Source organism: Pseudomonas sp. PF05 (assembly GCF_056521845.1).
This window is the reverse complement of the sequence record NZ_JBWLPW010000001.1, coordinates 403,700-633,583: the sequence shown is the minus strand read 5'-3', so window position 1 is coordinate 633,583 and position 229,884 is coordinate 403,700. Positions and strand designations below refer to the sequence as shown.

Here is a 229,884-nt window from a genome sequence, read left to right as displayed (position 1 = left end):
CCTGCACGGCGGCATCGAACAGGCGGATCAGGTTGGCAAAGGCATCACGGAAGAAGCCGGACACGCGCAGCGTGACATCGACCCGAGGCCGGTCCAGCAGGCTCAGCGGCAGGATCTCAAAGTCATCGACCCTTTGGCTGCCCGTGGCCCACACCGGACGCACGCCCATCAACGCCATGGCCTGGGCAATGTCATCGCCACCGGTGCGCATGGTGGCGGTGCCCCACACCGACAGGCCGAGCTGGCGCAGATGGTCGCCGTGATCCTGCAAATGCCGCTCAAGGATCAGGTTCGCCGATTGGAAACCGATGCGCCACGCCGTGGTGGTGGGCAGGTTGCGCACGTCCACCGAGAAGAAGTTGCGCCCGGTAGGCAATACGTCCAGGCGCCCGCGGCTCGGCGCACCGCTGGGGCCGGCCGGCACGAAGCGCCCGCTCAAGGCATCGAGCAGGCCGCGCATTTCCGCCGGGCCGCAGGCGTCCAGGCGTGGGGCCACGACGGATCGCAGGTTTTCAATGATGCTGCCCACCACCTCCCAACCTGGCGCGTCGAGCTGCTCCACCGCACCGTCCAGCGCCTGCTCGATCAACTGTACAGCGAACAGCTCCAGGCGCTCGCGCGTATCGCCGGTGGTGCGCCAGGGCTCGGCGCTGACCTGGCGCAAGGCCTCGGGACAGTCGCCAGTCCAGGGTTCGCCCAAGGCACAGTCCAGCGGGTCGAAACCCAGCCCGAACGCCTTGGCCAGCGCCCGCAACAGACTCGACTGCGCACCTTTGCCGTCGCCACGAGGAATGCGCAGTAACGCCAGCAACGTGTCGATGCGCAGCCGTCCGCTGGGCGACTCACCAAAAATATGCAGGCCGTCGCGGATCTGCGACTCCTTCAAGTCGCACAGGTAGGTGTCCAGGCGTGGCAGCCAGATCGCCGCATCGGCATCGCTATCGAGCGCGGCATCGAGTTGCAACTCGCGGTCGATGTGCGTCTCGCGCACCAGGTTGAGGATGTCCCGTTGCAGTTCCCGGGCACGGCGCGGATCCAGCAATTGCGCCTCGTAGTACTCGTCGGCCAACAGCTCGAGGTTACGCAGCGGCCCATAGGTTTCGGCCCGGGTCAGCGGCGGCATCAAGTGGTCGATGATCACCGCCTGGGTGCGACGCTTGGCCTGGGCCCCCTCGCCCGGGTCATTGACGATGAACGGATAGATGTTCGGCAGCGGCCCCAACAGCACGTCCGGCCAGCAGTTTTCCGACAGCCCGACGCCCTTGCCCGGCAACCATTCAAGGTTGCCGTGCTTGCCGACGTGGATCACCCCGTGGACGCCGTAGGTGTGGCGCAACCAGAAATAAAACGCCAGGTAACCGTGGGGTGGCACCAGGTCCGGGTCGTGGTACACCGCGCTCGGGTCGACCTGGTAACCCCGCGCCGGCTGGATGCCGACGAAGGTCAGGCCCAGGCGCAGGCCGGCGACCATCAAGCGTCCCTCGCGGAACATCGGGTCCTGCGCGGGCGAGCCCCAGCGCGCCAGCACCGCTTGGCGATTGGTTTCGGGCAGTGCGTCGAACAAGGCCTGGTACTCGGCAAGGGCCAGGCTCTGGTGACAGGGACGCAAGTCGAGGCTGTCCAGGTCATTACTGACCCCGCCGAGCAATTGCTGGATCAACGCGGTGCCGCTTGCTGGCAGTTCAGCCGGCAGTGGATAGCCCTCGGCCTGCAGGGCCCGCAGGATATTCAGCGCCGCCGCCGGGGTGTCCAGGCCGACGCCATTGCCGATGCGCCCGTCGCGGGTCGGGTAGTTGGCGAGGATCAGCGCCACACGCTTTTGGGCATTGGGAAAACGCGCCAGGGTGGTCCAGCGTCGGGCCAGCCCAGCGACAAAATCCATACGCTCGGGCGCGGCCCGGTAGCAGACCACGTCGCTCTGGCTGCGCTCGCTGCGCCAGGCCAGGTCCTTGAAACTGATGGGGCGGCTGATGATCCGTCCGTCCAGTTCCGGCAAGGCTATGTGCATCGCCAGGTCCCGTGGTCCCAAGCCCTGCTCGCTGGCACGCCAGCCGGGTTCGTTGTCCTGGGCGCAGATCGCCTGGATCACCGGGATGTTGCGACGAAACGGTCGCAGATGCGCAGCTTCGGGGCTGGATTGAGCAAAGCCGGTGGTATTGAGGATCACGCCCGCCGCCACTTCGTCCAACCAATCCTCTACAAGTGCAAGGCAAGCAGGCTCCTTGAGGCTGGCCACGGCAATCGGCAGCGGATTGAGCCCCGCCGCTTGCAGGCGCTGGCAGAACACGTCGATGAACGCGGTGTTCGCCGCTTGCAGGTGGGAGCGATAAAACAGCACCGCCGCCACTGGCTGCCCGGCGCTCCAGTCGGCTTGCCAATCGTCGAGGTTGGCGCTGGTTTTGCGCGGGTGATAGATGGCCGTGCGCGGCAAGGCCTGCGGCTCGGTCCACGGATAATCGCGGCCAAACCATTGGCTGCCCAGGTTGTGAAACAGGTCCAGGGCATTGCCCAGCCCGCCCTGGCGCAAGAACTGCCAGAGCCGGTCGCGGTCTTCGCAGGGGACGTTGCTCAGGTCGCTGAGCTCCGGGTCCGGACGATCATCCCCCGGCACCAGGATCAGCTTCACCCCGCGCCCGGCCAGTTCCATCAGGCGCTCGATACCGTAGCGCCAATAGCCGATGCCGCCATGCAGCGACAGCAGGATGACCTTGGCGTGGCGCAGCACGTCTTCGACATACAGATCCACCGAAGCGTGGTTTTGCACCTGCATCGGGTTGGCGAGGCGAAACTGCGGATAATCATCCGGCAACTGCTTCGCCGCTTCGGCCAGCAGCGCCAGGCTGGAGTCGCCGCTGCACAGGATCACCAGTTCGGCGGGGGTTTGCCCCAGGTCGGCAATGTTGTCATCCGACACAAAACCGCCGGGCTGGGTCCTGAGCAGGTGCATGGCTTAGGCGCCGAGGGCGGCGCGCAACTGCGCTTCGAGCAGCGCGGCGTCAAGCGCCTGGCCGATCAGCACCAGACGGGTGACCCGCGCTTCCTCGGCGCCCCACTGGCGGTCGAAATGCTTGTCGAAACGCGTGCCGACGCCCTGGATCAACAGGCGCATCGGCTTGTTTGGAATCGCCGCGAAACCCTTGACTCGCAGTACGCCGTGCTGGACCACCAGTTGCGTCAGCGCGTCGAGCAACAGGCTTTCGTCAGCCTGGGGCAGTTCGATGGAAATGGAATCGAAGGCGTCATGATCGTGGTCATCATCGTCGCCATCGTGGTGATGGTCGTGATGGCTGTGGCGGCCGTCGATGTGTTCTTCGGAACCGGCGCCCAGGCCGATCAGCACGTCCAGCGGCAGGCGACCGCTGCTGGCTTCGATGACCTTGACCGCCGGTGGCAGCTCTTCGGCGACTTCCTGGCGAACCTTGGCCAGGTCTTCAGGGCTGATCAGGTCAGCCTTGTTGAGGATCACCAGGTCGGCGCTCGCCAGTTGGTCGGCGAACAGTTCGTGCAGCGGCGATTCGTGGTCCAGGTTCGGGTCGAGTTTGCGCTGGGCATCGACCTGGTCGGGGAAGGCGGCAAAGGTGCCGGCGGCCACGGCCGGGCTGTCGACCACGGTGATCACCGCATCGACGGTGCAGGCACTGCGAATTTCCGGCCATTGGAAAGCCTGGACCAGCGGCTTGGGCAGGGCCAGGCCGGAGGTTTCGATCAGGATGTGGTCGAGGTCGCCACGCCGAGCCACCAGTTCGCGCATCACCGGGAAGAACTCTTCCTGCACCGTGCAGCACAGGCAGCCGTTGGCCAGTTCATAGACGCGGCCGTTGGCCTCTTCTTCGGTGCAGCCGATGGAACACTGCTTGAGGATCTCGCCGTCGATGCCCAGCTCGCCGAATTCGTTGACGATCACGGCAATACGCCGGCCCTGGGCGTTGTCGAGCATGTGCCGCAGCAAGGTGGTTTTACCCGAGCCGAGGAAACCGGTGACGATGGTGACGGGGAGTTTGGCCAGTGTTTTCATCGGATGCCCTTTGGCAAGGTGGCGGGCAAACGGGACGACGACCGCTGGCACAGGCGTGCGCGGAAGATTTCGCCACCGGATCACCCCGCCCGGTTGTAGTGAGAATCTGTCTCGAGGCAGGTCTCCTGGCTGACGGCGGGCCAATCTTTCGACTGGCAATTGCTGCGCCTTCCCGTGTGCCCGTTTAAAGAGGGCATGCACAGTGGCCTTGCAGAAACAGCACCGTTCACAGTTGCGGGGGCAGCCGCGGCTTGGACCGCGTTCCCTTCTTAGCTTCGGCGCATGCCGAAGAACCTCGAAGGCGCAAGGCTACGCAGGGTGTGGTGGCGGGTCAATCGCCGCAAGTAATCTGCATGACGCCGTTGTGGCGAGGGAGCTTGCTCCCGCTCGGTTGCGCAGCGACCGTAAAGAACCGGGGGCCGCTGCGCAGCCCAGCGGGAGCAAGCTCCCTCGCCACAACAGCATGCTCGCCGCGCCCCTTGTACATTGACGCCCCGCCCCCGCCCATGCTCTCCTGTGCATGGTTTGCGTAGCGGGTTCTGCTAGCTCAAATTCTGGCGTCCGAAGTTGGGCTAGCAGAACCCGCTACGCAAACCACTTGTCATGGGTGCCCTTCACAGGGTGAAACGGGAAACCGGTGAATCGTGTGCTTTACTCCAAAGCCACGTCAGTCCGGTGCTGCCCCCGCAACGGTAAGCGAGCGAAGCGTCTGAACCACTGTGTCCGCGGACATGGGAAGGTGACGCTTGCAGGCCAGGCGCAAGCCCGGCCCCTCGCAAGCCCGGAGACCGGCCCATGACTCATGCATCAACAAACCCGCGGTGGGCGGGCGCTGTTCGAACCTTGGTGGGCTTTCGCCCGGGGTCTCATCGCGCTCATATCCCCCACTGAACAAGAACAGAGGGAAGCGCCATGTCGACCATCAGCAGCACCGCCCGCACCGCCAGCAGCACCACCACCCTGAGCCAACGCCTGAGCGCCGCGATCCTGGCTTCGATCCTGGGCGCGGGGCTGGTCTATTTCGCCGGTTTCTCCCACATCGAAGCGGTGCACAATGCCGCCCACGATACCCGCCACAGCGCCGCTTTCCCGTGCCATTGAGAACTGACGCCATGATCAAGCGTATCGCGCAGACCGCTGGTTTCAGCGGCTTGCTGGCCGCCCTGCTGCTGACCCTGTTGCAAAGTTTCTGGGTATCGCCGCTGATTCTCCAGGCGGAAACCTTCGAGAAGGCCCCGGCGACCGAGGTCCATGAACACGCCGACGGAGCGGCTCATACCCATGATGCCGAGGCCTGGGAGCCGGAAGACGGCTGGCAGCGCGTGCTGTCCACCACCGGCGGCAACCTGGTGGTCGCCGTGGGTTTTGCCCTGATGCTGGCGGGCCTGTACACCTTGCGCGCACCGACTCGCACCTCCCAGGGCCTGCTCTGGGGCCTGGCCGGCTATGCCACGTTCGTCCTGGCGCCGACCCTCGGCCTGCCCGCGGAATTGCCGGGTACCGCAGCGGCCGACCTGGCCCAACGGCAGATGTGGTGGATCGGCACCGCAGCGTCCACGGCGGTGGGCATTGCCTTGATCGTCTTTGGCCGGCATTGGCTGCTCAAGGTGCTGGGCGTGGCGACGTTGCTGGTGCCCCATGTCATCGGTGCGCCGCAACCCGAAGTCCACTCGATGCTGGCGCCCCAAGCGCTGGAAAGCCAATTCAAGATCGCCTCGCAGGTCACCAACGTCGCGTTCTGGCTGGCCCTCGGCCTGATCAGCACCTGGCTGTTTCGCCGTGACGGCCAAGCCCACCACGACGCATGAGCACCAGGCCGATCCTGGTGGTCGGCCTCGGCTGCCAGCGCGGCTGCCCGGCCAGCACGCTACGAGCATTGCTCGACCAGGCGTTGCTGGCCCATGGCATTGCGCTTGATCAGGTGCGAGCCCTGGCCAGTATCGACCTCAAGCATGACGAACCGGGCCTGCTGAAACTGGCCGAACAACTGGCGCTGCCGCTGATTTGCTTCAGCGCCGAGCAGTTGGCCGAGTATCAGGAACGGCTCAGTCACCGCTCCGAGATCGCCTTCGAACGCACCGGTTGCTACGGCATCGCCGAAAGCGCCGCCCTGGCCTTGGCCGACCAGTTGGGCACAGCGCCCGCGACGCTGCTGATGACTCGCCAAAAAGGCCCCAAGAGCACGTTGGCATTGGCGGTCGTGGCGTAAATCCCGATAATCGGCGCCCAGGATCATGAGCGATCTTCATCTGGGCGATGCTCACCTACCTTTCACAGGAGCCGGTCATGACCGTTTACTTCATCGGCGCCGGACCCGGCGACCCGGATCTCATTACCGTCAAAGGCCAGCGACTGATCCGCCACTGCGCGGTCATCATCTACGCCGGCTCGCTTGTGCCGACCGCTGTCCTTGAAGGCCATTGCGCCGAACAGGTGATCAACAGCGCCGAGCTGCATCTGGAACAGATCATCGAATTGATCAAGAGCGCCCATCTCAAGGGCCAGGACGTGGCCCGGGTGCATTCCGGCGACCCGAGCCTGTACGGCGCCATTGGCGAGCAGATTCGTTGCCTGCAGGAATTGGGCATCCCTTTCGAAATCGTCCCGGGTGTGACCGCGACCTCAGCCTGCGCCGCCCTGCTGGGCGCCGAACTGACCTTGCCGGACATCTCCCAAAGCCTGATCCTCACCCGCTACGCTGACAAAAGCCCGATGCCCGCCGGGGAAGAATTGGGCAGCCTGGCGCAGCACGGGGCGACCATGGCGATTCACTTGGGGGTCAATCATCTGGAAAAAATCGTCGACGAACTGCGACCCCACTATGGCGCCGATTGCCCGATTGCGGTGATCCACCGGGCGACGTGGCCGGATCAGGATTGGGTGATGGGGACGCTGGACGATATCGCAGCAAAGGTACGCGCCAAGGGCTTTCGCCGCACGGCGCTGATTTTGGTGGGACGTGTGCTGGGAAATGATGTGTTCAGCGAGTCTTCGCTTTACCGCGCCGGGCATGCGCATCTCTACAGGCCCTGAAGCTCAGCAAGACCCAACCTGCCCCTGCTGTAGGAGCTGCCGAGCGAAGCGAGGCTGCGATCTTTGCTCTGACACTTGGGTCTCAAGCGAAAGATCAAAAGATCAAAAGATCGCAGCCTTCGGCAGTTCCTACAGGGCGGGTGACGTTTTGCCAAGTCCCCTCGCCACAATCAGTAGTAGGCGTTTTCTTTCTGCGTGTGGTCGGTCACGTCGCGTACGCCCTTGAGCTCCGGAATGCGCTCGAGCAAGGTGCGCTCGATGCCTTCCTTCAAGGTCACGTCAGCCTGGCCGCAGCCCTGGCAGCCGCCGCCGAACTGGAGCACGGCGATGCCGTCTTCCACCACGTCGATCAGCGAAACCTGGCCGCCGTGGCTGGCCAGCCCCGGGTTGATTTCGGTTTGCAGGTAGTAATTGATGCGCTCGTTGACCGGGCTGTCGGCATTGACCATCGGCACCTTGGCGTTGGGCGCCTTGATGGTCAATTGGCCGCCCATGCGGTCAGTGGCGTAGTCGACCACCGCATCGTCCAGGAAGGCTTCGCTGAACGAGTCGATGTACGCGGTGAAGCTCTTGAGCCCCAGCGCGGTGTCTTCGGATTTTTCTTCCCCCGGCTTGCAGTAGGCAATGCACGTCTCAGCGTACTGGGTGCCGGGCTGGGTGATGAAGATGCGGATCCCGATACCCGGCGTGTTCTGCTTGGACAGCAGGTCGGCCAGGTAATCGTGGGCGGCATCGGTAATGGTAATGGCGGTCATGGAAACTCCTCGCAGGCTTGCCGGCAGTTTACGCCAATCATCGCGCCGGACAAAGTCCTAGTATTTTTGTCGGGAAAGCGCCCGGCGGCACGGAGTTTGCCACCGGGGCTGTCGATCAGAGGTTCTGGTAGCGATTCATGTCCAGCACACCGCTTTCCACAGGCTCAGTCTCCTGGATGTACTGGCTCAGGTCATGGAAGTAGTACCAGAACTGCGGGTGACTGCGACGAATGCCCCAGCGCTCGACAATCCGCTCGAACGCCGGTGCATCCTGGGCGCCTTGCATGGCCTCGACGAACGCCGGCACTTGCCCGGCCGGAATGTTGAACATGAAGTTCGGATAGCTGCTGAGCACACCCGGGTAGACCGTCAGTGTGTCCAGCCCCGGCTGGTAGCGCGCTTCTTCGCCCAGCAGGAACGCCACGTTACTGTGGGCTCGGTTGCGCAGCAGGCTGTAGACCTCCCGATGACCGCTGGCGGTTTCGATGCGCAACAGGGTCGCTTCCGGCAGTTGGTCAATCACCTTGAGCCCCGCCGCCGGGCGTGACACCAGGCGACTGAGGGCCTGTTCGGCGTTTTGCAGCGCCGGGTCGATGTTCGGGCGCGAGCAGTAGGCACCGTCGCAGCGATTGATGGGGTCGGGGAACGCATTGAGCTCGCCATAACGGGCCAGCAACTGCATGGTGAAATCGCCCTTGGGGTCGCGCTCGTCAAGCTTGAGGGCGGTGGGCTTGTCATCGTCGATGGCTTCGTAATCGAGCCACATCTTGAATTTGCCGCCGGCCTGGTACCAGTCGTCAAGGTAGCCTTCCCGGGAGTCGGCCGGCATCAGGCGCAGGAAGTTCTGCTCCGCACCGTTGCGGATCAGGTCGAAATACAGCCGGGTCTGGGCCTGGTGGGACACGTTGCCGAATACATCGAAGTTTACCGCCAGTTGGTAATAAGTGCGTTCCAGCAACGGGAAGTCGAATAGCCACATCGTCTGCGGCACTTCGCCGATCAGGCCCTTGTTGACCGAGGCACTGTCGAAATGCCGGAAAATGCTCAGCAATGCATTGTCATTTCCGGCCCACAGCGTCGACCAGCTCGGCGCCGGCACATCGGCATAGGCGTCGCGGCGCAAGGCCTCATACTCGTTGCGCTTGTCCCGGTAATCGAGCCACAGGCTGACGACGCTGCCCACATCGTCGTTCTGGCCCGGCATCGCCAGCAGCGGCGTGGCCTGGCCGCGGTAGTTCGGGTCAGTGATGTACAAGTCATGTTCGGGGGCCTGGAACAGCGCCCAGAAGTTGTCACGGATCACGTCCGTGGCAATCTGGCCCCGGCACACCGGCCCGCGAATGAAGGTGCGCACGAAATACTCGGCGTTATCGAGCATGAACTGGTAGCGAGCCTGGGCCGGGATCGCTTCGAAGGTGGAAAATGGGTTGGCCCGGCGCTCCGGACCGTAGCCCGGCAACGCCGAAACCTGCCATTTGCCGCTGTAGAACAGGCTCCTGATGCGCGCCATCTTCGCCGCGCTCAAGCCGTAGGTGATGTGGGTCTTGTGCACGATCACCCCTTGCACCGGCCAGAGCCGGTAATAGATGCGGGTGCCGGGGTCATCGTTCGGACGGCGGGTATTGATCAGGTCGATCGGCTGGCCGGTAGGCGTGCGCGAACGGACCCACTGAAAAAAATGCCCGGGCTCGCCGTCCTTGAAATAGAGGTGCGCCAGGAACCAATGCTCGAACAACCAGCGGCCCACCAGGCTTTCCCGGGCGCCAGGGGCATTGAGCAGGTTTTCCCATTGCACCACCTGCAAGGCTTCGGCGGCGCTCGGGGCCAGGGCCTGCTGATCGATGGGGGCGCCTGCGGCCAGCCAGCGTTGCAGGGTCTGGTATTGCTGGTCGGTCAGCCCGGTAACGGCCAGGGGCATGCCTTCCTTGGGATGGACACCTGCGTACTCGTTGAACTGATCCGGCATCGCGCAGCTGTTTTCACGATTGAGGCCCAGCACGATCTCTTCCGGCAACTTGGCGTTGGGCTGCAGCGGCGTGCGGTGACCCAACTCGAGCATGCGCGCCATCAGGGCAGCCTGGCTGCCTTGGGCGTCAAGCACCGAATAGAAGCCCTTGCGCTGCCAGGCGCGCTGGCCGGAGGCGTCATAGAACAAGCGGGTCGGATCGGCCGCCTGGCGTCGCTCGCCGTCGTACACCGACAACTTGCTCGCTCCCCGTGCCGCGCCTTCGCCGCTGCCCAGGTTCAACTGGCAGGCGGAGTCGTAGCAGGCATGACAGGCCACGCATTTTTCCGTGAAGATCGGCTGGATATCGCGAGTGTAGGAGATCGCGGGAGCGGGACTCCCGGCGGCTGCGGTGAAACACAACAGCAGCAACAGACTGCCGAATAAGACGCGGTACGGCATGTCTCGGTCCCTAAGAGATAATCCGCCGATTCTACCGGGCCAGCATCGCCTTGCAAACATGAGCGATATTCATGCAAAAGCCCATCATGATCAAATCCTGTACAGGTTTGCTATCATCCCGGCCTTCGTAATGGTCTTTTTTCCAGGTAGTCCTATGTCCGATCGCAGCGCTCGCCTTTATCTTCTCCAGCAAGCCCTCAAGGAACGCATACTGATCCTCGACGGCGGCATGGGCACGATGATCCAGAGCTACAAGCTGGAAGAACAGGACTACCGTGGCAAGCGCTTCGCCGACTGGCCGAGCGACGTCAAGGGCAACAACGACTTGCTGGTGCTCAGCCGCCCCGACGTGATCGGTGCCATTGAAAAAGCCTACCTGGATGCCGGCGCCGACATCCTGGAGACCAACACCTTCAACGCCACCCAGGTGTCCCAGGCCGACTACGGCATGCAAGGCCTGGCCTACGAGCTGAACCTGGAAGGCGCGCGCCTGGCCCGCAAGGTGGCCGACGCCAAGACCCTGGAAACCCCGGACAAGCCGCGCTTCGTCGCCGGTGTGCTCGGCCCGACCAGCCGCACCTGCTCGCTGTCGCCGGACGTGAACAACCCCGGCTACCGCAACGTGACCTTCGACGAACTGGTGGAGAACTACACCGAGGCCACCAAGGGCCTGATCGAAGGCGGCGCCGACCTGATCCTGATCGAAACCATTTTCGACACACTGAACGCCAAGGCGGCGATCTTTGCCGTGCAAGGCGTCTACGAAGAACTGGGCGTCGAACTGCCGATCATGATCTCCGGCACCATCACCGACGCCTCCGGCCGCACCCTCTCGGGCCAGACCACCGAAGCCTTCTGGAACTCCGTGGCCCACGCCAAGCCGATCTCCGTGGGCTTGAACTGCGCCCTGGGCGCCAGCGAATTGCGCCCATACCTGGAGGAGCTGTCGAACAAGGCCAGCACCCACGTCTCGGCTCACCCCAACGCCGGCTTGCCCAACGAATTCGGTGAGTACGACGAACTGCCAGCCGAAACGGCCAAGGTCATCGAAGAGTTCGCCCAGAGCGGCTTCCTGAACATTGTCGGCGGCTGCTGCGGCACCACCCCGGCGCACATCGAAGCCATCGCCAAGGCCGTGGCCGGCTATGCGCCGCGGCAGATTCCAGAGATCCCACGGGCCTGCCGCCTGTCGGGCCTGGAACCGTTCACCATCGATCGCAGCTCCTTGTTCGTCAACGTCGGCGAGCGGACCAACATCACCGGCTCCGCCAAGTTCGCCCGGCTGATCCGCGAGGACAACTACACCGAAGCCCTGGAAGTGGCCCTGCAGCAGGTCGAGGCCGGCGCCCAGGTGATCGACATCAACATGGACGAGGGCATGCTCGATTCGAAGAAGGCCATGGTGACCTTCCTCAATCTGATTGCCGGCGAACCGGACATCTCCCGCGTGCCGATCATGATCGACTCCTCCAAGTGGGAAGTGATCGAAGCCGGCCTCAAGTGCATCCAGGGCAAGGGCATCGTCAACTCCATCAGCATGAAGGAAGGCGTCGAGCAGTTCATCCATCACGCCAAGCTGTGCAAGCGCTACGGCGCCGCCGTGGTGGTGATGGCCTTCGACGAAGCCGGCCAGGCCGACACCGAGGCGCGCAAGAAGGAAATCTGCAAGCGCTCCTACGACATCCTGGTCAATGAAGTCGGCTTCCCGCCGGAAGACATCATCTTCGACCCGAACATCTTCGCCGTCGCCACCGGTATCGAAGAGCACAACAACTATGCCGTGGACTTCATCCACGCCTGTGCCTACATCCGTGACGAACTGCCCTACGCGCTGACCTCGGGCGGGGTGTCCAACGTGTCCTTCTCGTTCCGCGGCAACAACCCGGTGCGCGAGGCGATCCACTCGGTGTTCCTGCTCTATGCGATCCGCGCGGGCCTGACCATGGGCATCGTCAACGCCGGCCAACTGGAGATCTACGACCAGATCCCGGTGGAACTGCGCGACGCGGTGGAAGACGTGATCCTCAACCGCACCCCCGAAGGCACCGACGCCCTGCTCGCCATCGCCGACAAGTACAAGGGCGACGGCAGCGTCAAGGAAGCGGAAACCGAGGAATGGCGCGGCTGGGAAGTGAACAAGCGCCTGGAACATGCGCTGGTCAAGGGCATCACCACGCACATTGTGGAAGACACTGAAGAATCGCGACAGTCGTTCGCCCGGCCGATCGAGGTCATCGAAGGCCCGCTGATGGCCGGCATGAACATCGTCGGCGACCTGTTTGGCGCCGGCAAGATGTTCCTGCCCCAGGTGGTCAAGTCCGCCCGCGTGATGAAGCAGGCCGTGGCCCACCTGATCCCGTTCATCGAGGCGGAAAAAGGCGACAAGCCGGAGGCCAAGGGCAAGATCCTGATGGCCACGGTCAAGGGCGACGTGCATGACATCGGCAAGAACATCGTCGGTGTGGTGCTCGGTTGCAACGGCTATGACATCGTCGACCTGGGCGTGATGGTGCCGGCGGAGAAGATCCTGCAGGTGGCCAAGGAGCAGAAGTGCGACATCATCGGCCTGTCCGGCCTGATCACCCCGTCCCTGGATGAGATGGTGCATGTGGCGCGGGAGATGCAGCGCCAGGACTTCCACCTGCCGCTGATGATTGGGGGTGCCACCACCTCCAAGGCCCACACGGCAGTGAAGATCGAACCCAAGTACAGCAACGACGCGGTGATCTACGTCACCGACGCCTCCCGCGCCGTGGGCGTGGCGACCCAGTTGCTGTCCAAGGAGCTCAAGCCGGCTTTCGTCGAGAAAACCCGCCTGGACTACATCGACGTACGCGAGCGTACTTCCAACCGCAGCGCCCGCACCGAACGCCTGAGCTACCCCGCCGCCGTGGCCAAGAAGCCACAGTTCGACTGGAGCAGCTACCAGCCGGTCAAGCCGACCTTCACGGGCGCCAAGGTGCTGGACAACATCGACCTGAACGTCCTGGCCGAATACATCGACTGGACACCGTTCTTCATTTCCTGGGACCTGGCCGGCAAATACCCGCGCATCCTCACCGACGAAGTGGTCGGCGAAGCGGCCACTGCGCTGTACGCCGATGCCCGGGCGATGCTGCGCAAGCTGATCGACGAGAAACTCATCAGCGCCCGCGCCGTGTTCGGCTTCTGGCCGGCCAACCAGGTGCATGACGATGACCTGGAAGTTTACGGCGACGATGGCAAGCCACTGGCGCGCCTGCATCACCTGCGCCAGCAGATCATCAAGACCGATGGTAAGCCGAACTTCTCCCTGGCCGACTTCGTCGCGCCCAAAGACAGCGGCGTGACCGACTATGTCGGCGGTTTCATTACCACCGCCGGCATCGGCGCCGAAGAAGTCGCCAAGGCCTACCAAGAGGCTGGCGACGACTACAACTCGATCATGGTCAAGGCCCTGGCCGACCGCTTGGCCGAAGCCTGTGCCGAGTGGCTGCACCAGCAGGTGCGCAAGGAATATTGGGGCTACGCCAAGGACGAAAGCCTGGACAACGACGCCCTGATCAAGGAGCAATACACCGGCATCCGCCCTGCCCCCGGCTATCCGGCCTGCCCGGACCACACCGAGAAAGCCACCCTGTTCCGCCTGCTCGATCCCGAGGCCAGCGAACTGAAGGCCGGGCGCAGCGGTGTGTTCCTCACCGAACACTACGCCATGTTCCCGGCAGCGGCGGTCAGCGGCTGGTATTTCGCCCATCCCCAGGCGCAATACTTCGCCGTAGGCAAGATCGACAAGGACCAGGTCCAGAGCTACACCGCTCGCAAGGGCCAGGACTTGAGCGTGACGGAGCGCTGGCTGTCGCCAAACCTGGGTTACGACAACTAAGTTCGCAGCAATTGACTATGCTCTCCACATACGACCTTGTGTATGGAGAGCATCATGGATGAACCCAACGAAAATAAGGCGCCCACCCTCTGGCAAATGCTGCACAGCGTGGGAGCGGCGGCGTTTGGCGTGCAAAGCGGAAAAAACCGCGCCCGTGACTTCACCCATGGCAAGCCGAGCCACTTCATCATCCTCGGCATCCTGTTTACGGTGATTTTCGGGTTGGCGTTGTATGGGATCGTCAATCTGGTGTTGTACTTTGCGGGCGTATAGAACGGATCTGCAAAATATGGCCCCAGGTCCTTGCGAACCGAAACAGTCATATTGCCCGTCTCGCCAGCCTCGATCCGAGCTGCTCTAGCGCCGCCCCAGTGCATCGAGCGAAAAAACATAGCGCTCGCCATCCGGGTGGGACACCAGGCTGAAGCGCTTGAAGTCCAGGCGATAGTCCTTGGCGGGATTCATGTTCAACCACGCGCGGGCGCGGGCCGGATCGAGCGACTGCATCAGGTCGACCTGCTGGTTGTAGCCGCCATGACGCGCGAGGTCGACGCCCCGGGCGTGATCATGCAGCAGCACCATGGCCCACCCTCCCAAGCTGAAGTGCCCGGTGAACAGCACGCTCAAGCGCCCGTCGATACGGGCCTGCAGCGCCGGCCTGGAGCTGTTCATGGCGCTGAACAACACATCCTTGCCCGGCTGGCGACCCGCCTGCTCGAACGCCTGCATGGCGCCCAGGGCCATTTCATCGTTGGCCGACCAGACCAGCGCGGTCTGCGGATAGCGCTTGACCAACTGGCTCGCCTGCTCATAAGCCCTTTCGCGACTCCACTCGCCATAGACCAACTGGCGCAGATGCACTTGCGGGTGCTCGGCCAACGCCCGGAGCAGGCCTTTCTCACGCAGTTGCGCCGAAGGGGTGAGTTTCTTCCCGGAAAAGGCCAGCAGATCGAGCGTCTGCCCAGGCGCCAGCGGTCCGTATTGGCGCAACAGTTCCTTGAGCATCAGGTAACCGCTGCGCTCATCATCGGGTATCAGGCTGCCGAGCAATTCGGGAGGTGGAGTACCGTCCTGTGTCAGCAGGCGAGTCTGATCGCCGGTCAATGTGTTGTTCACCAGGAACAGCTTGACCCCACTGCCCTGCGCCAACTGCAGGATCCGCGGGGCGACATACTGCTCGTTGACCAACACCAGATAGTCCGGACGGTCTTTGGCCATGATGGCCTCGCGCGCCTGGCGAATCATCAGTTGGGGATCGCGCTCGGCATACTCCACGCGCAGCCGCAAACCCAGTCCGCTTGCCGCCGCTTGCATGAACTCGGTATAGGTGACCCAGAAGGTCTCGGTGGAGTACCCCGGGTTCAGGAACACCACGCTAGGCGCAGCCGAACTGGCAGCCAGAGCATCGGACGAAGATGAAACCACATGGGCGGCCTGGGCTTGCACCCAGAATAACAGGCATAAAAGCCCCAGTAGCCTGCAGATAAACTTCGACATCCCGCCCCGCCCCAAATAATACGCCACCCAGTATAACGACCCGGGTGGCGAACGGGCACATCGGCACGAGACCTTCATGTAGCCTGCAACGGCTCGAACTTATTGATGGCTGACCCAGAACACTGCGGTGCCCACCACCAGGATGATCAGGAACAAAATGGCCCAGGCATCAACAGAACTGTCGCTTTTCCTTGCTTTGGTCGGATTGCTCATTGCATCGCCTCTTGTCGGTTTTTTAGGTGATTGCATAGGGACTCGACCACAGTTAAGACGATGATTGCCCGCACGACAAATGTGGGTTAGCCAATAATCAATCTCATTAGTCGATTTGGTTCTTTACATATACTCAAACATCACTTTTGCGCATAACTCAAAACAGGTATCTTGCACCGGCTCCTCTAGGAGCGCGCGGCCGTGCGCGCAGAATTGCCGAGGCAGAACCCGATTCCAGCGAGCCAACATGCAGCTGTTTCTGATCGGCCCAAGCCTGAGACCGAGACTTATATGTACGTATACGACGAGTACGATCAGCGGATCATCGAGGACCGCGTCAAGCAGTTCCGTGATCAGACCCGACGCTATCTGGCAGGCGAGCTGAGCGAAGAAGAATTCCGCCCTCTGCGCTTGCAGAATGGCCTGTATATCCAGCGCTTCGCCCCGATGCTGCGCGTGGCTGTGCCTTATGGCCAACTGACCTCGCGCCAGGTGCGCAAGCTTGCGCAAATTGCCCGCGACTACGACAAGGGCTACGCCCACATCAGTACCCGGCAGAACGTCCAGTACAACTGGCCGGCCCTGGAAGATGTACCCCAGATCCTGGCCGAGCTGGCCACCGTACAGATGCACGCGATCCAGACCAGCGGCAACTGCCTGCGCAACGTCACCACCGACCAGTTCGCCGGTGTCGCGGCCGACGAGTTGATCGACCCGCGCCCGTGGTGCGAGATTGTCCGCCAGTGGACGACCTTTCACCCGGAATTCGCCTACCTGCCGCGCAAATTCAAGATCGCCATCAACGGCTCGACCTCGGACCGAGCGGCCATCGAAGTCCACGATATCGGCCTGGAGACGGTCTACAACGCGGCCGGCGAGCTGGGCTTCCGTGTGCTGGTGGGCGGTGGCCTGGGACGTACGCCGGTGGTCGGCGCGTTCATCAACGAGTTCCTGCCATGGCAGGACCTGCTGAGCTATCTCGACGCAATCTTGCGGGTGTACAACCGCTATGGCCGTCGCGACAACAAATACAAGGCGCGGATCAAGATCCTGGTCAAGGCCCTGACGCCTGAAGTGTTCGCCGAGAAGGTCGAAGCCGAGATGGCTCACCTGCGTGGCGGCCAGACCACCCTGACCGAAGCCGAAGTGCATCGCGTCGCCAAGCACTTCGTCGACCCGGCTTATAAGGCCCTGGACAACCAGGACGCCGAACTGGCCGCCCTCGACAAAGAACACCCAGGCTTCGCCCGCTGGCGCACCCGCAATACCCTGGCCCACAAGAAGCCGGGTTATGTCGCGGTGACCCTGTCCTTGAAGCCGACCGGCGTCGCGCCAGGCGACATCACCGACAAGCAACTGGACGCCGTGGCCGACCTGGCCGAGCGCTACAGCTTCGGCCAGCTGCGTACCTCCCACGAGCAGAACATCATCCTGGCAGACGTTGAACAGAGCCAGTTGTTCACCCTGTGGGGCGAGCTGCGCGAGCAAGGTTTCGCCACTCCGAACATCGGCCTGCTGACCGACATGATCTGCTGCCCAGGCGGCGATTTCTGCTCGCTGGCCAACGCCAAGTCGATCCCTATCGCCGAATCGATCCAGCGTCGTTTCGACGACCTGGACTACCTGTTCGACATCGGCGAGCTGGACCTGAACATTTCCGGCTGCATGAACGCCTGTGGTCACCACCACGTCGGCCACATCGGCATCCTGGGCGTGGACAAGAAAGGCGAAGAGTTCTACCAGGTCTCCCTGGGCGGCAGCGGTAGCCGCGACGCCAGCCTGGGCAAGATCCTCGGCCCATCGTTTGCCCAGGACGACATGCCTGACGTGATCGAGAAGCTGATCGACGTGTACATCGAACAACGTACCGAAGACGAGCGCTTCATCGACACTTACCAACGTATTGGCATCGACCTCTTCAAGGAACGCGTCTATGCAGCGAATCATTAAGAACAACGAGGTCATCGACGAAACCTGGCACCTGCTGCCCAAGGACGCGACCCTCGATGGCATCTCCAACTGTGACGACCTGATCGTGCCCCTGGCCCTGTGGCGCGATCATGCCCACGCCCTCAAGGCTCGTGACGGCGGCCTGGGCGTATGGCTGGACGCCGACGAGGAAGCCGAGGAAATCGGCGAGGACGCCAACCAGTTGCAGGTCATCGCCTTGAACTTCCCGGCCTTCACCGACGGGCGCAGCTACTCCAACGCCCGCCTGCTGCGTGACCGTTATGGTTTCAAGGGTGAACTGCGGGCGATTGGCGACGTACTGCGCGACCAGTTGTTCTACATGCGCCGCTGCGGCTTCGACGCCTTTGCCTTGCGTGCCGACAAAGACCCCTACGAAGCCCTCGAAAGCCTCAAGGACTTCTCGGTGACCTACCAGGCTGCCACTGACGAGCCGCTGCCGCTGTTCCGTCGTCGCTGAAACCGCCCCATGAAAAAGCCCTGAGCCGGGTGTACCGGTTCAGGGCTTTTTTGTGGCTGAGTGATCGATGCCCAGTCCACCTCGGAACCACTGTGGGAGCGGGCTTGCTCGCGAAGGCGGTGTGTCTGAACAGAGGATGCTGGATGTGCCGCCGCTATCGCGAGCAGGCTCGCTCTCACAGGGTTTAGTGGCGAATACCCATCCCCGAATTACCAGAACCGCTGCTGGGTCAGCCGACTCCACCAATTGAGCAGCACGCGATCCACCGAACCGCTGGCCGCCATGCCGATACGTTCCTGCAGGCTTTTACGTTCGGCGTAGTGCAGGTGGTACAACTCGGCACCCTTGGCCCGTTCGGCCAGGTACTCATCGCTGGTTTTCAACTCGTCCACCAAGCCCTTGCCCTGCGCCGCGACACCCAACCAGACTTCACCGGTTGCCACTTCATCAATGGCCAGTTGCGGGCGGTAGTTGGACACGAAGTTCTTGAACAGCTCATGGGTGATGTCCAGGTCTTCCTGGAATTTCTCCCGGCCCTTCTCGGTATTTTCGCCGAACACCGTCAACGTGCGTTTGTATTCGCCGGCCGTCAGCACTTCGAAATCGATGTCGTGCTTCTTCAGCAGCCGGTTGACGTTGGGCAACTGCGCGACGACGCCGATGGAACCCAGGATCGCGAAGGGAGCGCTGATGATCTTCTCACCGATGCACGCCATCATGTAGCCGCCGCTGGCCGCGACCTTGTCGATGCAGACCGTCAACGGCACGCCGGCCTGACGGATCCGCGCCAACTGCGACGAAGCCAGGCCGTAGCTGTGGACCATGCCGCCGCCACTTTCCAGGCGCAGCACCACTTCATCCTTCGGCGTCGCCAGGGTCAGCAGCGCAGTGATTTCATGACGCAGGCTCTCGGTGGCCGAGGCCTTGATGTCGCCGTCGAAATCCAGCACGAACACCCGGGGCTTGGCCGCCGGCTTGTCCTTGTTTTTCTTTCCGGCCTTTTCAGCCTTGCCCTCGGCCTTGCGCAGGGCCTTGAGCTGATCCTTGTCCAGCAGCGTCTGTTCCAGGCGCTCACGCAGCCCTTTGTAGAAATCGTTGAGTTTGCTCACCTGCAACTGGCCGGTCGACTTGCGTCGCCCCTTGCTGCGCAGCGCCGCAAAACTGGCCAGCACCACCAGGATGGCGATCACCAACGTCACGGTCTTGGCCAGGAAACCGGCGTACTCGATGAAAAACTCCACAGCAACTCCTTAAATGCAATGCGCCACTGAACGCAGGCGCGTAACGGCCCCAGCATACCCATGCGCCTGCGTCGCGACCAGCCATGAAACCGCTGGTTACCTAAACGCGAGCGAGACAGGGCAAGGCTGCAACGGGCATTTCAAACAAGCGTATGTTTTTTCATTGACAGCTCACCGCCATCCCCATAACCTCGCCAAACCTTCAACGTACCGGGATGACGCGGACGTGGGCAGTATCTATCTGATTCGACATGGCCAGGCCTCCTTTGGTGCGGACGACTACGATGTCCTTTCGCCCAATGGCGTGCGCCAGGCGCAAGTGCTCGGCGGCCACCTGGCGCAGCTCGGTGTCGTATTCGATCGCTGCCTCTCGGGTGACCTGCGTCGCCAACAGGATACCGCCATCGGCGCGCTGGGCCAGATGACCGCCGCCGGGTTACCGGTTCCCGGGCTGGAAATCGACGCCGCGTTCAACGAGTTCGATGCCGACGCGGTCATTCGCGCCCTGCTGCCGGACATGCTCCCCCAGGAACCCGAGGCGCTGCATATCCTGCGCAACGCTGCGCAGAACCGCGCCGAATTCCAGCGCATCTTCGCACTGATCATCGAGCGCTGGCTCAGCGGTCGATATGACCCGCCGGGCCTGGAAAGCTGGCAGGGTTTCGTCGAACGGGTCCAGGCGGGCCTGCAGCGCATCCTGGAGCAAGCCGACAACACCCATAAGATCGCCGTGTTCACCTCCGGCGGCACCATCACCGCCCTGCTTCACCTGATCACCCAGATACCGGCCCCACAGGCCTTCGAACTGAACTGGCAAATCGTCAACACCTCGCTCAACCACCTGAAATTCAGGGGCCGCGAGGTGGCCCTGGCTTCCTTCAACAGCCATGCCCACCTGCAACTGCTGAAGGCCCCGGACCTCATCACCTTTCGCTGAGTCCGGATTACTGTAGACCCTTGCTGTACCACCCAAATAAGGATCGAAACCATGACCTCCGTAGCCGACGTCGTACAAGCCATGAAAGCCAAGTTCAACCCAGCCGCCGCTGCCGGCCTGGACCTGGTATTCGGTTTCCGCATCGACGATACCAAGAACTTCTCGCTGGTCGTCAAGGACAGCACCTGCGAACTGCAGGAAGGTGAAAACCCGGACGCCCAGGTGACCCTGGTGATGGACGGCGAAACCCTGCAAGGCATCGTCGACGGCAGCACCGACGGCATGCAAGCGTTCATGGGCGGCAAGCTGCGCGCCGAAGGCGACATGATGCTGGCCATGAAACTGTCCGAGCTGTTCCCAGCCTGAGATTGAGTTCGCCTTCTTCGCGAACCTTTTGATTGCAAACGAATCCCGCCCCCGTGGCGGGATTCGTGTTTTTACCCCCCCCTGATTCTGCGTTGCACTCACAACCTTGACCCCTGTCAGTTCCCGCTCATCCTCCAACCGCTAACGTAGCGCTTCCATCAAGCCAGGGACGGCTCATCGGGAGCCGGCGCCTGCTCATCTCACGGAAGAGACTCATGCCCACACTGAAAATCATTTTGCTGTCGAGCGCCTTCAACGGCCTGACCCAACGCGTCTGGCTGGACCTGCGCGAGGCCGGCTATCGCCCCAGCGTCGTGCTGTTCACCGATCCGGACTCGGTCTGCCGGCAAATCGAAGAAAGCGGCGCCCACCTGGTGATCTGCCCGTTTCTCAAGGACCGCGTACCTGAGCAGTTATGGCGCAACCCGCGGCGCCCGGTGGTGATCATTCATCCCGCAATTGTCGGCGACCGCGGTGCCAGCGCCCTGGACTGGGCGATCACTCGGCAGTCCGAACGCTGGGGCGTCACGGCATTGCAGGCGGTAGAGGAAATGGACGCCGGGCCAGTCTGGGCCACTTGCGAATTCGACCTGCCCCAAGGCCTGCGCAAATCCGAGCTGTATAACGGCCCGGTCAGCGATGCGGCCATTCGTTGCATCCGCGAGGTCGTGGAAAAATACCTCGACGGTTTCATCCCGGTGCCACTGGACTATGGCCGTCATGACGTGGTCGGACGCCTGCAACCGAACATGACCCAGGCCCATCGCACCTTCAGCTGGCACGACAGCACCGGCTTCATCAAACGCTGCATCGATGCCGCCGACGGTCAACCCGGAGTGCTGGCAAGCCTGGCCGGCGAGCAGTTTTACCTGTACGACGCCCATCCGGACGTTCGTCACGGCCTGCCCGGCGAACTGCTGGCGGTGCGTGACGATGCGGTGCTGGTGGCGACAGGGGATGCAAGCCTGTGGATCGGCGCCCTGCGCCGCAAGCCGCAGCCCGGCGAACAGACCTTCAAGCGTCCGGCGCGCCATGTACTGTCGAACCGCCTCGAAGGCGTCCCGGTGCTCGACGGTTCCCTGGCCCGCCAGCCGTTCAGCGATGAGCCTTACCAGCCCATTCGCTACCGCGAGTGCGGCCATGTGGGGGAGTTGACGTTCGAGTTCTATAACGGGGCGATGAGCACTGAGCAATGCCAACGCCTGGTGGCGGCATTGCGCTGGGCCAAGTCCCGGGACACCCAGGTGCTGTTGATCCGCGGCGGGCGCGGCAGTTTTTCCAACGGCGTGCACCTGAATGTTATCCAGGCCGCCACCGAACCCGGGCTGGAGGCCTGGGCCAACATACAGGCCATCGATGACGTTTGCCTTGAGTTGTTCAACGCACGGCAACTGGTGGTCAGCGGCCTGACGGGTAACGCCGGGGCCGGCGGTGTGATGTTGGCCCTGGCAGCCGATATCGTCCTGGCGCGCCGTGACATCGTGCTCAACCCGCACTACGCGACCATGGGCCTGTACGGTTCTGAATACTGGACCTACAGCCTGCCCCGCGCGGTTGGCCCGGACATGGCCTGGAAACTCACCCAGGACTGCCTGCCGATCAGCGCCCTCCAGGCGTTGCGCTATGGCATGGTCCAGGAGATCGGACCGCGCTGCCCCGACGAGTTCGGCCTGTGGCTGCTGCAACGGGCCAACGGTGCGCTGCTCGATCCGACCTATGAAAGCATCCGGGCTCGCAAGGCCGAACGGAGCCTCTCAGCGATTCAGGCGTGCCGCGATGGTGAGCTCGCACAGATGCGACATGACATGGTGGACAATCGCCATGGCTTCGCCGACAAGTGCCGTGGTTTCGTCTTCAAGCACAAGGCCTGCCGCACGCCAGAACGCCTGGTCGCCCCTTGGGCGCGAACAGCACAGGCCCAAGCCGTCCAATAATGCGCGGTATCGGGGAGGCGCGGCAGCTCTTACAATGCCCGCTTCCCCCGCATCGGCCTGAACATGGACATCGACCTCGCCCGCACCTTCCTGGAAATCGTCCGCCACGGCAGCCTCGCTGCGGCCGCCGAAAAGCTGCACGTGACCCAGACGGCGATCACCGCCCGGGTCCAGAAGCTCGAAAGCCAGCTCGGCTGCGCGCTGTTCGTACGCAACCGTGCCGGCGCGCGCTTGACCAGCGACGGCGAGGCGTTCGTGGTCTACGCCAACCAGCTCGTGCAGACCTGGGAAGCGGCCCGCCGGGACCTGCCACTGCCCGAGGGCTATCGCAACGTCTTGCACCTGGGGGGCGAGGTCAGCCTGTGCAATCCCTTGATGCTCGCCTGGGCCGGCGAGCTGCGCCAGAAAATTCCCGGTCATGCCCTGCGCATGGACATCCGCGACGGCGAGAAACTGCTGCAACAGCTGGAGCTGGGTCTGCTGGACGCGGCGGTGGTGTATCAACCCGAATACTGGCCGCGCCTGCAGGTAGAACAACTGCTGGAAGAAAAACTCATCCTGGTGCGCCTGACCACTCGTCCCGAGCCCTACGTGTACATCGACTGGAGTGCTGATTTCCGTCGCCAACACGACACCGCGCTACCGGACAAGGCCAAGGCCGCCGTGGCCTTCAACCTCGGCCCGCTGGCCCTGCAGTACATCCTGGAAAATGGCGGCAGCGGCTACTTCCGCACCCGGGTCGTGCAGAGCTACCTGGACAGCGGCATCCTGGAACGGGTGCCCAAGGCACCGGAGTTCAACTACCCCACCTATCTGGTCTACTCCCGCGATCGGGATTCAGCGGCGTTGCAGCAAGCGTTCGAGGTATTGCGAGAAATCGTCAAGACCGGCAGCGACTGGTCGCAGCGCTGGGACCCACTGACCTGACAATCGGTGAGGCAAGACTTGCCTGGAATGAGGACCTGTCGTGGCGAGGGAGCTTGCTCCCGCTAGGTTGTGGTAGGAGCTGCCGAAGGCTGCGATCTTTTGATCTTTCGCTTGAGGTTCAAGTGTTCGGGCAAAGATCGCAGCCTCGTTGCACTCGACAGCTCCTACATAGCTCTTACAGGCGAAGCCCAGCGGGAGCAAGCTCTCATGGAACAAATTGCAACGCCATGTTTTTAAAGTGCTTTTCAAAAAGCTGCAATGCGACTCAGTTGGACCGCTATTCCCGTGTGGCGAGGGGATTTATCCCCGCTGGGCTGCGCAGCAGCCCCAAAAGCAACGACCTCGATCTTACTGGCACACCGAGTTGTCTGGTTGGGGGCTGCTGCGCAGCCCAGCGGGGATAAATCCCCTCGCCACAAGACCTGTTCCCTGCGCGACAGCGCAGCGTCGGTGACGCGGCGGGGACTCCCTCGCCACAAAAGCCCTTCGCACTACCTCTGCATCTGCGCCACGATCTCGTCCTTGACCAGCAATCGCTTCTTCTTGAGCGTCTCCAAAGCATCGTCGGACAGCGCGCCGGTGGATGGTTTTTCGGCTTCGACCACCTCGGCATCAAGTTGGGAGTATTTTTGAAGTAACGAGTCGAGCCTTGGATTCTCGCTGCGTTTTTGCTGGATGTGGTCTTTTGTGCATTTGAGATCCTGGCACAAATCGTGGGACACCGGCATGGAACACCTCCTTCGATGGGTCGGTGGCAGACGCCCTTGCGGCGCCCGTCGATTATCAGGATGGCCTCCTCGACAGGGTTCTGTCGACCGCCAATCCGACCAGCGGTGACCGTTCGTCGTACCGGATCGATTGGCGATCAAACCTTTGCCGGTGCGTCGCCCTCCATTGAACAGAGGCGACAAGAATCGCTCGTTCAACCTGTGTGGAGACTTACCTATGGACAGATTTACCCTGCGTCAACTCGGCCTGGCAGTTGCCTTGAGTAGCAGCATGGGCATGGCATGGGCCGCGACTTCCAACGACTTTGTCGACAACGCGGCGGCCGGTGGCATTGCAGAAATCGAGACCAGCAAACTGGCCTTGGAAAAAAGCCAATCGGCGGACATCAAGGAATTCGCCAACAAGATGATCGCCGACCACACCAAGGCCAACGAAGAGCTGAAAGCCCTGGCGCAAAAACATGACATCGAAGTACCCGACGACACCACGCTGGTGAAGCAGGCCAAGGAGAAAATTCTCGACATGCGCGACGAATCCTTCGATGCAGCCTACGCCGACAACCAGGTCAAGGCCCACGAAGAAACCATCGCCCTGTTCAAGAAAGAAGCCGAGACTGTCACCGACGACAAGAAGGCTGGCAATACCGAACTCAAGGCGTTCGCCCAGAAGATGCTGCCAGACCTGCAACAGCACCTGGAAGCCGCCAAGAAACTTCAGGCTGCGCATCCAAGCAAGTAGCGAAATATAAAAAGCCCCGTTCTAAAAAGAAAACGGGGCTTTTTATAGGCTAGCCACCATCGGTGTCGATATCAGCGTCAGTATCCTCGCCAGATTTCGGCCGATCCGGATCAGGCTTGAACCCGGGGCTGAAGGTGTTGTCATTGTCCCGATGACGATTCTTCTGATCGACCTCCGTGGCGGCGCTCTGAGCCTGGTCCGTCCCGGCAGGGCGGACTGGCTGGGTGTTTGCTGGATCGTCGTTCATAAGCACCTCGTTCATGGCAGGGCCGGATGGATGACCGGTCTTGAACATTCGAAGGTGACACGACGGCTTCGGTTCCATTTGTTTGCTGCGCGGCGATCAGCCACCGAGCACGTTCCTCACCATCCGGGTCAGCGCGTCCGGGCCGTAGGGTTTGCTCAACAAATGGGTATCGGGGCTCAGTTGATGGTTGCGGGAGATGATGTCCCGGGTATGTCCCGAGGTGAACAGCACCGGGACCGGCGGGTTCTGCACCTTGGCCCAGGCGGCCAGGTCGGAGCTCTTGATCAGGCCGGGCATGACCACGTCGGTGAAGATCAGGTCGACCGAGATGCCTTCCATTAGCAACTTCATCGCCTCATCGCCGTTGGCGGCCGTGAGGGTCCGATAACCGGACTGCTCCAGCAGTTCCACCGACGCGCTGCGCACCTCTTCGTTGTCCTCCACCACCAAAATCGTCTCTTGCCTGCCGGACTGAAGCACGTCGTGTTGCTTGGTTTCCCCCGCTTCGGGCGCAAGGCTTCGAGGGAAATACATCCGTACTCGCGTGCCCTCGCCCAAGTCACTGGAGATCTCGATATGGCCGCCACTCTGCTTGACGAACCCGAACACCATGCTCAGTCCAAGCCCGGTGCCCTGGCCATCGGTCTTGGTGGTGAAAAACGGTTCGAACACCTGCTTCAGGATGTCGGGCGGCATGCCGGCACCGCGGTCGATCACCGACAGCCGGACATAGTCGCCGGCCGAGATCCCCTTGCCGGCACAGAACGCTTCATCGAGCGCGATGTTCTCCCCGATCAGGCGGATGATGCCCTCGCCGCCCATGGCATCGCGAGCATTGATCGCCAGGTTCAACAGGGCGTTTTCCAATTGATTGCGATCGACGTGGATGCACCAGGGCTCCTGGGGCAGGCTCATTTCAATCTGGATGGTTTCGCCCAAGGCCCGTTGCAGCAGTTCACCCATGCCATCGTAGATGCGTCGCGGGTTGTAGACCGCCGGTGACAATGGCTGGCGCCGGGCAAAAGCCAGCAATTGCGATGACAACTTGGCGCCCCGCTCCACGGCTTCGATGGAGGCACTGACCCGCCGCTGCACGTTGGCGTTATCCGGCTCGTGGCGAGCCAGCAAGTGCAGGTTGCCGGCAATCACTTGCAGCAAGTTGTTGAAGTCATGGGCCACGCCGCCAGTGAGACCGCCAATGGCCTCGAGCTTTTGCGACTGACGCAACTGCTCTTCCGCTGCCAGCCGCGCCTGCACCTCGTCGGCGACTCGCTGTTCCAGGTCGCGGGTGAATTTGAGCAGCGACGCTTCGGCTGTCTTGCGTTCATTGATGTCAATCAGCACACCTGGAAAACGCAGGGGCTTGCCCGTGGCATCGAATTCGCAGCGACCGCTGGCCAGCACCCACAGGTAATCACCGCCCACGCCGCGTACCCGATATTCAGCGCTGTAGGGGATGCCCGTGCGCAAGGTCAGTTCGACCCGCTGGTTGACCTCTTCGAGGTCATCGGCGTGGATGCGCTGGCGGGCAATTTCCATGGGCAGTGCGTCCAGCGAACAGTCTGGCGGGTAGTTGAAGGTACGGGCGAAACGCTCATCGCCCGACAGCGTGTCGGCCTGGATGTCCCAGACGAACGACCCCAGCAACGGTCCGGCCGAGAGGGCCAACTGGATGCGTTCATTGACGGCTCGGTAACTGCGTTCGGCCTCTTGCCGGGCGCGCTCGGTCAACACGTGCTCGGTGGTTTCCACCACAATCGCCAACACGCCCGCCGGGGACTGGTCGTCATCGGGCACCGGGCTGTAATAGAGGTCCATCCACACATCTTCAGGCTTGCCATCGCGCAGCAGGACCAGCTCTTTGCTGCGGTAGGACAAGGTGCCACCGGCCAGGCAGACGTCCAGCACATGTCGATTGAACTCGGCGACCTCCGGCCAGCCCAACTCCACCGCGCACCCCAGCAGGTAAGGATGGCGGCCACCAGCGAACTCGGCATAGGCATCGTTGTAGATCATGAAGCCCTGACGGCCCCACAACATCACCATCGGCAGGGGCGAAGCCAGCAACAATTGGACGGCGCTGCGCAGGCTGGCGGACCAGTGCTCGATGGCGCCCAACTCGGTCCTGCTCCAATCGAACGCCCGGATACGCCCGGCCATTTCACCGCCCCATCCAGGGCACCCGTGATTCTGGGATAGAAACTGCATGGTCAATTCTGAACCTCAAAACGCCTGCAGGGAGTCGGCAGACACAAATCCCTTGCGATCAGAGCTTCGAGCGCTGGGTTGGCGTTTGGTTTCATGCGCACGATCCCTGTGGCCAGAGATTACTCCTGCTTGGCCCTGTAGGAGCTGGCGAAGCCTGCGATCTTTTGATCTTGATCTTTCGCTTGCGACTCAATTGCCTGGGACAAGATCGCAGCCTCGTTGCACTCGACAGCTCCTACACATCTCCTCGCCACGGGGGTCGTGTTGTCTAGCGGAAATCACGGCTATGCACCTGGATACCCGCCAACAACTCGGTCAGGTCGCTCAGGCGCCCGGCGATCAAGTGGCGGACCTCGCCGACGCTTTCCCAGCGCCCGTCGACCCTGAGCAATTGCGAGCCTACCAAGGTCTTGCGCTGGCGCTCGGCCAAGTCGCGCCAGACCACCACGTTGAGGTTGCCGAATTCATCTTCCAGGGTGACGAAGGTCACACCGCTGGCCGTGCCCGGGCGTTGGCGGCCGGTGACAAGGCCGGCGACGCTGACGTTGCGGCCATGCTCCACCGCCTGCAGCTCCCGTGAGCTGCGGCAGCGCCGGGCGCGCAGTTCGGGGCGCAACAGGGCCAGCGGATGAGGGCCCAGTGTCGTGCCGAGCGTAGCGTAATCGGCAAACAGGTTTTCCCCCAGCGTGGGTTTTGGCAGGGCCACGGGGGGTTCCTCCTGGCTGGGCAAACCGGCGAACAAACCCAGTTGCTTCTGCACCCCGGCCACTTCCCAGCGGGCACGATGACGATCACCGGCCAAGCCCTGCAAGGCGCCCGCGTCGGCCAGTTGCGCCTGGGCCCGGGCATCGAGCTGCGCGCGCTCGCCCAAGTCGGCCACGTCGCTGAAGGGCCGATGCTGGCGGGCCGCTTCGATACGACGGGCATCCTCTTCGCGAAAACCCTTGACCATGCGCAGCCCCATGCGGATCGCCGGTTGTCGGCCCTCCATGGGTTCGAGACTGCAATCCCAATCGCTGGCGCGCACGTCCACCGGGCGGATCGACAGTTGATGCCGGCGGGCATCCTGGAGGATCTGGTCCGGACTGTAGAACCCCATGGGCCAACTGTTGATCAAGGCACAGGCGAACGCCGCCGGTTCGTGGCATTTGAGCCAACTGCTGGCGTAGGTCAGCAAGGCGAAACTGGCGGCGTGGGATTCGGGAAAACCGTAATTGCCGAAGCCTTTGATCTGTTCGAAGATTTGCGCGGCGAATTCAGCGGTGTAGCCGTTTTTCTTCATCCCCTGCGCCAGGCGTTCCCGATGGGGCTCCAACCCACCGTGACGTTTCCAGGCAGCCATGGAGCGACGCAACTGGTCGGCTTCACCTGGGGTGTAATCGGCCGCGACAATGGCGATCTGCATGACCTGCTCCTGGAACAAGGGGACACCCAGGGTGCGGTTGAGCACTTCTTCCAGCGCTTCAGAGGGATAAGTCACCGCCTCTTCTTTGTTTCTGCGCCGCAAGTACGGATGCACCATCCCCCCCTGGATCGGCCCGGGCCGCACGATCGCCACTTCGATGACCAAATCGTAGAACGTCTGGGGTCTCAGCCGAGGCAACATCGACATCTGCGCCCGGGACTCGATCTGGAACACACCGATGGTGTCGGCGCGACTGATCATCTCGTAGGTCGCCGGATCCTCCTGGGGCAACGACGCCAAGGCATAGCGCTGCCCCCGGTAGTGCTCGATCAGGTCGAAACAGCGACGAATCGCACTGAGCATGCCCAGGGCCAGGATGTCCACCTTGAGCAACCCGACCGCGTCCAGGTCGTCCTTGTCCCACTGGATGATGGTGCGTTCGGCCATGGCGGCGTTTTCCACCGGCACCAGGGTGTCCAGGGGCTGCTCGCAAATCACGAAGCCGCCAGGGTGCTGGGACAAATGCCGGGGAAAACCGATCAGTTGCTGGGTCAGGCCCAGCACTCGGCGCAACACCGGGCTGTCCGGGTCGAAGCCGCCTTCACGCAAGCGCTCCACTGGCGGCGCCTCGTCGCTCCAGCGGCCACAGCAATCGGCCAGGGCGTTGACCTGATCCGTCGGCAAGCCCAGGGCCTTGGCCACATCGCGCACCGCCCCAGCGCCGTGGTAACTGCTGACCACCGCCGTCAACGCCGCTCGATGACGACCGTAGCGCTGGAACACGTACTGCAGCACTTCCTCGCGACGCTCATGTTCGAAATCGACGTCGATGTCCGGCGGCTCGTTGCGCTCCCGGGACAGGAAGCGTTCGAACAACAGGTTGGTAAGGCTGGGATCGATCTCGGTGATACCCAGGGCGTAGCACACCGCCGAGTTGGCCGCCGAACCACGCCCCTGGCAAAGGATATGGCGGCTGCGGGCGAAGCTGACGATGTCCTGTACGGTGAGGAAATAGCTGTCATAACCCAGCTCGGCGATCAGGCTCAGCTCCTTGTCGATCTGTGCCCGCACTTTGTCTGTCACGCCATCCTTCCACCGCTCGCGCATGCCGCGCTCGGTCAGTTCCCGCAGCCAGGACGCCGGATCATGCCCCTCGGGCACCAACTCGCGGGGGTACTGATAGCGCAGTTGACCCAAGTCGAAGGTGCAACGCCGGGCGATGTTCAGGGTTTCGTCGAGCAAGGCCCGCGGGTAGAGATCGGCCAGAGCCTTGCGGCTGCGCAAGTGACGCTCGCCGTTGGGGTGCAGGCGCTGGCCGGCCTCGGCCACCGGGACGTGGTGACGGATGGCGGTCATGGTGTCCTGCAAGGCACGACGGCCGCGCACGTGCATGTGCACATCACCACTGGCCACGGCTGGAAGACCCAAGCGCTCGGCCAGCGCCAACGAGTCTGCCAACCGGCGGCGGTCGTCCTGTGCGCAATGCAACTGGACCGTCAGCCATAGGCACCCGGCAAAGATCGACCGGAGCCAACGGCCGTGCTCCTCGGCGTCTTTGCCCTCGGCTATCCACAACGCCAGCAGCCCCGGCAAGGGCTGGTCGAAATCCTCTCGCACGATGCGATAGTGACCCTTCTCGCTGCGACGCCGGGCGCGGGTGATCAGCCGGCACAAGGCTTGATAGCCCTCCAGGTTTTCCACCAGCAACACCAGCTTCGGGCCGTTTTCGACCTGGATTTCGCTGCCGATGATCAGTTGCAGCTCCAGCTCCCTGGCCGCCTGCCAGGCCCGGACGATTCCGGCCAAAGTGCATTCATCGGTGATCGCCAGGGCCTGGTAGCCCTGCTGCTTGGCGCGACGGCACAGCTCCAGGGCACTGGAGGCTCCGCGCTGGAAGCTGAAGTTCGACAGACAATGCAGCTCGGCATACTCAACGCTCATGCGAACCAGCCCTGCAGCCACAGCAGCCCGCCCTCGCCCACCGGTCGATAGGCCCAGCCTCGTTGTCCGTTGCGGGTTTCGACCAGGTAGTAGTCGCGGCGTACATCGGCACCGTCCCACCAGCCAGTCTCGATGCGTTCCGGGCCCATGAGGATTCGCGCCTGGCTGTCCGGCAGCACCTGGGCCTCATTCAGCAGCCAGCCGGGACGTTGCACGCCAGCGCGCACCGGACAGGCCTGGGGCCGGGGTTGGGCCGTCATTTGCCAGGCGCATTCAGGTCGATGGTCATCGCGAAACCCCAGGCCCTGCACCGCGTCATCCCCCAACCGCGCCCGCAGCCGTTCGCGCAGTTGCTCCCAGGGCAAAGACTGTTGTGGGCGCTCGTCGAACAGCTCCAGGCGCTGGGGCACGAAACTCGGCAGGTCCTCGGCACACAAGCGAAAACCCCGTACCGGGGCCGCGACCTGCACCTGCTCCAAGCGACCGCGGGCCAGTTCGAAAAGCATCGCAGGATCCCGTTCGGCGCTGAGCAGGCCGACCTTGATCAGCGTGTCCGGCAAACCGGCGTGCTCCAGGTGCAGGTCGAAGCGCTGCACGCCGCTGTCGCGTCCGCACAGGAAGGCCGACAGGTCACCGGTCAAGCGGCGCAATGGGAACAGCAGCGCCTGATGGGATTGCACGTCATAGTTGAGTTCGATGCGCACATCGAAACGGTCTGGCGGCAGGTAGAACGACAGCGCCAGGGTGCGACTGCCCGTCAACGCGTCGAGGTGCTTGAGCACCTGGGCCTCGAAACGCCGTGCCAGGGTCTGCCGGGGCAAGGCCTGGACCTGGCTCAGGCGGCGCAGGCCCATGCGCGACAGCGCCGTGGCGACCTCGGGTTCCAGGCCGATCCGCTCCACGGGCATGTCTCCCAGGCATTGTTGCAAGGTCTCGGCGTCGGGCACCACCAGGGCGTCATAGGCATTGGCCAACACCCGCGCCGCCACCGGATTGGGGGCTGCGACGATGCGATGACGAAAGCCCAGCTCGGTCAGCTCGGCCCGCAAGCGCGCCTCGAACACCGGCCAGGGGCCGAACAGGCCCAGGCTCGACTCGATCTCGAACAGCAGTGTACGCGGGTAATGCACGCTGACCTGGGAGCTGAAACGGTAGGCCCAGGCTGCCAGGAACTGTTGCCAGTGTTCGATTTGCGCCACGTCGTATTCGGCGGTGGCAAAGCCTTTGCTCAAGGCCTGGGCGGCGGTCATGGTCTGGCCGGGACGCAAGCCCAGGGCCCGTGCCGGCGCATTCACCGCTTGCAGCACCCGACGCTGGGCCGGACCGGTCAGCAATGCCAGGGGCTGGTCGGGATCGGGGCGCTGACGCAGCGCGGCGTCCAGCGCCAATTGCGGGAAGAGAATACAGACCCAGCGCATCGCAACCTCAATGCCCGGTTTGTGGGGCGAGCGTGGCAAAGGCAATCGGCGCCGAACGGGCCAGCCCGCCCCGACACTTGAGCACGCGCAATTGCGCCGGCCGGGTATCGATGGCGATGCGCAGAGCCGCCGGCGACGGGTTGATGGCTTCCTGGATCGAGCGCCAGGCGAACGCCAGGGTCTGGCCGGTTTCCGCTGCCACTTGCAAGCGGCGCAAGGCCCGGTCATCCGCCTGGCGGGGCCAGCACAGAACCGCGCCACAACTGCCCGAACGCAGGCATTGCTCGGTGGCCCACAGGGCATCGCGCTCATCGGCGCGGATCACCGACAACTGTTGCAGGTCGATGCCCGCGTTCTGCCAGGCCTGGGGATAGGGCACGAACGGTGGTGCCACCAGCACGATCCGCTCCCCTGCCGCCGACAGTCGCGCCAGGGTCGGCCACACCAGTTGCAACTCACCCACGCCCGGCGCGGCGATGAGCAGTTCCGTCAACGCCGCTTCCGGCCAGCCACCACTGGGCAACGCCGCGTCCAGTGCTCCATGGCCGGTGGGTTGCGGGCTGGCGGCTGGCGGCGCAGGCCGGCCCTTCCAGACCTGGCCGCCGTTGAACAGCGTGTCCAGCGCAACGACAGCGCCCATCAGCCTTGCCTCACCAAGCCACAGAACACCCCTTCTATCGCCAGGTCCTGGTCGGCCTCGACGATGATCGGCTGGTAGGCCGGATTGCGCGGCAGCAAGCGCACCCGCTCGCCGATGCGCTCGAAGCGCTTGATGGTGACTTCGCCGTCCAGGCGCGCCACGACAATCTGGCCGTTGGCGGCCTGCGGCGTGCGCTGCACACCCACCAGGTCACCGTCGAGAATGCCGTCCTCGATCATCGAATCGCCCTGGACCCGCAGCAGGTAATCCGGCGCCTTGGTAAAAATCGCCGGGTCCAGCATCAGTCGGCTGTGGACCTCGGCGTCGGCGCCGATCGGCAGCCCGGCGGCCACTCGCCCCAGCACCGGCACGTCCAGCAGCTCGGGCCGTGGTGGTTGGTTCAGCAAGCGAATGCCCCGGGCCTGGTGCGGATTGACCTCGATGAAACCGGCTTCGGTCAGCGCCAGCACATGCTTGCGCGCCACACTGCGGGAGGCAAAACCGAACGCCTCGCTGATTTCAGCGAGGCTGGGAGGCTGGCCCTGATCGGCGATGCGTTCGCGGATGAAAGTCAGGATGGCGGTACGGCGGGGGGTGAGAGTCGTCATGGAGTACATTTGTACTCTTTCGGGATTTTTCTGACAAGCGCCGCCAGTCAGTTCACAGGTGAAACGACCGCCGCATCGCGAGCAGGCTCACTCCCACCGGGTTTAGTGGGATATGGCGAGCCTGAACTGTGTAGGAGCTGTGTAGGAGCTGACGAGTGCAACGAGGCTGCGATCTTGCCCCGGACAATTGAGTCGCCAGAGAAAGATCAAAAACAAAAGATCGCAGGCTTCGCCAGCGCCTATAGAGCCCAGCGGGAACAATCCCTGGCCACAGGTTTTCTCAGCCCAAACAGATGTGTTTGCTCAGGGCAACAGCAGTCCCTGCTCCCGCTCGCACAACTGCACCACGTAATCCCACAGCACCCGCAGTCGTACGGACTTGTGCAGTTCGCGGCGGGTGCTGATCCAGTAGCTGCGGCGGATGGTTTCGTCCGGCAGCAGCGGCACCAACGTCGGGTCGCCACTGGCCATGTAGCACGGCAGCACGGCGATCCCAAGGCCCGAGCGCGCGGCCTGTTGCTGGGCGATGACGCTGGTGCTGTGGAACACCACGCGGGGGTTGCGGCAAAAGCTGTTGAGGAACATCAGTTCCTGGCTGAACAGCAGGTCGTCGACATAGCCGATCCAGGCATGACGGGCCAGGTCCTCGCGGCTGCGCAGCGCTGGCGAGCGGTCCAGGTAGGCCTGGCTGGCGTACAGCGCCAGGCTGTAGTCGGTGAGTTTGCGGGTGACCAGCAGGTCGGCCGCCGGGCGTTCGAGGTGGATGCTGATTTCCGCCTCACGGTTGAGGATGCTGACAAATCGCGGCACTGCCACCAGTTCCACTTCCAGCCCCGGATAGCGCTGGAACAACCCGTCCATGCGACTGGCGAGGAACATGATGCCCAGCCCCTCGGTCACCCCCAGGCGGATCTTGCCCAGGGGCGCACTGGACTGGGTGATGTCCTCCTGGGCCAGCAACGCTACGTTCTCCATGGCTTCGGCGTGCTTGAGCAGCGTCTCGCCCGCCGGGGTCAACTCATAGCCCTGGGCATGCTGGACAAACAGCGCGGTGCCCAGGCTTTTCTCGATGGCCTCGATGTGCCGGGCCACGGTGGCGTGGGTAGTGTTCAGGCGCCGTGCAGCCGTCAGCAAACGGCCGCTGCGTTGCAGTTCCAGGAAATAGCGCAGGTCATTCCAGTCGAACATGAGGCGATCCTTGAACACGCCTGAAGGCATGACTGTTTATAAACGCACAGCCGCTGCGCAAAAACTAACATTCTTTTGACGAAAACTAACAACTAGGATGGATCCCACAAAAACAAAAATGAGGTCGCGAATGCAACCTGTCGTCGATGAATACGATTATGTGATCGTGGGCGCCGGCCCTGCCGGATGCTTGCTGGCCAATCGGCTTTCGGCCAACCCGCAACACCGGGTGCTGCTGCTCGAAGCCGGCGGGCGCGACAACTATCCGTGGATTCACATCCCGGTCGGCTACCTGTTCTGCATCGGCAACCCACGCACCGACTGGTGCTTCAAGACCGAAGCGCAACCGGGCCTGCAAGGCCGCGCCTTGAGCTACCCTCGCGGCAAGGTCCTGGGTGGCTGCTCCTCCATCAACGGCATGATCTACATGCGCGGCCAGGCGGCGGACTACGACGGCTGGGCTGCCGAGGGCAATGCTGGCTGGGCCTGGAAAGACGTGCTGCCGCTGTTCCGGCAAAGCGAAAACCACTTTGCCGGCGCGTCCGAATTTCACGGCGCCGGTGGGGAATGGCGGGTCGAACGCCAGCGCCTGTCATGGCCGATTCTCGATGCCTTCCGCAGCGCCGCCGAACAGAGCGGCATCCCCAACGTCGATGATTTCAACAGCGGCGACAATGAAGGCTGCGGCTACTTCCAGGTCAACCAGAAAGCCGGGGTGCGCTGGAACGCGGCCAAGGCGTTTCTCAAGCCGGTTCGCCAACGCGCCAACCTCACGGTGCTGACCGACGTCGAGGTCGACCGCGTATTGCTGCGTGACGACCGCGCCCACGCCGTCAGCGCGCGCTGGCAAGGCAAGGGCATGACCTTCAAGGCCCGCAAGGAAATTGTCCTGTGCGCCGGGGCCGTGGGTTCGCCGGGGATCCTGCAACGTTCCGGGATCGGCCCGCGCAGCCTGCTGCAACGCCTGGGCATCGGCGTGACCCATGAGCTGCCCGGTGTCGGCGGCAACTTGCAGGACCACCTGCAACTGCGGTTGATCTACCAATTGGAAAACGCCCGCACCCTGAACCAGATCGCGGGCACCCTGTGGGGCAAAATGGGCATGGGCCTGCGCTACCTGTACGACCGCAGCGGTCCGCTGTCCATGGCCCCCAGCCAACTCGGCGCGTTCGCCCGCTCGGGCCCGGAACAGCCCTCGGCCAACCTCGAATACCACGTGCAACCGTTGTCCCTGGAACGCTTCGGCGAACCGCTGCACAGCTTCCCGGCGTTCACCGCATCGGTCTGCGACCTGCGCCCGCAAAGCCGTGGCCGGGTGGACATTCGTTCGGCCGACCCGCGCGAAGCGCCGCTGATCCAGCCCAATTACCTGAGCCATCCCGAAGACCTGCGGGTCGCCGCCGACGCCATCCGCCTGACCCGACGCATCGTCGCGGCCCCGGCCCTGAGCGCGTTCAAACCGGTGGAATACCTGCCGGGGCCCAGCCTGCAAACCGAAGAGGAGTTGCACCAGGCCGCCGCCCGCATCGGCACGACGATTTTCCACCCGGTGGGCACGTGCCGCATGGGCCAGGACCACGACGCGGTGGTGGATGCGCAACTGCGCGTGCACGGCATCAAGGGCCTGCGCATTGCCGACGCCTCGATCATGCCGCGCATCACCTCGGGTAACACCTGCTCGCCGACGTTGATGATTGCCGAGAAAGCGGCGCAGATGATGCTTGAGGCCGACACAAGAATCATTACGCCCCAAAAGGAGCCGGCCACGGTCTGAAAAACAAGTAAGCCTGCTCCCACAGGGGAATGTGTGTAAGCAAAAGGAACGTATCAAATCAGGAGACGCCTCACCCGGCGTCGCAGTGGAACAACAAAAACAATCACTGTGAGGGATACCGCTATGTCCGAGCATGTTCAGCCCCTGGAAGCCACGCGCAGCGTCGGCACCAGCCAGGAAACCCAGAAAGTCATCTTCGCCTCGTCCCTGGGGACGGTGTTCGAGTGGTACGACTTTTTCCTCTATGGCGCCCTCGCGGCGGTGATCAGCAAGCAGTTCTTTGCCGGGGTCAACGACACCACCGCGTTCATCTTCGCCCTGATGGCGTTCGCCGCCGGTTTCATCGTGCGGCCATTCGGGGCTCTGGTGTTCGGCCGGCTGGGAGACATGATCGGGCGCAAGTACACGTTCCTGGCGACCATCGTGCTCATGGGCCTGGCGACGTTCTGCGTCGGCCTGCTGCCCAACTACGCCAGCATCGGCATCGCTGCACCGATCATCCTGGTGGCATTGCGCATGCTCCAAGGCCTGGCCCTGGGCGGTGAGTACGGCGGCGCGGCGACCTACGTCGCCGAACACGCGCCAATGGGCAAGCGCGGCTTCCATACCAGCTGGATTCAGTCCACCGCCACCCTGGGGCTGTTGTTGTCGCTGCTGGTGGTGTTGGGCTGCCGCTACTTCACCGGCGATCAGTTCGAAGTCTGGGGCTGGCGCATTCCGTTCCTGCTGTCGATCCTGCTGCTGGGCATCTCCACCTGGATTCGCCTGAGCCTGCATGAGTCGCCGGCCTTCCTGAAAATGAAAGAAGAAGGCAAATGCTGCAAGGCGCCGATCCGCGAATCCTTCGGCAAATGGGAGAACCTCAAGGTGGTGCTGATCGCCCTGTTCAGCATCAACGCCGGGCAAGCGGTGACTTTCTACGCTGCGCAGTTCTATGTGCTGTTTTTCCTCACCCAGTTCCTGAAGATGGACCCGGCCCTGGCCAACAGCCTGCTGATTGTCAGCGTGGTGATCGGCGCACCGTTCTTCATCTTTTTCGGCTGGCTGTCGGACAAGGTCGGGCGCAAACCGGTGCTGATGATCGGCCTGCTGCTGGCCACCGCCCTGTACTTCCCGATCTTCAAGACCCTGGCCCACTACGCCAACCCGGCCATCGACCTGGCGAGCCGCCAGGCACCGATCAGCGTGGTCGCCGACCCGGCCACCTGCACCTTCCAGTTCGACCCGGTGGGCAAGGCGCGTTTCGACAGCCCTTGCGACAAGGTCAAGACCTTCCTGGTCAAGCAGGGCCTGCCCTACAGCAGCGTTGCGGCTCCGGTCGGCAGTTCCGTGCAGGTCAACATCGGTGACGTGAAGATCGACGGCTACGACGAAGCGGCCCTGCGCGGCGCCGTGACCCTGGCAGGCTATCCACAGCAGGCCGATACCCAGCAGATCAACCGACCGATGATTGTTGCGCTGATCGTGGCCCTGATCATCATCTCGGCGATGTGCTACGGACCGCTGGCAGCGTTGATGGTCGAACTGTTCCCGACCCGCATTCGCTATACCTCCATGTCCCTGCCCTATCACATCGGCAACGGCTGGTTCGGCGGTTTCCTGCCCACCGTGTCGTTTGCCCTGGTGGTCTACACCGGGGATATCTTCTATGGGCTGTGGTACCCGGTGGTAATCACCGGGGTGAGCCTGGTGGTGGGCATGATCTGCCTGCGGGAAACCCGGAACGTGGACCTGGATAAAAACTGAGGTTGGCGCTTGCTCCCACCGGACCAAGCCCGTAAGCGACGTAGAAGCTGCGTAGAAGCTGTGTAGGAGCTGTCGAGTGCAACGAGGCTGCGATCTTTCCAAAGACACTTGAGTCTCAAGCGAAAGATCAAAAGATCAAAAGATCAAAAGATCGCAGGCTTCGCCAGCTCCTACACAGCTCCAGAGCCCAGAGCCCCACAGGAGCCATAACGTTGCTCAGATCAAACCCTCAGTGGGCCTGGTGACCTTTCACCGTGCTTTCCACCAGGTCCAGCATCTGTCCCAGCGCCCAGGGCTTGGCGATGAACGAAGCGTGATGCTTGATTCCAGCGCTTTCCGGCGTTTCGAAGCCGGACATGATCAGCAACGGTATCTGCGGCCAGCGGTCTCCGGTCAAGTTGGCCAGGTCCGCGCCATCGATCTTGCCGGGCATGGTGATATCCGTGAGCAACAGGTCGACGTAATGGGCGCTCTCTTCGAGAAACGTCAGCGCCGCATCGGCGCTCTCCCGAGGCTCCACGACGAACCCTTCTTCCTCAAGGATCTCGCAGAGAAACTCCAGGATGGTTGGATCATCTTCCACAACGAGAATCAAACGTGTAGTCGCCTGGCCGTTGCCATTTGGCATCGAATTCATGAAAGTGACTCTCCTTGACCTCATAAACCTTCTTTGCGGTAGCAACCGCCTTGAAGTTATGAGCGATACCCCTGCGAGAAATTCATTCTGCGTGCCAACAGGCCGCTGAACGTCACGCCAGAGGCCCTTGGTAACGCAGCGCAACGCTTTTTATCTGTATATCCATACAGATAAAACTTGCCCTGGCGCGCATCCATGACCATGCTACAGCCCCATGAAATCTGCTTCAGGAAAAGGGCGCTATGCAGCTGTACCTGTGTGAAAAACCGTCCCAGGCCAAGGACATCGCCGCTGTGCTCGGTGCTACGCGCCGTGGCGACGGTTGCTGGCTGGGCCCTGGCATCACGGTCACCTGGTGCATCGGCCACCTGCTGGAAACCGCCCCGCCCGACGCCTACGACGCGCGCTACAAGCGCTGGGTACTGGCCGACCTGCCCATCGTGCCGGCGCAATGGAAAATGACCGTCAAGCCGAAAACCGCCAGCCAGTACAAGGCGGTCAAGCGCCTGCTGGGGCAAGCGAAGGAATTGGTGATCGCCACCGACGCCGACCGTGAAGGTGAAATGATCGCCCGGGAGCTGGTGGAACATTGCCGTTATCGCGGGCCGATCCGGCGGCTATGGCTCTCGGCCCTGGACGAAGCATCGATCCGCAAGGCCCTGGCCGCCCTCAAGCCGGGGGCCGAAACCTTCAACTTGTATCACTCGGCCCTGGGCCGTTCCCGAGCCGACTGGCTGATCGGCATGAACATGAGTCGCCTGTTCACCCTGCTGGGGCGCCAGTCCGGTTACCAGGGCGTGTTGCCGGTAGGCCGCGTGCAAACACCAACACTGCGCCTGGTGGTGGACCGCGACCGCAGCATCGCCGACTTCGTGCCGGTCGCCTATTGGGCCATCGACGTGCAGCTAAGCCACGAAGGCACGGCGTTCACCGCCCAGTGGCGCGCCGATCCGGACGCCTGCGACGACCAGGAGCGTTGCCTGAACCAGGCCCTGGCCCGGGATGCCGCCCAAGCCATGAGCAATGCCGCCACCGCCCGGACGCTGAAGGTGCGTACCGAGCGCCTGCGCGAAGCGGCGCCGCTGCCTTTCGACCTGGGCACATTGCAGGAAGTCTGCTCGAAGAAACTCGGCCTTGGCGCCCAGGAAACCCTGGACATTGCCCAGTCGCTGTACGAAACCTACAAGCTCATCACCTACCCACGCAGCGATTGCGGTTTCCTGCCCTTGAGCCAGCACAGCGAAGCCCCGGCCATCCTGGCCGCCCTCGCCCAGGCCGACCCGAGCCTTGCACCGCTGCGCGAGCACCTGCAGCCGCAACGCAAGTCCCGGGCCTGGAACGACGCCAAGGTCAGCGCTCACCACGGCATCATTCCCACCGCCGCCGCCCGGAACCTCGACAAACTCGCCGGCAAGCAGCGCGCCGTCTATACGCTGATTCGCGCGCGCTACCTGGCGCAGTTCCTGCCCAACCACGAATACGACCGGACCCAGGCCGACTTCGACTGCGCCGGCCAGGCGCTGCGTGCCGTGGGCAAGCAGATCGTCGAACCCGGCTGGAAACGCGCCCTGCCCGAAGCCCTGGCGCCGGCAAGGGGCCGTGAAGCACCGGTGCCGCAGACCCTGCCGGCACTGAGCGAAGGTCGCGATTGCGCCGTAGACGAGGTGAAACCCAAGGACCTGTGGACCCAACCGCCCAAGCCGTTCACTGAAGGCGACCTGATCAAGGCGATGAAGAACGTCGCCAAACTGGTGGAGGATCCGCTGCTCAAACAAAAGCTCAAGGACACCACCGGCATCGGCACCGAAGCGACCCGGGCCTCAATCATCCAGGGGCTGCTTGACCGCGGCTACCTGGTGAAAAACGGCAAGGCGCTGTCCGCCACCCCGGCGGCCTTCAGCCTGATCGACGCCGTGCCCCGGGCCATCGCCGACCCGGGCACCACAGCCATCTGGGAACAGGCGCTGGACATGGTGCAAAGCGGCGAAATGAGCCTGGAAGAATTCGTGACCCGGCAAGCCGCCTGGATGAGCAAGCACGTCGCCCGCTGCCAGGGCATGAGCCTGACCATCAGCGGCCCGGCCAGCCCCGCCGGGCGCGGCGCTACACCGTGGAAAAACAAACGCAAGCCGGCCAAGCGCAAGGCAGGCGGCGCACCGCGCAAGGCGAGCAAGGCCAAGGCGACCTGAACATGGGTTCACCCATGACGTGGTGAGAATCCCCCTGTGGCGAAGGGATCTGTGGGAGCAAGGCCTTGCTCCCACAGATAAGTCCGCGCCTTCGCCAAATTTTCATACCCAAACCGTTTTGTCTGACAATATGTAGTGACCAAAAATAATCACTACAAAACCGTTGACGCCTCCGATTTGCCCTTGCATGATGCAGACGTCTCCCCGATCGGGAGTACAGGCAACTGTTTGAGCAAGCTCGTCTGACCGCCGAGCTGTTTTTTGGATAAGGGACTGCCCACAAGGCAGATTGAAGGTGCTGACCTGGCCTGACCGTCCGGTAACAAGGGCGAGAAACGTCGGCGAAGATCCTCATGACGCGCGTGGTCGACCCTCGAAAGTTGACACTGCCTGAAGATTCTTCGCTGTTTCTCTTCGTTGTAGCGCATTTGCGTAGCAGCCCTTCGATAACACTACACAACCGATGCACGACCCCGTCGAAGTCAGGCGGACGAACGCTGACGGCCTGGTTTCGGTGCTGGCCATGCAGGCACTGGGCAGGTACTTACCCAATAGCGAAGTTTTTGCGAACCACCAGACAGATCAACCAAATGGTCAAGGGGCTTACACATGAATCTGAATAATCAACCATCTATTGATGAACTGGCTCGCATATTCGCAGCACACAAGGACACGCTCGACAGCCATATCCTGTGGATCAGCAAGACTGGCCAGGTGCATATGGACTGCCTGTCGCCCTACACCCGCGAAGACGAGTTCGAAAAGAACACGCAAGAGCTGGGTGCCCGGCTGAAGATGTACCGCCGCGGCCAGGGCTACGTTGGCAAGAAGGCCGCGGCCGACAAAGACTTCATCGGTCGCGTGCTGCAAACGCTGACCCAGGCCTGGCAGTCGATGCAGAACACTTCTGAGGTCCGGGTCATCGACCGCCTCTGCTGATACGTCCTAAACAAAAGGGCCCGCTCCTGGATCAGGAGCGGGCCCTTTTCTTTGTGAGACAAGCCCCTAGAACACCGACCAGCCGATGCGCTGGCTCAGCAACTCCAGCGCTGCCATGCCGGCCAGCGAGTTGCCGGCGACATTGAGCTCAGGCGACCAGACGCACACCGTGAACCGCCCCGGCACCACGGCGACAATCCCGCCACCGACCCCGCTCTTGCCCGGCAGGCCGACGCGATAGGCGAAATTGCCGGCTTCATCGTACAAGCCGCTGGTGGCCATGATGGAGTTGACCTGCTGGGTCTGCCGGGCGGTGAGGATCTGTTCGCCACTGTGTTTGCAGAACCCGTCGTTGGCCAGGAAGCAGAACGCCCGCGCCAGGTCGATGCAGCTCATCCGCAGGGCGCAGTGGCTGAAATAACTGCGCAACACCGCTTCCACGTCATTATGGAAGTTGCCGAACGATTGCATCAGGTACGCCATCGCCGCGTTGCGGGCGCGGTGCTGGTATTCCGATTCGGCGACCTTGCCATCCACCATTACCTGTGGGTTGCCCGACAGACGGCGCACGAAATCGCGCATCGACAGCGCCGGGGCGGCGAAGCGCGACTGGTTGATATCGCAGATCACCAACGCGCCAGCGTTGATGAACGGGTTGCGCGGTCGACCCCGTTCGAATTCCAGTTGCACCAGGGAGTTGAACGGTTGGCCGGACGGCTCATGGCCCAGGCGCTCCCAGATTGCTTCGCCGGAATGCCCGATGGCCTGCACCAGGCTGAACACCTTGGAAATACTCTGCACCGAAAACGCTGTTTCGGCGTCGCCGGCGCAATACAACTCGCCGTCGTTGCCATACACGGCAATGCCCAACTGGTTGGGCGCCACAGTGCCCAGGGCCGGAATGTAGTCGGCCACCTTGCCCTGACCAATCAGGGGGCGAACCGCATCGAGGATCTCGTTCAACAGTGCTTGCATATGCGCGGGGTCCAGTCATTCCCCGTTCGAGTGCGGGGATACAGACGCTAGACGCTGGTGGGCGGGGTCAGAGCACACTGAGTTGCCAGGAAAAAACGTGGCGAGGGAGCGTGCTCCCGCTGGGCTGTGGTAGGAGCTGCCGAAGGCTGCGATCTTTTGATCTTGATCATTCGCTCTCGACTCAATTGCCTGGGACAAGATCGCAGCCTCGTTACACTCGACAGCTCCTACAACGCAGCCCAGCGGGAGCAAGCTCCCTCGCCACAAAAGCCGGGTACGACGCAATGGATGCAGGCGTTTTCATGGGCGCTTGTCATCAAATCGAGCGGTCTATAGTTCAAAGGATCAATCGGCAGGAGTAGACGATGCGTCAGATCATGCAAAAAGAACCCTGGTGGGCCTCGCCGCCCAAGCCCGGACAGGATGAAAGCGAGCTGGAATGGGGCTGGCTGGTGATCTACAGCGAAGGCGAGCCGCGCTTCGAGTTCATCAAGGAACGCCCGTCGGACGAACAGATCCGCCATCGCAAGGGTTGTCGTGTGACCCTCGGGTCAGAATGAGCCAGCCGTCACGGCTTGATCTCCGGCAGTGCCACCGCTCGATTGGCCAGGTCCGCCTCCACCAGGTTGCCTACTATTTCCTCGTCCAGGTAGTACACCGGCGCCATCACCCCGCTGAGGGGATCCTTGAGCGACTTGGACCACGCCTCATCGAACGCGGTGCTCAGGCTTTTGCGGATCTGCGCCTCCATTTCCGGCCGCTCGCCCTCGTGGATGATCGCGCGAATACCCGCCACACCCACCGAAATCAACGCGCCGGCCGCCTTTCCAGCCACCGCCGCCGCCGCGCTGGTCGCCCCACGCGTGGCAAATTGCGCCTCGATTTTTTCACTGGTGCGTTGCGCCACTGTTGCGATCACCGCCTCCGATGGCCCGGCACCTGTGGTAGCCGCCTTGTTGACGTGATCGATCAGGGCCGCATAAGCCGGCAGTGTGTTCAGCGGCTCGGTATGAATCATCTCGTACAATGACGCGTTACGCGCCGCCGGCGGCCCCAGGTTGATGGCAGGAATGCCGTGCAGGCGCCTGTTCATCAGTTCGTTCGGGATTCGATGCCGCTGGGCAACGACTTGGACCTGTTGATTGAGCTGGCGTATGTAGTAATTCGTCGCGGTGGCCCTGATCGCCTCGGGATCAATTTCCACAGCCACCGGCTCCAGCACCTGTTCGCGATATTGCTCTTGCAGGTAGACCGCCAGGCGCCTGGCCGAGGAGTCCGCCTCGCCCTCGGCGCTGGCGGCGTACCAACTGACTTTCACCGCCAGCCACTCCTGGGTCCAATAGCTGCTGAACCAGGGGATGAACTCAGCCTCGGTGCGCTCATAGATCAACAGGCGCCAATGTTCCATTGACCCGCGGGCGTAGAGCCCGGTCTGTTCGATAGCGCTTTTCGAGGCGGCGATGATCTGCTGGTCCACCTGTCGCCAAGTGGCCTGGTCAATCGTCACCGTGGCCGCCTGTTGGCCGCGCTGTGACGTGGCGCACCCCGCCAGAACGAGCATAACGGCCAACATCAGCAAACGCAGCACAGTCGCGCCACCCCGGATTCATGTCATCCACGGAGTTGAGTATAGGTCGAGGGTTACGGGGGCCTTGCTAAACACCAAACCAATGTGGGAGCGAGCTTGCTCGCGATTGCGGCGGGTCAGCAATATTGATATCAACTGATCCATCGTTATCGCGAGCAAGCTCGCTCCCACAGGAACACCCACTGGATCTAATCCAACAGATATTTGGCAGGCCTTCAGCCCAACGCCGTGTCGAGAAACATCATCACCGCAAACCCCATCATCAATCCCAGGGTCGCCGGGGTTTCATGACCATTGCGATGGGTCTCGGGGATCACCTCGTGGGACACCACGAAGATCATCGCCCCCGCCGCCAGCCCCAGGCTGATGGGGTACGCGACGGCGACGCCCGAGGACATGCCCAGGCCGATCACCGCGCCCAGAGGCTCCATCAACCCCGAACCGACCGCGATGAGCGCGGCACGCAAGGTGCTGATACCGGTGACCCGCAGCGCCATGGCAATGGCCAGGCCTTCGGGGATGTCCTGGATGGCGATGGCGGTAGTCAGGGGCAGGCCGACCTTGAAGTCGCCGCCGGCAAAACTGACGCCGATGGCCATGCCCTCCGGCAAGTTGTGCAAGGTGATGGCAAGCACGAACAGCCAGACACGATTGATGCGCTCGGCCTGGGGGCCCCGCCGGCCGCTAAGTTCGTGTTCGTGTGGTACGAAACGGTCCAGGCCGATCATCAGGGCCACGCCCAGGCCCAGGCCAACGACGACGACAAACGCCGCCAGCAACTGGTTGCCACAGATGATTTGTGCCGCTTCGATGCCCGGCAGGATCAATGAGAACGAGCTGGCGGCGAGCATCATGCCGGCGGCGAACCCCAGCATGATGTCTTGGGTACGCGAAGAGATATCCCGCAGCACCACCGCCATCAACGCACCCAGGGCGGTGGCGGCAAAGCCCGAGGTACCGCCCAGCACCGCGTAGCCCAGGTTCTGTCGGTCAGCGCCGACCAGGGCGTTGTAGCCACTGTAGAGCAGCAATGTGGCCACCAACGCCAGCCCGAGCCAGAACGTCAGCCCCAACAAAAGGTTGTCTTGCACGGGGTTGAGCCAGGTGCGCCAAGGGGAGCGAATCCGGGAGGTGGGCTGGTCCATCGAATGTCCTTACTGGTCTTGACCTTGGCATGGCTGATCGTTGCGGCAATGGCCGCAACGATCAATCGGAATATCAGGCGAGGGAGTCGCCTCCCTCGCCATTTGTCTACAGTTTGTCACCTTGCATCCCCGAACCCAAGTCGGCGCCTGTGGTGGGGTTACTTTCAGGGTCGGACATCGTCCGTGCCTTCATGTCCATCAACAGTGCCTCGTCCTTTTCACTCAACTGCACGCTGGCCAGGCCATCGCCACCGTCGACCGCCGGCGTCGGGTTCTCGACGAACTCCCAATCATCGCCCTGGTTCCATGGGCCGCGCACGCCAGGTTCACCTTGGGACATGTTGAAGTACACGTTGGTGAACTCCGGCATGCCTGGCAGTTTGCCTTGCGGGAAGTTGGGCTGGATGGCATGCAGGGCTTTTTCGAACGACATCTGATGCGCGATTTCACGTGTCATCAGAAAGCCCAGGGCCTCCTTTACGCCAGGATCGTCGGTGACATTCATCAGCCGTTCGTAGACGATTTTCGCACGCGCCTCGGCCGCAATGTTGGAACGCATGTCCGCTGTCGGCTCGCCGATAGTGTCCACGTAAGCGGCAGTCCATGGCACCCCGGCGGAGTTGGTCAATGGCGAACCGGCCCCGTACAGCAGGCTGGTGATGTGAGAGTCATTACCGGCACCATTGATGTCCCGGTACAGTTGGCCCTCCTTTTCCACGCTTTCGGCCATCTTGCCCTTGGCGCCCTTGTTCAGCATCACGATGATCGAGCCGATCACTTCCAGATGGCTGAGCTCTTCGGTAGCGATGTCCATCAGCAAATCCTTGCGACCCGGGTCGTCCTCGGACAAGGCCTGGGTGAAATAACGCGACGCCGCGGCCAGTTCGCCCTGGGCCCCACCGAACTGTTCGAGCAACAGATTGGCAAGTCCGGGATTTGGCTCAGCGACGCGCACGGTGTACTGCAATCGTTTGTTATGTAGAAACATGATTAAACTCCTCGCTCAGGACATACCTCATGAGAACACTGCCGACGGCAGGCTCATAAAACTCTGAAGAAGTTGAACGAATAAAATTTAGTTTTTCTTCAAGACAAAAAGACAAGTGGTTAACAGCGAGCTCAGACGCACTTATCCATCATCTTAAACAGCAAATATCGTAGCGAAGTCGGGCATGAAACGCCCGACTTCCAATATATAGGCCGGGACAGGCCCCATGCCATCGGCACAGGACCTGCAAGACCACGGGACATTAGGAATTACGCCCGCCACCGTGACTGTTTTCGCCACCTTTCCTACCAGCCTCGGAGGCTTTTTCCCGGTCGTTGGCAAAGTTGCCGCCCGAAGCCTGGCCACCTTTGCGTCCAGCCTCGGAGGCTCGCTCAGGGTCATTGGCAAAGTTACCACCCGAGGCTTGCCCGCCTTTGCGGCCGGCCTCTGCGGCACGTTCCGGGTCGTTGGCGAAATTGCCGCCCGATGCCTGGCCACCCTTGCGTCCAGCCTCGGAGGCGCGCTCGGGATTATTGGCGAAGTTGCCCCCCGATGCTTGGCCGCCTTTTTTCCCGGCTTCCGATGCCTTCTCACGATCGTTAGCGAAATTGCCAGGGTTGTTATTACCTGTGTTAGCCATTTCATTCACCTCGTTAGTTGATATCAACGAGCCTTGCTGACTCGTCTTATTCGGAAAACATGACGCCGCCAAGGTTTTAAGGAAACGCTGTAACCGGCGACGAATGGTCAATGCTCAATTTATATGGCCGCGCCCATGTTCTTTATTGCATCAAGCTATTAAAAGGCAGTGACTATTAGCCGCCCTGAACACCGAACTTCATCCCGTGAAAATCCTCTGGGGCCTATGGGAAAAACAGTGCGTGTCTTTCCACGCTGTCCGCCAAAGACCAAGTGACGCCAGCGCCCCTTTGCACCGGTCTCGCCACCCTGGCCTCGCGCCGTTCCAGGAAGCCAAAACTCGCGGGCTGCCGGTGTTGTCCTGCACCACCGCACTGACCGGCTTGCGGCGTCCGGATACCCTGTCGCCGATACCCGGATTCAAGAATGCTCAGGGTGAAATCGGATCGCTGGCCGCAAACGTTTCCTCCAGCGCGTCGTCCAGTTGGCTATCGGTGATATTGCGATCACCTATCTTGCCACTGCGTTCGCAATGGCAGTCGGAGGCCGGACAGGGTTCACCGTTGGGATGTTGTTCAGCGCAAGCCTGGCTGCAATAAGCTTCGCCGTCGTGGTTGAACATCCGGTGCGGATCCACCTCGCATTGGCAATCGGGGCAACCGCACTTTAATTTGCTCATGTTCTTTCTCCCGAGGTTATGGATCGAAGGCGCCGTCAGGAAGAGCCCACCAGCAATTGGACCTCAAGGTTCGCCGCCGCCACACCGTGGTTTGCCACATACACATCGGCGGTCCAGCCCTTGGTCAGGTTGTGATAGGACTGAGTGCCCAAGGCCGTGCCGCTGTCCCACTCCAGGATGTCACCAATATCGATGTCATTGGCTGAGCTCAGCTCAAGCACCGTATGGCGATCCTCTCGCGCCACGTACACACCCACCATTGCGCTCTGTCGATTGATGGCCCGTACTTCACCTGTGGTCTGTTTCATACGTTTCCTCTTCTCGGCAGATTCAAGAGCGAGCGCAACACCGCGCTGGCCGCTCTTTGCTGCTCAGCGCTTGGCTTCGGTATGCGGGGCTGCCGAACGCTCCAGGAATGCTGCGGTAATCTGCGGCAGGTGGTCGCGCAACCAATCGGCCATGGCGATTTCCTGTGGCAGGATCTGTTCGCAAGCCCGTTGTGTCTCCACATCGCCCGCCACTTTCGCGGCCTCGATCAACACGGTGTAGGAGGCGATCTCGAGGTTCTCGAACACATAGCCGCTCATGGCACCCTTGACCACTTCGTCGCTCATCGTCATCCCGCCTACCGCTTGACCGAAGGCCATGAGTTTGCCGGCCAGGTCCTTGAGCGTCGACGTACTGCCGCCCAGGCGCTGAATGCATTGCTCCACCAGTTTCTGCTGCCCGAGCGTCTCCTCGAGGTGCTGTTCGATCCGGGTCTTGAGCGCCGGGTAATGCTCAAGACGTTCGGCCTGGGCCTTGAGCATTTTTTCCGCTTGCTGTTCCATGGCATGGGCGTCGTTGAGCCAATCCAACAGGTTCTCTTCAGGCGTTGCCATTTCCTTCTCCTTAGCCGTGGTCGCTACTGCCGCGCAGCACGACGGTTCTGATATACCGCACATAAGGTGGATATCGCGGCACAGGGGAAGTTTGAAGAAAACAGAGGCCAGGGCGACGAAAGGCGCCACAGGAATTTCCCTGCCCAATCGCAGTGCTAACCTCAACAGCTCCCAAACCAACGCGGCCCTTCATATGCCAGAAGACTTTCATCAAGCACCCATCGATCAGTTACAGGCGCACATGGCCGGGCGCCATTTCCTGGTGCTCACCGGTGCCGGCATCAGCACCCCTTCGGGCATCCCCGACTACCGCGACAGCGACGGTGTGCGCCGGGGTCGACAGCCGATGATGTACCAGGAATTCCTTGCCCAGGCCGAGGCACGACGGCGCTACTGGGCGCGGGCGATGCTGGGCTGGCCGCGGGTGCGGCAGGCCAGGCCGAACGCGGCTCACGAGGCCTTGGCCGAATTGCAGGCACGGCAACGCATCAGCGGCCTGATTACCCAGAATGTCGATACGCTGCATGACCTGGCCGGCAGCCAGGACGTGATCGAACTGCACGGCAGCCTGCATCGCGTGCTGTGCCTGGATTGCCGCCAGCGCAGCGACCGACAGCAGATTCAACAGTTGATGGAAGCGCAAAACCCTTACCTGGCCGGTGTCGATGCGGTGCAGGCGCCCGATGGCGACACCCTGCTCGACCCGGCCTTCGAGGCGCGCTTCCAGGTGCCCCGCTGCCCTCACTGCGGCGGCGAGCGGTTGAAACCTGACGTGGTGTTTTTCGGCGAGAATGTCGCCACCCTCACCGCGACCCGCGCCATGCAAGCCGTCGAGCAAGCGGACGGCCTGCTGGTGGTGGGCTCGTCGCTGATGGCGTATTCGGCGTTTCGCCTGTGCCGGGCCATCAAGGACCAAGGCAAGCCGCTGCTGGCGATCAACCGGGGCAAGACCCGGGCCGATGAGCTGCTGGATCTCAAGCTTGAAGAGCCGTGTGAGCAACTGTTGCCACTGTTGATCTGACACCACGCCATACCCCTGTGGGAGCGTGGTTACTTCGGTGTCAACTGCGCGCCTATATCCTGATCCCTGAGCGTATCGAACAACGCCTGCGCCGCCGCCGACAGTTCGTGCCCCGGCTTGGTCAGCACCCCGATGGCTCGCTCGATCACCGGATCGCTCAAGGTGATGCAGCGGGCACCCAGCTCACGCATCTGCCCGACGCACAGCGCCGGCACGGCACTCACCCCCAGCCCGCTGGCGACCATCCGTCCGACGGTCGCCAACTGATGGCTCTCGAACTCCACAGGCAGTTTCATCCCCCGGGCCTGCAAATGCTCTTCCAGCATCACCCGTACGGTGGAGGGTCGTTGCAGCGTGATGAAGGGCTGCTCCAGCAGGGTTTCCCAGTGGATTTCGTCGCGCTGGGCAAACGGTGAGTCCAGCGGCACCACCGCGACGAAGCGATCGAGATACAAGGGCGTGAACGCCAATGACGAACCTTGCATCGGCTCGAACGCCACGCCCAATTCGACATGACGATCACGGACCATTTCCAGCACTTGTTCGTTGATCACGTCGTTGACCGTTACGTTGACATTCGGATAGCGGGCGCGGAAGGTCTTGAGGATCGGCGGCAGCAGGTTGCCGGCAAATGACGGCATCGCCGCCAACGTCACGCGGCCGCGCTGCAAGGTGAAGCGCTGGCGCATTTCGTCCTCGGCGTTGTCCCAGTCGGCAATCAGCCGTCGGGCCAGCGGCAGCAGGGACTCACCTTCGGGCGTCAGCGCCACGTTACGGGTATTGCGGCTGAACAAACGACCGCCCAGGCCTTCTTCCAGGGCCTTGATGGTCAGACTCAGGGCCGACTGGGACAGGTGCAGCCGCTCGCAGGCCACGGCAAAGCTCAGGCTCTGGGCCACGGCGAGGAAGGCACGGATTTGCTTGAGGGTCATGGGCGTGTTGTGTCCTGTTGGGTAGGCGCTGCCGAAGGCTGCGATCTTTTGATCTTGATCTTGATCTTTCGCTTGAGATTTAACAGGTAGTGGAAAGATCGCAGCCTTCGGCAGCTCCTACAGGGAGTGACTATTGAGTTTTATCAATCAATCAAACCTAAAAATCAACTTAACAAATATATGACTTGGCGTAACACTGCATCCCATTGCGACCCCATCAAGAATAAAAGAGGTGTCTATGGCAGGTTTCGACAAACGCGTGAGTTCTTATGAGCAAGCATTGGAAGGCTTGGAAGACGGCATGACCGTCATCGCCGGCGGCTTCGGCCTGTGCGGCATCCCGGAAAACCTGATCGCCGAGATCAAGCGCAAGGGCATCCGCGACCTCACCGTGGTGTCCAACAACTGCGGCGTCGACGGTTTCGGCCTCGGCGTGCTGCTGGAAGACCGGCAGATCCGCAAGGTGGTCGCCTCCTACGTGGGCGAAAACGCCCTGTTCGAGAAGCAGCTGCTCAGCGGCGAAATCGAAGTCGTACTGACCCCCCAAGGCACCCTCGCCGAAAAAATGCGCGCTGGTGGCGCAGGCATCCCGGCGTTCTTCACCGCCACCGGCGTCGGCACCCCGGTGGCCGAAGGCAAGGAAGTACGTGAATTCCATGGTCGCCAGTACCTGATGGAAGAATCCATCACCGGCGACTTCGCCATCGTCAAAGGCTGGAAGGCCGACCATTTCGGCAACGTGATCTACCGCCACACCGCCCAGAACTTCAACCCGCTGGCCGCCACGGCGGGCAAGATCACCGTGGTGGAAGTCGAAGAAATCGTCGAACCCGGCGAGCTGGACCCGACGCAGATCCACACCCCTGGCATCTACGTCGACCGGGTCATTTGCGGCACGTTCGAAAAACGCATCGAACAGCGCACCGTGCGCAAGTGATCCCCTGCCCCCGGCCCGAATGAAGGAATAACAACATGGCACTTTCCCGCGAACAAATGGCTCAACGCGTCGCCCGCGAAATGCAAGACGGCTACTACGTGAACCTGGGCATCGGCATTCCGACCCTGGTCGCCAACTACATTCCCGAAGGCATGGAAGTCATGCTGCAATCGGAAAACGGCCTGCTCGGCATGGGTGCGTTTCCCACCGAAGCCGAAGTCGATGCCGACATGATCAATGCCGGCAAGCAGACCGTCACCGCGCGCATTGGCGCATCGATCTTCTCTTCGGCCGAATCGTTTGCCATGATCCGTGGCGGCCATATCGACCTGACCGTGCTGGGCGCGTTCGAGGTGGATGTCGAAGGCAACATCGCCTCGTGGATGATCCCCGGCAAACTGGTCAAGGGCATGGGCGGCGCGATGGACCTGGTGGCCGGCGCCGAGAACATCATCGTCACCATGACCCATGCGTCCAAGGACGGCGAATCGAAACTGCTGCCGCGTTGCAGCCTGCCGCTGACCGGCGCCGGTTGCATCAAGCGGGTGCTGACCGACCTGGCCTACCTGGAAATCCAGGACGGTGCCTTCATTCTGAAAGAACGTGCCCCGGGCGTCAGCGTCGAGGAAATCGTCGCCAAGACCGCCGGCAAATTGATCGTGCCGGACCACGTGCCTGAAATGCAGTTCGCTGCCCAGTGAGGAGAAATTCGATGCAAGAAGTCGTGATTGTCGCCGCTACCCGTACCGCCATCGGCAGTTTCCAGGGTTCGCTGGCTTCCATTCCCGCGCCGGAACTCGGTGCCGCGGTGATTCGTCGCCTGCTTGAACAGACCGGTCTGTCGGGCGAACAGGTCGATGAAGTGATTCTTGGCCAGGTGCTGACCGCAGGTTCCGGGCAAAACCCGGCTCGCCAGGCGGCGATCCTGGCTGGCCTGCCCCATGCGGTGCCGGCGCTGACCCTGAACAAGGTCTGCGGCTCGGGCCTCAAGGCGTTGCACCTGGGCGCCCAGGCGATCCGCTGTGGCGACGCCGACGTCATCATCGCTGGCGGCATGGAGAATATGAGCCTGGCCCCGTACGTGTTGCCGGCCGCCCGCACCGGCCTGCGCATGGGCCATGCGAAGATGATCGACAGCATGATCACCGACGGCCTGTGGGATGCCTTCAACGATTACCACATGGGCATCACCGCCGAGAACCTGGTGGACAAGTACGGCATCAGCCGCGAGGAGCAAGACGCCTTCGCTGCCGCGTCGCAACAGAAGGCCGTCGCCGCCATCGAGGGCGGTCGGTTCGCCGATGAGATCACGCCGATCCTGATTCCCCAGCGCAAAGGCGATCCCGTGGCGTTCGCCACCGACGAACAGCCGCGCGCCGGCACCACCGCCGAATCCCTGGGCAAACTCAAGCCCGCCTTCAAAAAGGACGGCAGCGTCACCGCCGGCAACGCATCCTCGCTCAACGATGGCGCCGCTGCGGTGATCCTGATGAGCGCGGAAAAAGCCAAGGCCCTGGGCCTGCCCGTGCTGGCCAAGATCAGTGCCTACGCCAATGCCGGGGTCGACCCGGCCATCATGGGCATTGGCCCGGTCTCGGCCACTCGCCGCTGCCTGGACAAGGCCGGCTGGTCGCTGGAGCAACTGGACCTGGTCGAAGCCAACGAAGCCTTCGCCGCCCAGTCGCTGGCCGTGGCCCGGGAATTGAAATGGGACATGGACAAAGTCAACGTCAACGGCGGCGCCATCGCCCTGGGCCACCCTATCGGCGCGTCGGGTTGCCGAGTCCTGGTGTCACTGCTGCATGAAATGATCAAGCGCGACGCCAAGAAAGGCCTCGCGACACTGTGCATCGGCGGCGGCCAAGGCGTTGCCCTGGCGCTGGAACGAGCGTAACCGCTACAGGTTCAACGGTGGTTGCGCGGACCCACGAATATCCTCGCCTCCACTGGCAACACCACCGGCGCAACCTCGGTTGCGCCGGTTTTTTTTGCCTGCTGGTTTTGCGCATGGCCTGCCGGCCCCTTCGCGAGCAAGCTCAGCTCCCACAGAGGGGCTCGGGTGTTCATCGCTCCGGCGCCCACCACAAATCCCCTGTGGGAGCTGAGCTTGCTCGCGATGGCGGTGGGTCTGCTTGCAGTAATGTTGGATGTGACGGCCTCATCGCGAGCAATCTCCCACAGGGTTCTCGGGTGTTCATCGCTCCGGCGTTCACCACAAATCCCCTGTGGGAGCTGAGCTTGCTCGCGATGGCGGTGGGTCTGCTTGCAGTGATGTTGGATGTGACGGCCTCATCGCGAGCAAGCTCGCTCCCACAGGGTTCTCGGGTGTTCATCGCTCCGGCGCCCACCACAAATCCCCTGTGGGAGCTGAGCTTGCTCGCGATGGCGGTGGGTCTGCTTGCAGTGATGTTGGATATGACGGCCTCATCGCGAGCAATCTCCCACAGGGTTCTCGGGTGTTCATCGCTCCGGCGTCCACCACAAATCCCCTGTGGGAACTGAGCTTGCTCGCGATGGCGGTGGGTCAGGTGGCGATGAACCGTCAGGAGCCCGCGCCAAACCGGTCGCGGCTGTTGCTCAGGTGCAGCCACATGGCGGCGCGGGCGGCATCCGGGTCCTGGCGTTTGATGGCGTTGAAGATCGCCTCATGCTCCAGGTTGGCCAGTTGCGCCAGCTTTCCGAGGTCGGCCTGGCCGCGTTCAGCCACGTTCACTCGAGTCCTGGGGATCATTGCACTGCCCAGGTGCTGCATGATTTCGACAAAACAGGCGTTGTCCGTGGCCTCGGCGATGAGCAGATGGAAATGCCGATCGGCCTCGACACAGCTGTCGTTGTTGCTGGACAGCCGCTGATAGTCATCCAGCGCCTGGCGCATCTGCTGCAACTGGTGTTCGCTGCGGCGCTGGGCCGCCAAGGCGACGGCCTGGGTTTCCAGGCCCAGGCGCAGCTCCACGATTGCCCGCACGCCCGCCGCAGTGTCGACATTGAGCCGCAGCCCCGGCTCGCCGGTTTGCGCCAGCACAAAGGTGCCGATGCCGTGGCGGGTCTCCACCAGCCCTGAAGCCTGCAACTTGGAAATCGCCTCGCGCACCACCGTACGGCTGACCCCGTGCGCCTGCACGATGGCGCCTTCGGAGGGCAGCTTGTCCCCCGGTTTCAGTTGCCCCAGCACAATGCTTTGGCTCAACTTCTCCACCAGGTCATAGGCCAGATTGTGGGTGCGCTTGCGGGCAGGCATTTCGGTGTTTGACTGCATGGATGCGGGTCCTTGAACGGCGCGGTCTGAATGGCGGATAAAAAACCACATCGACCAACAACTTGTATGACAACTACAATCATGGCAGCCATCCAGCAACTCCGCCAGCCTGCCGCAAATCGATCAACTTCTTAGAAATCACTATAAAACTTAATAAAATCAACCTATTAATAAGAACCCAAGGTAAGAACGCAGCCTAAAAATCAACGGACGCTTGTAAGATAAATTTTTCAAGTTGTATGATGTCTATCAACATCGCCGTCATACGATGTCCGTATAAAAACAACGAGTGGGACAACTATGCATACCCAAGACACCCGCAAAGCCCCGATCATCACCAGCATGCAGGTCGTGCCCGTGGCCGGCCACGACGGCATGCTGCTGAACCTCAGCGGCGCCCATGGCCCGTTCTTCACCCGCAATATCGTCATTCTCAGGGACAACGCCGGCCACACCGGCGTGGGCGAAGTCCCCGGCGGCGAGCGCATTCGCCAGACCCTCGAAGACGCCCGCTCGCTGGTGGTCGGCAGCCCCATCGGTACGTACCAGAAGATCCTCAACACCGTGCGCCATGCCTTTGCCGACCGCGATGCCGGCGGCCGTGGCCTGCAGACCTTCGACCTGCGCATCACCATCCACGCGGTGACCGGCCTGGAAGCGGCCTTGCTGGACCTGCTCGGCCAATACCTGGACGTACCGGTTGCGGCCCTGCTCGGCGAAGGCCAGCAACGCGATGAAGTGAAGATGCTCGGCTACCTGTTTTACGTCGGCGATCGCCAGCAGACCGACCTGCCCTACCGCAGCGAGCCGGACGCCGACAACGACTGGTTCCGCGTACGCCATGAGAAAGCCCTGGACGCCGACGCCGTGGTCCGCCTGGCCGAAGCCGCCCACGCCCACTATGGCTTCCAGGATTTCAAGCTCAAGGGCGGCGTGCTGCAAGGCGACGCAGAGATCGAAGCGGTCACGGCGCTGGCCGAGCGCTTTCCCCAGGCACGCATCACCCTGGACCCGAACGGCGCCTGGTCACTCAAGGAAGCGATCCGTTTGTGCCGCGACCAGCACAAGGTGCTGGCCTATGCCGAAGACCCTTGCGGTGCCGAAAACGGTTATTCGGGCCGCGAGGTCATGGCCGAGTTCCGCCGCGCCACGGGCCTGAAGACCGCCACCAACATGATCGCCACCGACTGGCGCGAAATGGGCCACGCCATCACCTTGCAGTCCGTGGACATCCCTCTGGCCGACCCGCACTTCTGGACCATGCAAGGCTCCGTACGCGTGGCGCAAATGTGCAATGAATGGGGTCTGACCTGGGGCTCGCACTCCAACAACCATTTCGACATTTCCCTGGCGATGTTCACCCACGTGGCGGCCGCCGCACCGGGTGACATCACGGCTATCGATACCCATTGGATCTGGCAGGACGGCCAGCGGCTGACCAAGGCCCCCTTGCAGATCCAGGGCGGCTGCGTGCAGGTGCCGAAGAAACCGGGGCTGGGGATTGAGCTGGACACCGACCAACTGGCCAAGGCCCATGAGTTGTACAAAGGCATGGGCCTTGGGGCGCGGGACGATGCAGTGGCGATGCAGTTCCTGATTCCGGGCTGGACGTTCAACAACAAGCGGCCGTGCCTGGTACGTTAAAGCCACTTCACTTCCTTGTGGCGAGGGGACTTATCCCCTCGCCACAGTCATCATCCACCCCCACTATCTCTGTGGTACTAACCCTCCGGTCGCAGGATCAACACCGCCAACGGCGGCAGGTTGAGTTCCAGCGACAGGGCCTGGCCATGGCTGGGTACTTCATCGGTGAAGGCTCCGCCACTGTTGCCGTAGTTGGAACCGGCATAGGTGTCGGCATCGCTGTTGAGCAATTCGACCCAACGGCCGGCGAACGGCACGCCGACCCGGTAGGCCTCGCGCGGCACCGGGGTGAAGTTGGCGACCACCAGCACCGGCCGGCCCTCCTTGCTCCAGCGCAGCCAGGCGTAGACGCTGTTGAGCGCATCGTCGCCAATCAGCCACTGGAAACCCTGGGGCGCATCATCCTGGTCGTGCAGCGCCGGTTCTTCGCGATACAGCCGGTTCAGATCGCTCACCAGTTTCTGCACGCCACGGTGCTCAGGGTATTGCAGCAGGTACCAGTCCAGTTGCTGATCGTGGTTCCACTCGCGCCATTGACCGAACTCACAGCCCATGAACAACAGTTTCTTGCCGGGATGACCCCACATGAAGCTGAGGTAGGCCCTCAGGTTGGCGAATTTCTGCCAGCGGTCACCGGGCATCTTGTCGATCAGCGAGCGTTTGCCATGGACCACTTCGTCGTGGGAAATCGGCAGGACGAAGCGCTCGGACCAGGCATACACCAGGCCGAAACTCAGTTCATTATGGTGATGGGCGCGGTACACCGGGTCTTGCTGGATGTAGTGCAGCGAATCGTGCATCCAGCCCATGTTCCACTTGTAGGCGAAACCCAGGCCGCCCTGCTGGGTGCTCTGGCTGACCCCCGGCCACGCCGTGGACTCTTCGGCGATGACCAACGCACCGGGGGTTTCCAGCGCCACCACATCGTTGAGGTGCCGCAGGAAATCGATGGCTTCGAGGTTCTCGCGCCCGCCGTGGCGGTTAGGCACCCACTCGCCGGCCTTGCGCGAATAGTCGCGGTACAACATCGAGGCCACGGCATCCACCCGCAGGCCATCGACGTGGAAATGCTTGAGCCAGTGCAACGCCGACGCCAGCATGAAGCCGTGCACTTCGGTGCGGCCCAGGTTGTAGATCAGCGTGTCCCAATCCTGATGGAAGCCTTCCTGCGGATTGCCGTATTCGTACAGCGCAGTACCGTCGAACTGGGCCAGGCCGTGAGTGTCAGTGGGAAAGTGCGCCGGCACCCAGTCGAGGATGACCCCGATATTGGCCTGGTGGCAGGCGTTGACGAACGCTGCGAAATCGTCCGGCGAGCCGAAGCGTGCCGTCGGCGCGAATTGCGACAGCGGCTGATAGCCCCAGGAACCACCGAACGGGTGCTCCATGATCGGCATCAGCTCGATGTGGGTAAAACCCAGGTCCTTGATATAGGGGATCAACCGCTCGGCCAGTTCATGCCAGTTGTACTGCCGGGCCACCTCCCCCGCCTCGTCGATTTCGCACTGCCAGGAGCCGGCGTGCAATTCGTAGATCGACAACGGCGCACCCGGGAGCTGCCGCTCGCGACGGTGCTGCATCCACTCGTCGTCCTGCCACTCGATCTTCAGGGGCGAGGCGACTTTCGACGCTGTGTCTGGCGGCATCTGCGTGGCCAGCGCCACCGGGTCGGCCTTGAGCGGCAGGATGCCGTGGGCGCCGAGGATTTCATACTTGTAACCTTCGCCGGGACCGAGCCTGGGGATGAATATTTCCCACACGCCGGACGGATAACGGATGCGCATCGGATGCCGACGCCCGTCCCAGACGTTGAAATCCCCGACCACCGAAACGCGTCGGGCGTTCGGCGCCCACACAGCGAAACGCACGCCGTCGATGCCATCGACGGTGGTCAGTTGCGCACCGAGGCAGGAACTGAGATCGCGGTGATTGCCCTCGCCAAACAGGTAAAGGTCCATCTCCCCCAGCAACGGACCGAAGCTGTAGGGGTCTTCGGCAACCTGCTCGCCGCCGGCCCAACGGGTGCGCAGCACGTACGCCTGGGCACGATCGAAATGACCGACGAACAGCCCCGGGGTTGCGGTGGGTTGCAGCTCCCCCAACTCTTCGCCGCCATCGCGGGCCAGCACATGGACACTCAGGGCACCGGGCAGATACGCGCGAATGAACTGGCCGCCGGCGTCGTCGCCATGAGGCCCCAGGATGGAAAACGGGTCGTGGTGCTCGGCGCGCACCAGCGCGTCGATGTCATGGGGCGCCGGCAGCAAGGACTCCTTGGCCTGCCCCTGGGATTCTTTGTTCGAGACACTCATGATTCTCTCCACTAAATCGGTCCGGCTACGTCGGAAAAGGGTTGCAGCCCACTTAACAACCCGACCAGACCGTGCAACGGCACGGGCAGCCAGGTGGGGCGATTCTCGGCTTCATAGGCCACTTCATAGGCCGCCTTCTCCAGGCCGAACAACGCCAGCGCGGCGTCTTCGCCTTCAGCATCCTTCCACTCATGGGCAAGACTAGCTGCCGCCAGCCGATATGCCTCGACAAATGCCTGGCGAGCCTCTTTTAAATAACGATCGGCGACCCGTTGCCGCGCCGCATCGGCATCGGCCGTGCTGTCGACGGTGTGCAAGTGAATGGCCATGGCCGCCGCATAATCGAAGGAGCGCAACACGCCACTGACATCCTTATAGGGGCTGTGCTTGCCCCGTCGTTCATGCAACGGTCGCGCCGGCTCACCTTCGAAGTCGATCAGGTACGCGTCGCCCTTGATCACCAGCACCTGCCCCAGGTGCAGGTCGCCATGGACGCGAATGCGCAAGCCACCCTCGGCCTTGCCGGCCAGCGCCTGGACATGGGCCAGGACGGTTTTCTTGTGCTCCAGCAAGCGTGCGACCATGGCCTGGTCTGCAGGGTTCAATTGGCCTTGGTTCTGCTTGAGCAGGCGCAAGGCATTTTCCACCTGGGCGGTCACGTCCTTGCCGATGGCCTGGGCTTGCTTGGCGTTGGTAATCTGCGGCGCGAAGTCCGGGTCGTCGGTGGCCTGGGCCAGTACCTGGTGCATTTCCCCCAGGCGCTGGCCGAGCATGCCGGCGAAATCCTTCAGTTCGCCCAGGGCGTTGTAATGCTGCTCCTGCTCGGACACGGCGTCCGCCAGCTCATCGCGCAGGGCACGTTCCAGGTTGTTCTGGGTCCATTCCCAGGCATCGCCCTGGTTGCTCAAATAGCCCTGGGCGATCATCAGCAGCGCATCTTCACCCTGGGTGTCGCGGCGAACCACCGAACCCAGCAGCGGTGAGATGTTGCTGAAACCGGCAGCCGTCAGGTAGGCGCTCATTTCCAGTTCCGGGTGCACACCCGAAGCGACCTTGCGAATCAGCTTGAGCACGAGGCTGCTGCCCACCACCACCGAACTGTTGGACTGTTCGGCAGACAGGTAACGCACCTCAGGCTCGTCTCCCAGGCTCAGCGCGGCCAGGCCTTCGGTCGGTTCAAAGCGCAACTCACCTCCGGTGAACGGCAGCACCGTGGCGGCCTGCATGCTATGCAGCACGGCGCGCACGAAGCTTTCCAGGCTGAAAGCATCGGTGATCAGGCCCACCTGGCGCACCCGGCGTACCCGCGACAACGCCAGTTGCTGCGGCAACGCCGCACCGACCTGGTCTTCGGCGAGCAGGCCGAACGGCAGTTGATAACGCAGGGTCTGGCCGCCACTGGTGACATCGATCTCACTGAGCAGCACCGGGTGCTGCGGGTCACCAAAGCGTACGCCATAGACAATGTCGACCTTCTCGATCGCGCTGTCCTTGCCGGCGAACCAGCGCCGGTTCTGCAGCCAGCTCGGCAGGATGGTTTGCTCCAGCGTGGTGCGCGATGGCGCTTCGAGCAATTCTTCCAGGCGTTTCTTCAGCACCAGGGTGGTGAAGTCCGGCAGGCTCTGGGCCGGTTCCACGTGCCAGCTCGGCATCTGGTTCTCTGTTGCCAGGACGAACCAATAAAAACCATACGGCGCCAGGGTCAGCAGGAAGTTCAACTGACCGATGGGCGGGAAGGCATTGCCGCCCAACATCTCCACCGGGACCATGCCGGCGAAGGCCGACAGGTCCAGTTCGGCAGCCTGGGCGCTGCGCGACACGTTGGCCACGCACAGGATGATTTCGTGCTTGCCGTCGGGCCCGGTGTACTCGCGGGTATAAGCCAGGATCCGGCGGTTGCTGGGCGAGAGCATCTTCAAGGTGCCGCGGCCAAAGGCCTTGGACTGCTTGCGCACCGCCAGCATGCGTCGGGTCCAGTTGAGCAGCGAGTGCGGGTCGCCGGCCTGGGTCTCGACGTTGACCGACTGGTAGCCATATTGCGGGTCCATGATCGGCGGCAGCACCAGGCTGGCCGGATCGGCGCGGGAGAAGCCGCCGTTGCGGTCGATCGACCACTGCATCGGCGTGCGCACGCCATCACGGTCGCCCAGGTAGATATTGTCGCCCATGCCGATTTCATCGCCGTAGTACAGCGTCGGCGTGCCAGGCATCGACAGCAGCAGGCTGTTGAGCAATTCGACGCGACGACGATCGCGCTCCACCAACGGCGCCAGGCGCCGACGAATGCCCAGGTTGATACGCGCCCGACGGTCGGCCGCGTAGTAGTTCCACAGGTAGTCGCGCTCCTTGTCGGTGACCATCTCCAGGGTCAACTCATCGTGGTTGCGCAGGAAGATCGCCCACTGGCAATTGGCGGGGATCTCCGGGGTCTGGCGCAGGATGTCGGTGATCGGGAAGCGATCTTCCTGGGCCAGCGCCATGTACATGCGCGGCATCAGCGGGAAGTGAAAGGCCATGTGGCATTCGTCACCGTTCAGGCCTTGGGCATCGACATCGCCGAAGTACAACTGGGTGTCCTCCGGCCACTGGTTGGCTTCGGCCAGCAACATGCGGTCGGGGTAGTTGGCGTCGATCTCGGCGCGAATCAACTTCAGGACGTCATGGGTCTCGGGCAGGTTTTCGTTGTTGGTGCCGTCGCGCTCGATCAGGTAGGGGATGGCATCCAGCCGCAGGCCGTCGATGCCCATGTCGAGCCAGTAGCGCATCACCGACAACACGGCCTTGAGGACCTGCGGGTTGTCGAAGTTGAGGTCGGGCTGGTGGGAGTAGAAGCGGTGCCAGAAGTACTGGCCCGCCACCGGGTCCCAGGTCCAGTTGGACTTCTCGGTGTCGAGGAAGATGATCCGCGTGCCGTCGTACTTGTGGTCGTCATCGGACCAGACGTAGAAGTCCCGCGCCTTCGAACCCGGCTTGGCCTTGCGCGCACGCTGGAACCAGGGATGCTGGTCGGAGGTGTGGTTGATGACCAGCTCGGTGATCACCCGCAGGTTGCGCTTGTGGGCTTCGGCAATGAACCGCCGCGCATCGGCCATGGTGCCGTAGTCGGCGCTGACGCCACGGTATTCGGCAATGTCATAACCGTCGTCTCGCCGGGGGGATGGATAGAACGGCAGCAGCCAGATGGTGTTGACGCCTAGGTCGGCGATGTAGTCGAGCTTTTCGATCAGGCCGGGAAAGTCACCGATCCCGTCGTTATTGGAGTCGAAATAGGATTTTACGTGGACCTGGTAAATCACCGCATCCTTGTACCAGAGCGGATCTTTGATAAAGGTGGCAGACCGGGGTTTCTTCGCCATTTGCAACTCCTGATGAATTCAATAAAGCCGCGGGATACAGGCTTGTGAGGTCTTTTTAGTGGCGCGGGGCCTTATCCCCCTGTAGGAGCTGGCGAAGCCTGCGATCTTTTGATCTTTCGCTTGAGACTCAAGTGTCTTTGGAAAGATCGCAGCCTCGTTGCACTCGACAGCTCCTACATAGCATCACGCCACGCTGATCCGCCAAATCCCGAATGGCTGGTATGCCGGGTCAATTCGCATGAACTGATACTTGCCGTACCAGGTCCAGCGATGTCCGTTCATGAGATCCTCGCCCTGGGTCTGGGCGTCGTCGGGCAGGCCCATCTCCCACAGCGGCAACTCGAAACTGGCCTCCTGCGGGTTGTGCGGATCAAGGCTCACCGCCACCAGGATGAAGTTGCTGCCGTCGGCAGTGCGCTTGCCGAAATAGAGAATGTTGTCGTTCCAGGCGTTGTAGATCTTCAGGCCCAGGTGGGTATGCAGCGCGGGGTTCTGCCGGCGGATGCGGTTGAGCTGGGCGATCTCGGCAATGATGTTGCCCGGCGCGGTGAAGTCCCGGGGGCGGATCTCGTATTTCTCCGAATCGAGGTATTCCTCCTTGCCCGGCACCGGTGCCGATTCACACAGCTCGAAGCCCGAATACATGCCCCACAGGCCCGACCCCATGGTTGCCAGGGCCGCGCGGATCAAAAACCCGGCGCGCCCCGACTCATGGAGAAAGGCCGGATTGATGTCTGGCGTATTGACGAAAAAATTCGGGCGGTAGCATTCGCGCCACGGCGATTCGTTGAGTTCGGCGAAATAGGTCGCCAGCTCCGCCTTGGTGTTGCGCCAGGTGAAATAGGTGTAGCTCTGGGAGTAACCGACCTTGCCCAGCCGCGCCATCATGGCCGGCGTGGTGAACGCTTCAGCCAGGAAGATCACTTCAGGGTTTTGGGCCCGCACATCGGCGATCAACCATTGCCAGAACGGCAGTGGCTTGGTGTGAGGGTTGTCGACGCGGAATATCTTCACGCCTTCCTTGACCCAGCCCACCACAATGTCCCGCAGCTCCATCCACAGGCTGGGAATCGCATCGGCCGCGTAGAAGTCAACGTTGACGATGTCCTGGTATTTCTTCGGCGGGTTTTCCGCATATTTGATCGTGCCGTCCGGCCGCCAGCTGAACCAGCCCGGGTGCTGCTTGAGCCAGGGGTGGTCTTGGGAGCATTGGATCGCGAAGTCCAGGGCGATCTCCAGGCCGTGCTCAGCGGCCGCCGCTACCAGGCGCCGGAAGTCCTCGCGGCTACCCAATTGCGGGTGAATGGCCTCGTGCCCGCCCTCCTCGCCGCCAATGGCATATGGGCTGCCCGGATCGTCGGGACCGGCGGTGAGGGAATTGTTCGGGCCTTTGCGGAAACTGCGGCCGATGGGGTGGATCGGCGGAAAATACAGCACGTCAAAACCCATGTCCTGGATCACCGCCAGGCGTGAATGGACGTCGTTGAAAGTGCCGTGGCGCTGGGGATCGTCGGTGATCGAGCGGGGAAACAGCTCATACCAGCTGGCAAACTCGGACAACTGGCGCTCCACGTCCAGCGGGTACTCGGGGCTGATGCTCAAGTACGGGCGATGGTCGGCCTGGGACATCAGATCGGCACTGCGCGGCGCCAGGAACAGCGCCACCTGCTCGGTCGGCAACAGGCCGGAGAGCTCATGGTGCAAGGCTGCCAGTTGCTCGCTCAATTCACCCGTGCTGCGCTCGACGGCCATCAGCACTTGGTTGCGCCCTTCCTGTAACTCCAGGCTGATCGGCACCCCAGCACCGAACTTTTTCTCCAGCTCGTAGCGAAAACTGGCGAACTGATCGATCCAGGCCTCGATACAAAACACATAGCGGCCCTGTTCCGGCACGTTGAACTGGCCGCGCCAGCCGTTGTTGCCCAGATCACTCATGACCTCGCTGTTCCACGCTTCATCGTGCAGCGCACGCCAGCGAATGCGCACGGCCAGCTTGTCGTGGCCATCGGCGAAGACCTTGCTGGTCACTGTCACGTCCTGCCCGGCCACGGCCTTGGCAGCGAATTGTCCACCGTCGATCACCGGCATGGTGTTTTCAATAGCAATACGCGGCAACAACAAGGCTTGAGACAGCGACAGATGCGGGTTGCAGGCCGGTTCAGTCGGGTGTTCGGCAGTCATCGAGCATCTCTCCTTTTACGCCCCATGGACGCGCTTGTGGCGGTAAAGGCCCAACGGGTCCCTGAAAAAACTCACTTAAACTCCGAACCGGATCAACGACTAAAAGTTCAGAGGGATTTGCCCCGATGCACCCTGGGGATCAAAGCCGGTACAAGGTGGTCAACAACAATAAGCACGACTCAAGCCATGTGCGTCACGGAGACCCGTCCCGATGAATATTCCCATCCCGGCCGAAACACCCGACCCGAACATCGACGACCCCACCTTGCCCCCGCCCGGCCCTGATCCGGAACCGATTCCAGAGAAAGACCCGCCCTTGGACCCACAACCGCCACTGGGTGACCCGCCGAGCGAGGCGCCGCCGGAGCGGGTTCGATTCAAGCGTAGTAATAAAGAAACTGGATGACGAAAAACCTGTGCGGGCTTGCTCGCGAAAGCGGTGTGTCAGTCGAGGAAAATATTGCTTGCCACGCCGCCTTCGCGAGCAAGCCCGCTCCCACAAGTCTTATATTCAGGATGGTTTGTCGTCCTTCCCCAGCGCCCGGACAATCACCGGCATCACACTGAAAATCGCCAGCGCCAGCACCGTACTGAGCACCGCCGTCGCCTCCCGCCCCAACCCGGCGGCGATGCCAATGGCGGCGGTCATCCAGAGGCCCGCAGCGGTGGTCAGGCCCTTGACGTGGCCTTCGTCGCCGTCGCTGTTCTTCAGGATGGTGCCGGCGCCGAGGAAACCGATGCCGGCGACCACGCCTTGTATCACCCGACTCATGGCATCGGCCTGGGACCCGGACATCTGTGGCACCAATACGAACAGCGCCGCCCCCAGGGCCACGAGCATGTGGGTCCGCACGCCGGCAGCCTTGCCCTTGTGTTCGCGCTCGAAACCCAGGATGCCGCCCAGCAGCGCGGCCATGATCAGACGCACCGTGACCCGGGTCATCTGCTGGGCATCGGTGATATCGGCGAATTCCGCCTGCAGGGTTACCCAGACTTCATGCCACCAGGCGTCCATGGACCGTCCTCTTTTTTCATTCGATAAACGATGGACCGCAGGCGGCGCCAGAGGTGCGCCTGACCGCTGATCAGCCGCAACGAACCCTGGCTTGGCCGCGAGACCTAACGTTCATGACCCCTGAAGGAGCAACACCATGACTGTTCGTATCGATGACAACCAGACCTGCCATTTCGAAACCCCCAACGGCCCCAAACAACGCCCCGCCAGCGAGCTGTCCATCATCACCGACCCGGACAAGGCCATGTCAGCCGTGGAGATCAACGGTGACCTGGTCTACATCACCGAGGCCGAGGCCGATGCACTGACCGTGGCCGGCGCAGTCGACGGGCGCAAGCACCTGAAGGCCAGCGACAGCGGTTCGGCGATCTGAAGCCCAATCCACAGGCAACAGATGCATTTGTGGCGAGGGGATTTATCCCCGCTGGGGCGCGAAGCGGCCCCAACGTACTGCCTGATACACCGCAGTCACAGATGCATTTGGGGCTGCTTCGCAGCCCAGCGGGGATAAATCCCCTCGCCACAGTAATATGTTCGTCACTTCCGGGGTGCATCAAAGTGTCGCAGGGCCTGGGCTTCGCGGCATCTGATCCGGTTTTTATCGAAGCACCTGAGTCTGTTATGCAAACAGTTCCATGGTCATAGTGCGCCGGCCAGATAGAGGCTGATGAGCGACCGACCATGAGCGATAGAATCCCCGTCCAGTTGATACAGACGTTCGAACCTGCGCCAACGAAGATAAAGGCCAGGAGCACCGACAACCTGATCCACACCCGCAGCTTCACCGGTTTGTTTCGTACCCTGCGCATCAGCGGGGCGGGGGTTCTGTTCCTGCTGTTCTTCGGCACGGTGTGGTTGAACTGGGGCGGCCGCCAGGCGGTGCTCTGGGACCTTTCCGAAAGCAAATTCCACATCTTTGGCGCGACCTTCTGGCCCCAGGATTTCATCCTGCTCTCGGCCCTGCTGATCATCGCCGCCTTCGGCCTGTTCGCGATCACCGTGTTTGCCGGCCGCGTATGGTGCGGCTACACCTGCCCACAGAGCTCCTGGACCTGGATCTTCATGTGGTGCGAGAAAATCACCGAAGGCGAACGCAACCAGCGGATCAAGCTGCAAGCGGCGCCCTGGGGCCTGAACAAGCTCCTGCGCCGCAGCGCCAAGCACACGCTGTGGCTGGCCATCAGCCTGCTCACCGGCCTGACGTTCGTGGGGTACTTCACGCCGATCCGCCCCTTGGCCGAAGAACTGCTGACCCTGCAAATGGCGGGTGTGAGCTTGTTCTGGGTGCTCTTCTTTACCGCAGCCACCTACCTCAACGCCGGCTGGCTGCGTGAAGCGGTGTGCATGCATATGTGCCCCTATGCACGCTTTCAGAGCGTGATGTTCGACAAGGACACACTGACTATTTCCTACGATGCGGCCCGCGGTGAAATCCGCGGGCCGCGCAAACGCGAGGCAATCCCAGCCAATATTGGCCTGGGCGACTGCATCGACTGCCAGATGTGCGTGCAGGTCTGCCCCACCGGCATCGACATCCGCGACGGCCTGCAGATGGAATGCATCGGCTGCGCGGCCTGCATCGATGCCTGCGACTCGATCATGGACAAGATGGGCTACGCCCGAGGCCTGATCAAATACACCTCCGAACATCAGTTGCAGGGTGGCAAGACTCACCTGCTGCGTCCTCGGCTGATCGGCTATACCGCCGTGCTGCTGGTAATGATCGGCGCGCTGGTCGTGGCGCTGATGCAACGGCCCATGGTGTCGCTGGACGTCAGCAAGGACCGTGGCCTTTTCCGTGAAAACAGCGCCGGCCAGATCGAGAACATCTACAGCCTGAAAATCATCAACAAGACCCAACAGCGCCAGGATTATCACCTGTCCCTGGTGGACGGCGACGGCTTCATCCTGCAGGGCAAGACCCAACTGAGCCTGGCCCCGGGGGAAATCGTCGATGTGCCGGTGTCCGTAGCGATGCTTAGCGAACGGCCGGGCAAAGGCTCCCAGGAAATGACGTTCAAGGTCGCCGACACTAACGAGCCGGGCATCTACAGCGTTGCCAAGAGCCGTTTTGTCGCACCGATGAATCGGTGAAGCTATAAGATGCCAGGCACCTGTGGGAGCGAGCTCCCACAGTTAAAGAAGTGCAAACCACGCGTCACTCCAGACTGGGCCCCACCATGAAACGCTACGAGAAATTTGCCGACGACATCGCTGAACTGATCCGCTCGGGCATGCTGGGGCCGGGTCAGCGCGTGCCGTCGGTACGCTACGCCAGCCAGACCTACGGTGTCAGCCCGTCCACCGTATTCCAGGCCTATTACCTGCTGGAGCGACGCGGCATGATCCGGGCCCGGCCGCGCTCCGGCTACTTCGTCAACACCCATGCGCCGAGCCCGTTTTCGGAGCCGGCGATCAGCAGCCAGGTGCACGAATCCACCGAAGTCGACGTCAGTGAGCTGGTGTTTTCGGTCCTCGACTCCATCAAGGACCCGGCCACCGTACCGTTCGGCTCGGCATTCCCCAGCCCGATGCTGTTCCCACTGCAACGGCTGTCCCGTTCGCTGTCCAGCGCATCACGGGACATGGACCCGCGAATGGTGGTCACGGACATGTCGCCGGGCAATCCACACTTGCGCCGCCAGATCGCCCTGCGCTACATGGTCGGCGGGCTGATGCTGCCCATGGAAGAACTGCTGGTCACCAACGGTGCCCTGGAAGCCTTGAACCTGTGCCTGCAAGCCGTGACCGAGCCCGGCGACCTGGTGGCGATCGAAGCGCCAGCGTTCTACGCAAGCCTGCAGGTACTGGAGCGGCTCAAGCTCAAGGCCGTGGAAATTCCCGTCCACCCGCGCGACGGCATCGACCTGGACGTGCTGGCGCAGACACTGGAGCGCCATCCGATCAAGGCCTGCTGGTGCATGACCAGCTTCCAGAATCCCATGGGCGCGACCATGCCCGAGGAACGCAAACAGGCGCTGGTCGAGTTGCTGCGCCGCCATCAGGTGCCGCTGATCGAGGACGACGTGTACGCCGAACTCTATTACGGCCAGCAGGCCCCCAAGCCCGCCAAGGCGTTCGACACCGAAGGGCTAGTGATGCATTGCGGCTCGTTCGCCAAGAGCCTGGCACCGGGTTATCGCATCGGCTGGGTCGCCGCCGGGCGCTACGCGCAGAAGATCGAACGGCTCAAGCTCATGACTTCGTTGTGCGCCTCGATGCCGGCCCAGGCCGCCATCGCCGACTACCTGCAACATGGCGGCTACGACCGTCACCTGCGCAAACTGCGCTACGCCCTGGAAGAACAGCAAAGCGCGATGCTCGCCGCCATCGCCCGCTATTTCCCGGCCCAGACCCGGGTCAGCCAACCGGCGGGCGGTTACTTCCTGTGGCTGGAGCTGCCGCAGCAGATGGACTCGCTGAAATTGTTCCGGATGGCCCTGGCCCAGGGCATCAGCATCGCACCGGGACCGATCTTTTCAGCGACCCGGCGTTTCAGCAATTGCATCCGCTTGAACTATGGCAGCCCGTGGACCGAGGCGTCTGAAAAAGCCATGGAGACGTTGGGGCGGATTATTCGCTCGTTTTGATATCGGGTTGTCCGTCAGACCGCCATCGCGAGCAAGCTTTGCTCCCACATTGGAACGCTGCCCCCTGTGGGAGCAAAGCTTGCTCGCGATAGGGCCAAAACAGACACCCCAGGACTCAGCGCCCCCCACCCAAATCCACAAACGTCCCAGTCGCGTACGAAGCCTTGTCCGATAGCAGCCAGATAATCGCTTCAGCCACTTCATCCGGACGACCGCCCCGGGCCATGGGAATCGCCGACTCCAGCTTGCTGACCCGGTCCGGATCGCCGCTCAGGGCATGGAAATCGGTGTAGATGTAGCCGGGGCGCACCGCATTGACGCGAATGCCTTCGCCAGCCACTTCCTTGGACAAGCCGATGGTGAAGGTGTCCAGCGCGCCCTTGGAGGCTGCGTAATCGACGTACTCCCCCGGCGCCCCCAGGCGCGCGGCCACCGACGAGACGTTGACGATGCTGCCGCCCTGCCCGCCATGCCTGGGCGACATGCGCAGCACCGCGTGCTTGGCACAAAGAATCGGCCCCAACACGTTGGTCTTCATGATCTTGAGAATGCGAAATTCGGACATTTCATCGAGCCGGGACTTGTGGGCCACCGTGCCGGCGTTGTTCACCAGGGCGGTGACCCGACCCAGCTCGGCGTCCACCCGGTCGAACAGGCCGATCACTTCATCTTCGATGCTCACGTCGGCCCGCACGGCAATCGCCTGCGCGCCCTTGGCCCGGACCTGCTCGAGCACCTCCTGCGCGGCACTCTCATCGGACTGGTAATTGATGCAGATCCGATAGCCCAACCCGGCAGCCAACAACGCCGTGGCCGCCCCGATTCCGCGGCCGCCACCGGTAATGACGATGACTTTATCCACGTTTGCTTCCCCCATTCCACGGATAGACGTCCGGCCCAAGAATAGCGTTCACGTCATGCTTTGCACAAACCGCTGCGCTTAGCGGGCCAGGGCGCGCAGATCCAGGCGTCCGTCCAACAGCGGCGGGCACCAATAGTAACCACCGGTGATTGGCCGGCTCATGCGATACAGGCCATCGGTGATGCCGTCTTCCAGGCCACTCATGCGTCGCAGTTGTGCCTCGAAGGCATCAAGAGAGAAACCGAACGCCAGGAACATCAGCCCCGCACGGTCGCCTTCGATCCACGGCATGGAGCGACGTACCACGAACGCCTCCGGGGCGAAGCTTTCCTGGGCGGTGCGCTTGACGTGGGCCGACGCCGGCGCATCGTCGATTTCTTCGTTGTCGCTCAGGCGACGGCCCATGATGTTGTCGCGCTCATGGGGTTGCATCGCCGCGAAGCCGTCCAGATCGTGCTGCCATTGCTGGATCGCGGCGAAACTGCCACCGCGCACCCCGTCGGCGCCCTGGGCCAGGGCGGCGGCGATGGCCGCTTCGTCGTGAGGGTTTTCGGTGCCGTCTTCGTAGCCGGTCAGGTCATGGCCGGTCATATGGCGGAAGGTTTCGTTCATCTGCACCAGCTGCAGCGCCGGGGCCAGCGCCGCCTCGATGGCGCGACTGCGGTGCATCAGCTCGCCGCGGTCTTCGCCGTGCAGCCAGCACCACAGCGCGTGTTGGGTCGACGGGTTGTCCACGCCCACGCCGGCCAACGCAGGAAAGGCCCGCAGGCCTTCGACCTGGACGCCCAGCGCCTGGACCAGTGATTCACCAAAGCCGACCACGGCCCGCCCATCGAGCAGCAACAGGAGTTTGTCTAGCGCAGCCGGCAGTGCCTCGACCGATTCCAGGGCAAAAAACAAATGACGGGCCTGAGGCGGAACAGGGGTGGCGAGAATGCCGGGCTGGTAGTAACTCATGTGAACTCCTTTAGAAAGAGTCGCGAGTTTACCCGGCGGCTGCCGCTTTGTGTGGTTTGGCTTGAGGTCCGGTCGCGTCGGGCAACCGGGCCGTTTTGCGGGAAGCAATCCCGCGGTCCTGCCAGACGACTCAGGACCATTGCCTCGGCCTGATAGCCTCGGATTGTCGGGCAGCCAAAAACCCCCTAGATTGACCATCCCTCAAGGAAGGCCAACGAGAGCGCTGCACCATGCAAACTGCCAGATCCATACTCGCCGGGACTTTTTTCCTGGTTTGCGGGACGCCCATGGGCTTTGCCCAGGAGCGCATTGAAGACACCGTCAATGCCGTCATTCAGCCCTTGATGAAACAACAGGACATCGCGGGCATGGCGGTAGCGATCACGCATAACGGCCAACGTCGGTTTTTCAACTATGGCGTCGCCGCCAAGGACACGAAAAAACCGGTCACCGAGCAGACCCTCTTCGAAATCGGCTCGATCAGCAAGACCTTCACCGCCACCCTCGGCGCCTATGCCCAGGCCCAGGGCAAGCTGTCCCTGGCGGACCCGGCCAGTCGCTTCGCCCCCGAGCTGCGCGGCAGCGCGTTGGAGGGCGTCAGCCTGCTCAACCTCGCCACCTATACCGCCGGTGGCCTGCCGTTGCAGTTTCCCGACGAGGCGGACCACCCAGACCGAATGTTTGGCTATTACACCACCTGGAAGCCGCTCTACCCGGCCGGCACCCAGCGGCTCTATTCAAACCCGAGCATCGGCCTGTTCGGCTATCTGGCAGCCCGCAGCATGGGGCGGCCGTTCGACGAGGTGATGGAGCGCACGCTGATGCCAGGGCTGGGCCTCAAGCACAGCTATGTGCGGGTGCCGCAGAATCAGTCGGGCCGATACGCCCAAGGCTATGCAAAAGACGGCAAGCCCGTCCGGGTCGGGCCGGGAGCCCTGGATTCCGAGGCTTACGGGGTGAAAACCAGCTCATCGGACCTGATGCGCTTTCTTGAGGCCAACTTGCGAGCTGAAACACTGGCGGCGGATCTGAAGCAAGCGATCGCCACGACACATACAGGTTTCTACAGGGTTGGCGGGATGAATCAGGGGCTGGGCTGGGAGTACTACCCCGCCCCGTTCACCTTGGATGAGTTGCTCGCAGGCAACACGCCGCAAATGGCCCTGGCCCCACAAAAAGTCGAGCCTCTCAACCCGCCCCGGCCAGCACCGGACGGCGCCTGGATCAACAAGACAGGATCTACCAACGGTTTCGGCGCGTATGCGGCGTTCGTGCCTGGAAAGGACATGGGGATCGTCATGCTTGCCAACAGGAATTACCCGATTGAAGAACGGGTGAAAGCGGCGTACCGGATCCTGATGGCGTTGGATGGCCAATAGCGAGGGCGACGAGCCCGCTGGACCTGTAGGAGCTGCCGAAGGCTGCGATCTTTTGATCCTTTGATCATTCGCTTGCGACTCAATTGCCTGGAACAAGATCGCAGCCTCGTTGCACTCGTCAGCTCCTACATAGCGCAACCCAGCGGGAGCAAGCGCCCTCGCCACAGGAGCGCCTCGTCGTTACTTGAAGTCAATCATCCAGCGGCTTCGGCGGCGCCGACGGCTTGGCTGCCTTGCCAGGCTTGGTGCCTTTCGCATCCTTGGCCGGTGTGGGTTCCGGCGCAGGAGGAGGCGTCGGGGCTGCCGCCTCTTTTTCTGCCGTCGGCAGTTTATCGACGGTGTCGAAGAGCTCCTTCAATTCGATCGCCCCGGAATGCTCAAGCTTCTTCTCCCCGTCCTTGCCCACCAGGATGATCTTGGTCTGCGCTCCGGCTCCCAGCTTGAGCGAGCGAATCAACGCCATGGTGCTCTGCGGATCCAGGTCCTTGCCATCGCGCTGCCCAATGGTATTGAGCACGGTATAGAGCACCATGTTGCGCTCGGAAAAGCCCTGCTTGCCTGCCGGCTCATTCAAGGCCTTTTTCAGGCTCACCCAGGCAGGGTCGACCGTACTGGGCGCGATGACGACAAGGGGACGTGACTTGCCTGCGTCCGCCAACAGGGGCGAGTCGCCGTCGGCAGCGAACAGGGGGCCGGCGATGGCCAGCAAGGTAGCGAAGGTCAACGACCGAATGAGCATGCGCCTCTCCTTTTGATGTTTACGCTGTACTGATTGCACAGGGCGGCGATTGTTCCGCGAGAGTCGCTCAATACTGCGCCTGCCTGACTTGAAGCTTAGGCCAGGGGGGTCATTGCGCAACCGTGGCAACCAACGCGTGCGCGTGGGAAGAGGTGTGACCGCTAAAAGTACAGTCACCACAAGGGATCTCGGTGTCAGTGCTAGAACGCCAGCTTGAACCCGATCATCGCCAGCATTACCGCCAGGCACGGGCGCAGCAACTCGTCGGAGATTCGTCCCGACAGATGACTGCCCAGGTAGATCCCCGGCAACGAACCGATCAACAGCAAACCCAGGATGTGCCAGTCCATGTTGCCCATGCTCGCATGGCCCAGGCCAGCGACCAGGGTCAGCGGCACGGCGTGGGCGATCTCGGTGCCCACCAGGCGCTTGGTGACCAGGAACGGGTAGAGGATGAACAACGCGACGGTGCCCAGGGCGCCAGCGCCTATCGAGGTCAAGGCGACCATCGTACCCAGCACGAGGCCAGTGATGACCGTCAGCACATTGAGTCGCACACCCGAGGGGTTGTAGTGGCCGCCAGCGCGGTCATGCGCGAATTGCAGCAGGCGCTTCTTGAACAGGATCGCCAGGGCGGTGACGAACAACACAAAACCCAGGGCTTGCTTGATCACCGCGTTCATGGCGTCAGGGGAGCTGTGCAGGCTGCTGAGGAACCACAGCGTCAAACCGACCGCCGGCACGCTGCCCAACGTCAGCCAGCCGGTGATCGCCCAGTCGATGTTGCGGTTTTTGGCATGCACCAGGACACCGCCAGACTTGGTAATGGCCGCGTACAGCAGGTCCGTACCCACCGCCGTCGCAGGGTTGATACCAAACCACAGCAGGATCGGGGTCATCAGCGAACCACCGCCGACGCCGGTCATCCCGACGATGAAACCGACCACCAAGCCTGCAACGACTAAACCGACATTACCGAAATCCATTAAACCCGTCTCAGCACGACCGCGTGAAAAATCTGGCCGCGAGCATAGCGATTTTTCTTATAACCTCCCTATATCAATATGATCTATCTTTATTCCTTCCCCAGCAACTCATTGAACCGGCAGGAAGTTGAGGAATAGCAGGCTCTGGGCATAGTTCAGGCCGATGCGCCGGTAGCGCTCGTCAAGCATTTGGGTCAGCAGGTCCAATCGGGCGACGATTTTTCCGAACTCCACGGCAAAACTCAGGTTGCTGCCCTCCTCCGAAATCTCATTGGAAAACAGCAGCGGCGTGCCGTCCTTGTTCTGCCGCTGGCTCAGCAGCCAGGTGGCTTTTTCGATATTGCGCGCTGCGTTGCTGACAAAACGCGGGTCGATGGTGTCAGTCATGTAGAACTCGAGGCGATTGCCATGAGCTGTGACCAGCATGCTGCCGATGGCATAGATGAACGCCCCTACCCGATCGCCGAGAAATTCAGGGCTCATGGCATAGCTCAGGGCGGCCAGGTCCTTCTTGCCTCCCAGGGTCGGCAAGGGTTTTTGCTGCTCGATGGCCATGCGTACCTGTTTTTCCGCGGTACGGGCGTCGAGAAAGCCGGACTTGCGCAGTTCGTCGGGGTTGCGCAGGTACAGCTTGCTCATCAGCAGATAGAGGCTTTGCAGGTTGTCGTGCATCGACAACGTGGCCATGCGGTCGACGCTGGTCTGCAAGAACTCCTGGGGGCGGGTGTTGCTGAACTGCGTGACCATGTCCTGCCCCTGCTGATGGCTGCAGCCGCCGCTGAACAGCATCGACACACCGACCAACAATGCCAGGCAGCAGCGGCGCAATCTCGTCACAGAATAAAAAACACCGGCCATCGAGTCTCGGTCTGGGCATGGGGAAGCGATGGGGGTCGTCGCTTCCAGGCCATGGATAGAGCGGAAAAAATCGCAAAAGTGCAGTGTTCGCAGAAAACTCCCGATATCCAGCAACGCCTCCACCATTCAATTAGTCTTACTTTTTGTTTGATAAATCCCAATTAATGGCTATAAATCCCTTCTCACCCACCAAATAGAAAGACTACTGAACAGAAAAACCTTCAGCGCTGTCCGACCAATAACGGACTCGCCCGCGTTCAAAACAACAACAAAACAACAGGAAGGAAGGTCATACCATGCTTGAATCCAGACAACTGCTCACGGCCCTCGGAGTGTCTCTGATGATCGCCACCTCGGCTTCCCAGGCTGCCGGCCTGACCAACGAACGCAGTGCGTTCGGCAAGACCGACGATGGCACGGCGGTGGAAAAATTCGTGCTGCGCAACAGTCACGGCATGGAGGCCACGGTCATCACCTACGGCGGCATCCTCCAGTCATTGAGCGTGCCGGACAAACACGGCAAGGCCGCCGACATCGTGCTCGGTTTTGACGACGTGCAGGGTTACCAGAAGAACGGCAGCGTGTATTTCGGCGCGACCATCGGCCGCTTCGGCAATCGCCTGGCCGACGGCGCCTTCGAGCTGGACGGCAAGCGTTACCAAGTGCCGCAGAACGACCATGGCAACTCTTTGCACGGCGGGCCGCAAGGGTTCGACAAGCGCGTCTGGAAGGCCCAGCCCCATAATGCCAAGGACTCGGTAGGCGTCACCCTGACCTACCTATCACCCGATGGCGAGATGGGTTTTCCCGGTGCACTGAAGACCGACGTCACCTACAGCCTCAACGAACAGAACGAGTTGCGGATCGAGTACCAGGCCACCACCGACAAACCCACGGTGCTGAACCTGACCAACCACAGCTATTTCAACCTGGCCGGGGCGGGTAACGGCGACATACTCGAGCAGGTTGCGACCCTGCACGCGGCCCATTACACGCCGGTCACCGGCAAGCTCATTCCCACCGGCGAACTGGCCCCCGTGGCCGGTACGCCGATGGACTTCACCCAACCCACCGCCATCGGCACCCACATCAAGGCCGATCACCCGCAACTCAAATTCGCCGAACCGAAACAGGGCGGCTTCGATTTCAACTGGGCGCTGGACGCCAAGGGCGACGTGAACAAACTGGCCGCCGAGGTGTATGACACAGACTCCGGACGACGCCTGCAGCTCTACACCACCGAGCCTGGCGTGCAGTTCTACACCAGCAACTTCCTCGACGGCACCGTCAAGGGCAAGCAAGGCAAGGTCTATCCACATTGGGGCGCGTTCACCCTGGAAACCCAGCACTACCCCGACTCGCCCAACCAGCCGAACTTCCCCTCGACGCGGCTTGATCCGGGCCAGACCTACACCCAGACCATGGTGTTGAAGTTCTCCGCAAAATAGAAAAACCTGTGCAAAAACCGTAGGAGCTGTCGAGTGCAACGAGGCTGCGATCTTTCCCCTAACACTTGAATTTCAAGCGAAAGATCAAAAGATCAAAAGATCAAAAGATCAAAAGATCGTCCGAACACAGCCCGAGCCTTCGCCAGCTCCTATGACTATCCTGCTGTTCATTGGATTATCGATCAGCACAACAGGAGAAAGGCATGAGGACGCTGGAATTGGCGGGGGTGTCCGTACCGGTCATTGGCCAGGGCACCTGGCGCATGGGTGAGGAACCGTCTCATCACAAGAAAGAAGTGGCCGCCCTGCGGCTGGGAATCGAATTGGGCATGACCCTGATCGACACGGCGGAGATGTATGCCGAAGGCGGTGCCGAAACCGTCGTTGGCGAAGCGATCACCGGCCTGCGCGACCAGGTTTTCCTGGTGAGCAAGGTCTACCCTCACAACGCCAGTCGCAAAGGCATTCCCCTGGCCTGCGAACGCAGCCTGCGGCGGCTCGACACCGATTACATCGACCTTTACTTGTTGCACTGGCGCGGGCAGTACCCGCTGGACGAAACCGTCGAAGCCTTCGAGCGGCTGCGCGAAGAAGGCAAGATCGGCCGTTGGGGCGTGTCGAACTTCGACGTGGCGGACCTTGAAGAACTGGCCGCGCCGGCCTGCGCGACCAACCAGGTGCTGTACAACCTGCAGCAACGCGGCATCGAATTCGACCTGCTGCCCTGGTGCCAGCGCCAGTCCTTGCCCGTCATGGCCTACTGCCCGGTCGGCCAGGGCGGGCACCTGCTCAAGGATCACACCCTGGGACAGATCGCCGAACGCCATCGCGCAACACCGGCGCAGATCGCATTGGCCTGGCTGTTGCGCCAGGACAATGTGCTTGCCATTCCCAAGGCGGTAAAGCCTGAACATGTGCGCTTGAATGCCGAAGCGGCCAACCTCAAGCTTGAACCGCAGGACCTGGCAGCCCTCGACCTGATATTTCCCCAGCCCCAGGGCAAGCAGCGGCTGGCGATGGTCTAGGAGCTGTGTAGGAGCTGTGTAGCTGTGTAGGAGCTGTGTAGGAGCTGTCGAGTGCAACGAGGCTGCGATCTTTCCCCTGACACTTGAATCTCAAGCGAAAGATCAAGATCAAGATCAAGATCAAGATCAAGATCAAGATCAAGATCAAAAGATCGCAGGCTTCGCCAGCTCCTACAGAGCCAAAAGAGCATCCCCCAGCCCACAATGCAGAGGTGACTAAAACAACCCCATCTGCCCGCCCACCAACGTCGAGAAATCATCGTCCACAAACGGCAGGATCGCATCCGCCACCGGCTGTAGCTGTTTGGTCACGTAGTGGTCGTAATCGATTGGCGCGCTGCGGGTTTCCAGCGGCTCGGGGCCGGCAACGGTGATGACGTAGCTGATCCAGCCGCCATTCTGGTATTGCCGCGGACGACCCTGGCGCTGGTTGAACTCATCGGCCAGCCGCGCGGCCCGCACGTGAGGTGGAACGTTGCGTTCGTAGTCGTCCAGCGGCCGACGCAGGCGCTTGCGATAGACCAGCCGATCATCGAACGCACCGGCCAGGGTCTGCTGCACATAATCGCGCACATAATCCTGATAGGGCTGGCGATGGAAGATTCGCCCGTACAGCTCCTGCTGGAACTGCCGGGCCAGCGGCGACCAGTCGGTGCGCACGGTTTCCAGGCCTTTGTAGACGATTTCATCGCTGCCGTCGGCACGGGTTACCAATCCGGCGTAGCGTTTCTTGCTGCCCTCTTCGGCGCCCCGGATGGTCGGCATCAGAAAGCGCTTGAAATGCGTTTCGAACTGCAGTTCCAGCGCACTCTCGAGTCCGAACTCGGCACGCACCTGCTCACGCCACCATTGATTGACGTGGGCCACCAGGTCTTGGCCGATCCTGGCCGCTTCCTCCTGGCCATGGGCACGGCGTAGCCAGACGAACGTGGAATCGGTATCGCCATAGATCACCACATGTCCCTGGGCTTCGATCAACTGGCGGGTGCGCTGCATGATCTGGTGGCCGCGCAAGGTGATGGACGAGGCCAGGCGCGGATCGAAGAAGCGACAGCCGCTGGAACCGAGCACGCCATAAAAGGCGTTCATGATGATTTTCAACGCCTGGGACAGCGGCGCATTGTGTTCGCGCTTGGCGGTCTCCCGGCCTTCAGCGACCCGCGCCACGATGGCCGGCAGGCAATGGCGGGTACGGGAGAAGCGCGCCCCGCGAAAGCCTGGCACCGATGCCTGGTCATCCGGGTGGCGCAACCCTTCGATCAAGCCCACCGGGTCGATCAGGAAGGTGCGGATGATCGATGGGTACAGGCTCTTGTAGTCCAGCACCAGCACCGACTCGTAGAGCCCCGGCTGGGAGTCCATGACAAACCCACCCGGGCTGGCCTCGGGCGGGCGCTGGCCCAGGTTGGGTGCAACAAACCCTTGGCGATGCATCAGCGGCATGTACAGGTGCGTGAAGGCCGCCACCGAACCGCCGCTGCGATCCGCCGGCAGGCCGGTGACGCTGGCCCGTTCCAAGAGGAACGTGAGCAGTTCGGTCTTGGCGAAGATCCGCGTCACCAGTTCACAGTCCTTGAGGTTGTAGCGGGCCAGGGCCGGCTTGTCCTCGGCGAACATGCGATTGATCTCGTCCATGCGCTGGTAGGGGTTATCGATGGACTTGCCCTCCCCCAACAGCGTCTGGGCGACGTTTTCCAGGCTGAATGACGGAAAACTCCAAGTGGCCGAACGCAGGGACTCGATGCCGTCGATGATCAGCCGGCCAGCAGCCGAGGCGAAAAAGTGGTTGTTGCGCGCGCCGTGCTCGCGCCATTGCATCTCTTCGCCACCGCGTCCCAGGCGCAACGGCACGGCCAGGCGCCGGGCGTGTTCATGCAGCACCCGCAGGTCGAACTGCACCAGGTTCCAGCCAATGATCGCGTCAGGGTCGAAACGGGCAAACCATTCGTTGAGTTTCTTCAGCAGCAACGTGCGCGATTCGCAATATTCCAGCTGGAAATCCACGCCGGTATCGTCGCCATTGGGGGGGCCGAGCATGTACACCTGGCGCTCGCCGCAGCCTTCCAGGGCAATGGAATACAAATCGCCCTGGGCGGTGGTTTCGATGTCCAGGGACACCAGGCGCAACGGTGGACGGTATCCGGGCGCCGGTTTCATCTGGACGTCGACCAGCAGGCCATCGGCGGCCGGCGTACCGCCAAACCAGACCGGGGCGGTGATGAAGCGCTCCATCAGGTAGCGCTCCGGCGGGCGAATGTCCGCTTCGAACACCTCCACACCGGCGCGGCGCAAGGTGGTGTCCAGGCGCATCAACTGGGCATGTTGCTGGCAATACAGCCCCAGCACCGGACGATGCTCGAAATCCAGCAGCTCCAGGGGGCGTAGTTCTACCTCCTTCTCCCCTTGCAGCAAGGCCTCGAGCTGGCCGCGCTGGATCTGCGGCACAAAGGCCACCGACGTCTGCACCGGCAGGCGCACGCGCCGGGGACCGGCGTCGGTCGCCAGCCAGAACTCGACTTCGGTGCCGGCCGGGGTGTCGCGCCAATGCCGGGTCAGGACGAAGCCCTGCTGTAAATCCACCGCTGCAACCTCGAATTTTGCGCAAGCGACGATTCTACCCTGTGGCGAGGGGATTTATTCCTTTGTGGGAGCAAGGCTTTTGTGGGAGCAAGGCTTGCCCGCGATGCGGTTCAACTGCTAGACCGTGTCATCGTTCATCGCGAGCAAGCTTTGCTCCCACAGGCTTGCTCCCACAGAGGGCCCCCACTGGCCACATGCTGGATGACATCACATCGGCGGGAAATTCACCGGCCATGACGCTTTTGGACGACTGGCCGCCGCTTTACCGCTTGCTCTGCGCCGTTGGGTCTACGATGCTTTAACAACCAGCAAAAACAACACCCGAGGCTCCCCATGAAAACCGTCGCGCAGTTGCTCCGGCTAAAAGATGAGAAGAACCAGCAAGTGCACACCATCTCACCGGACGACATGGTATTGCAGGCCCTGCTGCGCATGGCCGAGAAGAACGTCGGTGCCTTGCTGGTGGTGAAGAACGACGAAGTACTGGGGATCATCAGCGAGCGCGACTATGCCCGCAAAATGGTCTTGCGCGGTCGCTCATCGGTGGGCACGAAGGTCAGTGACATCATGGTCTCCCCCGTGATCACCATCGACCCGCACCAGAACGTCGAGACCTGCCTGAGCATCATGACCGAAAAACACCTGCGGCATTTGCCCGTGGTAGAGGACGGCAAACTGGTCGGGCTGCTGTCCATCGGCGACCTGGTCAAGGAAGCCATCGCCGAACAGGCCGATCTGATCAGACAACTGGAGCAATACATCCGCGGGGAATGATCCGCTCGGGCGGGTTGCTCATTCTCCACTATATTGAAAGGGTTGTTCCTGCGAGCATCCTGATGGCCAACACCGACCGACTGATCATTTGTGAACATTGCGATGCAGTGTACGAGCCGGTTGAGCTCGCCCCGCACCAGAGAGCCACGTGCGTGCGTTGCCAGGCGGTGATCCAGCGCTACAGCGGCCTGACCATCGAGCAGCGCCTGGCCTTGAGCGTAACGGCCGCGGTGTTGTGGATTTTCGCCAACATCTACCCGGTGATGACCATTCGCCTCCAGGGGCTGAGCAACAGCGCGACGTTATGGGACTCCATCGTGGCGCTGAGCCAGGGCCCCATCACCTTCATCGCCCTGGTGACAGCGGTGACGATCATCATTGCGCCGGCCTTCCAACTGGCACTGCTGCTCTGGGTGCTGGGCCATGCCTATCTCCAGCGGCGGGCGCCAGGGTTCAGCCTGTGCATGCGCAGCCTGGAAACCCTGCGTCCCTGGAGCATGCTGGAGGTGTGCCTGCTGGGCGCGCTGGTGGCGGTGATCAAGCTCGCCGGCCTGCTGGACGTGCTCCCGGGCATCGGCCTGTTCGCCCTGGCGGCCTTGAGCCTGCTGATGATCCGCATTGCCGGGCGCGATGTCCGCGACCTGTGGAACAGCCTATGAACGGCAAGCCGCTGGACACTGTGCCGGACGCCCGCGACCTGAACCTCTGCCTGTGCCACAACTGCGGCCTGGCCTGCGACATGACCGATGAGCCCCAGGCCTGCCCCCGCTGCGACGCCGCCCTGCATCGACGCAAACCCGACGCCATCGCCCGCACCTGGGCCTACATGCTCGCCGCGCTGGTGTTCTACATTCCGGCCAATCTGATTCCGGTCATGAATACCCAGATGCTCGGCGAAGGCGCCGACAGCACCATCATCAGCGGCGTCATCGAATTCTGGCAAAGCGGTGCCTGGGATATCGCCCTGATTATCTTCATCGCCAGCATCGCGGTGCCCGGCATCAAGTTCGTGGTACTGACCCTGCTGCTGGTGACTGCACAGCGGCGCAGCACCTGGGCCCAGGTCCAGCGGGCGAAGCTGTACCGGCTGGTGGAAGTCATCGGCTACTGGTCGATGCTCGATGTGCTGGTGGTGGCCCTGGTGGCGGCATTGGTCAAGTTCCAGGCACTGAGCGACATCGAACCGCGGCCAGGCATCCTGTTTTTCGGCCTTGTGGTGCTCTTCACCATGCTGTCGGCCATGAGTTTCGACCCCCGGCTGATCTGGGACACTCAACCCTTCGAGGAGGTCATGGATGAAGTCGCAAGCCACTGACGGGCAGCATCCCGCACCCGGCCGCGCCCATGTCACCACCCGCCGCTGGACGGTGTCACTGGTGTGGATCGTGCCGATCATCGCGGTGCTGGTGGGCATTTCCCTGGTGGTCCACAACTGGCTGCAGGAAGGCCCGACCATCACCATTACCTTCAAGACCGGCCAGGGCCTGACCGCCAACAAGACCCAGGTGAAATATCGCAACGTGGTCATCGGTCAGGTCACCGACGTGCAACTGAGCGAAAACCAGAAGCACGTCACCGCCACGGTCAAGCTCGCCAAGACAGCCGAAAATTTTACTCACGAAGACTCGGTGTACTGGGTGGTAAGGCCGCGCATCGGGGCCGGCGGGATCTCGGGGATCGACACCTTGTTTTCCGGAGACTTCATCGGGGCCGACGCCGGTCAGTCGAAAGCGCGTGTCAAGTCCTTCACGGGTCTGGAGAACCCGCCGCCGATTACTTACGGCGAACCAGGCAAGCGCTTCACCCTGCATTCCCGGGACCTTGGCTCGCTGGACATCGGCTCTCCGGTGTACCTACGCAAGATCCCGGTGGGCCAGGTCGTGTCCTACGCCTTGGACGCCGAGGGCAAAGGCGTGAACATCGATGTGTTCGTCAACGCACCCAATGATGCGTACGTCACCGAAAACACCCGGTTCTGGAACGTCAGCGGTGTGGACGTGAACGTCGGTGCCAATGGTTTCGCGGTCAAGACCGAGTCGCTCTCGGCCTTGCTGCTGGGCGGCATCGCGTTCCAGGCGCCGGAATACAGTCCAGACGACACCACGGCCAGCGAAGACAAGACCTTCGAACTGTTTGCCGACCAGCAGAGCGCCCTCGCCCCTCCCGACGGCAAGGCGCAATACCTGGCCCTGCGGTTCGATCAGGCACTGCGCGGGTTGCGAGTCGGCGCGCCGGTAGAGTTCCTCGGAGTGGAAATCGGCCGGGTGGTGGCCATCAATCTGGATTTCGATGAGAAACAGCGCAGCTTCCCGGTCGACGTCGGCATAGTGATGTACCCGCAGCGCCTGGGCAAGGCCCATGAAAAAATGCTCAAGTCGCTCAATCACAACCCAGAGGACGAAGCCGCTGGCGCCCGCCTGATCGGCAGCTTCGTCGAACGCGGCCTGCGCGCCCAGGCCCGCAGCGGCAATCTGCTGACCGGACAGTTGTACATCTCGCTGGACTTCTACCCCAAGGCGGAAAAAGTCGCCTTCGACCCAAGCGACCGCCCCGTGCGTATCCCGACCATTCCGGGCAGCCTCCAACAGCTGCAGGAACAATTGCAGGCAATGGTCGAGCGAATCAATAAACTGCCACTGGAGAATATTGCCGGCAACCTGAATGGCAACCTGGTGGAGCTGCGCAAAGGCCTGGCCCTGTTCAACAGCAAGACCCTGCCGGGTGTGCAAAGCACCTTGCAAGACGTCAGCAAGACCCTGCAATCGGCCAACTCGACCCTGGCCGAAGATTCACCGCAGCGCGAACAACTGACCCAGACCCTGGACGACCTGGGGCGCATGTCGCGCTCGCTGCGCGAGCTGTCGGACTACCTGAGCCGCCATCCCGAATCGCTGCTTCGCGGCCGTCCCAAGGACGCACCGGCGCACAACCTCACATTGCCGGTGAAAGAATGATCACAGGAGCACGCCCCATGCCACTGACGTTGAAACTTACCCTGGTTGTCGTGGCGTTGCTGCTCGGCGCCTGCCGCAGCGATCCGATCCACTACCACACCCTGAGCCCGGCTCAACCTGCAGGCCAATCGCGGTCCAACGTGGACATCCAGATTGAACTGGTCAGCGTCCCACCCCAAGTGGATCGCACCCAGATGGTCATTCGCCAGGGCAACAGCGGGTTGGCGATCCTGGAAACCGAATGGTGGGGTGCCAGCCTGGCCGATGAACTGCACAGCAGCCTGGACGAACAGCTGAGCAACCCTGGCGCGCCTAAATCATTGCTGCGGGTAGACGTGCAACGCTTTGACTCGATCCCCGGTCGCTATGCCCGCATGGATGTGCAATGGCGGCTGCGCAACCTGGGCAACGACACCCGCCCTCTTACGTGCCGTAGCAGCCTGCAAACCCCGGCAGGCGCCAGTATCGACGAACTGGTGACGGCGCATCAGGAGAACGTCCGGCAATTTGTCGACCTTGTCGAGCAAGCGGCTGCACGCAAGGCGTGTCCTTGACCCTGTAGGAGCTGCCGAAGGCTCGGGCCGCGTTCGGACGATCTTTTGATCTTTTGATCTTTTAATCTTTTAATCTTTTGCTCTTTTGCTTGAGATTCAAGCGTCAGCGCAAAGATCGCAGCCTCGCTTCGCTCGGCAGCTCCTACGCAGCTCCTACAATGGCCAATGCAGCGACAGCACCGGCGCAATGCGCGGATGGTGGTCGATGCGCTCCAGCAACTCGTAGAACGCTGGACGGGCGCCCAGCATCGCCTCCCGCGTGTTTCTCCACTTCGTGATCACGGCCGCCAGGATATCCAGCGCCCCCGGTTCGTCACCGCCGAGAAAAGGTCGGGCCGGGAACTGGTCGGCAAACAGCGCCCAATTGCGATACAGCCGTTGCTGCGTACCGGATATCAATCGATGCCGAGTCGCTTCGTCCGCCTCGTCCAGCCAGCGTTCCGGAAAATCGATAATGCCGATGAGCGTGTAGCAATTGGCCGCGATGTAGACCAGGCCCCGTATGGCTTGCGCACGCGCGGCCGGGTCTTGTGGGAGCAGCTTCGATGCTGGGAAGGTCAACCCGAGGTGAATCAGGATCGCCGCCGCTTCGGTCAGCACCGAACCATCCGGCAACTGCAGGGTCGGCACCTGCTTCAGGGGATTGAGTGCCTCGAGCGCTTTCGCCGCATCGTTGTCTTGCGTCGAATAGGCATCGACTCGCCGAAAAGCCACCTCACAGAGACGCAGGGCAACCTCCACCGCCGAAGAACCGGATTGCCTGCAACCGAATAACTGATACATGACGCACCTCCTGCATAAGCGTTAGCTGGTAGAGCCCGCGACCTGATCAGTGTTCCATCAAGCTGACCGGTAGCGGGCCAACGAGCTATCACTGCCGTCGATGTTCACCATCATGTCAATGAAGTTCTCTTGATGATCGCCTGGGACAACAATGGCCCCACACAAACCACTGCACCCCCGGAGCACACCATCATGAAACGCCAAGTCATCCTCAGCCTCGCTTTCTCTGTACTAGCCGCCAACGTATTTGCCGCCTCTGCCCAACCCGTCGTCGCCGAGGGCGGTTCTGATCGCCTGATCGAAAACCGCGTCGCTGAAGGCGGTGCCGATCGCCTGCTGGAACGTCGTGTCGCTGAAGGTGGCTCCGACCGCCTGATCGAAAACCGCGTCGCTGAAGGCGGTGCCGATCGCCTGCTGGAACGTCGTGTCGCTGAAGGTGGCTCCGATCGCCTGATCGAAAACCACGCATGAGTTGTTTGAACGCAACAAATGATCGGCAACACACCTCGTGGCGAGGGAGCTTGCTCCCGCTCGGGCGCGCAGCGGCCGCACCCACCCCGCCACCCTGAAAGCCCGGCCTCATCCGCCGGGCTTTTTATGCTCAACGCCTGGCTAACGCCCCGACGCCCGCTTCATGCATCGCTGATAACGCTCATCCACCCGCTTGGCAAACCACGCCGTGGTCAGCTTGCGCGTGATCTTCGGGCTCTTGAGCACGATCCCCGGCAATACCGCCCGTGGCAACGCCTTGCCCTCGGTTCGCTCAGCCAGCTTGAACACGCGCTTGTAGAGTTTGCTGTCCTCGAACGCCAGGCTGTCACCCTGCTCCAGTTGATCGCGAATGGTCGGGTTGCGCATTCCCAGCGACTTGCCCAGCGTGCGCACCGCCAGTTCGGTGCTGCCTGGCATAATGGAATCATGGGCAATCAGATCGCCGTCCAGCGCCAGGGAAATACCCGACGCCACACTCACCGCATGCTGGAAAGCCGCGTTGCGGCTGGCGTACCACCCGGCATTGAAATCGGCAAAACGATACAACGGCTCGGTGTAGCTCACCGGATAGCCCAGCAAATGCGCGATACCGAAATACATCCCGCCACGACGGCTGAACACTTCGCGACGAATCGAGCCCTCCACCGCATAGGGATAATTGCGCGCATTGGCCTGGGCAAACGCGATGCTGACCTGCATCGGTCCACCGGTGTGCACCGGATTGAAATCGCCGAACAGCGTCTTGCCCAGCGGCACCATGCCGATGAAATCATCGAAAATCCCGCTCAGCTCTTTCTCGCTACGCGCCGCATTGAGTCGATCGCTGTAGCTTTTGCCGTTGGGCGAACGCACCTGGAGCGCGCCGCTGACCAACAGCTCCGGAATGTGCACCTTCGCCGCACGGCGGTTGATCTCCTGACGAGCGATCTTGCCCAGCCCCGGCACGGGCGGGTCAGATTGGAACGTCGACTCCTGTTCGGTCACCGCCAGCACAGCACAGAGGTTCTGCGTCGTAGAGGGAATCTGCTGGGCCGCAAAGGCCACGTAGATGTCAGTCGCCCAGCCTTCGCGATCCTTAGTCTTGGCCGGCAACAACTGCACGATCTGCTTCTTGACCTCAGCGGGCTGACGCTCAGGCTCCTGCGCCTGACGGCTGCCGCAACCAGCCAAGGCCAGCAGCGCAGCAAGGCTGATCATCAATCGGTTGAATTGCATGGTGCTCCATCGGGTTCGTTATTGCGGAGCAACCATACGATCAAAAGTGGATGCAGGCTATGCCCAATGTGGGAGCGAGCCTGCTCGCAATGACGGCGGCACAGGCAACACTGATGCAAGCTGACCCCACCGCTTTCGCGAGCAAGCTCGCTCCCACAAGGGAGTGGCGGTGAACATGGATCTCACACCCAGCCCCAGGAGCCGTGCGAGATCAGATCCCGCTCAGCGCCAGGTCCATGGCGAAGTAAGTGAAGATCAGGTCAGCCCCCGCCCGCTTGATTGCGCCAAGGCTTTCGCGTACCACGCGGGCTTCGTCGATGGCGCCAGCCTGGGCGGCGAACTTGATCATCGCGTATTCGCCACTGACCTGATAAGCCGACAGCGGCAGGTTCGAGGCCTGGCGAATGTCGCGGATGATATCAAGGTAGGCACCGGCCGGCTTGACCATCAGTGCATCGGCGCCTTCCTGCTCGTCGAGCAAGGATTCGCGCAATGCTTCGCGGCGGTTCATCGGGTTCATCTGGTAGCTCTTGCGGTCGCCTTTCAACGCGCTGCCGCCGGCCTCGCGGAACGGGCCATAGAGTGCCGAAGCAAACTTGGTGGAGTAAGCCATGATTGCCGTCTGGCTGAAGCCGGCTTCATCCAGGGCCCGGCGAATCGCCTGGACCTGCCCATCCATGGCCGCCGATGGCGCGATCACATCGGCACCGGCGCGGGCCGCCGCCACGGCTTGCTTGCCCAGGTTGACCAGGGTCCGGTCGTTGTCCACTTCGTCGCCGTGGAGCACACCGCAATGACCATGATCGGTGTACTCACAGAAGCAGGTGTCGGACATCACGATCATCTCCGGCACCGCGTCCTTGCAGATCCCGGCCATGCGCGACACCAGGCCGCGCTCGCTCCAGGTATCGCTGCCGTCGTTGTCCAGGTGATGGGACACACCAAAGGTCATCACCGATTTGATACCGGCACGGGCGTAGCGCTCGATCTCGCCGGCCAGCTTCGATTCAGGAATGCGCACCACACCGGGCATGCTCTTGATCGGCACAAAATCATCGATCTCTTCTTCGACGAAAATCGGCAGCACCAGGTCGTTCAAGGTGAACTCGGTTTCCTGGAACAGGCTGCGCAGGCTTGCATTGCGACGCAGACGGCGTGGACGTGCTTCGGGGAACTGGCTGGACATGGGACTCCTGGGCAGAAATGGGTGCTCGATCACAAGGAGCAAAGCTTATGCCCTGACCGGCCAGGGCACAAACGTCGGCTGGAAAACAGCGTGTTACCAGCCAGGCAATAATCTACTCACAAGGTCAGCGAGCCATTGATGCACGTCACCACCGCGCCACCAATCCAGACCGCATCCCCCACCTGTTCGACATGAATTCGTCCGGCGCGGCCCATCGTCACCCCCTGGCTGACCACGTAGGATGAAGGCGCCAGCCCTTTGCCCAGCATCCACTGCGCGAGCCCGGCGTTCAGGCTGCCGGTGGCAGGATCCTCGGGCATGCCATCACCGGCGATGAAGCCCCGCACTTCAAAATGGGCCTCATCGCCATCCACGGCCCGATCCCAAGGTGCAATCACGCCCACGGCCAGATCCAGCAACTGAGGGTAATCGGGCTCGAGCGTCAGGACCTGTTGGCGATCCTTGAGCATCAAGGCCAGCCAGCCGGCACCGTTATCGACCCACTGTGCCTCGACAATTGCCTCGGCTGCGAGCCCCAACCCCTTGCGCACTCGCTCGAGCAAGTCGGCCTCCAGGGGGCCGGACTTGAGCAAGGGCGGCGCGAGGAATGCCAAGCCATGATCGCTGCGGCGAATCCTGACCAGGCCGACGCCACATTCCTGCACGATCTCCTGCCCTTTCGGCACACCTCCGGCTTCCAGCCAGGCATGACAACTGCCCAGGGTCGGATGTCCGGCAAACGGCAACTCGGTCGAGGTGGTGAAAATACGCACCCGGTAATCGGCTTCCGGGTGCTGCGGCGCCAACAGGAATGTGGTTTCGCTGAGGTTGGTCCAGTTGGCAAAGGCAGCCATGCGCGAGTCACTGAGCCCATCGGCCCCCAGCACCACCGCCAGCGGATTGCCCTTGAGTGGCACGTTGCTGAATACATCCAGTTGTTTGTAATCGAATCGGCGGGTTGTCGGGCTACTCATTCCGGAATTTTCAACCCGCGCACCACAGCCGGTCGCGCCAGGAAGCGCTCCAGTACCCGCGTCACATTGGGGAAGTTCTGGATACCGACCAAATCACCGGCCTCGTAGAAGCCGATCAAGTTGCGCACCCAGGGGAACGTGGCGATATCGGCGATGGTGTAGCGCTCGCCCATGATCCAGTCGCGCCCTTGCAGACGGCCATCGAGCACCTTGAGCAGGCGCTTGCTTTCCTCGATGTAGCGATCGCGCGGCCGCTTGTCCTCGTAGTCCTTGCCGGCGAACTTGTTGAAGAACCCCAACTGCCCGAACATCGGCCCGATCCCGCCCATCTGGAACATCAGCCACTGGATCGTCTCGTAGCGCGCGGCCGACTCCTGGGCCAGCAGCTGCCCGCTCTTGTCCGCCAGATAAATCAGGATCGCCCCCGACTCGAACAGCGCCAACGGCTGGTCGCCCGGCCCATGGGGATCGAGAATCGCCGGGATCTTGTTGTTAGGGTTCAAGGAAAGGAACTCGGGCGACAGTTGATCGTTGCTACCGAAGTCCACTTTGTGGGGCTCGTACGGCAGGCCGATCTCTTCGAGCATGATCGAGACCTTCACGCCGTTGGGGGTGGGCAGGGAGTAGAGCTGGATCCACTCCGGGTATTGGGCGGGCCATTTCTCGGTGATGGGGAATGGGGTCAAGTCGGGCATGGGGTCGGCTCGGAAATGAAGGAAAGCCCGAGGATAATCCAAGATGTACGGGACGGCACCACTGCCCGTCACGCAATTCACGTCATCCCTTCTTAATTTCGCAACATCCTGTCGTTAACGTTCATCCCATCTCCTGACGGAGGTCGCTACAGTGCACCGGAACCCGCCAGCATCGAACCAAAGGGCTTGAAGAGACTCTGAGCAATGCCCCCAAGGATTCGACACGGCGTAACGACACGGAAAACCCCCGAAGCCAGCCGCTTCGTGGTGCCAGGGTTTGTCAGCCTGACTCAAGCGTGCCGAAGACTATTTATTCGATGATGAACCCACTGAATTTCGCCAAGCGCCTCAAACACCGTTCGTGGCTGTTGCTGCCGACGCTGCTTGTGGTCTGTGGCCTGGTGCTGTCGCTGGAATCCAGCATCAGCCGCGCCCAGCCAGCCGACGGTGTGCAAACGTTGGTGTTCCTGCGCCACGCCGAGAAACCCGCCGGTGGCCTGGGCCAGCTCAACTGCCAGGGCCTCAACCGTGCCATCGACCTGGCCACCCTGCTGCCGGAAAAATTCGGCAAGGCCGACTACGTGTTCGCGGCCAACCCGACCCGCAATGTCGAAGAAGGTGAGCTGGACAATTCCTACAGCTATATTCGCCCGCTGATGACCATCAGCCCCAGCGCCATCAAGCTCGGGTTGCCGGTGAACATCGAATATTCGGCCAACGACACCAGCGATCTGGCTGACGAACTGCTGCACGACAAATACCACAACGCCACCATCTATACCGCCTGGTCCCATGGCTACCTGCCGGAGCTGATCAACAAGGTTGCCGGCGAGGCCGTGGGCAAGAAGCAGACTATTACCGATGACTGGGCGTCAGGCGATTTTGATTCGCTGTACGTGCTGACCCTGACCTGGCACAACGGCAAGGCCAGCCTCACCAGCCAGAGCTACAAGCAGGGCCTGGACCACGGCCAGGAAACCTGCCCGACGTAATCAAGCCCGCTCCCACCGGGATTGACAGGAGATATGAAACCTGTGGTCACCCGCCCCGGGCGGCCCGCTCGCGCAGATACTCCAGCACCGCCGCCTGCTCTCCCGAGAACTCGATCCGCAGCCCCTTCTTTTCCCGCTGGAACACGTACATCGGGTCGTAATACTCACGCAACAAGCCTTCGATCCACCCGCGATGCAAGTCGACGGCACCGCTGTTGGCCTGCTCGGCCAGGGCCGTTTCCAGGATGTTCATCAAGCGCCGGTGACGATCGCCTCCCAAGCGCTTGTGGATGTTGTCCAGGCTCGCCAGCAACCGCTCGGAAAACAGAGAGAAACCTTCGTCGCCATGTACGGCGACAAACTCCGCGCACAGGTCGATGACGTAATCCTGCAGGATCCGCTCGACCCGGTTCTGCAGGCTGTCTTCAAGCCAGACCATCGGAACCTGCTGCATGCGCTGGTACAAGGGCAGCGGCAAGGCGCAACTGCCGACCGCACGGCTCTCATCTTCAAGCACGAACTGTTCGATGCCGCTGGCGCGTTTTTTCAGTACGTCCACCGCCAGGCGGTTTTCAAAGTCGATATTGGAAGGCTGGCCGGTGGCGCGTTTGCCGAAGCTGGAACCGCGATGGTTGGCATAGCCTTCCAGATCCAGGCTATTGCTCAGTTGGCCCAGCGCTTCGGTCTTGCCGGTACCGGTCATGCCACCCAGCAGCACCAGGTCGCACTGGGCGACCGCCTGCTCGACAGTGTCCAGCAAGAAGCTGCGCATGGCCTTGTAGCCGCCGCCGACCCTGGGGTAGTCAATGCCGGCTTCATCCTTGAGCCACTGCTGGACGATCTGCGAACGCAGGCCGCCGCGAAAGCAATACAGCACACCGTCGGGATGGGTCTTGGCGAACTCCGCCCAGGCCTGGATGCGTTGGGCCTTGATTTCGCCGGACACCAGTTGATGCCCCAGGACAATGGCGGCCTGCTGTCCCTGCTGTTTATAGCAGGTACCGACGCGTTGCCGTTCGCTGTCGGTCATCAACGGCAAATTGACCACGCCGGGGAAGGCACCCTTGATGAATTCGACCGGGGCGCGCGTGTCCATCATCGGCCGGTCATTGAGGAAGATGTCGCGGTAATCGGTGATGTCATGGCTCATCAAGACACCTCGACCGCGTAACGCTGTCGCTCGACCAGTTCGCCGATGGGTTCCAGCGCCAGGCCGAGTTCAGCGGCAACCTGCAAGAATTCGCCCTCGCCTTCGGGGGTAACGGCAATCAGCAGGCCGCCGCTGGTCTGCGGGTCGCACAGCACGCGCTTGTGCAGTTCCTGGACGCGGCCGACCTTGCTGGCGTAACTGTCGTAGTTGCGCAGCGTACCGCCCGGCACACAGCCCAGGTCGAGGTAGTACTCGACGCCCGGCAGGCGCGGCACCGCGTCATAGCGGATGCGCGCGGTCAGGCGGCTGCCGTCGGCCATTTCCACCAGGTGCCCGAGCAGGCCGAAACCGGTGACGTCGGTCATCGCCGTCACGCCGTCGAGCTTGCCAAAACGGCTGCCAGGTTTGTTGAGGGTGCACATCCAGTCACGGGCCAGGCCGACATCGGCGGCGCGCAGCTTGCCTTTCTTTTCCGCCGTGGTGAGGATGCCGATGCCCAGCGGCTTGGTCAGGTACAAGCGGCAACCGGCGGTGGCCGTGTCGTTGCGTTTCATATGGCGCTTTTGCACCAGGCCTGTGACCGCCAGGCCGAAAATCGGCTCAGGCGCGTCGATCGAATGCCCGCCGGCCAGGGGAATCCCAGCCTCGTCGCACACGGAACGACCGCCGCGAATCACTTCCCGGGCAATTTCCGGGGCCAATACGTTGACTGGCCAGCCGAGAATCGCAATGGCCATTAGCGGGTCACCGCCCATGGCGTAGATATCGCTGATGGCATTGGTGGCGGCGATGCGACCGAAATCGAAGGGATCATCGACAATCGGCATGAAAAAGTCGGTGGTCGAGACCACCCCGCGCTCCTCGTCGATGGCATACACCGCAGCATCGTCCCGGGACGCATTGCCGACCCACAACTTGGGATCGAGGTTCTGCGCACCGCTGCCGGCCAGGATCACTTCCAGCACCTGGGGCGAAATCTTGCAGCCGCAGCCGGCGCCGTGGCTGTACTGGGTCAGGCGAATCGGCTCGCTCATGGGCATACCTCTGGTCAGTCAAGATGGCCGATTCTATCAGCAACGCCACCGACTCAGTGCCGCGTCGAGCACATGCTCCTGCAACACGTTGGTGCCGCTTCACACGACGCTGCCGATTTCGGTGCACCAAGCCTGACCAACAAGACAGAAAAAAAGCCTGAATCCCATGCATTTCAATCCAATACAAAAAACTGGTACGACATGTGCAAACGTTTGCGCAATCGGTCCTACCCAGCGGACCGATGGTTTTTTTTCAACCACGGACCCCGGGCTTCGGCCCGCACGAACAAGGACTTTCCATGCACTGCACTTCCCAGTGTCGCGCTACGCCCGGCGTATTGGCAGCCGCCCTGCTACTGACCGCCGTTACCGGACTACTCAGCACCACGGCCCAAGCCCAAACCACCGAGGCGTCCGCCCAGGGCGAAGCCCTCAGCCCCGAGGCTACCCCCTCGAAAAAGGGTGCCTACCTGTCGGACTGGTACAACCAGGACTTGACGCTCATCGGCAGCAAGGACATCAGCTTCGGCCCGCAACCGGTCGACGATATCTATCTGGAATATGAGTACTTCGGACGCAAAGGGCCCTTCGAGCTCTATGGCTACGTCGACATTCCAAAGATCTTCGACATTGGCAACAGTCACGACAAAGGGGTGTGGGACCACGGTTCCCCCGTGTTCATGGAGCACGAACCGCGTATCTCCATCGATTACCTGGCCGGTCGCAGCCTGGCCATCGGGCCGTTCAAGGAATGGTATGTGGCGTTCGACTGGATCTACGATCACGGCAGCAACAGCGCCAATCGCGCGAACACCTTGTACAGCGGCCTGGGCACCGACATCGACACTCACTCAAGGGTCAACCTGTCGGCCAACTTCTATGGCCGTTATCAATGGGAAAACTATGGCGCCAGCAATGAATATTCCTGGGACGGCTACCGCGCCCAGCTCAAATACATCGTGCCGATCAGCCAGTTCGGCAATGGCGCCTCGCTGACTTACATCGGCTTCACCAACTTCGATTTCGGTTCGGACCTGCACAAGGACAACCCCGCCCGCACCGCCAACGCCACAGTCGCCACCAACGTCTTGCTGTATTCATTCACGCACCTGCGCTTTACGCTGGTGGGCCGTTACTTCCACAACGGCGGCAACTGGCAGGACGGCAGTGAGCTTGACTTCGGCGACGGCGACTTCCGTGCCCGCTCCGACGGCTGGGGATACTACGCCGGGGTTGGCTATCAATTCTGAGCAAACCGTAGAAGCACCATTTCGAATCCATGGAGGTCACGAATACATGATCAATCGCCTGTCTATTTCTATCGGCCTGGCCTGCACGGCCCTGTTCTGCTCGACCGCCGGGGCCGCGCCGCCGCTTCAACCCAAAGTGATGCTGATCACGATGTTCGCCCCCGAGGCGCAGCATTGGATCGAACGCCTCGAACTCAAGGATGAAATCCGCGTGCCGGGTCTGTCCGCCGAGTATCCGACGATCCGCTGCAATACCGAGCGGGTCTGCCTGCTGATCACCGGCATGGGCCAGACCAACGCCGCGGCCTCGACACTGGCCCTGGCCCTCTCCCCCACCGTCGACCTGCGCAAAAGCTATTTCCTGGTGGCCGGGATCGCCGGCATCAACCCGCACCACGGCACGCTTGGCACGACGGCCTGGGCTCATTACCTGGTGGAGTTCGACACCCAATGGGAGCTGGATTCGCGGGACGTGCCCAAGGACTGGCCCACCGGTTACCTGGGCATCAACACCAAGGGGCCGAACGAAAAGCCGCCGCTGGACTACAAGACGGAAGTCTTCGAACTCAACTCGGCCCTGCAAGCCAAGGCCTTTGCCCTCAGCCAGAAGGTGAGCTTGGCGGAAAGCAAGGAATCGGCGGCCTGGCGCTTGAAGTATCCGTACGCCCCGGCCAACCAGCCGCCGGTGGTGACCCGCTGCGACACCCTGGCCGGCAACACCTGGTTCTCCGGTACGCGCCTGAGCGAGCGCGCCGAAGTCTGGACCCGCCTGCTCACCGATAACAAAGGCGTGTACTGCACCACCCAACAGGAAGACAACTCCACCTACGAGGCCCTGCTGCGGGCCAGCCGCGAAGGTCGGGTAGACATCAACCGGCTGGCCGTGCTGCGGGCCGGGTCCGACTTCGACCGCCCCGAGCCCGGCGGCAACGAGGTCGACAACCTGCTCAAATACGCCGACCAGGGCGCGTTCGTCCCGGCGCTGGAAAACCTGTTCCGCACCGCTAACCCGCTGGTGCAGGACATTGTGAAGAACTGGGCGGTGTGGAACGACGGCGTGCCTGGTCTTTGATCAACAGCCGCCCGGCTCTTGGGGAGAAGGGAATGATCTGTGGGAGCAAGGCTTGCCCGCGATTAAGTCGACGCGGTCCTTTGTGAACCGAGGCGCCTGCATCGCGGGCAAGCCTTGCTCCCACAGGTTGAGGCTAATCTCTACAGATCACTCAATGGAATTTTCCACTTCGGGAGGGATCACTTGAACATCAGCCGTGCGTACCCATCCAGGAGACCGCCGATGTCCCTCGACCCTGCTGCCGACAGCACTCATCTTGATTACGGCCTCGACACGCTGTTTGGTCGCGACACCAAAAGTGTCGACTGCCAGCTCGACGTCAAACGCCTCGACGACGGCGAACCACCCTGGTTCGCGCTGCACGTGCGAGCACCGCTGCCGAAGGATCTGGATAAGGCCCAGATCGTGGTATTCAGCGCCGAAGGACGGCGCATCAGCGGTATTGTCCGGCGAACCGAACGCCTGGCCGACGACAGCCTGCAATTGGACGTGGAACCCGACTGAACGGGTCGACGGCCGCCGCCCTGCGACACCGCACACCTTTCGCTGAAATGACGGGCTCTTTTGCACTGGCGCTGGAGTCCGGTGCGACGCCCATGGGATGATCGGCCTTCAGGCAGGCCTATCTGTGGAGCGTTTCAATGTCATTGCTGAGTAAACAAGCCGCCGCCCTGTTGCTGGGGGCCATCGCCAGCCTGGTCGTGGTATCCGCCCAAGCGGCCCCGGCCAAACCTGGTGGCGATGCACCGGCGCAGAAGGTGTCGATGCTCGGCGGCAAGTTCACCTTTACCTTGCCCAAGGGTTTTACCGCGACGCCATTGCCCGCTGGTGAGGCCGTCCAAGGCACCGCCGGGGCGACAGGGACGATGTACAGCAATGCCACCAGCAGAACCGTGGTGATTGCCGCTGAGAACACCATTGTCAACGGCACGCATGTGAAGGACGACGATGGCGCGTTTCTCGACACCACCATGGCCGACTTCGCTGCCCAACGCATCAAAGCCTTGCCAGACGCCAAGATCCTCAGCGAAAAAAGCCTGACTCAAAAAGGCACCGGCCTGGGCCTGCGCCAGCTCGACACCCGCGCGACCCAGGGCGGCGGGCCAACCCTCGACACCACGTTGCTGGGCGCCTCCGGCACGCGCATGGCCGTGGTACAGGTCATTTCCCGAGCCAGCGACAAAGCCGGTCATGAAGCGTTGGTGAAGCAGATCGCCAGCGGTAAGTGATAAGCACCCTGTGGAAGCCGAGCCTGCTCGCGATGGCGTCGGCACATCCTATGCAGCCGCTAGCTAGGGATTGAGCCGCTCCAACCAGGCCCGCAGGTCCTGCACTTCCAGGGCGCTGATGCTGTGGCCCACGCCCGGATAGGCATGGAATTGCGGCTCCAGCGCCAGGGTCTTCAGGAAACTGTTGGCCTCGGTGCCATCGTGGTAGGGAATGATCGGGTCTGCCGTGCCATGGCCGATGAACACCGCCAGTGTCCGGCGCGGCTCATCGGGGGTCAGTTCCGCCCGCAACACCGACAGGACCCGCCCGCCCATCGCGGCGATGCCACCGACGGCTTCGGGGTGTCGCAAGGCCACTTCGTAACTCATCATCGCACCCTGACTGAACCCTACCAGGTAGACCTTGCTCGCGTCGGTCGAATACTTGGCCCGAGCTTTGTCGATGAAGTCCAGCAGCACCTGGCCGCTGGCCTTCAGGTCCGAAGTGTCACCGTCGTAGGCACCGTCGCCTTTTTTGGCGAACCACTGGTAACGGTCCTGTTCCATGTTCTTCGGCGCTCGCACCGAGAGGTAGTTGTAATGCCGGGGCAGTTCGTCCTTGAGTTCGAACAGGTCCTGTTCGTTGCTGCCGGAGCCGTGCAAGAAGATCACCAGCGGGCGGTTACGGGCTTGCCCATCGACTTGGGCCAGGTAGTTGAGCGGCAAGTCCGTGTGCAGCGTGGGTTGGGCCTGCAACCCCGACGAGACCAGCAACAGAAACAGGGTGAGCGCTTTAAACATCAATCTTCCTCCATCGTTCGATAGCCGCACGGCAGACACGGTGCCGGCGGTAGACAGCGGTTATCAATGGTTGCTCAATTCGATCCGGCACTGCGCTATGATCAGCGGCGACCATCGAGAAGCGAGTCAATAAAAAGTGCGTCCATTACCACGGATTGGTGTTGGCCTCAGGGCCCCTCATTATCAAGCGTTCCTGGAGGGCCATCCCGCCGTTGACTGGCTTGAGGTTCATACGGAGAACTACTTGGGGCCTGGCGGCAAGGACCTGCATATTCTGCGACGCCTGGCGCAAAGATATCCCATCAGCCTACATGGCGTCGGACTGGGCATCGGCTCGGTCCATGGTTTTTCCAGCGCCCATGTCGAACGCATACGACGCCTGGCTGCGGACGTAGATCCGTTCCTGGTGTCCGAGCATTTGAGTTGGGGGGCGATTGAAGGACGGTGCCTCAACGACCTGCTGCCGCTACCCCTGGTTGAAGCTTCGCTGGACCTGGTCTGTGACCGGGTCGACCAGGTCCAGGATACGTTGGGCCAACAGTTGTTGCTCGAAAACATCTCCACCAGCTTGCGCTACCATGGCGATACCCTGGGCGAAGCCCAATTCCTCGCCGAAGTGGTGGCACGCACCGGAAGTGCAGTGCTACTCGACCTCAATAACCTCCACGTCAATCAGTGCAACCATGGGGAATGCGCACTCGCCGCCTTGCAGGCTCTGGATAAATCGACTGTTCGCGAATTTCATCTGGCGGGCCATAGCCAGGAAGAGGACCTGCTGATCGACGATCATGGCAGCGCGGTGGCGGAACCGGTCTGGTCACTGTATCGCAATGCGTTGCGCCGGTTTGGCCCGGTACCGGTACTGGTTGAATGGGACACACGCCTGCCGCCGCTGGGCGAGCTGCTCGATCAGGTCGAGATCGCTCGGACGATTGCCCGGGAGGTGTTGCATGACACGTGAAGAGTTGGCCGCGCTGCAGGTCAGCTTTACCCAGGCGCTGGATTGTTCATCATCACCCTCTGTCCTGCCACAAGGATGGTTGGAGACGGCAAGCGCTGGCGACCGGCGACGCTTCGCACGCTATCGCAGCGGGCTGTGGCGGCATCAGGAGCAATCGTTGGCCTTGACCTATCCTGTCATCAAGGCGCTGGTGGGCGATCATTTTTTTCGCTCGCTCGCCTATGACTATGGGCGGCGCTATCCATCGCGACATCCAGACCTGGGCATGTTCGGCGAGCGCCTGCCGACTTTCCTCGATCAATATCTTCCCGTAGCGCCCTACCCTTATTTTGCGGCGGTGGCGTCATTGGAATGGACCCTCCACCTTGCCTCTCATGCCCGCGAAGCCACGGCACTCGATCCTCGGGCACTGGCCACAATGAGCAGCGCTGGGCTGGATGTCCAACGATTCACCTTGTCGCCGGGCTGTGGGCTGCTGCCCTGCGAATGGCCGGTGGTCGCGATATGGACCGCCCACCGCCAGCAGAGCCAGCCTCTACCGTCAGTGAATCGCCACGTCTGCACCGCCCTCGTCTATCGAAACGGCTGGAGCGTCGAAGCACGCGAGGTCGAGCCCTGGGAAGCCGCGGCGCTGGAGCGCTTGGCGCAGGGCACGACCCTGGGTGAAGCGTTAATCGCCGCCCAGGAGCGTTACAGCGCGCTGGGTCAGCCCCAACTTGTCGATAGCGCTACCCTGGTCACCCGCTGGTTGAATGATGGCCTGCTGACTGCCGTTCCCTGAGCCCTGCCGAAGCACCTGTATCGGGCAAATTTGTCTTCGTGGTCGTGTACTGCTGGGGCCGAACCCCGATTGCAGACGGGCGGCGACATCCTGTTACATCTTGAATCATTTTGTAAGCTTACAACGATTAGACATATTCTGGCCGTGGGCTACAAATAGAAAGCACCTTGCAACTCCCACTAAAGCAATACATTCGATTTCGCGGTGAAGATACGACGGACACATAGCGCTTTCGATAGACAACGAGCGCTGTGTAACCTGACAGGAACGGATTCCGGACAAGTCGCCAGACGCGGCCTGTAAAAAAGGGAGCGATAAATGTATCCAAACAGTTACTTGAGCGAATCAACTCTGCGCACACGGCGCCATCTTATTGCTGCTTGCCTCCTCGACACTCATGACTCCCTGCACACGAAGTGCCGGCACGACTTGCCGGTCAAGTTCGCTTGTCGCGGGCACCGCTAAAAACCCATTTAAAAATCAAATAATCCGCTGAACGCCTGATACGTGTTTACAGACTAACTGCAATACAGTCCGTTCGTGTGTGCGAAGGGCTCATAAAAATTAATGACTGTATAAAACCTTGACCGGGAACTTGCGTGATGAATCTAAAGGATATTCTGGTAGCCACCGCGCTGGCCTCCATCAGCAGTGCTTCGCTGGCCGATGTGGCGGCTGATAAAACAGCAGAGACCGAGGTTTGCTACGGCGTAGCCAAGGCAGGCCATAACGATTGCTCCGACAGCAGTTGCCTGCACGACTGCTCGGAAATGAGCAAGGTCGACAACGATCCACTTGAGTGGGTCGCTGTACCCAAAGGCACCTGCACGCAGATGGGCGGCGTCGTCAAAGCCCAGCCAGACGCCTGCCCGTTCGACGAACCCGCTGTCGCTGCGGCCGTTGACGCTGGTGCAGGGGAACGACTCTTCAACGGGGGCGATCATGCCCGCGGCATCGTGGCCTGCTCTTCCTGCCATGGCACGGCTGGCGCGTCTGAAAACGCCGAGTACCCAAAACTGGCAGGTCAGTTTGCCAAGTATGTGGAGACACAACTGCGAGCCTTTCGTGATGCCTCGCGTCCATCTCCTGTGATGGTGACTGTGGCCAAGTCCCTCAACGACCAAGACATCGCCAACGTGGCGCAATATCTGGTGCAGTCTTCCACGACTCAGTCTTCGGGCACGGCGCAGCCTCAACCGGGCGTTGTCGCGTCCTCGACAACACTCACTCATCAAGAAGTGAAATCGGGCACCGTGTCTAATTAAATTCATCGCACTCCTATATACCTTCATTAACCGTTTCAGGCGCCGATAGAGCAGCGTAGAACAATACGCGCCCTACAATACTGCTTGGCCTGGTTATGTTCGGGATAAAAACTGCAATTAAAAAAAATTGCAGCACGTACACTTTCGCCTTTGAAAAGCACTGGATAAATAAACAAACCAGCACCTTGATTTAAGATAAATATTAAGTATTGTCAGTCTATGGACGCAGCCACCTGAAAGGGACGACACCAAATGTCAAGTAACATTGTGGATTATGACTTTGCTGACATTCAATTAAAGTCATTGATTGCCCATTCTTCTCAGGGCCAGCGTCTGAAACCATTACTGTCGCTGCGATATGCCTTTCGAAGTGATGAATTCTGGCGCGACCTGAATCATTGGAAAGACATTGATGTCGAGTTGTTTCTGAATCATCTGTGGCAAGAAAAAAATGCCATTACCAGCGTTGGTGCGCTGGGCGCATTGATCAAGAACAGAATCAGTGCCGCGTTCCTGAGAGACCTTGAAGAAGGTCACCAGATGGCTCCGATGTCTATCCGGCTGACGCCATATATCCTCTCGCTGATTGACTGGGACAACCCTTACCTGGACCCGTTGCGGCGCCAGTTCCTGCCCCTGGCCTCGGAGATCTCCATCGATCATCCCATGGTGAAGCTCGACCCCATGGGCGAGCAGGACGACTCACCGGCCCCGGGGCTGACCCACCGCTACCCGGACCGTGTGTTGTTCCTGGCGACCAATGTCTGTCCGGTCTACTGCCGGTATTGCACCCGCAGCTATGCGGTGGGGCTGGACACCGATGCGGTGACCAAGAAGAAGATCAACGCCCCCGGCGAGCGCTGGGAACCTGCCTTGCGCTACATAGAAACCAATTCCAGTGTCGAGGACGTAGTGATCTCGGGCGGCGATGCCTATCGACTCAAGGCCCGGCAGATCACCGAGATCGGTGAACGACTGCTGGACGTTCCCCATGTACGGCGCATGCGTTTCGCCACCAAGGGGTTGGCGGTATTGCCGATGAAGATCCAGAGCGATCACGACTGGACCGATGCCATTTCGCGCTTGTCGGACCGGGCGAGAAAGATGCACAAGTCCATTGCGATACACACTCATTTCAACCATCCGAACGAAATAACGGCGGTCACCGCCAAGGCCTTGGGGATGCTCTATGAGCGTGGCGTCGAGGTCAGGAACCAGGCCGTCATCCTGAAAGGCGTCAATGACAACCCGCAGACCATGCACCGCTTGAACGAATGCCTAGCCTACTTGAACGTGCGTCCCTACTACTGTTTTCAAGGGGACATGATCCGTGGTGTCGAAGCACTCAGAACGAGCCTTTGCGATTCGATCGCCCTGGAAAAATCCACCCGTGGCCTGATTGCCGGGCATAACACGCCGCATTTCATCGTGGATTTGCCCGGCGGTGGCGGCAAGCGCGATATCCATAGCTACGACTACTACGACCAACACCTGGGCATCGCTGCCTATCGCGCGCCAGCCGTAAAGAAGGACAAGATTTTTCTTTACTGCGACCCGCTCCATACCCTGACCGCAGACGCCCAAGCTCTCTGGACGAATCCGGCGACGCGGACACAGTTGCTCGACGATGTACTGAAATCCGTCAAATAAGTGTTCAACCACCGTGAATGGAAGCATAGAAATGAGCGAAACCAACAAGATTGACTGGGTCCACCATACGTCCTACGTCCACGCCATTGAGCAATCCAAATCGACTGGCAAGCCGATACTGATTTATTTCCATAGCCAGTCCTGTAATGGTTGTAATCGCTTGGTGGACAGCGTTTTCAACGACCCCCAGCTTATCGGTGCGGTCAATGAGTCAACGATTCCGGTGTGGGTTGAAGTGGAGAACTCCCAACCCGACCCACGCATCTCCGAGTTGGTCGGGAGCCACATCTTCATCATGTCGCCGGTTCTCCAACTCATTTCCAGTGACGGTGACATCTACCATAAATTCCTCGGCGCTCCGCTCCATACGCGACTCGACCTGGGGTACTGCCGTGTGCATCACGATGTCGAGGGTGATATCGATGCCAGCGAAACCGTTTCCCAACTCTCGGTAGGCCTGGCCAAGCAGGCAATGGCCAGCTTCAACTATTCCATCGCCGAATCGAAATTGCGAAAGGCGCTGAACGCCAGCAGTACGGCCAGCGTGGCGGTGCGGGAAGCGGCGTATTGGCTGCCTGTCGTGCAGGCCCGTGGACAATACCCTGAAGACAGCTTGTCTGAAGATGGCATCGCGCAGACAGCCATTGCCCGCGAAGTGCGCCGCTTCTGCAATACGCTGATCCAGGTGCCGGACCATGAACTGATGGCCGACTGGCCGGGTGTCCAGGGCGAAGGCGGCTGGGCCCATTACACTGACTGCCTGCGTGAGTTGTGCCTGGGCATCTACCAGATGCTGCTGGATGTCGCGACCGAAACGGCGCAGAAACGCGCGGCACAAGGCCGCGGGTTGAGCCGTGCGCAAATGATCATCCGGGACTGGCAGATTTCCTTCCGAGACCTGCAAGCCAGCCTCATCGGTCTCAAGGGTCCCGAATACGATCAGCAGCACCTGCATCAGAATTACACCCTCGGCAAGCAGCGGACGATTCGCAACAACATCGTCCACTGCGTCATGGCCGAGTTCTGGGCGCACTCCCCTGCTATACGTTCGACCCTGGAAGCCAGCCGGACGGGCATCCGCCACTCCAAGGACGTCAGCCCGGCGTTGCTCAACTGGAAGATACATGGCCCGGCCCCCTACAACTTCGGCAGCATCCAGTCGTTGCTGACCCTCTGGGAAAAACGCCACCAACAGCTGGTGGAGGAGTTCTCCGGGATCACCGACACCGAACTCGACGCCTCGCTGAACTGGTGGGAAGACTCGCCTATCTCGGTGAAATTCCGTCTTTGCCGACTGGGTTGGCACTTCCACGATCATGCCGCGGTGGTCGAAACCATTTGCCAGCGAATCGGCCATGAACGATCAGAAACCGAACTGCTCGCCAAGCTCCTGTTCAACGCACTGGGCCGCGCCGAGGGTGAAATGGTGGGCCTGTCGCGAGACGAGCAGCAAGCGCTTTTCGCCAGCGCCGCCAGCCAACTGAAAACCCGCAGCGATGAGCTTGCCCGCGTCTACGAGGGCTACCTCTACAAGCGGGAAAACGCCTCCTACGCCACGTCGAATACTCAGCCAGTAGCCGCGGCCGTGTGATGAAAAAAATGCGGCGCGCAATGCGCGCCGCTTCAAGGATGGAATGCGTGATGAATATTCTGCAGCAGATGTTTGGCGACCAAACCGAGGTGTTCCTCGACACGTGCTGGCCCAAGCGCTCATACGTCGCCGACGGTGCAATGAGCCGCTTTACGCAATTGTCGGCCCTGGAAGAATTCCAGGACATTCGACAGTTGTTCAATGCGCTGCCTGGGCCCGTCGACCTGCTCTTTCCAGGTGGCAAGCGTATTACCGTGGCCAGGTCCGCCGATGCCCTCGCTCCGTACAACGATGGCGCCGCGATGGTCTATATAAAGGATCTGGAAGCGCTCCCCGCGATATCCCTGGCCTGCGATGAACTGGCGAAGCTACTCGACATTCCAAGGCACTATGTCAGCTGCGAGGCGTTCGCGGCCAACCATGGCGTGGAAGTGGCGACGCACTTCGATCATGAAACCAACTTCATGATCCAGATCAAAGGCGAAAAGACCTGGAGGTTCGCCGAAAACACTTCGCTACCAGACCCCATCTATCCATTTTTCCCGAACAACCCGAACCGTTTCTACCAAGAAGGTACGCATCCCTACACCGGCGCCAAATTGCCGCTGACGATGCCCGAAGGCCACGAGGAGCGGCTGGTCAAGCCCGGCACCACGACGTTCATGCCCCGGGGTTATTGGCATGCCACGGTGGCCCATGAAGAGTCCTTTTCCATCGGCTTCGTGATCAACCCGCCGACTGTTGCCGACATCATTACCTATGCACTGCTGGACCGTTTGCATGGGAACGAACGACTCAGGGCTCACCCGCTCGATACGCTGTCGGAGTCTGCACTCCAGCGCATCCTGGGCGATATACAGAGCGGCCTGGACGAAGTCGCGAAGTTGTCCAGGACATTGCCGGCAGAAGCGCTGCTCCAACGCTATAAGCAATCGAGAAAAGGGAACATTCGCACACTTACCGCCCTATGACCGCTTTCTTGATTGGAATCCGTACCATGCGCACTGCACACGCTCTGTTTGTGGGGATCACGGCGTTGATGCTTGTCAACGTGATCGATGGGCTCAAGGAGGTGTATTTCGGGATCCTGCTGCAACGCCTCGACAGTGTCATCGCGACATTCGTGTTATTCGCCGTCGCCTGGCCTGTGTTCTTTCTCGGCTACATGGCCCGGAAACGCTCGACGCCTGCGCTGCTTGCGACTCCGGAAAAAAAGGCCTCCATCCGACGTTGCCTGCTGATGTTGAACGTCAGCTCCGCCGCACTCTGGATCTCCTTTCTGCTGGCATTGAAATGGGTGGAGCCGGCCATCGTCAGTGCGCTGGTGGGCGGGGTCGGGATCATTTCGACGCTCGTGCTGAACAAGCTGTTGCGTCCGACCGCGATCATGATCCGGGCCGACTATATAGCCGCCCTTGTCATCGCACTGGCCAGCGTCTACCTGGGCTGGGTCTCGATGGACGGACGCACCGCAGTCAGGGATGAATTCGACAGCAACCAGGTGCTGCTGGGCTACCTGATGATGCTCGTGTGCGGTGTCGCAATGGCATTGACCAGCATTCTCTCGAAGGTCGTCGCGGATCACGGGGCGTCGAGTCACTATCTCTACGCCCATCGGTTCTATCTCTTGCTGGCGATTACCGGCGTCTACACCTCTTTGAACCTGAGCGAGATCGCCGCCGTCATCGATCATCTCGACGCCTTGGTCTTGCTGGCGTTCGTCGGCGTGATCCTGCCCTTGCTATTGCTGCAGGAAGGGATAAAGCGCTGCGAACCAGTGACCACGGAAGCCATCCTGGCGGCCGCCCCCTTGTTCACCATCATTTTTCAAACCGTTGATTCGAGACTGGCCTTTTCAGTGTTCAGTTTCGCGGGGGTGGTCCTTATCTGCCTGGCCGCAACCTACAACGGCTATTCCCACCTTAGTCGCCTTTCAGTCGAAGGAGTTAGAACATGAAATACGCGGTGATCGTCGATGCCTACTCGACCGGGGCAAGCCTTGCGGACGAACTCAAGTTGTATGGAATAACCTGCGTCCATGTGCAGACATCCGCCGAAATTCTTGAATATGACGTGGACAGCTACAAGCCAGAGGATTTCCAGCAGCGGTTTGTCGCGACGCAAGATCTCAAGGCGCTGACGGACAAATTGGCTGAATTCGAACCGGCGTTCATCATTCCCGGATGCGAGTCCGGCGTTGAGCTGGCCGACCAGCTCAGCGAGTTGATGGGCACGCCTGGCAACGGCACGGCGCTGTCAGCCTGCCGCCGGGACAAATGGCACATGGCCAAGCGGCTGCATCAGATGGGTATCCCGGCAGCACGGGTCGCCTTGATTCATCAGACGAGTGAGGTCGAGGCGGCGACCGAGACGATCGACGGCTGGCCGGTGGTCATTAAGCCGGTCAACAGCGCCGGGGCGGACGGTATTCATTTCTGCTACGAGATGGCGCAGGTGCGTCACGCGGTGGACAAGGAGCTGGGCCGACTCAACGAAATGGGGCTCATCAACGACACGCTGCTGGCGATGGAATACCTGGCTGGCCAGCAGTACCTGGTACAGGCTGTTTCCCGCGACGGTGAACATTTCGTCTTCGAGATCTGGCGCGACAATCGCAAGCTCGTGCCAGGCGCCGGGGTAGTCAACGATCGTGAGGTGCTGATCGACCTGCTCTCGGAAGAAGCGGCCCCCATCATCGCTTACGTTCACCAATGCCTGGAGGCATTCGGCGTCAACATCGGCCCCTCGTTCCTGGAAGTCATGGTGACGGCCAACGGACCGATGCTGATCGAGTGGGCAGCCCGGATGATGGGGACCCAGGAGCTCAGCGCGATGACTCGCGTGCGCGGCGTCAACGCCGTCAATCTCTGCGCGGCCTGCTATACCGATCCCGAGGTGTTCTATTCGATGCTGGATAAAGTCAACCGATCGAACGCGACGTGCGAAGTCATCGGGATGATCAACAGCGTCTCCGGCCAAGTGATCCATCGCCGTTGGCTCGATGAACTGAGCGCCAGGCCAAGTTTCTTCAAGATGATCAGGGCCCCTGAAATTGGCGACAGCGTTGCGCCTACCATCGGGATCTCGACGAACTACGGCTTTATCTATCTGGTTCACGAAGACCCTGCGGTTACCTATGCCGATTACCTGTGGATCCGAGAAAAGGAGGCCGAGGACACCGGCTTTTTCGACGTGCAACTCAGCCAGGAAGCTGTCGCGCAAGCCTGCTGACTTCGATCGGGATGGAGCGGACTCAATGAAGCTATATGTGGATCATCAATGCACATCGCCCTTTGCCATGTGCGCGTTCGTAGCGCTCAAGGAGTGCCGGTTCGATTTTGACCTGCACTACCTCGACCTCTCACAAGGCGATCACCAGCGGCCGCCATTTACCGGGATCTCGCTCACCCACCGCGTTCCGACGCTGGTGGATGGGGCGTTTTCGCTGGCTGAATCGTCCGCCATCGCCGAATACCTGAACGACATTGCGCCAGGCGCCCGCTTGTTACCGGTTGACGTTCAGGCCCGCGCCCAAGCCCGGCAGGTCCAGGCCTGGCTGAGGAGCGACTTCTTCAACCTGCGCGGCAACCGGCCCACGGAGACCATCTTCATCGCACCGTCGCAGGAACCATTGGGGCCATTGGCGATGGCCGATGCTCGGCGGCTGGTCGAGACCTTGTCCCATAGCCTTCGGGACGGGAAAACGTTTCTTTTCAACGATTGGAGCATCGCCGACGTCGATGCCGCCGGCATGTTGAACAGGCTCATCTACAACGGCGACCCGGTTCCCGAGACGTTGAAGCACTATGCGCTTCGGGCGTGGGATCGCGAGAGTGTCCATCAATGGCTGGATCTCGACCGACAGGGCAATACGACTTCCTCCGGGCGCTGAGCCCGGTTGGCCCGGGGCGTCAATGCCCCCTCAACGCAAGAGTTAGAAATGGAACTATTCAATACCCTTGGAAGGACTGTCGTCCCCTTTATTCCGATCGTTGAAAACCATGTAGGCCTCTATGCCTGCGGCCCCACGGTCTACCACTATGCGCACATCGGGAATATGCGCACATACATCTTCGAAGATGTCCTGGCCAAGACCCTGCGCCATCGAGGGCTGGTGGTAAAGCACGTCATGAACATCACGGATGTCGGGCACCTGCAATCCGACGCCGACGCGGGCCACGACAAATTGATGGTGGGTGCCGCTCGCGAGAACAAGACCCCCTGGCAGGTTGCTCAATTCTACGAAGAAGCGTTTTTTCGTCACTGCGGCCTGTTGAATATCACCCGGCCTGACGTGGTATGCCGGGCGACGCAGCATATTCCTGAAATCATCACGTTGATCGAACGCTTGCTGGAAAAAGGTGTGGCCTATGAAAGTGCCGGCAATGTCTATTTCAGCGTGGAAAAGTTTCCTGCCTATCATGAACTTGGCCAGCTGGTGCTGGACGAGCAAAGAGCCACTGAGCGTGTCAGTCACGATCCATTGAAGCGCTCGCAAGCGGACTTCGCCTTATGGTTTTCTACCTCGAAGTTTCCTGGTCAGATCATGAAGTGGGAATCTCCCTGGGGCCTGGGATTTCCCGGCTGGCATATCGAGTGCTCAGCCATGGCAAGCAAATACCTGGGTGAAAGGGTCGATATCCATTGCGGTGGTATCGATCATATCAACGTCCATCATTCCAACGAGATCGCGCAATCGGAATGCTGCTTCGGTCACCGTTGGGTCAACTACTGGTTCCACTGCGAGTTTCTCAACGTGGATACAGAGAAAATGTCCAAGTCCAGCGGGGAATTCCTCACTGTGGACTCGCTGGTCGACAAAGGCTACGACCCCTGCGCGTTCCGGTTGCTGGTCCTGGGCTCGCATTATCGCAGCGCCCTGGCTTTTTCATGGGAGGCTCTGGATGACGTCGCCACGGCATTGCAGAAAGCTCGGCGACGGATCAGCAGTGCCCTGGATAACAGCAGCCCTCCCGGCGAGGCTTTTTCGGCAATGCATGCCGCGTCCTATCGAAGGTTCTTCGCTGCGCTCGAAAAGGACCTGCACACGCCAAGCGCCATGGCTGAGTTCTGGTGGGTGATCAAGACCAATGAACTGACTGAGCCGGAACGCATCGACCTGCTACGCAGTTTCAATGCGGTGCTGGACATCGGTTTATTCGACACTCAGGCCACCCGCCTGACATCGGAACAAAGCGACTTGATCGCGGCGCGTAACGTTGCCCGTAACGAAAGAAACTGGGCGGAATCCGATCGAATCAGGGATTTGCTACTAGCCCAGGGCATCAGCCTCAGCGACCTGAAGGCCTGAACGGTTTCAGTCGCTACCACGAAGGAACGACAGTTTGAATATCGAGCGTATCAGGCAACAGTTTCCGATTTTCTCCCTGGCATCGGCGAGGAACAGCGTGTTTCTCGACAGCGCCGCAGGTACCCAGATGTGCAAGCGCGCGCTGGAGGCGAGCATCGAGGCCGCGATTGAAAACAATGCCAACCTGGGCGGCCATTTCTCGACATCGGTCATTGCAGAAAAAGCCATCGGCCAGGCGCGGTACGCAGCCGCCGCACTGGTCAATGCCCACTGTGCCGAGGAAATCGTGTTCGGCCAGAACATGACGACGCTGACATTTCATCTCTCCCGTTGCCTCGGGCGAAGCCTTGGCAAAGGCGATGAGATTGTCCTTACCCAGTCAGATCATGAAGCCAATATTTCGCCCTGGCTCGAATTGGCGAAAGACCTGGAGCTGAAAGTTCGCTGGCTGCCGTTCGATCCCCTTACCTACGGTTTCAGCATCGCCGACATGGACTCGATCATTACGGAGCGTACCAAGGTTGTCGCGTTGAGCTATGCAAACAACGTCACCGGCACGATCAATGATGTCGCCGCGGTTGCCGCACTGGCCAAGCGCAAAGGTGCATTGGTCTATGTCGATGCGGTTCAGTTCGCGCCCCATGGGGTGATCGATGTGCAGACCCTGGGGTGTGACTTCCTGGTGTGTTCCTCGCACAAACTCCACGGCCCCCATCACGCAATCCTCTGGGGTCGCCTGGCCTTGCTCGAAAGGCTCATGCCCTACAAACCTCGCCCCACTGCCGATAAGCCGCCCTATAAATTCGAAACCGGGAGCAAGAGCCGAGAGGCCATTGCCGGAATCCTGGGGGCCATCGATCATCTGGCATGGATCGGTCGCGAGTTTGGAACGTGCGGCGAGCAGACTGGCAAGCGACAGCAGATTGTCGCGGGGATGCACGCCATCGTCGAACACGAGCAGCGACTGGTGCAATCAGCCCTGGAAGGATTGAGCAGCTTCAAAGGCGTTCATATCCACGGCTACCGAGCGTCACATGAACGGGAGCGCCGGGTACCGACCGTGTCCTTTACCCTGGAGTCGACACCAAGCGAAATGATTTCCCGGCGCATGGCCGAACAAGGCATTCGTCTCTGGCATGGTCATCATTTCAGCCCGCAGACCGTTCGCGCCCTGGGCATTGACGAGCATGACGGCGTGGCCAGGATCAGCCTTGCGCAGTACACCTCTCAAGACGACGTTCATCGTTTCCTGTCGGCAATGGATGACCTCGTTCGAATCATGCCCTGAGAACGCGATCGGACAGCGGATCGGCCAGCTTCAGCAATCGCAGCGAATGGCCTCGTCCGTCACGCGCTCCACCAGGCCGGTCAAGCGAAAGCCTTCATCGAGCCAGCCCATGACACCGCCGATCATCTCCTTGACCGGGTATCCCAACGTTGCCAGGCGCACCGCTGCCTTGTTCGCGCCATTGCAATGCGGGCCGGCGCAATACACCACGAACAGGGTGGTCTTGGCATAGGCGGCCAGTGCCTGGGCGGTGAGTGTGCGGGTTGGCAGGTTGATCGCCCCAGGTACGTGGCCGCGTTCGTAGGCCAAGGGTCCGCGTACATCCACCAGCACAAAATCGATGTCGCCGGCCTGTTGGCTGGCGTGAACGTCGGAACAATCGGTTTCGAATGTCAGGCGACGGCTGAAATGCTGCAGGGCGATATCGGAGGGGGCAGCAGGCACTTCGCGAACCAGGCTGGTCATGGGCGTGTACTCCAGGATAGATAAGGCGTGAAGAGACTTTATCCCCCCGATGCTTACCGCTACAGTGGCGCACAAGACACTCTGTGGGAATTTTCCGCCAAATGCAGCCTAACCCTGGTCTGGTCGCGATTCTTGCCTACGACGGCCTGTGCACGTTCGAATTCGGTGTCGCCGTCGAGATCTTCGGATTGGAGCGACCGGAATTCGATTTCCCCTGGTACACGCATCGAATCGTCGCGGTCGATGACGGCCCGATGCGCGCCATGGGCGGCTTCCAGGTATTGGCCGATGGTGGCATGGAACTGCTCGAAACCGCCCGGACCATTGTCGTGCCCGGCTGGCGCAGCCGCAGCGAGCCACCGTCCCCGGCGTTGCTCGAGGCACTGCGCAGGGCCCACGCCCGTGGTGCGCGCTTGCTGTCGATCTGCTCCGGTGCCTTCGTACTCGCCGCTGCCGGGCTGCTCGACGGCCTGGGCGCCACGACGCATTGGCGCTACACCGACGAATTGGCCGCAAGCTTTCCGGACGTGCGGGTAGACCCGGATGTGCTGTACGTGGACTCAGGACAGGTCATCACCTCGGCGGGCAGCGCCGCCGGTATCGATGCCTGCCTGCACCTGGTGGCACGGGACTTTGGCGTCCAGGTCGCCAACTCCGTGGCACGCCGGTTGGTGATGTCGCCGCAACGTACGGGCGGCCAGGCGCAGTTCATTCCCTCGCCGGTCAGCCGCACGCCACGCAGCGACCTGTCGAGCGTCATGCAATGGGCCCGCGAACGCCTGCACGAACCCCTCGGGGTGCGCGAACTGGCCAGCCAGGCAGCCATGAGCGAACGCACCTTCCTGCGCCATTTCACCCAGGCCTGCGGCGTGTCGCCCAAGGCCTGGCTGCAACATGAACGCCTGGCCCGGGCCCGCGAGTTGCTGGAAAGCACCGGGGACAATACCGACAACATCGCGCAACTGTGTGGCTACCGCTCGGTGGAAAGCTTTCGCGTGGCGTTTCGCAGCGTCGTGGGGTTGGCGCCATCGGTGTATCGGGAGCGGTTTGGTCGGGGGTGAAATCCCCGTGACGAGGGCGCTTGCTCCCGCTGGGCCGTAGAAGCTGTGCAGGAGCTGTGTAGGAGCGTGTGGAGCTGTGTAGGAGCTGTGTAGGAGCTGTCGAGTGCAACGAGGCTGCGATCTTTCCCCAAACACTTGAGTCTCAAGCGAAAGATCAAAAGATCAAAAGATCGCAGGCTTCGCCAGCTCCTACAGAGCACAGCGGGAGCAAGCGCCCCCGCCACGGTTCGGTTTGAGTCGTCAGATCAGGGTTTACGCAACAAATAGGTATCCATGATCCAGCCATTGGCCTTTCGCGCGGCCTTGCGGGTGCGCTCGATGTCATCGGCCACGTCTCCCAGGCGACCGGCGATAAGGATTTCATCCGGCGTCCCCACATAGGCCCCCCAGTAAATGTGCGTATCGGGATCGCTCACCTGGCGATAGGCGCCCTCGGCATCGAGCATCACCACCACACTCGCCGCGTCGCCCACCTGCCCCGCCGCCAATCGGCGTCCGGTGGTGATTTCCAGCGAACCGCCAATGCGGGTCAACGGCACTTTATGCCGGGCGGCCAGGGCCTGGACGCTGGTGATGCCGGGGATCACCTCGAATTCGAAGGCGCAGTGGCCCGCGTCGAGGATCGCCTGCAGGATGCGCACGGTACTGTCGTACAACGCCGGATCACCCCACACCAGAAAACCACCCCGTTGACCATCGGACAGTTCTTCATTGATCAAGCGTTCGAAGGTGGCCTGTTTGGCGCGGTTCAACGCTTCGACGCTGTCCTTGTAGTCCAGGTCGCCGCGTTGGCGCTCCGGGCTGTAGGCTTCGACGAAACGGTAGGTGCGATCAACGATGTAGCGCCGACAGACTTCACGCCGCAGGTCCAACAACTTGTCCTTGGCCGGGCCCTTGTCCATGAGGAAGACTACGTCCAAGCGGTTCAAGGCTTTCACTGCCTGCATCGTCAGGTGATCCGGATCGCCGGCTCCAATGCCAATGACTGACAACGTCTTCATCGCGGCGACTCCTGGCCAGGTCCCTGGGTCCGCAATCGCCATACGCCGTTGAAACGCAACTCGAGGGTGGACAGCGGTTCAATGTCGATCCGGTTGAATGTGGCGGCCGGACAACCCAGGACACTCACCAGGGCTGCGCGGATCACGAAGGGGTGGGTGACGGCCAGCAGATGCCCTGGCCGGGTCTCCAGACTGGCCAGCCAATCCCCGACACGGCGACACAACTGGGCGACAGATTCACCGCCATGGGGGGCCGCCTCGGCATCGTCGAGCCAGGTTTGCAGGGCTTGCGGTTCAGCCTCGAGCAACTCCTCGATGGACAACCCGCGCCAGCGTCCCAGATCGCAATCGGCCAGGGCCTGGTCCACCTGGGGTTCGTCGCCGAACAGGGCGGCGGTCTGGCGCGTGCGCAGCTCCGGCCCGCAAAGCAGTTGCCGGACGTTTCGGTAGCGGGGGGCGACCTGCGCGCGGCGTGTCAGCCAGTCGGCGTCCAGCGATTCGTCCAAGCCAAAGCATGCCTGCTTCTGGGCACTGGTACGGGCGTGGCAGATCAAGGTCAGACGAGTGGCTTGCACACTGGATTCTCAGGCAATCGGAAGGGTCGCATGGGCGGGATATTCACGCCTTTAGTTGTACAGCACCTTATACGAAATCAAATAAGTGAGACAAAAAGGCGTTATGTCCGACATCGCAAAAAGCATCGACTGACATACCTGGTCTACCCAGCCGAGACCAATTCCTACAGGGGTTTCGCACAATTTTGGGGCATTCTAAACGGAACGTAAAAACCACTGGACATGTAGCATCAGCTACATAAATACTGTTTTCAGGAGTTATGAAAGAAATTCAACACCCATCCTGGCAAGGAGCACGGATGCCACCTCTCAGAGACCTGATCACCGATCCCGGCCTGGTTTTGACGCCGTCGGAACGCAAGGTCGTACGTGCCCTGCTCGATCACTACCCACGCAACGGCCTCGGTCCGATGTCACGCCTGGCAGACCATGCCGGCGTCAGCGACCCGACCATCGTGCGGCTGGTAAAAAAACTCGGGTTTGGCGGTTATGCCGAATTCCAGGATGCACTGCTCAGTGACATGGACCATCGCCTGCGCTCCCCCCGCACGCTGTTGAAACCGCGGGCCAAATTGCAGCAAGGCGATACCTGGAGCCAGTACCTGGCCGCCAGTCAACGCAACCTCATCGACACCCAGGCCCTGACCCAACCCGAAGACGTGCGCATTCTCGTGCAGTGGTTGCTCGACAACCGTCATCAGGTGCACTGCTTCGGCGGGCGCTTCAGCAGCTTCCTGGCCCACTACCTGCTCAACCATCTGCGTCTGCTGCGCGCCGGCTGTTTCGCCCTGGAAGACAACGCCCAACTGCCTGACCGGTTGTTCGACGTGCAGCGCCAGGACGTGGTGTTGATCTTCGATTACCGTCGCTACCAGGCCCAGGCCCTGCGCGTGGCCAGCGCGGCCAAGGAGCGCCACGCCCGGGTCGTGCTGTTCAGCGACGTCTACGCTTCGCCGTTGCGCGAGCTGGCCGACCTGATCATCAGCGCCCCGGTGGAATCGGCCTCGGCCTTCGACAGCCTGGTGCCGGCGCTGGCCCAGGTCGAGGCGCTGATTGCCTGCCTGACCCTGCAATGCCCCGAGCTGGCCGAACGCCTGGAAGGCATCGATGCCTTGCGCACGGAATTCAACACGCACTTGTTGGAGGAAAAATAAGGATGTTCTCGCTCCCCCACCGCTCGCCGCGGGATCTGCCGTTTACCCGCCAGCACACCGCCTTGCTGCTGGTGGACATGCAACGCGCCTGGCTGGAACCGCAATTCGATGCCCACTTGCACAGCCCCGAAGCCGAGTATTTCATCCATCGGGCCCGCCGGCAGGTCATCCCCAACCAGCAGCGCTTGCTCAACGCGATGCGCGAAGGGCAGCACAACGTGTTGCACACCCACATCGAAAGCCTCACCGCCGATGGCCGCGACCGCTCCCTGGATCACAAGCTGTCGGACATGCACCTGCCCAAGGGCAGCCCCGAGGCGCAGATCATTGCCGAACTGGCGCCGCAGGAAAACGAAATCGTGCTGCCCAAGACCTCCTCCGGGGTTTTCAACTCCACCAACATCGACTACGTGCTGCGCAACCTGCAGACCCGCCACTTGATCGTCGCCGGCATTGTCACCGACCAGTGCGTCGACATGGCCGTGCGCGACGCCGCCGATCGCGGCTACCTGGTCACGCTGGTGGAAGACGCCTGCGCCACCTACACCGAACAACGGCACCTGGCGTGCCTGAACGCGATCAAGGGCTATTGCTGGATCACCGATACCGACACCGTGCTCGCGCGTCTGCAGGAGATGCAACCGTGAGCCGCCTCGATCCTGCCGCCGTCCTCGCTCCGTTACCCGTCACGACCCTGGTGACCACCGACCTGATCGGCGTGACCCGTGGGCGCTCGTTTCCCAGCGATGAATTGCCCCACTACGTCACCGCCGGTTGTGGCTGGGTGCCCGCCAACAGCGCGCTGACGCCCCAGGACATCATCGCGTCGGCCAACCCTTGGGGCGCTTATGGCGACCTGCGGCTGGTGCCGGACCTGTCCAGCCGGGTGACCGTCAACAACGGCCCCGACGCCCAGGCGCCCGCCCTGGACTTCATCCATTGCGATGTGCGCGAGACTGACGGCCGGCCCTGGAGCGCCTGCCCGCGCACACTGTTGCAGGACGAGGTGGCGCGTTATCGCACCGAACTGGGCTTGCAGGTTTTTGCCGCGTTCGAGCATGAATTCAACCTGGTTGCCACGCCGGCGCCGCCTGATCGCCTGGCCTTCAGCCTCCAGGCCCAGCGCCAGCAGGCCGAATTCGCCGGATGGTTGCTCAGCGCCCTGCGGGCCGGCGGTGTCGAGCCGGAAATGTTCCTGCCCGAATATGGCCAGCATCAATACGAGATCACCTGCCGCCCGAGCTTGGGCGTGGCCGCTGCCGACCGGGCCGTGAACGTACGGGAAATCACCCGCGAGATCGCCCGGCAAATGGGCCTGGACGTGAGCTTCGCCCCCAAGGCCTCGGCACATGCCGTGTGCAACGGCGTGCATTTGCACCTGAGCCTGCAAAATCTGAGCGCGGACCCGGTGCTGCATGACGCTGCCAGCAGCAACGGCTTGTCCAGCCTCGGCCAGCATTGGGCCGCCGGGGTGCTGCACTATCTGCCTGCACTGTGCGCGCTGACTGCGCCGACGCCAGTGTCCTACGAGCGCCTGCAACCTCATCACTGGAGCGCTTCCTATGCGTGCCTGGGGCAGCGCAACCGTGAAGCGGCGCTGCGCATCTGCCCGACCGTGAGCCTGAGCGGCAAACCGCTGGCGAACCAGTACAACCTGGAGTTCCGCGCCATGGACGCCACCGCCTCGCCGCACCTGGCGATGGCGGCACTGTTGATTGCCGGGCGACTGGGCATCCAGCAACGGTTGGCACTGAACGCTGTCACCGATGAAATACCCGATGAGCTGGATGAAGCACAACGTCGCGCCCGTGGCATTATCGCCCTGCCGACCACCCTGGCCCAGGCGCTGGACTGCCTGCGCCACAGCGGGGCGCTGCTCGATACCCTGCCCGGCCCGTTGGTCGAAACCTACTTCGCCTTGAAGGCCCAGGAGCTGGCCTTGACCGAGGCGCTGTCACCTGCCGAGCGTTGTGAACACTATGCACGAATCTATTGAGTTTGCTGAATCGGGCCTCTACACCAGGGCCCCCTACCGACTGTCGCGGGAGGAGTCCGAACACCCGGTGCTGCTGGTGTGCGAACACGCCAGCCGCTTCATTCCCGATGCGCTGAACGACCTGGGCCTGGATGAAACGGCCTCCCAGGAGCACATTGCCTGGGACATCGGTGCCCTGGCCTTGGCCGAGCGCCTGTCCGAAACCCTCGGCGCGACGTTGCTGTCGGCCAATTACTCACGGCTGTTGATCGACCTCAACCGGCCGCTGCACGTACCCGACAGCATTCCGGCCCAGAGTGAGATCTACCAGGTTCCGGGTAACCATGCCCTGGACGAAGCCACTCGCGAATATCGCCAGCAGTGCCTGTTCCATCCCTTCCATGATCGGTTGCGGGCGTTGATCGACCGACGCCTGGCCGCCAATCGACCGGTACGCGTGGTGGGCATCCACAGTTTCACCCCGGTGTTCTATGGCCAGCCGCGCGCCCTCGAAGCGGGCGTGCTGTTCGGTGAAGCCAAGGAATACGCCCAGCAGATCGTCGACGGGCTGGGCCGCCATTCGCTGCGAGCAGCAGGCAACCAGCCCTACAAGATCAACCCCATGACCGACATGACGGTTCCGGTGCATGGCGATGGCCGCGGCCTGGATTCAGTGTTGATCGAGGTGCGCAACGACCAACTGCGCAGCCCCGAAGCGGTACGGACCTGGAGCGCCTACCTGGCGCCCCTGCTGTAGCGCGGCAGCGGCAAGTTTCCAGCGACAGACAGCAAGCAAGAGCAACCCACACAGCTGAAAAGGAAAACGGCTCATGAGCATTGAGGCATTTGGCTACAAACAGGAATTGAAACGCGGCCTGTCGCTGACAGACCTGGTGGTATACGGGATGATTTTCATGATCCCCATCGCCCCGTTCGGCGTGTATGGCTATGTCAACGCCGAGGCGCCGGGGATGGTGCCGCTGGCGTACATCATCGGCATGGTGGCGATGCTGTTCACTGCCTTGAGCTACGGCAGCATGGCCCGGGCCTTTCCGGTGGCAGGTTCGGTCTATTCCTACGCGCAGCGGGGTCTTAACCCACACGTCGGGTTCATCGCCGGCTGGCTGATGCTGCTGGACTACCTGCTGATCCCGCCGCTGCTCTATGTTTATGCCGCCATGGCGCTGAACCATTTGTACCCGGACATTCCCAAGGTCGGTTTCATCCTGGCCTTCCTGGTGAGCGCGACCTTCGTCAACCTGCGCGGCATTACCTTCACTGCACGGATGAACATCATTTTTCTATTGGCGCAGTTGGTGGTGCTGGGGATTTTCCTGTTCTACGCCTGGAATGCCCTGCACGGTGGAGCCGGTAACGGCCAACTGACCCTGGCACCGCTGTACAGCCCGGAACACTTCAACTTCGCCTTGCTGATGCAAGCCGTGTCCATCGCGGTATTGTCGTTCCTGGGCTTCGACGCCATTTCCACCCTGGCCGAAGAGATCAAGGGCGACCCGGGCCGCAGCGTCGGCAAGGCAGCCCTGGTGACCTTGCTGGTGATGGGGGCGATCTTCGTGGTGCAGACCTGGATCGCCACGGACCTGGCCGCCGGCATGGGTTTCAAGTCCGCCGACACCGCATTCTATGAAATCGCCGAGCTGGCGGCCGGCAGCTGGCTGGCCACCTTGACCGCGGTTGCCACGGCCCTGGCCTGGGGCGTGGCCGTGGCGATCACTTCGCAGGCAGCGGTATCGCGCCTGTTGTTCGGCATGGCCCGGGACGGCCAGTTGCCCAAGGTGCTGGCCAAAGTCCATCCGACCCACAACACCCCGTACCTGAGCATTTACCTGGTGGCAGTGCTGTCGCTGTTGATCTGCTACCTGTTCATCGACGCCGTGGACACCCTCACCTCCCTGGTCAACTTTGGCGCCCTGAGCGGCTTCATGTTGCTGCACATCACCGTCATCAACCACTACTGGCGCCGCCAGCAGTCCGGCCAATGGATCCGCCACTTGATCTGCCCACTGATCGGCTTCGTGATCGTCGCGGCCATCATGTACAACATGGGCGTGGCTGCGCAGAAGCTCGGCCTGATCTGGATCGCCGCGGGCGTGGTCTATTTGTGTGTGCTCAATAAATTCGGCAACCCTGCCACCGTGCCCGATCCGGCCGGTCAGTGAAAGCCGGCGGCCGAAGGATTCGGCCAACCTTGGTTACAACGCGTGGACATCGACAGTGATCGTCAAGCCCGGTGCCTGCCACCGGGCTCTCTGGAACAGGAGTGCAATCCATGCTGGCCTTACGTCCAGTTCAATTAACCGATCTGCCGCAACTGCAGCAATTGGCGCGTGACAGCCTGGTGGGCGTCACGTCGCTGCCGGACGATACCGCCCGCCTGGAGGAAAAGATCCTCGACTCATGCGCCTCGTTCGAGGCCGATGTGCAGGCCCCAGGGGCGCAGACTTATTTTTTTGTCTTGGAGGACCTGGCGGCCGGGCGCCTGGTCGGTTGTTCGGAAATTCTTTCCAGCACCGGTTACAACGAACCGTTCTACAGCCTGCGCAACCGACCGTTTTCCAGCGAATCCCGGGAGCTGAACATCCAGCATGGCGTGCCCGCGCTGTCGTTGTGCCAGGACCTCAGCGGACAGACGCTGCTGCGTGGCTTCCACATCGACGCCGAACGGGTGCGCACGCCGGAATCGGAGTTGCTGTCCCGGGCCCGGCTGATGTTCATCGCCGCCCACCCCCAGCGCTTTGCCGAATCGGTCATCACCGAAATCGTCGGTTTCAGCAGCGAGGACGGCCAGTCGCCCTTCTGGGACGCCATCGGCCAGCACTTCTTTGACTTGCCCTACGTCGAAGCCGAAAGGCTGTGTGGCTTGCAGAGCCGGACCTTTCTTGCCGAGCTGATGCCGCAGTACCCGATCTACGTGCCTATGCTCCCGCCAGCGGCCCAGGCCTGCATCGGCCGGGTGCATCCCGATGGCCAGGAAGCCTTCGACATCCTCGAGCGCGAAGGTTTCGAGACCAACAGCTACGTCGATATCTTCGACGGTGGGCCGACCTTGCATGCCCGTATCGCCCATATCCACTCCATCACGCAGAGCCGAATCGCCACGGCCCGGCAAAGCCGGCAGATTGATGCAAAAGGCCGTTACCTGGTGAGCAACGACGGCCTCGGAAACTACCGGGCCATCGTCGCCGAGCTGGACTTCAACGCCGAGGGCTGCGTGGCTATGTCGCCCGACATGCTGGCCGCCCTGGACATCATGGACGGCGAGCCGATCCGGGTGATTGCCCTATGAACCTCACTCGACCCCATGGCCTGTACCGACGTTTTGACCGACGCGATGAAGGAGTTGCATCATGATTGTCCGTCCGGTCGCCATTACCGATCTGCCCGCATTGCTGGACCTGGCCCGTTGCGCCGGCCCCGGCTTCACCAGCCTGCCGGCCAACGAAGAGCGTCTGGCCAACCGTGTTCGCTGGGCCCAACGGACCTTTGCCGGGCAAGTTGAACGTGCCGACGCCGATTACCTGTTCGTGCTTGAAGACGATGACCGGCAGGTGGTGGGTATCAGCGCCCTGACCGGCGCGGTCGGGCTGCGCGAGCCCTGGTACAACTATCGGGTCGGGCTGACGGTCAGCTCGGCGCCGGAACTGGGGATCCAGCGGCAGATCCCGACCCTGTTCCTCAACAACGAGATGTCCGGGCAATCGGAGATCTGCTCGTTGTTCCTGCACCCCGAGCAACGTCGTGGCCACAACGGACGCCTGTTGTCCCTGGCACGCCTGCTGTTCGTGGCCGAATTTTCCCAACTGTTCGGCGAGAAACTGATCGCCGAACTGCGTGGTCATGCCGACGAACAGGGCTGTTCGCCGTTCTGGGACAGCCTGGGACGGCATTTTTTCAAGAAGGATTTCAGCTACGCCGATCAGCTGTCCGGCATGGGCAACAAGTCGTTCATCGCCGAGCTGATGCCACGCCAGCCACTGTATACCTGCCTGCTCACCGAACAGGCCCAGGCGGTGATCGGCAAGGCTCATCCGAACACCGAGCCGGCCATGAAAATCCTCAGTGCCGAAGGCTTCAGCCACAAGGGCTACATTGATATTTTTGACGGCGGCCCGGTGATCGAGGCGCCGGTGTCGAAGATCCGCACAGTCCGCGACAGCCAGACGCTGACCCTGGTCATTGGCACCCCGGACGAACAGGCACCGGTGTGGCTGATTCACAATCGACGCCTGGAAAATTGCCGTGTCACCAGCGCTCGCGCGCATCAGCATGGTCACAAGCTGCTCGTCGATCGCCTCACTGCCAAACGCCTGCAAGTACAACCGGGTGATACGGTGCGGGCCGTGGCATTGCCCAGGCTGGGGCAACAAGCGGTGGCGGCGTAGCCCCCTCGTATCCCGACTGACCGGCAGAGCACCGGCTGCCCACCTTGCGGGCCCGTTGTTTCGCTTGATGCCATAACGGCATCACCCATACACATTCGTCATCATCTTTGCGCTTGCCACGTGATAGCCTTTGGATCTTTCGGCGTTGACACTTTTGCTCAAGCCTTTCCATTCCATTGGTGGAACTTATATGTCCAGGCTTTCCCATCAAGATTTGCGTCGTAACTTTCGCCAACTGCTGGCTTCCAACACCTGCTACCACACCGCCTCGGTGTTCGACCCGATGTCGGCGCGCATTGCCGCTGACCTGGGTTTTGAAGTCGGCATCCTGGGAGGCTCGGTAGCATCGTTGCAAGTATTGGGCGCGCCGGACTTCGCCCTGATCACTCTCAGCGAATTTGCCGAACAGGCCACTCGCATCGGCCGCGTGGCCCAACTGCCGGTGATTGCCGACGCCGACCACGGTTACGGCAATGCCCTGAACGTGATGCGCACCATCGTCGAACTGGAACGAGCCGGCATCGCCGCGCTGACCATTGAGGACACCTTGCTGCCGGCCCAGTTCGGGCGCAAATCCACCGACCTGATCGGCGTCGCCGAAGGCGTCGGCAAGATTCGTGCGGCGCTGGAGGCGCGAGTCGATCCGGAAATGGCGATCATCGCCCGGACCAACGCTGCGATTCTGCCGGTCCAGGAAATCATCAGCCGTACCCAGCAATATGAACGTGCTGGGGCGGACGGGATTTGCATGGTGGGCGTGCAAGACTTCGATCATCTGGAGAAGATCAGCGAAAACCTGACGGTGCCGCTGATGCTGGTCACTTATGGCAACCCGTTGCTGCGCGACGACAAGCGCCTGGCCGAATTGGGCGTGCGCGTGACCATCGACGGCCACGGCGCCTATTTCGCCGCGATCAAGGCGACCTACGACAGCCTTCGCGAACAACGGCAGATCTTCACCCAGGCTTCGGACCTGAGCGCCACCGAACTGACACACACCTACACCCAGCCCGAGGACTATATCCGTTGGGCCGAGGAGTACATGAGCGTCAAGGAGTAACGGACTCGCCCCATAGGATTAGCCTGTGGGAGCAAAGCTTGCTCCCACAGAAACCCGTGTTGGGCCAGATCCTAGCCCTTGCTGCGCAACATTTCCTTGGGCACGTACTTGCCGATCTCGAACTTGCCGATCGCGGCGCGATGGACTTCATCCGGGCCGTCGGCCAGGCGCAGGGTGCGTTGCATGGCGTACATGTAGGCCAGCGGGAAATCGTTGGAGACCCCGGCGCCGCCGTGGATCTGGATCGCCCGGTCGATGACCTTCAAGGCCACGTTTGGCGCGACGACCTTGATCTGGGCGATTTCGCTCTTCGCCACTTTATTGCCAACCGTGTCCATCATGTACGCCGCCTTCAACGTCAGCAGGCGCGCCATGTCGATTTCCATCCGCGAGTCGGCAATCTTGTCGATGTTACCGCCCAGGCGCGCCAACGGTTGGCCGAAGGCTGTGCGGCTGGCGGCACGCTTGCACATCAATTCCAATGCGCGCTCGGCCATGCCGATGGAACGCATGCAGTGATGAATCCGGCCTGGGCCGAGACGGCCCTGGGCAATTTCAAAGCCGCGTCCCTCCCCCAACAGAACATTTTCATACGGCACCCGCACGTTCTCGAACAGCACTTCGGCATGCCCGTGAGGCGCATCGTCGTAGCCAAACACCGGCAGCGGCCGGACGATCTTGACCCCGGGGGTGTCCACCGGCACCAGGATCATCGAGTGCTGGGCATGGCGGGGCGCATCAGGGTTGCTCAGGCCCATGAAGATCAGGATCTTGCAGCGTGGGTCGCAGGCCCCTGAGGTCCACCACTTCTTGCCATTGATGACCCACTGGTCGCCGTCACGCTCGGCACGGGCAGCCATGTTGGTGGCGTCCGAGGAAGCAACGTCCGGCTCGGTCATGGCAAAAGCCGAGCGGATCTCGCCGCGCAGCAGTGGCTCGAGCCAACGTTGCTTTTGTTCTTCATTGGCGTAGCGCACCAGCACTTCCATGTTGCCGGTGTCCGGTGCCGAGCAATTGAACGGCTCCGGCCCCAGCAACGAGCGGCCCATGATCTCTGCCAGCGGCGCGTATTCCAGGTTGGTCAGGCCGGCGCCCAGTTCGGACTCAGGCAGAAACAGATTCCACAGGCCTTGCGCCTTGGCCTTGGCCTTGAGCTCTTCCATGATGGCCGTGGGTTGCCAGCGGTCACCTTCGGCCACTTGCCGTTCGAACACCGCTTCGGCCGGGTAGACGTAGGCATCCATGAACGCCGTGACGCGTTCACGCAGTTCCTGAACCTTGGGGGAATAGGCAAAATCCATGAGCAGCACCTTCTTGGCAGAGGTTGTTTTAGGTCATGAAATCGATGCTAGTTCAGCTACGAAAATTTACCTAACCTATTCTCGGCGTGTATTAACATTCATCACCGATATATGTTTCACTGATTCTCATCGCCTCCCGGCACCTCACAACAAGCCCAAGAACAAGAGTGCAGCGCCATGAATCTGAGCAAGGTCGACCTCAACCTTTTCATTGTCTTCGATGCGATCTACACCGAAGCCAACCTGACCCGTGCCGGGCAGATCGTCGGCATCACCCAGCCGGCCGTGTCCAATGCCCTGGCGCGTCTGCGAGAGACCTTCAACGACCCACTCTTCGTACGTACGGCCCAAGGGATGGTGCCGACGCCCATGGCCCAGAACATCATCGGTCCGGTGCGCAACGCCCTGTCGCTGCTGCGGGTGTCGGTGCAGGAAAGCCGGATCTTCAACCCGCTGCAGGCCGTCAAGACCTACCGCATCAGCATGACCGACCTCACCGAAGGCGTAATTCTGCCGCTGCTGTTCCAGCGCCTGCGCCGCCTGGCGCCGACCGTAGCGATCGAGAGCTTCCTCTCCAAGCGCCGTGAAACCACCAAGGAGCTGGCCGCCGGCCGCCTCGACTTCGCCGTGGACGCACCGCTCAACACCGACCCGCAGGTGCGTCACGTCAAGTTGATGGAAGATCGCTACGTGTGCGCCATGCGCAAGGGCCATCCGTTGGCGGGCAAGGAAAAGATCAGCCTCGATGATTACCTGGCCCAGACCCACGTGCATATTTCCAGCCGCCGCAACGGGCTGGGTTATGTCGACCTGGCCCTCGGCAAGATGGGTATCCAGCGCAAGATCGCCCTGCGCTCCCAGCATTACCTGATGGCCTCCCAGGTGCTGCAACAAACGGACATGGTCATGACCGTCCCCGAGCGCTTTGCCCGTCGTCATGATCTGCACGCCTTCCTGTTACCGGTCAACGATGTGCCGCCGGTGGAAACCCACCTCTACTGGCACGAAAGCACCGACCAGGACCCGGCCAACCGCTGGATGCGCGAGCAGATGATCGAGCTGTGCCAGCAGGTGACCGCCCATGAGAAGAAGCTCGACAAGGTGGTGTAAGGCGATAGACCGCATCATCATTCTTCGCGAGCAAGCCCGCACACATTGGATTTGCAGCGCACGCAACATTTAGTATGCGACGCAGAACCTGTGGGAGCGGGCTTGCTCGCGAAGAGGCCCGCCTGGACAACACACCCGCGACTGCTTGACGCGAACGTCAACCTGCCTTTAGCTTAGCGCCAGCCCCTTTCGTTTCGAGCGCTTCCATGAGCAGCCAGACCTACAGCATCTCCGACCTCGCCCGCGAACTGGACATCACCACCCGGGCCATCCGCTTCTATGAAGAACAAGGCCTGTTGAGCCCGGAGCGACGGGGTCAGGAGCGCATTTATTCGCCGCGGGACAAGGTCAGCCTGAAGCTGATCCTGCGCGGCAAGCGTATTGGCTTTTCCCTGGCCGAGTGCCGCGAGTTGATCGAACTCTACGACCCCTCCAGCGGCAATCAGAAACAGTTGCACAGCATGCTGGCGAAAATCGCCGAGCGCCGGGAACAGCTCGAACAGCAATTGCTGGACATCGAACAGATGAAGCTGGAACTCGACACCGCCGAAGAACGCTGCATCCAGGCGCTGGAGCAGACGATCAAGGGCGAGGAAATCGTCCAGTAACACCACGACTCGCCACTATTACAGGTCAATCCCCCATGTCCCTCCCCTCCTTCGTACGCCTGATCGAAGTCGGCCCCCGTGACGGGCTGCAGAATGAAGCACAGCCCATCAGCGTCGCCGACAAGGTACGCCTGGTGGATGCCTTGAGCGCCGCCGGCCTGGGCTACATCGAAGTCGGCAGTTTCGTCTCGCCCAAGTGGGTGCCGCAAATGGCCGGTTCCGCCGAGGTGTTCGCGCAGATCCAGCGCAAGCCCGGTGTGACCTACGGCGCCCTGACGCCGAACCTGCGGGGTTTTGAAGATGCGCTGGCGGCGGGTGTAAAAGAGGTAGCGGTGTTCGCCGCCGCGTCCGAAGCGTTCTCCCAGCGCAACATCAACTGCTCCATCAAGGACAGCCTGGAGCGTTTCGCGCCGATCATGGAGGCCGCCAGGCAGCACGGCGTCAGTGTGCGCGGCTACGTGTCCTGCGTGCTGGGCTGCCCGTATGAAGGGGCAGTCAAGCCTGAACAGGTGGCTTGGGTCGCTCGGGAGTTGTATGCCATGGGCTGCTACGAGGTTTCCCTGGGCGACACCATCGGCACGGGCACCGCCGGTGCCACCCGCAGGATGTTCGAAGTGGTGGGCGCCGAGGTGCCTCGGGACAAGCTCGCCGGACACTTCCACGACACCTACGGCCAAGCCATGGCCAACGTATACGCCAGTCTGTTGGAAGGCATCGCGGTGTTCGACAGCTCCATCGCCGGCCTGGGCGGCTGTCCTTATGCCAAGGGCGCCAGCGGTAACGTCGCCACCGAAGATGTGCTGTACCTGCTCGATGGGTTGGGTATCGAAACCGGTGTCGACCTGGACGCCCTGATCGCCGCGGGTCGGCAGATCTGCGACGTGCTCGGCCGCCCTAGCGGTTCGCGTGTCGCCAAGGCCCGCAGCGCACAGTGAGGTGTTACCGCTGGCTTTGTAACAGCGGTGAAACGAGTAACACGGAAACAATTTGTCAGGTTCGGCGCGACAGCTTTTTCGACGAATAAACATAAATAATTGATTTATATAGAATTTTAAAAGTTGGCACGCCACCTGCTATATCTCTTGCATAACAAGAATAAAAAAACGCAGCAAACCCAATAAAAACAAGACGAAACGACTCTGACATAACAAAAACAACACGGCAGAGACGCAGCTAACAGATTTTTTTGGAGAGGATGTGCTTTTCAGGGTGCTTTCAGGAGCAACCCGCAACCGGGCAGAGAACAATAAAACTACCTTCAGGTAGCTCCCGAATCGGTTGGATCGCAAAGCGAAAAAGCAGATCAGCGCTCAAAAAAATACGTTTGCTCTTGATCCCGGATGGGGATCGCCAAAAACAGCGGTAAAGGGCAACGGCTGCCAATAACAACAACAGGCCGCCCCTCAATAATAAAAAAAGAGCACGCGACGACAAAATTAAAGGGGAGCTTCGGCTCCCCTTTGTGCTGTCTGGCGTTTGGGTTTTTCGTGTGGGAGCGGGCTTGCTCGCGAAGGCGGTGTGCCAAGCGACATGGATGTTGGCTATGCCGCCGTCTTCGCGAGCAAACTCGCTCCCACAGGGGATCTTGCTCAGCCTTCTACCTCGCGCAGTTCTTCGATGCTGATTTCGCGCATGCGGAATTTCTGGATCTTGCCGGTGACCGTCATGGGAAATTCTTCAACAAATTTGAAATGACGCGGCGTCTTGAAGTGGGCGATGCGCTCCTTGCACCAAGCCTGCAGCTCTTGCTCGGAGGCACTGTGGCCGGGATGGAACTTGATCCAGGCGACGATTTCCTCGCCATAGCGCGAGCATGGGATGCCGATCACTTGCACGTCCGCCACCGCCGGGTGAGTGAAGAAGAACTCTTCCAGCTCACGCGGGTAAATATTCTCCCCGCCCCGGATGATCATGTCCTTGTTGCGTCCGACGATGCGCACGTAGCCCTGCTCGTCCATGGTCGCCAGGTCACCGGTGTGCATCCAGCCATCCGGGTCGATGGCGTCGGCGGTGCCCTTGGGGTTGTTCCAATAACCGAGCATCACGCTGTAGCCGCGGGTACACAACTCGCCGATAGCGCCACGCGGGACGATATTGCCGGCCTCATCGATAATTTTGCTTTCCAGTTGCGGCTGGGTGCGCCCGACAGTGGTCACCCGCAGTTCCAGTTCGTCTGTAGGACCGGTCTGCAATGACACCGGGCTGGTTTCCGTCATGCCGTAGGCAATCTGCACTTCGGCCATGTGCATTTCATTGATGACCCGTCGCATCACTTCGATGGGGCACGTGGCCCCGGCCATGATGCCAGTGCGCAGGCTGGACACGTCGAAGTCGTCCCGCTGCGGCTGGTCCAGCAGGGCGATGAACATGGTGGGCACGCCATACAGTGCCGTGGCTTTTTCCTCGGCCACGGCCTTTAGCGTCAGCAACGGGTCGAAGGCATCGTTGGGGTAGATCATGGTGCTGCCATGGGTCATGCAGCCCAGGTTACCCATGACCATGCCGAAGCAATGGTAGAGCGGCACCGGGATCACCAGTCGGTCGCCAGCCGTCAGGCCCAGGCTTTCGCCGACCATGTAACCGTTATTGAGAATGTTGTGGTGGCTGAGGGTGGCGCCCTTGGGAAAGCCGGTGGTGCCGGAGGTGTACTGGATATTCACCGGTTGATCGGACTGCAGGCTGGATTGGCGCTCGGCCAGTTGCGCAGGCGTCACCGCCGCACCCAGGGCGGCCAGTTGCGACCAGGGCAGGAAGCCTGTCGGGGGCTGGGAATCGAGGCTGATCACACCGCGCAAATCCGGCAAGCGCTCGCTCTGCAACTGGCCGATCGATTGCTCCGCCAGCTCTGGCGCCAGCGCTTGCAACATGGCGTGATAATCCGAGGTCTTGAACGCCCCGGCACATACCAGCCATTGGCATCCGGATTGTTTGAGCACGTATTCGAGTTCAGAGACGCGATAGGCCGGATTGATGTTGACCAGAATGACGCCGATCTTCGCACTGGCGAACTGGCTGATGCACCACTGGGCGCAATTGGGCGCCCACACCCCGAGGCGATCTCCGGTTTTCAAGCCCAGCGCCAACAAGGCTCGGGCGTGCAGATCGACGGTCTCGGCCAGTTGTTGCCAGGTATAACGCAGCGATTGATGGCGAACCACCAACGCCTCGTCCTCCGGATAGCGGGCCACGGTCTGGTCGAAAACCTCGCCGATGGTTTGGGCCAGCAAAGCCTTGGCCTGGGAACCACGGGTGTAGCTGTGTTGCGAATGCGAACCGGGTTGATCCATGACGCCCCCTTCTTGTCTTTATTAGTGGGTGTAGCGGTGGAATCTCATGCACAGATGCCGCCGTGGCTGCGTAGGAGCTGCGTAGGAGCTGCGTAGGAGCTGCGTAGGAGCTGCGTAGGAGCTGCGTAGGAGCTGCGTAGGAGCTGTCGAGTGCAACGAGGCTGCGATCTTTCTCCAGACACTTGAATCTCAAGCGAAAGATCAAAAGATCAAAAGATCAAAAGATCAAAAGATCAAAAGATCAAAAGATCGCAGGCTTCGCCAGCTCCTACGCAGCCGGACAGAAGCAAACTCCCTCGCCCCGATTTTTCCAGGCGCGCTTACTCTGGCTCAAGTTGACGTTAACGTAAAGGGCGATTGACAGCTTCTCGTCGCAGGCTTACGTTAACGTAAAGGTGAGAGCGATTCCGCCACTCTCCGCACCCGATAAAAAAGCCAAAGGTGACCCATGAGCTACCCATCCCTGAACTTTGCCCTCGGCGAAACCATCGACATGTTGCGCGACCAGGTGCAGGCCTTCGTCAAGGCCGAACTGGCCCCGCGAGCAGCGCAGATCGATATCGATAACCTGTTTCCCGCCGACATGTGGCGCAAGTTCGGTGACATGGGCCTGCTGGGCATCACCGTACCGGAGGAATACGGCGGCGCTGGCCTGGGCTACCTGGCCCACGTGGTGGCAATGGAAGAAATCAGCCGCGGTTCGGCCTCGGTCGCCCTCTCCTACGGTGCCCATTCCAACCTCTGCGTGAACCAGATCAACCGCAACGGCAATCACGAACAGAAAACCAAGTATCTGCCCAAGCTGATCAGCGGCGAACACATTGGTGCCCTGGCGATGAGCGAGCCGAACGCCGGCTCCGACGTGGTCTCGATGAAACTGCGCGCCGACAAGCGTGGCGACAAGTACGTGCTCAATGGCAGCAAGACCTGGATCACCAATGGCCCCGATGCCAACACCTACGTGATCTACGCCAAGACCGACCTGGAAAAAGGTCCCCATGGCATCACCGCCTTCATCGTCGAGCGCGACTGGAAAGGCTTCAGCCGCAGCAACAAATTCGACAAGCTCGGCATGCGCGGCTCCAACACCTGCGAGCTGTTTTTCGATGACGTCGAAGTGCCGGAAGAAAACATCCTCGGCGCACTCAACGGTGGCGTGAAAGTGCTGATGAGCGGCCTCGACTACGAGCGCGTCGTGCTCTCCGGTGGCCCGACCGGGATCATGCAAGCCTGCATGGACCTGATCGTGCCCTACATCCACGATCGCAAGCAGTTCGGCCAGAGCATCGGCGAATTCCAGCTGATCCAGGGCAAGGTCGCCGACATGTACACCCAGCTCAACGCCAGCCGCGCCTACCTGTATGCCGTGGCCCAGGCCTGCGAGCGCGGCGAAACCACCCGCAAGGACGCCGCCGGGGTGATCCTCTACAGCGCCGAACGGGCCACGCAAATGGCCCTCGACGCCATCCAGATCCTCGGCGGCAATGGCTACATCAATGAATTCCCGGCCGGCCGCCTGCTGCGTGACGCCAAGCTGTACGAAATCGGTGCTGGCACCAGTGAGATTCGTCGGATGTTGATCGGCCGCGAACTGTTCAACGAAACCCGCTAACGGAGCTGACCATGGCCACGCTGCACACTCAGCTCAACCCGCGCTCGCCGGAATTCATCGCCAACCGCGATGCGATGCTCGGACACGTCGAGGCCCTGCGCACCTTGCTCGCGCACATTCGCCAAGGCGGCGGCCCCAAGGCCCAGGAACGGCACACCTCGCGAGGCAAGCTGCTGCCCCGTGAACGCATCAACCGGCTGCTGGACCCGGGCTCGCCGTTTTTGGAAATCAGCCCATTGGCAGCCCACGAAGTCTATGGCGAAGACGTGCCGGCGGCCGGCGTGATTGCCGGCATCGGTCGCGTGGAAGGCGTCGAATGCATGATTGTCGCCAACGACGCGACGGTCAAAGGTGGCTCCTACTACCCGCTGACGGTGAAAAAACACCTGCGCGCCCAGACCATCGCCCAGCAGAATCGCCTGCCGTGCATTTACCTGGTGGATTCCGGCGGCGCCAACCTGCCGCGCCAGGACGAAGTGTTCCCGGACCGCGAGCACTTCGGCCGGATCTTTTTCAACCAGGCCAACATGAGTGCCCAGGGCATCCCGCAGATCGCCGTGGTCATGGGGTCCTGCACCGCCGGTGGCGCCTATGTGCCGGCCATGGCGGACGAGGCGATCATGGTCCGCCAGCAGGCGACGATTTTCCTCGCCGGCCCGCCGTTGGTGAAAGCCGCCACCGGTGAGGTGGTCAGTGCCGAAGACCTGGGCGGCGCCGATGTGCACTGCAAGATCTCCGGCGTGGCCGACCATTACGCCGACAGCGACGAACATGCCCTGGCCCTGGCCCGCCGCAGCGTGGCCAACCTCAACTGGCGCAAGCAGGGCGAGTTGCAGCACCGCCTTCCGATTGCTCCGCTTTACTCGGGCGAGGAGCTGTACGGCGTGGTTTCGGCCGACGCCAAGCAACCGTTCGATGTGCGGGAGGTGATTGCGCGCCTGGTGGACGGTTCGGTGTTCGACGAGTTCAAGGCGCTGTTTGGAACGACGCTGGTGTGCGGCTTCGCTCATTTGCACGGCTACCCCATCGCGATCCTGGCCAACAATGGCATTCTCTTCGCCGAGGCCGCGCAGAAAGGCGCGCACTTCATCGAACTGGCCTGCCAGCGCGCGATCCCGTTGCTGTTCCTGCAGAACATCACCGGTTTCATGGTCGGGCAGAAGTACGAAGCCGGCGGCATCGCCAAGCACGGGGCAAAACTGGTGACGGCCGTGGCCTGCGCCAAAGTGCCGAAATTCACCGTGATCATTGGCGGCAGTTTCGGCGCCGGTAACTACGGCATGTGCGGCCGTGCCTACGACCCGCGGTTCCTGTGGATGTGGCCGAATGCGCGGATTGGCGTGATGGGTGCCGAGCAGGCGGCAGGCGTACTGGTGCAGGTCAAGCGTGAACAAGCCGAACGCAGCGGCCATCCCTTCAGCGCCGAACAGGAAGCCGAGATCAAGCAACCGATCCTCGACCAGTACGAAGAACAGGGTCACCCCTATTACTCCAGCGCCAGGCTGTGGGACGACGGCGTCATCGACCCGGCCCAGACCCGCGATGTGCTGGGCCTGGCCTTGTCTGCGTCACTGAACGCGCCTATCGAACCGAGCCGCTTCGGCGTGTTCCGGATGTAAACGGGGAATGTCCATGGATAACTTCAACACCCTCGAACTGCACACCGACCCACGGGGCGTTGCTACCCTGTGGCTCAGCCGCGAGTCGAAAAACAACGCGTTCAACGCCGAAATGATCCGCGAACTGATCCTGGCCCTGGACCACGTCAGCAGCGATCCAAGCTTGCGCTTCCTGCTGATCCGCGGTCGCGGCAAGCATTTCAGCGCCGGCGCCGACCTGGCCTGGATGCAGCAATCGGCCGAACTCGATTACCACACCAACCTCGATGACGCCCGGGAACTGGCGGAGCTGATGTACAACCTCGCCAAGCTGAAGATTCCCACGCTGGCCGTTGTCCAGGGCGCCGCGTTCGGTGGCGCACTGGGGCTTATCAGCGCTTGTGACATGGCCATTGGCGCCGATGAAGCACAGTTCTGCCTGTCGGAAGTGCGCATTGGCCTGGCGCCGGCGGTGATCAGCCCGTTCGTGGTGCAAGCCATCGGCGAGCGCGCGGCGCGTCGTTATGCCCTGACGGCGGAACGCTTCGACGGGCAACGGGCGAAAGAGATCGGTTTGCTGTCGGAAAGTTACCCGGCCGAGGCCCTGGACCAGCAGGTCGAACAGTGGATCGACAACTTGTTGCTCAACAGCCCGGCGGCCATGCGCGCCAGCAAGGAACTGCTGCGAGAAGTCGGCAACGGCGCCCTTACCCCGGCGCTGCGGCGCTACACCGAAAATGCCATCGCCCGCATCCGCGTCAGCCCGGAGGGCCAGGAAGGCCTGCGGGCTTTCCTGCAAAAGCGTGCGCCGAACTGGCAAGCCGAATCGAATAACAAGGAGCCGCGTCGATGAGCGCCCCTGCCCTCACCACATTGCTGGTGGCCAACCGTGGCGAAATCGCCTGCCGCGTGATGCGCACCGCCAAGGCCATGGGCCTGACCACTGTTGCCGTCCACAGCGCCACTGACCGCGATGCCCGCCACAGCCGTGAAGCCGACATCCGCGTCGACCTGGGCGGCAGCAAGGCCGCCGACAGCTACCTGCAAATCGACAAGCTGATCGCCGCAGCGAAAGCCAGCGGCGCCCAGGCCATCCACCCCGGCTATGGTTTTCTGTCCGAGAACGCCGGGTTCGCCCGGGCGATTGAAAACGCCGGGCTGATCTTCCTCGGTCCACCGGCCTCGGCCATCGACGCCATGGGCAGCAAATCGGCGGCCAAGGCCCTGATGGAAACCGCCGGGGTGCCCCTGGTGCCCGGTTATCACGGCGAAGCCCAGGACCTGGAGACCTTTCGCGACGCCGCCGAGCGCATCGGCTACCCGGTATTGCTCAAGGCCACGGCCGGCGGTGGCGGCAAGGGCATGAAAGTCGTCGAGGACGTCAGCCAACTGGCCGAAGCCCTGGCCTCGGCCCAGCGTGAAGCGCAATCCTCGTTCGGCGACTCACGGATGCTGGTGGAGAAATACCTGCTCAAGCCGCGTCACGTGGAAATCCAGGTATTTGCCGATCAACACGGCAACTGCCTGTACCTCAACGAACGCGATTGTTCGATCCAGCGCCGCCACCAGAAAGTGGTGGAAGAAGCCCCCGCCCCCGGCTTGACCCCGCAACTGCGCCGGGCCATGGGTGAAGCTGCCGTGCGCGCAGCCCAGGCGATTGGTTACGTCGGGGCGGGCACGGTGGAGTTCCTGCTGGATGCGCGGGGCGAGTTTTTCTTCATGGAAATGAACACCCGGTTGCAGGTCGAGCATCCGGTCACCGAAGCGATCACCGGACTTGACCTGGTGGCTTGGCAGATCCGCGTCGCCCAAGGCGAACCCTTGCCGATCACTCAAGCACAAGTGCCGCTGCTCGGTCACGCCATCGAAGTGCGGCTATATGCCGAAGACCCGGTCAACGATTTCCTGCCGGCCACCGGGCGCCTGGCGTTGTATCGCGAATCTGCCGAGGGGCCGGGGCGGCGGGTCGACAGCGGGGTTGAAGAAGGCGATGAAATCTCGCCGTTCTACGACCCAATGCTCGGCAAGCTGATTGCCTGGGGCGAAGACCGTGAACAGGCGCGCTTGCGGCTGTTGAGCATGCTCGACGAATTTGCCATTGGCGGACTGAAAACCAACATCGGGTTCCTGCGCCGAATCGTGGCCCACCCCGCCTTCGCGGCGGCAGAACTGGACACCGGATTTATCCCACGTTACCAGGTGCAATTGCTGCCAGAGCCGGGCGAACTGGATGACGCGTTCTGGTTCGCAGCCGCCCAGGGATTCGCCTTGAGCCTGACACCGCGCGTGCGCTGCGATGATGCCGATTCGCCTTGGGCCAGCACCACCGGGCTGCGTCTGGGGCTGCCCAGGGAAACCACCTTGCACCTGAGCTGCGAAGGCCAGGATCGCGCGCTGACACTGGACGCTAGCGCCCATTGCGCGGAACTCAAGGGTGAGCAACTGGTGATCGAGCACCACGGCCTGCGCCGCAGTCATCGAGCGATTCGCCAGGGCGACAGCCTGTATTTGCAATGGGCGGGAGACCTGCACCGGATCGACCTGTACGACCCATTAGCCGAAGCCGAGGCCAGCCACAGCCATCAAGGCGGCCTGGCCGCGCCCATGAACGGCAGTATCGTCCGGGTATTGGTGAGTGTCGGCCAGACGGTGGAAACCGGAGCTCAACTGGTGGTGCTGGAGGCCATGAAAATGGAGCACAGCATTCGTGCGCCCAAGGCCGGGGTGATCAAGGCGCTGTATTGCCAGGAAGGCGAAATGGTCAGCGAAGGCAGTGCCCTGGTGGCATTCGAAGAATAGGCATCGGCCCGCTCCCAGGGCCGATCCAGTCAGAACCTGATGGTGGCCTGCACCACCACACCGATGAGGCGACATTGCTCGGTGTACAGGTTTTTCGGGTAAGTCGGATTGAGCGGAACCAGGTAACGCTGGCCGCTCTCTTCGATCAATTTGCGGAAGGTCGCGTCACTGCTACCGGGCAAGCAGACGACCACCAGTTTGCCAGGCACCGCCTCGATAGCCGGATCCACCAGGATCGACATGCCCTCGGGAATACTCAGCCCACTGGGTGCGGTCATCGCGTCGCCCACCACCACCAGCCAGAACGCGGCCCCCAAGGCGTGGTAGTCCGTCAGTTCGTAGCGCGCCTGGCTGTAGGCGCCAGGATCGCCTTCGCGAACCTCGCCAACCTCGTGCCATTCACTGACCGGGTAGCGGAAGTACGGGTTGTACTTCTGCGCCAGGGTCATGCCTTCGTCCGTGGAGGTGTCCGGCTCGCGAATCACCATCGCCACTTCCAGGAACTCCAGCCCCAACTCCCGCAGGACCCGGTTCATGTCTTCGACACTGGGTTGCCGGCGCCTGGTCAGCCAATGGCCGACGCCGCCCTGGGACATCCCCAACCGTTCTGCGAGCACCACTTGCGTGATGCGCAGCTCCTTCATCTTGGCCTTGACCAACTCTATCCATTTATCCATGTGCGGCACGATACGTGGATGACTCCGGCCATTCAAAACACAAATTGTAGTATTTAAATTATCGTCACAATTACGATAAGTACTATTCTGGATTCAGGAGTTCAGCCCCACACACGGAGATTTTCATCACTATGGATACACCCAGTAAAGACCAGCCCGGCAGCCCTTTCGACAGCACGTTCCCTTCATTACAGGATTGCCCGGCAGCCAAACGAGCCCTCGACTACTACTTGAAACCGGGTGTTTCGCAGGCACAGGCAGAACATCGCTTCTTCGACGTCAACCACAACGTCAGCGCAGAAGAAGCCCTTGTTCACGCATGCGACCTGCTGCGCTGTGCAGCGGCGACCGCTCACGAGTCTGCCAACCAGTTGAATGGTTCGAGCCGTGACCTGGCATTTTCGGTGGTGCACATGATTGATCTGGTCAAGGTGATGCTTGACCGATCCCTGGATGGCTACCCGACTCGCTAGGGGTAACGCTTGGGAATGTCGCCGCGAACGCGCACGACAAGCATGAATTTTCCAATCGATGCGATAAAACCATTTGACTTGCAAATGATAATGATTATTATTGCATCAGCTGGTCGCGAGATCAGTCGATAGATCAGAAGACCTTAGGTCGGACTTCTGGAATATCTCCTCATCAGGCTAATCACGGTTTTTGACCCGGCTTTTTGCCGGGTCTTTTTTTTGCCGATTTTCGGCTTATGGCTTCAGGCTAATGAAGTCTTTTGGGTGCTGCCAATTCGATGGCGGCGATGATAGCAAATGAATATCTGTTTACAAGAGCCCCCGCCACACAGGCGAGAACAATCGACAACCAGCACTTGAGAATCAATTGCAGACTCTCTAAGCTGGCTCGGCGTCCAGGGAGGACGCCCCCTCGTTTACGTGACGTAAATCGTCTCGCCCCCCCCTTCTTGCGTGTACAGTAATGGCCATGAAAATCCTTTCCAGGAATCGTGACCGTGGCTAAATCTTCCTTTGATATCAGTGCCAATTTCGACAGCGGCAACATCGAGATCGTCGACATCAGCAACCCGTTGCAGTCGTTGCTCAAGATCAGGCCCGACACCCGCAGCCCCCATTTCCAGTGGTTCCACTTCAAGGCCAGCGGCCTGCACGTTGGCCAGGAGTATTCCTTCCGCCTGCTCAACGCCAGTCAGTCGTCTTACAACAAGGCCTGGACGGGCTACCAGACCGTTGCCTCCTACGATCACGTCAACTGGTTCCGCATTCCGACCCAATTTGAAGGCGACGCCCTGCGCTTTTATCTGGAGACCGAACAACCCAACGCCTGGTTCGCCTACTTCGAACCCTACAGTCGCGGCCGGCATGATTGGCTGATCGAGCAAGCGCAGCACAAGGCCGGCACCGAACTATTGGCCGTTGGTAAAAGCGTGGAAGGTCGTGACATTCAACTGCTGCGCAAGGGCAGCGGTGCGCAAGGCCGGCGCAAAGTCTGGATCATCGCCCAGCAGCATCCCGGCGAGCACATGGCCGAGTGGTTCATGGAGGGCGTGATCGAACGCCTCCAGCAGCATGACGATACGCAACTGAACCAATTGCTCGCCAAAGCCGATCTGTACCTGGTGCCGAACATGAACCCCGACGGCGCGTTCCACGGGCATCTGCGGACCAACGCCATGGGCCAGGACCTCAACCGTGCCTGGCAGAACGCCAGCCCGGAAATCAGCCCCGAGGTCTTTTTCGTCCAGCAGCAAATGGAAAAGTACGGCGTCGATCTGTTCCTCGATGCTCATGGCGATGAGGAAATTCCCCACGTCTTCACCGCCGGTTGCGAAGGCAACCCGGGCTACACACCACGCATTGCCGAGCTCGAAGAGCGCTTTCGCAGCCATCTCAAGCACCAGACCAAAGACTTCCAGACCACTCACGGCTACACCCGCGACGAACCGGGCCAGGCCAACATGACCCTGGCCTGTAACGCGGTCGGCCAGAAATATGACTGCCTGTCCCTGACCCTGGAAATGCCGTTCAAGGATCATGACGATCATCCGAACCCGATCACCGGTTGGTCTGGCAAACGCTCGATGCAACTGGGCAAGGATGTGTTGAGCACCATTGAGGCCATGGTTGACGAATTGCGCTGATCCAGCGACCTGAACAGATCCACCGTGGCGAGGGAACCTGCTCCGCTCGGTGATGTAGGAGCTGGCGAAGCCTGCGATCTTTTGATCTTTCACTGGAGACTCAAGTGTCAACTGAAAAGATCGCAGCCTCGCTTCGCTCGGCAGCTCCTACAGACGCCACCCGGTGGGAACAAGCACCCTTGCCATGATTTCATCAGTCCTTGCCACGCAACATACTGTCCAACACCTCATCCCGGCGCACCCATGCGTGAAACAACGCCGCCGCCAGATGCACCAGCACCGTCACGAACAACAGGTAAGCCAGGTACCCGTGGGCCTTGCGCAGCAGTGCGAACGTCTGGGCGTGCGCTGGCAGAATCGAAGGCAGTTGCAGCGAGTCGCCGAGCATCACCGGGTCTCCCGCCGCCGAAATCATGCCCCAGCCCAACAGCGGCAGGACCAGCATCAAGGTGTACAACAGCACATGCGAGGCGTTTGCCGCCAGCACCTGCCAGGCCGGTAGATCGGCCGGCAACGGCGGTTGACGGGTGGTAAAACGCACCATCAGGCGCACGATCACCAGCAGCAAAATCGCGATACCCAATGGCTTGTGCAACTGCAGCAGCCATTCATGGCGTTCGGACACCGAGGCGACCATGCCTGCGCCGATGAACAGCATGGCGATGATCATCACGGCCATCAGCCAGTGCAGCAGCCGGGCCAGCGGTGCAAAGTGACGAGGGGCGCTCATGGGCGGGACTCCTGTTTGGCGGGCAACTGGCCCACTTCGCTGGTACGGCGCAGATAGGAACTGGCGTAGGCGGCGGAGCGCGCGGCCAGTAGTGGGTCTTCGGAACCCTCGATCCCTTGGGGCAGGATCAGCGGGTCATAGTTGATGTCGCGGCATTCACCGTTGTCCTGCGCCTGGGTGCGCTCCAGCACCAACGTGCCGGCATTGAGTACCTTGCGGTCAGCAGGCCAGGCCTTGCTGGCATCGTTCACCGGGTCCCCCGGGTTGGCCAGGGTGATGTTCAACTGCCAGCGCAACGGCCCGGCGGCGAGACGCTTCACCAAGTCTTGCTCGAGGAAGTCGGCCCCCTGGGGGGGCGTCGCATCCGCAGCGTCCTGGCTGATCGGCACCACGCCCCAGCGCACCGCCTGGCGCTGCCCGGCGGGGTTGACCAGGTAGAACGCGTTGATACCGTTGTAGGTTTCGGTGGCATAGCTGGCCGACGGCTTGGCGGTCTTGATCCATTGCAGGAACGGCGCCGTTTCGGGGTGCGCGGCAAAGAACGCCGGTACGGCCGCAGGGTTCGGTTTTCCTGTGGCAGGGTCCGGCGACTGGGCTTGCAGGAGTTGGTAGAAGGCTTCGGGCGTGCCCACCGGAAACACCGGCATGCTGTTCATGCCGGTGCGCCATTGCTGGCCGTTGGCCTGGGTAAAGCGTAGCGCCAGGCTGCGAATCGGCACACTGCTGTCCGGTGCATAGGGGTTGCCGCTGGGCAAGGCGAACCGCCCAACCACTGGCGTTTGCGCCTGCGAGAACACTTGGGCACTGGAATAGGCGCTGGCCTCGCCCGTGCTTTGGAAATAGCCCGCGACGCAGATACCTTTTGAGTGGTTGCGGCGAAAGCCCGGGTGAACGCCGTTGTTTTTTTCCAGTACATTGACCAACGCCTGCGGTGTCAGGCGCTGTGGGTCGAGGCTGCCATTGACGTAGGCAAACGCGCCGGCCAGCGCGGCAACAATCACGGCGATGCCGCTCAGGCGCAGTGTCAGGCCGGCGGCACTCAAGGGTGGCCGGCTCGACGAGGGTGAAGGATCAACCATGAGAACGCTCCAGGGCTCGGGGCCATTTGTTGGAAAGAACCCGTCAGACGAAGGCCCGGCAGGTTTATTCCCACGCCTCGTATTTATTTTTCCTGCACTGGAATAATCTCGTTCGAGGGTCGTCTTTCCAGTCCCGGCGCAGCGACCGCCTACAGAAGCCACACCCTTATGAACGCATTCGACGAACAGTTGCGCGAACTCATCCCCAGGCTACGGCGTTTTGCCGTGTCGCTGACGCGCAACCCGAGCAACGCCGATGACCTGGTGCAGGCGTGCCTGGAGCGAGCGTTGTCCAAATGGAACGACAAACGCCCGGACGGCGATCTGCGGGCCTGGCTGTTTTCGATTCTGTATCGGCAGTTTATCGACGGCCACCGCCGCTCCCGACGGTATGCACGCATGCTGGAGTTTTTCACCGGCCGCGACGATGCCCACCCTTCGGCCGAGCGCAGCGTGATCGCGCAATCGTCCCTGCAAGCGTTCGATCAGCTCACGACGGAACAACGTGCACTGTTGCTGTGGGTGTCGGTGGAAGGCTTGAGCTACCAACAAGTCGCCGACATCCTCGGCGTGCCGACCGGCACGGTAATGTCCCGTCTGTCGCGCGCTCGACAGGCTCTGCGCCAACTCAGCGACGGCGAAATCACCCGCCCCACCCTGCGGATACTCAAATGATCAGCATGCCCCCCAGCGACAGCGACCTGCACGCCTACGTCGATCGCCAACTGAGCGAGGCCGACCAGCGCCTGGTGCAGGCCTACCTGGCCAACCAACCGGAAGTCGCCGCCCGGGTCCGCGCCTGGCAACAGGACGCGCAGCACCTGCGCACGGCCCTGAGCGGCGCCTTGCAACAGCCGCCCAATCCGGATCTCGACCCGGCCATGATTCGCCAGCGCCTGAAACAGCGCTCCCGCCGCCACCTGGCCAACGCCGCGGTGTTGCTGCTGGCCGTCAGCGTGGGTGGCTTCGGCGGCTGGCAAGCGCGGCAAATGACCCTGCTCAGCACCGCAGCCCCCATGGCCGATGCCTTGCAGGCATACCGCTTGATTGCCCAGCAGGGCATCCTTCCGGCCGACTACCAGACGGGTGACGAGCAGAGCATGCAAGGCTGGCTCGACCGTTACTTCACCCAGGCCGACCGCCTGCCAGACCTGTCGGGCGCCGGTTTCAAGCCCGTCAGCGGACGCTTGCTCAGCACCGAACAAGGCGCAGCGGCGATGGTGGTCTACCAGGACCCGAGCGGTCAGAAAATCAGCTTCTACGTGCGCCCGCCCGGCCCGAAAAACTTCCTGCTGCCACGGGGCAGTCGCCGTGAGGGCGAGCTGCAAGCCGAGTACTGGTCCGGGCCCGGCTACAACTATGCGATGGTCATACCCAGTGATACGCCGACGGTGCAGCGGCTCAAGCAAACCCTGAATTTCTGAGCCCCTTACCCTGTGTAAATCTCTGTGCGAGCTTGCTCGCACAAAGGATAAGGGCTGCGCTTGAGAGTGTATTCACCCCTGCCCAAACACCAGCGAAGGCCTGCGCAGCAACGGGTCGAACGGGTTGATCCGCGGCCCGATCAGGGCCGCCTCGCGCTTGAGCATGTCCACCACCGTCGGCAGGCGCTCGGGCCCCAGGCGGTCACTCACCGTTGCCACGCTCAAGGCAGCCACGGCCCGGCCGTCACGGTCCAGGATCGGCACGGCCACCCCGGCCATGCCCTGCAATACGCCGGTGTTACGCCCGGCGTAGCCCAGCGTACGGACGTTCTCCACTTCCGAACGCAGGAACACTTCGTCGTACAAATGGAAATCCTTGAGCCGCGGCAGGTTGTATTGAATCACCGTGTCGCGCTCTTGCTCCGGCAGAAACGCCAGGATCGCCAGGCTGCCCTGCCCCACGCCCAACGCCACGCGACCACCGATGTCGCCGGTGAACGTGCGGATCGGAAACGGCCCCTCGCTGCGGTCCAGGCAGACCGCATCGAAACCACTGCGCGCCAGCAAAAACAGCGAGTCCCCCAGAGAAGCCGACAACCGCAGCATCGCCGGGCGCACCAGTTCGCGCAGGTTGCCGGTGTTGCCCGCGCGGGCGGCCAGGGCGAAGAACTCCAGGCTCAGGCGGTAGCGTTTGCTGCGTGCGTCCTGCTCGACCATGCCTTCGTCCATCAGGCTACGCAACAAGCGATGCGTGGTGGGCTGGGACAGGCCGATGCGCTGGGCCAATTGTGTCACCCGCTCGCCACCCTCGGCGGTGTCACCCAGGCTGCGTAACACGGCAAACAGCCTGGAAACCGCACCGACACCCACCTCGCCTTTCTCATTATTCCGATCAGTGGAATTAGACATGCTATTTCTCATCATTAAATTTATTCACTGAATGAAACTGAAAATAGTCTTCGCTTCAGTGAAATAGTCCATTGAGCCCATCCTATTCTTCGTCCTACTCTTCGTCCAGACAGGGGCGATTCGAACAACAGCGGCAGCCGACTTGAAGTCGAGCGCCAACGCACCCCAGCAGCATCCTTTCGTATCTGCCCATAAAAAAGCGCGCCTTGCGGCGACGCATAACAATCCCAGGTGGAGCGCAGCTATGGCTTTTGTGCAACTTGAAGGACTTGGCAAACGTTACGGCGATATCGACGCCGTGGTCGCCACCAACCTGTCGGTGGAAAAAGGCGAGTTCGTCTCGCTACTGGGACCTTCCGGCTGCGGCAAAACCACGACCCTGCAGATGATCGCCGGCTTCGTCGAAGTCAGCAGCGGGCGCATCCTGCTGGACGGTCGCGACATTACCCACGCCAAGCCCGCCAGCCGTGGCTTGGGTGTGGTGTTCCAGAGCTACGCGCTATTTCCCCACATGACCGTCAAGGACAACGTTGCCTTCGGCCTGCGCATGCGCAAAGTGGCCAATAGCGAACTGCAACAACGGGTGGACCGGGTGTTGAAACTGGTACGCCTGGACCGCCACGCCGACCGCTATCCGCGAGAACTCTCGGGCGGCCAGCGCCAGCGCGTGGCACTGGCCCGGGCCTTGGTGATCGAACCCCCAGTGCTGTTGCTCGACGAGCCACTGTCCAACCTCGACGCCAACCTGCGCGAAGAGATGCAATACGAAATCCGCCGCATCCAGCGCGAAGTCGGGATCACCACGCTGATGGTGACCCACGACCAGTCCGAAGCCCTGTCGATCAGTGACCGGGTCGTGGTGATGCAGGCCGGGCGCATTACCCAGATCGACGCGCCGTATACCCTTTACGAGCACCCGCGCACCGAATTCATTTCCGGTTTCGTCGGCAAAGCCAACCTGCTGCCCGGCGAGCGCAACAGCGCAGGCGTCGTTCAAGCCTGCACCCGAGGCGATGGGGGACTGACCCTGAGCCTGCGCCCGGAAAAAATCGACCTGTGCGAGGCCGGTTCTGGGCGATTGCAAGGCACCCTCGTCAGCCGCTTCTTCCTTGGTAGCCAATGGCTGTACGGCGTCTCGACCAGCCTGGGTGAACTGTGCGTGGTGCGCCGCAACGACGGCTCGGCACCCTTGGTCGAAGGCACGGCGGTGGGCCTGGACTGGGATCCGGCACTGCTGCGGGTGCTGAGTGCGGACGAGGTGCCGGCATGAAGCTGATCGATGCGATGCGCCGCGGTCGCCAAGGCTACCTGATGTCCGCGCCGGCCCTGGCCTTGTACCTGGGCTTGCTCGTCATTCCCTTGGGCTTGACCTTGGTCCTGTCGTTCAACGTCTTCGACTACAGCTCGGGCATCAACGGCGACGCCTATACCTTCGAGCACTACACCAACCTGCTGGGCGACCCGTACTTCTACGAGATCTTTTGGCGCACGTTCTGGATCAGCGCCTTGACCACGCTCTTGTGCGTACTGATCGGCGTGCCCGAGGCGTACATCCTCAGCCGCATGGGCGCACCGTGGCGCTCGATTTTCCTGATCCTGATTCTCACGCCGCTGCTGATTTCGGTGGTGGTGCGGGCCTTTGGCTGGAGCCTGTTGCTCGGCGCCGACGGCTTGGTCAACCAGATCCTGCAGGCCTTCGGTGGCGCGCCGATGAAGCTGCTCTATACGCCGTTCGCCGTGGTCATCGCCCTGGTCCACGTGATGTTGCCGTTCATGATCATTCCGGTCTGGACCTCGCTGCAGAAACTCGACCCAGCCGCCGAACAGGCCGCGCTGTCACTGGGGGCGAGCCAGTTCACGGTGATCCGCAAAGTGGTGCTGCCGCAAATCATGCCCGGCGTGCTGTCCGGCACGCTGATTGTGTTCGGTCTCGCCGCCAGTTCCTTCGCGATCCCCGGCCTGCTCGGCGGACGGCGCTTGAAGATGGTCGCCACGTTGATCTACGACCAATACCTGTCGGAGCTGAACTGGCCCATGGGCGCGGCCATTGCTGTCGCGCTGCTGCTGCTCAACCTGCTGATCATGCTGTCGTGGAACCGGATGATCGAAGGCCGCTACAAGAAGTCATTGGGGTAATGGGTCATGTCTAGAAACGGTCCTTTCGCGCTGCTGTTTCACGCCCTGCTGGTGGCCTTCATGCTCGCGCCGCTGGTGGTGGTCTGCCTCGTCGCCTTCACCCCGGAAAACACCCTGAGCCTGCCGACCACCGAGTTTTCCCTGCGCTGGTTTCGCGCCGTGTTCGAACGCGCGGATTTTGTCGATGCCTTCTACAACAGCCTGGTCCTGGCGTTCAGCGCGGCCTCGCTGGCGACGCTGATTGCGGTGCCGGCAGCCCTGGCGATCACCCGGCTCGAGTTTCCCGGCCGCGACTTCTTCAATGGCCTGTTCCTGTCGCCGATCATCATTCCGCACCTGGTGTTGGGCGTGGCGTTGCTGCGCCTGTTTGCGCTGATGGGCGTGAACGGCAGCTTTGCCTGGCTGATCTTCGCCCATGTGCTGGTCATCACGCCCTACGTGCTGCGCCTGGTGCTGGCCTCGGCCATCGGCCTGGACCGCAGCGCCGAGCAGGCTGCGCAATCGTTAGGGGCCGGGCGCTTCACGCTGTTCCGGCAAATCACCTTGCCGATGATCCTGCCGGGGGTGGCCGGGGGCTGGCTGCTGGCGTTCATCAACAGTTTCGATGAAGTCACGCTGTCGATCTTCGTCACCTCGCCGGCCACACAAACCTTGCCGGTGCGCATGTACGTGTACGCCACCGAATCCATCGACCCGATGATGGCAGCGGTGTCGGCACTGGTCATCGCGCTGACCGCGCTGACCATGATTGTGCTCGACCGGGTCTATGGCCTGGATCGGGTCCTGGTAGGCAAACAATGAGGGCACCATGGCGCTGCTGAAACGACTGGCCGAAGGCGACCGCCCGGCCCTGGACTTTACCCTCGACGGCCAGCCTGCCATCGGCCTGTTGGGAGACACGCTGCTGACCGCCGTGCTGACCTGCAGCGAACACCTGCGCGGCAGCGACTTCAGCGCCGAACCCAGGGCCGGTTTCTGCCTGATGGGCGCCTGCCAGGACTGCTGGGTGCGCCTGGGCGATGGCCGCCGCGTCCGCGCCTGCTCGACCCTGCTCGAAGCCGGCCAGCACATCACCCGCGAACCGGGGCGCCAGCTATGAACACTGTCGACAGGCATGGCCTCTTCGCGAACAAGCTTTGCTCCCGCCGCAAAAAAACTGTGGGAGCAAAGCTTGCTCGCGATGACGGCTCCAACAGCAGCACAAATCCCCCGGCCCTGCCAATGAGGTGGCGATGAAACCGATAGCCATCATCGGCGCCGGCCCGGCCGGTATCCGTGCTGCGCAGACATTGGTCGCCCACGGCCTATACCCGGTTCTGCTGGACGAAGCCGCCCGCGGTGGCGGACAGATCTATCGGCGCCAACCGGCCAATTTCAAGCGCTCGCCGGGCAAGCTCTATGGCTTCGAAGCGCACAAGGCCAACGCCATCCACCAGACGCTCGACGCATTGCGCGAACAGCTCGACTATCGTCCCGACACCCTGGTGTGGAACGCCGAGGCCGGCCTGCTCGATACCCTGCATGAAGGCCGCGCCGACCGCCTCGAGTACGCCAGCGTGATCGTCGCAACTGGCGCCACCGACCGGGTCCTGCCTGTGCCGGGGTGGACCCTGCCCGGGGTGTACAGCCTGGGCGCGGCGCAGATCGCGCTGAAGTTCCAGGGGTGCGCCATCGGTGAACGGGTGGTGTTCGCCGGCAGCGGCCCCTTGCTGTATCTGGTGGCCTATCAATACGCCCGGGCCGGCGCCAACGTGGTCGCGGTGCTCGACAGTTCGCCCTTTAGCGCCCAGGTCCGCGCCCTGCCCGGCCTGCTGGCGCAACCGGCCACCCTCGCCAAGGGCCTCTACTACCGCGCCTGGCTGACCGCCCATGGCATCGCCGTGCATCAAGGCGCGAGCCTGTCGCGTCTCGACGGAGCACGCCGGGTGCAGTCACTGAAATGGCGCAATGCACGCGGCGAACACACCCTCGACTGCGATGCGGTGGCCTTCGCCCACGGCTTGCGCAGCGAAACCCAACTGGCCGACTTGCTGGGCTGTGACTTCACCTGGAACGCCCTCAATCGCGCCTGGCTGCCCCAACGGGACCTCGCCGGGCGCAGCAGCGTGCCGGGGATTTACCTGGCCGGTGACGGTGCCGGAATCATGGGTGCCGACGCGGCTGAAATAGCCGGCGAACGGGCAGCCCTGGCCTTGCTCGAAGACAGCGGTTATCTGATCGACCCGCAGCGTTGCACTCAGTTGGAACAATCGCTGGAACGCATCGGCCATTTCCGACAGGGCCTGGAACGCGCGTTTGCCTTTCCTGAAGAGTGGGCCGCCGACGCTGCCGATAACCTGATGATTTGCCGCTGCGAAGAAGTCAGCGCCGGCGACATCCGCCAGGTGGTGGGTGAAGGCCATTGGGAAATCAATCGGGTCAAGGCGCATTGCCGGGTCGGCATGGGCCGCTGCCAGGGACGAATGTGCGGTGCCGCCGCGGCGGAAATCATCGCCCGCGAAAGTGGCCGCACCGTTTCCAGCATCGGCCGTTTGCGGGCCCAGGCACCGATCAAGCCCGTGCCGTTCGGCCTGGAGGTCGAGCCATGATTGAAGTGGATGCGGTGATCATTGGCGGTGGCATCGTCGGCGCCTCGGCCGCGTTGTTCCTGAGCCATGCCGGACGCCGGGTGGCGTTGCTGGAGCGCGACTTCTGCGGTTCGCACTCCAGCGGCGTGAACTACGGCGGTGTGCGCCGCCAGGGCCGACCGCTGTCGCAATTGCCCTTGTCGCAACGGGCCCATGAAATCTGGAGCCAGTTGCCACAATTGATCGGCATCGATGGTGAGTACCAGCGCAGCGGTCATTTGAAGCTGGCCCGCAGCGCTGAAGATCTGCAAGCGCTGCACGACTACGCCGTCGCCAGCCAAGGGTTTGGCCTGGATCTGCAACTGCTCGATCGCGATGCGTTGCGCGCCCGTTTTCCGTGGGTCGGCACTGTCGCGGTCGGAGCGTCGCTGTGCCCGGACGACGGCCACGCCAATCCACGCCTGGTATCGCCTGCCTTTGCCCAGGCCGCTCGCCGGCAGGGCGCGCTAGTCCACGAACAGTGCGCCGTCAGCAACGTGGTACACGACGGCCAGCGCTTTGCCGTACACACCGCAACGGGCCTGACGTTCCATGCGCCCTGGCTGCTGAACTGCGCCGGTGCCTGGGCGAGTCAGTTCGCCGCGCAGTTCGGCGAAGCGGTGCCGATGCACGCCGGGCATCCGGCGATGCTGGTCACCGAGCCCTTGCCCTTGGTCATGGACGCCAGCACTGGCGTCGAAGGCGGCGGCATCTATGCCCGCCAGGTTTCACGCGGCAATTGCGTGCTGGGCGGCGGCCAAGGTTTTGCCTTGGACGCCGCTCGCGCCCGACCCGGCCAGAATGCGGTGCTGGAAATCCTGCACCAGGCGGTCGAACTCTACCCATTCCTGGAAGGCGCCCAGGCGATTCGTACCTGGAGCGGCACCGAAGGTTACCTGCCCGATCGCCAGCCGGTGATCGGCCACAGCAGCACCCAGCCCGGTCTGTTGCACGCGTTCGGCTTTGCCGGTGCGGGCTTCCAGATCGGCCCGGCGGTGGGCCAGGCGCTCACCGAGATCATCTGCAGCGGGGCTTCGACCACGCCGCTGGATGCGTTTTCCATCACCCGGTTTCACTCCATCTCCGTTGCTTGATAGAGGAAGGTCGCGCCAATGAATAACGTCAAACGCAGTGCACTGTTCGGTTTCTGCTCGCTGGGTTCCGCTTGCCTGGGCACCCTGCTCCCGCTCACCCAGGCGTTGGCCGAGCCGACGCTTTACCTGGGCATGAACGGCGGAACCATGGAGCGGCTCTACGCCGACAAGGTCTTGCCGGCCTTCGAGAAAGCCAACAACGTCAAAGTGGTCATCGTGCCCGGCACCTCCGCCGACATCCTGGCCAAAGTCCAGGCCAGCAAAGGCAACCCGCAGATGCATGTGATGTTCCTCGATGACGGCATCATGTATCGCGCCATCGCCATGGGCTTGTGCGACAAGCTCGAAGACAGCCCGCCCCTGGCGCAGATCCCGGCCAAGGGACGCATCAAGGATCAAGCCGTGGCCGTCAGCCTCGGGGTGACGGGGCTGGCCTACAACACTCGGCTGTTCAAGGAGAAGGGCTGGAATACGCCCACTTCATGGATGGACCTGGCCGATCCGCGCTTCAAGGACAAAGTGGTGTTCCAGTCGATGGCCTCGTCCACATTCGGCCTGCACGGTTTCCTGATGTTCAACCGGATCCAGGGCGGCAGCGAAACCGACGTCGAGCCGGGCTTCAAAGCGTGGCCAAATACAGTGGGACGCAACGTGCTGGAGTACATCCCGAGCTCGGCGAAGATATCCGAAATGCTGCAGACCGACGAAGCCGCGCTGTTCCCGCTGACGCCGACCCAGGTGACCGCGTTGAAACTCAAGGGCATGCCGGTCGAATATGCCCAGCCGAAGGAAGGCGCCGTGGTCCTCAACGTCGCCGAATGCGCCATCGCCCAGAATACCCAACCGGAACTGGCGCAAAAGCTCGCGGCTTTCCTGCTGACCCCGCAAGCCCAGGCCATCGCCCTGGAAGAAGGCGACCAGATCCCGTCCAACCCCAACACCCCGACCACCGACAAGACCCGCGGCCAGGTGGAAGCGATGAAGCAATACCTGGAAACAGCGATTGCGGTGGATTGGGACCAGGTCAACGAACAACGCCCGGCCTGGAACGCCCGCTGGAACCGCAGCATCGAGCGCTAGCGCGCGCTTTGCAGTTATCATGCGGCCTACTCACAATGAATTGAACAGATGACCTGTGGCGAGGGAGCTTGCTCCTGCTGGGTTCTGTAGGAGCTGGCGAAGCCTGCGATCTTTTGATCTTGATCTTTGGCTTGGGATTCAAGTGTTAGGGGAAAGATCGCAGCCTCGTTGCACTCGACAGCTCCTACACAGCTCCTACACGGCTCCTACGCAGCTCCCACAGCGCCGCCGAGCGGGAGCAAGCACCCTCGCCACAGTTTTTTTTCGCGCTCTTTTTTCTTGATCAATAGCGAACCTCTCCATGCACACCCTCGCCCAACTACGCGCCGGCCAGCTCTCAGGCATTACTCGGCTGGACCTGGCCTGCGGCTTGACGGAGTTTCCCAGGGAAATCTTCGACCTGGCCGATTCCCTCGAGATTCTCAACCTCAGCGGCAATCAGTTGGACACGCTGCCCGACGACCTGCATCGGCTGACTCGCCTGCGCGTGCTGTTCTGTTCGGACAACCGCTTCACCGAACTGCCCGAATGCCTGGGCCGTTGCAGCGCGTTGACCATGGTCGGTTTCAAGGCCAACCGCATCGCGCGCGTCACGGGCGCCGCGCTGCCACCACGGCTGCGCTGGCTGATCCTGACCGACAACTGCGTCAACCAATTGCCGGATGAACTGGGCCAACGCCCCTCTCTGCAAAAACTGATGCTGGCCGGCAACCGTTTGCAGCAGCTGCCGGCGAGCCTGGGCCAGTGTCATCGACTCGAACTGCTACGCATCGCCGCCAACCAACTGACCGAACTGCCGCAATGGTTGCTCAAGCTGCCAAGCCTCAGCTGGCTGGCCTACGCTGGCAACCCGCTGCAAGCCCAGGCAGAAGCGGCGGCCCTGAATAGCACAACGCCTATCGCCTGGGCGCATCTGGAACTGCAACAGCCACTGGGCGAAGGCGCGTCGGGGGTAATTCATCAGGCGCTCTGGCGGACGCCCGGCCAGGTGGCGCAAAAGGTCGCAGTGAAGCTGTACAAAGGCCAGATGACCAGCGACGGCTCGCCCCTGCATGAGATGCATGCCTGCATCACTGCCGGTCGACACCCGAACCTGATTGAGGTGCTGGGTCAGGTTGCCGGACACCCCGAGCAACAGGCCGGGCTGGTGATGGCGCTGATCGAGCCCAGCTACCGTAACCTCGCCGGGCTGCCGAGCCTGGCGTCGTGCAGCCGTGACGTGTATGCCGATGAGCTGCGCCTCAACGCCCAGGCGGCCCTGCGCATCGCCCATGGCATCGCCTCGGTGGCGGCGCACCTGCACCGCCAGGGCATCACCCACGGGGATCTCTACGGGCACAATATCCTGTGCAATGACCAGGGCGATTGCCTGCTGGGGGATTTTGGCGCCGCGTCGTTCCACGCCACCACGGACAACCTTCAAACCCGCGCACTGCAACGCATCGAAGTGCGGGCCTTCGGGATTCTGCTGGGGGAATTGCTGGCGCGGATCGAACCGGCGCTCGGTGCTGAGGAACTGGCAGTGTTGCAGGATCTGCAGGTGCGTTGCTGTCAGCCTGATGTGCTGGCGCGGCCGGGGTTTGATGAGATCGAAGGTTTACTGCGCGACCGTGGCGAGGGAGCTTGCTCCCGCTGGACTCTGTAGGAGCTGGCGAAGCCTGCGATCTTTTGATCTTGATCTTGATCTTGATCTTTCGCTTGAGACTCAAGTGTCTGGGGAAAGATCGCAGCCTCGTTGCACTCGACAGCTCCTACACAGCTCCTACACAGCTCCTACACAGCTCCTACACAGCGCCTATGCGCCGCCGAGTGGGAGCAAGCTCCCTCGCCACAGGGGATTGCCTGTACTTCGCTTAACCCGCCAACCCGACAAACATGTCCTGCACGTCATCGTGGTTGTCGAGGCCTTCGAGGAACGCTTCGACTTCAGCCATCTGCTCGTCGGTCAGGCCGCTGACCGGGTTTTTCGGCTGATAGCCCAGCTTGGCCGACAATACGGTGAAGCCCTGCTCCGGCAAAGCCTTCTGTACCGCATCGAGGTCGGCAGGATCGGTGATGAACAGCGTCGCGCCTTCTTCGCCCGGCTCGAAATCCTGGGCACCGGCCTCGATGGCGGCCATTTCCGGATCGGCGTCCGGGCTGTCCGGCGCGGCTTCGATCATGCCGACATGGTTGAAGTCCCACGCCACCGAACCCGAGGCGCCGAGTTGGCCCTTGCGGAACGCGACGCGAATTTCGGCAACGGTACGGTTGATGTTATCGGTCACGCATTCAACGATCAGCGGCACCTGGTGCGGCGCGAACCCTTCGTAGGTGACGCGGTGGTATTGCACGGTTTCACCGAGCTGGCCAGAACCTTTCTTGATCGCACGCTCCAGGGTCTCGCGGGGCATCGAGGCCTTCTTCGCCTGTTCGACCACCAGTCGCAAGTGCGCGTTGGTAGCGGTATCAGCGCCGTTGCGCGCGGCAATGGTGATTTCCTTCACCAATTTGCCGAAGATCTTGCCCTTGGCGTTGGCAGCCGCTTCTTTGTGTTTAACCTTCCACTGTGCGCCCATTACTCACTCTCTTGTCTGACGCGCCGAGACATCTGCCGGCCGGCGCTGTGGCGCAAGTTTATACGGCCTAAACCGGCTGATCGACCAAAAAATTCACCCTGCCGGATCGACATTTTCACAGCGTGTTGTAGGGCGTTTCTGAAATAGCGATTCACAAGCACCGTTTCCCCTCGCGGTTTCGTACCCTCTGCGCCTCTCTCCCCGCCAGTAGGAGCTGCGATGCGCAACGACACGGAAAGCCCCTTCAGCCTGACGCTCACGCAAAGCGACTTGCAACTGCAAGTCTTGCGGTTCAATGGCCGCGAAGCCCTCAACCAGCCATACCGCTTTGACCTTGAACTGATCGGCCTGGCCCCACCGATACCCCCCGACCTGCTCTTGGGGCATCCGGCCTTCCTGCGCCTGGACGGCGAATCGGGCGTCCATGGGGTTGTCCACAGCGTCAGCCTGAGTGCCCTGGCGCCGCGGCGCATCGGCTATCGCTTGACGTTGGTCCCCTACCTCCAGCAACTGGAGCAAGGCCCGCGGCGCCGGGTTTTCCATCGGCTGAGCGTGGTGCAGGTGCTGCAACGCCTGCTGGAAGAACATGCGCTGCCTGTCGACAGTTACCGTTTCGAACTGCCCCATGGGCAGTATCCGTGTCGCCCGTTTTGCATCCAGTACGACGAAAGCGACCTGACCCTCCTGCAACGACTGTGCGAGGAAGAAGGCATTCATTACCACTTCGAACACACTCCCCAGGGCCATGTCCTGGTGTTTGCCGAAGACCCCAAGAGCTTTCCCGCGCGCCCCATCGAACTGTCCCTACACCCGAACGACAGCCTGCTGCCGGCCGTCAAGCGCTTGTATTTGCGTCACCATCCGATCATGCCAGGCCTGCCCGTCGGGTTCAGCGACCGGGCCTCGTCCGACACCCAAGCCTCGGCGACGAATCAACCCCTTGAACGGATCGATCACGAAGGCATGCGCGGCAACCCGGCCTTGGCTCACCGTTACCAGGCTGGTCGCCGTCACCTTGAACGGCTGCGCTGCCGGCAACGGGAAATCCATGGCCACAGCACCCAAGCGGCCCTGCACGGCGGCGACATCGTGCAGATCTGCGAGCACCCGGTTTCCACCTTCAACGATCAATGGCTGATCACCGAAGTCCAGCATCGCGGGCGGCAGTTTTCGATCCTGGAACCGGACTTGCCCGCCGCACCGTCGGCCCGTGGCTACCGCAACCGGTTCACCGCCATTCCCTGGTCCACGGTGTTCAGGCCGGCCCTCAAGCATCCCAAGCCCTGCATCCCCGGATACCACCTGGCCCATGTACTCGGCCGCGCCGGTCAACCGGCCAACCCCGATGAACGTGGCCAGGTGAGTGTCAGCCTGTGGGCGCCGGACCAGGACGGCATCACGCTGCCCGTGTCGCGGCTGACGTTGGGTGGCAGCCCCAGCCTTTTGGCCGGCAGCGAAGTGCTGGTGAGCTTTCTCGATGGCGACCCCGATCGACCGGTGCTGTGCCCAGGGGCTGTCGATACCGGCGCAGGCCCTACCGCCGCGCCCCCGAAACCGCCCCGTGGCAATCATGATGCGGGGCTGCTGTTGGACTGGCTGCTCAATCCGCCGGACTTCACGCCTTGATCCAACCCGGTGGCTTGATGCCGGCAAAACTGATCTGGCTCATGCAAACCCAGCGAAACGGGCTTAGAGTAAACGGATAACGCCGCGCTAGACGGCGCTCTACCCTGATCGTTGGAGATCCCTGCAATGCCCTGGAAAAACTCAGAAAACCGCTACAGTACCGTCACGGTGACCTTGCATTGGCTGATGCTGGTGCTACTGGCCGTGGTTTATGCCTGCATCGAATTCCGGGGAATTTTCCCCAAGGGCAGCGATGGCCGGACCCTGATCAAGGAAGCGCACTTCATGCTCGGCCTGACAGTGCTCCTCCTGGTCTGTCTACGCCTGTTCGCCCGCAGCATGGGTAAGGCACCGGCGGTTTTCCCGGCGTCGCCTGCGTGGCAAACCCTCCTGGCTCGCCTGATGCACTGGGCGCTGTACCTGTTCATGATCGCCATGCCGCTGCTGGGCTGGCTGATCACCAGCGCCGAAGGGCATCAGGTGATGTTCTACGGTTTCGACCTGCCCTTGCTGATCGGTCAGGACAAGGATTTTGCCAAGCAGCTGGAAGGCTGGCATGTGCTGGGCGGCACCATCGGCTATTGGTTGATTGGCTTGCATGCCTTGGCGGGGCTGTACCACCACTATGTGGTACGGGATAACACGCTGCTGCGGATGATGCCCAAACGCGGTTGATCGCCGTTACTCGAACCCTCGGCGGCCTTGCAAACCGCCGGTGTGGACGAAGATCAAACGGGTGCCAGGGGCAATCCCTCCGGCCTCGACCCGCGCTTTAAGCACCATCAAGGCTTTGCCGGTGTACAACGGCTCCAGTTCGATGGCCGCCGTGGTTTCGATGAACTCGGTGAGTTCGGCATCAACCCGGGCGAAACCACCACGGCTGCCGTCGAACAATTCATAAAGCGCACTGCAAAGGCCCGCCTCCCCCACGATGCTTTCGACTTGCTGCGCCACGCCATGGTCCTGGGGCACCGCCAGCACGCCATAGACCGGACGCTGCCCCGCTTCAGCCAGTACCAGCCCAGCCAGCGACGTTCCGGTACCGCAGGCCAGCCACCAACCGTGAAAGTCCGCCCAGCCCAACGTCGCCAGTTGCTCACCGACACTGGCTGCCCAGGCCATGCAACCTTGTGCGCCAGGCAACCCCGAACCGCCCTCGGGCACCGGATGCAAATGTGGATAGCGGATCTGCCACGGCGCCCAGAAACCCGGCGCGTGTCGCTCTCGGTATCCGCCATACCCCAGCCAGTGCAGGTCCATGCCAAACGCTTTCAGGTCGCGCACTGTCGGCGTGTCCTGGGGGTGACCACGCAACAGCCCCATCGTGGGAAACCCGAAGCGCTTGCCCGCCGCCGCCAACGCATGCAAATGGTTGGAATAGGCCCCACCCAGGCTAATGACCCCCTCGGCACCGGCCTCATGGGCGGCGCGCAAATGATGAATCAGCTTGAACCACTTGTTGCCACTGATCAGCGGATCGATCCGGTCCAGGCGCAACACCGCCACCTCAACACCGGCGCGGGCGAGCCAGTCCAGGTGAAGGGGTTCGAGTCGGGGTTGGGGATGCCAGTCGAGGGCAGGAAGCAGCATGGCAGCAGGCCAGGGGGAAATAGGCCGGCATCTTAACAGCTTGGCAGCGGGTGATTTCAGGTTCACCACATCCCCCTGTAGGAGCGAGCTTGCTCGCGATAGCGGCAGGTCAGTCAACATTCATGCTGCTGACTAACCGCTATCGCGAGCAAGCTCGCTCCCACAAGGGGTTTCCTTGGGGGGTGTGTTACAACTGCGCCGCCAACCGCGAACCCTGGTTGATCGCCCGCTTGGCGTCCAGTTCCGCCGCCACGTCGGCACCGCCGATGAGGTGAACGGCCTGCCCCGCCGCTTCCAGGCCTTCCTGCAATTCACGCAGCGGATCCTGGCCGGCGCAGATCACGATGTTGTCCACGGTCAGCACTTGTGGCTCGCCGGTTTCGCCGATGCGAATGTGCAGGCCGTCGTCGTCGATCTTCAGATACTCGACACTGTTGAGCATCTGCACCTGCTTGTTCTTCAGGCCCGTGCGGTGGATCCAGCCAGTGGTCTTGCCCAGGCCGTCACCGACCTTGGACGTCTTGCGTTGCAGCAGGAACACCTGGCGCGCCGGTGCATGAGGTTCGGCCTTGATCCCGGCGACGCCGCCACGAGCCTCGAGGTGGGTGTCGATACCCCACTCCTTCCAGAACGCCTCGCGGTCCTGGCTGGTGGCAACGCCTTGGTGAACCAGGAACTCCGACACGTCGAAGCCGATACCGCCGGCGCCGATCACCGCGACGCTGCGGCCCACCGGCTTGCGCTCCAGGATCACGTCCAGGTAGCTCAACACCTTGGCATGCTCCACCCCGGGAATCGCCGGCACGCGCGGCGCGATGCCCGTGGCGAGGATGATCTCGTCGTAACCGCCAGCCACCAACTGCGCAACATCCACCCGGGTGTCGAGGCACAACTCGACATGGCTGGTCTGCAATTTGCGCTTGAAGTAGCGCAGGGTTTCGAAGAACTCTTCCTTGCCTGGCACGCGCTTGGCGACGTTGAACTGGCCACCGATTTCACTGGCCGAATCGAACAGCGTCACCTGATGCCCACGCTCGGCCGCCACCGTGGCAGCGGACAAGCCGGCCGGGCCGGCACCGACCACGGCGATTTTCTTCACCTGGGTTACCGGCAAATAGTTGAGCTCGGTTTCGTGACAGGCCCGCGGGTTGACCAGGCAACTGGTGAGCTTGCCGCCGAAGGTGTGGTCCAGGCACGCCTGGTTGCAACCGATGCAGGTGTTGATTTCATCGCTGCGACCGGCAGCGGCCTTGTTGACGAACTCCGGATCGGCCAGGAACGGCCGGGCCATGGAGACCATGTCGGCGTCGCCTTCGGCGAGGATCTGCTCGGCCACTTCCGGGGTGTTGATGCGGTTGGTGGTGATCAGCGGGATGCTCACCGAACCACGCAGCTTGGCCGTGACCTTGCTGAACGCCGCCCGCGGAACCTTGGTGGCGATGGTAGGAATTCGCGCTTCGTGCCAACCGATCCCGGTGTTGATAATCGTCGCGCCGGCCTGCTCGATGGCCTTGGCCAACTGGACGATTTCGTCCCAGGTGCTGCCGCCTTCCACCAGATCGAGCATCGACAGACGAAAAATGATGATGAAATTCGGGCCCACCGCCTCGCGCACCCGACGGACGATTTCCACCGGCAGGCGCATGCGATTTTCATAGCTGCCGCCCCAACGGTCGGTACGGTGGTTGGTGTGGGCCGCCAGGAACTGGTTAATGAAATAACCTTCCGAGCCCATGATCTCGACCCCGTCGTATTCAGCCTTCTGGGCCAGTACCGAACAGGTGACAAAATCGCTGATCTGTTTCTCGATACCCTCCTCGTCCAGTGCCTTGGGCTTGAACGGGTTGATCGGCGCCTGGATCGCGCTCGGAGCCACTTGCTTGGGGCTGTAGGCGTAGCGCCCGGCATGGAGAATCTGCATGCAGATCTTGCCACCGGCCTCGTGTACGGCCCGGGTAACGATCTGGTGTTTGAGCGCTTCTTCTTCGGTGGTCAGCTTGGCCGCGCCGGAGTAAACACCGCCTTCGTCATTCGGCCCGATGCCACCCGTGACCATCAGGCCTACGCCGCCCCGGGCGCGCTCGGCAAAATACGCCGCCATGCGTTCGAAGCCGCCGGGTTTCTCTTCCAGACCAGTGTGCATCGAGCCCATCAGGGTACGGTTGCGCAAGGTGGTGAAACCCAGGTCCAACGGGGCCAGCAGGTGCGGGTAATGAGAGGCGGTCATCGGTAACTCCACAACGGGCGATCACGGGAAAAGCGCAAGCTCTGCGGCTTGCGTCTGTCATGACCCACAGCGTAAGAGTCGGGATGCGGGCGCTCAATGACCGTAACTGACAACTTAATGATCAAAACGTGCAGGGCGCAGTCGTGCGTGACTCCCAGAGGGATGGGTCAGTCCTATCAACGCTGGCTCACGTGCTCAAACCCAAAAATAACGCTAATACAGAGTCGTCATTGCATGCATCCCCAACGAAAAATGCTGCACAACGAGTTGCACGCCCGCCCGTCGCTGTATTTCGACGAACCGGCTCACGTCTTCCACCTGGCGTTTCTGGGCGACAATGCCCAGTGCAACGCGCTGCTCGCGCGACTGTGCCCTGAAACCGTCGCAGCAGAGGCGGCACAAGGCATCACCCGCCTTGAAGGACATCCGCTCAAGTGGGAGCGCCACGCCGAGTTCTTCACCCTGACCCTGGTCGTGCCTGCCAGCACCAATGAACTGCACTGGACAACGCTGCCCGAATGCCTTGCCCAGGGTATCGAAGGTCATTCCCAGCACCTGATCAATGCCGTTCAGGTGGTGGTGCGCGCAGAAGCCGGTCTCGACCTGCCCAGCTACGGTTTCAAGGACCCTTGCGGCTCTTGCGTGGGCGGTGGCGATGCGGTGGTCTGGAGCGATTTTCGCCTGACCGAGGATGGCACCAATCGCCTGCTGTTCATCAACCGACGGCTCAACGCCTATCGCCAGGGCCGCATGATCCGGCGCCTGCTGGAAATCGAGACCTACCGGATGATGGCGTCCTTGTCGCTCAACACCGCCAAGGCACTGGACCCGCAACTGAACGAATTCGATCGCACCCTGGTGAGCCTGTCCGAACGCAACGCCAATGCCAGCGGCGTGCATGCCAAGGCCCTGCTGGAAGACATCGCCCTGCTGTCTCGCCAGGTCGTCAGCAGTACGGTCAGGAATCGCCACCGTTTCAGCGCCACCCGCGCCTACGCCCAACTGGTGTTCGAGCGCCTGGGGGAGTTGCGCGAAAGTCACCTGGGGGATTGCCAGCGGCTGGGCGTGTTCATCGAACGGCGTTTCAAACCCACGGTGCGTTATTGCGCAGCCACCGAACAACGCCTCGAACAACTGGCCATGAGCGTCGCCAACCTGGGTGACTTGCTGCAAGCCCGCGTGCAGGTCGAGATGGAAGACCAGAACGCCGAGATCCTGCGCAGCCTCAATGCCCGCGCCGATGCTCAGATCAAGATCCAGCGCGCGGTGGAAGGCCTGTCGATCATTGCCATCACCTACTACCTGATCAATCTGTTCAAACTGGTCTACAGCGGGCTGCACACCTTGGGCGCAAACCTCTCGGCCCGCGAGGCACTGCTGGGCATGACGCCACCGGTGCTGTTGATCCTGCTGCTGATTCTGATCCGGATCAGGAAGGCCAAAAGTCACTAGTGCGCCTTGCCAGCGCAGAGGGCGTCCAAGGGTTCCATGGACGCCTTTGCGTTTGCCGAGCGTGATTAACAATCAGCGCCCGCCCTTCGCTAATCCCTTGTTTTACCGTACCCTGCCCCGTGACTCCTGATGAAAAATCACGAACCTGCACACGGCCGCTGACTGTTCTCCCATGCGCAAATTTCTGTACCTGCTGTTTTCCTTGGCCTTGATTGCCGCACTGATCACCTACGCCCTGTGGACGACGGATCGTCCGGCGGGTCATTACCTGTCCGACCTGCGCATCAGCCTGGCGGTCGACCAGGGCACGCCCGCCGACCGCGGCAACCTGCTGGGCATCCAGCCCGAATTGTTCCCCACCGACTACCAGAGCCCCGAGCGCCTGCATCGCAAACTGGCGGCCTATCTGCAGACGGCTCGCGACCAGGGCTTTCTCAATGCCAAGACCGTGGTGGTCCTGCCCGAGCACATCGGCACCTGGTTGATGGTCGGCGGCGAAAAAGACGAGTTGTACCAGGCCAGTACCTTGAAGAAAGCCATGAACTGGCTGGCGGTCAGTAATCCGCTGGCGTTTATCCAGGCATTGGTCAGCGCTCAAGGCGATAGCCGACTGGACGATGCCTACCTGCGCATGAAAGCCGAGCGCATGGCCCATGACTATCAAGCGCTGTTCGGTGGGCTGGCCAAGGAGTTCGGTATCACCCTGGTGGCCGGCTCCATCGTGCTTCCCGAGCCCAGTGTCAGCGACGGTGAACTGAGGATCGGTCGCGGCGCGCTGTACAACAGCAGCCTGGTGTTCGGCAGTGATGGCCGGCCGATCGGCCAACCACAACGCCAACGACATCCCGTGTTTGAACAGCGCGATGTGCTTGAAGCCGACCGACCGACCGCTTTCCAAGTCATCGACACCCCCGCCGGACGCCTGGCCGTGCTGATCGGCAGCGACAGTTGGTACCCGCTCCACTACCGGCAACTCAACGAGCAGGGGGCGCAACTGATTGCGGTGCCCGCCTTCATCATGGGTCGCGATACGTGGAATAAACCCTGGAGCGGTTATAAAGGCCTGTCCACGCCGAGCGAGGTGAGCCTCAAACCGGGTGAGGTGAGTGAGGGCCAAGCCTGGCATCGCCTGACACTGACCGGTCAATTGCCCATCAGCCAGGCCCGCAACGGCGTCAGCGTGTTCCTGCGTGGCCAGTTCTGGGACAGAGGCAGCGCCGGCCAGAGTTTCATCAGCCACAACGGCCAACACTTCCCCGATGGCAACGCCCGTGGCGCCCGCCTGCTGAACCTGTGGTTGTGAGCATGAAACCGCAGCCGATGCGCCTGGGGAATTTGTCAGTGGGCTTCGTCCATAGCCTGGCTGATGCAGTCGCCAGCCATGGACAGGACCCACAACCTTTGCTTGAGCAGTATGGTCTCGATGCCGCGCGCCTGGCCGAGCCCGGGGCACGGCTGTCGATCCCACGCTACATGCGCCTGGGCCACGCCGCGATTCAACAGACCCAGGACCCGGCCCTGGGCCTGCGCATGGGCCAACTCGGCCGCTTGAGCCAGGCCGGGCTGGCAGGCGTCACCGCGGCCCAGGCGCCAACCGTGCGCGAGGCCGCCCGCTGCATGATCCGCTTCGAGCCGCTGTATGGCTCCAACTATCGCGGCCAATCGAGCTTCCATGAAGATGCCCGGGGCGCTTGGCTACGGTTCTATTCCATCAGCCCGTATAACGCCTACAACCGCTTCGTCGTGGATTCGATCATTGCCGGCTGGCTTGCGCAACTGTCCAGCGTCAGCGGCATCGCGCTGCGACCCGAACGCATCGAAATCGAATTCGAGGAGCCGGCGTACGTGGAGGCCTACCGCACGCTCGGTGACTGCCCGATCCAGTTTGGCGCCGAACAGAATCAACTGCGCCTGGGCCTGGACAGCCTCGCCCTGCGCAATCCACAGCATTGCCCCAGCACCTGGCATCACCTGGTTCAGTTATGTGAACGGGAACTGGAACAACTGACCCGCACCCGTAGCCTGCGCGAGCGCATCATCCAACTGCTGGGACCGCTGCTCAACGGCGGCCGGGAACCCGATCTGGAAGAAGTGGCGGCCCGCCTGAAGCTGCCGACCTGGACCCTGCGTCGCAAGCTGGCCGAGGAAGGCACGCAGTTTCGCGCCATCCTCAACGACACTCGCCGCGACTTGGCCATGACGTACATACGCGATACCGAACTGGCGTTCGGCGAAATCGCCTATCTATTGGGATTCGCCTCAGCCGAGGCATTTCAACGGGCCTTCAAGCGCTGGAACAACCAGACGCCTGGGGAGTTTCGTCGTAGCCACAGAGGGGTTTGAACCTCCAGAGCCTGGTTTTGCGCTTACTACTTATAGATTGTAGCGAAGCTTACAACTCCGTCGCATCTTCGGCGGGTTCCAACGTGTCCAGTTCATACGCCTGGTATTCCAGCAGCTCTTCCTGATAATCATCCATTACGTGTCCTTCCCCTGTCATTGAAACCAATACCTGATGGCGCTGGCATCAGCATAAAGCTGCTTTATGAACAAAACATGAAGCAAAGGCTTCATGAATTAAACGTAGCACAGGGGCGCAAAATTACCGTGTGAAGCGTGACAGGGCGTTACTCCCTGCCACTGGACTTCAGGATGCCGGAAGCGGCTGGATCGGCTCGGTCGGGGCCGGCAATGAGCTGGACGGTGGTGGCGGCGTAACGGTTTCGGTCGTCGGCGCAGACTCGAACGACTCGGGCGCAATCGGCGCGGGCTCGCTCGGCGGTACGACGGGCTCCGACACCGTGGGAGCGGTTTCGACGGGGGCCGGCGCGGCCTCCTCTACCGGGGTGGCTGGCACGGGGGCGACAGGCTCCGGGGCAGGCTCCGGTGCAGGCGCTGGAGCGGCCACTAGGGCAGCCGGCTCGACCTTGGATTCCGGAACGCCCAGTTCAGCTTTCGGTTTCTCTGCGTTCTCGGCGTTCTCGGCAGCTTTCTTCGCCTCGGGAGGCAGGAACAGCTCCACCAAGGCGAAGAAACGCTCATAGAACTTGGCCGCGGACACGGTTTCGCTGGCGACCTTGACCATCGAATCATCCGAGGAGCCGATCGGCATCGATACCGAACCCAGCACACCCACGCCCAGGCTGGCGGAGTTGTTGATTTTCTTCAGGGCATAACGGTCCTGCAAGGCGTTGGCGAACATGGTCGCACGGTGTCCAGCGCCGCCATCTTCGGCACAGACCAGGTTGAAACTGATCTCCATGTGGGTGTCGCCGGTTTGCTGGAAACTCTTGTGACCGCTGACCAGCTTCGGATCGCTGCTGGTGATGATGTAGCCCTGGCTGAGCAATGCCCTACGCCCGGCCTCACAGGTCGTCGCATCGCTCACTGGGTAAGTGCGCGAAAACGTGCCGGAATCATCGAAGTTCTCGTGCTCGTAAATGGCGGTTTTCTTCGACGAGCAACCGGCTGCGACGGCCAGCACCAGTGCAAGCCCGACGGTGCGCATGTGAAATGATTTGAACATTGAACATCCTGAGAAAAACGGTCCGGGGCGTATTGTGCAACAGAACGCGACTTGGCAGCGTGGCTAATCTTGTTTCAAGGGGGTTACAAGTCTACTGGGGGTTGTTTGCAGGAAAAAGACGCCAGCCTGATAGATCGACGAACACCCGCCCCGAGCAACAAGCAGACACAAAAAAATCCGGGATTTAGCTTAATGCTGTTCAGTCGCGCCGTTAATGAAGATTTTGATATCACGTTCAGAGCGGCGTAGTTCAGTGTGTATATCCATTACCGCAGAAACGGATATACACCCAAAACCCAAAACCCAAGCCAAAAAAAACGACGCTTCCCCATTTCTGAAAGAAGCGCCGTTTTTTCTAACTGAACAGCATCACAACCAGGTTTGAAAAAGCATCAAGCAATTAGAAACGCTTGATCTCCGCCTGGCTCTCCAACTGCTTGCGATACGCCGCAAAGTCCTGCTGACCAACACGGGACGCGAGGTAGCGGCGATACTCCGCCTTCTCTTCGTCAGTCGGTGCCGCCGCTTCGTTCACGCCGTTCAGACGCACAACCACCAGGCTGCCATCAGGCAAGGTCACGCTGGTGAACGTCGGCTTGTCCTTGGACTCAGGCTTGGGCATGCGGAACAGTGCTTGCAGCACCGCCGGTTCGATGCCTTCCTGGTTGCGGGTTGCCGCCTGGGTGGCTTTCCAGTCTTGGCCGTCGACCGGCTTGTCCAGTGCTGCCTTGCCGTCGCGCAGGCTGGCGATCAACTCGTCGGCCCGGGTCTTGGCTGCCGCGCTGGCGTGCTCCTTGGTCAATTGAGCACGAATCGGCCCTGCCACGCTTTCCAGCGGCAGTTGCTCAGGCTTGCGGTGCTCCTTGGCACGCAGCACCACGACGGTTTCCGGGTCCAGCTCGATAGCGGTGCTGTTGGCACCCTCATCCAGCACTTCCGGACTGAACGCAGCAGTAACCACGGCACGATTGGCCGCAATCCCTTCGCCGCCTTCACGACCGAACGGGGCCGACGTGTGGATGGTCAGCTTCAGGTCCTGGGCCGGTTGCGCCAGGTCGGACGCTTCGAACGAGGCATCCTCCAGTTGCTTGGTCGCCTCAACGAAACGCTGCTCCACCTGCTGGGTCTTCAGCTCGCGGGTCAGCTTGTCCTTGAGACTGGCAAACGTAGGCACTTCAGGCGCCTCGACACCCAGCAGCTTGATCAGGTGCAGACCGAAATCGGTGCGTACCGGAGCCGAAACCTGGTCCTTGTTCAAGGCGTACAAGGCCTTTTCGAATTCCGGATCGTAAACGCCAGGACCAGCGTAGCCTAGATCGCCGCCGTTGCTGGCCGAACCCGGGTCTTGGGAAAACTCCCTCGCCAACGCTTCAAACGACTCGCCTTTGGCCAGGCGAGCCTGGATCTCTTCGATCTTCGCCTTGGCCTGGGCTTCGGTCACCTTGTCGTTCACTTCGATCAGGATGTGCGCAGCCCGACGCTGTTCGGACAGGTTGGCGATTTCTTTCTGATAGGCCGCCTGCAAGTCTTCGTCCTTGACGCTGACCTGATCGAAGAAGGAAGCTTTCTTCAGCTCGAGGTAATCGATGACCACCTGGTCAGGCGTCATGAATTCCTTGGCGTGTTGGTCGTAGTATGCCTTGACCTCATCATCGGTCAGCTTGACGGAGGCCGGGTCGGCCTTGATGTTCAAGGTGGCGAAATCACGCGTCTGTTTTTCCAGGCGGGCAAATGCCAGCACTTGGGCATCGGTGACAAAACCGCTGCCCGCCAGGCCGGCGCGCAACTGACCGATCAGCATTTCCTGAGCCAGCATCTGGCGGAACTGCATACGGCTGTAGCCCAACTGGCGAATGACCTGATCGAAACGCTCGGCGCTGAATTTGCCATCGACCTGGAACTCAGGCGTCTGCAAGATCACTTGATCAAGCGCGGCTTCGGAGAAAGCGAATTTCGCATCGTGTGCGCCTTGCAGCAACAACTTGCGGTCGATCAGGCCCTTGAGCGCTGAATCGCGCAGCATTTTTTCGTCCAGCAGAGAGGCGTCGAAATCCTTGCCCAACTGTTGCATGAGCTGACGGCGTTGCATGTCGACCGCCTGGCTCAGCTCGTTCTGGCTGATGTTTTCGCCGTTGACCTTGGCCGCTTCGTTGCTGTTGGTAGTGGCTTTGAAAATGGCATCGAAACCGGTCAACGCCATCAATGCGACGATGACCCCGATGATGGTCTTGGCAATCCAGCCTTGTGAATTGTCCCTGATATTCTGCAGCATGCGTCCCCCAGAAACGGTTGAACTTCAAATTTAGGCAACCGTGGAGCGTGGGTAGAATCCGGATAGAAGAAAGGCGCATCCGAGGATGCGCCTTCTCGTAACTGGCGGAGCGGACCGGACTCTAACCTGCAAGCCCTGGTGTGCCAGACCGGTTGCAACCGGCCGTATTACCGCTCCGCTGCCAAGCCAGGCATGACCCCGACCCGGATAAACTCAACGAAACCTTAGTTAACGGCTTCTTTCAGCGCTTTACCAGCTTTGAAGCCTGGCTTTTTGGCAGCAGCGATTTCCAGCGTCTTACCGGTCTGCGGGTTGCGACCGATACGAGCAGGACGATCGGTCACGGAGAAGGTGCCGAAACCAACCAGAACAACAGAGTCGCCAGCCTTCAGAGCGCCAGTGACGGATTCGATTACAGCGTCCAGCGCACGGCCAGCAGCAGCTTTCGGGATATCAGCGGATGCAGCGATAGCATCAATCAGTTCCGACTTGTTCACTCTAAGTCCCCTTATATCTATTTGAGATGATTCTAAGTTTTTTTGGTGAAAGCAAAAACGAGTGCTGAATGGCCTGCAGACACTTAAGAGCCGCTTTATAACAAGGGCTCTAAAAAACTGTCAAGGAAGCCCCCCAGGCAAATGCGTATTAATGCGTGCTAATTCTTTCCTTAGAGTCAGACTCTCGCTTTTCTTCCTTCGCGACAATCTCAGGAGCCACATCCGGCAAGGGCTCCGGCGCGTATTGCAGCGCAATTTGCAGGACCTCGTCAATCCATTTAACGGGTTTGATCTGAAGATCTTGCTTGATGTTGTCAGGAATTTCCTTCAGATCGCGGACATTCTCTTCAGGAATGATCACGATCTTGATCCCACCACGGTGTGCCGCCAGCAATTTTTCCTTCAGGCCACCAATCGCCAGGACTTGGCCACGCAGCGTGATTTCACCCGTCATGGCGACGTCGGCGCGCACCGGAATACCGGTCAGTGCCGAGACCAGCGCCGTGCACATGCCTACACCGGCGCTTGGGCCGTCCTTGGGCGTAGCCCCTTCAGGCATGTGGATATGCGTGTCGCGCTTCTCATGGAAGTCCAGGGGAATGCCCAGGCTCCGGGCGCGGCTGCGAACCACCGTCAACGCCGCAGTGATGGACTCGACCATCACGTCGCCCAGGGAACCGGTCTTGATCAGTTGACCCTTGCCCGGCACCACGGCCGCTTCGATGGTCAGCAACTCACCGCCGACCTGGGTCCAGGCCAGGCCAGTCACCTGGCCGATCTGGTCCTGTTGCTCGGCGAGGCCATAGCGGAACTTGCGCACGCCCAGAAAGTGCTCCAGCAGGTCCGAAGTGACCTTGACCGCGAAGCGTTTTTCCAGCGCATGTTCCTTGACTGCCTTGCGGCAGACCTTGGCAATCTGCCGTTCCAGGCCACGTACACCGGCTTCGCGGGTGTAGTAGCGGATGATGTCGCGAATCGCTTCCTCGTCGAATTCCAGCTCGCCTTTTTTCAGGCCGTTGGCCTGGATCTGCTTGGGCGAAAGGTACTTCACGGCGATGTTGATCTTCTCGTCCTCGGTGTAGCCCGGCAGACGAATCACCTCCATCCGATCCAGCAATGCTGGCGGAATGTTCATGGAGTTGGAGGTGCAGAGGAACATCACGTCCGACAGGTCGTAGTCGACCTCCAGGTAGTGATCGTTGAAATTGTGATTCTGCTCAGGATCGAGGACTTCGAGCAACGCAGAGGCAGGATCGCCGCGCATGTCGCTGCCCATCTTGTCGATTTCGTCCAAAAGGAACAGCGGATTGCGCACGCCGACCTTTGTCATCTTTTGAATCAATCTTCCCGGCATCGAACCGATGTAGGTCCGGCGATGACCACGAATTTCCGCCTCGTCGCGCACGCCGCCAAGGGCCATGCGTACGAATTTACGGTTGGTTGCGTGAGCAATCGACTCCGCAAGGGAGGTTTTACCAACCCCGGGAGGACCGACCAGGCACAGGACCGGGCCACGAATCTTCTTCACGCGCTTCTGCACGGCGAGGTATTCAAGGATGCGCTCCTTGACCTCTTCCAGGCCGTAATGGTCGGCGTCGAGGATGTCTTCGGCACGCGCCAGGTCAAGACGCACCTTGCTCTGGGCTTTCCACGGCACCTGGACCAACCAGTCGATGTAGGAGCGCACCACGGTGGCCTCAGCAGACATCGGCGACATTTGCTTGAGCTTGTTCAGCTCGGCCTGGGCCTTGGCCAGTGCATCCTTGGGCAAGCCGGCGGCATCGATGCGTTTTTTCAGCTCTTCGATTTCGTTGTGGCCTTCGTCGCCATCGCCCAGCTCTTTCTGAATGGCCTTCATCTGCTCATTCAGGTAGTACTCGCGCTGACTGCGCTCCATTTGCTTCTTCACACGACCGCGAATGCGTTTCTCGACCTGCAACAGATCGATTTCGCCGTCGAGCAGTGCCAGCACGTGTTCGACACGGGCCGACAAATCAATGATTTCGAGAATTTCCTGCTTCTGCTCGATCTTGAGGGCCATGTGGGCCGCCATCGTATCAACCAGCCGTCCCGGCTCATCGATGCTGTTAAGCGACGACAGGACCTCTGCAGGCACCTTCTTGCCCAGTTGCACGTATTGTTCGAACTGCGACAGCAGGCTGCGGACAAACACCTCTGATTCACGCTCGGGCGCATCGACCTCTTCGATCAGCGACACCTCGGCCCGGCAATGGCCGTCCACTTCGCTGAAACGCTCGATAGCACCGCGCTGCTCGCCTTCGACCAGGACCTTGACGGTGCCGTCGGGCAGCTTGAGCAATTGCAGAACCGTTGCAATCGTACCTACGCGATACAGTGCGTCTTCGCCGGGATCATCGTCGGCTGGATTTCTCTGAGCCAGCAGCAGAATCTGCTTGTCACCCGTCATCGCAGCCTCAAGGGCTTCGATGGACTTCTCGCGCCCCACGAACAGCGGGATAACCATGTGCGGATACACCACGACATCGCGCAATGGCAGGAGAGGCAATTCGATGGTTGTCTTCATGATTTCGCCTCTACGGCGGCCCTCGGGCCGGAAACAGATGGAAGTAAGCTTGAAACCAAGATGGGGGCAGCCTTGAAAAAAAACAAGCGCTAAGACACGTCTAAAACGCGCTAAAAGCAAAGGGGCCCGAAGGCCCCTTCTTTGTTCCGGCAGCGGGACGCTTAAGCGTCCGGTGCGGCCTTGGCAGCCGGCTCACTGTTTTCATAGATATACAGTGGCTTGGACTTGCCTTCTATAACGCTTTCATCGATCACGACTTTACTCACCTCGGACTGCGAGGGGATCTCATACATCGTGTCGAGCAATACGCCTTCGAGAATCGAACGCAATCCACGGGCACCGGTCTTGCGCTCCAGGGCACGTTTTGCGACCGATTTCAGCGCGTCGGAACGGAATTCCAGGTCTACACCTTCCATTTCGAACAGCTTGGCATACTGCTTGGTCAGGGCGTTTTTCGGCTCGGTCAGGATCTGCATCAACGCCGCTTCATCCAGCTCGTCCAGCGTCGCCAGGACCGGCAGACGACCGACGAATTCCGGGATCAGGCCAAACTTGACCAAATCGTCAGGCTCGACTTCACGCAGGGATTCACCGACTTTCTTGCCTTCTTCCTTGCTGCGCACTTCGGCGTTGAAACCGATGCCACCACGGGTGGAACGGTTTTGAATAACCTTTTCCAGGCCGGAGAACGCACCACCGCAGATGAACAGGATGTTACGGGTGTCGACTTGCAGGAATTCCTGCTGCGGATGCTTGCGACCACCTTGGGGTGGAACGGAAGCGACCGTACCTTCGATCAACTTGAGCAAGGCCTGCTGCACGCCCTCACCGGAAACATCCCGGGTGATGGACGGGTTGTCGGACTTGCGGGAAATCTTGTCGATTTCGTCGATGTAGACAATGCCCATCTGGGCCTTTTCCACATCGTAGTCGCACTTCTGCAACAACTTCTGAATAATGTTCTCGACATCTTCACCTACATAACCAGCCTCGGTGAGGGTGGTTGCGTCGGCGATGGTGAACGGAACGTTCAGCAAGCGGGCCAGGGTTTCGGCAAGCAGGGTCTTACCCGAGCCTGTCGGGCCGATCAGCAGGATGTTGCTCTTGCCGAGTTCGACCTCGTCATTCTTCTTGTCACGTTGGTTCAGGCGCTTGTAGTGGTTGTACACCGCTACGGCCAGTACCTTTTTTGCACGTTCCTGACCAATCACATACTGATCAAGGATGCCGCTGATTTCTTTAGGCGAAGGCAATTTATGCGCGCTGCTCTCGGCCTGGGCTTCCTGCACCTCCTCGCGGATGATGTCATTGCACAGGTCGACGCACTCGTCGCAAATGAAGACCGAGGGGCCGGCAATCAATTTGCGCACTTCATGCTGGCTTTTGCCACAGAAGGAGCAATAAAGCAGTTTGCCGTTGTCCTCGCCGTTGCGGGTGTCAGTCATTCGATCGATCCAAATCCGATAGGCTTGCAACACAAGATGAAGGCAATTGCGGGCTTTTTCAAGCCCGCAGGCGGCCGGTCATCCCAACCACCTGCATTTTGAGCGGCTTAGGCAGGCATTTGACGCTTGTTGATCACGGAGTCGATCAGGCCATATTCGGCTGCACGCTCGGCGCTCATGAAGTTGTCACGCTCGGTGTCACGCTCAATGGTTTCGAGGCTTTGGCCGGTATGATGGGCCAGCAACGAGTTCAGGCGCGAACGAATGTGGAGGATTTCCTTGGCATGGATGTCGATATCCGACGCCTGGCCCTGGAAGCCGCCCAATGGCTGGTGAATCATCATCCGCGAGTTAGGCAGGCAGTGACGCTTGCCCGCTGCGCCGCCGGCGAGCAGGAAGGCGCCCATGCTGCAGGCCTGGCCGATGCAGATGGTGGAAACGTCAGGCTTGATGAACTGCATGGTGTCGTAGATCGACATGCCCGCAGTCACCGAACCGCCAGGTGAGTTGATGTACAGATGGATATCCTTGTCCGGGTTTTCCGCTTCAAGGAACAACAGCTGCGCCGCGACCAGGTTGGCCATGTAGTCTTCAACGGGGCCGATCAGGAAGATGACGCGTTCCTTGAGCAGACGCGAGTAGATGTCATAGGCACGTTCGCCGCGGGCGGACTGCTCGATAACCATCGGGACCAGGCCGCCTGCGGCCTGGATGTCAGAGCTCTGCTGATAAAAAGAATTGCGGGACATGTCTCGCAGTCACTCCCAAATAGTTATGTCTTGAATACGCATAAGCCAGCGCGAAGGCTGGCTTATGGGTGTTTATTTCTTACCGCAGAACCATCAATCGGCTTGTGGAGCTTCCACCGGCTTGACCGCTTCTTCGTAAGAGACCGCTTTATCGGTCACGCTAGCTTTCTGCAGAACAGTATCCACAACTTGTTCTTCCAGCACAACCGAACGGACTTCGTTCAGTTGCTGGTCGTTCTTGTAGTACCAGGACACGACTTGCTCAGGCTCTTGATAAGCCGAGGCCATTTCCTGGATCAGCTCGCGAACGCGGGCTTCGTCAGGCTTGAGCTCGAATTGCTTGACCACTTCGGCGACGATCAGGCCCAGCACGACGCGGCGCTTGGCTTGCTCTTCGAACAGTTCGGCAGGCAGTTGATCCGGCTTGATGTTGCCACCGAACTGCTGAACGGCCTGCACGCGCAGACGGTTCACTTCGTTGTCCAGCAGAGCCTTTGGCACTTCGATCGGGTTGGAGGCCAGCAGACCGTCCATGACCTGGTTCTTGACCTTGGACTTGATGGCTTGGCGCAGTTCACGCTCCATGTTCTTGCGAACTTCGGTGCGGAAACCTTCCAGACCGCTTTCCTTGATGCCGAACTGGGCGAAGAACTCTTCGTTCAGCTCAGGCAGTTTCGGCTCGGAAACAGTGTTGACGGTCACGGTGAACTCGGCGGCTTTGCCAGCCAGGTCCAGGTTCTGGTAGTCCTCAGGGAAGGACACGTTCAGAACGCGCTCTTCACCGGCCTTGGCGCCAACCAGGCCGTCTTCGAAACCAGGAATCATGCGACCGGAGCCCAGCACCAGCTGGGTAGCCTTGGCGGAACCGCCCGCGAACACTTCACCGTCGACCTTGCCGACGAAATCGATGTTCAGTTGATCTTCGTTCTGGGCAGCACGCTCAGTCACTTCGAAACGGGTGTTCTGCTTGCGCAGGATGTCCAGCATCTTGTCCAGGTCGGCATCCGACACGTCAGCGCTCAGGCGCTCGACGGCGATGGATTCGAAACCGGCAACCGTGAACTCAGGGAACACTTCGAACGTGGCGACGAATTCCAGGTCCTTGCCTTTTTCCAGCACTTTAGGCTCGACGGACGGAGCACCGGCCGGGTTCAGCTTTTGCTCGACGACCGCTTCGTAGAACGAAGACTGGATCACGTCGCCCACGGCTTCCTGACGCGCATCAGCTTCGTAACGCTGACGGATCACGCTCATTGGCACTTTGCCTGGGCGGAAACCTGGGATTTTGGCCTTTTGGGCAGTCTGCTGCAGACGCTTGTTGACCTGAGTCTCGATGCGCTCAGCCGGCACGGTGATGCTCATGCGGCGCTCAAGAGCAGAAGTATTTTCAACAGAAACTTGCATGGATATTCCTCGTTGCACAGACGTTGGCCGGGCGTTTCCGACCCCAGAATCAAGGGCATGCATTCTAGTAGGTCAAACTCAAGAAGTCACCCTACTGAAAACGCGCTGGAAACAGGCGCCGGATTTAGGACGGGACAAACGGTCATGTCCCACCCGGATTGCAAATACAGTCGATTCATCCCAGGGCTCTGCACCGACGCTTCTATATATAGAAGCGACTTGTCCGATCGCGCGACGCCCGCCCCCACAAGGAGACCGACGGACATGTCGCGCATCATCACGAAACACATTCGCGACGAACCGAGCGCGGCACACAACCCCAAGAACAGCGCCGACGCCAAACACAGAACCACTGAAAACAAAAACGGCGCAGCCCTTTTCAGGTACTGCGCCGTTTTTTGCTATTTAAATAGCGACTTGTATGGTGCGGACGGAGAGACTCGAACTCTCACACCTTGCGGCGCTGGAACCTAAATCCAGTGTGTCTACCAATTCCACCACATCCGCGTATCAAGCTTTTAAAGCAAAGGCGCCAGATTGTTAGATCTGGCGCCTCTCTAGAATATGGGGTGGACGATGGGGATCGAACCCACGACAACGGGAGTCACAATCCCGTGCTCTACCAACTGAGCTACGCCCACCATATTGCCTTGTTGCCTTACTTGTGCCAAAGCTGCCTAATTGGCGCACCCGGCAGGACTCGAACCTGCGACCATCCGCTTAGAAGGCGGATGCTCTATCCAGCTGAGCTACGGGCGCCTTTTTAATCTGTATTCTTGGACGATTACAAACTAAGTGCTTTCAGTTTTGCCGAGTTGAAACAACCAACTCTGCTCTACCTTCTTAACCAGTGCTAGGCTGTGCCCGACAAGTGCGACGAATGTTATAGACGGCCTGATAGGTCGTCAACTCTTTTTTAAAAAAAATTCATTTAATTAAAGGGGTTAGGGGAATTTGCAGACCAAGCGCCTTTGCCCTCACGCCCCGGCATGCGAGAATACGTTCTCTTTTTTTCCCCTCTCGATGGTTAACCACGCGCAATGACTGCACAACTTATCGACGGCAAATCGATCGCCGCCAGCCTGCGCCAGCAGATCGCCCAACGAGTCACCGAGCGCCGCCAGCAAGGCTTGCGCACGCCCGGCCTTGCGGTGATCCTGGTCGGCAGCGATCCTGCCTCTCAGGTTTATGTCTCGCACAAGCGTAAAGACTGTGAAGAGGTCGGCTTCCTTTCCCAGGCCTACGACCTGCCTTCCGAAACCACCCAGCAAGCGTTGGCCGATCTGATCGATCGCCTGAACGATGACCCGAACATCGACGGCGTTCTGCTCCAGCTACCGCTGCCTGAACACCTCGACGCCTCCAAGCTGCTGGAGCGTATCCGCCCGGACAAAGACGTCGATGGCTTCCATCCTTATAACGTCGGTCGCCTGGCCCAGCGTATCCCGTTGCTTCGTCCCTGCACCCCGAAAGGCATCATGACGCTGCTGGAAAGTACTGGCGTTGACCTGTATGGCCTGGACGCCGTAGTGGTGGGTGCGTCCAACATCGTTGGCCGTCCGATGGCCATGGAGCTGCTGCTGGCCGGCTGCACCGTGACCGTGACCCATCGTTTCACCAAGGATCTGGCCGGCCATGTCGGTCGCGCGGACCTGGTGGTGGTGGCCGCCGGCAAACCCGGCCTGGTAAAGGGCGAGTGGATCAAGGAAGGCGCCATCGTCATCGACGTGGGCATCAATCGCCAGGATGACGGCAAGCTGGTGGGCGATGTGGTCTACGAGACCGCCCTGCCCCGCGCTGGCTGGATCACGCCGGTGCCCGGCGGCGTAGGCCCGATGACCCGCGCCTGCCTGCTGGAAAACACGTTGTATGCGGCCGAAACGCTGCACAGCTGATACACGTCAACAAAAACCCTGTGGGAGCGAGCCTGCTCGCGATAGCGATGGACCAGCCAACATCCAGTTGACTGACACACCGCTATCGCGAGCAAGCGCGCTCCCACAGGTGTTTCTGGCGACCGGACTTTAGCCGCCAAATTACAAATTCCTCAGATTCGCCTCGCCAAAATCCCCCTTTCATTAAACTTTATTTATTCGCAAGCCTTGGCGGCACAGGCATATAGCGCTGCTGTCGCCCATACTCCTAGAATGCGACGTTTTTTTAAAAGTCGTTGCTCAACGGCACCTTTAACTCTATCGAGCCTACTCGCGTGAAAATCCGTCTTTCGATCATCAGCCTGTTCATCGCTTTCACAGGCAGCTTTATCACGCAAAATATCGCAGCACAGGAAACCATCGCGCCCCCACGGAATACAGCCAAGCTACAAGTCGCCTCAGGCAGCGCGATGTTGTTGGACCTGCAGACGGATAAAGTCGTCTATTCGAGCAACCCGGATGTGGTGGTACCCATCGCGTCGGTGACCAAGTTGATGACCGGCCTGATCGTGCTGGATGCCAAACAGAACCTGGATGAATACATCTCCATCACCATCGCCAACACCCCAGAGATGAAGGGCGTGTTTTCCCGGGTCAAGCTCAACAGCGAACTGTCGCGCCGGGACGTGCTGCTGATCGCCCTGATGTCTTCGGAAAACCGTGCCGCCGCCAGCCTCGCCCACCACTATCCGGGCGGCTACGCGGCGTTCATTGCCGCCATGAACGCCAAGGCCAAGGCGCTGGGCATGACCAGCACCCATTACGTCGAACCGACGGGCCTGTCGATCCACAACGTCTCGACCGCCAGGGACCTGACCAAGCTGCTGATCGCCGCGCGCAAGTACCCACTGCTGAGCGAGCTGAGCACCACCAAGGAAAAGACCGTTACCTTCCGCAAGCCTGTGTATAGCCTGGGTTTTCGCAACACCGATCACTTGGTCCACAAGGCCAACTGGGATATCCAGTTGACCAAGACCGGCTTCACCAACGAGGCCGGCCACTGCCTGGTGCTGGTGACGAAGATGGGCAACCGCCCGATGGCGCTGGTGATCCTCGACGCGTTCGGCAAGTACACGCACTTCGCCGATGCCAGCCGGATTCGTAGCTGGGTGGAAACCGGAAAAAGCGCCGCTGTGCCGGCGGTGGCCCTGCAATACAAGGCAGCCAAGAATCTCAAGAGCCGCCAGAGTGGTGTGGTGGAAGCTTCCAAGTAATCCACGAACCCTAAAAGCCCTGACTCGTTCGTGATGCTGTTCACTTAGAAAAAGCGGCGCTTCTTCAGAAATGGGAAGCGCCGTTTTTTTGGTTTTTTGCGGTACTTGTTTTGGTGTGTATATCCGTTGCTGCGGTAACGGATATACACACCAACCCACACCTCTCGGAACAGATAATCCCTAGACCTTCAGGTCACCCAGCGGATCATAAGGCTTGGGCTCAGGCTTGCGCTCATCCTTCTTGTCCAGCGGCGCCTTGGCCGGCCCTACCGGATCAACCTGAGGATCCTCAAGGTCCGGCGAATCCGGATCAAACCCCAAGTCATCACCGCTGGAATGCTCTGACGAATGTGGCCCCGTAGGTGTTTTCGACTGTGCCATGCGTGTCCTCCTCCAATCACGGTCGGAAAATGCCCAACCCTGACGATAAGAGCCTCAGGCCTTCCGGGTTGTGCCCGGCAAGTGACGAACGGGATGAACGATCAATGCGCCGCGCCCAAGGTCTTGGTGGCCCGTGCCGCCGCTTGCTCCTGCCCTGCCCCAGCCAATTCTGCCGCAGCCTTGAGCCACCGCTGCGAGTCGACATTGGCCGGAAGCTGCGTGGGGCGCTGGACCAGCACCGCCCAGCCACCCGCGCTTTTGAGGGCCGATTCGAAGGCACTGAAGCTCATCGACTGCCGCCGGCTCATGCCCGAGCGTAGTAATACCGTCTGCTTCTGACGATTGTAACCGGCGACAATCCCATACCGAGGCTCGGCCCAGAACGCCGAACCGTCGATATAGCGCACCAGCACCGGATAGCCTGCCGCAACCTGTTCCAATAACGCGGGCAGCCTGGCGTCGAGCGGATACACCAACAGCCCGTATTCGCGCGCCAGGGTTTGCATATTCTGCTGCAAACCGGCTTCGCCACCCGGCAGGTGCAACGGCTTTTCCAGCAGCCCCGGCGTGATCACCGTGCCTTGCAGCGTCAGCAGGGCCGCCAGGGACTGCGGGGCGCCCTGGTACATTTCGCCACGAAAGAACGGCACGCTGTTGAGTTCCACCCGCTCGGGCAGGCGCTGGATCTGCGGCGACACGCTACCGGCACACCCCACCAGGGCGACGAGGCAGGACAGCGTCAGGACCAGTGATCGAAAAAATGAAATGACTGGCGACATGATGACTCTCTTGTTCAGGCGCCCGGCATCCGGGCCAGGCTTGGGTCGACGATCATAAGGTGCGCACAGTCCTGGGTATAGCCATAACGACAGTTTTACGAGCGCGATAGAGCGAACCGATCCGTGCCCAACCGCTACGGATCAATTGCCTGAAACACTTGAGCGACTAGACTGTCCATGTATTAGGTGCGTTATCCCGGATTGGGATAAAAGGAGGCACAGATGAGCCTGACAACGACAATTCTGATGCTGATATTCGGCTGGCTGAGCGTAGCCACGGCCATGCTGTGGGGGGTGCTTCGGATCACTCGGCGCCATCATCACGCGCCACCTGCGCAATCGGAAAAAACCACGAAATCCGCCCGACGCCACGCCACCGCACACTGACCACTCGCTATTCAATCGAAAAAAAAGCCACCCGGGCCTCGACCCGGGTGGCTTCTGTCTGCCTGGTATCAGGCGTTGTCAGCCAACGCCCTTTCCCTGGCCCGACGGGACAACATGTTCAACACCTCGATCGCCGCCGAGAACGCCATGGCCGCGTAGATATAGCCCTTGGGCACATGGGCACCGAAGCCTTCGGCGATCAGCGTCATGCCGATCATGATCAGGAAGCCCAGGGCCAGCATCACCACCGTCGGGTTGTCATTGATGAACTTGGACAACGGCTCGGCCGCCAACAACATCACCAGCACCGACACGACGACCGCGATGATCATGATCGGCAAATGCTCGGTCATGCCTACGGCAGTGATGATGCTGTCGATGGAGAACACCAGGTCCAACGTCAGGATCTGACCGATTGCCGCGGCAAAACCCAGGGTCACGCCGGACGTGGCCGACTTGGGGTCGTCCGGTGCGGGGTCCATGCTGTGGTGGATTTCAGTGGTCGCTTTCCACAGCAGGAACAGGCCACCGGCGATCAGGATCATGTCTTTCCAAGAGAACGCCTGGCCGAAGATTTCGATGACCGGTTCGGTCAACTGCACAATGAAGGCAATGGTGCTCAACAAGCCCAGGCGCAGGATCAGCGCCATGCCGATACCGACGCGCCGCGCCTTGGCACGATGCTGTTGGGGCAGCTTGTTGGTCAGAATCGAAATGAAGATCAGGTTATCGATGCCAAGCACGATTTCCATCACGACCAGAGTCGCCAGGGCGATCCACGCGGTGGGGCTGGCGGCGAGCTGTAAAAGATAATCCATGGGTCAGTCCTGACTGAATGTGACGCGTTAGATGGTTTTGGTCGGGGTTTGTGTTTCGTCAGCTTCGTCCGCTGGCTCTTTCTTCGGGCTGATCAACCCGCCGGAGGCTTCGCTGATCGCCTGTTCGGCGGCCTTGTGGGTGTCGTCGATGGCCTGCTTGGCGGTTTGTGCTGCCTGCCCCATCAATTGCTGGGCACTTTTTTCAGCCTGTTCACAGCCCACCAGTGTCGCTGCAGATATCACCAACAGAGCTGCAAGCCCCAGGGATTTGTACGTCATGGAATCAATGCCTCTTGAGAGAATAGAAGGCGCACGAAAGTGGCCCGCCAATGGCCAGGCATTCTAGAGAGGCGAATACTTCAGGAAAATTCGTATTTTCAGCGGTTATACTTCGATTTTTACGAATCCGCGTGAACCCATGCTCAATTATCGACAATTGCATTACTTCTGGGTGGTAGCGAAAACCGGCAGCATCGTGCGCGCGTGCGAGCAGTTGAGCCTGACCCCACAGACCATCAGCGGGCAGATCTCCCTGTTCGAGCAGACCTATAACATCAAGCTGTTTCGCCGCGTCGGACGACAGCTGGAACTGACCGAGGCCGGCCGCCAGACCTTGCCCTACGCCGAACACATGTTCCAGTTGGGCGGTGAGCTGGAATTGATGCTGCGAGCCCAGCCCAACGAGCAGCAAACCCTGTTTCGGGTCGGGGTGGCGGATGTGGTGCCCAAATCCATTGTCTACCGGCTGCTGGCGCCGACCATGGAGTTGAGTGAGCCGCTGCGCATCACCTGCCGCGAGGACAAGCTCGAACGGTTGCTGGCGGACCTGGCGATCCAGCGTCTGGACCTGGTGATTTCCGACAGCCCGATGCCAACTCACCTGGACATCAAGGGCTACAGCCAGAAGCTGGGGGAATGCGGGATCAGCTTTTTCGCCACCGCCGCGCTGGCCGAACGCTACGGGCCGGATTTTCCCCATGGCCTGCATGACGCTCCGCTGCTGATTCCCGGGCCGGAAACTGTCGTGCGCAGCCGCTTGCAGCGCTGGTTCGCCGAGCAACAGATCCAGCCGCGCATCATCGGCGAGTTCGACGACAGCGCATTGATGCAGGCCTTCGGTCAATCAGGCAGCGGGATTTTCATCGGCCCAAGCGTGATCGCCGAAGAGGTCAAGCGCCAATGCGGCGTAGAGGTGATTGGCCAGACCGATGCGGTGAGCGAATCCTTCTACGCCATTTCCGTGGAGCGCAAGGTCAGCCACCCTGGAATCGTCGCGATTGCCGAAGGCGCGCGTCGCGAGTTGTTCAGCGCTTAGCAGGTGACACGAGGTTTGAAGGTCATCAAAAGCAACGCCAGCAGGATCGATACGAAGATGAACCCGGCCGCCGCAAACCCGACACTGCCCAGGCCCAGGGTATCGATGACCCGGCCACCGACCATCGCCCCCAGGCCAATCCCCAGGTTGGCCCCGGCAATGTTCAACGAAGCGGCAAAGGCCGGGGCCTGCGGGGCCGCCTTCATCAGCCGCACATGGCTGACCAGGAACAAGGCCGCCTGGGTCACGCCCCAAATGCCCATCGCCGCCGCCAGCGCGAGAGGTGAATGAATGCTCGGCACCAACGCCACCATGCCGCCGATCAGGAACAGGCAGAACACCATCGACGCAATCAACGGATGCCGGTCCACCGCCCGACCGCCCAGGGAGTTGCCCAGCAGCCCGACGGCGCCGAAGCCCATCAGGCACCACCCCACCAGGGTGCCATCGAACCCGGCGAGGCGTTCGAGGATGTCCGCCAGATAGGTGTAGGCGGTGAACATGCCGCTGAACACCAGGATCGATAACAGCACATGCCCTTGCATCAACGGGCTGCGCAGGATCTTGAATTGCGAACGAAAGCTCACCTGATGCTGGTGCAGGTTGGTTTTCGGCAAGTAGATAAACAGCAGCAACGCCTTGGCGAAGGCGATGACTGCCAGGATCGCAAACGCGCTGCGCCAGCCAAACGCATCGGAAATCAACGTGCCCACGGGAATGCCGAACACCGTGGCACAGACGATGCCGAAGCCGATCCGGGCAATGGCCCGCCCGGCCAACTGGGGCCCGACAATGTCCACCGCCGTTTCGCTGGCCAGCGCCCAGAACACCGGCAGGCCCAGGGCCGGAATCAACCGGGCAACGGCCATCACCCAGATGTTGGGGGCGAAGGCAGCGAGCATGTTGGCCAGGCCGAACATCACCAGCACGCTGATAAACAACTTGCGCCGCTCGAAGCGGGCGAACCAGGCCGTCAGGAATGGTCCGAACGCCGCCACGGTAAACGCGAACAATGTCACCAGCAGCCCGGCCTGGGGAATGCTGACGTGCAGGTCGCGGGCGATGGAAGGTAACAGGCCAACGATGACGAATTCCGTGGTCAGCACGGTAAAACCGGCGGCCGACAACAGGAAAATGGGTAACAACATGCAGAACTCCGGCAAAACGACGACACCAGCGTCAGCCCAAGGGCTCGCTGGCGGATATAGAAAGGTGATGACGGCAAGCCTAACAGAATGCGTTCACCAGACAAAACGCGCTTGAACACCCGAGTGACGGATCGTCACAGGTCCGTCAGATTTTTCATCGGGCTGTGATAAAGTCCGCGGCCTGCAAACGCCGTACTTTCTCTCGGTCCGCTCATGTGGCCTGCCCGCTTGTTGCCCTGACTCGTCGACCGTCGCACACAATAAAATCAGAGATGCCGCTATGACAGCTTCGTCCGTTACCCCTATGCAACGCCTCAAACGCACCAGCCTGGTGACGCAAATCATCATCGGTCTGATCGCCGGTATCGTCCTGGCATGGCTGGCGCCCGACCTGGCCAAGTCCACCGAATTCATCGGCAAGGTCTTCGTGTCCGCGCTCAAGGCCGTGGCACCGATCCTGGTGTTCGTGCTGGTCATGGCCTCGATCGCCAACCACAAGCATGGCCAGCAAACCCATATCCGGCCGATTCTGTTCCTCTACCTGCTGGGCACTTTCGCCGCGGCGGTGGTCGCGGTGGTTGCCAGTACGCTGTTTCCATCCAGCCTCGTGCTGTCGACCCAAGACGTCGCGATCACGGCACCTGGCGGCATCAGCGAGGTGCTGCAAAGCCTGCTGCTGAGCGTGGTGGACAACCCGGTCCGGGCCCTGCTCAACGGTAATTTCATCGGCATTCTGGCCTGGGCCATCGGCATGGGCGTCGCCATTCGTCATGCCGGCCAGACCACCCGTACCGTGCTCGAAGACCTGTCCCACGGCGTGACTGTCATCGTGCGCGTGGTGATCCGCTTCGCCCCGCTGGGGATCTTCGGGCTGGTCGCCTCGACGCTGTCCACCTCCGGCTTCGGCGCGCTGCTCGGTTACCTGCACCTGCTCACCGTGCTGATCGGCTGCATGCTGTTCGTGGCGTTGGTGGTCAACCCACTGATCGTATTCTGGAAACTGCGTCGCAACCCCTACCCGCTGGTATTCACCTGCCTGCGCGAGAGTGGCATCACGGCGTTTTTCACCCGCAGCTCGGCGGCGAACATTCCGGTGAACCTGGAACTGAGCAAACGCCTGGGCCTGCACGAGGACACCTATTCGGTGTCGATCCCGCTGGGCGCGACCATCAACATGGCAGGCGCCGCCATTACCATCACCGTGCTGGCCCTGGCGGCCGTGCATACCCTGGGTATTGCAGTGGATATGCCAACGGCTGTGCTGTTGAGCATTGTGGCAGCCGTTAGCGCATGCGGCGCCTCCGGGGTGGCCGGCGGTTCGCTGCTGCTGATTCCCCTGGCGTGCAGCCTGTTTGGCATTCCCAGCGAAATCGCCATGCAAGTGGTCGCGGTAGGTTTCATCATCGGCGTCCTGCAGGACTCGGCGGAGACGGCGCTGAACTCGTCTACGGATGTGCTGTTCACGGCGGCGGCATGCCTGGGTGAGGAAGAGAAGCTCGCGCGTACGGCGTAACAACTGCGGTGGCTATTGGATTGTTATCGCGAGCAAGCTCGCGATAGCGGTGGCACATCGGCCAAGGATGTGCCAGACAGCCACAAAAAAGCCCGGGAACGGCCCACACCGTCCCGGGCTTTTTCATGCCTGCGGGGTTAGAACGCGCCCATGTAGTCGCGCTTGCCCACTTCCACGCCATTGTGGCGCAGCAAGGCGTAGGCGGTGGTGACGTGGAAGAAGAACTGCGGCAGGCCGTAGGTCAGCAGGTAGTTCTGGCCGCTGAAGCGCTTTTCCTTCGGCGTGCCTGGACGGGTAACGATTTCGATGCCTTCCTTGCCATCGATCTGCTCAGGGCGGATGCCGTCGATGAAAGCCAGGACCTTGGCGATCAAGGCTTGCAGCTCGGCGAACGTGGTCTCGCTGTCGTCATACTTCGGCACTTCGATCTCGGCCAGACGTGCAGACACACCTTTGGCGAAGTCCACCGCGATCTGCACCTGACGCACCAGCGGGAACATGTCCGGGTACAGGCGAGCTTGCAGGAAGGCGTTCGGGTCGATGTTCTTCGCGGTGGCGTGGGCTTCGGCCTTGTTCAGAACGTCGCTCAACGCGTTGAGCATCTGCTTGAAAACCGGGACGGAAGCGGCGTACAGGGAAATAGTCATGGCGATCTCTTGCAGGTGACAGGAAAGAATCAATCAAACGGCTGCGATTATAGCCACGGCGTGTTGCACGGCTTGTCTTTTATTGCGCAAGGATTAGGCTAGGCGGCTTCCACAGCATAGGGAACGCGCGATGAGCATTGAAGAACAACACCAGGCTGAAGAACCGCGGCTCAATAGCACGGAAATCCGCATCCTCGGCGCGCTGGTCGAGAAGCAGGCCACCAACCCCGAGACCTACCCGCTGACCCTCAACGCCCTGGTACTGGCCTGCAACCAGAAAACCAGCCGCGAACCGGTGATGAACCTCAATCCGGGCCAGGTCGGCCAGAGCCTGCGGGCACTGGAAGGTCGTGGCTTTACCAAACTGGTGATGGGCAGCCGCGCCGACCGCTGGGAGCATCGGGTCGACAAAGCCCTGGAGCTGGTACCCGCCCAGGTAGTCCTGATGGGCCTGCTGTTCCTGCGTGGTCCGCAAACGGTCAATGAGCTACTGACCCGTAGCGGGCGGATGCACGACTTCGAAGACGCCGAACAAGTGGTGCACCAACTTGAACGCCTGATCGCCCGTGGGCTGGCACTGCTGGTGCCACGCCAGGCCGGCCAACGCGAAGACCGCTATGTGCACGCCATGGGCGACCCGGCGGACATCGAAGCGATTCTCGCCGCCCGCCAGCACCCGGTGGAGCGCGGTGCCGGCAGCGGTGTCTCGCTCGAACGCATCGAAGAACTCGAAGCCCGGATCGCGGCCCTGGAAGAACGCCTGGCGCGGCTGGAATAATTGCTGGAATCGCCAGTAGCGCTGTGAGCTGTCGAGAGCAACGAGGCTGCGATCTTGTTCCAGACAATTGAGTCGAGAGCGAAAGATCAAAATCAAAAGATCGTCCGAACGCGGCCCGAGCCTTCGACAGCTGCTACATGGACCGGGCGAAGGCCACGGCTTTTTCAAATTGCTCCAGGTTGGGCCGCACGCCGGTGTACAGCACGAACTGTTCCAAGGCCTGGATCGCAATGACTTCCAGCCCGGTGATGACCTGTTTGCCTTCGGCCCGGGCGCGCACGATCAGTGGCGTTTCCGACGGGATCGCCACGACATCGAACACGGTCTCGGCCGTGGCGATGATCTGGGGCTCAAACGCCAACTGGTCGGCCTCCGGGCCGCCAGTCATGCCGATCGGCGTGACGTTGATCAGCATCTGTGGCCGTCGGGTACCCAGGTCAGCTTGCCATTCATACCCCAGGGACTCGGCCAGGGCCTGCCCGGCGGCTTCATTGCGGGCAACGATCAGCCCGTTCTTGTAGCCGCCATCGCGCAAGGCACTGGCCACAGCCTTGGCCATGCCGCCGCTGCCGCGCAGGGCAAAGGTCGATTCCTTGGGCACGGCGTGGCTTTGCAACAACTGGGCGATAGCGATGTAGTCGGTGTTGTAGGCCTTCAGATGGCCGTTGGTATTGACGATGGTGTTGATGGACTGGATCGCGGCGGCGGAAGGGTCCAGCTCGTCCACCAGGGCAATGCAGGCTTCCTTGAACGGCATCGACACGCCGCATCCACGAATACCCAGGGCGCGGATACCGCCCACGGCGCCAGGCAGGTCCTGGCTGCTGAACGCCTTGTAATAGAAATTCAGGCCCAATTGTTCATACAGGTGATTATGAAAGCGCAGGCCGAAGTTTCCGGGACGCCCCGATAACGACATGCACAATTGGGTGTCTTTGTTGGGATTGATCTGCATGCGTGTCTCCTTGCAATTCACTTTCGGACAGACGGAATCACCGCTGCGAAGGCTTTATTCGATGATGATACCGCCAGCCCCAGCCAGGTCTAAGGCGCCTGGATAACGCGGTGCGGTAAAGAAAAGCGCTACAGACCTTACACAATATTTACCCAACGGCGCCGCAAATCCTGAGAAAATCGTTGTCAGAGCAAGTATCCCCGCGACCCTCATCGGGTCTGTTGCAGACCACAAGCGTCGGGGCCGAAACGAGGAACAGCCATGAATCGTAAACTTCCCATCATCGCCCTGCTCATGGGGGCACTCGCGGTCACCGGCCAGGCATCCGCCCACGGTCGTGGTGGTTGGGAGGGGCCCGCAGTGTTTGGCGCCATTGTCGGTTCGGCCATCGTTGGCTCGGCCCTCATCAACCGTGATCGTCCGGTGTATGTGCAGCAACCGGTCTACGTCCAGCCACAGCCGGTCTATGTGCAACAACCACCGCCGGTCTATTACCAGCCACAGCCGGTTTACGTGGAGCGGCCGATCTACTATCGCCCAGCGCCGGTGTATTACGGGCCACCACGAGGCTACTACTATGGCCCGCCTCGTGGTCATTACGGTCGCTGGTAATCAGCCTCCCGCGTGCTACAAAAAAGCCTGTGATCAATGATCACAGGCTTTTTTGTATTCGCTGGCTAACCCTGTGGCGAGGGCGCCTGCTCCTGGTCTACGCCGTAGAAGCTATGTAGGAGCTATGTAGGAGCTGTTGAGTGCAACGAGGCTGCGATCTTTCCCCAGACACTTGAATCTCAAGCGAAAGATCAAGATCAAAAGATCGCAGGCTTCGCCAGCTCCTACAGAGCCCAGCGGGACCAAGCTCCCCTCGCCACGGTGTACTCGTCAGACGTGCTCGCTGCTTTTGAGTCGTACCGGCGCATGCTCCGCCGCCCCGTGAACAGGCTCAGCCACCACGGGAATCTCGTTGCCATCGCAGTCGTGCAGCTTGCCATCGCTGAAGTAATCACCTTCACGCAGCGCAGCCAGGTCCTGGTAGCGCAGCACCCGCTCGGTGCCAGCGGCAAAAACCGATTGCTGGTCGGAGTTGCCCGCGGTGAAGTGGTTGAACGCCAGGTTCAGCGTGATCGCCATGATTGCCGAAGAACTGATGCCCGAATGAAAGATGGTCGCAAACCAGCTCGGGAAGTGGTCATAGAAGTTCGGTGCGGCGATAGGAATCATGCCAAAGCCAATGGAGGTGGCGACGATGATCAGGTTGACGTTGTTGCGGTAATCGACCTTCGACAGCGTGCGAATACCACTGGCAGCCACCGTACCGAACAGCACGATGCCGGCACCGCCCAGTACCGAGGTCGGCACCGCCGCGATCACCCGGCCCATGAACGGCAGCAGGCCGAGCACCACCAGGAATACCCCGCCAGTCGCCACTACGAAACGGCTCTTGATCCCGGTCACCGCCACCAGCCCGACGTTCTGGGCAAAGGCACTCTGGGTAAAGGAGCCGAAGATCGGCGCGATCATGCTCGACAGCATGTCGGCCCGCAAACCGTTGCCCAGACGCCTGGAGTCGACTTTGGTGTCGATGATCTCGCCCACGGCCAGGATGTCGGCGGAGGTTTCCACCAGGGTCACCATGATCACAATGCACATCGACAGGATCGCGGCGATGTGGAAAGTCGGCATACCGAAATGGAACGGTGTCGGGAAGCCGAACATCGGGCCTTGGCTGACCGATGAGAAGTCCGCCATGCCGAGGAACACGGCGATGACAGTACCAATGACCATCGCCAACAAAATCGACAACCGCGAGATGGTTGCATTGCCCATTTTGCTCAGCACAAGCACCAGCACCAGGGTCACCGCGGCCAGGCCGATGTTGGCCATGCTGCCGAAATCAGCGGCGTGGCTGTTACCTCCCATGGCCCATCGCGCCGCCACCGGCATCAGGGTCAGGCCGATGGTGGTGATCACGATGCCAGTGACCAGTGGCGGAAAGAACCGGGTGATGCGGGAAAACACCGGGGTGATCAGCAGACCAATCAGGGACGCGGCGATCACCGCGCCGAGGATGGCTTGAAAGCCGCCCTCCCCGCCGCTGCCGACAATCGCCACCATGGTCGCGACGCCCGAGAACGATACGCCCTGCACCAAGGGTAACTGGCAGCCGAAAAACGGCAGGCCGAGGGTTTGCAGCAACGTTGCCAGGCCCCCCGCGAACAATGACGCGGCAATCAACAGACCGATGTCCGCGGGCGAGAGCCCGGCCGCCTGGCCGATGATCAATGGCACGGCGACGATGCCACCGTACATGGTCAACACATGTTGCAGGCCGTAAGCCATATTCGCGCCGACGCCAAGGTTTTCGTCCTCGGGCCGTGGGAGTGAAACATGGGGCGTTTTCATGGTTCGGGGATTCCCTGTTTTTTGTTATGGGCACACTGTATTCAAAACTCAGGACAAATGTCCATAGAGTTGTATACAACTTGTTGCCATTCGCAGGAACAGGATCCCCCGGCCAACTGTTTTCTATGCCTGGAGCAACCCCACGATCGCCGGCTGCAACAGCTCGCGCGGCGGTACGCGCAAGCCAAATTCTTGTTCCAGCAAGTCGATCAACTCATCGGTGTCGGTGATCAACCGGCGCTCGCTTTCCTGCCCCATCCGGTGCACCGCATAGCTGTTGCCGTTCAGGGTCTTGCGCAGCCCATCGCCGGTGCGGGCGACCATCAACCGCCCCATGAACGGGGACTCCGGGTGGCTGCTGACGTACCAATTACCGAGGGTGTAGTCGATGTCTTCCTGGCGTTGCAGATCGAACAAGTACATCGGCCGCCATTCGTCGGCGACGTTGGCGCGCAACAGGTAACCGTCCGCATGGGTATCGATGCGGTACGGCTCATGGGGCGTGACTTGTGCTTCACGGCTGTCCAGCAGCAACGGCGCAGTGGGCACCATGCCACCAAAGCCGACGTCGGTGATGTAGCGCACACCGTCGAACGTCACCAGGCTCAGCCGATGGGTTCGGGCAGCCCAGGTGCCTTCGGGCGCGTTCATCACCACGCGCCCGGTGATGCCGCGAGCGTCGAAACCCAGCTCCTGCAACAACGCCAGGAACAATTGGTTGAGTTCATAGCAATAGCCGCCGCGCCCTTGTTCGAAAATTTTTCGTTCGACCGATTCAAGATCGATGGGCACGGGTTGACGCAGCAACGTCGACAGGGTTTCAAAAGGGAATTCGGCGGTATGGCGCCCTTGCAGTTGACGCAACGTGTCGAGGGTCGGCGCTGGGGGGGCGTCGAAACCCAGGCGCCGCAGATAGCGGGCCGTGTCGCTCAGTTGGGGATGACTCATGAGGGGTGTCCTTTTCCAGGGTCGGCGCTGCGCTCACGACAAGCGCACGGCTATTGGCCGCCAGATATAAGGCATTCCCCTCACAGAGACAACAATCGACCCAGATGCCTCGCCTGGTCACAGCCGCTTGCGTGACGCCAGCCGGATCCACGTAGGCGCATGGTCGCTGGGGTGGGGTTGGTTCCGGACCCAGGCGTCCACACCGGCCTCGCTCAGGTAGGCGCTGGCCACCGGGTTGAGCAGCAGGTGATCGATGCGCAGCCCGGAGTTTTTCTGCCAGTGCTGGCGAAAGTAATCCCAGAAGGTGTAGATCCGCTCGTCCGGATACAGGTGGCGCAACGAATCGGTCCAGCCCTGGTCCAGCAGCCGCTGGTAGCACGCGCGGCTTTCGGGCTGTAACAGCGCATCCTTGAGCCAGGAGCGCGGGTTGTAGATGTCCATGTCGGTGGGCACCACATTGTAGTCACCGGCCAGCACCACGGGATGATCACTGGCCTGCAACCCTTGGGCGTATTCAATGAGCCGTTCGAACCACGCCAGCTTGTAGTCGAACTTCGGCCCCGGTTGGGGGTTGCCGTTGGGCAGGTACAGGCAGCCCACCAGCACGCCATGCACCGCCGCCTCCAGATAGCGACTGTGACTGTCATCCTCCCCGCCGGGCAGGCCTCGGCGGCTCTCCAGCGGCTGCGCGTCACGGGCCAGGATCGCGACACCGTTCCAGGACGCCTGCCCATGCCAGATCGCCCCATACCCCACCGACTCCAGCTCCGCCGCCGGGAAATCCTTGTCCACGGCCTTGAGCTCCTGCAAGCAGGCAATGTCGGGCTTTTCCCGCTCCAACCATTCCAGCAGGTTGGGCAGCCGGGCCCGGATGCCATTGATGTTGAAGGTCGCGATCCGAAGGTTTTTCATAGCGCCAGAACTCGAAAGGCCAAGTCACAGTTGAGACCGACAAACGGGCTGGGTGGTTGCAACAGGTTTTCAGGAACCCGTTTTCGACAAGGGCTGGCCTTTCTCCAACAAGCGCGCAAAGGCTTGCTTGTCGATCGGCCGGCTGAGGAAATAACCCTGCACTTCGTGGCATTGGTCCGAGCCCAATGAACCGAGCTGGGCCAGGGTCTCCACGCCCTCGGCAGTCACAGTCAGCCCCATGGCCTTGCCCAGGTTGATGATCGCTTGTACCACGGCGCGGTCGTTGCTGCTGTTGCTCATCGAAGCAATGAAGCGCTTGTCGATCTTGATGCCATCGAATGGATAGGTGCGCAGATAACCGAGGGACGAATAACCGGTACCGAAATCGTCCATGTTCAAGCGCACGCCCAGCTCCTTGAGGGCATTCATGACCTGCAGAGCGCCATCAACGTCATTGAGCATCACGTTTTCAGTGATCTCCAGTTCCAGGCGACTCGCCGGGAAACGGGTTTCGACCAACACCTGTCGCACATCCTCCACGACATCGCTGCGCTCGAACTGCGCCGGTGACAGATTCACCGAGACCATCAATTGTCCCGGCCACGTCAGTGCGGTTTCGCAGGCCTCGCGCAATACCCATCGCGAAAGCGGGACAATCAGGTCGGTTTGCTCGGCCAATGGGATGAAGGCGTCGGGGCTCAACAAGCCTTGGGTCGGATGCTGCCAGCGAACCAACGCCTCGACCGCCACGATCTCCCGACCATCGACGGTGTAGCGCGGCTGGAAATGCAGGACGAATTCGTTTTTCTTCACAGCCTGGCGCAGGTCGCTTTCCAGTTGGCGCCGGTGCTGGATCTGATCGTTCATCTGCGAGGCGAAATAGCACCAGGTTTTCTTGCCCTCGGACTTGGCCTGGTACAAGGCAATGTCAGCGCAGCGGATCAGTTCTCCGGGCACATAACCCTGGCGACGGCTGACAGCGATACCAATGCTGGCGCCGATGTGCAACGAATGGGTTTCGTAGAGGATCGGCTGCTGCAGGCTGTCGATCAGCCGCTCACAGAATCGATCGATCTCAGTGGTGTGCTCCATCCCGTTGAGCACCAACACGAACTCGTCTCCCCCCAGGCGCGCCACCAGGTCTTGCTCACGGGTGCAGTCGCGCAGTCGCTGGGCCACTTCCAGCAGCACCGCGTCGCCGGCCGGGTGGCCGAGGGAGTCGTTGATCGGCTTGAAGTTGTCCAGGTCGACCATCAGCAAGGTCAGCGGCGCGGAATGCTCCTTGGCCACCAGCGCATCATCCAGGTGCCGCGCCAACTTGTTACGGTTCGGCAGGCCGGTCAGCGCATCGTGCATCGACAGATGCTGGACCTGGGCATGGGCCGCCACTTCATCGGTGATGTCGCTGGCGGTGCCGCGATAACCCACCACCTCGGTCTTGTTGTAGATCGGGCGTGCCGATACACGGCAGAAGCGCAATTGCCCGGAGTAATCGCGGTAGGAACAGCGCAAGTTGCTGTTGTTCTGTTCCTCCGTCAACTTGCCCAGCCAGAGGGCAATCGGCGTGGTGTCGCAATACAGCAGTTGCTCGATGTCCTGCCCCAGCCATTGCTGGTCGGAAAAACCGGTGACCGTATTGAAACGCCCCGACAGATAAGTGATGCGTTGCTGGCCGTCGATTTCCCATATCCAGTCGGAGGCCGCCTCGGCCACGGCCCGGAAGCGCTCTTCGCTGGCCTCGAGGGCATGCGCCGACTGTTCCAGGCTGTCGTAACTGGCGTCCACATGCCGTGCCGTGCGCAATGCATAGCGAAAAAAGTAGGCAGTCAGCAGTGCCAGAATCAGCAATGCACCACCCAACGGCGGCACCAGAGACCAGAGCAATTGCTGGCCCGGTCGCTCCAGGCGCGACACCAGACTAAAGCCAGTACTGTCCAGCGGCACCGCCGGCTGGCCGGGCTCAAGCGCGGTGTCTTTCTTGAGATTCAAGTCGGTGAGGCCATAACTCTTGCCCAGCTTGCGCAGCTTGACGGGCGTCAGTTGGTCGACGAACAGCAGGACCGAGGTGCCTTTGGACTCGACCTGGGGCCGTTCGTCGTTGGGCAGAATCACCGAAGCCGTGACGATGGCCGGCCAGCCCTCGAACAACGTGTAGCGGATCGTCGACTTTGTCAGGTCAGGCTGCGCCTGGAGCTGGTCCACCAGGTCCGTCAGCGGCGCATTCATATAAACCGCAGCTTCATCCTGGACATTGCGCCCGCGCACCACGGCATATTTGGTGCGTTGCCGATCAATGACAAACACACCCTCGTATTCATCATTGGTGAACAGGGTCTTGCCCATGTTCTGTTCGGTGTAGGCCCATTGCACGTCGACCTCGCCGTTGAGGTGGTCGTAGGCCGTGGTCCAATAGGCGTAACTGGCGATGTAGTTTTTTGAGGCGGTGATGCGATTCTCGAGGGCGCGCTCGATATAGAAATGCGTCTTGCGCACATCCTCGGCGTCCAGCTTTTGCGCAATATTGAACAATGCGGCAACCGCCACCAGGACGCCCAGGACAAACATCGCCCCGAGCGCCACGACCAGGCGACGGGTAATCGGTGTGTGACGCGCAGTGTTCGAAGGGCTATCGGCAGTGGAATCCATTGACCTGCTCCTATCCTGTCAACGCTGGCTTCGGTGTCGAGAACGGTGAGATCCAGAGCCAGTCGTGTTCCCAACCTTAGCACCCGCTACCTGATCGGTTGGCGAGCCCACGGCTTTTTGCGAAAGAACCTACGCACCTCGTGTATGCCGCCAGCGCAGTGTCTGAACAATGGACCGTGACACGTTGCCGATGATTCCAACCGATCTTCAACGATCCGAGCGCGCCAGCGTATCGAGCCCACTTTCCGTCGATAACACCGCCACACGGTTGCGGCCGCTGTGCTTGGCCTGGTAAAGCGCCGCATCGGCCCGCTGGATGAAGACCTCGATGCTGTCCAGGCTGCTGGGCACAAAGGCATAGCAGCCCAGGCTCACCGTGAGGTAGCCGGTCGGGGAACCGGAATGGGTGATGTGCTTGTCGATGACGCTGCGGCGGATCTGCTCGGCCAACGCCATGGCCCCCGAAATATTGGTATCGGGCAACAGGACCGCAAACTCTTCGCCGCCATAACGCACCGCCAGATCGGCCTTGCGATGACAGCAGCTCTTGAGCACCTTGGCCACTTCCGCCAGGCAATGATCGCCTGCCACGTGCCCATAGGCGTCGTTGTAGCGCTTGAAGCAATCGATATCGAGCATGATCAGGCTCAAGGGGCTGCGCTGACGAGCACCCCGGCCGAACTCAATGTCCAGGGCCCGTTCGAACAGACGCCGGTTCGCCAGCCCGGTGAGGCTGTCATGGGTGGCAATCAGCTCCAACGCTTCTTGAGCCTTGCGCAAGTCCGCCTCGATCCGTTCGCTGGTACGTACCTGGCGCACGAATACCCAGCCGAACAAGCAAATGCCCAGCACCACCAGGCCGACAATGAGGCTGGATTGGAAAGCCCTGTCATGCCACCCCGCCAGGATCGCATCTTCAGACATCGCGGCAGTGACCACCAGCGGATAAGCCTGCAGATGTTGGTGCCCATACAGCCTGACGACACCGTCGAAGGCCGAACGAATGAGTGCATCGCCAGACATCCCGCTGGCCAGGGCATGGTTGTAAATACTTTCCTGGGCCAACGGGTGACCGATCCGCCCCTCATCGAAGGGGCGATGGGCCAAGAGTGTCCCGTCAGACAAAGCCAGGGCCATCTCGCCTTGCTCATCCAGGCTGAAGCTTTTGAAGAATCGGTCGAAGTACGACATTTTGATGCCGGCCATCAACACGCCTTGGAAGTGGCCATCCTGATCATTCAAACGCCGGGAAACGGGAATGATCCATTCGCCGTTTTGCCGGCTGCGGATCGCCGGGCCGATATGAGCGACCAAGGAGGCATTCTGTTGATGGAAAGCAAAATACTCCCGATCCGCCACCCCCGCGCCCCTGTGCAGGTCGTCAAAGGAGGTCACCACCCAGTGACCGTGCTTGTCGAACAGGAACAGGCCATGCAATTGCTCAAGCGATTGCACACGTCGGGCAAAGGTTTGCTGCAAGCGCGGTTGTACGGCGGGGCCGAGGCCATCTATTTGGATCCAATCTGCCAGACTGGCCAACACCAGATCAGCCTGGAGGAAGGTGTCCTGGGCCTGCTGGGCCATGGCCCGGGTCAGGGTCGCCGAAGCGACGCGGGCCGACTCCAGGTCGTGACTGCGCGACTGCTGCAGTTGCAGGTAAAGCAAACCGCACAGGCACAGGCACACCGCCGCGATAAACGTAACCGCTGCCTTGAGCAACGGCAGGCGCTTCAAGGCACCACCCGGGACATGGAAAGGATCGAAAATAGGGATAGGCAAGCGAATTCCTGAAGGGGGCAAAACATGAGCGAATTCGCTCAAAGCCCCTAATATTCGTGAGCTTAGCCTACCGCTTGTGAGGCGGCAATTTGCCTTTGCAGCAGAGCCGATGGGTGGCTGCAGTGGATCCAAAAACCCGCCCAGGAGCCAACAAAAATACCCTCATCAGAACGATGAAATTACCCATGTAGGAGCTGCCGAAGGCTGCGATCTTTTGATCTGATCTGATCTTTCACTTGGGATTCAAGTGTCTGGGGAAAGATCGCAGCCTCGTTGCACTCGACAGCTCCTACACAGCTCCTACACAACTCCTACACAGCTCCTACAGCGCAGCCGAGCGGGAGCCAGGTCCCTTGCCAGGGTCAGGTTGCCGCTCTCACCGTACCGGCGGCACCCGGATCTCCCCGGCTCGGCATTGTGTCCTGACGCCCCTGCCACACGCGGCGAACTCTAAATCCTTGTCCATGCACACCCGCACTTCCGACAGTTGCGGCCCGCTGCAAATCACCGCAATGCCGTCAGGCCCGATGCCTGGATTGCTTTGGCGAAACAACCGGACAATTTCATCCGCCTGGAAATAATACGAGGAATTGAACGGCTGCAACTGCGATGGAATTTTCACCGCGCCCAAGGCTTTGTCGGCAACCTCCAGGTAGCCCATGGCGCCCAAGCCGCTGCAAGTGCCGTGTTTGTACCACTCATGCGCCATCAACTTGCGAGTAGGAAACAAGGCCAACCCCTTCTTCTGCTCCGCCGCCGTCAACGGCACCTGGGGCGCACAGGATTGCGGCCAGCCGCCGCGGGTGTATTGCGGCCAGAGGCCATGGAGCACAAAGCCGTAGCCTTTGCCGGAACACTGCGCATCCGCCTGGTGAGTCAGGCAGAACGTCGGTGACCAGGACAGCGCCAGCAAATAGTAGTCGAACACCCCGGCCACGGATTGCGCCCGTGCGTCACCGGACTGGCGGGCATTGGCCGCGCCCATGGAACCCAATGCCAGTACGATCAGCACGACAATGGCAAGACGTTGTTTCATTGACCCACTCCTTGGGGCGATTGTGCGAAAGCGCAATGATCCGGCGATGATTGTTTCAACCTTGTGTTTCAACTGTTTGAAGGGCTGTTTTTTACAAGCAAACCTTTTTACAAGCAAACCTTGCCGGGGGGCTATCCAAATTGCGTAACGCCCCATACCGTAGATCGCCTTTGACTTCTACGTGCCCCGTCCCCCATGAGCAAACCGACCCCAACCGACGACGAACAGCCCCTGACCAGACCCGTCGCCGTCAGCCTGCGCGTGGCTTTCTGGTTCTGGCTCAAACTGGGCTTCATCAGCTTCGGCGGCCCTGCGGGGCAGATCTCGATCATGCATCAGGAGCTGGTAGAGCGCCGACGCTGGATTTCCGAGCGACGATTCCTGCATGCGCTTAATTACTGCATGTTGCTGCCGGGGCCAGAGGCCCAGCAACTGGCCACGTACCTGGGTTGGCTGATGCACCGAAGCTGGGGCGGGGTGATCGCCGGGGCGCTGTTCGTGCTGCCTTCGCTGTTCATTCTCATCGCATTGTCCTGGCTGTACGTCGCCTTTGGTGAAGTGCCGGTCGTGGCGGGCATTTTCTATGGCATCAAGCCGGCCGTGACGGCAATCGTCGTGCATGCCGCCCACCGGATCGGCTCCCGCGCACTCAAGAACAATTGGCTGTGGGCGATCGCCGCGGCGTCGTTCACCGCAATATTTGCCTTCAACGTGCCCTTTCCGCTGATCGTGCTGGGTGCCGCCCTCATCGGTTACCTGGGCGGTCGCTGGATACCGGAAAAATTCAGCCTGGGCGGCCATGATGGCAAGCACCAATCCTTCGGCCCGGCATTGATCGACGATGACACCCCGCCCCCGGACCACGTACGGTTCAGCACCTTCAGGCTCGCCCGGCTGGCGATCATCGGCGTCCTGTTGTGGACATTGCCAATGGGCCTGCTGACCGCGGTGTTCGGCTGGGAAGGCACGCTGACGCAAATGGCCTGGTTCTTCACCAAGGCTGCATTGTTGACGTTCGGCGGCGCCTATGCGGTTTTGCCCTACGTGTACCAGGGTGCCGTCGGACACTTCGGCTGGCTGACGCCGACACAGATGATCGACGGCCTGGCCCTGGGCGAAACCACCCCCGGGCCGCTGATCATGGTCGTGGCCTTCGTCGGTTTCGTCGGAGGCTACGTGATGCAGGTGTTTGGTCCCGAACAGGCCTTTCTCGCCGGGGCCGTCGCGGCCACGCTGGTGACCTGGTTCACGTTCCTGCCCTCGTTCCTGTTCATCCTGGCCGGCGGCCCGCTGGTGGAATCGACGCACAACATGCTGAAATTCACCGCGCCACTGACGGCGATCACCGCGGCGGTGGTCGGGGTGATCCTCAACCTGGCGTGCTTCTTCGGTTACCACGTACTCTGGCCCAACGGTTTTGCCGGTGCCCTGGACTGGCCGTCGGCAATCATCGCCATCGGGGCGGCCGTTGCGCTGTTTCGCTACAAGCTGGGGGTGATCCAGGTGTTGCTGGCGTGCGGGCTGGCTGGGCTGGCGGTGCACCTGCTGCGCTAGACGAGGCGTTTGCTCAGGTACGTCGCCGAGGCCGGGCACAAGGTTTTGAATTGGGCCGTCGCACTGATCGAAGCAGGCGCCAGCGAGCGGTCCCCCGCCTGATAGCCCTGGCCGGTAAAAAACGCAGCGGCGCTGTCGGTCAGCAGATGGAGCCGTTCTACACCCTCACGTTTGGCAAACGCTTCGATAGCGGCCAGCACCGCCGCGCCAGCACCCTTGCCCCGCTGCCCCTCAAGGACAACCAGTGAGCGCAGCAACCGGTCAGCCCCCTCCCCCTCGATGCCACCAAACGCCACAACAACATCTTGGTGGCTGAAGCTGAAGAACTGTCGACCGGGATACGTCAGGTCGTCCACGGGAAGACCGGCCAGGGTGAGCGCATCGCGCAACGGTCCCAGGTCGTTATTGCTCAGTGTTGTCATGCGCATGGTTGGTGCTCGGTCCTGTGTCCTGTCCTGATCATCGGGGCATTCCCGAATTTGGTTACAACTCACGGGGTGAATCGGAAGGTGAAGTTCAATAGGATTGCTCAAAAGTAAGCCACTGGCGTACATTAGCAATGATTTTTATTGAAACTCCAATTTTACCCGGCGAGTCAAAGAACTGATGGATGACGATGATTTCGCTGTCCTACAGAAACTATTGGTCTGCAACCCCTCCGCTGGTGATGTTATGGAAGCCACCGGGGGGATCCGAAAGATCCGCATCGCAGCCAAAGGCCATGGCAAACGGGGTGGGGCCAGGGTGATCTACTACCACTTCGTCCATGCTTCGCGGATCGCGCTGTTGATGATATACCCGAAAAATGAACAGCAAGATTTGACTGTCGATCAACGCAAAGCATTGAAAATGATTGTCGAGCACTGGAGATAACCATGAGCAAATTTTTCGATGAGCTGATGGAAAGCGTACAACAGATGGATGAAATCGTTCGAGGCGAGCGCCAGCCGTCCCGGGAGTTCATCGTCGATGCGTTGCAGGTGAAAGAAATACGCAAGGCTACCGGCCTGACCCAAGCCAAATTTGCAGCACTGATCGACGTCCAATTGGGCACGCTTCGCAATTGGGAGCAAGGACGACGCGAGCCAACCGGTCCCGCTAAAGCGCTGTTGCGGGCGATTCATAATGATCCGAAACACGTGATCAGCGCCTTGGCAGTTTAAGCGTTACCGAAATGAACAGAACCTCTCAGGCACCGCTTCCATGTTGTGAAGGCGCTTGCTCCCCCACCCCATGACCCAGCGCAAATGAACACCCCAGCCCATCAGCTAAGCTCAACCTATCATCACGACAGGGAATCGACATGAGCAAGGCAGACGAGCTAGCGGCCAAACTGAGGAAAACCCAGCAAACCCGCGCCGATACCGACAACTGCGCCGACCTGGCGATCGAGCACTGGCCCGCCCAGGTCTACGAACTGTATCGCCAGATCGAAATCTGGTTGGCGCCCGTGTGCGAGGCAGGCCTGGACATTCGGCGTAACCCCACCCATGTATTTGAAAGTCATTCCAGCGGTTCGACGTACAGCTACGCCATCGATCAACTGGTGATCGAAGGCAATCACCAGCGCATTTCATTCGACCCGATTGCGCGTTTCTCGTCCAAGGGCGAAGGCTGCATTGAAGTCCATATGAAGGGGCAGGAACACTGCATCGTGCGCACACTCGGCGAACATGGTGAATCGCTCTGGCATCTCCAGGCACTGCGCCTGTCCGCACAACCGCATCCTGAACCCGCCATGCTGGACGAGGACACCTTGCTCGCGCTGGTAGAGCAAGGCCTGGGGCTTTAACGCAAATGGGCGACCCTTGAGGTCGCCCATTTCGTTGGAGAACACACTAGAACTGCGGTGCTGATTCGAGTGTTGGATCGTTCCCGGGCACCGGTGGCGTCAGTTCTTGCGCCGGTCTGCCCACGAGTTTATGCAAGGCATTGTCGATTTCGTCAGCCGCACCTTGCGCGTATCGGGTATCCGCCCAGCTCCAGTACGGATCGGAGATCAGCCCGCCCACGGCGTGTGCACACAGTTCATCGCTGTTGATCCCCCTCTTCCCGGCGGCGGCGATAACGGCCATAAGGGCTTGCTCTAATTGGGAAATTCGCTCGGTAGTCACAATCAACCAACGTGATGGATAACAAACCAAGAGCATAACAAGCCATCAATATGCCACCAACCTGAAGCGCCCAACGGTCGTCCTTTCAACCTTCTTTGGCTTACACGGCTCGCCTCAACCCACCGAGCCATAGGGCGTTGCTTGCGTAGCCGATGAAGATTCCCGGAGCGCTGACCGAGCAGCCAGCACCGCAAGAACAGCGGCAACGCCCAACACCGCCGCGCTGGTTTCAAAGGTCGCGCGATAGCCACTCAGGTCGAACAGAAGGCCACCCACTGTCGCGCCCGCGGCGATGGCGAGTTGGACGATCGCCACCATCAGGCCGCCGCCGGCTTCGGCATCTTCCGGCAGCGTCCGCGAAAGCCAGGTCCACCAACCTACGGGCGCCGCCGTGGCCACCAAGCCCCAAAGGCCGAGCAGGACGGTCGTGATCGTTACCGAGCCACCGAACACCACCAGGGCAATGGCAATCGCGGCCATCAACAGCGGGATGACGATGAGCGTCCGATAGAGGTTGTTTTTCAAGCAGGCGCCGATCAGGAAGGTGCCCAGCAAACCCGCCACACCGATCACCAGCAACATGAAGGACAGCATGGAAACGTTCACCTGCGTCACCGTTTCAAGGAACGGTCGCAGGTAGGTGAACAACATGAACTGGCCCATGAAAAACGTGCTGACCGCCAGCATGCCGAGTGCGACCGGTGCCCGGGTCATCAACTTGAAGACATTGGTGCTGCCCTGCTTCCCCTGCGAAGGCATGGAGGGCAGGCGTAACAGCAGCCAGACCAGGGCGATGGCGGCGACGGGCACGATGCAGAAAAACGCGCCACGCCAACCGATGATCGCCCCCAGGAAACTGCCCAGCGGCGCAGCGACCACCGTCGCCAAGGCATTGCCGCCATTGACGATGGCCAGTGCCTGCGGAACCTGATCGTCCGGCACAAGCCGCATGGCGGTGGCTGCCGACAGCGACCAGAAGCCGCCAATCGCCACGCCGATCAACGCGCGACCGAGCATGAATACCGCATAGTTTGGTGCAAACGCCGCCACGGTGCCTGAAACGATCATCAGCAATGTCAGCCCCAGAAGGAGCCATTTGCGGTCGACCCGGGCGGCGAGCGATGCGATGAACAGGCTGGTGATCAGCGCAAAGGCGCCAGAGACGGCAATGCCTTGGCCGGCCTGCCCTTCGCTGACGTGAAGATCGGCCGCTACCGGCGTCAGCAAGCTGACTGGCATGAACTCCGAGGCAACGAGCACGAATGCGGCGAGGGCCATGGCAAGCACCGCGCCCCAGGCGGGCTGGCCTTGTGGCAAGGGGTTATCGGTCATTGGAGGACAATCCTGTGTTTCTTGTGTGGGAGCGAGCTTGCTCGCGATGACGGCAGCTCATCCAACATCACCGTCTCTGGCAGACCGCTTTCGCGAGCAGTTGGCAAGCGGGCCGTTGACGTCTGTCTTCAGCCGGCCAAAGTCGCGTTATCGATCACGAAGCGATACTTCACATCGCCCTTGAGCATGCGTTCGTAGGACGCGTTGATCTGCTCGGCCCGGACCAGTTCGATGTCGGCGACGATGCCGTGCTCTGCGCAGAAATCGAGCATCTCCTGGGTCTCGGGGATGCCGCCGATCATCGACCCGGCCAGGGTGCGCCGCTTCATGATCAGGTTGAAGACATTCGGCGAAGGATGCGCAGTTGCCGGGGCGCCCACCAGGGCCATCGTGCCGTCGCGCTTGAGCAGCACCAGCAACGCGTCCAGATCGTGAGGGGCCGCCACGGTGTTCAAGATGAAATCGAAACGCTTGGTGTGCGCGGCCATTTCTTCAGCATTGCGCGACACGACGACCTCGTCGGCCCCCAACTGCCTGGCATCCTCACGCTTGGACTCGGACGTGGTGAATGCCACGACGTGAGCCCCCATCGCATGGGCGAGCTTGATGCCCATGTGGCCCAGGCCGCCGATGCCGACCACACCAACCTTCTTGCCCGGCCCGACGTTCCAGTGGCGCAACGGCGAATAGGTGGTGATGCCTGCGCAAAGCAGCGGCGCGACGGCGGCAAGCTGGGCTTCGGGGTGACGAATGCGCAACACGTAGCGCTCATGCACCACGATGTTTTGCGAATAACCGCCCAGCGTCCAACCGGGTTCATCCGGGGTTGGGAAGTTGTAGGTCCCGATCATCCCGTCACAATAGTTTTCCAGGCCGCTGTCGCAGTCGTCACAGTGCTTGCAGCTGTCGACAATGCAGCCAACGCCCACCAGGTCGCCGGTCTTGAAGCCGGACACATGGGCGCCGACCGCCGCGACCCGGCCGACGATTTCGTGACCCGGCACGCAAGGAAACTGGGTACCCGCCCACTCGGCACGCACCTGGTGCAGGTCCGAATGGCAGATACCACAAAAAGCGATGTCGATCCGGACGTCATGCGCGCCCGGCATGCGACGGGTGATCTGCAGGGGCTCAAGGGGCTTGTCGCCCGCGTGAGCGCCATAGGCTTGTACACGCATCAGAAGACTCCTTGCTGGTTTGAGTGAGGTTGTATCTTCAGGGCTAGGCCCGGCCGGCCGGTAGTGCATTACGCTGAGATGCTTGCCTGATCCTATGAGTGTTTCTATCGCGGTATAGGCAGCGCTTCGCTTGGCGAGTTAATGTTCTGCCTATAGCGCTTGAGCCGAGATGACATCCGGAACCGACATGGCCACCCAACGCAGATCCGTACAAGAGACTCTGGCCGCTATCATCGGCGCCCGGACCTCACACCCGGGCGACTTTGAAACGCCCATCGCCGGCCTCGTCTTCTTTCGGCGTGACGCCCCGGCGCCGCCGGTGATTTGCATGATCGAACCGAGCATCGTGCTGGTGGCCCAAGGCGAGAAGCAGGTGTGGATCGGAGGCGAAGCCTATGGCTACGACACCGGGCGGTTCCTCATGACCTCCCTGGACATCCCGGCCAATTCCGAGGTGATGCAGGCCAGCCCCGAACAGCCCTGCCTGGGCCTGGTCCTGAGGCTCGACTTGCGCATGGTGGCCGATCTTATCGCCCAAGGCAGCCTGTCGCCGCCGCGTGATCGAGCAGTCGGGATCGGCGCGGGAATCGGCACCGCGACACCCGACCTGCTGGCGCCGTTCGCACGCCTGCTGGGGTTGCTGGATGAACCCGAAGCGATCCCCATACTCGCGCCGTTGATCCAGCGTGAGATTCACTACCGGCTGCTGCTCAGCGACCAGGCCGCCCGGCTGCGGCAGATCGTTTCGGTCGATAGCCAGGGCTACCGGATCGCCAAGGCCATCGACTGGTTGAAATTGAACTACACCGAACCCGTGCGCGTAGACGACCTCGCCGCGCGGGTGCAAATGAGTGCGCCGACGTTTCACCACCACTTCCGCCAGCTCACGGCGATGAGCCCGCTGCAATACCAGAAGTGGCTGCGGTTGAACGAAGCAAAACGCTTGATGCTCAACGAGCACGTGGACGTGGCGAGTGCGGCCTTCAAGGTGGGTTATGAAAGCCCTTCCCAGTTCAGCCGCGAATACGCCCGCTTGTTTGGCGTGCCGCCCAAGCGCGACATTGCGGCATTGCGCGGGCCGGCCAAGGCGGTTTGATTCATCAGTGGGAGCAAAGCTTGCTCGCGATGCAGGCACCTTGGCCTTCGGGAGACCGCGTCAGCTTCATCGCGGGCAAGCCTTGCTCCCACAGAGCGGTGCCGAGCACGTGGACGTGGCGAGTGCGGCCTTCAAGGTGGGTTATGAAAGCCCTTCCCAGTTCAGCCGCGAATACGCCCGCTTGTTTGGCGTGCCGCCCAAGCGCGACATTGCGGCGTTGCGCGGGCCGGCCAAGGCGGTTTGATTCATCCGTGGGAGCAAAGCTTGCTCGCGATGCAGGCACCTTGGCCTTCGGGAGACCGCGTCAGCTTCATCGCGGGCAAGCCTTGCTCCCACAGAGCGGTGCCGAGCACGTGGACGTGGCGAGTGCCGCCTTCAAGGTGGGTTATGAAAGCCCGTCCCAGTTCAGTCGCGAATATGCCCGCTTGTTTGGCGTGCCGCCCAAGCGGGACATTGCGGCATTGCGCGGGCCGGCCAAGGCTGGTTGATTCATCCGTGGGAGCAAAGCTTGCTCGCGATGCCGTTACCTTGGCTTTCAGGAGACCGCGTCGGCTTCATCGCGGGCAAGCCTTGCTCCCACAGAGCCATGCCTCTGCGCCAACGCAACGCACCTCTGCGCCAGGATCATCGTCGGATCAACCAGCGCCACCCTGTGCCCACGGATGTCGAACGCCTCGCAATGCGCCAGCACCAGCGGCAACTCCGTGCACCCCAGGATCAACACCCCCGCCCCCAGCTCGCACAAATGCTCGGCCGCCAGCAACAGTTGCTCCTTGCAGAGCCCCTGCGTGAAGCCAGCCTTGATACCGCGCGGTCCGTAGATGGCGTCCATGACCATCGCCTGATAATCGACACCTGGCGTGAGCACCTGAAGCCCGGCATGGCGCGCCGCCTGGTGATAGACCTGGCTCTGTACAGTACCGGAAGTCGCCAGCAGGCCAATCGCCTTGCCCGAACCATAGGTGCGCGCGATCCACTCCACGGTCTCGCTCAGCATGTTCACGATGGGCACCCGTAGGTGCGCCTGGATGCGCTCGACGAAGGCATGGGCGGTATTGCAGGGAATCGCAATGGCATTGGCGCCGGCACTTTCGAGACGTTTGCACGTGGCATACATCGCCATCGTCGGATCGGTCTCATCGCGCAGCAGATTGGCCGTCCGATCGGGTATCTGCGGGTTCTGCTCGACCACCATCTTGATGTGGTCCTGGTCCTTTCCCGCTGGGGTACTGGCCACCACCTTGGCCATGAAGTCCACCGTGGCGGCAGGCCCGACGCCCCCCACGATGCCCAGCTTGAACGGTGGGCGCCTGGGTTGCTGGTCCAGCGTTGCAAAGTCGGCGTAGATCTCATTGATGTCCAGCACGGTTATCCCGCGACGCTGCAAGTCGGCGCAGACGAGGGAAAGTTCGGTCATGCCCGGCAGGATCACCGTCGCACCCTGGGCCTGCAACGAGAGGCACGCCTGGTAGACCGCTTCAAGCGGCACGCCTTCGAGGTGACCGTCCTTGATGCCGTTGAGGCCGTACATCGCCTCCATCAACCCCGCTTGAGCGTCTGCGTCGAGGTAAACAATCTGGAAGTCTTTGCCGAAATGTCGCTCGAACAATCCGCAATGGCGCACGAAGTCGGAGGCGATCACCCCCAACGTCGTCTGGGGCGGCACCGTGTGGCTGACGTGCCGGGTCAAGGCGGCCATCATGTCCAGCACGGGAATGCCCAACTCCTCCTCGATTTCAGCGCGAAAGGTATGGCTGGCGAAGCACGGGAGCATCACCGCATCGAAGCCACTGTCCTCGAACGACTTGCACACCTGGAACACATAGAACTTGCGCGACGTCATGCTCGCGCCCTGGTCCAGCGGCAACAGCACGTCCTTGAACGGGTGCTGCTCGAACAGGAAATGGTAGCGCCCCTGATCCTCGAGCACCGCCCGGGACTTGACCAGCTTGTAGAACAGATCGCCCCCGGCCAGTGACCCAAGCCCACCGACGATACCCAACTTGCGAACCACAGAGGCCTTGTGGCTCGACTTCACTTTAGCCTTCATGAACGTCTCCTCAAGCCACCGGCACCGGCTCGGATCGAGACCGAACAGGGGAATGAATGCCCTCGTCCTCGTCGGCCTCTTCGTGCGGTTCGGTCTTGGCGACCACCGCCGTCGCAATGCTGTTACCCACCACGTTGGTGGCCGTGCGGGCCATGTCGAGGAACTGGTCGATGCCGATGATCAACAGCAACCCCGCCTCGGGAAGATTGAACATCGGCAACGTCGCCGCAACCACGACCACCGAAGCCCGCGCGACACCGGCCATGCCCTTGCTGGTGATCATCAGTGTCAGAAGAATCAGTATCTGCTGCGTGAAACTCAAATCAATGTTGTAGGCCTGCGCGATGAACAGGATGGCGAACGCCTGGTACATCATGGAACCGTCGAGGTTGAACGAATAACCCAGGGGCAACACGAAACTGGACACGCGTTTTGGTGCACCAAATTTCTCCAGCGCCTCGATGGTTTTCGGGTAGGCGGATTCGCTGCTGGCGGTGGAAAAGGCCAGGAGAATCGGTTCGCGAATAAGCTTGCCGAGGTGAAAAACCGAGCGGCCGAGGAACAGGTAACCGGCACCGAACAGCAACGCCCACAGGATCAGGATCCCCAGGTAGAACTCAGCAATCAGCTTGCCGTAATCCACCAGCAAGCCAAGCCCCTGGGTGGTAATGGCCGAGGCGATGGCGGCAAACACCCCAATCGGCGCGAAGGCCATCACGTAGTCGGTGATCTTGAACATCACCTTCGCCAGCTCTTCGATGGAATCGGTGATCCGGGTGTAACCCGCCCGTTTCACGCCAGCCAGTGCAAAGCCGAAGAACAGCGAAAACACCACGATCTGCAGGATCTCGTTGTTGGCCATCGCTTCGGCAATGCTGCGCGGAAACACATGGCCGATGAACGCCTTGAGACTGAAGTCACCGGTGTTGACCGGCACGGCCGCCGTTGCGTGCTGGGCCACGTCCATGTTCAACCCGGCACCGGGTTGAAACAGGTTGACCAGGCCCATCCCGATCAGCAGCGAGACGACCGAGGCGGTGACAAACCAAGCCATCGCCCGAGCCCCGATCCTGCCGACGGAACGTGAATTACCCATGCTGGCGATACCGCCGACCAGCGTCGCAAAAACCAGCGGTGCGATGATCATCTTGATCATGCGCAGGAAAATATCAGTGACCATCGAGAAGTAACTAGCGATCTCTTTGGCACTTTGCTCGCTCCCTGCGAAATGGTGACACGCCCAACCAACCAGTACGCCCAGGGCAATGCCCATTGCAATTCGACGTGGGAGCTTATTCTTCTTCACGGTGCTGTCCTCAAGTAGTTCTTGGAGTTTTTTTACTTGGCAGGATCGATTCTAAGGAGCGGATTCGCGAGGATGATGAGTAATCCAGCTAGCCCCATGCGCTTTTGGAATACTTAGCGAAAGGCCACGCTGTACCGGGCGATTGCACAGTAAAATCGTGCTCTCACAAGCGGGAGTTCTCGGTATGCAACTCAAATGGCTGGATGATCTTCTGGCGATTGGCGAATGGAAAAATTTCTCCCGCGCCGCCGAGGTTCGTTGCGTGACGCAATCGGCCTTGTCACGGCGTATCCGCTCACTTGAGGAGTGGGTGGGCGTCAAGCTGGTGGACCGGGGCACCTACCCTGTCCAACTCACCCCCGCGGGAGTCACCTTCTGCGATGAAAGCCGAGAGGCCCTCGCCGGCTTACTGAGGTTGCGCTCGACACTGCGCGACGTAGAACGAATGCCGGGACGCTCGATCCAGATCACCGCTGGCCACAGCCTGTCGATGACCTTCTTGCCCAAGTGGCTCTCGCAGTTCCAGCAACACAACGAGCAGTTCAACGCCCGAGTGGTGGCCGCCAACATTCATGACGCCGTCATTGCATTGGAGGAAGGCAGTTGCGACTTGATGATGGTCTACCACCATCCGCTTGCGCCCATCCTCCTGGACGCGGAGCGTTTTGGCAGCCTGGTGCTCGGCCACGATGCGTTCATCCCCCTGTGCGCGCCCAACCGCAAGGGCGAACCACTGTTCCGCCTGCCCGGCCGCGCTGGCAAACCGGTGCCCTACCTGGCCTACACAGCAACGACGTTCCTCGGACGCGTGGCGGATATCGTCATCAACAACGGCCCTGAACCGATCGCCCTGGAGCGCTGCTATGAAGCGGACATGGCGATGCTGCTGATGCGCATGGCTATCGAGGGCTACGGCGTGGCCTGGTTGCCGCAGAGCGCGGTGGCCGACGAGTTGGAGCGAGGGCTGTTGGTGCGGGCCGGTGGCGAGCAATGGAGCACGCGCCTGGAGATTCGCTCGTACTGTGCGATTGCCAATCGCAACCCAACGATGCGTAAGCTGTGGAAGACCTTGGAAGGCGCTTCTTTGCAGCGGCTGGGCAGCGCACCCTCTGCGCCAGAAGGTGCGAACTGATCGGTGGAGGCTACGCGCTCAAGCCGATCCAGCCGTGGAAACCCACGTAGAGACCGACGCCGATGATCAACACGCTGGACAGGTAAGGTGCCCGGCGCGCAACGGTGCCCAGCCAAGGCCAGCGATTGGACGCCTGCCTTGCACCAATGGCCGCTGCAGCCCCCACGGTCACCAGGGTCATCGCCAGGCCGATGCTGAAACACAGGACAAGCAGGCCGCCCAGCGCGACTTCTTTGACTTGCAGGCACAGCAGCAGCACGGTAATGGCCGCGGGGCAAGGAATCAGGCCGCCCGTCAGGCCGAACATGATGATCTGGCCCGTACTGACCTCCCGATGGGTGAAGCGCTTGCGGATGTCGTTAGCATGCGCCTGTTCGTGGGCGTCCTGATAACCCTCCAGCGACAGCACCAGGCCTTTGGGTTCGGGATGCCCGTGGTCATGTTCGTGGTGGTGGTGATGATGATCGTGATCGTGATCGTGATGATGGTGTTCATGACTTTGCGCGAACCTGAACATCTGCTCGCCGCGCCAGGTACGCCACAGCATCCACAGCGCGATTGCAATGATCAGCGCGGCAGAGGCCAGCTGGAAATATGGCTCGGAGGTTTCGGCGTCCAACCCCTGGCCCAGGTACATGCCGCCGATGGCGACCAACCACACCACCGCGGTGTGGGACAGCGTCGCCGCCAAGCCCAGCAACACCGCCTGCTTGACCGAGCCCCGAATGGCCACGATAAACGCCGCCATCATGGTTTTCGAATGACCCGGTTCCAGGCCATGCAAGGCGCCCAGCAAGATAGCGCTGGGGAAATACAACCAGGCGTGAGTGCCACCCTGTTGCAGCAATTCAGCAAAATTGGGCATGTCGGGCCTAGAGATACTTGGTGATTTGTTTGAAGGCTTCCAGCGGCGCGCGCTCGCCTTTATGCAACGACGAAACGGTGTCCTCCAGGCAGTGATCGATGTGATCCTGGATCAACGTCCGCTTGGCCTGGCACACCGCTTTCTCCACCGCATGCAACTGCTGGGCGATATCCACGCACTCACGCCCCTCTTCGATCATCGTGATAATGCTGCGTAAATGACCGTCCGCGCGCTTGAGCCGCTTGATGATCGCCGCATGGCTTTGGTGGGGATGTTCGTGGTCGTGCTCAGTCATGGTTTGAGCCTTGGGTTTCGATGAATTTACCCCGCCATCCTATCCCCCCAGGGGGGATATAAGCAAACCCATCAAAACGCCGACCAACCTGTGGGAGCGAGCTTGCTCGCGATGACGGCATCACATCCAACGCCTCCATCAACTGACCCACCGCTATCGCGAGCAGGCTCGCTCCCACAATCGCTGGCTGCAAGGGATGATGAGTCAGGCAGGCGACCTTATGAGATCGCCCACTTCCATTACAAAGCCAAGACCTGCGCCTGCAATCGCCGCCCAATCACATCCAGCAAATCACACCCATCGCGCAGGGGGATCGCTAGCACTTGGGCAAAATCGTGGAGTATCACGGCGTCCGTACTGATGTCGGAACGCATGGCGAGGTTCTCCAGCAACTGGGTGACAGCGGCGATGCGGTAAGCGGCGGTGTCGTGCAGCACGTCCAACGGTGCTTCTGTGTCGATCAAGAGCGCGTGGAAATTGTTTTCGATTCCGGTGATAGGCATGTAGCGGGACATGAGGGAGTTACTCCTGCGGGGATGGGAGGTCAGTGGCGGATTGGGATGCCGCAGGCAAAGGGAGCGAATGAGGGATCGAGATTCGGATATTTGGCAGGAGATATTCTTGGGTGACGCTAGACGAAAGCCACCTTGGATTGGCTGTGGTTTTCGGAGGGTTGGGGGTGAGCTTTTTCATTGGCTAACTTCCTGAGTAAGAGAAATATCTGCCAGCATCACTTCCACATGATGGGTGGCAGCTGTACGCGGGTGTGGAAGACCGGCACTCAGGAACCCGGCGCGCCCTAGGACGCCCCGCGTACAGCCGCCGTAATTTAACAGCAGACATAAGAAAAGTGTCTGCTTTAAATTTTGCGGCGCTACGCGCCTTTGAGTAAGGGCTTCCACACCCTGCCGCTGAATTTGCAGCGACGGAGAAAACTTAGCGCACGGGGTGACTGGGTGGATAGTCAGCGGGGAGCGACGCGGCTTGAGGGAAATTTCCGATGAGAGTGTCCGGCTATGGATTGGGCAGCGCAGCTATGGGCGACAAGGACAAATCTCGAAACGAATGCGCCCAACGCTTTTCGTCCAGGCCGCAACATAGGCCACGCCAACAGGATGGGCTATAATCCGCCCACCAGCGCGATTTGAGGTCCAGCCCATGGGCAATGTCAGCCTTGAAACCAAAAAGGCCTATGCCGCCAGGACGCGTAGATCCAACTACGCGGCCAGCCTCCGTCTGGAAGGTTTCAAAACGACCTTCGCGGACGGCGAACGCAAAATGCCAACGCGTGAAGAGGTCTTGAAGGCCTTCACCCAGACCAGAACCTGATGCCTGACAAATATGGAGTCGGCGAGGACGCTTATTGCTATCCCGGCTCCACCGTCCTTCGCAACAAACTCGATATTCGAGACGAACCGACCCTAAGCGAAGCCGAACAACAACTCTCGGCCATCGCAGCGGACAACGTCGAATTCAGCCCTCCTCCCTACAGCCTGACCTACCTTCAAAACATTCATCGAATCCTCTTTTCAGACCTGTTCGAATGGGCCGGAGAGCTGCGCACCGTTGGCATGTCCAAACAAGCCACCCGCTTCTGCCAACCTGAGTACATGGAGAAGGAAGCCAATAAGATCTTCGCCAACATGGCCGCGGCAAACTGGTTCGAGGGCATGGAGCGGGTTGAGCTGATCGTCGCTGTGGCAGAGGCCTATTCCGACATCAACGTCGTACACCCCTTCCGCGAAGGCAATGGCCGTGCCCAGCGTATTCTGTTTGAACACCTCATCATGAATGCCGGGTTTGAAATCAGTTGGTGGGGGATTGAGAAGGACGAGTGGATCTACGCCAATATCGCGGCTTATAACTGCGTCATGGAGCCTATGGAGCAGGTTTTTGAGAAGTGTATCGGACAGGCGATTCAAGCTTGACCGCACAACGTTATCCCCTCGCTCACCGCCTTACGGTTTATTTCGCTAAGTGATACAGTCGCCGTCAATTGACGTCTGCTAAAGCCACCGAAATGTACAGGACGAAATCATTCTCATCTAACAAGGAAGGTCGAGACTTTGTGGTGGGCGACATTCATGGGCATTTCAAATTTCTAACAATGGCCTTAGACAAACTAGACTTCAACACCGAGCTGGATCGTATTTTTTCCGTGGGGGACCTCATCGACCGCGGCCCCGACTCCATGGACGTGTTGAACTGGCTTGAGAAGCCATGGTTCCATGCAGTGCGTGGCAATCACGAACAGATGCTTATTGACTGTATCTCCGGGCATGGGGATATCCCCCGACATATCCGAAATGGTGGAGCCTGGCTGTACGAGTTACAACCCACCATCCAGCATGAACTCTCAAAATCCTTGCAAGCACTTCCATTGATCATTGAAATCGACTTATTAAACGATCAAACAATTGGAATAGTCCATGCCGAAGCCCCCGTCATCCAAAGTAACGATGGCTGGCAGGAAGCCAAAGATGCAATCACAGGAAAAACTGGAGAGCAACATCAGCGGCAAGCCTTGAAGACAGCGCTGTATGCCAGAGAAAAAATCGAGCAAAACGACCACACGCCCATCAAAGGAATAGACCGACTCTATGTTGGACATTCAACAGTGCCCAGTATTATGCGCTTGGGCAATGTCGTATATATCGACACCGGCTGCTCATTTTCCGATGGCGCATTAAGCCTGGTTGATATCCAAACCGAATCCATCATTAGTATGAGCATGAGCCAGTGAGACAAGGTATCGCTCTGCTTAGTTTTTTTCGAGGCAAAATCGCCATCAGATGATAGTGGCCGAGACTACCAGGGCGCGTAGCAGGCGATTCCGTTTGAGAAAACCAAAGACTCTGGCGCCCTAGCGACTCTGCAATCGATCCTCGCTCATAATTTAGGGAAGTTTCCTACACACCAATTTCTTGCTGAATTTTTGTCAGGAAGCCTATAGTTCCGGCGTCCCCCCACAGCAGTGACTCGGGTTTATGGCAGGCATATTGATACAAAAGATCTAAGTGTTTGCGGAATGAGTCAGCCTCCGCACAAAAAATAGTGGTCGTCGTCGGCCAATGAATTGACTACTTGATTTTGTACGATGAATTTCGTACAACTGACACGGAGTTACGTCGGCGCATGGGTTTCAAAGCGGCAAAGTCGGCCCTGATCAAGGCACTTAAGAATGGGGACTTCCAGCATGAAGCGCGGGGCAGCATCACCGTCAAAAACCTCTTGGCGACCGGTCAGGTAACCCCCCAAGAGGTGATCAGCATCGTCGCACGATGCGACGGTTCCCACCACTCGTGCTCTGAGCACCATCAGGTAAAAGGTGTGGATGTTCACCTGATCAAATACAGCGGTTGGTACGTAAAATTCTACGTAATCGCACCAGATGTATGGTTTATCAGCGTTCATCAATGAGTTAATGACTATGAAGTTTTATCAAGAGGGCGATAAGAGTCGAGCGATTTGCAGTCACTGCGAAGGCTTGGTGCAGACGACATTTACCCGCAGAAACGTACCATTCGACGATGGTCTCGGTGAGGCAAAGGGTGTTTTGGTTTCAGTGTGTGACGTATGTGATCAGGTCGTAGGGATACCAGCGCAGTCCACTCCGGCAATCAAAGCGGCTAGAGAAGCTGCTGTCGTGTCTATCGAAACGAGGCTCCCTGCTTCGTATCTTGATCGATTGGATCAGGCTATGCACGTAATCACCACTGCCGCTGCGACTAAACATCGAAAAATGTTCTTAAGCCTCTATATCGATTTTCTAGCTAGGGAACAGCGAGCTGGAGAAGGGACAATTTTCACTTGGCGCCAAGCCGCATGCACTGCTGTCGACGAGAAAACTCATCTCGATCATTTATTCAACGTCTGCCCTCACAAAGAAGAAAGCAAAAGATTGTCATTGAAGCTGAACGCATATATCGCCTCTGAGCTGGACGATCTCCAGACCCAGTCTCAGTTAAGTCGGACGGACTTTATAAAACACATGATCTGTCAGATGCAAAATGATGTAGTAACCAGCCCAAAAGAGAAGCTTGTACAGGAGTTAACTTTATTTGCGAGAGCCGCTGTATAAACACCGCATACGAATCAACTTTTTGGCTATCTGAACATTACTGCCAGATCAAAACGACAGGTCCCTCAACACCACCCCTCTATCCCTGATAAACTGCGGCTCTCTGCCTCGTTGATTCAGATCCTCCCAATGCTCCTACAAACTGCTTCACTGTCCCACCGCTTCTCCGTCGCCCCGATGATGGACTGGACCGACGCCCACTGTCGCTTCTTCCTACGCATCCTCTCCAAGCACGCCCTGCTCTACACCGAAATGGTCACCACCGGCGCGCTCCTCAATGGTGACCACGAACGCTTCCTGCGCCACCACGAAGCCGAACACCCGCTAGCCCTGCAACTAGGCGGCAGTGTCCCGGCCGACCTGGCCGCCTGCGCCCGTATGGCCCAGGATCACGGCTACGACGAAGTAAACCTCAACGTCGGCTGCCCCAGCGATCGGGTGCAGAACAATATGATCGGCGCCTGCCTGATGGGGCATCCGGGGTTGGTGGCTGACTGCGTGAAAGCCATGCGCGATGCAGTGTCGATTCCGGTGACGGTCAAGCATCGCATCGGGATCAATGGGCGGGACAGTTACGAGCAATTGTGTGAGTTTGTCGGGACGGTGCGTGAGGCCGGGTGTACGAGTTTTACCGTGCATGCGCGGATTGCGATTCTGGAGGGGTTGTCGCCGAAGGAGAATCGCGACATCCCGCCGCTGCGTTATGACGTGGCCGCGCGGTTGAAGGCGGATTTTCCGGAGTTGGAGATTGTGCTCAACGGCGGGATCAAGACGCTGGAGGCGTGCCACGAACATCTGCAGACCTTCGACGGTGTGATGCTGGGGCGCGAGGCTTATCACAACCCGTATCTACTGGCCGAAGTCGATCAGCAGTTGTTCGGCAGCACCGCGCCGGTCATCACCCGGGCCGAGGCGCTGGCGCAGTTACGACCGTATATCGCCGATCACCTGGCCGCGGGTGGGGCGATGCATCACATCACCCGTCACGTGTTGGGGCTGGGCACCGGTTTTCCGGGCGCGCGGCGATTTCGGCAGTTGTTGTCGGTGGATATTCACAAAACCAAGGATCCATTGGCGTTGCTGGATCAGGCGGGGCAACTGCTGGAAGGGCGTTAACCGTCACTTGCTTTGAACCTGCACGCTGTTTTGGCATCGTATCTACCGATACCGCCCCGGCCTTTCAAACAGCCGTTTTCAGGTTGTTGCCGCTGGGGCCCGTCGATACCCCTTCACGCCCTTGAGTGGCTGCCGGCCCTCGGGTAATGTCAACGGACCCATAGGACAGAGCACGCTCATGACTTCCAAGCTGGAACAACTCAAGCAATTCACAACCGTCGTGGCCGATACCGGCGACTTCGAGGCCATCGCCCGCGTCAAGCCCGTGGACGCTACCACCAACCCTTCCCTGCTGCTCAAGGCTTCGGCCATTCAAGGTTATGCCGAGCAGCTGAACGCCTGCGTGGCGGACTGCAAGGGCGACGTGGGCCTGGCCAGCGACCGTTTTGCCGTGGCGGTTGGGCAAGAAATCCTGAAAGTGATCCCAGGGCGCATTTCCACTGAAGTGGATGCGCGCCTGTCGTTCAACACCGAGGCCATGCTCAAGCGTGCGCATCGTCTGATCGATCTGTACGAAAAGGCCGGCATTGGCCGCGAGCGCGTGCTGATCAAGATCGCCTCCACCTGGGAAGGTATCCGCGCTGCCGAGCAGTTGGAGCGTGAAGGCATCCAGTGCAACCTGACACTGCTGTTCTCCTTCGCCCAGGCCGCTGCCTGTGCCGATGCCGGGGTGTTCCTGATTTCGCCGTTCGTGGGCCGTATCTACGACTGGTACAAGAAAGCCAACGGCAACGACTACACCGGCGCGGATGATCCGGGCGTGCAGTCGGTGACGCGCATCTACAACTACTACAAGGCCAATGACTACAAGACCGTGGTCATGGGCGCGAGCTTCCGCAACCTCAACCAGATCGAGCAACTGGCCGGCTGCGACCGCCTGACCGTCAGCCCGGACCTGCTGGAAAAACTGGCCGCCGACGACGGCAAGCTGGAGCGCAAGTTGGCGCCAGGGCAAGCCGGGGAGGCCCGCTTGAACCTCAATGAAGCGCAGTTCCGCTGGTTGTCCAACGAGGACGCCATGGCGACCGAGAAACTGGCCGAAGGTATTCGTCAGTTTGCCCGGGACCAGGAGAAACTGGAGGCGTTGCTGCAAGCCAAGCTTTGAGCTGATTCACAAGGCATGCAAAAAGGGCGAACCTTGGTGGGTTCGCCCTTTTTTATGTGGCTTGGCCTGAGGGATGTGGCGGATCGATAGACACTATCGCGAGCAATCTCCCACAGGTGAATGCATTCCAATGTGGGAGCGAGCTTGCTCGCGATGAGGGCGGTCAGCCTAAGCAAAACCCAGGGATCAAGGCCCCTCTAGCGCATTCACCAGGTCATGGAAGGCTTCACGATTGGAATCGTTGAGCCCCATCAGGATCTTGTGGGCTTCGAGCACCTTGATCCGCACTTCTTCTTCGGACTGGTCCTGGTCAGGCAGGTCGTCCAGGCATTCCGGGCACGGCACAGGGTCGCTCACGATGTTGAACACCTGGTCGAAGCCCATCGATTGCAGCAGACGGGTGATGTCGTTGTGGGTGGTGACGACAGTCGGCAGCAGACCGACCTTTTGCCGCGACAGGATCGACAGTTTGGCCAGCAGGCCCAATGTGGTGCTGTCGATGCTGCGGGTTTCGGTCAGGTCGATCACGATGGCGCTGAAGTTCAGCGCAGTGAAGATCCGCTCAATCGTCGCATCCAGCGCCGAACACAGGGTCAGGCGCACTTCACCGACAAACTTCAGGACAAAGGTGCCGTCCTGCTCGGCGAACTGGATTCTACCGGTACTCATCAAAGGTTCCTGCTCAACACTAACAGGGCGATATCATCCGGCATCTCCCCTAGCGTGGCTAATCCAAACACTTGACGCAAGCCTTCCAGGCTGCCGCCCGCTGCTCTCACCCGTTCAGGCAAGGCCGCTTCTTTCTCTTTGAGTGTAGGTTCTGTCAAAAGGTCCAAAATGCCATCAGACATCAGCGTCAGGCTGAATGTCGGCGGCAATTCCAGTACGTGGTCTTCGTAGGTGGCCTCGTTGAACAGGCCCACCGGCAAACCACGTCCTTCCAGGTAACGCACACTGTCTGGCGTATACAACACAGGCAAAGGCAGGTGACCGCCAATGCTATAGGTCAACAAACCCGTCTCCTCGTCGATGACTCCACCGACCATCGTGACGTGTTTGCCCAGCTTACAACTGATCAGGCCTCGGTTGATATGCCCAAGGACTTCCGAAGGCTTGAACTCTGGCAGCGTGCCGTTGCGCTTGGACTCGAACAACAGGCGCGTGGTCATGAACTTCAACAGCACCGTCACGAATGCCGAAGAAGCACCATGGCCGGAAACATCCGCCAGGTAGAACGCCACTCGCCGCTCATCGACCCGGAAATAGTCCACGAAATCGCCCGACAGGTACAACGACGGGATGATCTGGTGGGCAAAACGGAAATCGTCGACGGCCCAAGGGCTGACCGGCAGCATGTTCATCTGCACCTGGCGCCCGGCGTTCTGGTCTTCCTGCAACAGGTTCAGGCTGGCTTCCAGCTCGCGGTTGGCGGTCTCCAGCTTTTCGCGGTAGCGCTGGTTTTCCAACAACAGCCGCGAACGGTCCAAGGCCCGGCGCACCGAGTGCTCGAGCACCGCGAGGTCTTCAAGGGGCTTGATCAGGTAATCTGCCGCGCCCAGGCGCAATGCCTCGACCGCGTCGTTCATCACGCCGGCGCCCGAAACCACGATCACCGGGGTCTGCGCGGAAATCTCGGTGACCTGGCGAATGAGTTCGAGTCCGCCCATCTGCGGCATGCGCAGGTCGCAGATGACCAGGTCGGGCTTGTCTTGCTCGAATACCTGAAGACCCTGTTGGCCATTGCTGGCCTGCAGGACGCTGAAACCACTGTCTTCCAAGTAGGCTGCGAGACTGGCTCGCACCACTTCGTCATCATCGATTATCAGCAGCGTGGCACTGGTTTTTGGCATGTGGGCAAACGGCGCCAGAATTAGGTTGGCGTAGCGGGCTGGGCCGTCTGGCCTTGCACGCACTACTGGATTCGCTTTCTAGCCTCTCTGTCGTACAGGTTTCAGGTCTTTGCCCTACACGCAACTACATCAGAGGTGCCCTTCTAAGGCGCAGACGGTACTCCCATCCGCGGGGCGTTTCAAGCTCATGCAGATAGCCGCTTGCCGTCTTTATTTGTCAAAGCACAGAGAGTTATAAGAACCGAGCGAAGCGTAACTCAATGGAAGGATCAAACCTGTTCAAACACGACGCCAAAGCACAGAAGGCGGCCTTCTGGGCCGCCTTCCTGGTTTTACAGGTCGAAATTAAAAATCGTCTTCGACCTGGCCATCCTTGACCTTGAATTCGCGGTTTTGCAGGTAGGCATTGCGGATGAAGACGTATTTGTCGCCACGCACCATCTTCTCGGCCGACAACAGGCTGGCGCGGGTGTCGACGATGTTCAGGCCTCGAATAGAGTTACGCACCGAGACGTTATCGATATAACGATACGGGGCCGTGTAGTCATCGACCAGCTTGGCCGGCGCGTCACGCAGGGTGCTTGGCCCCAGCAGCGGCAACATCACATACGGCCCGCTGTCCAAGCCCCAGTAGCCCAGGGTCTGGCCAAAATCTTCGTCGCTGCGCTGCAGGCCCATCTGGGTGCCCACATCAAAGAAGCCCAGCAGGCCGAAGGTGGTGTTGAAGATCAATCGGGCAGTGTCGACCCCGGCCGCGGCCGGCTTGGCCTGCAGCACGTTGTTGGCCAGGTTGCCCACGTCGCCGATGTTGCGGAACATGTTGTGGATGCCGTCTTCAAGGAACTGCGGCGTCACGTATTGATAACCCTGGGCCAGTGGCTTGAGCGCATAGGTGTCAATGGTGTCATTGAAGATGAAGATTGGACGGTTGATGCTTTCCCAAGGATCTTCTTCCGTCGCGGCCTGGGCAACGAACGGAACCAGCAGGACGCTGGCAGACAAACATAGCTGAGCTAGACGATGGCTCCAGCGCATAGGGGGAAACTCCTTGGATTGTTCAGGCAAGGGCGCCGAGCCCAGGCGGTAAGCTGGCTAGTATAAGACGGAACGCGTGGATAGGCAGCACCGAAAAACACGTAGGCTGTAGGACGTTTCCACGACCGGCGTCCTTCATTTCACTGTCACCGGACTGTCATCGAGGCCCTTTAGGCTGGTGGTTATTTCAAGGATGTTCCCATGCCCCGCCCCGAAGCCCTGCCCCTCCCCGCCCCCAGCCTGACCGCCGTACTGTTTGGCCTGAGCGGATGCCTGGTGGATTTCGGCGCGCGCATCCGTCAGCCAGGCGCAGAGCCCGTCGAGCATGCACAGCCAACACCTGGCGCCCTTGAGAGCTTGCACCAGTTGCAGCGCCAGGAAATCCCTTGCGCCTGGCTCGACGAATTGCCACCTGCCGTCAGCCATGCCTTGGCGGCGTCATTGCCAACGTGGATCAAACCACCGCAACTTCCCGCAACAAATAATCCTTGGCCGGCACCGCATGCCTGCTGGCAGGCCCTGATGGCGCTGAACGTCCAGCAACTGGACGGTTGCGTGTTGGTCAGTGGCGAACCCCGGTTGTTGCAGTCAGGCCTCAACGCCGGTTTGTGGACCATCGGCCTGGCGTCCTGCGGCTCGCTGTGTGGCCTGGCGCCTGACGAATGGCAAGCGCTGAGCCAACAGGAACGGGAAACCAAGCGTGCCAAGGCCACCGTGCAATTGTTCGGCCTGGGGGTGCATTCAGTGATCGATCACCTGGGCGAACTTGATACTTGCCTGGCGGACATCAGCCTGCGCCGACTCAAAGGCGAGAAGCCATGACCGGGATCATGCAGGGAGCGCGAGGGTAGATTACTCTTAAGGTAAGCCACGGACTTTTGACACGCTGTCGCGGTCCATGGCTGTGCCTATCAATAAAGGGAGTACGCCAATGCCTGCCCGCGAATTGCAAGAACAGCTCAATACACTGCGCGAGCAATTGGACCAGAACCCGCCGCTTTCCGAAGCCGAGCGTGATGATCTACGGACGCTGATGGAACAGATCGAGTTTGAACTTGAGCTGGAAACCAAAACGCCGGACAACAACCTCGCCGACAATGTGAACCTGGCTGTCGAGCGCTTCGAGGTGGAACACCCCACCCTTGCCGGGACCTTGCGCAACATCGTGCAAGCCTTGGGCAACATGGGGATCTGAACCCTTCAAATGCAAAAAAGCCCTGCTATCGCTAGCGGGGCTTTTTAATGTCGGCAATCTGAAATGCAATCCATTGTGCGAGCAAGCCCGCTCCCACATCAGAGACTCACTGGCGGACCAGGCGATGGTTCGGCAGTTGAACGTCTTCAGTACTGCGATACGGATTGATATCCAGCCCGCCCCGACGCACATACCGTGCATACACCGTCAGTTTTTCCGGCTTGAGCAAGCGCTGCAGGTCGAGAAAGATCCGCTCCACGCATTGCTCATGGAAATCGGAATGCTGGCGGAAGCTGACGATGTAGGCCAGCAGGCTGGCCGGGTCCAGGGCCGCGCCGCGATATTCCACCGCCACGCTGCCCCAGTCGGGCTGGCTGGTCACCGGGCAATTGGACTTGAGCAGGTGGCTGTGCAGGCTTTGCTCGACAATGCGTGAAGCATCGCAGCGCAGCAGCTCCGGACGCGGGTGCGCGTAGGAGTCGACGCTGATGTCCAAATCGTCGATGCACGTACCGGGCAGCGCCACGATGCCTTCACGCTCCACGTCCTTGAGGCTGCGGATCCGCACACCCACTGCTTTGCCGGCAGCCGCCGACAGGTCCTGGCGCAGGGTCGTTTCCAGGCTCGCGGTATCGGCGAACGGCGTCTGGTTCAAGGAGTTGAGGTACAGCTTGAAGGATTTGGACTCGATGATGTTCGGCGAATCCGCCGGGATCGCGAACTCACCGATGGCCACCACCGGCTTGCCGGACGGCAGCAGCCACGACAGCTCGAAGCAGTTCCAGAAATCCACGCCCTTGTACGGCAGGGTCTCGGCCGTCAGGCCCAGTTCCGCCCATTTCGCGGCGCGCGGGATCGGGAACAGCAGTGACGGCGTGTACGTGGCGATGTATTCGCTGGATTTGCCCAGCGGCGAATGTTCGGCTGCGGGATGCATGACGGAAACCTGACTGAAGAATCAGCCGATTCTATCAGCCTTTGCCGCAGCCTTTGAGTGCTTACTGACTGACTGTCAGGTCGCCCTTCATCCCGGCCTGGTAATGACCGGGGACATTGCAGGCAAATTCCAGCCGGGTGGCCTTGTCAAAAGCCCAGGTCAACTCCGCGGACTTACCCGGCTCAACCAGCACGCTGTTAGCGTCGTCGTGGCGCATCATGCCGCCTTTGCCACCGTGCCCCATCGAGGTCGGATTCATCGAGGCATGCTCCATTCCCGGCTTCATCCCGGTCGGCGTCAACATGCCGCTCTGTTGCATCTTGAGCATTTCCTGCTGGTGCTGGGCATGCATCGCAGCGTTACCGAGGTTGAATTCGTGCAGTAACTGGCCTTTATTGATCAGTACGAACCGTACCGTCTCGCCCGCCTTGATATCCAGCGCGCCGGGATTGAACGACATGTCGCCCATCACCACCTCGATGGTGCGACTGGCCTTGGCCGCTGGCGTGGGCTGGCCGAAATCAAAGTGCTCACCGGGCGATGCCCACAACGCGGTACTCAATACCCACGCAGAGGCGGCCAGGATCAGACGGTTTACCATCAACATGTTCATACTCCGACAAGGTAAGGTTCAACTTGCCCAGGACTCTAGATGGGTGCGGCTGCCAATTGACTGACAACTGCATTACAACTCTGTCAGGTTGTGCCACGGCCACGGCCGTCGCGGTATAACGCCCACGTTCAAACCATGTCTTGAGCTGCCCATGAAACTGCTGATCGTCGAAGACCAAACCAAAACCGGCCAATACCTGCGCCAAGGCCTGGGTGAAGCCGGGTTCAACGCCGACCTGGTGGCCGATGGCGTCACCGGCCAGCAACTGGCCTTGAGCGGTGAATACGCCTTGCTGATCCTCGACGTGATGTTGCCCGGCCGCGATGGCTGGCAGATCCTGCAAGCGGTCCGCGGCGCCGGGCTGGATACACCGGTGCTGTTTCTCACCGCGCGGGATGCGATACAGGATCGGGTACACGGCCTGGAGTTGGGCGCCGATGATTACCTGGTCAAGCCCTTTGCTTTTTCCGAGTTGCTGGCGCGGGTGCGCAGCCTGTTGCGCCGGGGCAGTTCGGCGCAACAGGAAACCAGCCTGCAACTGGCCGACTTGCGCCTGGACCTGATCCGCCGTCGCGTCGAACGCAGTGGCCGGCGCATCGACCTCACCGCCAAGGAATTCGCCTTGCTGGAAATGCTTCTGCGCCGCCAGGGCGAAGTACTGCCCAAGTCGCTGATCGCGTCCCAGGTCTGGGACATGAATTTCGACAGCGACACCAACGTCATCGAAGTCGCGATACGACGCCTGCGAATCAAGATTGACGATGACTTCCCCAGCAAACTGATCCATACCGTGCGGGGCATGGGCTATGTGCTTGAAGAGCGCAGCCTGTGAGGGGCCGGTGGTCGCTGAGCAGTCGCCTGGCGCTGCTGTTCGCCGCCTGCACCGCCGTGGTGTCGTTGTTCGCCGGGGTGTTGTTCAGCCGTGGCAGCGAGGCGCATTTCATCGAGTTGGACCAGCAACTGCTCGAAGGCAAGCTGATCGGCCTGCGCCGAGCCCTGCAAGACCTCGACGCCGAGCAGACCCAGGCTCGCCTGGAAGATGAACTGAGCCGTCAGGCCGACCTGGCGCTGCGCATCAAGGGCAGCGATGGTGTGCGCTGGTACGACAGCTCGATCCGGATTCCAGCTCAATTGCCGGAGCGTCCCGGCCTGTCGACCCTCAGCGATGCCGACACCGATTACCGGGTGTTGAATGCGCCGTTGTATCCCGATCGAACCAATTCGCCGCAGCTGACCCTGTTGCTCGACATCACCCACCACCAGCACTTCCTGCAACGCATGCAGCGCCTGATCTGGCTGACCGTCGGCCTCTCGGCCCTGGCCACCGCCCTGCTTGGCGCCTGGGCCGCCCGGCGGGCCTTGCACCCCTTGCGACGCATGGGTGCCATTGCCGGCAGCGTCTCGGCCCGCTCCCTCAACGCTCGACTGCCCGAAGAGCAAATGCCCGCCGAACTGGCGGAATTGGCCCACAGCATCAACGCCATGCTCGGGCGCCTCGACGATGCGTTTCAGCGGCTCTCAGCGTTCTCTGCCGACATCGCCCATGAATTGCGCACGCCGCTGTCGAACCTGCTGACCCACACCCAGGTCACCCTCACCCGCGAACGCCCGCTGGAGGATTACCGCGAGGCGTTGCACAGCAATCTCGAAGAACTGCAATGGATGGCGCAACTGGTCAACGACATGCTGTACCTGGCCAAGGCCGACCACGGCTTGCTGGCGCTCAATCGCGAACCGCTGCAATTGGCCGAAGAAGTGGACGCGCTGCTGGACTTCTTCGCGCCCCTGGCCGAAGACGCCAACGTACGCCTGAGCCGCGAGGGCGAGAGCCGCATCGAGGGTGACCGCAACATGCTGCGCCGGGCCCTTTCCAACCTGCTGGACAATGCGCTGCGCTTCACCCCGATTGACGGCGAAGTGCGGGTGCGCATTATCGATGAGGCTCAAGGGGTGAACATAAGCGTGGAGAACAGTGGCGAGGGGATTGCAGCGGATTTGCTGCCGCGACTGTTCGACCGCTTCTACCGCGCCGACCCGGCCCGCCAGGAGGGCAGCAGCGAACACGCGGGGCTCGGACTGGCCATCACCCGCTCGATCATCCGCGCCCACGGCGGGCAGATCCGCTGTGAGTCGGCCGATGGTTGGACGCGATTCCTGATCGAATTGCCGAAGGGGGATTGAGCCCGACGCCCCCGGTGGGGAGAGTCCTGTAGGAGCTGACGAGTGCAACGAGGCTGCGATCTTTCCCCAGACATTTGAGTCTCAAGCGAAAGATCAAGATCAAGAGATCGCAGGCTTCGCCAGCTCCTACAGAGCCCAGCGGGAGCAAGCTCCCTCGCCACAGGGGGATTCAGAGTCCGCGACAACCTCAGGAATACCGCAACGCCTGCGCCGGCTCGACCTTCGCCGCACGCCACGCCGGGTACACGGTGGCGAGGAAGCTCAGGATGAACCCGGCCGAGCAGATCAGCAGCACATCACCGCGCTGCAGCTCCGAGGGCAGGTTGCTGACGAAGTACACATCGGAACTGAAAATGTGCTGGCCGCTGACCCGTTCCAGCCAGCCCACCAGCGCACTGACGTTCAGCGCTGCGATCACCCCCAGGACGCCGCCAATCAGCGTGCCGACGACGCCGATCACCGTGCCTTGGACCATGAAGATCGCCATGATCTGCCGCGGCGTGGCGCCGATGGTGCGCAGGATCGCAATGTCCGCACCCTTGTCATTCACCACCATGATCAGCGTGGCGATGATGTTGAACGCCGCCACCGCGACGATCATCAGCAACAGCAAGCCAATCATGGTTTTTTCCATTTTCATGGCGCTGAACAGACTGCCCTGGGTGTGGGTCCAGTCGTCGGCTTTGTAGGCCGCGCCAAGACTGGCGGCGATATCAGCGGAGACCTTCGGCGCCGCGTACAAGTCTTTCACCGCCAGGCGCACGCTTTGCACCTGGTTGGGCTGCCACTGCTGCATCTGCGCGGCGTCGGCCAGGTGGATCAGCGCCATGGAGCCGTCCAGCTCGGCACCCACCTTGAACACACCTACCACGTTCAGCCGCTGCATCCGTGGGGTAATGCCGCCAGGGGCACTGCTGATTTCCGGCACGATCAAGGTGATTTTGTCGCCGACGTTCAGGCGAAAGCGACGGGCGGTGATTTCACCGATCACCACGCCAAACTCTCCGGGTTTCAAGGCATCCAGACGCCCCTGGACGATATGCTGGGCGACGATGGACACCTTGCCTTCCTGGGCCGGGTCGACGCCGCTGATCTGGATCGGCTGCATCGAACCCTTATAGCTGAGCATGCCTTCCATCTCGGTGAAAGGTACGGCGGCGGTGACTTCAGGGTTTTTCAGCGCCGCGGCGGCCACCGGCTGCCAATCGTCGATCGGATTGACGCCGACGATAGTGGCGTGGGGCACCATGCCGAGGATGCGCGAGCTCATTTCGCGCTGGAAGCCGTTCATCACCGACAACACCACGATCATCGCCAGCACACCCAGGGCGAGGCCGATCATCGAGGTCATGGAGATGAACGAAACAAAGCGATTGCGGCGCTTGGCGCGGGTATAGCGCGTGCCGATAAAGATCGATAACGGTCTGAACATTCGCGGGGCACCGTATGAAAATAAAAGACCCGGCACTTGTTTCAAGCACCGGGTTTCGGTTGGTCAGATGGGCGTCAGGCAACCTTCCTGCAAGTGCAGGACACGGTCCATCTGCCGGGCCAGGTTCATGTCGTGGGTCACCACCAGGAACGCGGTGCGCATCGACGTGCTGAGCTCCAGCATCAAATCCTGGATGCCCTGGGCCGTGTGGGCGTCGAGGTTGCCGGTCGGCTCGTCGAGCATCACCAGGCCAGGCTTGTTGACCAGGGCCCGGGCAATCGCTACGCGTTGGCGCTCACCACCGGACAGTTCGGCCGGCTTGTGCTCCAGGCGATGCCCCAGCCCTACCCGCTCCAGCAACGCCGTGGCCCGCTGTCGGGCCTCTGGAATCGCCGTGCGGCCGATCAACAGCGGCATGCAGACGTTTTCCAGCGCGGTGAATTCGGGCAGCAAATGGTGGAACTGGTAGACGAAGCCCAAGGATCGGTTGCGCAGCAGGCCACGGGCCTTCTCGTTCAACGCCGAAAGTTCTTCGCCCGCCAGCCAGACGCTGCCGGCGGTCGGCGTATCCAGGCCGCCCAGCAGGTTGAGCAAGGTACTCTTTCCCGACCCGGAAGTGCCGACAATCGCCACACGCTCACCAGGATGCAGCTCCAGCTGCAGGCCCGACAACACCACCACCGACTCAGGACCTTCCTCGTAGGATTTGCCCAGGTTGCGGCAGCTCAAGATTGCTTGTTCACTCATGCCCGACTCACTCATAACGTAACGCCTCCGCAGGCTGGGTGCGCGCGGCACGCCAGGCAGGATAAAGGGTGGCGAGGAAACTCAGGACCAACGCGGCGCCGCAGACCATCAACACGTCATCGGCCTGCAATTGCGATGGCAGGTAATCGATGAAGTACACGTCGGCGTTGAGAAACTTGTGCCCGATCAGGCCTTCGAGGGCGGCAATCGCGGCGCTGACATTCAGCGCGGCGAACATCCCGACCAGGGCGCCGACGAACGTACCGATCACGCCGATGACCGTGCCTTGGACCATGAAGATCCGCATGATCTGCCCCGGCGTGGCGCCGAGGGTGCGCAGGATCGCGATGTCGCCCTTCTTGTCGTTCACCACCATCACCAGCGTGGAGATGATGTTGAACGCCGCCACGGCAACGATCAGCAACAGCAGCAGGCCGATCATGGCTTTTTCCATGCGGATCGCCTGGTACAGGTTGCCGTGGGTACGGGTCCAGTCCCGGGCGTAGTAACGATCTTCGCCGAGTTGCTGGGCGATGGTCCACGCAACGCGCGGTGCCTGGAACAGGTCATCGAACTTCAACCGCAGGCCCTGGACCTGATCCGGCTTCCAGCGATGCAGGCGTGCCAGGTCCTGGAGGTTGGTGACGCCCAGGTAACCGTCCAGCTCGCCGGCGCCGACATGGAAAATGCCGACCACGGTGAAGCGTTTCATGCGCGGGAACATGCCGCCCGGGGTCACGGTGACCTCCGGGGCGACGAACGTCAGCTTGTCGCCAATGGCAACGCCGAGCTTGGCCGCGGCCTTGTCGCCGATGACGATGCCGAAACTGCCTGGCGCCAGGTCGTCGAGTTTGCCCTGCTGCATGAAGTTATCGATGATCGATACCTGCCGCTCGAGCCCGGGGTCGATGCCATTGAGCAAGACCTTGGACACCTTGCCGTCGTTGGTCAGCAGCCCCTGCATCTGGGTGAACGGCGCAACGGCCAGCACCTGCGGGTTCTGCTTGACCTTGGCGGCCAGGCTCGGCCAGTCGCTGATGGCTTCGCCGGATTCGAGGGTCGCGTGGGGCACCATGCCCAGCACGCGGGTGCGCATCTCATGGTCGAAGCCGTTCATCACCGAAAGCACGACGATCATCACGACCACGCCAAGGGCCAGCCCGATGATGGACGTCAGGGAAATGAACGATACGAAATGATTGCGACGCTTTGCACGGGTATAACGCGTGCCGATAAATACGAAGAGAGGTCTGAACATGTCGGGGCTTGTTCGGAGGGAAAAGGAACGTCCTTGTGGCGGGGGTCACAAACCAGCTTTACACTCAGACCACCGCCGCTACCATGGGTTCGCCATGTCGACATTAGATGAAGAAGATCGCCGCGAATACTACCGTATCGAGGACACGATCGCACTGGAAATTCGGCCCCTGTCCATTCCTGAAGCTGCTGGCCAGGATGTGTTGCAGGATGCATCTCCATTGTTCAATCTGCTCAGTGAATTGCACCTGAGCGAATTCGAGTCACAGCACCTGCTGCGCCAGATCAGCGAGCGCGAACGCAGCATCGTGGCGTATCTCAAGGCAATGAACAAACGCATCGACCTGCTCAGCCAGGTCATTGCCCTGACGGTGCTCGGCGAAATCGGCGAACCGCAGCCGGTGATCATTTCCGAAGGCGGCGTCGACTTCCAACACCCTACGCCGATCGCGGTCGGCAGCCACTTGTCAATCAAACTGGTGCTGATGCCCCAGGCCCTCGGCCTGTTGCTTCGCGCGCGGGTCACCCACTGCGACCCCAAGGGCGACGGCTACGACGTGGGCACCGAGTTCGAACGCCCAACCGACGCCCAGCGCCAGTTGCTGGCCCGCTACATCCTGCAGAAACAGGCGCAAGAGCGGCGCCTGGCCCGGGAACAGAACGAATCAGGTATCGATAAGGAAGAACCGTGACCCTCATTTATGGCCACCGCGGCGCCAAGGGCGAAGCGCCGGAAAATACCCTGACCGGTTTTCAGGAGTGCCTCAAGCACGGCGTACGCCGTTGCGAGCTGGACTTGCACCTGTCCATGGACGGCGAGTTGATGGTGATCCACGACCCGACCCTCAAGCGCACCACGGACCGACGCGGCAAGGTGGTGGAGCATTCCGCCGCCGAGTTGGTGACCTACGATGCGCGCAAGGGTGGCCCGGGCTGGATCAAGCCGTGCCCGATCCCACGCTTGGAGGAGCTGTTCGAGAAGTGTGATTTCGAGCACTGGCAACTGGAAGTCAAGAGCGCCTCGCGCACCCGCGCCGCCGCCACGGTGCTGGGCATCCGCGAAATGGCCCAGCGTTTCGGGCTACTGGACAAGATCACCATCACGTCCAGTTCCCGGGAAGTGCTCAAGGCCGCCCTGGACCTGACCCCGGATATCTCCCGCGGGCTGGTGGCCGAATACGCCTGGCTCGATCCGTTGAAGGTCGCCCAGAGTTACGGCTGCGAGATTCTGGCGCTGAACTGGACCCTGTGCACGCCGGAACGCCTGATCAAGGCGCAGCGACAGGGGCTGCATGTGTCGGTGTGGACCGTCAACGAGCCCGCGCTGATGCGCAGGCTCGCCGACTTTGGCGCTGACAGCCTGATTACAGACTTTCCCGGTTTGGCCACCGCCACGCTCGAGAATGGCTGAAATCGGTCTCCCCGGCCGGCTCAGGCCACCGGCCGGAGCCGCTCAAAAAAGCCGGTTGAGCCCGTCATAGGCCGCTACCCGATAGGCTTCTGCCATGGTCGGGTAGTTGAACGTGGTGTTGACGAAGTACTTCAACGTATTCAGTTCGCCCGGCTGGTTCATGATCGCCTGGCCGATGTGCACGATCTCCGACGCCTGGTAGCCAAAGCAGTGCACGCCCAGCACTTCCAGGGTCTCGCGGTGGAACAGGATCTTCAGCATGCCTTGCGGCTCGCCGGCGATCTGCGCCCGCGCCATGCCCTTGAAGAAGGCCTTGCCCACTTCGTACGGCACCTTGGCCTGGGTCAGCTCCTGCTCGTTCTTGCCGATCGAGCTGATCTCCGGAATGGTGTAGATGCCGGTCGGCACGTCGTTGACGAAGCGCCAGCTGCCGTTGTCGACAATGCTGCCGGCGGCCGAACGGCCCTGGTCGTGGGCGGCACTGGCCAGGCTCGGCCAGCCGATCACATCACCGGCGCCGTAGATGTTCGTCACGCAAGTACGGTAGTTCTCGTCGACTTCGATCTGACCGCGGCTGTTGACCTTCACGCCGATGTTTTCCAGGCCCAGGGTGTCGGTGTTGCCGGTACGGCCGTTGCACCAGAGCAAGGCGTCGGCCTTGATCTTCTTGCCGGACTTGAGGTGCAGGATCACGCCATTGTCGACGCCTTCGACGCGGTCGTAGTCTTCGTTGTGGCGCACGGTGATGTTGTTGTTGCTGAAGTGATAGCTCAGGGCCTGGGAGATTTCCGAATCCAGGAAGCTCAGCAACTGGCCACGGTTATCCACCAGTTCCACCAGCACACCCAGGCCGCTGAAGATCGAGGCGTATTCGCAACCGATCACGCCGGCGCCATAGACGATGAGTTTACGCGGGGTGTGACCCAGGCTCAGGATGGTGTCGCTGTCGTAGATACGCGCATGATTGAAATCGATATCGGCCGGACGATACGGGCGCGAACCGGTGGCGATGATGATGTGCTTGGCCACCAGCTTCTCGACCACGCCATTGCCGCAGACCACTTCGACGGTCTGCTCGTCGGCAAAGCTGCCGGTGCCGAAGAACACATCAACGCGATTACGGGCGTAGTAGCCGGTGCGCGAGGCCACCTGCTTGGAGATCACCTTCTCGGCGCTCTTGAGCACGTCCGGGAAGGAGAACCAGCGCGGCTCGCCGATGGCCCGGAACATCGGGTTGGTGTTGAACTGCATGATCTGCCGGACCGAGTGACGCAAGGCCTTGGACGGGATGGTACCCAAGTGGGTGCAGTTGCCGCCGACCTGCCGACGGCTGTCGACCATCGCCACCTTGCGCCCTGCCTTGGCCGCGTTCATTGCCGCGCCTTCCCCCGCTGGGCCAGAGCCCAGTACCACCACGTCGTAGTTGTAGACAGCCATGCGTACTCCTCAGAACAGGCCGTGGCGCCTCACTTGGCACCGACGGCTAAATCATGCCGGCCTGCGGCATGAAGGAACAATTTGGGGCCGGTTCACGAGCCCGGCCACAGTCTATAGAAGCGTCAACGCCGCGCACATTACCCCTTGGTCGCGTCGTAGGCTAGTTTTGCCTGTGCTATTTCGCCACAGGTATGCTTTCACAGCGCTGTCATCATTGGGTTTTTCCGCCAGTCATCCGTTCAAATGCTTCATTGGTGCGAACGACGAACCGCTCCCCCTCCCGCAACACGAAAAATACCCCGACATCATGTTTCTGGGCATAGTCCCAACCCCGTTCAGGCCCCAGAATCAGCAACAGCGTCGATAGTCCATCGGCCATCAACACCGAAGGATGAATCACCGTGACTGACGCCAGGTTATGTAGGACCGGCGTGCCGGTGCGGGCGTCAAACGTGTGGGAATAACGCCTGCCGCCCTGTTCGAAATATTTACGGTAGTCGCCCGAGGTGGAAACCCCGTAGCCGTTGACCTCGATGACACGCTCGGCCACTTGCCGGTCGTCCCGGGGCTCTTCCAAGGCGATACGCCAGGCCGAACCATCTGGCTTGCGCCCCGCAGCCTTGAGTTCACCGGTAGCTTCGGCCAGGTAACTGTCGATGCCCAGTGCCTGGAGCCGGGCGGCGATGCGGTCGACGGCATAGCCTGCAGCGATGCTGTTGAAGTCGACTTCCACCGCGGCGTCCTTGCACAACCGATCGCCCTCGATGCGCAAATGACCATGACCGACGCGTTGCCGCATCAGGGCCAAAGCTTCTGCAGTCGGCACTTTCTCTTCTCGGGACTGGGGCCCGAAGCCCCACAGGTTCAGCAGCGGCTCCACGGTCAGGTCAAACGAGCCGTCGCCTTGAACCGACAACCGCTCACCTACGCGAACCAACTCCAGGACCGGGCCAGGCATGACCTGACAGCTGTTGGCCGGCAGCGCATTGAAACGCTCGATGTCCGAGTCGCTGCGATAGGTCGAGAGTTGCCGATCCACTTCGGCAAGGATGCTTTCCACTTCGGCCTGCACCGTTTTCGCAGCGGGCCCGGCGGAATGTCTGACGTATTGAATCGAATAGTGGCTGCCCATGGTCGGGCCGTCGAAGCGCTCCAGGGTGTCGCCGTTGCCGCAACCCGACAACACACCGGCCAGCACCATAAGCCCAATCCATCGTCCAGTTAACAAATCTTCATCCCCCCTCAAAACCGCGCCCGCCATTATGAACGCCAGCGCACGCAAAAAACCCTGTGGGAGCCAGCCAATGGAGCCCTGTGGGAGCAAAGCTTGCTCGCGATCCAGGCGATACGGTTCAACTGCAAGACCGAGTCATCGTTCATCGCGAGCAAGCTTTGCTCCCACAGATTCCAAGGTTCCAAGGTTCCAAGGTTCCAGCAAGCCTCCCACAGGGGTGCAGCATCTTCATACAAGATTTACCAGAACGAGTAGCTACCCATGTCTTCCCAAACGAGCAACGGCAAGGCGATTTTTCGCGTTGTCAGCGGCAACTTCCTGGAGATGTTCGACTTCATGGTCTATGGCTTCTACGCCACGGCCATCGCCAAGACGTTCTTTCCTGCCGACAGCGCTTTCGCCTCGCTGATGCTGTCCCTGGCCACGTTTGGTGCCGGGTTCCTGATGCGTCCCCTCGGGGCGATTTTTCTCGGTGCCTACATCGACCGCCACGGTCGTCGCCAAGGCTTGATCATCACGCTGGCGATGATGGCCATGGGCACGATACTGATCGCCTGCGTGCCGGGCTACGCCGTCCTGGGCGTGGCGGCTCCCTTGCTGGTGCTGCTCGGTCGTTTGCTGCAAGGCTTCTCCGCGGGCGTGGAACTGGGCGGCGTGTCGGTTTACCTGGCGGAAATCTCCACACCGGGGCGCAAGGGTTTCTTTGTCAGTTGGCAATCCGCCAGCCAACAGGCTGCCGTGGTGTTTGCCGGCCTGCTGGGGGTGGGCCTCAATCACTGGCTGAGCCCCCAGGAAATGGGCGACTGGGGCTGGCGCGTACCGTTCCTGGTGGGGTGCATGATTGTGCCGGCGATATTCGTGATCCGTCGCTCATTGGAGGAAACACCCGAGTTCCAAGCAAGGAAACATCGTCCCAGTCTGTCGGACATTGTCCGCTCCATCGGTCAGAACTTCGGCATTGTCTTGGCCGGTATGGCGCTGGTGGTGATGACCACCGTGTCGTTCTACCTGATCACCGCTTACACACCAACCTTCGGCAAGGCCGAGCTGAACCTCTCGGACCTCGATGCGCTGCTGGTCACGGTGTGCATCGGTTTGTCGAATTTCTTCTGGCTGCCCGTGATGGGGGCGTTTTCCGACAAGATCGGACGCAAACCCCTGCTGCTCGGTGCGACTGTCCTGGCGATCCTCACCGCCTATCCAGCGCTGTCCTGGTTGGTGGCGAATCCCAGCTTCAGCCATTTGCTGATCGTCGAGCTGTGGTTGTCGTTCCTGTATGGATCGTACAACGGTGCAATGGTCGTGGCCTTGACGGAAATCATGCCGATCGAGGTGCGCACCACCGGTTTCTCCCTGGCCTACAGCCTGGCGACAGCGACGTTCGGCGGGTTTACCCCGGCGGCTTGTACCTATCTGATTCATGTATTGGATAACAAGGCCGCGCCGGGGATCTGGCTCAGTGGCGCGGCCATATTGGGGTTGATTGCTACCTTGGTGTTGTTCAAGGGTAATCGTCATGAACTGCGGACTGCGCAAGCTTCGATGGTGAGCGGCGCCTGATAGATTGCCTTCGTCGGATCGCCGCCCGGAGCAAGCCCAGGCAGCACAAACTCCAGATACAAAAACGCCCCGACAAGTCGGGGCGTTTTCATAAGCAGCTAAGGCTTAGCGCGGGAATGCAGGCGGGTTTACACCGGCCATGTCTTCCATCACGCGAACCACCTGGCAGCTGTAACCGAACTCGTTGTCGTACCAGACGTACAGGACAACGCGGTTGTCTTGGCAGATGGTTGCTTCAGCATCCACTACACCGGCGTGGCGCGAGCCCACGAAGTCGGTGGACACCACTTCCTGCGAGTTAACGAAGTCGATCTGCTTGTGCAGGTCGGAATGCAGCGCCATGTAGCGCAGGTACTCGTTCATCTCTTCGCGAGTGGCGGCTTTCTCAAGGTTCAGGTTGAGGATGGCCATCGACACGTTTGGCGTCGGCACACGGATCGCGTTGCCGGTCAGCTTGCCAGCCAGCTCAGGCAGGGCCTTGGCAGCGGCGGTGGCAGCACCGGTCTCGGTAATGACCATGTTCAGCGCGGCGCTGCGGCCACGGCGGTCGCCCTTGTGGAAGTTGTCGATCAGGTTCTGGTCGTTGGTGTACGAGTGAACGGTTTCGACGTGACCGTTGATGATGCCGAACTTGTCGTTCACGGCCTTGAGCACCGGCACGATGGCGTTGGTGGTGCAAGAAGCGGCGGAGATGATCTTGTCGTCAGCGGTGATTTCGCCGTGGTTGATGCCGTGAACGATGTTCTTCAGCTTGCCCTTGCCAGGCGCAGTCAGCACGACGCGGTCGATGCCCGGGCAGGCCAGGTGCTGGCCCAGGCCCTCGGCATCACGCCATACACCGGTGTTGTCCACCAGCAGCGCGTCTTTGATGCCGTACTGGGTGTAGTCCACCTCGGTCGGGTTCTTCGCGTAGATCACCTGGATCAGGTTGCCGTTGGCGAGAATGGTGTTGTTTTCTTCATCGATGATGATGGTGCCGTTGAACGAACCATGGACCGAATCACGACGCAGCAGGCTGGCGCGCTTGGTCAGATCGTTCTCGGCGCCCTTGCGCACCACGATGGCACGCAGGCGCAAGCCATCGCCGCCACCGGTTTTTTCGATCAGGATGCGCGCCAGCAGACGGCCGATACGACCGAAGCCGTACAGGACCACGTCAGTGCCTTTGCGAGGCGAAGCGTTCTGTTGGCCAACCACATCAGCCATCTCTTCACGGACGAACTGCTCGGCGCTACGGCCATTGCCTTCGTTGCGGAATTTGAATGCCAGTTTGCCCAGGTCCACCGAAGCCGCGCCGAGCTTGAGCTCGCTCATGGCTTTGAGCAGGGGGAATGTTTCGTGGACGGAGAGTTCGCTGTCGTCGGAAGAACGGTGGCGAGCAAAGCGGTGGGCTTTGAGGATCGCGATGACAGACTGGTTGATCAGGCTGCGGCCATAGATCGAGCTCACCACGTTGTTATTGCGGTAGAGCTGACCGATGAGAGGGATCATCGCTTCTGCGAGAGCTTCACGATCAATCCATTCACCAAGACACTGGTCGGGCTTCTGAGTCACGGTAACCTTCCACATGTAGGGGCTGAAAAAAGGGGCTACATTATGCCGCCGAGTCCTCGGCGGAGCAATGCGCGCCTGTCGCACCGTGGTTTTCCTGTCGGCCTGGGTAGTCTGCAACTGACAGCAGCCCCCTTCCCCCGCTACAATTGTCGACTTTGTCGCAACGCTGGAGCTCAACCTTCCGTGCCCGTTCTGCGTCTTCCGCTTCTCCCTGCCGCGGCAGGTAAACAGCACTGGGGCAACCTGCCCGGTGCCGCCCTGAGCCTGGCCATCGCCGAGGCTGCCAGCGCTGCAAAGCGCTTCACCCTGCTGCTGACCGCCGACAGCCAAAGCGCCGAGCGGCTGGAACAGGAGCTGAGTTTCTTCGCTCCGGATTTGCCGGTCTTGCATTTTCCGGACTGGGAAACCCTGCCCTACGATCTGTTTTCGCCGCACCAGGACATCATTTCCCAGCGAATCGCCAGCCTTTATCGGCTACCGGAGCTCAGTCATGGCGTTTTGGTAGTGCCGATCACCACGGCCCTACATCGCCTGGCACCGACCCAATTCCTGCTTGGCAGCAGCCTGGTGCTGGACATCGGCCAGAAGCTCGATGTCGAGCAAATGCGCACCCGCCTTGAGGCCAGCGGCTATCGCTGTGTCGACACCGTTTACGAACACGGCGAGTTCGCGGTACGCGGCGCATTGATCGACCTGTTCCCGATGGGCAGCAAACTGCCGTATCGCATCGACCTGTTCGATGACGAAATCGAAACCCTGCGCACCTTCGACCCGGAAAACCAGCGCTCCATCGACAAAGTGCAGTCGATCCGCCTGTTGCCGGCCAAGGAGTTCCCGCTGCAGAAAGACGCCGTGACCCGCTTCAAGGCCCGCTTTCGCGAGCGCTTCGATGTG

General features: G+C 61.1%; 206 protein-coding genes, 3 tRNA genes, 4 pseudogenes and 2 riboswitches (2 of these 215 only partly in view). Of the genes and pseudogenes, 115 read left to right on the top strand and 98 right to left on the bottom strand.

Annotation, left to right across the window (positions count from 1 at the left end; translation table 11 throughout):
* On the bottom strand, positions 1-2,947 hold the 5' portion of the coding sequence (gene cobN, locus AC09SL_RS02790; RefSeq protein WP_064106782.1) for a cobaltochelatase subunit CobN. 827 nt of this gene lie to the left of the window's left edge; only the first 2,947 of its 3,774 coding nucleotides appear in the window; the start codon lies at positions 2,945-2,947; its stop codon lies off the left edge, out of view.
* A 3-nt stretch (positions 2,948-2,950) separates the two neighbouring features.
* On the bottom strand, positions 2,951-4,015 hold the full coding sequence (gene cobW, locus AC09SL_RS02785) for a cobalamin biosynthesis protein CobW (RefSeq protein WP_058543984.1): 1,065 nt from the start codon (positions 4,013-4,015) through the stop codon (positions 2,951-2,953).
* 98 nt (positions 4,016-4,113) lie between these two features.
* Positions 4,114-4,328: riboswitch (cobalamin riboswitch) on the bottom strand.
* Between the two features lie 275 nt (positions 4,329-4,603).
* Positions 4,604-4,826, top strand: a riboswitch (cobalamin riboswitch).
* A 101-nt stretch (positions 4,827-4,927) separates the two neighbouring features.
* Here cobW and AC09SL_RS02780 point away from each other — a divergent pair.
* From AC09SL_RS02780 to cobM, 4 genes are all read left to right on the top strand, one after another.
* A complete protein-coding gene (locus tag AC09SL_RS02780; protein WP_014338677.1) occupies positions 4,928-5,116 on the top strand; it encodes a CbtB domain-containing protein in 189 nt (62 codons plus the stop codon).
* 11 nt (positions 5,117-5,127) lie between these two features.
* Positions 5,128-5,823: a CbtA family protein gene (locus AC09SL_RS02775; RefSeq protein WP_058543985.1), complete on the top strand. Its 696-nt coding sequence runs from the start codon at positions 5,128-5,130 to the stop codon at positions 5,821-5,823.
* On the top strand, positions 5,820-6,224 hold the full coding sequence (locus AC09SL_RS02770; RefSeq protein WP_058543986.1) for a cobalamin biosynthesis protein: 405 nt from the start codon (positions 5,820-5,822) through the stop codon (positions 6,222-6,224). The genes AC09SL_RS02775 and AC09SL_RS02770 overlap by 4 nt, the downstream gene beginning before the upstream one ends.
* A 77-nt stretch (positions 6,225-6,301) precedes the next feature.
* Positions 6,302-7,048, top strand: coding sequence for a precorrin-4 C(11)-methyltransferase (gene cobM, locus AC09SL_RS02765; protein WP_058543987.1), 747 nt, complete (start codon positions 6,302-6,304; stop codon positions 7,046-7,048).
* Between the two features lie 170 nt (positions 7,049-7,218).
* On the opposite strand, the gene nfuA is transcribed toward cobM, so the two are convergent.
* Positions 7,219-7,803, bottom strand: a complete 585-nt coding sequence (gene nfuA / locus AC09SL_RS02760) for a Fe-S biogenesis protein NfuA (RefSeq protein ID WP_039589296.1) — start codon at positions 7,801-7,803, stop codon at positions 7,219-7,221.
* A 115-nt stretch (positions 7,804-7,918) separates the two neighbouring features.
* Positions 7,919-10,210, bottom strand: a complete 2,292-nt coding sequence (locus AC09SL_RS02755) for a fatty acid cis/trans isomerase (protein ID WP_058543988.1) — start codon at positions 10,208-10,210, stop codon at positions 7,919-7,921.
* Between the two features lie 154 nt (positions 10,211-10,364).
* Between AC09SL_RS02755 and metH the strand changes: the two genes are divergently transcribed.
* Together metH and AC09SL_RS02745 are read left to right on the top strand one after the other, a co-directional pair.
* Positions 10,365-14,075 carry a methionine synthase gene (gene metH, locus AC09SL_RS02750; protein ID WP_058543989.1) on the top strand — a complete coding sequence of 1,237 codons (3,711 nt, stop codon included), beginning with the start codon at positions 10,365-10,367 and terminating at the stop codon, positions 14,073-14,075.
* Positions 14,076-14,129: 54 nt separating this feature from the next.
* Entirely contained in the window at positions 14,130-14,348 is a 219-nt protein-coding gene (locus tag AC09SL_RS02745; RefSeq protein ID WP_058543990.1) for a DUF2970 domain-containing protein, read from the top strand.
* Positions 14,349-14,432: 84 nt separating this feature from the next.
* Here the strand turns inward: AC09SL_RS02745 and AC09SL_RS02740 are convergent, their stop codons facing one another.
* A complete protein-coding gene (locus AC09SL_RS02740; RefSeq protein WP_081264376.1) occupies positions 14,433-15,572 on the bottom strand; it encodes an ABC transporter substrate-binding protein in 1,140 nt (379 codons plus the stop codon).
* A 504-nt stretch (positions 15,573-16,076) separates the two neighbouring features.
* On the opposite strand from AC09SL_RS02740, the gene AC09SL_RS02735 reads away from it, so the two are divergent.
* The gene (locus AC09SL_RS02735; protein ID WP_058543992.1) at positions 16,077-17,735 is read left to right on the top strand and encodes a nitrite/sulfite reductase; all 1,659 of its coding nucleotides are present in this window, start codon (positions 16,077-16,079) and stop codon (positions 17,733-17,735) included.
* Positions 17,719-18,213, top strand: coding sequence for a DUF934 domain-containing protein (locus AC09SL_RS02730; RefSeq protein WP_058543993.1), 495 nt, complete (start codon positions 17,719-17,721; stop codon positions 18,211-18,213). The genes AC09SL_RS02735 and AC09SL_RS02730 overlap by 17 nt, the downstream gene beginning before the upstream one ends.
* 209 nt (positions 18,214-18,422) lie before the next feature.
* Here the strand turns inward: AC09SL_RS02730 and sohB are convergent, their stop codons facing one another.
* A complete protein-coding gene (gene sohB, locus AC09SL_RS02725) occupies positions 18,423-19,454 on the bottom strand; it encodes a protease SohB (RefSeq protein WP_058543994.1) in 1,032 nt (343 codons plus the stop codon).
* 226 nt (positions 19,455-19,680) lie between these two features.
* Here sohB and AC09SL_RS02720 point away from each other — a divergent pair, with 226 nt between their 5' ends.
* The 4 genes from AC09SL_RS02720 to AC09SL_RS02705 all read left to right on the top strand — a co-directional run bounded on the left by AC09SL_RS02720 (position 19,681) and on the right by AC09SL_RS02705 (position 23,618).
* Positions 19,681-20,391, top strand: coding sequence for a histidine phosphatase family protein (locus AC09SL_RS02720; protein ID WP_058543995.1), 711 nt, complete (start codon positions 19,681-19,683; stop codon positions 20,389-20,391).
* Positions 20,392-20,442: 51 nt separating this feature from the next.
* Positions 20,443-20,757 (top strand): SCP2 sterol-binding domain-containing protein, encoded by a 315-nt coding sequence (locus AC09SL_RS02715; protein WP_058543996.1) that lies wholly within the window; start codon positions 20,443-20,445, stop codon positions 20,755-20,757.
* Positions 20,758-20,972: 215 nt separating this feature from the next.
* On the top strand, positions 20,973-22,691 hold the full coding sequence (locus tag AC09SL_RS02710; protein ID WP_058543997.1) for a hydrogenase maturation protein: 1,719 nt from the start codon (positions 20,973-20,975) through the stop codon (positions 22,689-22,691).
* 63 nt (positions 22,692-22,754) lie between these two features.
* Complete coding sequence (locus AC09SL_RS02705) at positions 22,755-23,618, top strand: LysR family transcriptional regulator (RefSeq protein WP_058543998.1); 864 nt, start codon at positions 22,755-22,757, stop codon at positions 23,616-23,618.
* A gap of 491 nt (positions 23,619-24,109) precedes the next feature.
* Here AC09SL_RS02705 and AC09SL_RS02700 read toward each other — a convergent pair whose 3' ends face one another.
* Complete coding sequence (locus tag AC09SL_RS02700) at positions 24,110-24,346, bottom strand: HP1242/YdcH family protein (protein ID WP_058545331.1); 237 nt, start codon at positions 24,344-24,346, stop codon at positions 24,110-24,112.
* A gap of 217 nt (positions 24,347-24,563) precedes the next feature.
* Here AC09SL_RS02700 and AC09SL_RS02695 point away from each other — a divergent pair, with 217 nt between their 5' ends.
* Complete coding sequence (locus tag AC09SL_RS02695; RefSeq protein ID WP_058545332.1) at positions 24,564-25,085, top strand: DUF4142 domain-containing protein; 522 nt, start codon at positions 24,564-24,566, stop codon at positions 25,083-25,085.
* A 49-nt stretch (positions 25,086-25,134) separates the two neighbouring features.
* Here the strand turns inward: AC09SL_RS02695 and AC09SL_RS02690 are convergent, their stop codons facing one another.
* The 7 genes from AC09SL_RS02690 to AC09SL_RS02660 form a co-directional block, all read right to left on the bottom strand.
* Positions 25,135-25,332, bottom strand: coding sequence for a hypothetical protein (locus AC09SL_RS02690; protein WP_225919153.1), 198 nt, complete (start codon positions 25,330-25,332; stop codon positions 25,135-25,137).
* Between the two features lie 96 nt (positions 25,333-25,428).
* Positions 25,429-27,540: a hybrid sensor histidine kinase/response regulator gene (locus tag AC09SL_RS02685; RefSeq protein WP_081264375.1), complete on the bottom strand. Its 2,112-nt coding sequence runs from the start codon at positions 27,538-27,540 to the stop codon at positions 25,429-25,431.
* 268 nt (positions 27,541-27,808) lie between these two features.
* A complete protein-coding gene (locus tag AC09SL_RS02680; protein WP_165826036.1) occupies positions 27,809-30,907 on the bottom strand; it encodes an error-prone DNA polymerase in 3,099 nt (1,032 codons plus the stop codon).
* Positions 30,883-32,304, bottom strand: coding sequence for a Y-family DNA polymerase (locus tag AC09SL_RS02675; RefSeq protein WP_064106781.1), 1,422 nt, complete (start codon positions 32,302-32,304; stop codon positions 30,883-30,885). The genes AC09SL_RS02680 and AC09SL_RS02675 overlap by 25 nt, the downstream gene beginning before the upstream one ends.
* A gap of 7 nt (positions 32,305-32,311) precedes the next feature.
* Complete coding sequence (gene imuA, locus AC09SL_RS02670; protein ID WP_058545336.1) at positions 32,312-32,944, bottom strand: translesion DNA synthesis-associated protein ImuA; 633 nt, start codon at positions 32,942-32,944, stop codon at positions 32,312-32,314.
* Complete coding sequence (gene lexA, locus AC09SL_RS02665) at positions 32,944-33,561, bottom strand: transcriptional repressor LexA (RefSeq protein WP_013692700.1); 618 nt, start codon at positions 33,559-33,561, stop codon at positions 32,944-32,946. The genes imuA and lexA overlap by 1 nt, the downstream gene beginning before the upstream one ends.
* Before the next feature lie 294 nt (positions 33,562-33,855).
* On the bottom strand, positions 33,856-34,740 hold the full coding sequence (locus AC09SL_RS02660) for a LysR family transcriptional regulator (protein WP_053123328.1): 885 nt from the start codon (positions 34,738-34,740) through the stop codon (positions 33,856-33,858).
* Between the two features lie 130 nt (positions 34,741-34,870).
* Here AC09SL_RS02660 and AC09SL_RS02655 point away from each other — a divergent pair, with 130 nt between their 5' ends.
* Together AC09SL_RS02655 and AC09SL_RS02650 are read left to right on the top strand one after the other, a co-directional pair.
* Positions 34,871-36,514: a GMC family oxidoreductase gene (locus AC09SL_RS02655; RefSeq protein ID WP_058545337.1), complete on the top strand. Its 1,644-nt coding sequence runs from the start codon at positions 34,871-34,873 to the stop codon at positions 36,512-36,514.
* Positions 36,515-36,637: 123 nt separating this feature from the next.
* Positions 36,638-38,260: an MFS transporter gene (locus AC09SL_RS02650; RefSeq protein WP_058545338.1), complete on the top strand. Its 1,623-nt coding sequence runs from the start codon at positions 36,638-36,640 to the stop codon at positions 38,258-38,260.
* A 229-nt stretch (positions 38,261-38,489) separates the two neighbouring features.
* Here AC09SL_RS02650 and AC09SL_RS02645 read toward each other — a convergent pair whose 3' ends face one another.
* Positions 38,490-38,897: a response regulator gene (locus AC09SL_RS02645; RefSeq protein ID WP_058545339.1), complete on the bottom strand. Its 408-nt coding sequence runs from the start codon at positions 38,895-38,897 to the stop codon at positions 38,490-38,492.
* Between the two features lie 242 nt (positions 38,898-39,139).
* Here AC09SL_RS02645 and AC09SL_RS02640 point away from each other — a divergent pair, with 242 nt between their 5' ends.
* Positions 39,140-41,086 (top strand): DNA topoisomerase III, encoded by a 1,947-nt coding sequence (locus tag AC09SL_RS02640; RefSeq protein WP_058545340.1) that lies wholly within the window; start codon positions 39,140-39,142, stop codon positions 41,084-41,086.
* 609 nt (positions 41,087-41,695) lie between these two features.
* Positions 41,696-42,025, top strand: a complete 330-nt coding sequence (locus AC09SL_RS02635) for a hypothetical protein (protein ID WP_003200138.1) — start codon at positions 41,696-41,698, stop codon at positions 42,023-42,025.
* A gap of 66 nt (positions 42,026-42,091) precedes the next feature.
* Here the strand turns inward: AC09SL_RS02635 and glsB are convergent, their stop codons facing one another.
* Positions 42,092-43,000 (bottom strand): glutaminase B, encoded by a 909-nt coding sequence (gene glsB, locus AC09SL_RS02630; RefSeq protein WP_058545341.1) that lies wholly within the window; start codon positions 42,998-43,000, stop codon positions 42,092-42,094.
* 365 nt (positions 43,001-43,365) lie between these two features.
* Between glsB and AC09SL_RS02625 the strand changes: the two genes are divergently transcribed.
* Positions 43,366-43,560, top strand: coding sequence for a hypothetical protein (locus AC09SL_RS02625; RefSeq protein ID WP_058545342.1), 195 nt, complete (start codon positions 43,366-43,368; stop codon positions 43,558-43,560).
* 8 nt (positions 43,561-43,568) lie between these two features.
* On the opposite strand, the gene AC09SL_RS02620 is transcribed toward AC09SL_RS02625, so the two are convergent.
* The 7 genes from AC09SL_RS02620 to AC09SL_RS02590 all read right to left on the bottom strand — a co-directional run bounded on the left by AC09SL_RS02620 (position 43,569) and on the right by AC09SL_RS02590 (position 48,920).
* Positions 43,569-44,588 carry a hypothetical protein gene (locus tag AC09SL_RS02620; RefSeq protein WP_058545343.1) on the bottom strand — a complete coding sequence of 340 codons (1,020 nt, stop codon included), beginning with the start codon at positions 44,586-44,588 and terminating at the stop codon, positions 43,569-43,571.
* A gap of 215 nt (positions 44,589-44,803) precedes the next feature.
* Positions 44,804-45,733, bottom strand: a complete 930-nt coding sequence (locus AC09SL_RS02615) for a ZIP family metal transporter (protein ID WP_058545344.1) — start codon at positions 45,731-45,733, stop codon at positions 44,804-44,806.
* 106 nt (positions 45,734-45,839) lie between these two features.
* On the bottom strand, positions 45,840-46,721 hold the full coding sequence (locus AC09SL_RS02610; RefSeq protein ID WP_058545345.1) for a manganese catalase family protein: 882 nt from the start codon (positions 46,719-46,721) through the stop codon (positions 45,840-45,842).
* Between the two features lie 262 nt (positions 46,722-46,983).
* Positions 46,984-47,361 (bottom strand): con-10 family general stress protein, encoded by a 378-nt coding sequence (locus AC09SL_RS02605; protein WP_058545346.1) that lies wholly within the window; start codon positions 47,359-47,361, stop codon positions 46,984-46,986.
* 429 nt (positions 47,362-47,790) lie between these two features.
* Complete coding sequence (locus AC09SL_RS02600) at positions 47,791-48,039, bottom strand: metallothionein (RefSeq protein WP_058545347.1); 249 nt, start codon at positions 48,037-48,039, stop codon at positions 47,791-47,793.
* Positions 48,040-48,074: 35 nt separating this feature from the next.
* On the bottom strand, positions 48,075-48,347 hold the full coding sequence (locus tag AC09SL_RS02595; protein ID WP_058545348.1) for a hypothetical protein: 273 nt from the start codon (positions 48,345-48,347) through the stop codon (positions 48,075-48,077).
* A gap of 63 nt (positions 48,348-48,410) precedes the next feature.
* Positions 48,411-48,920, bottom strand: a complete 510-nt coding sequence (locus AC09SL_RS02590) for a ferritin-like domain-containing protein (protein WP_058545349.1) — start codon at positions 48,918-48,920, stop codon at positions 48,411-48,413.
* Positions 48,921-49,113: 193 nt separating this feature from the next.
* Between AC09SL_RS02590 and AC09SL_RS02585 the strand changes: the two genes are divergently transcribed.
* Positions 49,114-49,941: an NAD-dependent protein deacetylase gene (locus AC09SL_RS02585; RefSeq protein ID WP_058545350.1), complete on the top strand. Its 828-nt coding sequence runs from the start codon at positions 49,114-49,116 to the stop codon at positions 49,939-49,941.
* A 29-nt stretch (positions 49,942-49,970) separates the two neighbouring features.
* Here the strand turns inward: AC09SL_RS02585 and AC09SL_RS02580 are convergent, their stop codons facing one another.
* Entirely contained in the window at positions 49,971-50,873 is a 903-nt protein-coding gene (locus tag AC09SL_RS02580) for a LysR family transcriptional regulator (RefSeq protein WP_058545351.1), read from the bottom strand.
* 238 nt (positions 50,874-51,111) lie between these two features.
* Here AC09SL_RS02580 and AC09SL_RS02575 point away from each other — a divergent pair, with 238 nt between their 5' ends.
* Genes AC09SL_RS02575 through AC09SL_RS02565 form a run of 3 tightly spaced genes read left to right on the top strand, consistent with a single transcriptional unit; the run spans position 51,112 to position 53,704 of the window.
* Complete coding sequence (locus AC09SL_RS02575) at positions 51,112-51,810, top strand: CoA transferase subunit A (protein ID WP_058545352.1); 699 nt, start codon at positions 51,112-51,114, stop codon at positions 51,808-51,810.
* Between the two features lie 35 nt (positions 51,811-51,845).
* On the top strand, positions 51,846-52,511 hold the full coding sequence (locus tag AC09SL_RS02570; RefSeq protein ID WP_003180355.1) for a CoA transferase subunit B: 666 nt from the start codon (positions 51,846-51,848) through the stop codon (positions 52,509-52,511).
* Positions 52,512-52,522: 11 nt separating this feature from the next.
* Positions 52,523-53,704, top strand: a complete 1,182-nt coding sequence (locus AC09SL_RS02565) for an acetyl-CoA C-acetyltransferase (RefSeq protein ID WP_058545353.1) — start codon at positions 52,523-52,525, stop codon at positions 53,702-53,704.
* A 648-nt stretch (positions 53,705-54,352) separates the two neighbouring features.
* Here the strand turns inward: AC09SL_RS02565 and AC09SL_RS02560 are convergent.
* Positions 54,353-55,066: a FadR/GntR family transcriptional regulator gene (locus AC09SL_RS02560; protein ID WP_058546628.1), complete on the bottom strand. Its 714-nt coding sequence runs from the start codon at positions 55,064-55,066 to the stop codon at positions 54,353-54,355.
* A gap of 300 nt (positions 55,067-55,366) precedes the next feature.
* On the opposite strand from AC09SL_RS02560, the gene gudD reads away from it, so the two are divergent.
* A complete protein-coding gene (gudD, locus tag AC09SL_RS02555; protein WP_064106779.1) occupies positions 55,367-56,710 on the top strand; it encodes a glucarate dehydratase in 1,344 nt (447 codons plus the stop codon).
* 77 nt (positions 56,711-56,787) lie between these two features.
* Here gudD and glgB read toward each other — a convergent pair whose 3' ends face one another.
* The 3 genes from glgB to AC09SL_RS02540 form a co-directional block, all read right to left on the bottom strand.
* Positions 56,788-59,022 (bottom strand): 1,4-alpha-glucan branching protein GlgB, encoded by a 2,235-nt coding sequence (glgB, locus tag AC09SL_RS02550; protein ID WP_058545640.1) that lies wholly within the window; start codon positions 59,020-59,022, stop codon positions 56,788-56,790.
* 11 nt (positions 59,023-59,033) lie between these two features.
* The gene (gene treS, locus AC09SL_RS02545) at positions 59,034-62,378 is read right to left on the bottom strand and encodes a maltose alpha-D-glucosyltransferase (RefSeq protein ID WP_058545641.1); all 3,345 of its coding nucleotides are present in this window, start codon (positions 62,376-62,378) and stop codon (positions 59,034-59,036) included.
* Between the two features lie 183 nt (positions 62,379-62,561).
* A complete protein-coding gene (locus AC09SL_RS02540) occupies positions 62,562-64,559 on the bottom strand; it encodes an alpha-1,4-glucan--maltose-1-phosphate maltosyltransferase (protein WP_058545642.1) in 1,998 nt (665 codons plus the stop codon).
* Positions 64,560-64,770: 211 nt separating this feature from the next.
* On the opposite strand from AC09SL_RS02540, the gene AC09SL_RS02535 reads away from it, so the two are divergent.
* Positions 64,771-64,965: a hypothetical protein gene (locus AC09SL_RS02535; RefSeq protein ID WP_081264374.1), complete on the top strand. Its 195-nt coding sequence runs from the start codon at positions 64,771-64,773 to the stop codon at positions 64,963-64,965.
* A gap of 105 nt (positions 64,966-65,070) precedes the next feature.
* Here AC09SL_RS02535 and AC09SL_RS02530 read toward each other — a convergent pair whose 3' ends face one another.
* On the bottom strand, positions 65,071-65,574 hold the full coding sequence (locus AC09SL_RS02530; RefSeq protein ID WP_058545643.1) for an MgtC/SapB family protein: 504 nt from the start codon (positions 65,572-65,574) through the stop codon (positions 65,071-65,073).
* 136 nt (positions 65,575-65,710) lie between these two features.
* Between AC09SL_RS02530 and AC09SL_RS02525 the strand changes: the two genes are divergently transcribed.
* The 3 genes from AC09SL_RS02525 to mapR all read left to right on the top strand — a co-directional run bounded on the left by AC09SL_RS02525 (position 65,711) and on the right by mapR (position 69,164).
* Positions 65,711-65,947, top strand: a complete 237-nt coding sequence (locus AC09SL_RS02525; RefSeq protein WP_058545644.1) for a DUF3203 family protein — start codon at positions 65,711-65,713, stop codon at positions 65,945-65,947.
* Between the two features lie 308 nt (positions 65,948-66,255).
* The gene (ccoG, locus tag AC09SL_RS02520; RefSeq protein WP_058545645.1) at positions 66,256-67,668 is read left to right on the top strand and encodes a cytochrome c oxidase accessory protein CcoG; all 1,413 of its coding nucleotides are present in this window, start codon (positions 66,256-66,258) and stop codon (positions 67,666-67,668) included.
* 86 nt (positions 67,669-67,754) lie between these two features.
* Positions 67,755-69,164: a GntR family transcriptional regulator MpaR gene (gene mapR / locus AC09SL_RS02515; RefSeq protein WP_058545646.1), complete on the top strand. Its 1,410-nt coding sequence runs from the start codon at positions 67,755-67,757 to the stop codon at positions 69,162-69,164.
* Between the two features lie 115 nt (positions 69,165-69,279).
* Here mapR and AC09SL_RS02510 read toward each other — a convergent pair whose 3' ends face one another.
* Both AC09SL_RS02510 and AC09SL_RS02505 read right to left on the bottom strand, forming a co-directional pair.
* Positions 69,280-70,026 (bottom strand): SDR family oxidoreductase, encoded by a 747-nt coding sequence (locus tag AC09SL_RS02510; protein ID WP_058545647.1) that lies wholly within the window; start codon positions 70,024-70,026, stop codon positions 69,280-69,282.
* 78 nt (positions 70,027-70,104) lie between these two features.
* Entirely contained in the window at positions 70,105-70,983 is an 879-nt protein-coding gene (locus tag AC09SL_RS02505) for a Dyp-type peroxidase (protein ID WP_064106778.1), read from the bottom strand.
* A gap of 230 nt (positions 70,984-71,213) precedes the next feature.
* On the opposite strand from AC09SL_RS02505, the gene ampC reads away from it, so the two are divergent.
* On the top strand, positions 71,214-72,362 hold the full coding sequence (ampC, locus tag AC09SL_RS02500) for a class C beta-lactamase (RefSeq protein ID WP_058543777.1): 1,149 nt from the start codon (positions 71,214-71,216) through the stop codon (positions 72,360-72,362).
* 190 nt (positions 72,363-72,552) lie between these two features.
* Here ampC and AC09SL_RS02495 read toward each other — a convergent pair whose 3' ends face one another.
* The 3 genes from AC09SL_RS02495 to AC09SL_RS02485 form a co-directional block, all read right to left on the bottom strand.
* Positions 72,553-73,101, bottom strand: coding sequence for a DUF4174 domain-containing protein (locus tag AC09SL_RS02495; protein WP_058543776.1), 549 nt, complete (start codon positions 73,099-73,101; stop codon positions 72,553-72,555).
* Between the two features lie 200 nt (positions 73,102-73,301).
* Entirely contained in the window at positions 73,302-74,087 is a 786-nt protein-coding gene (locus tag AC09SL_RS02490) for a sulfite exporter TauE/SafE family protein (RefSeq protein WP_058543775.1), read from the bottom strand.
* Positions 74,088-74,195: 108 nt separating this feature from the next.
* A complete protein-coding gene (locus tag AC09SL_RS02485) occupies positions 74,196-74,945 on the bottom strand; it encodes a hypothetical protein (RefSeq protein ID WP_058543774.1) in 750 nt (249 codons plus the stop codon).
* Positions 74,946-75,241: 296 nt separating this feature from the next.
* On the opposite strand from AC09SL_RS02485, the gene AC09SL_RS02480 reads away from it, so the two are divergent.
* Positions 75,242-76,393 (top strand): aldose epimerase family protein, encoded by a 1,152-nt coding sequence (locus tag AC09SL_RS02480; RefSeq protein ID WP_058543773.1) that lies wholly within the window; start codon positions 75,242-75,244, stop codon positions 76,391-76,393.
* 203 nt (positions 76,394-76,596) lie between these two features.
* A complete protein-coding gene (locus AC09SL_RS02475) occupies positions 76,597-77,418 on the top strand; it encodes an aldo/keto reductase (protein ID WP_058543772.1) in 822 nt (273 codons plus the stop codon).
* A 216-nt stretch (positions 77,419-77,634) separates the two neighbouring features.
* Here AC09SL_RS02475 and AC09SL_RS02470 read toward each other — a convergent pair whose 3' ends face one another.
* Positions 77,635-79,998 (bottom strand): DNA polymerase II, encoded by a 2,364-nt coding sequence (locus AC09SL_RS02470; protein WP_058543771.1) that lies wholly within the window; start codon positions 79,996-79,998, stop codon positions 77,635-77,637.
* Between the two features lie 333 nt (positions 79,999-80,331).
* Here AC09SL_RS02470 and AC09SL_RS02465 point away from each other — a divergent pair, with 333 nt between their 5' ends.
* The 5 genes from AC09SL_RS02465 to AC09SL_RS02445 all read left to right on the top strand — a co-directional run bounded on the left by AC09SL_RS02465 (position 80,332) and on the right by AC09SL_RS02445 (position 84,280).
* On the top strand, positions 80,332-80,772 hold the full coding sequence (locus AC09SL_RS02465) for a CBS domain-containing protein (protein ID WP_058543770.1): 441 nt from the start codon (positions 80,332-80,334) through the stop codon (positions 80,770-80,772).
* Positions 80,773-80,834: 62 nt separating this feature from the next.
* Positions 80,835-81,431, top strand: coding sequence for a paraquat-inducible protein A (locus AC09SL_RS02460; RefSeq protein WP_058543780.1), 597 nt, complete (start codon positions 80,835-80,837; stop codon positions 81,429-81,431).
* A complete protein-coding gene (locus AC09SL_RS02455; protein WP_058543769.1) occupies positions 81,428-82,087 on the top strand; it encodes a paraquat-inducible protein A in 660 nt (219 codons plus the stop codon). Before AC09SL_RS02460 ends, AC09SL_RS02455 begins: the two co-directional genes overlap by 4 nt.
* On the top strand, positions 82,068-83,726 hold the full coding sequence (locus AC09SL_RS02450) for a PqiB family protein (protein WP_058543768.1): 1,659 nt from the start codon (positions 82,068-82,070) through the stop codon (positions 83,724-83,726). Before AC09SL_RS02455 ends, AC09SL_RS02450 begins: the two co-directional genes overlap by 20 nt.
* Positions 83,727-83,743: 17 nt before the next feature.
* The gene (locus tag AC09SL_RS02445) at positions 83,744-84,280 is read left to right on the top strand and encodes a PqiC family protein (RefSeq protein WP_058543767.1); all 537 of its coding nucleotides are present in this window, start codon (positions 83,744-83,746) and stop codon (positions 84,278-84,280) included.
* A 153-nt stretch (positions 84,281-84,433) separates the two neighbouring features.
* Here AC09SL_RS02445 and AC09SL_RS02440 read toward each other — a convergent pair whose 3' ends face one another.
* Positions 84,434-85,063: a glutathione S-transferase family protein gene (locus AC09SL_RS02440; protein ID WP_058543766.1), complete on the bottom strand. Its 630-nt coding sequence runs from the start codon at positions 85,061-85,063 to the stop codon at positions 84,434-84,436.
* 192 nt (positions 85,064-85,255) lie between these two features.
* On the opposite strand from AC09SL_RS02440, the pseudogene AC09SL_RS02435 reads away from it, so the two are divergent.
* Positions 85,256-85,525, top strand: a pseudogene (locus AC09SL_RS02435) (hypothetical protein); the annotation flags it as partial.
* Between the two features lie 150 nt (positions 85,526-85,675).
* On the opposite strand, the gene AC09SL_RS02430 reads toward AC09SL_RS02435, so the two are convergent.
* From AC09SL_RS02430 to AC09SL_RS02415, 4 genes are all read right to left on the bottom strand, one after another.
* Positions 85,676-86,770 carry a DUF1615 domain-containing protein gene (locus AC09SL_RS02430; protein WP_058543765.1) on the bottom strand — a complete coding sequence of 365 codons (1,095 nt, stop codon included), beginning with the start codon at positions 86,768-86,770 and terminating at the stop codon, positions 85,676-85,678.
* A gap of 211 nt (positions 86,771-86,981) precedes the next feature.
* Positions 86,982-87,956, bottom strand: a complete 975-nt coding sequence (gene hemB / locus AC09SL_RS02425; protein ID WP_003200059.1) for a porphobilinogen synthase — start codon at positions 87,954-87,956, stop codon at positions 86,982-86,984.
* 116 nt (positions 87,957-88,072) lie between these two features.
* Positions 88,073-88,930, bottom strand: a complete 858-nt coding sequence (locus AC09SL_RS02420) for a PhzF family phenazine biosynthesis protein (RefSeq protein ID WP_058543764.1) — start codon at positions 88,928-88,930, stop codon at positions 88,073-88,075.
* Complete coding sequence (locus tag AC09SL_RS02415; protein WP_058543763.1) at positions 88,927-89,625, bottom strand: glutathione binding-like protein; 699 nt, start codon at positions 89,623-89,625, stop codon at positions 88,927-88,929. The genes AC09SL_RS02420 and AC09SL_RS02415 overlap by 4 nt, the downstream gene beginning before the upstream one ends.
* Positions 89,626-89,942: 317 nt before the next feature.
* Here AC09SL_RS02415 and AC09SL_RS02410 point away from each other — a divergent pair, with 317 nt between their 5' ends.
* Complete coding sequence (locus tag AC09SL_RS02410; protein ID WP_058543762.1) at positions 89,943-90,617, top strand: hypothetical protein; 675 nt, start codon at positions 89,943-89,945, stop codon at positions 90,615-90,617.
* A 46-nt stretch (positions 90,618-90,663) separates the two neighbouring features.
* On the opposite strand, the gene mnmH is transcribed toward AC09SL_RS02410, so the two are convergent.
* Positions 90,664-91,767: a tRNA 2-selenouridine(34) synthase MnmH gene (gene mnmH, locus AC09SL_RS02405; protein WP_058543761.1), complete on the bottom strand. Its 1,104-nt coding sequence runs from the start codon at positions 91,765-91,767 to the stop codon at positions 90,664-90,666.
* On the bottom strand, positions 91,767-92,801 hold the full coding sequence (gene selD / locus AC09SL_RS02400; protein WP_064106776.1) for a selenide, water dikinase SelD: 1,035 nt from the start codon (positions 92,799-92,801) through the stop codon (positions 91,767-91,769). Before selD ends, mnmH begins: the two co-directional genes overlap by 1 nt.
* Positions 92,802-93,100: 299 nt before the next feature.
* Here selD and AC09SL_RS02395 point away from each other — a divergent pair, with 299 nt between their 5' ends.
* The 4 genes from AC09SL_RS02395 to AC09SL_RS02380 all read left to right on the top strand — a co-directional run bounded on the left by AC09SL_RS02395 (position 93,101) and on the right by AC09SL_RS02380 (position 96,352).
* A complete protein-coding gene (locus AC09SL_RS02395; protein ID WP_058545525.1) occupies positions 93,101-94,051 on the top strand; it encodes a nucleoside-specific channel-forming protein Tsx in 951 nt (316 codons plus the stop codon).
* A 46-nt stretch (positions 94,052-94,097) separates the two neighbouring features.
* Positions 94,098-95,123, top strand: a complete 1,026-nt coding sequence (locus AC09SL_RS02390) for a purine-nucleoside phosphorylase (protein WP_058545524.1) — start codon at positions 94,098-94,100, stop codon at positions 95,121-95,123.
* 222 nt (positions 95,124-95,345) lie between these two features.
* Positions 95,346-95,627, top strand: a complete 282-nt coding sequence (locus tag AC09SL_RS02385) for a hypothetical protein (RefSeq protein WP_058545523.1) — start codon at positions 95,346-95,348, stop codon at positions 95,625-95,627.
* A gap of 137 nt (positions 95,628-95,764) precedes the next feature.
* On the top strand, positions 95,765-96,352 hold the full coding sequence (locus tag AC09SL_RS02380) for a DcrB/PsbP domain-containing protein (RefSeq protein WP_058545522.1): 588 nt from the start codon (positions 95,765-95,767) through the stop codon (positions 96,350-96,352).
* 63 nt (positions 96,353-96,415) lie between these two features.
* On the opposite strand, the gene AC09SL_RS02375 is transcribed toward AC09SL_RS02380, so the two are convergent.
* The gene (locus AC09SL_RS02375; RefSeq protein ID WP_058545521.1) at positions 96,416-97,132 is read right to left on the bottom strand and encodes an alpha/beta hydrolase; all 717 of its coding nucleotides are present in this window, start codon (positions 97,130-97,132) and stop codon (positions 96,416-96,418) included.
* 136 nt (positions 97,133-97,268) lie between these two features.
* Between AC09SL_RS02375 and bufB the strand changes: the two genes are divergently transcribed.
* From bufB to AC09SL_RS02320, 11 genes are all read left to right on the top strand, one after another.
* On the top strand, positions 97,269-98,093 hold the full coding sequence (gene bufB / locus AC09SL_RS02370) for an MNIO family bufferin maturase (RefSeq protein ID WP_058545520.1): 825 nt from the start codon (positions 97,269-97,271) through the stop codon (positions 98,091-98,093).
* A complete protein-coding gene (locus AC09SL_RS02365) occupies positions 98,083-98,874 on the top strand; it encodes an HvfC/BufC N-terminal domain-containing protein (protein ID WP_058545519.1) in 792 nt (263 codons plus the stop codon). Before bufB ends, AC09SL_RS02365 begins: the two co-directional genes overlap by 11 nt.
* Positions 98,875-99,476: 602 nt before the next feature.
* A complete protein-coding gene (gene bufA1, locus AC09SL_RS02360; protein WP_058545518.1) occupies positions 99,477-100,139 on the top strand; it encodes a BufA1 family periplasmic bufferin-type metallophore in 663 nt (220 codons plus the stop codon).
* Between the two features lie 252 nt (positions 100,140-100,391).
* The gene (locus tag AC09SL_RS02355; protein WP_058545517.1) at positions 100,392-101,789 is read left to right on the top strand and encodes a KamA family radical SAM protein; all 1,398 of its coding nucleotides are present in this window, start codon (positions 100,392-100,394) and stop codon (positions 101,787-101,789) included.
* 31 nt (positions 101,790-101,820) lie between these two features.
* The gene (locus tag AC09SL_RS02350; RefSeq protein WP_058545516.1) at positions 101,821-103,380 is read left to right on the top strand and encodes a thioredoxin domain-containing protein; all 1,560 of its coding nucleotides are present in this window, start codon (positions 101,821-101,823) and stop codon (positions 103,378-103,380) included.
* A 50-nt stretch (positions 103,381-103,430) separates the two neighbouring features.
* Positions 103,431-104,351 carry a JmjC domain-containing protein gene (locus AC09SL_RS02345; protein WP_058545515.1) on the top strand — a complete coding sequence of 307 codons (921 nt, stop codon included), beginning with the start codon at positions 103,431-103,433 and terminating at the stop codon, positions 104,349-104,351.
* Between the two features lie 26 nt (positions 104,352-104,377).
* Entirely contained in the window at positions 104,378-105,337 is a 960-nt protein-coding gene (locus tag AC09SL_RS02340; protein ID WP_064106775.1) for an EamA family transporter, read from the top strand.
* Positions 105,334-106,611 (top strand): ATP-grasp domain-containing protein, encoded by a 1,278-nt coding sequence (locus AC09SL_RS02335; RefSeq protein ID WP_058545513.1) that lies wholly within the window; start codon positions 105,334-105,336, stop codon positions 106,609-106,611. Before AC09SL_RS02340 ends, AC09SL_RS02335 begins: the two co-directional genes overlap by 4 nt.
* A gap of 25 nt (positions 106,612-106,636) precedes the next feature.
* On the top strand, positions 106,637-107,272 hold the full coding sequence (yfcF, locus tag AC09SL_RS02330; protein WP_058545512.1) for a glutathione transferase: 636 nt from the start codon (positions 106,637-106,639) through the stop codon (positions 107,270-107,272).
* Between the two features lie 6 nt (positions 107,273-107,278).
* A complete protein-coding gene (gene cysS, locus AC09SL_RS02325; protein ID WP_226921074.1) occupies positions 107,279-108,691 on the top strand; it encodes a cysteine--tRNA ligase in 1,413 nt (470 codons plus the stop codon).
* A gap of 34 nt (positions 108,692-108,725) precedes the next feature.
* Positions 108,726-109,979: a cysteine desulfurase-like protein gene (locus tag AC09SL_RS02320; protein ID WP_058545510.1), complete on the top strand. Its 1,254-nt coding sequence runs from the start codon at positions 108,726-108,728 to the stop codon at positions 109,977-109,979.
* 30 nt (positions 109,980-110,009) lie between these two features.
* On the opposite strand, the gene AC09SL_RS02315 is transcribed toward AC09SL_RS02320, so the two are convergent.
* A complete protein-coding gene (locus AC09SL_RS02315) occupies positions 110,010-110,444 on the bottom strand; it encodes a rhodanese-like domain-containing protein (protein ID WP_058545509.1) in 435 nt (144 codons plus the stop codon).
* A gap of 101 nt (positions 110,445-110,545) precedes the next feature.
* Between AC09SL_RS02315 and ftrA the strand changes: the two genes are divergently transcribed.
* Complete coding sequence (gene ftrA / locus AC09SL_RS02310; protein WP_058545508.1) at positions 110,546-111,505, top strand: transcriptional regulator FtrA; 960 nt, start codon at positions 110,546-110,548, stop codon at positions 111,503-111,505.
* A 245-nt stretch (positions 111,506-111,750) separates the two neighbouring features.
* Here ftrA and cobF read toward each other — a convergent pair whose 3' ends face one another.
* A complete protein-coding gene (cobF, locus tag AC09SL_RS02305) occupies positions 111,751-112,506 on the bottom strand; it encodes a precorrin-6A synthase (deacetylating) (protein ID WP_058545507.1) in 756 nt (251 codons plus the stop codon).
* The gene (locus AC09SL_RS02300) at positions 112,503-113,081 is read right to left on the bottom strand and encodes a histidine phosphatase family protein (RefSeq protein WP_058545506.1); all 579 of its coding nucleotides are present in this window, start codon (positions 113,079-113,081) and stop codon (positions 112,503-112,505) included. The genes cobF and AC09SL_RS02300 overlap by 4 nt, the downstream gene beginning before the upstream one ends.
* 299 nt (positions 113,082-113,380) lie before the next feature.
* Between AC09SL_RS02300 and AC09SL_RS02295 the strand changes: the two genes are divergently transcribed.
* From AC09SL_RS02295 to AC09SL_RS02260, 8 genes are all read left to right on the top strand, one after another.
* On the top strand, positions 113,381-114,235 hold the full coding sequence (locus AC09SL_RS02295; RefSeq protein WP_058545505.1) for a MurR/RpiR family transcriptional regulator: 855 nt from the start codon (positions 113,381-113,383) through the stop codon (positions 114,233-114,235).
* Positions 114,236-114,237: 2 nt separating this feature from the next.
* Entirely contained in the window at positions 114,238-114,882 is a 645-nt protein-coding gene (locus tag AC09SL_RS02290; RefSeq protein ID WP_058545504.1) for a cysteine hydrolase family protein, read from the top strand.
* Positions 114,879-116,231: a type I glutamate--ammonia ligase gene (locus tag AC09SL_RS02285; protein ID WP_064106774.1), complete on the top strand. Its 1,353-nt coding sequence runs from the start codon at positions 114,879-114,881 to the stop codon at positions 116,229-116,231. Before AC09SL_RS02290 ends, AC09SL_RS02285 begins: the two co-directional genes overlap by 4 nt.
* On the top strand, positions 116,215-116,967 hold the full coding sequence (locus AC09SL_RS02280) for an N-formylglutamate amidohydrolase (RefSeq protein WP_058544020.1): 753 nt from the start codon (positions 116,215-116,217) through the stop codon (positions 116,965-116,967). Before AC09SL_RS02285 ends, AC09SL_RS02280 begins: the two co-directional genes overlap by 17 nt.
* Positions 116,968-117,040: 73 nt before the next feature.
* Positions 117,041-118,390 (top strand): APC family permease, encoded by a 1,350-nt coding sequence (locus AC09SL_RS02275; protein WP_058544021.1) that lies wholly within the window; start codon positions 117,041-117,043, stop codon positions 118,388-118,390.
* Positions 118,391-118,500: 110 nt separating this feature from the next.
* Positions 118,501-119,517: an arginine N-succinyltransferase gene (locus AC09SL_RS02270; protein WP_058544022.1), complete on the top strand. Its 1,017-nt coding sequence runs from the start codon at positions 118,501-118,503 to the stop codon at positions 119,515-119,517.
* Positions 119,518-119,578: 61 nt separating this feature from the next.
* A complete protein-coding gene (gene astA, locus AC09SL_RS02265; protein ID WP_058544023.1) occupies positions 119,579-120,613 on the top strand; it encodes an arginine N-succinyltransferase in 1,035 nt (344 codons plus the stop codon).
* Between the two features lie 190 nt (positions 120,614-120,803).
* Positions 120,804-121,673 carry an isocitrate lyase/PEP mutase family protein gene (locus AC09SL_RS02260; RefSeq protein WP_003200006.1) on the top strand — a complete coding sequence of 290 codons (870 nt, stop codon included), beginning with the start codon at positions 120,804-120,806 and terminating at the stop codon, positions 121,671-121,673.
* A 71-nt stretch (positions 121,674-121,744) separates the two neighbouring features.
* Here AC09SL_RS02260 and AC09SL_RS02255 read toward each other — a convergent pair whose 3' ends face one another.
* Positions 121,745-122,974, bottom strand: a complete 1,230-nt coding sequence (locus tag AC09SL_RS02255; RefSeq protein WP_058544024.1) for an acyl-CoA dehydrogenase — start codon at positions 122,972-122,974, stop codon at positions 121,745-121,747.
* 177 nt (positions 122,975-123,151) lie between these two features.
* Between AC09SL_RS02255 and AC09SL_RS02250 the strand changes: the two genes are divergently transcribed.
* The 3 genes from AC09SL_RS02250 (at position 123,152) to AC09SL_RS02240 (ending at position 125,627) form a co-directional block, all read left to right on the top strand.
* Positions 123,152-124,084: a LysR family transcriptional regulator gene (locus AC09SL_RS02250; RefSeq protein WP_018611524.1), complete on the top strand. Its 933-nt coding sequence runs from the start codon at positions 123,152-123,154 to the stop codon at positions 124,082-124,084.
* Between the two features lie 206 nt (positions 124,085-124,290).
* Positions 124,291-124,692 (top strand): MerR family transcriptional regulator, encoded by a 402-nt coding sequence (locus tag AC09SL_RS02245; protein ID WP_057447765.1) that lies wholly within the window; start codon positions 124,291-124,293, stop codon positions 124,690-124,692.
* A 35-nt stretch (positions 124,693-124,727) separates the two neighbouring features.
* Entirely contained in the window at positions 124,728-125,627 is a 900-nt protein-coding gene (locus AC09SL_RS02240; protein WP_058544025.1) for a hydroxymethylglutaryl-CoA lyase, read from the top strand.
* A 654-nt stretch (positions 125,628-126,281) separates the two neighbouring features.
* Here AC09SL_RS02240 and AC09SL_RS02235 read toward each other — a convergent pair.
* Positions 126,282-127,979, bottom strand: a complete 1,698-nt coding sequence (locus AC09SL_RS02235) for an AMP-binding protein (protein WP_058544026.1) — start codon at positions 127,977-127,979, stop codon at positions 126,282-126,284.
* Positions 127,980-128,427: 448 nt separating this feature from the next.
* Here AC09SL_RS02235 and AC09SL_RS02230 point away from each other — a divergent pair, with 448 nt between their 5' ends.
* From AC09SL_RS02230 to AC09SL_RS02215, 4 genes are read left to right on the top strand one after another with little or no spacing between them, the layout of a single operon-like run.
* Positions 128,428-129,591, top strand: coding sequence for an isovaleryl-CoA dehydrogenase (locus AC09SL_RS02230; RefSeq protein WP_013692666.1), 1,164 nt, complete (start codon positions 128,428-128,430; stop codon positions 129,589-129,591).
* Between the two features lie 11 nt (positions 129,592-129,602).
* The gene (locus tag AC09SL_RS02225; protein WP_058544027.1) at positions 129,603-131,210 is read left to right on the top strand and encodes a carboxyl transferase domain-containing protein; all 1,608 of its coding nucleotides are present in this window, start codon (positions 129,603-129,605) and stop codon (positions 131,208-131,210) included.
* A 13-nt stretch (positions 131,211-131,223) separates the two neighbouring features.
* The gene (locus AC09SL_RS02220; protein ID WP_027912592.1) at positions 131,224-132,042 is read left to right on the top strand and encodes a gamma-carboxygeranoyl-CoA hydratase; all 819 of its coding nucleotides are present in this window, start codon (positions 131,224-131,226) and stop codon (positions 132,040-132,042) included.
* Positions 132,039-133,988 (top strand): acetyl/propionyl/methylcrotonyl-CoA carboxylase subunit alpha, encoded by a 1,950-nt coding sequence (locus AC09SL_RS02215; protein ID WP_058544028.1) that lies wholly within the window; start codon positions 132,039-132,041, stop codon positions 133,986-133,988. The genes AC09SL_RS02220 and AC09SL_RS02215 overlap by 4 nt, the downstream gene beginning before the upstream one ends.
* A gap of 29 nt (positions 133,989-134,017) precedes the next feature.
* Here AC09SL_RS02215 and AC09SL_RS02210 read toward each other — a convergent pair whose 3' ends face one another.
* A complete protein-coding gene (locus AC09SL_RS02210) occupies positions 134,018-134,665 on the bottom strand; it encodes a LexA family protein (protein ID WP_058544029.1) in 648 nt (215 codons plus the stop codon).
* Positions 134,666-134,796: 131 nt separating this feature from the next.
* Here AC09SL_RS02210 and AC09SL_RS02205 point away from each other — a divergent pair, with 131 nt between their 5' ends.
* Positions 134,797-135,138, top strand: a complete 342-nt coding sequence (locus AC09SL_RS02205) for a DUF6124 family protein (RefSeq protein ID WP_058544030.1) — start codon at positions 134,797-134,799, stop codon at positions 135,136-135,138.
* A gap of 491 nt (positions 135,139-135,629) precedes the next feature.
* On the top strand, positions 135,630-136,781 hold the full coding sequence (locus tag AC09SL_RS02200) for a M14 family metallopeptidase (RefSeq protein WP_058544031.1): 1,152 nt from the start codon (positions 135,630-135,632) through the stop codon (positions 136,779-136,781).
* 193 nt (positions 136,782-136,974) lie between these two features.
* Here AC09SL_RS02200 and AC09SL_RS02195 read toward each other — a convergent pair whose 3' ends face one another.
* Both AC09SL_RS02195 and AC09SL_RS02190 read right to left on the bottom strand, forming a co-directional pair.
* On the bottom strand, positions 136,975-137,511 hold the full coding sequence (locus tag AC09SL_RS02195; protein WP_058544032.1) for a cytochrome b: 537 nt from the start codon (positions 137,509-137,511) through the stop codon (positions 136,975-136,977).
* Positions 137,508-138,590, bottom strand: a complete 1,083-nt coding sequence (locus AC09SL_RS02190; RefSeq protein WP_058544033.1) for a catalase family peroxidase — start codon at positions 138,588-138,590, stop codon at positions 137,508-137,510. Before AC09SL_RS02190 ends, AC09SL_RS02195 begins: the two co-directional genes overlap by 4 nt.
* 168 nt (positions 138,591-138,758) lie before the next feature.
* On the opposite strand from AC09SL_RS02190, the gene AC09SL_RS02185 reads away from it, so the two are divergent.
* Both AC09SL_RS02185 and AC09SL_RS02180 read left to right on the top strand, forming a co-directional pair.
* Positions 138,759-139,265: a sigma-70 family RNA polymerase sigma factor gene (locus AC09SL_RS02185; RefSeq protein ID WP_058544034.1), complete on the top strand. Its 507-nt coding sequence runs from the start codon at positions 138,759-138,761 to the stop codon at positions 139,263-139,265.
* Positions 139,262-140,014 (top strand): anti-sigma factor family protein, encoded by a 753-nt coding sequence (locus AC09SL_RS02180; protein ID WP_058544035.1) that lies wholly within the window; start codon positions 139,262-139,264, stop codon positions 140,012-140,014. The genes AC09SL_RS02185 and AC09SL_RS02180 overlap by 4 nt, the downstream gene beginning before the upstream one ends.
* A gap of 72 nt (positions 140,015-140,086) precedes the next feature.
* Here the strand turns inward: AC09SL_RS02180 and AC09SL_RS02175 are convergent, their stop codons facing one another.
* Positions 140,087-140,923 (bottom strand): IclR family transcriptional regulator, encoded by an 837-nt coding sequence (locus AC09SL_RS02175; protein WP_058544036.1) that lies wholly within the window; start codon positions 140,921-140,923, stop codon positions 140,087-140,089.
* Positions 140,924-141,167: 244 nt separating this feature from the next.
* On the opposite strand from AC09SL_RS02175, the gene AC09SL_RS02170 reads away from it, so the two are divergent.
* From AC09SL_RS02170 to AC09SL_RS02135, 8 genes are all read left to right on the top strand, one after another.
* On the top strand, positions 141,168-142,193 hold the full coding sequence (locus tag AC09SL_RS02170; protein WP_058544037.1) for an ABC transporter ATP-binding protein: 1,026 nt from the start codon (positions 141,168-141,170) through the stop codon (positions 142,191-142,193).
* Positions 142,190-143,059: an ABC transporter permease gene (locus AC09SL_RS02165; protein WP_058544038.1), complete on the top strand. Its 870-nt coding sequence runs from the start codon at positions 142,190-142,192 to the stop codon at positions 143,057-143,059. Before AC09SL_RS02170 ends, AC09SL_RS02165 begins: the two co-directional genes overlap by 4 nt.
* 6 nt (positions 143,060-143,065) lie before the next feature.
* Complete coding sequence (locus tag AC09SL_RS02160) at positions 143,066-143,860, top strand: ABC transporter permease (protein ID WP_058544039.1); 795 nt, start codon at positions 143,066-143,068, stop codon at positions 143,858-143,860.
* Between the two features lie 7 nt (positions 143,861-143,867).
* A complete protein-coding gene (locus AC09SL_RS02155; protein ID WP_058544040.1) occupies positions 143,868-144,158 on the top strand; it encodes a (2Fe-2S)-binding protein in 291 nt (96 codons plus the stop codon).
* 133 nt (positions 144,159-144,291) lie between these two features.
* Positions 144,292-145,647, top strand: a complete 1,356-nt coding sequence (locus AC09SL_RS02150) for an FAD/NAD(P)-dependent oxidoreductase (protein ID WP_058544041.1) — start codon at positions 144,292-144,294, stop codon at positions 145,645-145,647.
* Complete coding sequence (locus AC09SL_RS02145; RefSeq protein ID WP_058544042.1) at positions 145,644-146,759, top strand: NAD(P)/FAD-dependent oxidoreductase; 1,116 nt, start codon at positions 145,644-145,646, stop codon at positions 146,757-146,759. Before AC09SL_RS02150 ends, AC09SL_RS02145 begins: the two co-directional genes overlap by 4 nt.
* Before the next feature lie 18 nt (positions 146,760-146,777).
* Positions 146,778-147,839, top strand: a complete 1,062-nt coding sequence (locus AC09SL_RS02140; protein WP_058544043.1) for an ABC transporter substrate-binding protein — start codon at positions 146,778-146,780, stop codon at positions 147,837-147,839.
* A gap of 301 nt (positions 147,840-148,140) precedes the next feature.
* On the top strand, positions 148,141-149,484 hold the full coding sequence (locus AC09SL_RS02135; RefSeq protein ID WP_058544044.1) for a leucine-rich repeat-containing protein kinase family protein: 1,344 nt from the start codon (positions 148,141-148,143) through the stop codon (positions 149,482-149,484).
* A gap of 208 nt (positions 149,485-149,692) precedes the next feature.
* On the opposite strand, the gene AC09SL_RS02130 is transcribed toward AC09SL_RS02135, so the two are convergent.
* Positions 149,693-150,397 carry a YebC/PmpR family DNA-binding transcriptional regulator gene (locus AC09SL_RS02130; RefSeq protein WP_058544045.1) on the bottom strand — a complete coding sequence of 235 codons (705 nt, stop codon included), beginning with the start codon at positions 150,395-150,397 and terminating at the stop codon, positions 149,693-149,695.
* A gap of 219 nt (positions 150,398-150,616) precedes the next feature.
* Between AC09SL_RS02130 and AC09SL_RS02125 the strand changes: the two genes are divergently transcribed.
* Complete coding sequence (locus tag AC09SL_RS02125) at positions 150,617-152,023, top strand: type VI secretion system Vgr family protein (protein WP_058544046.1); 1,407 nt, start codon at positions 150,617-150,619, stop codon at positions 152,021-152,023.
* 126 nt (positions 152,024-152,149) lie between these two features.
* A complete protein-coding gene (locus AC09SL_RS02120) occupies positions 152,150-152,698 on the top strand; it encodes a cytochrome b (RefSeq protein WP_058544047.1) in 549 nt (182 codons plus the stop codon).
* A gap of 6 nt (positions 152,699-152,704) precedes the next feature.
* Here AC09SL_RS02120 and AC09SL_RS02115 read toward each other — a convergent pair whose 3' ends face one another.
* Positions 152,705-153,613: a 1-aminocyclopropane-1-carboxylate deaminase/D-cysteine desulfhydrase gene (locus AC09SL_RS02115; RefSeq protein ID WP_058544048.1), complete on the bottom strand. Its 909-nt coding sequence runs from the start codon at positions 153,611-153,613 to the stop codon at positions 152,705-152,707.
* Positions 153,614-153,800: 187 nt separating this feature from the next.
* On the bottom strand, positions 153,801-155,840 hold the full coding sequence (locus tag AC09SL_RS02110; protein WP_058544049.1) for an oxidoreductase: 2,040 nt from the start codon (positions 155,838-155,840) through the stop codon (positions 153,801-153,803).
* Between the two features lie 234 nt (positions 155,841-156,074).
* On the opposite strand from AC09SL_RS02110, the gene AC09SL_RS02105 reads away from it, so the two are divergent.
* The 3 genes from AC09SL_RS02105 (at position 156,075) to AC09SL_RS02095 (ending at position 159,635) form a co-directional block, all read left to right on the top strand.
* Positions 156,075-157,292 (top strand): DUF3422 domain-containing protein, encoded by a 1,218-nt coding sequence (locus tag AC09SL_RS02105; RefSeq protein WP_058544050.1) that lies wholly within the window; start codon positions 156,075-156,077, stop codon positions 157,290-157,292.
* Between the two features lie 172 nt (positions 157,293-157,464).
* Positions 157,465-158,595, top strand: coding sequence for a carbon-nitrogen hydrolase family protein (locus AC09SL_RS02100; RefSeq protein WP_058544051.1), 1,131 nt, complete (start codon positions 157,465-157,467; stop codon positions 158,593-158,595).
* Between the two features lie 2 nt (positions 158,596-158,597).
* Positions 158,598-159,635, top strand: a complete 1,038-nt coding sequence (locus AC09SL_RS02095; RefSeq protein ID WP_058544052.1) for an AraC family transcriptional regulator — start codon at positions 158,598-158,600, stop codon at positions 159,633-159,635.
* 304 nt (positions 159,636-159,939) lie between these two features.
* Here AC09SL_RS02095 and AC09SL_RS02090 read toward each other — a convergent pair whose 3' ends face one another.
* The 10 genes from AC09SL_RS02090 to AC09SL_RS02045 form a co-directional block, all read right to left on the bottom strand.
* Positions 159,940-160,818, bottom strand: a complete 879-nt coding sequence (locus AC09SL_RS02090) for a DUF2242 domain-containing protein (RefSeq protein WP_058545638.1) — start codon at positions 160,816-160,818, stop codon at positions 159,940-159,942.
* A gap of 400 nt (positions 160,819-161,218) precedes the next feature.
* Positions 161,219-163,090, bottom strand: a complete 1,872-nt coding sequence (locus AC09SL_RS02085; RefSeq protein ID WP_058545637.1) for a SurA N-terminal domain-containing protein — start codon at positions 163,088-163,090, stop codon at positions 161,219-161,221.
* Positions 163,091-163,314: 224 nt separating this feature from the next.
* Positions 163,315-163,587 (bottom strand): HU family DNA-binding protein, encoded by a 273-nt coding sequence (locus AC09SL_RS02080; RefSeq protein ID WP_002552737.1) that lies wholly within the window; start codon positions 163,585-163,587, stop codon positions 163,315-163,317.
* A 148-nt stretch (positions 163,588-163,735) separates the two neighbouring features.
* Complete coding sequence (lon, locus tag AC09SL_RS02075) at positions 163,736-166,132, bottom strand: endopeptidase La (protein ID WP_058545636.1); 2,397 nt, start codon at positions 166,130-166,132, stop codon at positions 163,736-163,738.
* Between the two features lie 161 nt (positions 166,133-166,293).
* Positions 166,294-167,577, bottom strand: a complete 1,284-nt coding sequence (clpX, locus tag AC09SL_RS02070; protein WP_024778305.1) for an ATP-dependent Clp protease ATP-binding subunit ClpX — start codon at positions 167,575-167,577, stop codon at positions 166,294-166,296.
* Positions 167,578-167,684: 107 nt separating this feature from the next.
* Positions 167,685-168,326, bottom strand: coding sequence for an ATP-dependent Clp endopeptidase proteolytic subunit ClpP (gene clpP / locus AC09SL_RS02065; RefSeq protein ID WP_003183177.1), 642 nt, complete (start codon positions 168,324-168,326; stop codon positions 167,685-167,687).
* Positions 168,327-168,419: 93 nt separating this feature from the next.
* Entirely contained in the window at positions 168,420-169,730 is a 1,311-nt protein-coding gene (tig, locus tag AC09SL_RS02060; protein ID WP_058545635.1) for a trigger factor, read from the bottom strand.
* Positions 169,731-170,152: 422 nt separating this feature from the next.
* Positions 170,153-170,237 (bottom strand) — tRNA-Leu (locus tag AC09SL_RS02055).
* Between the two features lie 58 nt (positions 170,238-170,295).
* Positions 170,296-170,371: transfer RNA gene (locus tag AC09SL_RS02050), tRNA-His, on the bottom strand.
* A gap of 41 nt (positions 170,372-170,412) precedes the next feature.
* Positions 170,413-170,489 (bottom strand) — tRNA-Arg (locus AC09SL_RS02045).
* A 281-nt stretch (positions 170,490-170,770) separates the two neighbouring features.
* Here AC09SL_RS02045 and folD point away from each other — a divergent pair.
* Both folD and pbpG read left to right on the top strand, forming a co-directional pair.
* Positions 170,771-171,625 (top strand): bifunctional methylenetetrahydrofolate dehydrogenase/methenyltetrahydrofolate cyclohydrolase FolD, encoded by an 855-nt coding sequence (folD, locus tag AC09SL_RS02040; RefSeq protein WP_039589132.1) that lies wholly within the window; start codon positions 170,771-170,773, stop codon positions 171,623-171,625.
* A gap of 314 nt (positions 171,626-171,939) precedes the next feature.
* Positions 171,940-172,878 carry a D-alanyl-D-alanine endopeptidase gene (gene pbpG / locus AC09SL_RS02035; RefSeq protein ID WP_058545634.1) on the top strand — a complete coding sequence of 313 codons (939 nt, stop codon included), beginning with the start codon at positions 171,940-171,942 and terminating at the stop codon, positions 172,876-172,878.
* Between the two features lie 180 nt (positions 172,879-173,058).
* On the opposite strand, the gene AC09SL_RS02030 is transcribed toward pbpG, so the two are convergent.
* Positions 173,059-173,259, bottom strand: a complete 201-nt coding sequence (locus AC09SL_RS02030; RefSeq protein ID WP_058545633.1) for a DUF6021 family protein — start codon at positions 173,257-173,259, stop codon at positions 173,059-173,061.
* A 101-nt stretch (positions 173,260-173,360) separates the two neighbouring features.
* Positions 173,361-174,038, bottom strand: a complete 678-nt coding sequence (locus AC09SL_RS02025; RefSeq protein WP_058545632.1) for a hypothetical protein — start codon at positions 174,036-174,038, stop codon at positions 173,361-173,363.
* Positions 174,039-174,260: 222 nt separating this feature from the next.
* Here AC09SL_RS02025 and AC09SL_RS02020 point away from each other — a divergent pair, with 222 nt between their 5' ends.
* Positions 174,261-174,425 (top strand): hypothetical protein, encoded by a 165-nt coding sequence (locus tag AC09SL_RS02020; RefSeq protein ID WP_003199851.1) that lies wholly within the window; start codon positions 174,261-174,263, stop codon positions 174,423-174,425.
* Between the two features lie 68 nt (positions 174,426-174,493).
* Here the strand turns inward: AC09SL_RS02020 and AC09SL_RS02015 are convergent, their stop codons facing one another.
* Together AC09SL_RS02015 and AC09SL_RS02010 are read right to left on the bottom strand one after the other, a co-directional pair.
* On the bottom strand, positions 174,494-175,243 hold the full coding sequence (locus AC09SL_RS02015; RefSeq protein WP_058545631.1) for a TerC family protein: 750 nt from the start codon (positions 175,241-175,243) through the stop codon (positions 174,494-174,496).
* Positions 175,244-175,270: 27 nt separating this feature from the next.
* Positions 175,271-175,522 (bottom strand): hypothetical protein, encoded by a 252-nt coding sequence (locus tag AC09SL_RS02010; RefSeq protein WP_058545630.1) that lies wholly within the window; start codon positions 175,520-175,522, stop codon positions 175,271-175,273.
* A gap of 139 nt (positions 175,523-175,661) precedes the next feature.
* Between AC09SL_RS02010 and nhaR the strand changes: the two genes are divergently transcribed.
* Positions 175,662-176,558, top strand: a complete 897-nt coding sequence (nhaR, locus tag AC09SL_RS02005; protein ID WP_058545629.1) for a transcriptional activator NhaR — start codon at positions 175,662-175,664, stop codon at positions 176,556-176,558.
* Here the strand turns inward: nhaR and AC09SL_RS02000 are convergent.
* Complete coding sequence (locus tag AC09SL_RS02000; protein WP_058545628.1) at positions 176,555-177,706, bottom strand: MFS transporter; 1,152 nt, start codon at positions 177,704-177,706, stop codon at positions 176,555-176,557. The two genes, nhaR and AC09SL_RS02000, sit on opposite strands and share 4 nt — an antisense overlap.
* 280 nt (positions 177,707-177,986) lie before the next feature.
* Between AC09SL_RS02000 and sstT the strand changes: the two genes are divergently transcribed.
* Positions 177,987-179,219 carry a serine/threonine transporter SstT gene (gene sstT / locus AC09SL_RS01995; protein WP_058545627.1) on the top strand — a complete coding sequence of 411 codons (1,233 nt, stop codon included), beginning with the start codon at positions 177,987-177,989 and terminating at the stop codon, positions 179,217-179,219.
* A 137-nt stretch (positions 179,220-179,356) separates the two neighbouring features.
* Here the strand turns inward: sstT and AC09SL_RS01990 are convergent, their stop codons facing one another.
* The gene (locus tag AC09SL_RS01990; protein ID WP_058545626.1) at positions 179,357-179,866 is read right to left on the bottom strand and encodes a DUF1993 domain-containing protein; all 510 of its coding nucleotides are present in this window, start codon (positions 179,864-179,866) and stop codon (positions 179,357-179,359) included.
* Positions 179,867-179,996: 130 nt separating this feature from the next.
* On the opposite strand from AC09SL_RS01990, the gene AC09SL_RS01985 reads away from it, so the two are divergent.
* Positions 179,997-180,644: a YceH family protein gene (locus tag AC09SL_RS01985; RefSeq protein ID WP_058545625.1), complete on the top strand. Its 648-nt coding sequence runs from the start codon at positions 179,997-179,999 to the stop codon at positions 180,642-180,644.
* Between the two features lie 133 nt (positions 180,645-180,777).
* On the opposite strand, the gene AC09SL_RS01980 is transcribed toward AC09SL_RS01985, so the two are convergent.
* Positions 180,778-181,599, bottom strand: coding sequence for a shikimate 5-dehydrogenase (locus AC09SL_RS01980; RefSeq protein ID WP_058545624.1), 822 nt, complete (start codon positions 181,597-181,599; stop codon positions 180,778-180,780).
* 261 nt (positions 181,600-181,860) lie between these two features.
* Here AC09SL_RS01980 and AC09SL_RS01975 point away from each other — a divergent pair, with 261 nt between their 5' ends.
* A complete protein-coding gene (locus AC09SL_RS01975) occupies positions 181,861-182,211 on the top strand; it encodes a hypothetical protein (protein WP_058545623.1) in 351 nt (116 codons plus the stop codon).
* A gap of 270 nt (positions 182,212-182,481) precedes the next feature.
* On the opposite strand, the gene AC09SL_RS01970 is transcribed toward AC09SL_RS01975, so the two are convergent.
* The 6 genes from AC09SL_RS01970 to AC09SL_RS01945 form a co-directional block, all read right to left on the bottom strand.
* Positions 182,482-184,002: a nucleobase:cation symporter-2 family protein gene (locus AC09SL_RS01970; RefSeq protein WP_058545622.1), complete on the bottom strand. Its 1,521-nt coding sequence runs from the start codon at positions 184,000-184,002 to the stop codon at positions 182,482-182,484.
* Positions 184,003-184,125: 123 nt separating this feature from the next.
* The gene (locus AC09SL_RS01965; protein ID WP_058545621.1) at positions 184,126-184,950 is read right to left on the bottom strand and encodes an arylamine N-acetyltransferase family protein; all 825 of its coding nucleotides are present in this window, start codon (positions 184,948-184,950) and stop codon (positions 184,126-184,128) included.
* A gap of 117 nt (positions 184,951-185,067) precedes the next feature.
* Complete coding sequence (gene xth / locus AC09SL_RS01960; protein ID WP_058545620.1) at positions 185,068-185,862, bottom strand: exodeoxyribonuclease III; 795 nt, start codon at positions 185,860-185,862, stop codon at positions 185,068-185,070.
* Positions 185,863-185,931: 69 nt separating this feature from the next.
* A complete protein-coding gene (locus tag AC09SL_RS01955) occupies positions 185,932-188,508 on the bottom strand; it encodes a bifunctional diguanylate cyclase/phosphodiesterase (RefSeq protein WP_058545619.1) in 2,577 nt (858 codons plus the stop codon).
* Between the two features lie 207 nt (positions 188,509-188,715).
* Positions 188,716-190,287 (bottom strand): sensor domain-containing diguanylate cyclase, encoded by a 1,572-nt coding sequence (locus AC09SL_RS01950; RefSeq protein WP_058545618.1) that lies wholly within the window; start codon positions 190,285-190,287, stop codon positions 188,716-188,718.
* Between the two features lie 376 nt (positions 190,288-190,663).
* A complete protein-coding gene (locus AC09SL_RS01945; protein WP_058545617.1) occupies positions 190,664-191,323 on the bottom strand; it encodes a ribonuclease T2 family protein in 660 nt (219 codons plus the stop codon).
* Positions 191,324-191,518: 195 nt separating this feature from the next.
* Between AC09SL_RS01945 and chrA the strand changes: the two genes are divergently transcribed.
* Positions 191,519-192,877: a chromate efflux transporter gene (chrA, locus tag AC09SL_RS01940; protein ID WP_058545616.1), complete on the top strand. Its 1,359-nt coding sequence runs from the start codon at positions 191,519-191,521 to the stop codon at positions 192,875-192,877.
* Here the strand turns inward: chrA and arsN2 are convergent.
* On the bottom strand, positions 192,874-193,305 hold the full coding sequence (gene arsN2, locus AC09SL_RS01935) for an arsenic resistance N-acetyltransferase ArsN2 (RefSeq protein ID WP_058545615.1): 432 nt from the start codon (positions 193,303-193,305) through the stop codon (positions 192,874-192,876). The two genes, chrA and arsN2, sit on opposite strands and share 4 nt — an antisense overlap.
* Before the next feature lie 131 nt (positions 193,306-193,436).
* Between arsN2 and AC09SL_RS01930 the strand changes: the two are divergent.
* The 3 genes and pseudogenes from AC09SL_RS01930 (at position 193,437) to AC09SL_RS01920 (ending at position 194,669) form a co-directional block, all read left to right on the top strand.
* A pseudogene (locus AC09SL_RS01930) lies at positions 193,437-193,750 on the top strand (type II toxin-antitoxin system RelE/ParE family toxin).
* Positions 193,751-193,752: 2 nt separating this feature from the next.
* Positions 193,753-194,040, top strand: coding sequence for a helix-turn-helix domain-containing protein (locus AC09SL_RS01925; protein ID WP_058545613.1), 288 nt, complete (start codon positions 193,753-193,755; stop codon positions 194,038-194,040).
* A 140-nt stretch (positions 194,041-194,180) separates the two neighbouring features.
* A complete protein-coding gene (locus tag AC09SL_RS01920; protein WP_058545612.1) occupies positions 194,181-194,669 on the top strand; it encodes a hypothetical protein in 489 nt (162 codons plus the stop codon).
* Positions 194,670-194,715: 46 nt separating this feature from the next.
* Here the strand turns inward: AC09SL_RS01920 and AC09SL_RS01915 are convergent, their stop codons facing one another.
* The 3 genes from AC09SL_RS01915 to AC09SL_RS01905 form a co-directional block, all read right to left on the bottom strand.
* Positions 194,716-194,952: a hypothetical protein gene (locus AC09SL_RS01915; protein WP_175360461.1), complete on the bottom strand. Its 237-nt coding sequence runs from the start codon at positions 194,950-194,952 to the stop codon at positions 194,716-194,718.
* A 153-nt stretch (positions 194,953-195,105) separates the two neighbouring features.
* Complete coding sequence (locus tag AC09SL_RS01910; protein ID WP_058545610.1) at positions 195,106-196,323, bottom strand: MFS transporter; 1,218 nt, start codon at positions 196,321-196,323, stop codon at positions 195,106-195,108.
* Between the two features lie 128 nt (positions 196,324-196,451).
* Complete coding sequence (locus AC09SL_RS01905; protein WP_058545609.1) at positions 196,452-197,501, bottom strand: NAD(P)-dependent alcohol dehydrogenase; 1,050 nt, start codon at positions 197,499-197,501, stop codon at positions 196,452-196,454.
* 187 nt (positions 197,502-197,688) lie between these two features.
* Here AC09SL_RS01905 and AC09SL_RS01900 point away from each other — a divergent pair, with 187 nt between their 5' ends.
* The 3 genes and pseudogenes from AC09SL_RS01900 to AC09SL_RS01890 all read left to right on the top strand — a co-directional run.
* Entirely contained in the window at positions 197,689-198,597 is a 909-nt protein-coding gene (locus tag AC09SL_RS01900) for an AraC family transcriptional regulator (RefSeq protein ID WP_058542810.1), read from the top strand.
* A 103-nt stretch (positions 198,598-198,700) separates the two neighbouring features.
* Positions 198,701-198,841 (top strand): annotated as a pseudogene (locus AC09SL_RS01895) (AraC family transcriptional regulator); the annotation flags it as partial.
* A 103-nt stretch (positions 198,842-198,944) separates the two neighbouring features.
* Positions 198,945-199,085, top strand: a pseudogene (locus AC09SL_RS01890) (AraC family transcriptional regulator); the annotation flags it as partial.
* Positions 199,086-199,132: 47 nt separating this feature from the next.
* Here AC09SL_RS01890 and cuyB read toward each other — a convergent pair.
* Together cuyB and AC09SL_RS01880 are read right to left on the bottom strand one after the other, a co-directional pair.
* On the bottom strand, positions 199,133-200,647 hold the full coding sequence (gene cuyB / locus AC09SL_RS01885; protein WP_064106773.1) for a cysteate racemase: 1,515 nt from the start codon (positions 200,645-200,647) through the stop codon (positions 199,133-199,135).
* A 10-nt stretch (positions 200,648-200,657) separates the two neighbouring features.
* A complete protein-coding gene (locus AC09SL_RS01880) occupies positions 200,658-201,953 on the bottom strand; it encodes a dicarboxylate/amino acid:cation symporter (protein ID WP_058542812.1) in 1,296 nt (431 codons plus the stop codon).
* Between the two features lie 184 nt (positions 201,954-202,137).
* On the opposite strand from AC09SL_RS01880, the gene AC09SL_RS01875 reads away from it, so the two are divergent.
* Positions 202,138-203,085, top strand: a complete 948-nt coding sequence (locus tag AC09SL_RS01875) for a LysR substrate-binding domain-containing protein (protein WP_058542813.1) — start codon at positions 202,138-202,140, stop codon at positions 203,083-203,085.
* 10 nt (positions 203,086-203,095) lie between these two features.
* Here AC09SL_RS01875 and AC09SL_RS01870 read toward each other — a convergent pair whose 3' ends face one another.
* The 3 genes from AC09SL_RS01870 to AC09SL_RS01860 all read right to left on the bottom strand — a co-directional run bounded on the left by AC09SL_RS01870 (position 203,096) and on the right by AC09SL_RS01860 (position 204,760).
* On the bottom strand, positions 203,096-203,950 hold the full coding sequence (locus AC09SL_RS01870) for a nickel/cobalt efflux transporter (RefSeq protein ID WP_058542814.1): 855 nt from the start codon (positions 203,948-203,950) through the stop codon (positions 203,096-203,098).
* 7 nt (positions 203,951-203,957) lie between these two features.
* Complete coding sequence (locus AC09SL_RS01865; RefSeq protein ID WP_058542815.1) at positions 203,958-204,245, bottom strand: metal-sensing transcriptional repressor; 288 nt, start codon at positions 204,243-204,245, stop codon at positions 203,958-203,960.
* A 239-nt stretch (positions 204,246-204,484) separates the two neighbouring features.
* A complete protein-coding gene (locus AC09SL_RS01860) occupies positions 204,485-204,760 on the bottom strand; it encodes a hypothetical protein (RefSeq protein ID WP_018610006.1) in 276 nt (91 codons plus the stop codon).
* A 643-nt stretch (positions 204,761-205,403) separates the two neighbouring features.
* Between AC09SL_RS01860 and AC09SL_RS01855 the strand changes: the two genes are divergently transcribed.
* The 7 genes from AC09SL_RS01855 (at position 205,404) to tal (ending at position 210,547) form a co-directional block, all read left to right on the top strand.
* Positions 205,404-205,574: a YhfG family protein gene (locus tag AC09SL_RS01855; protein ID WP_003199786.1), complete on the top strand. Its 171-nt coding sequence runs from the start codon at positions 205,404-205,406 to the stop codon at positions 205,572-205,574.
* A complete protein-coding gene (locus AC09SL_RS01850) occupies positions 205,574-206,173 on the top strand; it encodes a putative adenosine monophosphate-protein transferase Fic (RefSeq protein WP_058542816.1) in 600 nt (199 codons plus the stop codon). The genes AC09SL_RS01855 and AC09SL_RS01850 overlap by 1 nt, the downstream gene beginning before the upstream one ends.
* A gap of 143 nt (positions 206,174-206,316) precedes the next feature.
* Positions 206,317-206,988: a metallophosphoesterase gene (locus tag AC09SL_RS01845; protein ID WP_231139211.1), complete on the top strand. Its 672-nt coding sequence runs from the start codon at positions 206,317-206,319 to the stop codon at positions 206,986-206,988.
* Positions 206,989-207,380: 392 nt separating this feature from the next.
* Positions 207,381-207,665, top strand: coding sequence for a hypothetical protein (locus AC09SL_RS01840; RefSeq protein ID WP_013692635.1), 285 nt, complete (start codon positions 207,381-207,383; stop codon positions 207,663-207,665).
* Positions 207,666-207,675: 10 nt separating this feature from the next.
* A complete protein-coding gene (locus tag AC09SL_RS01835; RefSeq protein WP_058544999.1) occupies positions 207,676-208,326 on the top strand; it encodes a hypothetical protein in 651 nt (216 codons plus the stop codon).
* A 129-nt stretch (positions 208,327-208,455) separates the two neighbouring features.
* A complete protein-coding gene (gene dusA / locus AC09SL_RS01830) occupies positions 208,456-209,442 on the top strand; it encodes a tRNA dihydrouridine(20/20a) synthase DusA (protein ID WP_058544998.1) in 987 nt (328 codons plus the stop codon).
* A 178-nt stretch (positions 209,443-209,620) separates the two neighbouring features.
* Positions 209,621-210,547: a transaldolase gene (gene tal / locus AC09SL_RS01825; RefSeq protein ID WP_058544997.1), complete on the top strand. Its 927-nt coding sequence runs from the start codon at positions 209,621-209,623 to the stop codon at positions 210,545-210,547.
* Between the two features lie 186 nt (positions 210,548-210,733).
* Here tal and rssC read toward each other — a convergent pair whose 3' ends face one another.
* From rssC to AC09SL_RS01810, 3 genes are all read right to left on the bottom strand, one after another.
* Complete coding sequence (gene rssC, locus AC09SL_RS01820; RefSeq protein WP_058544996.1) at positions 210,734-211,216, bottom strand: anti-sigma factor antagonist RssC; 483 nt, start codon at positions 211,214-211,216, stop codon at positions 210,734-210,736.
* Complete coding sequence (rssB, locus tag AC09SL_RS01815; protein WP_058544995.1) at positions 211,216-212,397, bottom strand: two-component system response regulator RssB; 1,182 nt, start codon at positions 212,395-212,397, stop codon at positions 211,216-211,218. The genes rssC and rssB overlap by 1 nt, the downstream gene beginning before the upstream one ends.
* A 345-nt stretch (positions 212,398-212,742) precedes the next feature.
* Entirely contained in the window at positions 212,743-213,432 is a 690-nt protein-coding gene (locus AC09SL_RS01810; RefSeq protein ID WP_058544994.1) for an MlaA family lipoprotein, read from the bottom strand.
* Between the two features lie 201 nt (positions 213,433-213,633).
* On the opposite strand from AC09SL_RS01810, the gene AC09SL_RS01805 reads away from it, so the two are divergent.
* Both AC09SL_RS01805 and AC09SL_RS01800 read left to right on the top strand, forming a co-directional pair.
* Complete coding sequence (locus AC09SL_RS01805) at positions 213,634-214,254, top strand: HAD superfamily inactivated hydrolase PcrP (RefSeq protein WP_064106772.1); 621 nt, start codon at positions 213,634-213,636, stop codon at positions 214,252-214,254.
* A 109-nt stretch (positions 214,255-214,363) separates the two neighbouring features.
* Complete coding sequence (locus tag AC09SL_RS01800; RefSeq protein WP_058544113.1) at positions 214,364-214,627, top strand: DUF4404 family protein; 264 nt, start codon at positions 214,364-214,366, stop codon at positions 214,625-214,627.
* Positions 214,628-214,733: 106 nt separating this feature from the next.
* Here the strand turns inward: AC09SL_RS01800 and queF are convergent, their stop codons facing one another.
* Both queF and copI read right to left on the bottom strand, forming a co-directional pair.
* Positions 214,734-215,564, bottom strand: a complete 831-nt coding sequence (gene queF / locus AC09SL_RS01795; RefSeq protein ID WP_058544114.1) for an NADPH-dependent 7-cyano-7-deazaguanine reductase QueF — start codon at positions 215,562-215,564, stop codon at positions 214,734-214,736.
* A gap of 61 nt (positions 215,565-215,625) precedes the next feature.
* The gene (copI, locus tag AC09SL_RS01790; protein WP_058544125.1) at positions 215,626-216,171 is read right to left on the bottom strand and encodes a copper-resistant cuproprotein CopI; all 546 of its coding nucleotides are present in this window, start codon (positions 216,169-216,171) and stop codon (positions 215,626-215,628) included.
* 157 nt (positions 216,172-216,328) lie between these two features.
* Here copI and AC09SL_RS01785 point away from each other — a divergent pair, with 157 nt between their 5' ends.
* Together AC09SL_RS01785 and AC09SL_RS01780 are read left to right on the top strand one after the other, a co-directional pair.
* Complete coding sequence (locus AC09SL_RS01785; protein ID WP_058544115.1) at positions 216,329-217,009, top strand: heavy metal response regulator transcription factor; 681 nt, start codon at positions 216,329-216,331, stop codon at positions 217,007-217,009.
* A complete protein-coding gene (locus AC09SL_RS01780; protein ID WP_058544116.1) occupies positions 217,006-218,358 on the top strand; it encodes a heavy metal sensor histidine kinase in 1,353 nt (450 codons plus the stop codon). Before AC09SL_RS01785 ends, AC09SL_RS01780 begins: the two co-directional genes overlap by 4 nt.
* Before the next feature lie 187 nt (positions 218,359-218,545).
* Here AC09SL_RS01780 and AC09SL_RS01775 read toward each other — a convergent pair whose 3' ends face one another.
* From AC09SL_RS01775 to AC09SL_RS01765, 3 genes are all read right to left on the bottom strand, one after another.
* Positions 218,546-219,790 carry a lipoprotein-releasing ABC transporter permease subunit gene (locus AC09SL_RS01775; protein WP_058544117.1) on the bottom strand — a complete coding sequence of 415 codons (1,245 nt, stop codon included), beginning with the start codon at positions 219,788-219,790 and terminating at the stop codon, positions 218,546-218,548.
* A 63-nt stretch (positions 219,791-219,853) separates the two neighbouring features.
* On the bottom strand, positions 219,854-220,552 hold the full coding sequence (lolD, locus tag AC09SL_RS01770; protein WP_058544118.1) for a lipoprotein-releasing ABC transporter ATP-binding protein LolD: 699 nt from the start codon (positions 220,550-220,552) through the stop codon (positions 219,854-219,856).
* On the bottom strand, positions 220,545-221,795 hold the full coding sequence (locus tag AC09SL_RS01765; protein WP_003199675.1) for a lipoprotein-releasing ABC transporter permease subunit: 1,251 nt from the start codon (positions 221,793-221,795) through the stop codon (positions 220,545-220,547). The genes lolD and AC09SL_RS01765 overlap by 8 nt, the downstream gene beginning before the upstream one ends.
* Before the next feature lie 94 nt (positions 221,796-221,889).
* On the opposite strand from AC09SL_RS01765, the gene AC09SL_RS01760 reads away from it, so the two are divergent.
* Positions 221,890-222,486, top strand: a complete 597-nt coding sequence (locus AC09SL_RS01760) for a PilZ domain-containing protein (RefSeq protein ID WP_058544119.1) — start codon at positions 221,890-221,892, stop codon at positions 222,484-222,486.
* Positions 222,483-223,205: a glycerophosphodiester phosphodiesterase gene (locus AC09SL_RS01755; RefSeq protein WP_058544120.1), complete on the top strand. Its 723-nt coding sequence runs from the start codon at positions 222,483-222,485 to the stop codon at positions 223,203-223,205. The genes AC09SL_RS01760 and AC09SL_RS01755 overlap by 4 nt, the downstream gene beginning before the upstream one ends.
* Before the next feature lie 42 nt (positions 223,206-223,247).
* Here AC09SL_RS01755 and sthA read toward each other — a convergent pair whose 3' ends face one another.
* Together sthA and AC09SL_RS01745 are read right to left on the bottom strand one after the other, a co-directional pair.
* A complete protein-coding gene (sthA, locus tag AC09SL_RS01750) occupies positions 223,248-224,642 on the bottom strand; it encodes a Si-specific NAD(P)(+) transhydrogenase (RefSeq protein WP_058544121.1) in 1,395 nt (464 codons plus the stop codon).
* 211 nt (positions 224,643-224,853) lie between these two features.
* Complete coding sequence (locus AC09SL_RS01745) at positions 224,854-225,843, bottom strand: FAD:protein FMN transferase (protein WP_058544122.1); 990 nt, start codon at positions 225,841-225,843, stop codon at positions 224,854-224,856.
* A 294-nt stretch (positions 225,844-226,137) separates the two neighbouring features.
* Here AC09SL_RS01745 and tcuC point away from each other — a divergent pair, with 294 nt between their 5' ends.
* The gene (gene tcuC, locus AC09SL_RS01740; RefSeq protein ID WP_058544123.1) at positions 226,138-227,436 is read left to right on the top strand and encodes an MFS transporter; all 1,299 of its coding nucleotides are present in this window, start codon (positions 226,138-226,140) and stop codon (positions 227,434-227,436) included.
* Between the two features lie 105 nt (positions 227,437-227,541).
* Here tcuC and AC09SL_RS01735 read toward each other — a convergent pair whose 3' ends face one another.
* The gene (locus tag AC09SL_RS01735; RefSeq protein WP_058544124.1) at positions 227,542-229,005 is read right to left on the bottom strand and encodes a glyceraldehyde-3-phosphate dehydrogenase; all 1,464 of its coding nucleotides are present in this window, start codon (positions 229,003-229,005) and stop codon (positions 227,542-227,544) included.
* Between the two features lie 168 nt (positions 229,006-229,173).
* Here AC09SL_RS01735 and mfd point away from each other — a divergent pair, with 168 nt between their 5' ends.
* Positions 229,174-229,884, top strand: the 5' portion of a protein-coding gene (gene mfd, locus AC09SL_RS01730; protein WP_064106771.1) for a transcription-repair coupling factor. 2,739 nt of this gene lie beyond the right edge of the window; 711 of the gene's 3,450 nt are visible here — the first part of the coding sequence; the start codon lies at positions 229,174-229,176; the stop codon falls past the right edge of the window.

Bases quoted from the DNA above. Each gene is read 5' to 3' on its own strand.
- cobW (WP_058543984.1), bottom strand. From the start codon at position 4,015: ATGAAAACACTGGCCAAACTCCCCGTCACCATCGTCACCGGTTTCCTC.
- AC09SL_RS02780 (WP_014338677.1), top strand. From the start codon at position 4,928: ATGTCGACCATCAGCAGCACCGCCCGCACCGCCAGCAGCACCACCACC.
- AC09SL_RS02775 (WP_058543985.1), top strand. From the start codon at position 5,128: ATGATCAAGCGTATCGCGCAGACCGCTGGTTTCAGCGGCTTGCTGGCC.
- AC09SL_RS02770 (WP_058543986.1), top strand. From the start codon at position 5,820: ATGAGCACCAGGCCGATCCTGGTGGTCGGCCTCGGCTGCCAGCGCGGC.
- cobM (WP_058543987.1), top strand. From the start codon at position 6,302: ATGACCGTTTACTTCATCGGCGCCGGACCCGGCGACCCGGATCTCATT.
- nfuA (WP_039589296.1), bottom strand. From the start codon at position 7,803: ATGACCGCCATTACCATTACCGATGCCGCCCACGATTACCTGGCCGAC.
- AC09SL_RS02755 (WP_058543988.1), bottom strand. From the start codon at position 10,210: ATGCCGTACCGCGTCTTATTCGGCAGTCTGTTGCTGCTGTTGTGTTTC.
- metH (WP_058543989.1), top strand. From the start codon at position 10,365: ATGTCCGATCGCAGCGCTCGCCTTTATCTTCTCCAGCAAGCCCTCAAG.
- AC09SL_RS02745 (WP_058543990.1), top strand. From the start codon at position 14,130: ATGGATGAACCCAACGAAAATAAGGCGCCCACCCTCTGGCAAATGCTG.
- AC09SL_RS02740 (WP_081264376.1), bottom strand. From the start codon at position 15,572: ATGTCGAAGTTTATCTGCAGGCTACTGGGGCTTTTATGCCTGTTATTC.
- AC09SL_RS02735 (WP_058543992.1), top strand. From the start codon at position 16,077: ATGTACGTATACGACGAGTACGATCAGCGGATCATCGAGGACCGCGTC.
- AC09SL_RS02730 (WP_058543993.1), top strand. From the start codon at position 17,719: ATGCAGCGAATCATTAAGAACAACGAGGTCATCGACGAAACCTGGCAC.
- AC09SL_RS02715 (WP_058543996.1), top strand. From the start codon at position 20,443: ATGACCTCCGTAGCCGACGTCGTACAAGCCATGAAAGCCAAGTTCAAC.
- AC09SL_RS02710 (WP_058543997.1), top strand. From the start codon at position 20,973: ATGCCCACACTGAAAATCATTTTGCTGTCGAGCGCCTTCAACGGCCTG.
- AC09SL_RS02705 (WP_058543998.1), top strand. From the start codon at position 22,755: ATGGACATCGACCTCGCCCGCACCTTCCTGGAAATCGTCCGCCACGGC.
- AC09SL_RS02700 (WP_058545331.1), bottom strand. From the start codon at position 24,346: ATGCCGGTGTCCCACGATTTGTGCCAGGATCTCAAATGCACAAAAGAC.
- AC09SL_RS02695 (WP_058545332.1), top strand. From the start codon at position 24,564: ATGGACAGATTTACCCTGCGTCAACTCGGCCTGGCAGTTGCCTTGAGT.
- AC09SL_RS02690 (WP_225919153.1), bottom strand. From the start codon at position 25,332: ATGAACGACGATCCAGCAAACACCCAGCCAGTCCGCCCTGCCGGGACG.
- AC09SL_RS02685 (WP_081264375.1), bottom strand. From the start codon at position 27,540: ATGCAGTTTCTATCCCAGAATCACGGGTGCCCTGGATGGGGCGGTGAA.
- AC09SL_RS02675 (WP_064106781.1), bottom strand. From the start codon at position 32,304: ATGCGCTGGGTCTGTATTCTCTTCCCGCAATTGGCGCTGGACGCCGCG.
- imuA (WP_058545336.1), bottom strand. From the start codon at position 32,944: ATGGGCGCTGTCGTTGCGCTGGACACGCTGTTCAACGGCGGCCAGGTC.
- lexA (WP_013692700.1), bottom strand. From the start codon at position 33,561: ATGTACTCCATGACGACTCTCACCCCCCGCCGTACCGCCATCCTGACT.
- AC09SL_RS02660 (WP_053123328.1), bottom strand. From the start codon at position 34,740: ATGTTCGACTGGAATGACCTGCGCTATTTCCTGGAACTGCAACGCAGC.
- AC09SL_RS02655 (WP_058545337.1), top strand. From the start codon at position 34,871: ATGCAACCTGTCGTCGATGAATACGATTATGTGATCGTGGGCGCCGGC.
- AC09SL_RS02650 (WP_058545338.1), top strand. From the start codon at position 36,638: ATGTCCGAGCATGTTCAGCCCCTGGAAGCCACGCGCAGCGTCGGCACC.
- AC09SL_RS02645 (WP_058545339.1), bottom strand. From the start codon at position 38,897: ATGAATTCGATGCCAAATGGCAACGGCCAGGCGACTACACGTTTGATT.
- AC09SL_RS02640 (WP_058545340.1), top strand. From the start codon at position 39,140: ATGCAGCTGTACCTGTGTGAAAAACCGTCCCAGGCCAAGGACATCGCC.
- AC09SL_RS02635 (WP_003200138.1), top strand. From the start codon at position 41,696: ATGAATCTGAATAATCAACCATCTATTGATGAACTGGCTCGCATATTC.
- glsB (WP_058545341.1), bottom strand. From the start codon at position 43,000: ATGCAAGCACTGTTGAACGAGATCCTCGATGCGGTTCGCCCCCTGATT.
- AC09SL_RS02625 (WP_058545342.1), top strand. From the start codon at position 43,366: ATGCGTCAGATCATGCAAAAAGAACCCTGGTGGGCCTCGCCGCCCAAG.
- AC09SL_RS02615 (WP_058545344.1), bottom strand. From the start codon at position 45,733: ATGGACCAGCCCACCTCCCGGATTCGCTCCCCTTGGCGCACCTGGCTC.
- AC09SL_RS02610 (WP_058545345.1), bottom strand. From the start codon at position 46,721: ATGTTTCTACATAACAAACGATTGCAGTACACCGTGCGCGTCGCTGAG.
- AC09SL_RS02605 (WP_058545346.1), bottom strand. From the start codon at position 47,361: ATGGCTAACACAGGTAATAACAACCCTGGCAATTTCGCTAACGATCGT.
- AC09SL_RS02600 (WP_058545347.1), bottom strand. From the start codon at position 48,039: ATGAGCAAATTAAAGTGCGGTTGCCCCGATTGCCAATGCGAGGTGGAT.
- AC09SL_RS02595 (WP_058545348.1), bottom strand. From the start codon at position 48,347: ATGAAACAGACCACAGGTGAAGTACGGGCCATCAATCGACAGAGCGCA.
- AC09SL_RS02590 (WP_058545349.1), bottom strand. From the start codon at position 48,920: ATGGCAACGCCTGAAGAGAACCTGTTGGATTGGCTCAACGACGCCCAT.
- AC09SL_RS02585 (WP_058545350.1), top strand. From the start codon at position 49,114: ATGCCAGAAGACTTTCATCAAGCACCCATCGATCAGTTACAGGCGCAC.
- AC09SL_RS02580 (WP_058545351.1), bottom strand. From the start codon at position 50,873: ATGACCCTCAAGCAAATCCGTGCCTTCCTCGCCGTGGCCCAGAGCCTG.
- AC09SL_RS02575 (WP_058545352.1), top strand. From the start codon at position 51,112: ATGGCAGGTTTCGACAAACGCGTGAGTTCTTATGAGCAAGCATTGGAA.
- AC09SL_RS02570 (WP_003180355.1), top strand. From the start codon at position 51,846: ATGGCACTTTCCCGCGAACAAATGGCTCAACGCGTCGCCCGCGAAATG.
- AC09SL_RS02565 (WP_058545353.1), top strand. From the start codon at position 52,523: ATGCAAGAAGTCGTGATTGTCGCCGCTACCCGTACCGCCATCGGCAGT.
- AC09SL_RS02560 (WP_058546628.1), bottom strand. From the start codon at position 55,066: ATGCAGTCAAACACCGAAATGCCTGCCCGCAAGCGCACCCACAATCTG.
- gudD (WP_064106779.1), top strand. From the start codon at position 55,367: ATGCATACCCAAGACACCCGCAAAGCCCCGATCATCACCAGCATGCAG.
- glgB (WP_058545640.1), bottom strand. From the start codon at position 59,022: ATGAGTGTCTCGAACAAAGAATCCCAGGGGCAGGCCAAGGAGTCCTTG.
- treS (WP_058545641.1), bottom strand. From the start codon at position 62,378: ATGGCGAAGAAACCCCGGTCTGCCACCTTTATCAAAGATCCGCTCTGG.
- AC09SL_RS02540 (WP_058545642.1), bottom strand. From the start codon at position 64,559: ATGACTGCCGAACACCCGACTGAACCGGCCTGCAACCCGCATCTGTCG.
- AC09SL_RS02535 (WP_081264374.1), top strand. From the start codon at position 64,771: ATGAATATTCCCATCCCGGCCGAAACACCCGACCCGAACATCGACGAC.
- AC09SL_RS02530 (WP_058545643.1), bottom strand. From the start codon at position 65,574: ATGGACGCCTGGTGGCATGAAGTCTGGGTAACCCTGCAGGCGGAATTC.
- AC09SL_RS02525 (WP_058545644.1), top strand. From the start codon at position 65,711: ATGACTGTTCGTATCGATGACAACCAGACCTGCCATTTCGAAACCCCC.
- ccoG (WP_058545645.1), top strand. From the start codon at position 66,256: ATGAGCGATAGAATCCCCGTCCAGTTGATACAGACGTTCGAACCTGCG.
- mapR (WP_058545646.1), top strand. From the start codon at position 67,755: ATGAAACGCTACGAGAAATTTGCCGACGACATCGCTGAACTGATCCGC.
- AC09SL_RS02505 (WP_064106778.1), bottom strand. From the start codon at position 70,983: ATGAGTTACTACCAGCCCGGCATTCTCGCCACCCCTGTTCCGCCTCAG.
- ampC (WP_058543777.1), top strand. From the start codon at position 71,214: ATGCAAACTGCCAGATCCATACTCGCCGGGACTTTTTTCCTGGTTTGC.
- AC09SL_RS02495 (WP_058543776.1), bottom strand. From the start codon at position 73,101: ATGCTCATTCGGTCGTTGACCTTCGCTACCTTGCTGGCCATCGCCGGC.
- AC09SL_RS02490 (WP_058543775.1), bottom strand. From the start codon at position 74,087: ATGGATTTCGGTAATGTCGGTTTAGTCGTTGCAGGCTTGGTGGTCGGT.
- AC09SL_RS02485 (WP_058543774.1), bottom strand. From the start codon at position 74,945: ATGGCCGGTGTTTTTTATTCTGTGACGAGATTGCGCCGCTGCTGCCTG.
- AC09SL_RS02480 (WP_058543773.1), top strand. From the start codon at position 75,242: ATGCTTGAATCCAGACAACTGCTCACGGCCCTCGGAGTGTCTCTGATG.
- AC09SL_RS02475 (WP_058543772.1), top strand. From the start codon at position 76,597: ATGAGGACGCTGGAATTGGCGGGGGTGTCCGTACCGGTCATTGGCCAG.
- AC09SL_RS02465 (WP_058543770.1), top strand. From the start codon at position 80,332: ATGAAAACCGTCGCGCAGTTGCTCCGGCTAAAAGATGAGAAGAACCAG.
- AC09SL_RS02460 (WP_058543780.1), top strand. From the start codon at position 80,835: ATGGCCAACACCGACCGACTGATCATTTGTGAACATTGCGATGCAGTG.
- AC09SL_RS02455 (WP_058543769.1), top strand. From the start codon at position 81,428: ATGAACGGCAAGCCGCTGGACACTGTGCCGGACGCCCGCGACCTGAAC.
- AC09SL_RS02450 (WP_058543768.1), top strand. From the start codon at position 82,068: ATGAAGTCGCAAGCCACTGACGGGCAGCATCCCGCACCCGGCCGCGCC.
- AC09SL_RS02445 (WP_058543767.1), top strand. From the start codon at position 83,744: ATGCCACTGACGTTGAAACTTACCCTGGTTGTCGTGGCGTTGCTGCTC.
- AC09SL_RS02440 (WP_058543766.1), bottom strand. From the start codon at position 85,063: ATGTATCAGTTATTCGGTTGCAGGCAATCCGGTTCTTCGGCGGTGGAG.
- AC09SL_RS02430 (WP_058543765.1), bottom strand. From the start codon at position 86,770: ATGCAATTCAACCGATTGATGATCAGCCTTGCTGCGCTGCTGGCCTTG.
- hemB (WP_003200059.1), bottom strand. From the start codon at position 87,956: ATGTCCAGCCAGTTCCCCGAAGCACGTCCACGCCGTCTGCGTCGCAAT.
- AC09SL_RS02420 (WP_058543764.1), bottom strand. From the start codon at position 88,930: ATGAGTAGCCCGACAACCCGCCGATTCGATTACAAACAACTGGATGTA.
- AC09SL_RS02415 (WP_058543763.1), bottom strand. From the start codon at position 89,625: ATGCCCGACTTGACCCCATTCCCCATCACCGAGAAATGGCCCGCCCAA.
- AC09SL_RS02410 (WP_058543762.1), top strand. From the start codon at position 89,943: ATGATGAACCCACTGAATTTCGCCAAGCGCCTCAAACACCGTTCGTGG.
- mnmH (WP_058543761.1), bottom strand. From the start codon at position 91,767: ATGAGCCATGACATCACCGATTACCGCGACATCTTCCTCAATGACCGG.
- selD (WP_064106776.1), bottom strand. From the start codon at position 92,801: ATGAGCGAGCCGATTCGCCTGACCCAGTACAGCCACGGCGCCGGCTGC.
- AC09SL_RS02395 (WP_058545525.1), top strand. From the start codon at position 93,101: ATGCACTGCACTTCCCAGTGTCGCGCTACGCCCGGCGTATTGGCAGCC.
- AC09SL_RS02390 (WP_058545524.1), top strand. From the start codon at position 94,098: ATGATCAATCGCCTGTCTATTTCTATCGGCCTGGCCTGCACGGCCCTG.
- AC09SL_RS02385 (WP_058545523.1), top strand. From the start codon at position 95,346: ATGTCCCTCGACCCTGCTGCCGACAGCACTCATCTTGATTACGGCCTC.
- AC09SL_RS02380 (WP_058545522.1), top strand. From the start codon at position 95,765: ATGTCATTGCTGAGTAAACAAGCCGCCGCCCTGTTGCTGGGGGCCATC.
- AC09SL_RS02375 (WP_058545521.1), bottom strand. From the start codon at position 97,132: ATGTTTAAAGCGCTCACCCTGTTTCTGTTGCTGGTCTCGTCGGGGTTG.
- AC09SL_RS02365 (WP_058545519.1), top strand. From the start codon at position 98,083: ATGACACGTGAAGAGTTGGCCGCGCTGCAGGTCAGCTTTACCCAGGCG.
- bufA1 (WP_058545518.1), top strand. From the start codon at position 99,477: ATGAATCTAAAGGATATTCTGGTAGCCACCGCGCTGGCCTCCATCAGC.
- AC09SL_RS02355 (WP_058545517.1), top strand. From the start codon at position 100,392: ATGTCAAGTAACATTGTGGATTATGACTTTGCTGACATTCAATTAAAG.
- AC09SL_RS02350 (WP_058545516.1), top strand. From the start codon at position 101,821: ATGAGCGAAACCAACAAGATTGACTGGGTCCACCATACGTCCTACGTC.
- AC09SL_RS02345 (WP_058545515.1), top strand. From the start codon at position 103,431: ATGAATATTCTGCAGCAGATGTTTGGCGACCAAACCGAGGTGTTCCTC.
- AC09SL_RS02340 (WP_064106775.1), top strand. From the start codon at position 104,378: ATGCGCACTGCACACGCTCTGTTTGTGGGGATCACGGCGTTGATGCTT.
- AC09SL_RS02335 (WP_058545513.1), top strand. From the start codon at position 105,334: ATGAAATACGCGGTGATCGTCGATGCCTACTCGACCGGGGCAAGCCTT.
- yfcF (WP_058545512.1), top strand. From the start codon at position 106,637: ATGAAGCTATATGTGGATCATCAATGCACATCGCCCTTTGCCATGTGC.
- AC09SL_RS02315 (WP_058545509.1), bottom strand. From the start codon at position 110,444: ATGACCAGCCTGGTTCGCGAAGTGCCTGCTGCCCCCTCCGATATCGCC.
- ftrA (WP_058545508.1), top strand. From the start codon at position 110,546: ATGCAGCCTAACCCTGGTCTGGTCGCGATTCTTGCCTACGACGGCCTG.
- cobF (WP_058545507.1), bottom strand. From the start codon at position 112,506: ATGAAGACGTTGTCAGTCATTGGCATTGGAGCCGGCGATCCGGATCAC.
- AC09SL_RS02295 (WP_058545505.1), top strand. From the start codon at position 113,381: ATGCCACCTCTCAGAGACCTGATCACCGATCCCGGCCTGGTTTTGACG.
- AC09SL_RS02290 (WP_058545504.1), top strand. From the start codon at position 114,238: ATGTTCTCGCTCCCCCACCGCTCGCCGCGGGATCTGCCGTTTACCCGC.
- AC09SL_RS02280 (WP_058544020.1), top strand. From the start codon at position 116,215: ATGCACGAATCTATTGAGTTTGCTGAATCGGGCCTCTACACCAGGGCC.
- AC09SL_RS02275 (WP_058544021.1), top strand. From the start codon at position 117,041: ATGAGCATTGAGGCATTTGGCTACAAACAGGAATTGAAACGCGGCCTG.
- AC09SL_RS02270 (WP_058544022.1), top strand. From the start codon at position 118,501: ATGCTGGCCTTACGTCCAGTTCAATTAACCGATCTGCCGCAACTGCAG.
- astA (WP_058544023.1), top strand. From the start codon at position 119,579: ATGATTGTCCGTCCGGTCGCCATTACCGATCTGCCCGCATTGCTGGAC.
- AC09SL_RS02260 (WP_003200006.1), top strand. From the start codon at position 120,804: ATGTCCAGGCTTTCCCATCAAGATTTGCGTCGTAACTTTCGCCAACTG.
- AC09SL_RS02255 (WP_058544024.1), bottom strand. From the start codon at position 122,974: ATGGATTTTGCCTATTCCCCCAAGGTTCAGGAACTGCGTGAACGCGTC.
- AC09SL_RS02250 (WP_018611524.1), top strand. From the start codon at position 123,152: ATGAATCTGAGCAAGGTCGACCTCAACCTTTTCATTGTCTTCGATGCG.
- AC09SL_RS02245 (WP_057447765.1), top strand. From the start codon at position 124,291: ATGAGCAGCCAGACCTACAGCATCTCCGACCTCGCCCGCGAACTGGAC.
- AC09SL_RS02240 (WP_058544025.1), top strand. From the start codon at position 124,728: ATGTCCCTCCCCTCCTTCGTACGCCTGATCGAAGTCGGCCCCCGTGAC.
- AC09SL_RS02235 (WP_058544026.1), bottom strand. From the start codon at position 127,979: ATGGATCAACCCGGTTCGCATTCGCAACACAGCTACACCCGTGGTTCC.
- AC09SL_RS02230 (WP_013692666.1), top strand. From the start codon at position 128,428: ATGAGCTACCCATCCCTGAACTTTGCCCTCGGCGAAACCATCGACATG.
- AC09SL_RS02225 (WP_058544027.1), top strand. From the start codon at position 129,603: ATGGCCACGCTGCACACTCAGCTCAACCCGCGCTCGCCGGAATTCATC.
- AC09SL_RS02220 (WP_027912592.1), top strand. From the start codon at position 131,224: ATGGATAACTTCAACACCCTCGAACTGCACACCGACCCACGGGGCGTT.
- AC09SL_RS02215 (WP_058544028.1), top strand. From the start codon at position 132,039: ATGAGCGCCCCTGCCCTCACCACATTGCTGGTGGCCAACCGTGGCGAA.
- AC09SL_RS02210 (WP_058544029.1), bottom strand. From the start codon at position 134,665: ATGGATAAATGGATAGAGTTGGTCAAGGCCAAGATGAAGGAGCTGCGC.
- AC09SL_RS02205 (WP_058544030.1), top strand. From the start codon at position 134,797: ATGGATACACCCAGTAAAGACCAGCCCGGCAGCCCTTTCGACAGCACG.
- AC09SL_RS02195 (WP_058544032.1), bottom strand. From the start codon at position 137,511: ATGAGCGCCCCTCGTCACTTTGCACCGCTGGCCCGGCTGCTGCACTGG.
- AC09SL_RS02190 (WP_058544033.1), bottom strand. From the start codon at position 138,590: ATGGTTGATCCTTCACCCTCGTCGAGCCGGCCACCCTTGAGTGCCGCC.
- AC09SL_RS02185 (WP_058544034.1), top strand. From the start codon at position 138,759: ATGAACGCATTCGACGAACAGTTGCGCGAACTCATCCCCAGGCTACGG.
- AC09SL_RS02180 (WP_058544035.1), top strand. From the start codon at position 139,262: ATGATCAGCATGCCCCCCAGCGACAGCGACCTGCACGCCTACGTCGAT.
- AC09SL_RS02175 (WP_058544036.1), bottom strand. From the start codon at position 140,923: ATGTCTAATTCCACTGATCGGAATAATGAGAAAGGCGAGGTGGGTGTC.
- AC09SL_RS02170 (WP_058544037.1), top strand. From the start codon at position 141,168: ATGGCTTTTGTGCAACTTGAAGGACTTGGCAAACGTTACGGCGATATC.
- AC09SL_RS02165 (WP_058544038.1), top strand. From the start codon at position 142,190: ATGAAGCTGATCGATGCGATGCGCCGCGGTCGCCAAGGCTACCTGATG.
- AC09SL_RS02160 (WP_058544039.1), top strand. From the start codon at position 143,066: ATGTCTAGAAACGGTCCTTTCGCGCTGCTGTTTCACGCCCTGCTGGTG.
- AC09SL_RS02155 (WP_058544040.1), top strand. From the start codon at position 143,868: ATGGCGCTGCTGAAACGACTGGCCGAAGGCGACCGCCCGGCCCTGGAC.
- AC09SL_RS02150 (WP_058544041.1), top strand. From the start codon at position 144,292: ATGAAACCGATAGCCATCATCGGCGCCGGCCCGGCCGGTATCCGTGCT.
- AC09SL_RS02145 (WP_058544042.1), top strand. From the start codon at position 145,644: ATGATTGAAGTGGATGCGGTGATCATTGGCGGTGGCATCGTCGGCGCC.
- AC09SL_RS02140 (WP_058544043.1), top strand. From the start codon at position 146,778: ATGAATAACGTCAAACGCAGTGCACTGTTCGGTTTCTGCTCGCTGGGT.
- AC09SL_RS02135 (WP_058544044.1), top strand. From the start codon at position 148,141: ATGCACACCCTCGCCCAACTACGCGCCGGCCAGCTCTCAGGCATTACT.
- AC09SL_RS02130 (WP_058544045.1), bottom strand. From the start codon at position 150,397: ATGGGCGCACAGTGGAAGGTTAAACACAAAGAAGCGGCTGCCAACGCC.
- AC09SL_RS02125 (WP_058544046.1), top strand. From the start codon at position 150,617: ATGCGCAACGACACGGAAAGCCCCTTCAGCCTGACGCTCACGCAAAGC.
- AC09SL_RS02120 (WP_058544047.1), top strand. From the start codon at position 152,150: ATGCCCTGGAAAAACTCAGAAAACCGCTACAGTACCGTCACGGTGACC.
- AC09SL_RS02115 (WP_058544048.1), bottom strand. From the start codon at position 153,613: ATGCTGCTTCCTGCCCTCGACTGGCATCCCCAACCCCGACTCGAACCC.
- AC09SL_RS02110 (WP_058544049.1), bottom strand. From the start codon at position 155,840: ATGACCGCCTCTCATTACCCGCACCTGCTGGCCCCGTTGGACCTGGGT.
- AC09SL_RS02105 (WP_058544050.1), top strand. From the start codon at position 156,075: ATGCATCCCCAACGAAAAATGCTGCACAACGAGTTGCACGCCCGCCCG.
- AC09SL_RS02100 (WP_058544051.1), top strand. From the start codon at position 157,465: ATGCGCAAATTTCTGTACCTGCTGTTTTCCTTGGCCTTGATTGCCGCA.
- AC09SL_RS02095 (WP_058544052.1), top strand. From the start codon at position 158,598: ATGAAACCGCAGCCGATGCGCCTGGGGAATTTGTCAGTGGGCTTCGTC.
- AC09SL_RS02090 (WP_058545638.1), bottom strand. From the start codon at position 160,818: ATGTTCAAATCATTTCACATGCGCACCGTCGGGCTTGCACTGGTGCTG.
- AC09SL_RS02085 (WP_058545637.1), bottom strand. From the start codon at position 163,090: ATGCTGCAGAATATCAGGGACAATTCACAAGGCTGGATTGCCAAGACC.
- lon (WP_058545636.1), bottom strand. From the start codon at position 166,132: ATGAAGACAACCATCGAATTGCCTCTCCTGCCATTGCGCGATGTCGTG.
- clpX (WP_024778305.1), bottom strand. From the start codon at position 167,577: ATGACTGACACCCGCAACGGCGAGGACAACGGCAAACTGCTTTATTGC.
- clpP (WP_003183177.1), bottom strand. From the start codon at position 168,326: ATGTCCCGCAATTCTTTTTATCAGCAGAGCTCTGACATCCAGGCCGCA.
- tig (WP_058545635.1), bottom strand. From the start codon at position 169,730: ATGCAAGTTTCTGTTGAAAATACTTCTGCTCTTGAGCGCCGCATGAGC.
- folD (WP_039589132.1), top strand. From the start codon at position 170,771: ATGACTGCACAACTTATCGACGGCAAATCGATCGCCGCCAGCCTGCGC.
- AC09SL_RS02030 (WP_058545633.1), bottom strand. From the start codon at position 173,259: ATGGCACAGTCGAAAACACCTACGGGGCCACATTCGTCAGAGCATTCC.
- AC09SL_RS02025 (WP_058545632.1), bottom strand. From the start codon at position 174,038: ATGTCGCCAGTCATTTCATTTTTTCGATCACTGGTCCTGACGCTGTCC.
- AC09SL_RS02020 (WP_003199851.1), top strand. From the start codon at position 174,261: ATGAGCCTGACAACGACAATTCTGATGCTGATATTCGGCTGGCTGAGC.
- AC09SL_RS02015 (WP_058545631.1), bottom strand. From the start codon at position 175,243: ATGGATTATCTTTTACAGCTCGCCGCCAGCCCCACCGCGTGGATCGCC.
- AC09SL_RS02010 (WP_058545630.1), bottom strand. From the start codon at position 175,522: ATGACGTACAAATCCCTGGGGCTTGCAGCTCTGTTGGTGATATCTGCA.
- nhaR (WP_058545629.1), top strand. From the start codon at position 175,662: ATGCTCAATTATCGACAATTGCATTACTTCTGGGTGGTAGCGAAAACC.
- AC09SL_RS02000 (WP_058545628.1), bottom strand. From the start codon at position 177,706: ATGTTGTTACCCATTTTCCTGTTGTCGGCCGCCGGTTTTACCGTGCTG.
- sstT (WP_058545627.1), top strand. From the start codon at position 177,987: ATGACAGCTTCGTCCGTTACCCCTATGCAACGCCTCAAACGCACCAGC.
- AC09SL_RS01990 (WP_058545626.1), bottom strand. From the start codon at position 179,866: ATGACTATTTCCCTGTACGCCGCTTCCGTCCCGGTTTTCAAGCAGATG.
- AC09SL_RS01985 (WP_058545625.1), top strand. From the start codon at position 179,997: ATGAGCATTGAAGAACAACACCAGGCTGAAGAACCGCGGCTCAATAGC.
- AC09SL_RS01980 (WP_058545624.1), bottom strand. From the start codon at position 181,599: ATGCAGATCAATCCCAACAAAGACACCCAATTGTGCATGTCGTTATCG.
- AC09SL_RS01975 (WP_058545623.1), top strand. From the start codon at position 181,861: ATGAATCGTAAACTTCCCATCATCGCCCTGCTCATGGGGGCACTCGCG.
- AC09SL_RS01970 (WP_058545622.1), bottom strand. From the start codon at position 184,002: ATGAAAACGCCCCATGTTTCACTCCCACGGCCCGAGGACGAAAACCTT.
- AC09SL_RS01965 (WP_058545621.1), bottom strand. From the start codon at position 184,950: ATGAGTCATCCCCAACTGAGCGACACGGCCCGCTATCTGCGGCGCCTG.
- xth (WP_058545620.1), bottom strand. From the start codon at position 185,862: ATGAAAAACCTTCGGATCGCGACCTTCAACATCAATGGCATCCGGGCC.
- AC09SL_RS01955 (WP_058545619.1), bottom strand. From the start codon at position 188,508: ATGGATTCCACTGCCGATAGCCCTTCGAACACTGCGCGTCACACACCG.
- AC09SL_RS01945 (WP_058545617.1), bottom strand. From the start codon at position 191,323: ATGAAACAACGTCTTGCCATTGTCGTGCTGATCGTACTGGCATTGGGT.
- chrA (WP_058545616.1), top strand. From the start codon at position 191,519: ATGAGCAAACCGACCCCAACCGACGACGAACAGCCCCTGACCAGACCC.
- arsN2 (WP_058545615.1), bottom strand. From the start codon at position 193,305: ATGCGCATGACAACACTGAGCAATAACGACCTGGGACCGTTGCGCGAT.
- AC09SL_RS01925 (WP_058545613.1), top strand. From the start codon at position 193,753: ATGAGCAAATTTTTCGATGAGCTGATGGAAAGCGTACAACAGATGGAT.
- AC09SL_RS01920 (WP_058545612.1), top strand. From the start codon at position 194,181: ATGAGCAAGGCAGACGAGCTAGCGGCCAAACTGAGGAAAACCCAGCAA.
- AC09SL_RS01915 (WP_175360461.1), bottom strand. From the start codon at position 194,952: ATGGCCGTTATCGCCGCCGCCGGGAAGAGGGGGATCAACAGCGATGAA.
- AC09SL_RS01910 (WP_058545610.1), bottom strand. From the start codon at position 196,323: ATGACCGATAACCCCTTGCCACAAGGCCAGCCCGCCTGGGGCGCGGTG.
- AC09SL_RS01905 (WP_058545609.1), bottom strand. From the start codon at position 197,501: ATGCGTGTACAAGCCTATGGCGCTCACGCGGGCGACAAGCCCCTTGAG.
- AC09SL_RS01900 (WP_058542810.1), top strand. From the start codon at position 197,689: ATGGCCACCCAACGCAGATCCGTACAAGAGACTCTGGCCGCTATCATC.
- cuyB (WP_064106773.1), bottom strand. From the start codon at position 200,647: ATGAAGGCTAAAGTGAAGTCGAGCCACAAGGCCTCTGTGGTTCGCAAG.
- AC09SL_RS01875 (WP_058542813.1), top strand. From the start codon at position 202,138: ATGCAACTCAAATGGCTGGATGATCTTCTGGCGATTGGCGAATGGAAA.
- AC09SL_RS01870 (WP_058542814.1), bottom strand. From the start codon at position 203,950: ATGCCCAATTTTGCTGAATTGCTGCAACAGGGTGGCACTCACGCCTGG.
- AC09SL_RS01865 (WP_058542815.1), bottom strand. From the start codon at position 204,245: ATGACTGAGCACGACCACGAACATCCCCACCAAAGCCATGCGGCGATC.
- AC09SL_RS01860 (WP_018610006.1), bottom strand. From the start codon at position 204,760: ATGTCCCGCTACATGCCTATCACCGGAATCGAAAACAATTTCCACGCG.
- AC09SL_RS01855 (WP_003199786.1), top strand. From the start codon at position 205,404: ATGGGCAATGTCAGCCTTGAAACCAAAAAGGCCTATGCCGCCAGGACG.
- AC09SL_RS01850 (WP_058542816.1), top strand. From the start codon at position 205,574: ATGCCTGACAAATATGGAGTCGGCGAGGACGCTTATTGCTATCCCGGC.
- AC09SL_RS01840 (WP_013692635.1), top strand. From the start codon at position 207,381: ATGGGTTTCAAAGCGGCAAAGTCGGCCCTGATCAAGGCACTTAAGAAT.
- AC09SL_RS01835 (WP_058544999.1), top strand. From the start codon at position 207,676: ATGAAGTTTTATCAAGAGGGCGATAAGAGTCGAGCGATTTGCAGTCAC.
- dusA (WP_058544998.1), top strand. From the start codon at position 208,456: ATGCTCCTACAAACTGCTTCACTGTCCCACCGCTTCTCCGTCGCCCCG.
- tal (WP_058544997.1), top strand. From the start codon at position 209,621: ATGACTTCCAAGCTGGAACAACTCAAGCAATTCACAACCGTCGTGGCC.
- rssC (WP_058544996.1), bottom strand. From the start codon at position 211,216: ATGAGTACCGGTAGAATCCAGTTCGCCGAGCAGGACGGCACCTTTGTC.
- rssB (WP_058544995.1), bottom strand. From the start codon at position 212,397: ATGCCAAAAACCAGTGCCACGCTGCTGATAATCGATGATGACGAAGTG.
- AC09SL_RS01810 (WP_058544994.1), bottom strand. From the start codon at position 213,432: ATGCGCTGGAGCCATCGTCTAGCTCAGCTATGTTTGTCTGCCAGCGTC.
- AC09SL_RS01805 (WP_064106772.1), top strand. From the start codon at position 213,634: ATGCCCCGCCCCGAAGCCCTGCCCCTCCCCGCCCCCAGCCTGACCGCC.
- AC09SL_RS01800 (WP_058544113.1), top strand. From the start codon at position 214,364: ATGCCTGCCCGCGAATTGCAAGAACAGCTCAATACACTGCGCGAGCAA.
- queF (WP_058544114.1), bottom strand. From the start codon at position 215,564: ATGCATCCCGCAGCCGAACATTCGCCGCTGGGCAAATCCAGCGAATAC.
- copI (WP_058544125.1), bottom strand. From the start codon at position 216,171: ATGTTGATGGTAAACCGTCTGATCCTGGCCGCCTCTGCGTGGGTATTG.
- AC09SL_RS01785 (WP_058544115.1), top strand. From the start codon at position 216,329: ATGAAACTGCTGATCGTCGAAGACCAAACCAAAACCGGCCAATACCTG.
- AC09SL_RS01775 (WP_058544117.1), bottom strand. From the start codon at position 219,790: ATGTTCAGACCGTTATCGATCTTTATCGGCACGCGCTATACCCGCGCC.
- lolD (WP_058544118.1), bottom strand. From the start codon at position 220,552: ATGAGTGAGTCGGGCATGAGTGAACAAGCAATCTTGAGCTGCCGCAAC.
- AC09SL_RS01765 (WP_003199675.1), bottom strand. From the start codon at position 221,795: ATGTTCAGACCTCTCTTCGTATTTATCGGCACGCGTTATACCCGTGCA.
- AC09SL_RS01760 (WP_058544119.1), top strand. From the start codon at position 221,890: ATGTCGACATTAGATGAAGAAGATCGCCGCGAATACTACCGTATCGAG.
- sthA (WP_058544121.1), bottom strand. From the start codon at position 224,642: ATGGCTGTCTACAACTACGACGTGGTGGTACTGGGCTCTGGCCCAGCG.
- AC09SL_RS01745 (WP_058544122.1), bottom strand. From the start codon at position 225,843: ATGGTGCTGGCCGGTGTGTTGTCGGGTTGCGGCAACGGCGACACCCTG.
- tcuC (WP_058544123.1), top strand. From the start codon at position 226,138: ATGTCTTCCCAAACGAGCAACGGCAAGGCGATTTTTCGCGTTGTCAGC.
- AC09SL_RS01735 (WP_058544124.1), bottom strand. From the start codon at position 229,005: ATGTGGAAGGTTACCGTGACTCAGAAGCCCGACCAGTGTCTTGGTGAA.